Raw genomic sequence first — 221,929 nt, 5'->3', positions numbered from 1 at the left:
ACGGCGTCGAGAACGCATATGACGATTTCGAGTCGGTCCTCGCGTCGGACCCGGACCTGATCACTATCTGTACACCGCCCCCTACCCATTCGGAATACGCCGTGCCGGCGCTCGAAGCCGGCACGAGCGTTCTGTGTGAAAAACCGATGGCAGTCGAGCTGGAAGAGGCAAAGCGAATGGTCTCCACAGCGGAACACTCCGAGGCGGAGTTCGGGATGGTACACAATCTGCTGTACTCACGGTCCGTCCAGAAGGCCGCTCGACTGGTCAACAACGGCGATTTCGGGGACATTCGCTACGTCAAGGGAGTGCAGTTCAGCAGCTCACGTCGTGATTTACCGTCTTGGTATACGGATCTGCCAGGTGGGCTGTTTTTCGACGAGTCACCGCATCATCTCTACCTCGTAGACGCGTTCATCGGGGGTCTCGAACTGGTAAACGCGACTGCCACGGAGAGCGACGGACCCGGCCAGCCGCTGGAGTCGGTGACTGCGACGTTCGAGGGGACCAACGAGCGCCAGGGGCAACTGTCGATAGTGTACGACGCGCCGCTTTCCGAGTGGTTCTTCGTCATCTGTGGCACCGAACGCCTCGCTGTCGTGGATATCTTCCGCGACACCATCGTCCACGTCGGACAGGAAAGCGAACACAGTCCGCGGGAGGTGCTACAGACAGCTCTCTCCGGTATCGCGCAGTTCGGGTACGGCGTGGTGAAGTCCGGAGCGCGCACGCTGCAGGGGGAGGCGTCGTTCGGGCTCGATACCCTGCTCGACCAACACCTGAACGCCATGGAGTCCACGGCGACACCACCGGTCACTCCGGAACAGGGACGTGAGATACTGAGCGGGACGCATGCAGTACTGGGCGAGATTCGAGCCGAGTAGTGCACTCCGGTGTCGCGGTGTTCGAGCCTCGACGGAAGCTATCGTCGCCCCGTTCCGAGTGGGCGACTCCCGACGACGGGGCCGAGTTGGACGGTCGGTGTCCGTCTCCGACGCTACTGTGGAATAGACCAACAGGGAGGCTTAAGTTCGGCTACTCCTAACGCCGACACACGCCAAGAGATATTCTCACAATGTACGAACACGACGTTATCGTGGTCGGTGCGGGTGGCGCCGGCCTCCGAGCGGCTATCGCAGCGGACGAGGAGGGTGCCGACGTGGCCCTCGTGACCAAGCTCCATCCGGTCCGGAGCCACACCGGCGCGGCAGAGGGCGGCATCAACGCTGCCCTCCGGGACGGCGACTCCTGGGACCTGCACGCCTACGACACGATGAAGGGGTCGGACTATCTGGCCGACGCGCCGGCCGTCGACACCTTCGCCCAGATGGCGCCCGAGGAAGTCATCCAGCTCGAACACTGGGGGCTGCCGTTCTCCCGCGAGGAGGACGGCCGCGTCTCCCAGCGCCCCTTCGGCGGGATGTCCTTCCCGCGAACCACCTACGCCGGCGCCGAGACGGGTCACCATCTCCTGCACACGATGTACGAGCAGGCCGTCAAGCGCGGCATCGAGGTGTACGACGAGTGGTACGTCACCAACCTCGCGGTGACCGACCACGACGACCCCGAGGACCGGGAGTGTCACGGCTGTGTCGCCTACGACATCAAGTCCGGCGAGATTCACGGCTTCCGGGCCAACAACGGCGTCGTCCTGGCGACCGGCGGACTGGGGCAGGCCTTCGACCACACCACGAACGCCATCGCCAACACCGGCGACGGCTGTGCGATGGCCTACCGCGCCGGCGCGCCCATGGAGGACATGGAGATGATTCAGTTCCACCCGACGACGCTCCCGTCGACGGGTGTGCTCATCTCCGAGGGCGTCCGCGGCGAGGGCGGCATCCTCTACAACGACGACGAGGAGCGGTTCATGTACGAGCACGGGTACGCCAACAACGCCGGCGAACTCGCCTCCCGTGACGTGGTCTCCCGGGCCGAGCTGACGGAGGTCAACGAGGGGCGCGGTATCGAGGACGAGTACGTCGACCTCGACATGCGCCATCTGGGCGAGGAGCGCATCCTCGACCGGCTGGAGAACATCCTCCACCTCGCGGAGGACTTCGAGGGCGTCGACGGACTCGACGAGCCGATGCCGGTCAAACCCGGCCAGCACTACGCCATGGGCGGCGTCGAGTGCGACGAGAACGGCGAGACCTGCATCAGCGGCCTCTACGCCGCCGGCGAGACGGCGTGTGTCTCGCTCCACGGCGCGAACCGGCTGGGCGGGAACGCGCTGCCCGAACTGCTCGTCTTCGGCGCTCGCGCGGGCTACCACGCCGCCGGCAAGGAGATGAAGACCGCCGAAATCGGCACCGGTCCCTCGGCAAAGAGCGAGGACGGCGCCGTCGAACCGCCGGTCGAACCCGGCGCTATCGACAGTTCGAGCGAGGACGTGGTCGCCGACGGGGCGGCTATCGAGCCGACCGCCGTCATCGAGAACGCCGTCTCGAACGAGCGAGAGCGCATCGAAACGCTGCTCGAAGAGGACGGCATCAACCACGCGGAGGTCCGCGCCGACGTCCAGCGGACGATGACCCAGAACGTCAACGTCTTCCGGGAGGAAGAGGCGGTCAAGAACGCGCTGCGTGACATCCGCGAGGCCCGCAAGGAGTACGAGAACGTGGCGGTGGCCGACCCGTCGCGCACCTACAACACCGACCTCATCCACACCATCGAGACGCGGAACATCCTGGACGTGGCCGAGGCCATCACGCTCGGCGCGCTCGCCCGCGAGGAGTTCCGGGGCGCCCACTGGCGCGCGGAACACCAGGAGCGCAAAGACGACGAGTGGATAAAACACACGATGCTGGCCTGGTCGGACGGCACGCCGGAGCTGTACTACAAGCCGGTCATCCTCGAAGGCGAAGAGGAGACCTACGAGCCCAAAGAGCGGAGCTACTGAACCGCTCTATCGCGGTCGCCCCGACTTACGGCGCACCGACGAGGACGAACAGGCTCTCGCTGTCAGCGTTTCGGATCTGCCGGCGAGCGTCCGGGTCGATTCTGAGCGCGTCGCCGGCCGTCATCGCTATCTCGTCGCCGCCGACCTGCACGGTCGCCTCGCCCTCGACGAGGACGTACACTTCCTCCTGGCTCTTCCCCGCGTGGTCGTGTTCCTTGCCGGTCCAGCCCGGCTCGCACTCGACGATGGTGACGCCCAGTTCTGTACACTCGAGCGGGTCGCGCATGAAATGCATCCCACCGCCCACGGGCGCTACGTCCTCGTAGTTGACTTGCGTGTAGCTCATGGCCGAACGGTTCGTACGCAGCCGGTAAATAAATGTTGCTGAACCTATAGTAGGGGCGCGACGACGACCAGCCGCTCTCCGAACGCGGCCCGGGGCAGTCCATGAGTGGGCAACCCCGTCACATATTTCACAGACCCGTGCTAACGGATACCCGCTCGGAAGGGTGGCTCAGTGGTAGAGCGCTGCCAGCCAAAATGCCAGAAAACGGCCTGGTAGTTTCCCTCGCAGGGCTCCGCGTGGTTCGAATCCCGCCCCTTCCATCGAACGAACGTGAGGAGCCGATGGTACATGCGGGATTCGAGCCCTGGAAGGCGAACGGAGTGAGTCTTGCTCCGGTTCGAATCCCGCCCCTTCCACTCTGTCGCGAACGAAGTGAGCGACCGTCTCTCTGCGCCCGAATCGCGCCCCTCCCGTTCTGTTGACCCCGCTCGACGCGTCGCTGGTGGAACGTGTAAAGTATTGAAAGTGGGGGTGGGGGGTGGGGGGTAGTGGCACCAGAACGGTGCCATGTCGGATAGATGGTGGTCTTAATTTAAAAAGTTTTTGCTCCAATTATCGTTTCTGAGTCTGCGGTTGTCGGCGTGGCGGTCCACGATGGACACCTCACGTCCGGTCGCGCTCGATAGAACTGCGTGGGACCGGATTCGAACCGCCTGAACGTCGCTCGCTACGCTCGCTCGTTCCGTGCTTCGAATCCGCTCCGTTCGATGTACAGAGCGCTCACGTCCGTTCGCGCTCAGTAGAAATGCGTGGGACCGGATTCGAACCGGAGCAAGACAGTCGACCTCGCTCCCGAGGCGCTCCTCCCGTCGCGCCTCGTACCGCTCGGCCGCTGCGACTTGCTTGGTTCGAATCCGCTGGACGAGTTTGCCACTCGCGGAGTAGCTCGTGGCAAAAATGCGTGGGACCGGATTCGAACCGGCGGACCCCTACGGGACAGCGCCCTCAACGCTGCGCCGTTGGCCTGGCTTGGCTACCCACGCTCACTGCGTCTTGCTGCAATAAATCGTATCCCGCGGTCGGATAAAAGGGCTTTCGTTTGCGCCGCGCCGCGAGAGGGACTGGCATCCCACCGAATCGGACGTTTCAAATATGACGAAACCGCTACCGGGGGCATGGCCAAATACTCGACCGGCAGCGGGGGCGACAGCGCCGGCGGGAGCTGCGAGCTCTGCGGTGCCGACGGTGGCGACACACAGACCGCCAGCGTCGCGGGCGCGACTCTCGAACTCTGTAGTGACTGTGTACAGACACACGGGGAGAACAGTCAGGCGACGAGTTCCGACGCTCCTGACGAGCAAGAACGAAAGCGGCGCGCGGCACAGAACACGGCGAAGATACAGGACTCGCAGTCGACCGACACCTCCCACTGGGAGGAGGGCGCCGACTACGACGGGGACCAGCTCCCCTATCTGGTCAGCGACTACGGCACGCGCGTCACGGAGGCCCGACAGGACCGCGGGCTCCAGACGGGCGAGCTGGCCGACGAACTGGAGCTCCCCGAAGACGACGTGCTGGCCGTAGAGCAGGGCCGGGCGACACAGGCGAACGTCAAGGGCTCGACCATCGCCGCCATCGAGGCGTTTCTCGATATCGAACTCGCGGACACGAGCTGAAGGTCCCGTCCCGACCACGCAGACGGCGTTCACTCGCGAGCGGAGCGTGCCGACGATTCCGGCGAGTCGCTGAAAGCGACCGTCGTGGGGCGTTGCCGTTGTTTGTCTTCCGGAGCGTCCACGCCGCTTGCCCTTCCCTCGGCGAAGCGCATTTGCAGACCGCCCCCTTACAGCCGTCCGTGAGCCACGACGCAGTCGTCTACGACCTCGACGGAACGCTGGTGGAACTCGACGTCGACTGGGGGACGGTCACCAGTGCCGTCGCGGAGGCCCTCCGAGAGCGCGGCGTCGACACCGGGACCGGCGGGCTGTGGGGCATGCTGCAGCGCTCCGACGAGACCGGGCACCGCGATATCGTCGAGGCGACCATCACGGAGTACGAGCGCTCGGGCGCCCACAGCTCGCGGCGGCTCACGCTCGCCGACGGGCTCCCACACGATATCCCCGTGGGCGTCTGCTCGCTGAACGCGGAAGCGGCCTGTCGGCTGGCCCTCGAGGTCCACGAGATAGAGAGCGCGGTCCACGCTGTCGTCGGTCGCGATACGGTCGGGTCGGCAAAGCCGGACCCCGAAGGGCTGTTGTCGGTCGTCGACGACCTCGACGCCGAGCCGGACTCGACGGTCTTCGTCGGTGACTCAGAGCGGGACGCTGAGACGGCGCGGCGGGCCGGAACCGACTTCGCGTGGGCGAGCGAGTTCGATCAGCGCCGGTACCGGGCGTAGAGGTAGACGGCGGTGGCGGTCAGAATCCAGACCACCGCCCCGACGCGGACGGCGAACATCGCGCGCTCAGTCCACGTCGGGAGCGTCGTCCAGATGGAGGCTGCGGCCACGATAGGCGACCCCGCGAGGATAGTCGTGACGAAGGTGACCTGCATCACCCAGCCGAAGTCCACGCCGTCGGGGTCGGTCTTCTCGACTGCTGGCACGGGTGTGGGTTCCAAGCGGTGTGGCAAGGCGATTGCGGTTCCGGGCGTTATTTGACGGCCCGTGGTCAATCGAGCGCTATGACTGCCGACGAAGAGCGGCCGGAGATACCGGTCGTCTGTACGGCGTGTGAGACGCGAACGCAGGTCCCGTTCGACGACGTGGAAGCCGCCGTCTCCCGACACAACGAACAGCTACACGACGGGGAAGCGGTCGCCGAGGTAGACCCCGACGTGCTGGACGCGCTGACGGACCGCATCGGCCAAGACATGGGGCTGTTCGACGGCGACCCGAACACGTAATACGCCGGGGCGCCCGGCCACGGACATGACCACCGTCCGGGACCTGCAGGCGATGGCAGGTGACGAACAGATCACGATGCTGACGGCCTACGACGCGGTGACGGCGGCGCTCGTCGAACAGGCGGGGGTGGACGTCGTACTCGTCGGTGACAGCATGGGCAACGCCGTGCTGGGCCACGATGACACGCTTCCCGTGACCCTCGACGAGATGGCCGCCCGGGTCGGCGCGGTGGCTCGGGGTACCGACGACGCCCTCGTCGTCGCCGACATGCCGTTTCTCTCGGTCGGCGCCGACGAGGCCGAGAGCGTCCGTAACTGCGGTCGGATGCTCAAAGAGGAGGGAGCCAACGCCGTCAAGCTGGAGTCCGGACCCCACACCGTCGACCTGACCGAACGGCTGGCCGACCTCGGGATTCCCGTGATGGCCCACCTCGGGCTCACGCCCCAGAGCGTCAACCAGACCGGCTACGCACAACAGGCGACCGACCGCGAGGACGCCGAAGCCTTGCTCGACCTCGCGCGGGCCCACGAGGACGCCGGCGCGTTCGCGCTCGTGCTCGAACACGTCCCCGCGAACCTGGCCGCGCAGGTGACCGAGGCGCTCGACATCCCGACCATCGGCATCGGTGCCGGCGGCGACTGTGACGGCCAGGTACTCGTCTTTACCGACGTGGTCGGGCTGGCCGAATCGTCGCCGCCCTTCGCCGAACAGTTCGGGGACGTCCGCGGGGAAATCCGGGCGGCCGTCGACGGCTACGTCGAGGCCGTGGAGTCAGGCGAGTTCCCGAGTCGGGAACACGCCGAGTCGGCCGAGGACATAGACGACCTCTACTGAAGCGGGTCGTGACGGTGGGTAACCACGGGTTATCGGGGGTAAGAGGCCAACACTGAAACGACGAGCGGCGCAAGCCGGGCTGGTGGCTGAATCTTCGGAGTCGGCACAGGCCGAGGGCGAGGACATCCTCGACATCGAGATACGGCGAGGGCTGAGCGAACTACAGCGACCGACGACGGGGCTCTCGCTGTCCGGGCTCTCCGCGGGGCTGGATATCGGCTTCGGCCCGCTGTTGATGGGGGTGCTCCTGACCACAGCCGGCGTTGCTGGCACCGGTGAACTGACGAAGGAGCTGCTGCTCGCTTTCGCCTACGGGGTCGGATTCATCCTCGTCGTGCTGGGCCGCTCGGAACTGTTCACCGAGCACACGGCGCTCGCGGTGTTGCCGGTGCTCGACCGTCAGGCGACCGTGCGCCGACTGACACGGCTCTGGATAATCGTCTACGTGAGCAACCTCGTCGGCGCGGTCCTCTTCGGTGGGCTCATCGTCGCGGTCGGGCCGACCATCGGCATCGTCGAACCGTCGGTGCTCGTCGAACTGGCGCGGGTGTACACGGACCAGCCGGCAGTCGGCCTGCTCGGCGGCGGCGTGCTGGCGGGCTGGTTGATGGGGCTGCTCTCCTGGCTCGTCGCGGGCGCGGACAGCACCACTGCGCGGTTACTCGTCGTCTGGCTCATCGCGGCCGCTATCGGCATCGCGCATCTCCCGCACTGCATCGCCGGCTCGGTCGAGGTGACCTCCGGGGTGCTCGTCAGTCCGGAACTGGGTCCGATGGCGTTCGGCCGCTTCCTCGGGCTCTCGACCGTGGGCAACGCCGTCGGCGGCACGGTGTTCGTGTCGCTGCTGAAGTACGGGCACGTCGTCCGGAGCGGGCCGACGGCTCGGGATTTCCGGGAGGAGTGAGTCCCGGCACCCGAATCTTTATCGGGCCGTCAACAGACAGTGGGAACGTGGTTTACGAGACGGGCAACCGAACGGTAGACGACGCGGTCACACGCGTACTGGATGGCGAACGACTCGGCCGCCGGGAGGGGCTGGCGCTCATCGCCCAGCCCGTCGACGCCCTGGCCGCGGGCGCGGACTACGTCCGCTCGCAGCTGGGCGACGGCACCGTCGACGCCTGTTCCATCGTGAACGCCAAGGCCGGCAACTGCGCGGAGGACTGTGGGTTCTGTGCCCAGTCGGTCCACTTCGACACCGGCATCGACAACTACGGCTTCCTCGGTCCGGAGAAGATTCTGGAGGCCGCAAAGCGGGCCGAGCGCGACGGGTCACAGCGCTTCGGTATCGTCCTCGCCGAGAAGGGCGTCTCGAAGGAGCAACGCCCCGAGGAGTGGGAGGAGGTACTCGAAGCCATCCGGCTGGTCCGGGACGAGACTGATGTAGAGGTCGACGCCTCGCTGGGCATCCTCACGGAGGAGGAGGCCGCGATTCTGGCCGACGAGGGGTTGAACCACTACAACCACAACATCGAGACCTCCCCGCGGTACTTCCCGGAAATCGTCCAGAGCCACAGCTTCGAGGACCGCGTGGCGACGCTGGAAGTCGCGAAAGACGCGGGCATGGACCTCTGTGCCGGCGTCATCCTCGGGATGGGCGAGTCACCGACCGACCGCGTCGACGCGGCGATGGCGCTACAGGACATCGGCGTCTCCTCGCTTCCGGTGAACATCCTCAACCCCGTCGAGGGGACGCCCCTGGCCGAGCGGGGCCTCCCCGACATCACGACCGAGGAGGTGGTAAAGACCATCGCGGTCTACCGGCTCCTCCACCCGGAGGCCCGCGTGCGCCTCACCGGCGGCCGCGAGGTCAACCTCGACACGGACGGACAGGTCGCCGCCCTGGAGGCGGGCGCCGACGGTATCCTCACTGGCGACTATCTGACGACGGAGGGCCAGTCGCCCGCCGACGACATCGAAATCGTCGAGGAAGCCGGGCTGGAGCCAAACACCGACACCAACGAGTTCGACCCCGAGCGGGTCAAAGAGCGGGGCGAGGAGGCAGCGGCGCCGGAGACCGCGGCCGGTAGCGCCCAGAGCAAGTCCGAGCTCCAGTCCGACGACTGAGACGAACTGTCGTCAGCCGCTGTCGAACCCACGACAGCGTTAAGACCGTGATACCGGACCATCGACTATGGCAGTCGATGTCGAGGAACTCCGGTCGTTCTGTTCGTTCGGCCCCGACCGCGTCTACCTCCTGGTAGCTATCGCGCGGCGCAAAGAGAACCCGGAGACGAGCCACAGGGACCCGCCGACGATACGTGAGATCGTGGAGGGGCCGGCGGACCTCCGGCGGAAAGTCGATCAACTGGACCACGCGGTCAGCCGGTTCAAAGAGCGGTACCGGCTCTATCTCTCGGTGAACGCGAGGGACACGCTGGGCGCCACCTTCGAGCTTCGCCGGCGGATGGACGATTGGCTGGAGATGCGGCTCCACGGTAACGATGAGGTGGCCGCGAAGTTCCGGCGGGTCGACAGCGAGTTCAAATCGGTGCTCCAGTCCGACCGCTGTAGCGATGAGAGCTATTTCATCTTCGACCTCGACGACGCGTCGGCGGCCGACGCCGACCGATTGCGGGAGCGGCTAGCGGCCGAGACAACCGTGGAACTCGTCCGTGAGACGCCAAACGGCTACCACCTCGTCACGGCGCCGTTCGACTACACCGACCTGACGACGACCGTCGAGTACGAACTGAAGACGGACGGGCTGCTCTTCTGTTCGTACATCGGCGAAGCGTAACGAACGCGTACAAAGGGTCGGTCGGGGAAAGGGAGTCCCCGAACGTGTGACACTACGGAGCCGGATAGGCTCCGTGTAGAGAAACTGCGTCAGACACTAAAAAGATGGAGGTGCGTTTCGTCTGGAGATAACTAGATGTGAGGGCGCTGTGACTGGTTTTCCCAGCTTGGAACCGCAGCGGAAACCGTGGCTACTCGGAGAGCCCGAGCAGCGAATCCACGTCGACGCCGTCGGCGAGCAACCCCTGCATCCGGGTGACGGTGTCCGGGTCGCGGGTCCGGCCGGAGTGGAGCACGTCCTCGACGCGGTCGATGGTGGTCCGGGTGTCCGACTGGACGAGCAGGATGGGGACGTTCTCCTCCTCGGCGCGGCCCAGCACGGCGCTGGCCGGGCGGAACCCACCGGTGAGCAGGAGCGCCTTGATACCCGACGCCTCCAGCGCGGCGGTCTGGACCTCCGAGCGGTCGCCGCCGCTGACCATCACGGCGTCCCGGGTCCGGCGGAACTGGTCCAGCGCCTTGTTGCCGCCCATCGCGCCGACGGTGAACCGCTCGATGTGGGTGTCCGTCGACGCCTCGTTCGTGAGCACGTCCGCACCGAGGCTCCGGGCGAGCTCCCCGATGGTGATACCGGCGAGGTCCTGAACCCGCGGCAGCGCGCCGTAGACGGGAACGTCGTGGCTCTCCAGGAACGGCATGACGTCGTCGACGAGTTCGTCCATCGCCGAGTCGGTGACGCCGTTGAACAGCACGCCGTCGAGGCGGTCGCCGAGCTGGTCGGCCGCGGCCAGCACCTTGTCCGCGTCGCCGGTCGTCCCGTAGCCACAGACGAGCATCACGCGGGCGTCGAGCGCCTCGGCGATGTCGGCGTCCGTGAGGTCGACGATACCGCCGGTGTCGAGCCGGTCGCTGCCCTCGACCATCATGAGGTCGGTGTCGGCCGACAGCGCCTCGAAGTTCTCGACGACCCGCTCGCGAAGCTCGGCCGGGTTCTCGCGGCCCCGGACGGCCTCGCTGATGAACGTCGGCGAGTAGACGATGGGCTCCATCTCGTGCATCTCGGCGTCGAGGTCGAGTAGCTCGCGGGCGAGCATCGGGTCCTCGTCGCGCGTCTTCCCGACCGCGCTCTGGAGCCGGGTCCCCTTCGGTTTCATGTAGCCGACCGTCTTGCCGGCCTCCTTCGCTGCTTTACCCAGAGCGAGGGTGATAGCTGTCTTGCCGATTCCTTCTTCGATTGATGTGACGAGTAGCGTGTCGGTCATAGTTCCTCCTGGTCGAGCGTGAGCCGCAGGTCGACCGCCTGCACGCCGTCTGGCGTCGCGACGAGCGGGTTGATGTCCAGTTCGACGATAGCCGGGAAGTCCGTGACGAGCTGTGAGAGCCGCTGGACCGTCTCGACGAGGGCCGTCTCGTCGACCGGGTCACGGCCGCGAGCTCCCTGCAGCAGCGGCGCGGATTCGATATCGTCGAGCATCTCTCTGGCTTCGGGTTCGCTGACTGGTGCGACCCTGACGGTCGTGTCTTCGAGCACCTCCACGAAAATACCACCGAGGCCAAAGAGCAGTAGCGGGCCGAACTGCGGGTCCCGGTTCATGCCGAGGATGGTCTCGGTCCCCGAGTCGAGGTCGACCATCTCCTGGACCTGCACGCCCAGGATAGTGGCGTCAGACTGGTAGTTCCGCGCGCGGACGACGAGGTCCTCGTAGGTGTCCCGGACCTCCTCGGGCGGGACGCCGACCTCCACGCCGCCGATGTCGGACTTGTGGAGGATATCCGGGCTGACGATTTTCATCACGACTTCCTCGCCGATCTCCTCGGCGACGGCCGCCGCTTCGCCCGGGGAGTCCACGACGGCCCCCTGCGGGGTCGGGATGCCGTAGGCGTCGAGCAGGTCCATCGCCTCGACGCCCAGACGGTTCGTCTCTCGACGGCTCGCTGACTGGAGTATCTCCCGGGCGCGGTCGCGGTCCACGTCGAAGCGCTCGGGCGCCTCGAACTCGCGTTCCGAGATGTTCCGATACTCGGTCAGGGCGTCTAGGCTCCCGACGGCGCGGGCGGGGTCGAAGTACTGCGGGATACCGGCCTCGGTGAGTATCTCCTGGCCGGCGCCGACGGACTTCCCGCCCATCAGCGTCGTCGCGACCGGCAGACCGCTTTCCTGTTGCTGCTCGACGACGACCTCCGCGAGCTTCTCGAAGGAGAGCACGGCGGTCGGGCAGGCGACGACGACGGCCATCGAGACGTTCTCGTCGGAAAGCACCGTCTCCAGTGCCTGCTCGAAGCGCTCGGCCGGCGCGTCGCCGATGATGTCGACCGGGTTGTAGATGTTCGCCGCTTCGGGCATCGTCTCGCGGAGCTCCTCGAAGGTCTCGTCGGTGAACTCCGCGAGCGACAGGTCGGAGTCGCCGACGGCGTCGGTCGTCATCACGCCCGGGCCGCCGGCGTTCGTGACGATGGCGATCTCCTCGCCGTCGGGCAGGGGCTGGCCCGACAGTATCTGGGCGTAGTCGAACAGCTCCTGGACCGATTCGACGCGGAGGGTGCCGGCCTGTTCGAGCCCGGCCTCGTAGGCGCGTTCGGAGCCGGCCATCGCGCCCGTGTGGGAAGCGGCGGCGGAGGCACCCGCGTCGGTCCGGCCGGACTTGACGAGGACGATGGGCGTGTCCTGTGTCACCTCGCGCGCGGTGCGGATGAACTCCTCGCCGTCGTCGATATCTTCCAGATAGCCCAGAATCACGTCGGTGTCCGGGTCGTCCCCCCACTCGGCGACGAAGTCGCCCTCGTCGAGAATGGCCTTGTTGCCGAGCGAGACGATATCCTTGAATCCCACGTCGCGTTCGGCGGCCCAGTCCAGCACGGCCGTCACGAAGGCCCCGGACTGGCTCATGAAGGAGACGTCCCCCTCGGTGGCCATCTCGTTGCCGAAGGTAGCGTTGAGTCCTTTCGGCGTCGACATGACGCCGAGGCTGTTGGGACCGACGAGGTTGAGGTCGTACTCCTCTGCCACCTCGCGGAGTTCCCGCTCGCGGGCGGCCCCGTCGCTACCGGTCTCGCCGAACCCGGCGGTGATGACGACGACGTTCCCGATGCCGACCTCGCCCGACTGGCGGATGGCATCGACGGCGATGTGTGGCGGCACGACGACGACGGCCACGTCGATGCTCCCGGGGGAGTCGACGTCTCCGATATCGTCGTGACACGGGAGTCCGAGGACCTCGTCGGCGTTCGGATTGACCGCGAGAACCTCGCCGTCGTACGATGCAAGCAGGTTTTCCGTGATGGCGCGACCGACAGAACCCTCGGATTCTGACGCGCCGATCACGGCGACCCGTTCCGGCCCAAACAGCGTCGATAATCGTCCCATTCCTCTCGCTTGAAATTGCGATTCCGCGTGGAAATAGCTGCCGAAGCACGGGGATTGACAGGCTTAATCCCGCATAATAACTATCGTTCGTGATAGAACGGGGCACTGCAGAGAGCGGGTGTTTTGGGGGTGGCCGTCGAAGGCGGCCCCATGACAGACGACACGCTGCTCGCTCCCTTCGACGACGACGTCTTCAGGCAGGTCGCCGCGGCCAACGATATCGACTTCGAAGCCCTCCAGAACGCCGTGGCCGACCACCAGCGGACGATGCGGGAGAATCCGGGCGTCGAGGACCTCGTCTACGAGTGGCGCAAGCAGTACGACGACCCCGTTCTGGTCCGCACTCCGGACCTGTTCGTCGTCGCAGTGACACCGACCGTCTGGGAGGAGTACGGCGAGTACCTCGATTTCGAGCCGGACCGTCTGGCCGCCGTCTCCGCCGTCCATCAGGAACAGACTATCAGGACCGATGCCGTCGACGTCTCGGCGATACCCGAGGGCCACACCGCCCTCGTCGCCGGCCGTCACTGACCCCGACAGTTTTGCAGTGGCGACCAGATGCATGGCCATATCGGAAACTTGGTTTTTTCTTTCGTAAAATAGTTTTTCAGCAAGCGAAGTTTTAAGTGGGTTCCGCGAGTACGATAGAACGACAATGGCTACGCAAGAACACGTCAGTCGCGAGTTCGGAACCGTCGAAGAGAACGACCTCCGGCTCGACGTAGAGAAGGCAGAGCAGGTTATCGACGCCCTGAACCAGGACCTGGCGGACACCTACGTCCTCTACCATCAGGTGAAAAAGCACCACTGGAACGTCGAGGGCGCGGAGTTCCGCGACCTCCACCTGTTCCTCGGTGAGGCGGCCGAACACCTCGAAGAAGGTGCCGACGAACTCGCGGAACGCGCACAGGCGCTCGGCGGAACGCCCATCTCCGGCCCGGCCGCACAGGAAGAACACGCCTCGGTCGAGTACGAGGGCCAGGACATCTACGACATCCGCACGTCGCTCGAACACGACCTCGGAGTGTACGGCGACATCATCGAATCGACGCGCGACCACATCGAACTCGCCGAGAACCTCGGGGACCACGCGACGGCCCAGATACTCCGGGAGATTCTGGTTCAGGTCGAAGAGGACGCCCACCACATCGAGCACTACCTCGCGGGCGACACGCTCGTGATGGACTAGAGAAGAGAAAAGCAGCGGCGTCGGTCAGCGCCAGCGCTCGATAGTGAGGTCGGTCGCAATCCACCCTTCTTTGTTGCCGGACTCGGTGAACACCGTCCGGTCTGTGCGGCTCTCGTGTGCCGTCACGGTCGGTCGCTCCTCCGATTCCTCGTCAGGGACCGAAACTCTCTCGCCCTGTGTTGCCATTACTGTCGATTAGGTCTGCCTAAAGCAAAAAGGGTTTTGGTCTACCTAATTCCCGCGGCGGGCTTTTGTGTCCGACCGCGCAAGGGGGAGTATGAGCGACGCAGAGGACGACGTCACTGCCCTGCTGGGGGAACTCGTCAGGACGCTACAGGACCTGCAGACGGAGGTCGAGCCACGGACCGACAGCGGCCGCCCGCGGCCGCCGACACCCGGGGAGTTGCTCCGCTTTACCAGCGACGTGACGATTCCGGCCGCCATTCTCGTGTTGAAGACCAACATCGAGGCGCTGAAGCTGCTCCGCCGGGCGCTCAGGCTCGCCGAGGGGCGGCCGGCGACGGCGTCGACCCCGAAGGGAGTACAGGAGCGCGCGTCGGACCTGAGCCGGGCGACACTCGCTCGGCTGGACGACGCGCTCACCGACATTCAGGGGGCCGTCGAGGGCCGACCGGACGACGAGGAGGCCCGCGAGCTCCTATCGGAAGCGCGCCAGCTCCGGGCGGACCTCGCCGAGCAACTGTCCAGCGACGGGGATAATTCAGTCCCAACGGAGGGGACGGAGGTTCCGGTGGACGTCGACGCGGAGCTCCAGTCGATAAAGGACGACATCGACGACGTGAGTGACGGACCCGACGACACCGGCGACTGAGCCGCGGTCGGACGGCTCGGGCGAGGAATATAATCTAATAAACATAATGTTTTATTATGTCCGAGGTACTTCACTCGGTACAGATGCCCACCACAGAGTGTCCACAGACGCGCCGAGCGGAACTGTTCGTCAGGTCGGACCTGCCGACACCGTCGGAGCAACGCCGAGCAGCCATCGAGAACCGACTGTCCCAGCTCCGGGACGTGAGTGCCATCGACGAGTTCGGGACGACCGTCTGGGCAAAGCGCGTCCCGGTCGGGGACGAGGACTGCCCGGAGCGGGGCCGCTACGACGAGTTCGTCGACTGGGCCACCGACGCCGGGGCCTCGCTGGCGCCCTTCTTCGACACCCGCCTCTGTTACAGCTGGGAGACCGGCCGGAAGCGCACCGAACTCGTCATGCCGGCGCTGTGTCTGGCCATCTACGAGGACGACGAACTAGTTCAGGTCGCCCCCTTCGCCCGCGGCGGCACGCCACACTCCATCGAGGACTGTCTCGACGACCTCGATGCGAGCGGGGCACCGATGCCGGCCGGCGGAATGACCTTTTCGACCGCGGACTGAGGATATCTGTCATGTACACCGATACGGCTATCTCCGGGACCGTCGTAGGACACTCATCAGGTGTACAGTATCATGAGTCACAACACGAAGTTGTCGGTGTATCTCCGCTCGCCGGTCCCTGAAGGGACCGAACAGCGTCAAAACAGCGTTCTCGGGCGGGTCGATTCGCTCCGCCGGCAGGCGTTCGTCGACGAGGTCGCGGTCACGTACTGGCAGCGCCTGTCGACGGGGGTCGACCCGAAGGAGAGCTCGGACATCGAAGCGCTGGAACGGTGGGCCGCCGACAACGGCTGTACGCTCGCGCCGACGCTCGACCGTCACGACCGACACAGCGTGTTCCTCGGGAGCGACTCCGTCGTGACGCTTCCGGTCGTCTGTGTGGCCTACTGGGAGGACGACGAACTCCGCGGGGTCTTCCCGCACGTCGGCCCGTGTGGCCACTGTACCGTCGCCGACGGGCTCGACAGAGTCGAATCGGCGCTACGCAGCGGCGAACCGCTGGCGCACACGGGGGCCTAGCGGTAGTCGTCCAACCGCTGGCTCACACGGGGGCCTAGCGGTAGTCGTCCGACCGCTGGCTCAGACGGGGTCCCAGCGGTAGCCGCCCCACTCCTGACTCTCCGGGTTCCCGCTCTTGAGCCCTACGTCGGGGTCACGGAGCTCCTCGACGTACACCGGCTCGACGACGTCGCCGGTCTCCACGTCGTCGCTCGTCACCTGGCCCAGCGCTCGGACGAACGTGTCTTCGAGGTCCAGGTGCGAGATGTCGAACTCGACGATGGCCATGGTGTTTGGCTCGCGAACGCCGGGCGGCGTCGCCGTCGAGGTGGTCCAGGTGACGACCTCCGCCCGCTCGTCGGAGAGGTCCATCGTCTCCTCCTGCGGTTCGCCACACTCCGGACAGCGCGGATGCGTGGGGTACGACACGTGCCCGTTCGGACAGATACCGGCCTCGAGGGTCATTCTGCTGCCTCCATGATGGTGGTGATGACACAGTTGCCAAAGCCGCCGACGTTACACGCGAGCGCGGTGTCGGCCTCGACCTGCCGCGGCCCGGCCTCGCCGACGAGCTGTTCGTAAATCTCGACGCCCTGTGCGACGCCGCTGGCACCCAGCGGGTGGCCCTTGGACTTGAGCCCGCCCGAGGTGTTGATGGGCAGGTCGCCGTCCTTCGCCGTGGTACCGTCCACCGCCAGCTCCCAGGCGGTCCCCTGGTCGGCGACGCCGATACCCTCCAGCTGGAGGAACTCCAGAATGGTGAACATGTCGTGGAGCTCGGCCACGTCCAGGTCGTCGGGACCGAGGCCGGCCATCCCGTAAGCCTCCTTGCTGGACTCGACGACGCCGCCCATGACGGTCGGGTCGTCGCGCTCGTGGACGACGTGGGTGTCCGTCGCCCCGCCGATGCCGGAGACGACGGCGTACTCGTCCGTCATCTCCGCTGCGCGCTCCTCGGTCGTGAACAGCATGGCGGCGCTGCCGTCCGTGATTGGACAGAAGTCATAGAGGCGCAGCGGGTCCGCGATGATGGGCGACTCCAGTGCCTCCTCCATCGTTATCTCCTTCTGGAACTGCGCGTGGGGATTGTCCACGCCGTTCCTGTGGTTCTTCACGGCCACGCGGGCCAGCGACTCCCGGGGGGCGTCGAACCGCTCCAGATAGTGCCGGGCGGTCATGCCGGCAAAGGAGGGGAGGGTGATACCGTGCTTGTACTCGGCCGGGTGGGTGATGGAGGCGATGATGTCCGTCGCCTGTCCGGTGGTCTTGTGGGTCATCTTCTCCCCGCCGACGAGCAGCGTCATTTCGCTGGCGCCGGAGGCGACCGACTGCCAGGCCTCGTAGATGCCCGCCCCGCCGGAGGAGGAGGTCTGGTCGACCCGCTCGCTGTACGCGGGCAACACGCCCAGGTCGTGGGCCAGCATGTTCATCACGCCCGTCTGGCCCTCGAACTCGCCGCTGGCCATGTTCGAGACGTACAGGTGCTCTACATCCGTCGGTGTCACGCCGGCGTCGTCGAGACACTCCTCGCCCGCCTGTGAGAGGAGCTCCCGGAGCCAGGCGTCGCGCTGGCCGAACTTCGTCATCGACGCGCCGATTACTGCGACTCCCATAACTCGGTGCTCTCGTGGCTGTCGTGTATTCGTTACGGTCGGGCGGCTCTCACCGGCGTAATATCAACCGCTCGACCGGGCGACAGAAATCCGACAGTCCGGCCGACGCGACCTGTCACAGCGAGCGCTCGGGCGTTATCTCCGGTTCGGGCGTGTAGCGCACGGCCGCCTCCACGTCGAAGACGTCCCTGAGCAGTTCCTCGGTGACCACGTCCGTCGGCGGCCCCCAGTCGTACAGTTCGCCGCCGTCCAGCGCGACGATGTAGTCGGCAAAGCGGGCCGCCTGCGCGATGTCGTGGAGCACGACGGCGACCGTGACATCGCGCTCGTCGTTGAGTCGTTCGACGGTCTCCATCACGCGGAGCTGGTGGTGGAGGTCCAGATAGGTCGTCGGCTCGTCGAGCAAGAGCACGTCAGTCTCCTGTGCCAGGACCATCGCGATGAAGGCGAGCTGTTTCTGGCCGCCCGAGAGATTGCCGACGTTCTCCTCGCGGAGATGGTCGACGCCGGCGAGGTCGATGGCCCGCTCCACTGCCCGACGGTCGTCGTCACCGACGGCGCCGAAGAAGCTCCGGTACGGGTAGCGACCGTGGTAGACGAGGTCCTCGACGCTGACCGACCCCGGGGCGTCGTTCTCCTGTGAGAGATGGCCCAGCTCCCGGGCCAGCTCCTTTCCGCCGTAGCTCGCGATGTCCTCGCCGTCCAGCAGTATCTCGCCGCTGTCGGGACCCAGCTGGTCTGCGAGCGCCTTGATGACGGTGCTCTTCCCGCTGCCGTTTGGCCCGACGAGTGCCGTTATCTCGCCCTCGGGGATGTCGAGGCGGTCGACACTGACCACCGGACCGTCGCTGCTCGGGTAGCTGAGCTCGATATCGGTCGCCAAGAGAGCGCTGTCCGACGCGGACACGCCCGACACCGCCTCAGCAGTGCTGTCCTCCGTTCCGTCTGTTTGCTGTGTTGCCATCAGATATCACCCAGTTTCTGCCGTCGTCGCATCAGGTAGAGGAAGTAGGGTCCACCGACGAGCCCCGTCACCACGCCGACCGGGAGCTGTGTGTCTGTGACCGTCGGCCCGCCAGTGGCGAGCGTTACCGCGAGGGCGACGGCTCCGATACCGACGCTGAGAGCCGTGAACCGCGTGTAGCCCTCACCCAGCGTGACCCGGATACGGCGCCGGCCCGCCCTGCCGCCGACGAAGGTCGCGACACCGACGAGAACGGCGCCGACCCCGACACCGAAGCCCAGAATCGCGGGACCCAGTCGCGCTCCCACGTCGGCGACCGTCATCAGCGCGGGGCCGACGAACACCGACCCTAACAGGACCCGCCGGTAGTCGCTCCCGACGATAGTCCGGACCAGATGCGGGACGATGAGGCCGACGAACCCGACGACGCCGGCGACGGCGATGGCGGAGCTCGCGGCGAGGATAGCGACCCCGGAGAGTCCAAAGCGCATCCGCTCTACGTTCATCCCCAGTGACTGTGCGGTGTCTTCGCCGAGCACGAGCACGTTGAGATGTCGGCCGCCCACGAGCGCGACCGGCACGAGAACGGCCGTCCACGGGAGGACGGTGCGAACCTGCTCCCAGTCGACCCCGGTCAGTGAGCCGGTCGTCCACTGGAGCGCGGACTGGACTACCCCGAGGTTATCGGCGTAGAAGAACAGGGCTGTCTGGAGCGAGTTGAACACCGTCGCGACGATGATACCGGCCAGAATCAGGCGGACTGGACTCGTCCCGCCGTCCCACGATATCGCGTAGACGACGACGAAGGCGAGAGCGCCACCCAGCGCGGCGACGAACGGGAGCAGGGGCGCGAGTTCGGTGTAGACGACCAGCGTCAGGAGGACGGCAAGCCCGGCGCCCGCGTTGACCCCCAGCGTCTGCGAGCTGGCGAGTTCGTTGCGCGTGACCGCCTGAAATATCGCGCCCGCTATCGCCAGGTTCGCGCCGACGAGCACGCCGGTGAAGACGCGGGGGAGTCGGAGGAGCCAGACCACGATAGAGCGCCGCCCGACGTCCGGGACGTCCCCGCCGAGCAGAAACGCCCGCCAAGCACCGAGGTCGAAGATGACCGCAGGATTGAACACGGCTCGCCAGGTCTCGGACAGAGTCATCTTGAACGGACCGTAGCTGACCTGCACGAGTCCAGCGACGACTGTCACGACGACGCTCACGCCGATGAGTGAGACCAGCGACGCGTCTATCCACCCTCCAAAGCCCGACTCCTGCCGGCTGTGGCTCGTGGTCTCTCTCGCCATGCCCGGTTCAGTTGTTCCCGGCGATGATGTCCGTCACTCGGTCGCGGTCGAACAGCTCCCCGGAGAAGGTCTCCGGGTAGAGGTCTTTGGCGGTCCGTTCGACGAGCAGGAAGTTCGACAGCGGGCCCTGATACACCGGTCCACCGCGGTAGACACGGCCGTTCTGGACGGCGGTGAGTTCGCTCGCGACGTCGTCGGACTCCATATACGAGACGACGGTGTCCCGGAACTCCGCCGCCGACTGGCTCTCGTGGCCCTTCATGAGAACGACGTCGGGGTCGACGTCGAGCATCGTCTCGAAATCGATCTTCTCGCGGTTGCTGGAACTGAGCCCCTCGACGTCGCTCCCTTCGAGTGCGTCCTGCACACCGAGGTCGTCGAGGTGCTTGGTCCCGGTGCCGCCCTCGTTGAGACGGTAGGGCGAGAACTCCGCCGGTTCGTTGCCGGCACCGAACACGAGCATGACCTCGGGCCGCTCTGACTGTGGCGGCAGATTGTCCCCGACCCGGCCCTCGACGTACTCCTCATGCAAGGAGGCGAAGGCCTCGTAGCGCTCTTGTTGCTGGAACACCGCAGCGACCTTCTCGAAGGCCTCGTACAGGCTGTAGTACGGGTAATCGTGCCAGCCGTCCGTCTGCCGGAAGATGACGTTCCCGACGAACGGACCGCTGGTCTGGACGATGTTATCGATATCCGACTGTTCCCACCCTTTGAAGTTGTTGATGAGCCAGTTGGGGTCGATGAGGTGGACGTCGGAGCCCATGTTGATGAACTGCTCCTTGCCGACACCGCCATCGTAGAGCTGTTGCAGCGAGCTCTTGTCGATGTCGACGCCGAACTGCGTGTACCAGTCAGTGTGGAACCGGGGCTTGTTACCGATGCTCTGAAGCCCATCGGCCTGCCCCAGAGCGAGTCCCATCTCAGCGTAGCCGGGAGTGTACGTCGCCCACGTCTCCGGAACACTGTCGAAAGTGACCTCGCCCACCGGTTCCATGGTCACCGAGTACTGGTCCCCAGTCGGTGCCGAACCGGAATCCATCTCGTCACACCCGGCGAGCGCGCTTACAGCTGCTACCCCGCTGGCCGCCACGAAATCGCGTCGTTGCATATCATTTTTAGGGCCACCTAATACTGAAAAAGCTTCCCATTTTCAGACAATTATAAATCACGATTGTTCATTATATACGACGTCGTCCGTGGCCGACACAAGATATATAGACGTGCCATTGTGACACCTACACATGCAGGAGGCCTGGCTTCAGCTCCACTGTCCCGACTGCGACAAACTCTGGGAAGCGGCGCCGACCGATCTCCCCAGCCCCGACACGCGGTACACCTGTGACGACTGTGGCGCGGAGCGGTCGCTGTCCGAGTTCATGAAGACGACTCGCGACCTCGAACTACTGCGGGAGTTCCACGCGTAGCTCGGTTACTCCCACTGGGCAGGGCGGTGATTGTCGTAGAACGACACCGAAAAGGCCGCCCGGAACGGTGTCATCAGTACCGTCGTGATAAAGGAGTACCCGATGATGCCGGCTATCAGGACCAGGCTGAGTCCGGTCCCGCCCGTCGACCCGGAGATGCCGCTCGCACCGGTGCTCCCGGCTCCGGCAGTTGCCCCGGCGCCGAGTGCGCCCGCGCCGAAGATGGTGACCACGACGAGCGCGATAGCGGGCAACAGGAGCAACAGCCCCAGCAGGAGGTTCAGGACACCGAAACCGAGCGTCTGGACGATGTTGCGTTTCACGAGCCCGACGCTGCGCCGGTATCCCTCGATGACACCGACGTTGTCGGTGACGATGGCTGGCGCGTAGAACTGCAGGAAAAACATGACGAGCAGGTAGACGAGTCCCAGCCCGGCCAACACCGCGACGAAGACGATACCGATGGAACTGAGCACCGATTCGCTCTGGGCCGCCGAGAAGGTGAGACCGATAGTGAAAACCACCACGATGAAGGTGACGAAGCCGAAGACCGCGGTGATGACGAAGTTGATCAGGTTCCCGGCCAGCACCGAGACGTACTTCTTTTTCCCTATCTTGGTGAACGTCCCGAAGCCCGTCGCCCTGACTCGCCCCTCGTAGGTCATCCCCAGCAGACCGGCGAGAACGAACGGCGTAATGAAGAAGGTGACAATCTGGAACAGCCGCGGGACGAGCGGGATACCCATCAACGACATCGCCGTCTGTGGGAGAACGATAACCGCGTACAGCAGCCCCACCGCGAACACCACGGGATTACGTTTCAACACGCCGAACGACTCCGTTAACGACCGAATCGTTGCCATGGCCGCTACTATCCCAAATATCGCGTAAAACTCTGTTGAATTAGGCCTGACAATCGGGGATCGCAGTCAGTACCGTGCTCGCGCCGCCGCCTTCCACTCCTCGCCCCGCTCTACGTTCCGGGGCCGACGCCGCTTGCCGAACCTGGCCAGCCGCCCGGCCATCGTCCACTCGTCGACGTACTCCGCGGATTCACTCGCCGCTGCCGCCGCCGCGGCGGCCCGCTGACGGTCCGTGATGTGGGCGCTGACCGCCGCCGAGATAGCCGCCGCCTCGGCCTCGCTCGCGTCGTCCGGGATACTGACCCGAATCTCCGTCTGGGCGGCCGCCTCCGCTGGCGCGTCCGCCTCCGTGCCGTCGGTCCCGTCGTCGGTCTGTTCGAGTGATGACATTACAGTGGGATGTTGCCGTGGTCTTTCGGCGGGCTGTCCTCGCGCTTGCGCTGGAGCAGGTCCAGGTCGTCGATGAGCCGTTTGCGCGTCTCCTTGGGTTCGATGACGTCGTCGAGATAACCGCGTTTGGCCGGACCGTAGGGATGGGCGAACTCCTCGCGGAAGTCGTCCATCAGCTCCTGCCGTCTGGCGTCGGGGTCGTCGGCCTCGGCTATCTCGTTGCGATAGAGGATGTTGACCGCCCCGCGCGGACCCAGCACGGCCATCTCGGAGCCGGGCCAGGCGTAGTTCACGTCGCTGCCCAGGAACTTCGACGACATCACGATGTAGGCGCCGCCGTAGGCCTTACGCACGACGACCGACAGCAGCGGCACCGTCGCCTCGGCGTAGGCGTAGATGAGCTTCGCGCCGCGGCGGATGATGCCGTTGTGCTCCTGGTCGGTGCCGGGCATGAAGCCCGGGACGTCGACGAAGGTGAGGATGGGGATGTTAAACGAGTCACAGAACCGGACGAAGCGGGCGCCCTTCTCGGCGGCGTCGATATCGAGCGTGCCCGCGCTCACGCGGGGCTGGTTGGCGACGATACCGACCGACTGGCCGTCCATCCGGGCGAAGCCGGTGATGACGTTGCGCGCCCAGTTGCTGTGGACCTCGAACAGCGACTCCTCGTCGACGATGCGCCCGACGACCTGTGACATGTCGTAGGGTTTCCGCGGGGCCGACGGGACGATGTCCGTGACCTCCGGGACCTCGCGGTCGGGCTCGTCCCAGGGCTCGACCCGCGGGGGCTCCTCCATGTTGTTCTGGGGCAGGTACGACAGGAGGCGGCGGATGTTCTCCAAGGCCTCCTCCTCGGAGGGGTACGAGAAGTGGGCGACCCCAGACTTCGTCGAGTGAGAGCTGGCCCCGCCGAGTTCCTCCTTCGACACCTGCTCGCCGGTGACCGTCTCGATGACGTTGGGCCCGGTGATGAACATGTGGCTGGTGTCTTGCACCATGAACGTAAAGTCAGTCAGCGCCGGCGAGTAGGTCGCGCCGCCGGCACAGGGGCCCATGATGGCCGAAATCTGGGGAATGAGGCCGCTGGCCTTGGTGTTGCGCTCGAAAATCTTCGCGAAGCCGACGAGCGAGTCCACGCCCTCCTGAATCCGGGCCCCGCCGGAGTCGTTCAGTCCGATGACGGGGACGCCGTTCTCGATGGCCTTGTCCATCACTTTGCAGATCTTGTCGGCGACGACCTCCCCGACGGAGCCCCCGAGGACGGTGAAGTCGTGGGCGAAGAGGAACACCTTGCGGCCGTCGACCTCGCCGTAGCCGGTGACGACGGCGTCGCCGGGGAAGCGCTTCTCCTCCATCCCGAAGTTCGTCGAGCGGTGTTCGACGAAGGTGTCGACCTCCCTGAACGACCCCTCGTCGACGAGGAAGTCGATGCGCTCGCGGGCGGTCATCTTCCCTTTCTCGTGTTGGGACTCGATGCGGGACTCGCCCCCGCCGAGTTCGGCCTCGCGGCGTTTCTCGCGGAGCTCCTCGATGGGGTCGTCAATCGCCTCGGTCTCGTCTTCTTCCTGTTTGCTCATGTTACCACTCCATCCCGCCGTTGACCCCGAGTACCTGTCCGGTCATGTAGCTCGACTCTTCGCTGGCGACGAAGCGCACGATGCCGGCGATGTCCTCGACGGTGGCGAACCGGTCGAGCGGTATCTCGCGCAGAATCTTCTCCTGGACGCGTTCCGGGACCTCGTCGAGCATGTCCGTCTCCACGAAGCCCGGCGCCACGCAGTTGGCCGTCGCGCCGGTGTGGGCGAGTTCGAGCGCGAGCGTGCGCGTGAATCCGAACAGCCCCGACTTCGTCGTGGCGTAGTTCGCCTGCCCGATGTTGCCCTGCTGGCCCACGACGCTCGATATGTTGATGAGTCGCCCGTGGTCCGCGCGTTTGAGGTCCTCGTAGAAGATGTCGGTACAGTTGAACACGCCCCCGAGGTTGACGTTCATCACCGTGTCCCAGTCCTCCCGGGTCATCTTCTCGAACTTCTTGTCGATGGTGATGCCGGCGTTGTTGACGAGCACGTCGACGTTGCCGAACTCGTCGGAGACCTCCCGGCGCATCGCCCGCACTTCGTCGGCTTTGGCGACGTCGGCCTGGGCGGCGATGGCGTCGCCCCCGCTCTCGCGGATCTGCTCTACGACGGCGTTGGCCTCTGCCTCCGAGGAGCGGTAGTTGACCACGACGTTCGCCCCGTGGTCGCCGAGGTCGGTCGCGATCCCGCGGCCGATCCCGCGCGACGAGCCCGTCACCACGCAGGTCTGGTTTTCGAGGTTCATCCCGTGGGACGACCCCCGTCGATTCGTGTACTCATTGCTCGACTAGTGAGCCAAAGCACAGCCAGATAATAGTTCGCCTTAAACGAGGGTAAGGGCGGACGCGCAAATATTATTATCGTGTCGAATGTTGTCAATTGCCGTCCCGACTGGTTCTCACGTAGGAATTATATTGACGGATTCGACGAAAGCGCGAAATTGTTTGGCCAACCTAAAACAGAACATTCTTTAGGGTGGCCTAAAGATTCCGCACCATGACAGAGCAGGACATCTGCGTGATGGTTCCGACGATTCGGAACCCCGAATGCATGACCGAATACTTCGAGAACGCCCGCGAGCACGGGTTCGACCTGGACCGGCTGTTCGTCGTTCTCGTCACCGAAGACTTCTGTGACGCCGAGTCGATGCAGGCGATGCTCGACGCGGAAGGCGTCGACGGGACGGTCTTCGACGGCGAGGCCCGCAGCGAGTGGTACGCCGAACAGGGCATCGAGGAGTTCTCGCATCTGGTCCCCGCGGCCAGCCACGCCCAGACCTCGTTCGGACTGCTGTATCTGTGGGCCCACGAGTTCGAGTACGGCGTCTTCATCGACGACGACACCGCGCCCCACGACTCGGTCGACTTCTTCGGGACCCACATGGACAATCTCGCCTTCGAGGGCGAAATCGAGCGGGTCCGTTCCGACGAGAACTGGGTGAACGTCCTCTACCAGAACGAGGAGGACCACGGCCTCTACCCGCGTGGCTATCCCTACGCGGCGATGGACGAGACCGTCGAGATGGACACCACCGAAGTCGAGCGCGTGGTCGCCTCGCAGGGCCTCTGGACGAACGTGCCCGACCTCGACGCCGTCCGCATCCTGATGGACGGCGACCTGCAGGGCCAGGCGCAGACCCGGACCTCGGACGCGGACTTCGACGGCGATTTCGTCGCCGCCGACGGGCACTACCTGACCGTCTGCTCGATGAACCTCGCCTTCCGCCGGGAGGTCGTCCCCGCGTTCTACCAGCTGCCCATGGACGACAACGAGTGGGACGTGGGTCGCTTCGACGACATCTGGTCGGGCCTGTTCCTCAAACGGGCCTGTGACGTGCTGGGCGGGAAGATATACAACGGCGACCCGCTCTGTGAACACAACAAGGCCCCGCGGTCGACGTTCTCGGACCTCACGAACGAAGTCCACGGCCTCGAACTGAACGAACACGTCTGGGAAGAGGTCGACGCTGTCGGCGACGACGCCGACTCCTACGAAGCGGTGTTCCGTGCGATGGCCGACCGTCTGGCCGAGGGCGACTACGAGGACTGGGAGAACGGCGCCTTCCTCAACCACTGCGGGGAGTACATGCGCGACTGGCTCGACTGCCTGGACGAAGTGGCGGCCGCGCGGACGGCGAAACCGACCGCGCCCGCGGCGGACGACTGAAAAACGCAAGCCATTTAGGTAAACCTAAAACATACTCAACCAACGATGACTGATTCCACAGGCGGTTCCTCACGTCGGCGGTTCCTGGCGCTGGGTGGCGCCACCGCTGCCGGCTCGCTGGCGGGCTGTTTCGGACTGTTCAACAACGACAACACTCAGGTCGGCGTCTCGCTGTCCGATTTCCGCGGCTCCGGTCCGCTGGTCGAACAGCGCGGCCAGCCCGGCGGCACCTCTATCACTGACCTCCCGCCCCTGGAAGGCGACCTGACCGTCTACGTCGGCGGCGGCGAAGGCGGGCTCTACCTCGACCTCCTCTCGCTGTTCGAGCAGGCCTACAGCGGCTTCACCGTCAACCACAAGGTCGAGGGGTCGAGCAGCCTCGCAAACACCATCGTCTCGGAGTACGAGAACGACGCGACACGGGCCGACGTGTTCATGTCCGTCGACGCGGGGTCGCTGGGCGCGGTGGCGAACGCCGGTGCGACCCGGTCCCTGCCGAGCGAAGCCCTCGACGCCGTGCCCGGCAGCTTCCAGGACGGGGACGGGCGCTGGGTCGGGTTCGCGGGCCGAGCGCGGGCGATTCCGTACAACAGCGACCGACTCTCCGAATCGGACATCCCCAGCTCCGTTCAGGAGTTCCCGAACACCGCCGCTCTGGAGGGGGCCATGGGCTGGGCGCCGACCTACGGCGCGTTCCAGTCGTTCATCACTGCGATGCGGCTCAACCGCGGCGACGACGCCGCGAGATCGTGGCTGCAGTCGATGCAGGACCACGGGGTCACCGAGTACGGCAACGAGTTCGCTATCTCGAACAGCGCGGCCGACGGCGAGCTCGCGGCCGGCTTCGCCAACCACTACTACTCTCTGCGGGTCCGCTCTGGCCGACCGAACGCGCCGCTGGAACTGGCCTTCACCGAGGGCGACGCGGGCGCGCTGGTCAACGTCTCCGGGCTGGAAATCCTCGACGGGACGAGCAAGGCCGACCTCGCGGCGAACTTCGTCCGGCACGTCCTCTCCTCCGAGGCTCAGGAGTTCTTCGCCACCCGAGCCTACGCCTACCCGATGATCTCCGGGGTACAGCCGGTCGGCGGACTCCCGCGCATCGACGACCTGAATCCGCCGGATATCGACCTCACCGAGCTGGCCGACATCTCGGGCACCGTCGACCTGATGCGCGAGGCCGGCCTCACCATCTGAGATGGGGACGAGCGACCGACTGGAACGGCTCCGCGAGCAAGCGGGCGTCGGCGGCCGCGACGCCAGCGAGCCGACGGTGCTCGCAGTCGTCGTCCTCGCCATCTCGCTCCTGCTTGTCTCGCCGATAGCGTGGGTTCTCATCACGGCGAGCGAGATGCCGACCGGTCGCCTCGTCGAACTCGTCCTCAGCGAGACGACGACCACGGTCACGGTGAACACGGTCGTGCTCGTCGCCACCGTCACCGCGATGTCAGTGCTCGTCGGCGTTCCACTGGCGATTCTCACCGTCCAGACCGACCTCCCGTTCAAGCGGTTCTGGACGATAACGTCCGCCCTGCCGCTGGTCGTGCCGAGCTACATCGGCGCCTTCGCGTTCGTCTCGGCGTTCGGTCCCCGCGGCGAGCTCGCGGACCTGCTCGCGCCGCTGGGCGTCGAGCAGATTCCGACTATCTACGGGCTCCACGGCGCGGTCCTCGTGTTGACGCTGTTTACGTACCCCTACGTCTTCCTGACCACGCGGGCGTCGCTCATCTCCTTCGACGGGACCGTCGTCGAGGCCGCCCGCACCCTGAACCACACGCGCTGGCAGGCGTTCAAACGTGTCACGCTCCCCCAGATCGCCCCGGGTATCGCCGCCGGCGCCCTGCTGGTGGCCCTGTACGCGCTCTCGGATTTCGGGACGCCCGCTATCATGCGCTACGACGTGTTCACGCGGATGATATTCGTCGAGGAACAGGCCCGGAATCTGGACGCCGCCGCCGTCCTCTCCTTGCTCTTGCTCGTACTCGCGATGGCGATACTGGCCGTCGAGTCGCGTATCGGCGCGAGCCGCGACGGCGCGTACGTCGCCAGCGGTGACCGCCGGGCGGGCGAGATCGAGCTCGGCTACTGGAAGTACCCCGCGATGGCCTTCTGTGCCGCCATCGCGACGCTCTGTCTCGCGCTCCCTGTCGGCATCCTCACGCAGTGGCTGCTCCGGGCGAGCGAGAGCGCCCCGTCGGGCTTTCAGTTCACCGCGACCCACGTCGTCAACTCCGTCGGACTGGCCGCCGGGGCCGCGGGCCTCTGTGTCGTCGTCGCGCTGCCGATAGCGTATCTCTCGGCCCGCGGGGACGGCAAGCTCTCCTCGCTGCCCGAGCGGGTGTCCTACGTCGGCTACGCCGTCCCCGGCGTCGTCATCGGTCTCTCGCTCATCTACCTCGCGCTCCGCTTCGTCCCGTTCCTCTACCAGAGCCTCTTCGTGCTCGTGTTCGCCTACGTCGTGCGCTTCCTGCCACAGGCCGTCGGCACGACCGAGTCCTCGATTCTGCAGGTCGACCCGAGCTACATCGAGGCGGCCCGCTCGCTGGGCTACGGGCCGATAACGTCGTTCCGGAAGGTCGTCCTCCCGCTGGTCGCGCCGGGCATCGCCGCCGGGGCGGCGCTGGTCTTCCTGACGACGATGAAAGAGCTGCCGGCGACGCTCATGCTTCGCCCCATCGGCTTCGAGACCATCGTAACGTACATCTGGCTGGTCCGCGGAGCAGCATACCAAGGACAGGCAGCCGTCCCGGCGCTGATTCTCGTCGGCGTCTCGGGGCTCTCGATGCTCGTCATCCTCAGACAGGAGGGGTAATTATGGCAAACCAGGAACCATCACAGCGGATTTCCGAGTTCGAAACGATAGAGACGGCGGTCGACGACCCCGAGGAGACCGTCCTCTCGATAGACGGCGTCTCGAAAGACTACGGCGCCGAGCTCGCGGTCGAGGAGCTCTCGCTGTCGGTCAACGACGGCGAGCTCCTGACGCTGCTGGGGCCCTCGGGCTGTGGGAAGACGACGACGCTGCGTATGATCGCCGGCCTCGAAGCGCCAAGCGAGGGGACCATCACCATCGCCGGCGAGACGGTGACCGCCGCCGACGACGGCGCCTTCCGCAAACCCGAAGAGCGCGACGTGGGCATCGTCTTTCAGGACTACGCCCTCTTTCCCCATCTCACCGTCGCCGAGAACATCGCCTTCGGCCTCGACGAGATGGACGACGTCGAGACCGGCGAGCGGGTCGCCGAGCTGCTCGAACTCGTCGACCTCGAAGCGCACGACGAGAAGATGCCGAGCCAGCTCTCGGGCGGCCAGCAACAGCGCGTCGCGCTGGCCCGGTCGCTGGCCCCCGAACCCGACGTGTTGTTGCTGGACGAGCCGTTCTCGAATCTGGACGTGCGCCTGCGCGTCGAGATGCGCGAGGAGGTCCGACGCATCCTCAAACGGGCCGGCGTCACCGCTATCTCGGTGACTCACGACCAGGAGGAGGCCCTCTCTATCAGCGACCGGGTCGCTATCATGAACGACGGGGCCATCGCCCAGATAGGCAACCCCGGCGAGGTGTTCGAGAACCCCGAGAGCCGCTTCGTCGCGAGCTTCCTCGGGCAGGCCAGCTTCCTCTCGGCGCGCGTGACGGACAAGCTCGAAACCGGGCTGGGTCCGTTCCCCCTCGAACTGCTGAACGGCCCCATCGAGGCCTACGACGGCGCGATGATAGACGTGCTCGTCCGACCGGACGACCTGCAGGCGATGCCGACGACCGAAGCCAAGGCCGACGGCTACGTCGTCCACCGCCAGTACAACGGCCCCTCCTTCATCTACCGTGTCGAGCTGCACAGCGGCGACGTGGTCCACTGCATGCACAACCACGTCGAGACCTTCGAGGCCGGCCAGCCGGTCGAAGTGGACCTGGCGGCCGACCACGAACTCGCCTGGTACCCCGCAGAATGAACCGCCTGCGACAGCCTCGCACGCAGGCGGCTGTCGTCGCAGTTATGGGCGGTCTCGTCGTCTACGCTCTCGCACACGTCGTCTTTCCGTACCACACCAGTAACCACGACGAGGCGGTGTATCTCCAGCAGGCCGCGATGTTGCTGGAGGGACAGCTGTTCCTCCGCCCGCCGGTCGACGGCCCGTTCCGGCCGTGGTTCTTCGTCGAGAGCGGACGGGGGCTGTACTCGAAGTACACGCCGCCCACGGCGGCGATGTTCGCCGTCGGCAAGCTGCTGGGCGGCTACCGGGTGGCGCTGGGACTCGTCGCGGCCGGCGCGCTCGCCGGCACCTACCACACGGTCCGTGAAGCGTTCGACGCCCGGACCGGCGTCGTCGCCAGCGCCCTCATGTTCGCGTCGCCGCTGTTCCTGCTGGAGGCGTCCGTGTTCCTCTCGTACGTGCCGACGATGTTCTGGAACCTCGTCTTCGCGGCGTCGTATCTCCACGCCGACCGGACGGGGAGCCGAAAGACGGCGGCGCTGTCCGGTCTCGCCGTCGGCATCGCCTTCTTCGCCCGGCCCTACACGGCGGTGCTGTTCGCGACGCCCTTCATCCTCCACGCGCTGTGGTCGCTGCGGGAGTTGCACCGACCGGCGGTCGAACGGCTGGGGCTGACCGCGGCGCTGGGTCTCGTCGGCGTCGCGGCGACGCTCGGGTACAACGCCGTCGTCACCGGCGACCCGTTCCTGTTCCCGTATCAGGCGTTCGCGCCGCTGGACGGGCTCGGTTTCGGCAGGCGCGAGATTGCCGGCTACTCCCGGACGTTTACGCCCTCGCTCTCCCTGCGGGCCAACGCGGAGGTGCTCTGGGTGTACGCGACCGAGTGGGTCGTCGCCGGCCCGCTGGGGACGCTCGCTGCGCTGGTCGGTGTCTGGACCGTCCGGCAGCGCGGCTTCGACGACCGCCAGCTCGCTCTCGCCGGCGTCGGGCTGACGATACCGCTCGGGAACGTCCTCTTCTGGGGGAACCTGAACATCCTGGGCGAGCTGTCCGACCCCTCGGACGGCCTCATCGCGTTCTTCGGGCCGTACTACCACACGGACCTGCTCGTTCCGACGGTGGCGTTCGGGGCCGTGGGCCTGCTGGCGGCCGTCGAGTGGAGCCGAGAAGCGGTTCCGAGACGGCTCCCCGACGACCGCGCGCGTCCGGCGCTGGCGGCCCTGTTGCTCGTCGCCGCGACGGTCGGCGGCGGGTCGGCCGTCGCCGCGGTCGGGAGTCCGGTCGCGGAGAACTACGACGTGACCCAGCAGTACGAACAGGCCTACGAGCCCTTCGAGGGCCGTGCGCTGGACGACAGCGTCGTCTTTCTCCCCCGGACCTACGGGGACTGGCTGAACCACCCGTTCCAGCTGCTGCGCAACGACCCCGGTTACGACGGCCAGACAGTGTACGCGATGCAGCGCCAGCAGTTCGCCGTCGTCGACAGCTACCCCGACCGGACGTACTACCGGTACGTGTTCCGGGGCGAGTGGGCGCCGTTCCTCGACAGACCGGTCGAGCCCCGTCTCCAGCCGGTGACCGTCGCCAGCGGCGACAGCGTGACCACCGACATCTCGGCGACGGTGCCCGAGTCGGCGGAGTCGGTCACCGTCCGGCTGACGAACGGGACGGCGAACACCAGTTCGAGCAACTACACGACCGTCGGCGACCCGACGGAGCTCTCGCTGGGGCTCCGGACCGACGCCAACCGGACGCGGCTGACCGGTGACGGCGTCGACGAGGCCGTCTCCGTCCCGACGCCGAGACGCGGGACGGTGACCGTCGTCGCGTTCGTCGATTTCGGCGCCGACCGCGCGGTCAAGTACCGCTGGGAGCTCCCGGTGACCGAGACAGCGACCGGCGTCCGGGCACTGACGCCGCGGCTGGAGGTCTGCTGGTCGGAGCGGTTCTGTGGCGGGAAGGCCGCGTACGTCCCCGGGACCCACCGGGACGGCGTGCAACTCAACGCGACAGTGGAGACAACAGGATGACAGCACTAGACAGACGCGACGTACTGAAGGCGCTCGGGGCGGCCGGCATCGCCGTCGGCGGCGGCGCAGCGCTGCTCGAATGGAGCGAGAAGAGCGACTCAGTCGACGAGCGCCAGCGACGGACGCTGCGGGCGGTCGCCGAGACCGTCTATCCCAGCGAAGTCGACGGCGTCGGGTCGTTCGTCGACGGGTTCGTGTCCCGGCGGATAGGGGCCGACCCGGAGCGCGCCGACGGCATCTTGGAGGCCGTGGACGCGCTCGACAGCTACGCCCGAGAGTGGGAGGGCAGCGACTTCGCCGAGCTCGGTCCCGAGACGCAGGACGCGGCGCTGCGGTCGATGGGCGTCGACACGGCCGACCCGGTGCCCGACGGGGCGCCGCGGGAACGGGTCCGGTACTATCTGGTCAACGAACTGCTGTACGGCCTCTACAGCTCACCGACCGGCGGGACCCTCGTGGGTATCGAGAACCCGCAGGGCCACCCCGGCGGGACCGAGAGCTATCGGCAGCCGCCGGGACGCGAGTGACCGGCCGCTACAGCACCCGGAGTCGGTACCCCTCGATTGCCGTCTCGTCGGCCACGCGACCGGCGTCGACGGCGGTGTCCAGTATCTCCGTGACGAACGCCTTCGGGACCGCGACGCTGATGAAATCCGGCGTGTCGTCGCCGACGACCAGCCGGGCCATGGTCCGCTCGGTCCCGTCGTCGTTGTAGATACTCCCGACTTTCTCGCCGTCACGCAGAAATCGGAGCGTCACGTCCGTCGCCTCCAGCCGGTCGAAGTTGACCTCGAAGACCATCTCGTCAGTCTCGATGCGGGCGAGCAGGCGGCCGTCGTGTTCCGTGACGAGCATGGACTCGCTTGGGCGGCTTGGTTGAAAGACGTTCAGGTGGTCGCGCCGTTGTATCGCGCTCTCATGCTGCCCGCCTGTCGAGGTACTCGTTGGTCAGTGTCGGTGCGACGACGCCCAGACCGAGTACGAGGGCGCTACTGACCCACAACGGGGGTGACAACGTTTCGAGAACGACGAACAGGACCAGGAGGGTGGCCACCAGATAGGCGGCGATGACTTTGTTCTCGCGGGAGACCATACCGAACGTGGCGCATCACTTCACATATCGTTTCTGCCACGACCGGGCGGTCCGGTCGCTCACCGGAGCCGCTCTTCGACGGCCACTTTCACGATGGACTTCGCGATAGCCGCGCCGCCCTCGAAGGGGTCCAGCTTGGTCTCTCCCTTTCGTTCGTCGTACTCAATCGGCCGTTCGCGCACGTCGTAGCCACGCATCAGCGGGCGCATCAGCAGTTCGGCCGAGAGGCCGGTGTTCTCGGTCCACTGGATCTTCTGGAGGACCTCGCGGCGGTAGGCCCGCATCCCCGTCGTCGTGTCGTGGACGCGCTTGCCCATCGCGACGGAGGCCAGCAGGGCGAAGAGCTCGTTGCCGAGTTTGTTCATGTCGGGCATCTCCTCGGCGCCGAAGTAGAGGCGGTCGCCGCTGACCACGTCGGCCCCGTCGTTTACCTCGTCGAGGAAATCGGGCAGGCGATCCATCGGGTAGGTGTCGTCACAGTCGGTGGTGACGACGACCGGCCGCTCCGGCGTCAGGACGGCCTCGCGGACCGCGACGCCGTACCCCTGTGGCTCCTGTTCGACGACCGTCGCGCCGTGCTCGCGGGCGATGTCGGGCGTCCGGTCGCTTGAGCCGTCGACACAGACCACCTCGGCCCGGTCGTCGGTTACCGCGGCGATATCTTCGAGGACGGTTCCGATGGCGTCTTCCTCGTTGTAGGTTCCCATCACCACGGCGAGGTCGTCGAACGTGTACGCCGAACTACCGTCTCGGGTCTGCTGTGTACTCATTACGCTATCTCTCTGCCCCGGGGTTTTGTATTTTTAGGTTCGCCAAAAATATGTGGCTTGAACTGACATTCTCGGCCTCTCCCGAGGCACGCGCCGACACCGAAACCGCGCTGCCGGACCGGTGGCTCAGGCGCTCGGCGGGGCGTCGCGGCCGACCTGAATCTCGTAGGCCTCGATGTCCTCGTAGGCGGCGACCTGCCCGCCCACGTCGACGGGGCCGTCGTCGGTCTCGACGACCAGCGTCGCCACCTCGCGGTTCGGGCCGAAAGAGACCTCGCCGACCCGCCCCTGGACCACCCAGCTGTCGCCGCTCTCCACGTGCCGTCCCTCGATAGTCGCGTAGAAGTCGCCCGCCAGCGACTCGAGGTCCGAGATGCACCGGCGGATGGTCCCGTAGCGGCGCGGGAAGGAGAGCTCGGAGTCGTCGCTGGCGATGGGTTCGGCCGTCGTCCAGAGGACGGTGTTGAGAAACGCCGAGACGAGAAAGCCCAGCTCCGAGCGGTTGAAGATGACGCCGTAGCGGTCCGTGTCGCCGCGGACGGACTCGCGGGTGGCGTACATCGAGTAGTTCCCGTCGGCGACGGCTACCACCGGCGTGGTGATGCCCCGACGGCCCCTCACTGTGGCCGCGACCGCGTCGTACTCGAAGGCCGCCGGGTCGGGAGCGTCCGCGGCCGGCGACAGCAGTATCTCCGTCGCGATACCGGCCTCGCGTCGGCTCCGAAGTTTGCTCTCGAAGCGGTCGAGCAGCGACGGCGTCAGCGACAACAGGAGTTCGTACTCGGCCGCGTCGACGATGTCCTCCAGATAGCGGAGGATGGTCGGCCGGGACTTGACCAACGAGACGGCTTCGGGCTCGCGGGCCGGAGCCGTGTACCGCGTCGAGAGGTCCTCTACCAGTTCGTCGAGCGAGCTCTGGATGTCGCCGAAGGCCTCGCGCGGGTCGATGGCGAGTATCTTCATCGGCCGTGACTCCTTGAGCTCGACCAGCCCCACCTCGCCGAGGCTCCGGACGGTGTCGTAGACGCGGGGCTGTGGGATGTCGGTCCGCTCCGCGATCTCCGAGGCCGTCAGCTCCCCGTGTCGCAGGACCGCCAGATACGCGGTTATCTCGTACTCCCCGAGGTTGAACCGCGAGATGACCTGTTCGAGAGACGCCTCCAGGTCGTCAGGTGGCATGGGAGAGGGTTGGCCGGAGCGCTACAAAGAAGTTCGCACCCGACTCACAGCGTGTCGAACTGGACGACGCCCTTGATCTGGTCGTCGTCGTCCTCGAAGGCCGGTGTGGCCTCTTCCGGCGTCGCGACCGTCGTCACGAGGGCATCGAGCAGCCAGTCGGGCATCGAGTCCAGCGTTTCGACGGCGTCCTCGAAGTGCTCGACGTGGGAGTTGACGGTCCCGATGAGACACTTGTTGTGGAGGACGATCTCCTGGTGGAGCCGCCCGCCGTCTATCTCGAACTCCCAGGGGCCCGGGATGCCGAGCAGCGCGCCGACGCCGTTGGGCGCCAGCGCGTGGACGGTCTGGACTGCGTGGGGCGCGTATCCGGTCGCCTCGAAGACGTAGTCGACGGCCTCGTGGGCGTCGGGAATCTCGTCGACGGCGGTCTCGCGGGAGTCGACGTACGTCGCGCCCAGTTCGTCGATGATATCGATGGTCGGGTCGGGCCGGTCGCGGCGGCCGACACAGTAGGTCCGGTCGAACCGCTGTTCGAGCATCCACAGCGTCAGTAGGCCCAGCGAGCCGTTACCGAGGACGCAGGCGGCGTCGGGCCGCCACTGGAACGGCTCCCTGGTGGCGAAGGCGTGGTCGTTCGCCTTCTCGGCGATGGAGACGGGTTCGACCAGCATCCCGTATTCGGCCAGGTGGGGCGGAATCGGCACCAGATTGTCGGCGGGCGAGGTGAAATACTCCGCCATGAACCCGTGGTCGCCGACGATACCGCGTTCGACGTACTCCCCCTCGGGCGCCATGTCCGGCTCCCCGCGACGGAAGTACTCGTTCGTCTCGCCGTCGGGTTTGCGCCGGACTGTCGGCACGACGACCTGCCCGGCTTCTAACCCCGAGCCGTTCCCGTCCTCGACGACCCCGACGGCCTCGTGGCCCAGTATCATGTAGTCCTCGCCCTCGGGGTAGCCGCCGTGTGAGCCCGCGATGACCTCGTGGTCGGTCCCGTCGACGCCGACACGGAGCGTCCTGACCAGAGCTTCTCCCGGCGCCGGCTCCGGTCGCTCGACGTCGAGTAACTCCGGTTCGTCCCCGCTGCGAGTGACTCCGATGGCTTGCATTGTCTATCTAAATCTCCTTGGTAAGATGGTTAAAGGCTTGCTTGCTGGCTATTCCTCGAGGGTCACGGCCCGCCCCTGCGTGCTCGACCGGTAGATAGCGTCCAGCACCCGCTGGACCGTCAGCGCCTGCTCGACGGTGTTGACGCCGGGCGGTTCGCCCGCGGCCACGCTGTCGACGAACCGCTCCAGTTCGATACCGTGGGCGTCGTCGCCGGCGGTCTCTATCTCGCTGGTCCGGTGGTGGTCCACGCCGGTCGAGACGGTCTCGTACAGCTCCATCTTGTCGTCGCTCAGGTCGAGTCTGGCCCCGGCCTCCGAGCCGCGGACGACGTACTCCTGGCTGTCCGGCCGGTTGGTGGCCCAGGCCACCTCCAGCGAGATAGTGACGCCGTTCGCACAGCGGATGAGCGCCGACGCGGAGTCGTCGACGTCGAAGCCGGCCGACCCGTGGTCCTCGCCCCACATCGTGACGTAGGAGTACTCCGTGCGGCTCCCGAAGTTGGCTCGGGTCTGTCCGGACACCTCGACGACCTCGGGGAAGCCAAGCAGAAACAGCGAGAGGTCGATGGCGTGGACGCCGATGTCGATGAGCGAGCCGCCGCCGGCGAGGGCTTTCCGGGTGAACCACGACCCGCGGCCGGGCACCCCGCGTCGGCGGATGTAGTTCGCTTCGATGTGGCCGATATCGCCCATCGTCCCGTCGTCGCGGTAGCCAAGCAGCGCCTGGACCGGGTTCCGGAAGCGGTTGTGAAACCCGACCATGCAGAATCCCTCGGCGTCGCGTGCGGCCGCCGCGATGCGCTCGGCGCTCCCGACGGTGTGGGCGAGCGGTTTCTCGACGAACACGTCCAGCCCGGCTTCCAGCGCGCTGACGACGTACTCCTCGTGGAACTTGTTCGGCGTCGTCACGAGGACGGCGTCGACGGCGTCGTACAGTTCCGACTGTTCTTCGTACACTGTGGTGTCGTACTGGGCCGCAAACCGGGCCCGGGCTTCGGGCTCTACGTCGAGCCCGGCGGTGACCAGGTCGCCGTGGCCCGCCTTCTGGAGGCGGTCACAGTGGAGCCTGGCGATGTTCCCGAGGCCGATAAAACCCAGATCTATTGAATGTTCCTCGTTCATTATGTTAGTAGAGGTACCGGAGACAGATATTTTTCCGGTTAGTACAGCTGCTGTTCGCGCTCTTCGCGCTCCTGTTCGCGTTCGCTCTCGGCCGCTTCGGCCCGCCGACCGCGGCGATACCGGACGATGCCGGGGATGATCTTGTTCTTCAGGTCCAGAGCGAACGAGCCGATGCCGTACGCCCAGAAGAAAAACAGGACTAACAGACCGCCCCAGTAGACCGTCGCGACGAGTGTGGATGCCATGGTCAGTCGTCCGATTCGGCCTCGCTCCCGGAGACGTCTTTCCCGCTGAACACCGGGCCGAGCCGGTGAGTTATCGCGTTCCCCGAGGCGGTGTCGAACAGGTGGACGTTCCGGCGGTCGATAGCGACCTGGATGTTCTCGTCCTCGTCGATGTCGGAGTCGGGGTCGACGCTCATCAGCAGCTGGTCGTTGGTCGCCTGCTCCTGGGACATCGACGTTTCGCCCTCACCGAGTAACATGTAGGCGAATATCTCGTCGCCCATCGGTTCGAGGATATCCGTCCGGGCGTCGATGAGCGACGACGGGTCCGCGATCTCGTCGCGGAGCTCGCCGGGGTAGATGTCCTCGGGCCGGATACCGATGGTCACCTCGTCGCCGACGCCGACACCGTCGACGCTCGACGGGTCGAACGAGAGCGAGAAGTTCTTGGTCTCGATGGCCTCGGTCTCGATGGTTCCCTCGACGAAGTTCATCGACGGCGAGCCGATGAAGCCGGCGACAAAGAGGTTGTCGGGCTCGTTGTAGCAGGTCAGCGGCGGGTCTATCTGCTGGAGGCTCCCGCTGTTGAGGACGGCGATGCGGTCCGAGAGCGTCATCGCCTCCTCCTGGTCGTGGGTGACGTAGATGATGGTCGTGTCCAGTTCCTTGTGCAGGCGCTGGAGCTCCGTCCGCATGTGGACCTTGAGTTTGGCGTCGAGGTTCGCCAGCGGCTCGTCCATCAGGAACACGTCGGGCTCCCGGACGATGGCGCGGGCGATGGCGACGCGCTGGCGCTGCCCGCCGGACATCTCCTCGGGCATGCGACCGAGCATCCCCTCCAGCTGGACGATGTCGGCGGCCCGTTCGACCCGCCGGTCGATCTCGTCCTGCGGGTAGTCCCGCAGGCGCAGGCCGAAGCTGATGTTGTCGTAGACGTCCATGTGGGGAAACAGCGCGATGTTCTGGAACACCATCGCGATGCCGCGGTCCTTCGGCGGGAGGTCCGTCACGTCCCGGTCGCCGATGATGACGTTCCCCTCGCTGGGGATGGTCAGTCCGGCGATAGTCTCCATCGTGGTCGACTTCCCACAGCCGGAGGGACCAACGAAGCAGATGAACTCCCCGTGGTCGATGTCGAGGTTCATGTCGTCGACCGCGGTGACTACCTCACCCTGGTCGTCGTAGCGTTTCGTCACGTGTTCGAGTTTGACTTTTGCCATTGTGTTACTCCTTGAGTGCCCCTGAGGTGAGCCCGCTGACGATGCGTTCTTGGGCGACGATGACGAGGATGACGACGGGGAGGACCCCGATGATGCTCGCGGCCGCCATGAGGTTGTACTGCGTGGTGTACTGGGTCTGGTAACTGAGGATACCGCCGACGATGGGCGACCACTTCGCGGCTTCGGTCGAGGTCGCCATGATCGAGCTGAAGAAGTACTCGTTGTAGACGGCGATAAAGGTCAGGACCGCCGCCGTGGCCACACCGGGGGCCGAAAGCGGCATGATGACGCGGAACAGGGCGCCCAGTCGGGTCGTCCCTTCGACGCGTGCGGCGTCCTCTAAGCCGTCCGGAATCTGGCCGTAGAACGTCGTGAGGATGAAGATAGACAGCGGCATGAACAGCGCGCTGAACGGCAGCACCATCGACCCCGGCGTGTTCAGCAGCCGCGGCGGCGTGAACAGCGGAATCTGGGTGAAGGGGAGCGTTATCGGGGCGTTCCCGGCGAAGGCCTGGAACAGCGGGATGACGAAGGCCGCCGGCGGGAAGTAGCTGATAGCCAGAATGGCGAGCATCAGGAACGCCCGACCGGGGAAGCGGAGTCGGCCGAAGACGTAGCCGGCCAGACTCGCCACCACGATGACGATGACGGTCGTCGTCACCGCCAGCGCGAAGCTGTTCAACATGTAGAGGTGGAACGGCACCTGCTCGAAGACGGTGATAAACGCCGCCGGATTGAACCCCTTGGGGACAGGCAGCGGGAACGTCCCGCTGACGCCAAAGAGGTTGATCGTGGGCAGGAAGCTCCCCGCGAGCAGGTTCCCCTCCGGTGTCACCGCCAGCACGAGCAGCCAGTAGAAGGGGAACAGCGTCGTCACGAGGAAGAAGGCCATCGCCGCGTAGAACAGGCCTCTGTACACCCGTTCCGGGTTCTGGATGGCGCTCTGTGTCCACCGTTCGAGCGGTCCCTTCGAGTCGTCTTCAGTTGTGGTTGCCATGTTATATCGCGTCCTCCCCTTGCCAGGCGATGAGTCCCATCACGGCGATGCCGATGATGGCGGCCGTGACGAAGGCGATGGCCGCGGCGGTTCCCTGACGTGTGTTGAACGTCGCGACGACCATGCAGGAAAGCGACGGGACCACGGCACAGCTCGACACGGTGTCGATGATGCCGTAGACACGCATCGCCTGCACGGACCGGAACAGCACGGCGACGCCGATGGTCGGCAGGATGAGCGGGAACGTGATGAGCTTGAACTGCTGCCACTTGCTCGCGCCCGCGACCTTGGCCACGTCGTAGAGGCCGCGGTCGATGCTCTGGAGCCCGGCGAGGATGAGCAGGGCCATGAAGGCCGACGTCTTCCAGATGTCGGCGACGATGATGATGAACGTCGCGCTCGCGGTGTCGTTCAGCGTGTTCGTCGGGGCCAGGATGCCGAGGTCGGCCAGTGGCGGCGTCGCGAAGCCGACGTTCGAGTTGAACATCAGGAAGAAGATCATCCCCTGAATGACGATAGGCACCGCCCACGGGATGATGATGGCCGCACGGACCCACCGTCGCCCGTAGAAGTCCTGGTCGAGGATGAGCGCCTGTCCCAGTCCGATGAGGGTCTCGAAGAGGACGCTCACCACGGCGAAGATAATCGTCACCACGAGCGCGCTGTTCAGCAGGGCCTCGAACGACAGCGACGACGGGACGAACGTCGTCCCGCCCGGCAGGAACCGGTTCTTGCCCCCGGTGAACAGCTGAACGTAGTTATCTATCCCGACGAAACTCGAACTCGTGAGATCCAGCGATACGGCGTACAGCGACAGCTCGAAGGTCCGAAGCAGCGGGTACAGCGCGACGACACCGAGGAGAACGAAGACGGGGCCGAGCAGCAGATACGCGTACTGCGTATCGCTGAGGTTCTCCATCCATCGCATGACGTTGACGAGGACGCCCGAGCGGCGTGACTCCCGTCCGGTCTCGGTGCTCATCGGCGTGACCCTCTGTGATGGTTCGACACCATAATCATTAATTGTGTTTCTTTATGCCTTGAGCGTTACTGGGACTCGGTGTCTTCGAGCGCGCTCTGGAGAGTCGCCATCGCGTCGGCCGAGGAGGTCTCCTGGCCGACGGCGCGGTTGGCCTGCTGTGCGATGTTGCTCGACTGGTTGCTCCAGACGGCGGTCACCGGGCGGGCCATCGTGTTGTCGCCGGCGACTTTGAGCGTGTCCATGTACCGGCCGACGACGTCGACGTTCTGGGCGTCGCTGGAGTTGAACAGCTCAGGCCGCGGCGGCAGCCATCCCTGAATGGACAGGAGTTCGAGCTGGAAGTCCGGCTGCATCGCGGCCCGCATGACGGCGATGACGTCCTCCTGGTTCTGGATGTTCGGATTGACCGTCATGTGCCAGCCACCGAGCGCGGCCGTGGTGCCGCCGGTGCCGGGCTGGGCCGCCTCGCTTTCGGGGACGGCGTAGGGCATCGGCATGGCGCCGAGGTCCTGACCCAGCGCCGGGTCGTCCGTGTTGTCCGGGTTCCGCCCGGTGAGCGCGAGCGAGTAGGGCCAGTTGCGGTGGAAGACGGAGTTGCCCTCCGCGAAGGGCGCGCGGGAGGCCTCTTCGATCCAGCCGAGGATGTTGGTCGGAGTAAAGCCCCCACCGTAGCTGCTGAACTGGCTCTCCGCGTCCTCGTCGTGGACGAACTTCCGCATCATGTTCAGCGCGCTGATGGTCTCGGGCTGGTCCACTGTTATCGGCCGGTCGCCGATGGGCCCAAAGAGGTTGTCGGGGCCGCCGAAGTAGGCGCCACCCCACGAGGACATGACCTCGTTGAACGTACAGCAGGCGGTCCCCTCGTAGATGTCCCACTGGGTCGTGAAGCCGTAGTCGGTGTCGGCGTTGTCGTTGACGTCTTCCGCGATGTTCGACCACTCCTCCCACGTCATCGGCTCCGTGGCCCAGTTGTTCGAGTCCGGATTGTAGCCCGCTTCCTCGACGAGGTCCTTGCGGTACTGCATCGTCGGGAAGTCCGGGAACACCGGCACGCCGAAGAGGTTCCCGCTACTCGGGTCGCGGATAGTGTCCGTGAAGGCACTGAAGTAGTTGTCGTTGACGTCGGTGAGCATGTCCTCGGGCAGCGTCTCCGAGAGGTTCTGGAGCTGGCCGCGCTGCACGAAGATGTTCGCCCAGCCGTTGTCCATCAGGAACATATCGGGGTCGGTCTCCCCGGCGTTCAGGAGGCGGTTGTAGTTCGCTCGGGCCGCGCCCGTATCCTGGTCCCGCGGGACGAACTCGATGGAGATGTCCTCCGAGAGCCCGTTGTCGTGCAGCGCCTGTTTGATGGCATCGCCGTTGTTCTGGACGGCGACGGGGTCGAAGCCCCACGTGACCGTCCGGCCCGGTCCGCTCCCCCCGCCGCCACCGATGAGGTCCGCACAGCCGGCCAACCCGGCTGTGACACCAGATATCCCGGCGGCCTGAACGAACCGCCGTCGTGATACTCCGGACGAGCGTGTGTCGCGCGTGTCATTATCCGACATGTCTGTTCAGTCGTCCTATGGGGCACTACTTAAATATTGTCCATAATTTACCACAGCCGTTGTTAATGAGTTCCATATCCGGGTACAACAACTATTGTTACTGATATTTGCCGTTTGAACCCAACAATCATTATATAAAGGCACTGGAACGGTACGCGGTGTTTCCGAGTTGGAAAAGCTCAAACGCGCAAACTGAGTTACTGTTTATTCACCGGCACGCGGGCGCCGCTGACGGGCGGGGAAACATCAAATAACTGCCGTGTTCACTACTCGTAGCGAACGTCGGTAATCGTGATCTCCGTGGCCTCGATGGCCTCGATGACGGCCCCCCAGCCGCCGATATCGTACAGTTCGCCGTCGACGTCGAGTGTGAGGGTGATGCGGCCGGCCAGCTGGGCCAGCGGGACGGGCTCCTGGCGCCCCATCGAGCTTCCGGTGTAGTCGATATCGGCGACCCGCCCGGTCAGGTCGACCGGCTCGTTCGTCTCCGTCTCGTAGCCCACGATGCGGGCCTCGACGGTCGCGCCCTTGGCCAGAATCGGTTCGAGGTCGCGGACGGCGTGGCGCAGGTCCACGTACGTCGTCGGCGTCTCGGGCGTCCGGACCGTGTACACTGTCTCCCAGATCTCCCACAGACAGGTGAGGAAGAACCAGTGGAACAGATACGTATGCGTGCGGTCGTTGACGAGCACGCCGTACTCGTTGACGGACTGGCGGTGGGGGGCAAAGCAGGTCCACCGCCGGTCGACCAGCACGAGGAACGGCGACGGGATGTCACGGTGGCGCGCCTCCGTACACGTCCCCTCTATCTCCGCTGCGTCCGGGATGTCGTCGTCGGGCTCGGTACAGATGCTGAGCTTGATGTTCACCCCTCGCTCGTGAGCCGCCTCCAGCGCCGACCGGAGCGCCCGGAACTGCTCGGTGTCGACGCCGAGCTGTATCTGGTGTTCGGCCGAGGAGATGAGCTCTTTCGCCCGCTTGAGCACCGTATCGAACCGCTTTACGATACTCACTTCGTGGTCGGTTATCTCCGGCTGGTTCCACCGGTCCTCGATGTCCGACGCGGCGTCGAGATACCTGCTCGACCGGGACCGGAGATTTTCGAGGACACCCTGTGGGTCGTGGGCGCGGGCAGTCAGGGAGTCCTGCTGGAAGGTCTCGATGTATCCCTTCGATTCGAGGTCCCGGAGGACGTCGTAGATACGCGGGTCCGGAACGTCACACGCATCGGCGATGTCTGTCGCCGAGGCCGTCCCGAGACCGAGCAGTGCGACGTAGGCCTCCGCCTGATAGGGCGAGAGCCCGGCGTCTTCCAGTACTGTGGTCAGTTCGTCGTCGTCCATTCCTCTCTGTGCTCCTCTGTCGTCCGGTTACTGGTTCGTAGTTGCATATTTCACACCCTGTGCAGTTATTTTTGAGACGTGATTGCGGGTACTTCCGTACTTCGGTACCGAAAGCCCGTCGATTACCGGCCCCAGCGGTGGGGTCGTCGTCCACGTCCCTTGGTAGTCGTGGCGGGAAGCCGTGCGATTCAATAACAATGCCTGTTGTAAAATACTAGTGCATGAACGTCCACCCGTTGTATCCCACAGTGACAGGTCGCTCGCAGTGCCCCGGAGGTGTCCGATGAAGTTGGACGATTTCCGCCGGCCGGCCCACACCGGCTCGAACAGATGCTGGCCGTGTACGACGGTGAACATGGGGCTCGTCGGGCTGCTGGCGCTGTGGCTCTACCGGCGCGACCGGCGGCTGGCGAGCCTGGCCGCGGTGGTCGCCGGGTCCCTGGCCGTCGCGTTGCGTGGCTACGTGGTGCCGTACACGCCGGCGTTCGCGCCGAAACTCGTCGCCGCCCTCCCCGTCCCGACGGCTCCCTTCGAGAAGGAGCCGGATTCGCCGCGCCTCGAACGGGCGTCGCTGACTGCGACGGACCTCGACGGCGAGACGATACTGGGTGAACTGGCCACGGCCGGCGCTATCGAAGCCGACGGCGAGGTGATACGGCCGGCGGAGCCGGTCGACGACGCCTGGCACCGGGAGATGGACCGACTGGCCGAGCTCCCGCTGGCCGCACTCGCCAAGGAAACGGCTGCGACCGTCCCGACCATCCCGACGGCAGACCCCTTCGAGGACGGCAATAGCGAGTGGCTCGCCGTGGAGGGAGCGCTCATCGCTCGTCCCGTCGCCGTGGCGGAACTCGCGGCCTACCGGGCGCTGTCCGACCCGGTGACCGACCAGCGGGTCCGACTCGCCGGCGCCCGCGCGTTCCGGATGTTCCTCGACAGCTGTCCGGTGTGTGCAACGGCGCTGACCCAGTCCTCGGAGGTGTCCTGCTGTGGCGGCTACACCGACCCACAGACCGAGCCCGACGACCTGCTCGTCTGTCCCACCTGCGAACAGCGACTCTATACGTTCCCGAACTGAGCGGACACCCCGGGGAAAGACATTGCCTATTAAGCCCTGCCGGACAGATATCGATGTATGAAGAACATCGACGACCTCGTCGAGAGTGCTGCGGACCTCGCCGAGCGAGGGCTCTCGAAAGGTGAGATCGCCGACGAACTGAACGTCTCCCGCGAGACCGCGAGCTGGCTGGTCGAGCGCAGCGGTACCGGCACGACGCCCAAGGAAGTCCCCCAGAGCGGCCCCCACGACATCCACGTCGACTGGTCCGCGCTGGGCCGTGACAGCAACCGCCTCCACCACATCGGCTGTGCGATGGCCGACCTGCTCTCGAAACAGGGCGAGGGCGTGGACCTCACCATCGGCATCGAGAAAGCCGGCGCGCCGCTCGCGACGACGGTCGCCCGGGAACTGGACACCGACCTCGGCACCTACGCGCCGTCGAAACACCAGTGGGACGACGACGAGAGCGACACCTCCGACGGCTCCTTCTCCCGGAACTTCGCCCAGATTCGGGACCGCGACTGCTACGTCGTCGACGACACCATCACCAGCGGCAACACGATGACCGAGACCGTCGAGGCCATCCAGCAGCAGGGCGGAAACCCCATCGCCTGCGTGGTGCTCGCCGACAAACGCGGCATCGAGGACATCAACGGCGTCCCCGTGTACTCGCTGCTGCAGGTCATCCGGGTCGGCAGCGAACAGTCGTCGGCCTGAGCGACCGGAAACGGCGCACAGTCGACCGCTGACCGGCTCAGGTGGGCGTCGTGGGCGGGGCTACTCCAACTGGAAGACTCGGGCCTCGTAGGGCTCGTGGTCCGTCGTCGGCGCCACCGCATCGCGGTCGTAGTTCGAGAGCAACAGCGACGCCCCGTCGACGGTCGTGGGGAGGTCGACCGTCGCCGTCGTCTCCGAGAAGTTCAACACGGAGAGCATCTGCTCGTGGACCCTGCCGTCGGCGTCGTCCAGCGTCTGCGTGTACGCGTAGAGGCGCTCGTGGTCCGGGTGGAGGTCGTCGTACCGGCCGTAGACGAACGAGTCGTACTGGTCTCGCAGGTCGATGAGCGACCGGTAGTACTCCGTGACCGAATCGCCGCCGTCCGCGGCGGCGTTGACGGTCTCGTAGTTCGCGTTGACCGAGAGCCACGGCTCGCCGTCGGTGAAGCCGGCGTTTTCGTCGTCCGACCACTGCATCGGCGTCCGGGCGTTGTCCCGCGACCGGTAGCCGACGACGTCCGCGATATCGTCGAACTCGTCGTGGTCGCCGCTGTCGAGGAGCTTCCGGGCGTGGTTCTGGGCGTCCACGTCCTGCAGGCTCTCCATGGACTCCCAGTCGGCGTTGGTCATGCCCAGCTCCTGGCCCTGGTAGACGTAGGGCGTCCCCGAGCGGGTCAGCATGAAGGTGCCGAGCAGTGTCGCCGACTCGTGGCGGTAGTTCTCGGGGTCGCCGTACCGGGAGACGACCCGGGGCTGGTCGTGATTCTCCCAGTACAGGGCGTTCCAGCCGTCGTCGTCGAGCCCCCGGTGCCAGCGGCGGGTTATCTCCTTGAGCTCCGGGAGCTCCCAGTCGCCGACGGCCCACCGCTCCCCGCCGTCGTAGTCCAGTTTCGTGTGCTGGAAGTGAAAGGCCATGTCCAGCGGCCCGTCCTCGCCGGCGTACCGGCGGGCCGTCTCGACGGTCAGCTGGGGCATCTCGCCGACGGTCAGGATGTCGTAGTTCGAGAGCACCTGCTCGTCGAGCGCTTCGAGATAGGGCAGCATCTCCGGCCCGTCGACGAAGTGCTCCGACCCCACCCACTCGCCGTCCGGGTCGCCGTCCGGGAGTCCCGGCGCCTTCGAGAGCAGGTTGATGACGTCCATCCGGAAGCCGTCGATACCCTTCTCCAGCCACCACTCGATGGTGTCGAAGATGTCCTGCCGGACCGCGGGGTTGCGCCAGTTCAGGTCGGGCTGGGACGTGTCGTAGAGGTGGAGGTAGTACTCGCCCCGCTTCTCGTCGTACTCCCAGGCGGAGCCACCGAAGAAGGACTCCCAGTTGTTGGGCGGCCCGTCGCCGTCGCCCTCGCGCCAGATGTAGTAGTCCTCGTACTCGGGGTCGCGGGCCCGGGACCGCTGGAACCAGTCGTGGTCGACGGAGGTGTGGTTGACCACGAGGTCCATCACGAGTTTCATCCCGCGGTCGTGAACCGCTTCCAGCAGCGCCTCCCAGTCGGCCATCGTCCCGTACTCGTCGTGGATGGCCCGGTAGTCGCTGATATCGTAGCCGTTGTCACGCTGGGGCGACTCGTAGACCGGGTTGAGCCAGATGACGTCGACGCCCAGGTCCGCGACGTGGTCCAGCCGGTCGATGATACCAGGGATGTCGCCGACGCCGTCGCCGTTGCTGTCCGCGAAACTCCGCGGGTAAATCTGGTAGACGACCGACTCCTTCCACCACGTGCGCTCGTCCTCCGGGACGAGCCGACCGGTCTGTTGCTGTGTGTCGGTCATTGTGCCTCCAGTTCGTAGACACGCGCCTCGTAGGGCCGAAGCGTCAGCGTGGCGCCCGTCTCCGTCGGCTCGGCGTAGTTCGAGAGCAGCAGTTCCGTGGTCCCGGCGGCGTCCTCCAGGGTCACCGTCGTCTCGCTGTCGTCGACGTTCAGGGTCACGAGGACGGCGTCGCCGTCCAGCTCCATCCGGTAGGCCCATACCGATTCGTGGTCCGGAAGGAGAAGGTTATACGTCCCGTAAACCAGTGTCTCGTGGCGCTCCCGCAGTGCCACGAGCTCCCGATAGTAGTGGAGTATCGAGTCCTCGTCGGACTCGGCGGCGGCCACGTTGACCGATTCGTACTCGGGGTTGACCGGGAGCCACGGCTCGCCGTCGGTGAAGCCGGCGTTTTCGTCGTCCGACCACTGCATCGGCGTCCGGGCGTTGTCCCGCGAGCGGGCCCTGACAATCTCCCGTACGTCCTCGAACCCGTCTATCTCGCCGGCCTCGATGGCCGCCTCGACCTTCCCGATGGACTGGAGGTCGTCGAGTTCGTCGAGGCTCGACCACGGGTAGTTCGTCATCCCGATCTCCTGGCCCTGGTAGACGTAGGGCGTCCCGGAGAGGGTAAAGAGGAGCGTACCGAGCAGTTTGCCGGACTCGCGGCGGTACTCGCCGTCGTCGCCGAAGCGCGAGACGATGCGGGGCTGGTCGTGGTTCGTCAGGTACAGCGAGTTCCAGCCGTCGAGCTCCGTCTGCCACTTCGACAGCACGGCCTTGAGGTCGGGGAGGTCCCACTCGGCGGGCGAGAGCCAGCCGTCGGCGGCGTCGACGAACATATGCTCGAAGTGAAACAGCATATCGAGCGGTCCGTCCTCGCTCACGTAGTCGCCGGCCGTCTCCGGGTCGACGTCGAGACACTCCCCGACGGTCATCGTGTCGTAGTCGTCGTAGGTGGCCGCGGCCATCTCCGAGAGGTACGTCTCGGCGTCGGGGCCGTTGGCGAACTGCTCGATGCCGACCCAGTCGCTGTCGGGGTCGCCGTCGGGTAGCCCATCGGGCTTCGAGACGAGGTTGATAACGTCCATCCGGAACCCGTCGATGCCCTTCTCCAGCCACCAGTTCATCATCTCGTAGACGTCCTCGCGGACGTCGTCGTTGTCCCAGTTCAGGTCGGCCTGGGTCTCGTCGAAGAGGTGGAGATACTGCAGTCCGGCCTCGGAGTCGTCGGCCCAGGCCGACCCGCCGAACCCGCTCTCCCAGTTGTTTGGCGGCTCCTCGCCGTCGTGCCAGTAGTAGTACTCCCGGTAGCCGTCCTCGTCGCGCCGGGACCGCTGGAACCACTCGTGGTCGGTGGCGGTGTGGTTGACCACGAGGTCCATGATGAGCTTCATGTCGCGGTCGTGGACCGCTTCCAGCAGCGCCTCCCAGTCGGCCATCGTGCCGTACTCGTCGTGGATGGCCCGGTAGTCGCTGATATCGTAGCCGTTGTCGGCCTGTGGCGACTCGTAGACAGGGTTGAGCCAGATGACGTCGACACCCAGCGATGCGACGTGGTCCAGCCGGTCGATAATCCCCTGCAAGTCGCCGACGCCGTCGCCGTCGCTGTCGGCAAAACTCCGGGGATAGATCTGGTAGACGACCGCTTCCTTCCACCAGGAACGCTCCTCGTGCATATACAGGACGGTTGTGGGAACCGTCACTTAAATCTATGTCAGCGGCAACAACAGGTGTTGTAAATGAAGGCCGGCCGGTGGCCAGTCAGCGGTCGAGGACGCTGTGGCGCTCCATCGAACAGTCGTACCCGACGGCCGCTACCGTCTCCGTCGGCCACTCGCCCGTCCCCGAAAGCAGCGTGATATCGTCTTCAGTCACCAGCTGGGTGTCCTCGCTCTTTGCGCCCCGGACCGTGGGATTCCAGGCGTACCCCTGGGGCACCGCGACCGGAGCGTCGCTCTCCGGGGTCGCAATCCACTCGCGACCGGCGTAGCCCGCGGCACCGCCCTGATGGTGGTTCTGCCACTCGCCGTCCCAGCCGACGGCGTCGTAGGCCCGCTGAATCGCGTCGAACACGTCGCCGGCGGTGCCACTGTCGGCACCGACCGCTCGCGTCGCGGCCAGCGCCGTCGCCTCCACGCGCATCGCGGCGCGGGTCCGCTCGCGGAGCCACTCCGGCGCGTCGAACGCGACCGTCCGGGTACAGCTGGTGTAGAGCCCGTCGCGTTCGGCCGTCACCGACAGCAGGGCGTACTCGTCCAGCGGTGCTGCTTTCGGCGTGTAGTGGCGGTACCGCTGAGCGCGCTCGCTGCCGCCGACGAGGACGACCGGCGCGCTGGCGTCGATAGCCGCCAGCTCCCCGCGCAACTCCGCGGCGACCTCACGTTCGCGGTCCGTGCTGTGGGCCCGGCGGGCGACCGTCTCCACCGCCTCGGCGACACCGGTCGCGAAGTCCCGATACCGCGTCTGCTGTCGGTCGGTCAGCGGCTGCCGGAGCGGCGTGGCGTCGAGCGAATCGAGCCCGGGAACGTCGAAATCAGCCGCGGCGGGCGACGGGCTCACGGCCGCGACGGTCGCGGCGAGCGACCCGTCGTACCAGGGGAACGTCTCGATATCGACGCCGTCGGCGAGCTCCTCGTCGCGCAGCCGCGGCGCCTCGATGTTGTCGGTGACGACTGTCACCCCGTCCCCGTCGTAGCCCGCGGCCGCGACGCCGATATCGCCGCCCCGGTCGACGACGTTGTCGCCGGACTCGGCACCGCTGGCATCGACGCCGCCCGTCAGCCAGGCGAAGCTCCCGGGGCGGGCGAACCACACCGCGTCGAGGTCGTTACTCGCGAGATACGCGTCCAGTCGAGCAGTGAGTGACATACCGGCCCAACGGAGGGGTGGCCGTTAAAGCCGCGCGATAAGGTGGGCCGGAGCACCGCCCGCTACAGCGACACGCGCTCGCCGCGCTCGTCGCTGCGTTCGACGGCATCGAGGACGCGCTGGACCGCGAGCCCGTCCGCGAAGTTCGGCTCGTAGCTCCCGTCGCCGGCGACGGCCGAGAGGAACTCGTAGATATGCAGAACACCGTTAACGAAAAAATACAAGGGACTTGGTGATGCATTGGTATGTATGGTGAAATCTGACGACCCCCGCGCCCGGTATCGACGTGAACACGAACGTCTTGATAACATGGGCGAACCGAACGCTCGCCCTGTTAAAGAACTATTGCGGGCCTTAGATGCGGAGGACCACACTACGAACCATGTGGTTGACGGCGAACAGCAGACGCTCGCCGTTTCATCACTAACCTCGTATGGCCGCGCCCTTCGGTTGTTAGCTAAGGAAATTGACGACCCGTTGCTTGATACCCCAACCGACAGGTTCAATGAGATTTTCGACAAGTGGAGCGACGACTTGTCCGGCCAGACGGTGAAACAACGACAAAGCGCCCTGCTGAAATTCCTACGCTATCACTCTGACGCTGCTGCTGATACCGAGGGGATAGTGCTTGTGAACGTCGATACAAGCTCTTCATTAGACCCTGATACTGTTCTCACGGGCGACGACGTGAACGCGCTACGTGATGCCTGTTCTAACGACCGTGATAGGTGTCTTGTCGACCTGCTGGCCTACACGGGCCAGCGTATCCGCGCTATCCAAACGCTACGTGTGAAAGACGTAGACCCTGACGCTGGCGCATCGGGCAGTTACCAACTAAACGATAGCGTGGAAGGGTTGAAGGGCGCTGATAAGACGGCGACGACGCGCCCACTTCTTGGCGCTCAGAAGGCTGTTCGGGAGTGGCTTCGAGCGCACCCAACCGGCGAGCCTGACGACTATCTACTAACGTCTCTCCCGACTGCTACGGCCCCGGGTGGACTTACACCGGGTGACTCCCTAGACCGTTCATCAATCCACGTTCGGCTATCTCGCATCGCTGATACTGCTGGCGTGGACAAAGACGTGAACCCCCACGCTTTCCGGCACTTTTTCGTAACCACCTGTAAGCGTGATTACGAGCTTGAAGATTCCGAGATTAAGCACCTTATCGGCCACGGGCCGGATTCCCGTGTGATGGAAACAACGTATTCGCATCTGTCTGATACCGAAGTGGCGCGGAACGTCGAAGCCAAGGTGGGGTATGAGGTTGAAGAGGAATCGGCGTTTACTCCGCCGACCTGCCATACCTGTGATGAACCACTCCCCGGGTCGGCCAAAGCCTGCCCTAGTTGTGGGACGGTCTACTCCCCTGACGCTGAGGGGCTTCGAGAGGACATGGAGGACAGTGTGAGAGAATCGTACAAACAAGTTGACCCAACCAACCCGGAACAGGTCGAAGCGGTGCAGGCGGTTGATGAGGCGCTTGATAACCCTGACGTGTTAGATAAGTTGCTTGAGAATGATGAGGTGGTCGATAAGGTGGCTGACAGAGTGGCCGATAGGTTGGATAAATAGAGACGTTACTTCGCTGGCTAAAGCCAGAATCTAGTAATACAATATCAGTCTATTCGTCTGGCTCGCCGTGCATTTCAAGGTCTTTGTTAACCCGTTTAAGAGCCTCTTGCTCACGCTTTTGCAGGCTATGACGGCGGTCCCTATCTGATTTGGCGGCTTCAAACTTTTCCAAAAGGGTCCCACCCATTTCGTAGACAATGCCCTTCTCTTGAAGAGTCAATTTATCACCACGCTCAATTTTTTCTTCAATCCGGGATTGTGCATCTCTGGTTACATCCGCCTCGGACGCATCAACTTCAAATCGGACATCATCAACAGTTCGTCGTGGCATATCTCGCTTGGTCCCATAGCAGTACGCCTCTTCGACACCACGCTCAAGGATATATTCAAAATCCCACCCTTTCGTCTCACAGTATTCATAGAAGAAAGCGATTGTTGCTATCATGCCATTTTTGAACCGGCGTTCTTCTTCACGTTCCAAATCAATGAGGTTAGACCATATCTTTTCACTCATTTCGCGGTGAGTCGTTTTGAAATCCTCAACAGCGCCAGTAACCCGCTCAATGATTGCAACCCGGCGATTGTACTTGGCTTTCCTGCTAAGTCCATCAAGATATTCCGACACTCCTCGTAGATAATTCCGGTCTTGCGGGGCGAGCATCGCACGACTACGTTCTGAATTTGAGTCTTCGGACATTGTGAAGTGTTTGACTACACACTGTGTAGTACAGCCATGCCTAATAAAGTACCGAACAAACAGAAGATTGTGAGGATTCCACCCCTGCGGTCCGCCGTCAAGATGGAATCTGATATAAGCTATCGCGGTTAGCCAGTGAAGCCAAACAGGGTGGAGGCGAAGGTCAAAACGTAGCCGCGTTTTGCGAAATGAGCCACCGGCGAAACGGGAGTAGGTGGTAGGTGGGGACCCGAGGCGAACAGTCGAAGGTGTCCACAGGTCGCAATGGTGTATCGACACAAAACCAGCGAGCCAGAAGATTTCAGATTATGTCAAAGAGCGAAGCACAAATCGCCATCCGACCAGAGACGCGCGAAAAGTTATTTGAACAAAAAGAGGGGCCGAACGACACATATGATAGTGTGATTACCCGGCTTCTTGACGAGTGACGGCGGTCTATCGGGCGGAATCCGACTGCTGATATTGTTACTAATATGGCTGTTACACAAACTACGAAAGATAGTGGTATCGCTAAGATAGAAAACCGGCGCGAGGAAATTGAACGGGCGGCCAACTCCGACCTTCCTGTGGCACCTGTGGCCGAAGCTCTGCTGGAGGTTGTCAACGAATGAAGGGATGGGAGAAAGACGGTCTGGGGCCGTCTGTTGTTAACAACACACCGGAGAAAGTTAACAACACCGGTCCGTTCTGTGATACCTGCTGGCACAAAGCCGTGACTGAGGTAAACGGTGTGAATCTCTGCCGGACCCACCGGAAAGCGTATTTTCGGGTGAGTAGCTAATGAGCCGAACACAGACGGTTTCTGACGACCTTGATGGAGAATATGATTCAATCCCCGAAGAGTTGCAAGACCGGCCACAGTGGCTCATGTGGGACGAATCAGCCGACACTCCGCGCCGTCCACACTGGAACGGTGACTTTGGAATTAGTTGGTCCGACCCAGACGACTGGCACACCTTCGAGGAGGCTATTGAAGCCGCCAAGGAACGCGAGAGTTGGGGCATTGGCTATGTAATGGCCTTGGAGAATGATGATTACCCGCGCGGTCTATACGGCTGCTTAGACCTTGATGGGTGTCTGAGAGAAGCCCACCAAGAGAAGCCGAAAGACTGGCTTCCAGAGATTCAGAAATTCACTGACAGTGGGGCATACATTGAGTATAGTGCCAGCGGTGAAGGGTTGCACATTCCCTTTGTCGGGCATGAGATACCGGAGTGGTGGGCCGACTGTCAACTTGGAGAACATGAAGGGGTTGATGTTCTCACAAACAAGTTCTGTGCCTTTACCGGGAATCAGCTATCGGTATCTGGCGACAGCGCAACGGAAGCCGACCCCACGCAATTCCTGTTTGACGCATATCAGGAGATAAACGGCGAAGCGCCTAGTCTCTCCCCGAGCGGTGACGCCGAGAGTGTTGATTACGACGGCGACGAATGGCTTGATGAATCTGATATTGAGGATGCACTAAGCCATATCAAACCCGACTGTGGATATGACCACTGGCTGAAACTTGGCTTCGCGGTCCATGACTGGGATAGTGGTCCAAGCGGAAAGCGGCTCTTCGAGCAGTGGTCGAAGGGCGGGAGTAAGTGGGATACTCAAGCGATGCGGAATATTGAGGCCATCTGGTCGACCGCAAGCGAAGGCGACGGTGTAACTGTGGGGACACTGGTTCATTCCGCTAAAGAAGCTGGTTGGGACGTTCCTAATCGGTCTAACCCCAAGGGTGGAACCCGACAGAACACACCTACAAAACCGTTAGTTGAAGCCATTGATAGCAGTTGGTTCGACAAGTCGGATAAGACCGTCACTGTCCAACCAGTTGAAAGCTACCCGGCGGGTGAACTAGCCGACGTGTTCCAGAACCCCAGTAATATCCTCGAAGCCTGTGGGCATGAGGCTATTCGGGCAATTGGTGAAATTGACGCCGGTGGACAGTTCCTAGACGACGCCGGGGACGGTTGGACGGTCGAAGCCGGTAAAGAAGATGCATACGCGCACCTTGAGCCACTGTCTACCCGCGAAATCAAAAACACAGCTCTAGCCGAGTTGCCCACCCACCGAATCGCCTATCTTCCGAAGCGGGAGATATGGCTATGGTGTGATGATGGGGTATGGAATCTCAATGGTGACGGCGAGATTCGGAAATGGCTAGACGAGTATCTGGGGCCGTACTACTCCGGCCACATTCGGCGGGAAGTAATGGACCAACTCCAAGCGAGGAGCCAAGTCAAAGAGCAACGGTTCGGCGGTGGTCCACCCGGGCAGATTGCGGCAGAGAATGGCTTGATTGACCTAGACGCCGGTGAGATTACGCGGGAGATACAACCGTCCGACCATATCCGATGGACACTAGCAACGGAACATGACCCCACTGCTGACTGTCCGAAGTGGCGGGAGTTTCTTGGGGAAGTGGTCGAAGCAAGCGACATTCCCCTACTCCAAGAGTACATCGGCTATTGCCTTCGGCATTGGGACGTGAAACGCAAGAAGGCGCTAATGCTATTGGGGCCGACCGACGCCGGTAAATCCGTCTTTGTTGACGTGATAGAAGCCCTATTCGGTGGGGAAGATAGTGCGGCGACGAGTAGCACAAGCGTCCAATATCTCGCCAATGAGCGATGGGGACCGGCCCGGTTGGTCAACACGGCCCTGAATACTCGGAGCGACTTGGGCGAAGGTTCAATTGAGAACACAGGGAAGGTGAAAGAGCTAATCGCCGGTGACAGTCTTGATGCGGAACGGAAGCGAAAGCCAGTGTTCCAGTTCAAGCCCACGGCGAAACATATCTTCGCGGCCAACCGCGCCCCGAACCGGAGTGTCGATGATGAGGCGTTCTGGAACCGCTGGCTGACTGTGGTATTCCCGCAAGCGATACCGAACGATGAACAGATTGACGACCTTGATGAACAACTCCTCGAAGAGCTACCCGGAATCCTGAACTGGGCGATTGAAGGCTACCAGCGATTAGAGGAGCAAGGTCGGTTTACGAACGAACCACTCCCGTATCAGAACCGGGAGAAATGGGAACGGTACGGGAATAGTATCTCCCAATGGTTCGACCGTTGCACCGAAGAGGAACCAGATGGATTCACACCGAAGGAATCCACGGGTGAGGCTCTTGGTGCGTATGACTCATACGTGGCCTATGCCCGACAGAACGGCTTAGAGGTGGAAACTGATAGCAAATTCACGTCTGAGCTAAAGCGTCGTGACGGTGTGAGCAAGACCCGACGCCGGATTGATGGAACACTCCGGTATGGCTACAACGGATTCGTTCTTACAGACGACGCGCCCGGTGGGTCCGACCCACAAGAAAATTCCAGCCGGAACGCTGGCATTGACTCTTTCAAGTAGCGTTCTAAGTGTTCCACCTTATCGCCAGAGTGGTAGCTATTTACAGAAAGAATAGACCGTCTGTGAATAATAGCCACATTGGAAAATACATGGAACACTTGGAACAGTAGGAGGCTATTGCCGTCATTTGGTGCGATGACCCCAGTATGGGCGAGCATGACTTGAGAAATCAGCATGATTTCACTGAAAGAGTTTTGTCGATGGGTCGTATCTGAGTCGATTCTTGTGTCGGTGATTATCGCAGTGTTGGTTCTGTCGGGCCATGCAGACGGTTCCTTGTCCGTGTTGGTGATTGGGTCGGTGCATACGGTTCCGGCAGTGGTCGACGGCTATAGAACGGACAGAACAGCCGAGTAGCAGTGTGGGCGATGACCCGGAGACGGCGAGCAACTTGGTAGGAGCGTAACGGACGGTCGGCGGAATCCGACCACAGAGACACTTCATAGCTATGAGTGCAATTCTAGACAACGAACAGACGTATCGAATTGAAACTAAGACGAGTGCCGGCCACATCGAGGACCCGGTAACTGGCGAGCAACACGAAATTGAACCCCACGACGACAAGCGAGGCGGTGTGATTGAGGTAGACCGGCCAGATAGCGCGAAGTATATTGTGGACAGTAGCAGCCGCCGGCAGTTCGCAGAGAAAGCGCCGAGTGCGAAGGCCGTACAGAAAGCACAGTCAGAACAGTTTGACTTCGCAGGGAGTGCAGTGTGTGAGGCCTTTGCTGCGAAACAAGGTGACTTCGGAAGTCAGACGCTTGACCCAACTGAAGGGTTCGACCCTGCTACTGACAGTCCGAACAACGACAAGCGCATGAAAGCGGTGAAAATGTACGAAACTCTCCTAAGCGAAGGCCACGACGATGAGGCGGGATACCTCCGGTCGCTTGGGGGTATTGGCCGTCAGGAAGAGTTTGTGAACTATCTTCGCAAGAGCGAGGAGCTGTCCCTGTAAGAGAAGGCCAGTAATCAAACTGCCAATGACCCGGATTAGACACCGGCGAGGTAATTGTCTCCTCTGAGTCTTCGGTTGCAGTTTCATTTTCGTATCCCGGTAGCGGTGTTTTGGCCGGGACTACAACGGTGATGTAACCGTGACTAAGCAACTCCCAATTACGCTTCCGAACGTGATGTATCGCTCTCAAAACCCTTCTAACGCCAGTTTTCGGGTTGCACCCCCCGGTGGTAGCCATGTCTGACGCCGAGACAGCGAGTGCGCCCGCGCGGGAATTACCGAATCGTGACGAGATTCTTGAGCTGCTAGAGGACGGAATCCGCGAGGCTCACAGGAAAGTCGAAGAGGGGCGAGTGTACGACCCTGAGAATGAGAAGGTCCGAATCAAGTGGATACGCGCGTTAGCCTATGCAGCGAACGTGCATCGGCAAATGCAGAACGACAGGGACCTTGAGGAACTATCCCAGCGGCTTGATGAACTTGAATCAGAATGACACGGAAATCTAAGCGAGAGATTGAGACCACACTGAATGAGATTGAACAGACAGACGTTCCTGACAACGTTGGGCCGATAGAACAGTATTTTTCAGACGAATACGCGGACCCGTCAAACGACGAATTAGGCGACGCATGGGCCGAAGCCTTACAACCTGACAATGACCCGGAAGAGTAAACGCGAGATTGCGCAGAAAGTTGAATCGATGGAACAGGCTGACTCAGGCGAGTATCCTGTAATCGATACTGTGGCTGGGTTGCTAAGTCATGATTGGGAGTGTGTTGATACGTCTGAAGACCTGTATCGGTGCGAAGAGGACGACAGAACGTTTCACATTCCGCCCGATTTGATTAATACAGTGTGGGAACTGTCTGAGGAGTGAATTGATTTTGGAGAGAAAAGAACTAATCAAATTCCCATGAGCCTTTCCCGTCAACAGTACAGCTTTCAAGAACTGTGGTTCCGTTCTCTGTATAAACAGCCGCTTCTACCCTTCGCGGTGTGTAAGTATTGTAAATGCGATTTGGAACACCCTGAACGGTACTTGTTCCGCCCGATTCATCGGTTCTCATGTAGGTACTCGCGTTATCAGTAACCCCATTTTGGCTACCAGTCCGGTTGTATACCAGTTGTTCATTCCCTTCACAGAGTATCCCGAGAGTGATATTGGTGCTAAAGTTGCCATACGGAGGCTCCAGATTGCTCTCAAGTATAGTATCATAGGTGTCATTTCCGGGATAGACTCTCACAGTATGTGTGAGGCTCCCATTTTGATATCTGTATGTGATGAAATTGCTACTGGCGGAGGGCTGTTCTGTGTTAGAAGGTGTATCAGTGGCGGAGGATTGTTCTGTATTAGAGGGAGTGCCACTATTGGGAGACGAAGCCGAACAGCCAGCGACGACTAGCATAAGCCCAACACAGAGTGTAATCAGTGATTTTCTAGTAATCATCATATTTTAACAATATTTCAAGTAGTATAGATTTTTCGTATTAACCAACAATCGGATGTGTTGGTGTGACTGTTGGTTAAGCGGCAGCTTTTTCATTGACAAATCATGTTGTCATGACATGGCATATGCTACCGGATTAAGAATATTAGCGGCGTTGTGCTGTCTGACAGTCATCGGAATCCCGCTTGGTGCGGTGTTTTGGTGGAAGGCGAGACAGAAAGAGAAGGCGAAAGAACAGGAACAAGAACATTTGAGACAGATGGCTGAAGCACAAGAAAACAACGGGTAGCAGATTTCAGACGCCGAACTTGTAGATTTGCTCGCGGTAGATGGATTTAATCCCTAGTCAACACTAATCCGCTCTCCTTGTTCATCACTTCGCTGGATTGCGTCAAGAACGCGCTGGACGGCTAGCCCATCGCCAAAGTCAGGGTGGTACTCATTTCCTGTTGACACTGAACGTAGAAACTCGTAGTTCTCGTGGACGAACGTGTGCTCCCAGCCGATGACATGGCCCGGCGGCCACCAGTGGTCGAGGTAGGGGTCGTCCGGGTCCGTCATCAGAACGGTCTCGTACCCACGAGAGCCTTCCCGCAGGAGTTCGAGTTCGTTCAGCCGCTCCAGCGAGAACCGCAGTCCACCCTTCGAACCCTCGATTTCGATGGTGTGGTCGTTCTTGTGACCGCTGGCGAACCGCGACGCCTCCAGCGTCCCCATCACGCCGTTATCGAAGGCGACCTGTGCGCTGTAGGCGTCGTCGACGGTGACCGCCCAGCGCTCGTCCTCGCCGTCGACGGGGCGCTCGTCGACGAACGTTCGGAGCTGGCCGGACACCTCGGCGACGTCGCCGACGAGGAACCGGGCGAGGTCGATGGTGTGGGCGCCGAGGTCGCCGAGCGCGCCGCTGCCGGCCATCTCGGCGTCGTTGCGCCACGACCAGGGCGCCTCCGGGTCGACGAGCCAGTCCTGCAGATAGCGCCCGCGGAAGTGGTGAATCTCGCCCAGTTCGCCGTTCTCGATGAGCTCCTTGGCGTACTGGATTGCCGGGACGAACCGGTAGTTGAACGCGATACCGGCGGGGACTCCGGCCTCCTCGGCCGCCGCGGCCATCGACTCGGCGTCGGAGAGGGTCGGGGCCAGCGGCTTCTCGCAGAACACCGGCGTGCCCGCTTCGAGCGCGGCGATGGAGGGCTCGGCGTGGACGTGGTTCGGACCGAGGTTGTAGAACACGTCGACCTCGTCGACCACGTCGCGCCAGTCGGTCGCGGTGCGGGCAAAGCCCAGTCGGTCGGCCGCGTCGTCGAGGGCGGCCTCGTCGCGGCCCACGATGACCTCGCGGTTCAGCTCGGGGGCGTCCTCGAAGAACATGGGGAGGCGGGCGAACGCGTTAGCGTGTGCTTTCCCCATGAAACGGTAGCCGAGGACGCCGATGTCGAGCGGTGCTGTCATCGTGCCTCCGTGGTACCGCGAGCGAGCCGTAGGCTCGCGAGCGGCCTTTTTCGCCCACGTTTTTCGAGGAGCGGTGAGCGCAGCGCGCGAACCCGACGCTGAAAAAGGTGGTTTCGCATGAAACGGTAGCCGAGGACGCCGATGTCGAGGGGTGTATCTGTCATCGGTCTCGTTCACTCCGCCCAGTAGGCGTCACCGGGTTGCGTCTCGAAGACGGCGCGGTCCAGCACGTCGACGGCCTTCTCCAGCCCCTCGCGGGCGCTGGTCAGCGAGTCCTCGTGTTCGATGGAGAGCGCGCCGTCGTAGCCGACCATCCGCAGCGTCGAGACCACGTCTTTCCAGTGGCTCTCGTCGTGGCCGTAGCCGATAGAGCGGAACAGCCACGACCGGTCGACTTCGTCCGTGTAGGCCGTCGTATCGAGCACCCCTTTCTGGCGGGCGTTCTCCTCGTAGACCTTCGTGTCCTTGGCGTGGAAGTGATGGATGGCGTCCGCCTCACCGAGCAGCCGGATGGCCGCGGTCACGTCGATACCCTGCCAATACAGATGCGAGGGGTCGAAGTTCGCGCCGACGTGCTCGTTGGTCGCTTCCCGCAGTTCCAGCATGCCGCGGGGCTCGTAGACGAGCATGTTGGGGTGCATCTCGATGGCCACGTCGACGCCGTGGTCGGCGGCGTGGTCGGCGAGGTCCGCCCAGTAGTCGGTGGCGACGCCCCACTGGTACTCGTGGGCGTCGGCGTGTTCCTGCGGCCAGGGCGCCGTGACCCAGTTTGGCACCTCGTCGTTCGGGCCGCCGGCGGGCAGTCCCGAGAAACAGGTCACCGTGTTCACGTCGAGCTGGGCCGCGAGTTCGACGGCCTCGCGCAGTTCCGTGTCCGCCGCCTCGGCGCGGTCCTCGTCGGGGTGGAGCGGGTTGTTGTGCGTGGCCAGCGCGCTCACTCGCATGCCGTGAGCGGAGAGCGTCTCCCGCAGGTCGGCCTGTGCCGACTCGTCGTCGAGCAGGGCCGTCCGGTCGAGATGGTCACTGCCGGGGTAGCCGCCACAGCCGAGTTCGACGGCGTCGACGCCGATATCGTCGAGATAGGACAGCGTCTCGTCCAGTGGCTGGTCGCCGAGCGGGACTGTCAGAACACCAATATCCATGCGACTGGGTACAACAGGTGAAGTGATAAAAATGCGGGCAGGCGGGCGTTCGGACCGCAGTGACGTTGACTTTATATATTATCCCAGTAGTTACCGATTATGACTCCGATACACCTGTTGTATCAGGGTGTTCTCGGAGCGGTCTGTTTGGCGACCGGCGCCGTCGCCGTTCGCGCCTGGCAACAGCGCGAGGAACCGGGGGCGGCGTATCTCGCTATCATGAACGTCGGCATCGTCTTCTGGACGTTTTTCACCCTGCTCCCGACCGTTCTCGGAGCCTCACCGCTGTCGTGGGTCTCGCTCAGGCTGGTTATCCCCTTCGTCACCGTCGGCGTGTTCGGCCTCTTCGCGTTCACGCTGGAGTACACCGGTCGAGGGAAGTATCTCACACGCCGGTCGCTGGCGTTGCTGTCGGTCGAACCGGTGCTCGCGACGGCCGTCGTGCTCACGAACGGCACGCACGGACTGATGTGGACGGAGACGGCGCTGGACCCGGCGGCGGTGTACGGTGTGGTCCGGACCTTTCAGGTCGGCTTTCTGATCCATACGCTGTACTCCTACACGCTGCTCGTCGCGGCGGTGGTGATGATCGGTCTCTTCGCCGTCCGCTCTGACTTCCTCTACCAGAAGCAGGTCGTCGCGTTCCTGTTTGCCATCTTCGTCCCGTGGCTCGGGAACGTCCTCTACATCTTCACCCCGATCCAGTACGACCTTTCGCAGGTCGGCTTCGCCGTCACCGGCCTCTCGCTGGGCTATGCCATCACCTCCGTCGGCTTTCTCGATATCACGCCGGTGGCCCGCAACACCGTCGTCGAGACGCTACAGGCCGGCGTGTTCGTCATCGACACCGACGGGCGGCTCGTCGATAGCAACGACGAGGGACGCCGGCTCCTCGGCGTGGAGGGCCGGTCGGCGGCGGGGGAGCCAGTCGAACCGCTGCTGGCGCCGTTCCCGGACTCCGATGCGCTCTACGAGAAGATCATGACCACCCGGTCGGACGAATCGTTCGAGACGACGCTCAATGACCGCACCTTCACGGTCCGCATCTCCCCGCTGTACGACCAGCGGGACGTACTCGCCGGGCGCGTCGTGCTCGTCAACGACATCACCGAGCAGGTCGAACAACAGCGGGAGCTCGAACACCGCAACGAGCAACTCGACCGGTTCGCACGGGTCGTGAGCCACGACCTCCGCAACCCGCTGACCGTCGCGTCGGGTAAGCTCGAACTGTTCAGGCAGACCCGTGACGACGAGCTTCTGGCGGACGTGGACGACTCGCACCACCGGATGGAACGGCTCATCTCCGACGTGCTCACACTCACCCGGACCGACGGGGCAGACATCGAGACGACGACCGTGTCGGTCTCGGCCGTCGCCGAAGCGGCGTGGAGCAACGTCGACACCGGCGGGGCGACGCTGTCGGTCGCCTCGGACGGGACGGTCTCGGCCAAGCGGACGCTCCTCATGCAGCTGTTCGAGAACCTGTTTCGGAACTGCGTGGAACACGGTTCAACGAGCGATCCGACGCAGTCCGACGACGCTGTCGGGCACGGCTCGACGGGCAGTCGACCGGGGGCCGACGACGCAGTCGACCGCGACCCGGTGACGGTGACTATCGGAACGCTGCCGGACGGGTTCTTCGTCGAGGACGACGGCGTCGGAATCCCCGAGGCAGCGCGAGCCAACCTGTTCGAGGAGGGCGTCTCCGGCACTGACGCCGGCACCGGGCTCGGGCTGATGATCGTCGACGAGGTGGCGACGGTCCACGGCTGGGCGACCGCGGTGACGGCGAGCGAGAGCGGTGGCGCGCGCTTCGAGATCCGGTCAACGAGTTGAGAACCACGGTCGTAGCTCCCTATCCTCTACACTTTTGTGAGGGGGCAAGTAAGCTACCGCCCATGGGACAAGCGAACGACATCGACTACGCCGACCTGCACGACCCCAACGCGGAGTACACGATGCGAGAGCTGTCAGCGGAGACGATGGGGGTCACGGCCAAGCGAGGCGGCGGCCGGGACGTGGAAATCACGGACGTGCAGACGACGATGGTCGACGGGAACTTCCCGTGGACGCTGGTGCGTATCTACACCGACGCCGGTGTCGTCGGGACCGGCGAGGCCTACTGGGGCGCGGGCGTCCCCGAACTCATCGAGCGGATGAAGCCCTTCGTCGTCGGCGAGAACCCGCTGGACATCGACCGGCTCTACGAGCACCTCGTCCAGAAGATGTCCGGCGAGGGCAGCGTCGAGGGCGTCACTGTCACCGCCATCGCCGGCATCGAGGTCGCGTTGCACGACCTGGCCGGCAAGATTCTGGAGCTGCCCGCCTACCAGCTGCTGGGCGGGAAGTACCGCGACGAGATGCGGGTCTACTGTGACTGTCACACCGAAGAGGAGGCCGACCCCGACGCCTGTGCGGCCGAAGCTCGACGGGTCGTCGACGAACTGGGCTACGACGCGCTGAAGTTCGACCTCGACGTGCCGAGCGGGCTGGAGAAGGACCGCGCGAACCGCCACCTCCGGCCGGGCGAGATCCGCCACAAGGCCGAAATCGTCGAGAAAGTCACCGAGGAAGTCAAAGACGAGGCCGACGTGGCTTTCGACTGTCACTGGACGTTCTCCGGTGGCTCGGCAAAGCGACTCGCCGACGCCATCGAGGACTACGACGTGTGGTGGCTGGAGGACCCGGTGCCGCCGGAGAACCTCGAAGTGCAAGAGGAAGTCACCAAATCCACGACGACGCCCATCACAGTGGGCGAGAACCGCTATCGGGCCACCGAGGAGCGCCGACTCATCGAGAGCCAGGCCGTCGATATGATCGCACCCGACCTGCCGAAGGTCGGCGGGATGCGCGAGACCCGGAAAATCGCGGACGTCGCGAACCAGTACTACGTCCCGGTCGCGATGCACAACGTCGCCTCGCCGGTCGCGACGATGGCCAGCGCGCAGGTCGGTGCGGCCGTTCCCAACTCCCTCGCCGTCGAGTACCACTCCTACGAGCTGGGCTGGTGGTCGGACCTGGTCGAGGAGACCGTCATCGAGGACGGCTACATCGAGATCCCGGAAGAACCCGGTCTCGGCCTCACGCTGGATATGGACGCCGTCGAGGCGCACATGGTCGAGGGCGACACCCTGTTCGACGAGGCGTAGACGAACGGTCGCTCGCGTCCGGTCGAGGCTTCTTTTATCACGCTGTACGGGACAGAGCCCCGGCACTGTCCGGGTGCGTCGACGACTGTTTCCGAATTAGTAATAACACCCGTTGTACCTTCTTGAGAAAGCTCTTTATCCCAGTGTCGCGACGGTACGAGACAACCGATACCGGGGTCTGATTTACCATGTCCACGTACACAACGCTTTCAGCGGAGACCGAGGCGCTCGTCGAGAGCCAGCGGGAGATACTCGACGCCCACGACGACCGGTTCGAGGCGGCGAAGGAACTGACCACCAACCTCGGCGCTCACTGGCGGGAGGGGCACGCGGCGTTCGGCTTCTGGACGCCCGAGCTCGTCGACGACGTGGGGCCGGCCGAGGTCCGACTGGAGCTGTTGACAGCCACCGACGGGGTCGACCTCACCGCCGACGAACAGACCGTGGAGTTCGAGCGCCACGTCGTCGAGACCCGGCGGGAGGGCGAGTTCACGTGGGCCGCCGTCGAGGGGCCACGGCCCGGAACGCGCGACCAGTTCGGCACGCTCTACCGACTCACCTACGAGAGCGACGGCGAACGCGAGACCGTCACGGACCCCTTCGCCGATTCGCTCCCCTTCGGTGCGTACGGGCCGCCGGAGCTGTACGACACGGCCCGCCTCGACGCGGAGCGGGCGGACCGAGAGTACTTCGAGCGTCTCCGCCGGGACGGCGTCGAACCGCACGCCAGCGAGGACGACGGGCTCCCGCGGTTCGAGCCCGCGACCAGCATGCTGGAGATCCACCCCGGGACTGCGACCGAGTCGGGCACCCTGGCCGGGCTGACGAGGCAGTTCGAAACCATCGGTGAGAAACAGGCCGACGGCGACACCCTGACACCGGCCGAACGGAACTTCGCGGGCTACGACGCCGTCCAGCTGATGCCCCTCGCACCGATTACACAGAACGAGGACGAACTGGGCTACTGGCTCCCCCAGACCGTCGGCGATGACTCCCTCCAGGTGACTGTCGGCCGGCCGGACATGGTCAACTGGGGGTACGACATCGTAATCTCCGGTTTCGGGACCGTCAACCCCGCGATTCTGGAGACGCGACGGCCCGACGAGCTTGTGGATTTCATCGCGACCATGCACACGCTCCCCGAGCCCGTGAAGGTCGTCTTCGACATCGCGCTGGGTCACGCCGACAACGGTGCGCTCCCGCTGCTGAACGAGGCGTGGCTCGCCGGCCCCGGGATGTACGGGCAGGAACTCGACTACACGCAGCCGGTCGTCCGGGCGGGGCTGCTCGAACTCCAGCGGCGCAAGATGGATTTCGGCGCCGACGGTATCCGCGTCGACGGGGCCCAGGACTTCACGAACTGGGACCCCGAGGCCGAGTCGGAGTGGCACGACGACGAGTACCTCGCCGAGATGGACCGGGTGACACAGGAGGTGGCCGGCGTCGAGTACCGGCCGTGGATGATATTCGAGGACGGTCGTCCGTGGCCCCGCTCGGACTGGGAACTGGCCTCTACCTATCGGACGCTCATCGACCAGCACCCCCACGCTTACCAGTGGGGGCCGGTCACCTTCGCGCACAACACGCCCGCGCTGCAGACGTTCTGGGCGACGAAGTGGTGGCGTGTGCGCGAGGTGGCCGACATGGGCGCGAACTGGATTTCCGGCGTGGCCAACCACGACACCATCCGCCGGGGGACCCAGCTGGAGCCGGAACCGCCCTTCAGCCAGCCCCAGATAAACCGCTATCTGGGCGACAGCGAGCCCGAGAAGCTCGACCGGGCGTACAACAACCCCGCCTCGACCGTCCTCTTTCACGCGTTCATGCCGGGCTGTCCGATGGACTTCACCCACGCCAACATGCGGGCGCCGTGGGGGTTCGTCCGGGACACGGACGCCGTCTGGAACCTGAAGGTGCTCGCCGAGGAGGAGAACTTCCCCCAGTGGCAGGTTCGGCCCGAGCAGTTCGACGACGACGCCCACTTCCAGCGGCTCGGGGAGTGGGGGTTCGACAGCCGCGACGAGATGAGCGAGTTCCTCGGGCTGCTCGCCGACGCCGTCGAGATGACCGACTACGAGAAGGCCGACATCGCGACGCTGCTGAACACGATGGGCACCCCAATCGGCGACGATTTCACCGTCGACGAGCTGGAACAGCTCGGCCGGGACTGGATGCGCGACGTGGCCGACTTCGCGAACCTCGCCCACTGGCACGACGAGCAAGGCGACGAGCGGACCGCCTTCGACCTCGCCGTGCGGGAGTTCCGTCACGACCACGACTGGGTCGCCGGCGACCTCGGCGCGGACGACGTGCTCGACTACGCCTATCCGACTGACGGCACCGTCCTCTACTACGGCCACCGCAGCGCACCCGACGGCGGCGAGGAGCTGCTGTTCGTCGCGGTGATGGAGGGCGTCGCCGAGACGGTGGTACCGACCGACCTCGCCGGCGTCGACTCCGGGGGCTGGGAACTCGCGCTCGCCTCGCCGGGCCTCGGTGTAGCGGCCGCCGACGAACCGCTCGAACTGGCCGACAGCGACGTCGCGCTGTTCGTCCGGTCGCTGGATTAACGCTCGCCGAACCGGTCGGCGACCGCCTGTCGGTCGATCTTCTCCGGGCCGCTCGTCGGCATCGACTCGACGAACGCGATGTGTTTCGGGACCTTGTAGGGGGCGAGCCGGCCGTCACAGAACGACTCGACGTCCGCGAGCGTCAGCGACTCGTCGCCTTCGAGGACCGCTTTGCCGACCTCGCCCCACTGGTCGTCCGGCACGGGGACGACGACTACCTCGTCGACAGCGTCGTGTTCGGCCAGGACCGCTTCGACCTCCGACGGATAGACGTTCTCGCCCCCGCTGACGAACATGTCCTTCTTCCGCCCTTCGATGGTGTAGTAGCCGTCCGCGTCGACGCTGGCGAGGTCGCCCGTCGCGACCCAGCCCGACCCGAACGCGGCCTCGCTCTCGGCCGCGTCGTCGAGGTAGCCGGCCGCGGCGTGGGGCGAGCGGAGCTGGAGTTCGCCGACGGCCCCCGGCTCGACCGGCTCGCCGTCCGCCACGACGCGAGCGTCGACGTGCATCGCGGGCTTGCCCACCGTCGCGGCCTTCTCGCGGGGCCACCCGTCCGGCATCGCGAAGTTGTTCGGCCCGCACTCGGTGAGGCCGTACCCCTGGGAGAGGTCGACGCCGCGGTCCCACCACGCCGCCATGACGGCGTCGCGACAGGGGCCGCCGCCGGATTTGACGACGCGGAGCGTCGAGAGGTCCGTCTCGGCCCAGTCGTCGTGGTCGGTCAGCATCCGGAGGACGGCCGGCACCGCCACGAGCACGGACGCCCCCTCGCGCTCGACCGTCGCCAGTAGTTGCCCCGGGTCGAACTCCCGGGCGATGACCACGGTGCCGCCAATGTGCCAGACGGGGACCGTAACGACGTTCCACCCGCCGGTGTGGAAGGTGGGGAAGGTAAGCGGCGTCACGTCGTCGGGTCGAAGCCCCCACGAGGCGATGGTGTTCAGCGAGTTCCAGACGACCGCACGGTGGCTGATGACCGTCTCCTTGGGCGTCCCGGTCGACCCGCCGGTGTGCAGGAGGAGGTGAGTGTCGTCGGGCGAGAGCGGGGGCGTCTCGACAGGACCGTCGTCGGTGGGCACCGTCTCCACGTAGGTCGGTGTGTCTGCGGCCGGCGACGCCTCGTCGTCCGCCGCCTCGACCGCGACGACCGTCGTCTCGACGCCCTCGGCCTCGTCGAGCGCCGTCCGCGTCCCTTCGAGAAACGGGGCCTCGACCACCAGCAGCGCCGGGTCGACCCGTCCGAGCAGGGCGGCCAGTTCCGGCGGGGCCAGCCGGTGGGACAGCGGAGCGAGGACGCTGCCGGTCTTGGCCGTCGCGAGGAAGAGGTCGACGACTTCGGGGCGGGTCCGCGAGACGACGGCCACCCGGTCCTCGCGGTCGACGCCGCGGGCGCGGAGCAGTCGAGCCGTCCGGTTCGCCCGCTCGTCGAGGTCGGCGTAGCTGAACCGGCGACCCGTCGACGCGTCGACCAGCCCCACGCGGTCGGGCGATAGCTCGGCCCGTTTCTCGCTCCACGCGCCCACCCACGCCTGCGGGCCCGACACGAACTCAGACATCGGTCAGGAACCCCCGGAGGTACTCGTTGACCGCGTCGGCCCGCTCGATGAACAGGAGGTGTGGTGCGCCGTCGAGTTCGTGGTACTCGGCGTCCGGGAGTTCGTCGGCGAGCAACCGGCCGTTCTCGACGGGGACGACCCGGTCCGCGGTGCCGTGTACTACCAGTGTGGGCACCCGAATCTCGTCGATGCGGTCGTGGACGTCGAACGCGTCGACCGCGGCGGCCTGCCAGGCGAGGGCCTGCTCGCTGGCGTCGCTATCGAGGCGCCAGTCGACGATACGCTCGATGAGCTCCTCGTGGTCGCTCCGGAACGCGTCGGTCATCGCCGGCTCCATCTTGTAGCGGCGTCGCTCGCGCTCGTCGTACGCTTCGGGCACGTCGAAGATGCGGTCGAGAGTCGCCTCCGGCGTCGGGACCGCGTCGGGGCCGCCCGGCGTGGTACAGAGGAGCGTCAGCGAATCGGCCCGCTCGTGGTCCACTGCGAACTGCTGGGCTATCATCCCGCCCATGCTGGCCCCGACGACGTGGGCGGTGTCCACCCCGGCGTCGTCGAGCACGGCCGCGAGGTCGTCCGCCATCGCCGGGACAGTGTAGGGGCCCGCTGGTTCGTCGGAGTCACCGGTCCCGCGGTTGTCCCACAGAATCGTCTCGTAGTCGGCCAGTGCGGAGCGCTGCCAGCGCCACATCCATCGGCCGTAGCCCAGTCCCTCGACGAAGACGACGGTCTCGGCGTCGCTTGGCCCCGATACCTCGTAGGACAGGCGGACGCCGTCGTGGTACGCGTCGGGCATAGGTCCGACTACGGCGCCCCGCCGTTTCAATGTGGGTCGAAGCGCGCTCGCGAGCCGTCCGAGCGACTCTGTCACACGGTCACGACCGGCCGATGATTCCAACAGCTCGACACGTTCAGAAAGGGGTTCTATCATGAACGACCACAGGGGACGGGGGCGCCACACCTCCCTGATTCAATAATGTTTTAGGCTTCGGATTTGGAGAGACTGGTATGACTTTGCACGCCAGAGAGATAAACCAAGACGTGCGGGAGCTTGGTGAGCTCTTGGGCGACGTTCTCGAAGCGCAATCTTCGACCGAAGCGTTCGAAATCGTTGAGCGAACGCGCAAGTCCTCTATCGAATACCGGCGGGGTGACGCCGAAACCCGTGCCGAGGTCGGTCGCACTCTCGACCGGCTCAACCCCGAGATGCAGGACATCGTCGCGCGAGCTTTCACCACCTACTTCGAGCTCATCAACCTCGCCGAGGAGCGCGAACGGGTCCGGGAGACCCGCGAGGGGAGCCAGGAGGGCATCCTCGCCGACAGCGTCGAGGAGGCCGTCCAGCAGCTCGACGAGCGCGACGCCGGCCCCGAGGAGGTCGAACAGGTGCTCGGCGACGTGCTCATCCAGCCGACCTTCACCGCACACCCGACCGAAGCTCGGCGAAAGACGGTGAAAGCGAAGCTCCGCTCGGTCGCACAGGACCTGGAGACGCTCGACGAGGTCCGACTCACCGACCGAGAGGAGGAACGCGTCGAGCGCGACCTGGCCGCGGAGGTCACGAGCCTCTGGCAGACCCCGCAGGTGCGGGACCGACGCCCCGAGGTCACCGACGAGGCCCTGAACGTCCAGTGGTATCTGGAGAACGTCCTCTTCGAGGTCATCGACGAGGTGTACGACGAGCTCGAACACGCCATCGACGAGCGCTACGACGAGGACATCGACGTGCCGAAGCTCTACGAATTCCGCTCGTGGGCTGGCTCGGACCGCGACGGCAACCCCTTCGTCACCCCCGAGGTGACCGAGGAGACCCTGGAGCGCCAGCGCGACACCATCCTCCCACTGTACCGCAACAAGCTCAAGGAGCTCTCCGGCGTGCTCTCACAGGACGCCTCGAACATCACGACCGACGACACGTTCGACGAGCGCCTCTCGGAGCACAAGACACGTCTCCCCGGCGTCGCCAGCGAGGCCGAGGAGCGCTACCCCGACGAGCCCTACCGCCAGAAGCTCAAGCTGATGCGCGAGTCCGTCCTCCGGGTCAGCGACGTGCGACAGGGCGGCTACGACAGTTCGGACGACCTCATCAAGGACCTGCGCTCCATCGCCGAGAGCCTCCGGGACAACAACGCCGAGGTCGTCGCCGAGTCCCACGTGGACCCGCTCGTCCGGAAGGTCGACACCTTCGGCTTCGCGCTGGCGAGTCTAGACCTGCGGGACCACCGCAAGATGCACACCGACGCCATCGCCGAGGCCGTCGAGCGACAGGGCATCGACTACGCCGGGATGGACGAAGCGGAACGGGTCGAGTTCCTCACCGAGGCCATCACGCAGGACGGCCCCGTCATCGACATGGAGGACACGACGGGCCTCTCGGACGACGCGACCCGCGTCCTCCGGCGGTTCCGCAAGACCGCCGACTGGCAAAACGAGTTCGGCGTCGACGCCATCGACACCTACGCCATCAGCTGGTGTGAAGAGCCGAGCCACGTGCTCGAAGTGCTCTTGCTCGCCGATCAGGTCGGCATCGTCGACCTGCCGGGCTACTGCGGGCTGGACATCGTCCCGCTGCTGGAGTCCGAGTACGCGCTCTCGGGCGCCCGACGCATCATGGGGACCCTCTTCGAGAACGACGCCTACGAGATGGCCCTGGAAGCCCGCAACGGCGTCCAGGAGATAATGCTCGGCTACTCCGACTCCAACAAGGAAAACGGGTTCCTGGCCGCGAACTGGTCGCTGTACAACAACCAGAAGCGCCTGGCCGACATCACCAGCGACTTCGACGTGGAGATGCGCCTGTTCCACGGCCGCGGCGGCTCTATCTCCCGCGGTGGCGGCCCGATGAACGACGCGATGCTGGCCCTCCCCAACGAGACCGTCACCGGTCAGATCAAGTTCACCGAACAGGGCGAGGCCATCGCCGAGAAGTACGCCAACCACGACATCGCCGAGCGCAACTTAGAACAGATGCTGAACGCGCAGGTCCGGGCCCGGCACAACGCCATGGACGAGCCCGTCGAGGAGATTCCCGACGAGTGGCGCGACGCGATGGAGACGGCCGCCCCCGCCGCCCGCGAGGAGTATCAGGACCTCCTCGGCACGGACGGCTTCGTCGACTACTTCGAGCAGGCCACGCCCATCACCGTCATCGAGAACCTCAACATGGGCTCGCGTCCGGCCTCCCGCAGCGAGGACCGCAGCGTCGACGACCTGCGGGCCATCCCGTGGGTGTTCTCGTGGACGCAGGCCCGCTGTATCATCCCCGGCTGGTACTCCATCGCGACGGGGCTGAACGCCTATCTGGACGACGGCGGCGACATCGAGACGCTCCAGGAGATGTACGACGAGTGGCCCTTCTTCCGGACGAAAATCGACAACGCGTCGCTGGCGCTGGCCCGCACCGACTTCGACATCGCCGAAGAGTACGCCGACCTCGCCGACGAGGACCTCCGCGAACGCATCTTCCCGCGGCTCAAGAGCGAGTACGAGGAGACCGTCGACCTCGTGTTGCAGATCACGGAGCGCGAGGGGCTGCTCTCTCGCGACTGGCTCGAAGAGAACCTCGAACGGCGCAACCCGTACGTCGACCCGCTCAACCTCCTGCAGGTCCGACTGCTCGCACAGTCCCACCTCACGGAGACCGAGAAGCGGACCCTCCGGCTGACGGTGCAGGGCATCGCCGCCGGGATGAAGAACACCGGGTAACCGCCTGCGTAGTTCATTTACAACAGCTGTTGTTCTATCGAAGGATTTAGGCTCCGGTAGGTGACATAGGTGGTATGGCACTCGAAACCGTTCTCCTCGCCGTCGGTCCGAACGACGCGACCCGCGTCGACGAACTGGCCAGCACAGTCGCAGATATCGCCGGGCCCGCCGGGGCCAACGTGGTCGTCGCCCACGTGTTCACCGACGACGAGTACGAGACGGTCGTCGACCGACTGGAGTTCTCGGCCGTCGCCGAGGCCGACCCCAACGAGGTCGCCGACCGACACACCACAGTCCGAGAGCTCCGGAAACTGCTCGACGAAGCCGATATCGAGACCAGCGTCCGCGGGGCAGTCGGGGACCACGGGAGCGAAATCGTGGCTCTGGCCGGCATGACCCAAGCGGACCTCGTCGTCGTCGGCGGCCGCAAGCGCTCGCCGACCGGCAAGGCCGTCTTCGGCTCGGTGGCCCAGGAAGTGATGCTGTCGGCGCCGTGTCCGGTGACGTTCGTCCGCGGCGACGAGTAGCCGCCGACTGCGTCCGTGTGTTCTCCCCTGTTTTCGCTGTCTCTCTAGAACGTGGGTCGCGTTCAGTTCGAACAGCGGACGGAGAAAGCATTTACCGTCCCCGCGACCCGACAGCGTATGCGACGTTCTCGGCGGTCACTTCTGCAGTCGGCCGGTGTCGTACTGAGTGGGACCACCGCGGGCTGTCTATCCACCAGCCGGCGGACGCCCCAGCAATCGCCCACAGAGACGACAGCCCAGCCCGCCTCCCTGAAACTCACAGCCGAGGTCGTCCGGCAGTCCGCGGCCGACGCGCCGGCCCGGGTGGCGGCGACGCTCTCGAACGACGGCACCGGGACGGTCAGGCCCGGCTTCGGGCCGACGCTGCTTTTTTCGGACAGCGGGCCCGACGAGGACCTGGCCAGGGCCGACCCCCTCGTTCTCGACCCCGACGGTCGCGGCGTGTTGCGCAGTGACCCGGTCCAGTCGTCGAACGACTGCTGGCGCTACCCCGAGGACGGCATCGACGGCGTCCAGAGCTCGCTCGAATACCGGGCGCTCGCTCCCGGAGACGAACTGCGCGAGGCCTACGACATATACACCGCTGCCGAAGCGTCCGCCTGTCTCCCGCAGGGACGATACAACCACCAGGACAACGTCGAGTTGCCCGGCGGCTCGCGGACTGCGACGCTGACGCTCACGCTGACTATCGACGAGAGGCAGCGGCTTACAGTATCAGGCGACGCCTCGGCGTGGACCGGCGAGCGCACCGAGTCGTAGTCGCGGCGTGGAATCGAACGTGTTCGAGAGAAAGAAGCGACCGCGAGTTACTTCACGAGCGCGGCTTCGAGCAGTTCGAGCGGGTGGCGAATCTCGTAGCCGGTGCCGTGTTCCATCTGGCTCGCACAGGTGGGACACTCGGTCATGCCGACGTCGCCCTCGGCGTGTTCCATGTGCTCGAACATCTCCTCGCCGATCTCCATGGACTTCTCGTATTTCTCCTCTTTCCAGCCGTAGGTTCCCGAGATGCCGGAACAGGATTCGCCCACGTCCTCGATGCCGACGCCGTCGAGGTCACGGAACAGCTCGACGGACTGCCGTTCCAGCCCCTGGTTGCGGGCGTGACACGGCGCGTGGTAGGCGAACTCCTCGGCCAGCTCGCCGCTGACGTCGGTCTCCTGAATGTCCTCCTGAATGTCCTCGTGGATGCGGAGATACTCCAGCGACTCGAAGGTGTTCGAGGCGACCTTCTCGATGCCCTCGATGTCGAACAGCTCGGGGTACTCCTGGCGCAGCGCCATCGAACAGGAGGTACAGGACGCGATGGCGTCGTACCCCTGGTCGACGAGGTCGGACATGGAGGAGACGTTGACCTCGGCGTGGCGGCGCGCGTCTTTCAGCATGCCGTTGGCGAACATCGGGGTCCCGGAGCACTTCTGTTCGGGCGCGACCACTTCGTAGCCGTAGTGCTCGAAGACGCGGACCATCGCCTGGCCGACGTTCGGCGAGTTGTAGTTCGAGTAACAGCCGTGGAAGTACGCGACCTTCTTGTCGGCGTTACGGTCCAGTCCCATACGCTCGCGGCTCTCCTGGGCGTTGCGCCGGGAGGCGTCGGCACCGCCGCGTGCGGTCCACCACTCGCGGAAGGTCTCCGAGGCGAACTCGGGGAACTCCCGTTCCTTGGTGACGCCCAGCGTCTTCTCCATGAGCCAGCGGGCCGGGCCGAAGTTCATTCCCCAGTTGGCGAGGCCCGGAACCTTGCTCGCGATGGTCGCGGAGGTGCGGTAGTTCGCGAGGATGCGGTTGCGCACGTACTCGATGGAGAGCTTGTCCATCTGCTCTTCGACGTACTCCCCGCGGGCGGTGTTGTGCATCTGGCTGAGCGGGACGCCCGACGGACAGGCGTTGTCACAGCGCATGCAGTTCGAACACGACATCACCGAGTCGTCGATCTCGTAGTCGTCGTCGGTCTGTTTGAGCCGCCACTGCTCGGGGCCCTGGAACTTCGGCCCGGGGAAGTCGTCGTCGACCTCGGCGACCGGGCAGTTCGTGTCGCAGACGGAGCATTTGAAACACGAGTCCGCCCCGGGTCGCAGGTCGAAGTCGTTGCTGTCGGGGAAGACGTCGACGGGCTCGAAGTCGTGGCCCGTGTTCGGTTCGACTGGGTCGAAGTCTGTTGGGGATTGTGCGTCGCTCATCGTGCCTCCGCTGCGGCGTTCTCGCCCGCCACGTAGCCTGTCGCAATCGACACTCCACTGCCCGATTTCTCCGCGGCGAAGTCGTAGCCGCCAAGCACCGACCCCGCGGCCCGCAGGTTCTCGAACTCGACCGCGTCGTCGGCCGTCAGCGGTCGCAGCGTCTCGTCGGTCTCGACGCCGAAGCTCGCGAACGCGTGGTCGCCGAACACGTCGCCGTCGAACCAGTCGTAGCGGTCCTCGCCGTGTTCGATGTGGCAGTCGAAGACGGGTTCTTTCACACTCTCGCGGTCGGACTCGATGCCCTTGCCGACCAGTCCGCCCGTCGCGAGGACGTACTGATCTGCGCTGTTGGGAATCCGCGCGCCGTTCTTCTCGATGTACACTGTCTCGATGGTGTCCCCGTCGGCGTCGAAGTCGACGACCGGGTTGCCCGTCTCGAAGCTCGCTCCGGACTCGTCGAGCGCCTCGAACAGCGCGTCTTCCAGTCGGAGACCCGGCAGCGACGGCGGCCCCATCGGGACCTCGAACACGTCGGCGCCTATCTTCTCCTCCAGCGCCGCGCGCACCCCGTCGGTGTGGGCGTCGCCCAGAATCGCGGGGAAGCCGACCCGCGCTTCGTTCTCCCGGACGGTGTTGACGCGTTCGGCCAGCGCGTCGCGTGCGCCCTTCTTGCGCCCGCGAACGGCGACCTCGCCGTTGTTGTCGAGCAGCTTGGCGTACCGGGTTATCTTCGCGTCGGCCTGCAGGTCGCCCGGGAACTTGATGGTCTCGCCGCGCACGTCGAAGGGAACGCCCGCCGCCTCCAGATGTGCCGCCGCGTGTGGCGCATCGAAATCGACCATCGCCTCGATACCCACGAGCAACACGTCCCGGTCGTCGCTCGCCAGCCCCGCGGCGGCCCCGGTCGGGTAGCGCGCGGTCGGCTTGACGGTCCCACCGTGGGTCGGGACCAGGGCGTTGGTGTCGGTGTGGTCGCCGCGGTAGTCGGTCACCTCGTCGAACATCGACATCGACTCCCGAACCGTCTCGACGCCGACCGTCTGGTAGGGATGGGCGTCGTGCAGGTCGGCCATCGCGGCGTAGGGGTCAGTTACCGGCCCCTCGCCGTCGGGCGTGTACCCCAGCAGGTCCACCAGCCCGGAGGCGTGACGCAGCGAGCTCTGCTTGTAGGAGACCAGACGCACGTCCGCGCCCTCGCGTGCGGCCTTGAGCGCGCTGGTCAGCCCGGCGAGGCCGCCGCCGATAACGAGCACGTCGGAGTTAATTGCCATCGCGTCGCCCTCCGTCCGCGGCTACGTCTGCTGTCCCCGACGCGCTGCCCGCCTCGACACCCGTGTCGAAAGCGGCGAAGTCGATCGGCTCCCCGTCGGCCGGGTCACGGTCGCGGTTCTGCGTGGTCGCGTGCAGCGCGTAGTTCAGCGCGGCCTGTGAGAGCTGTTCGCCCCACAGGGCGTGGCGCTGGCCCTTCCAGCGCTCCTGGAGCAGTTCGTCCCACGCCTCGCGAGCGATGTCCTCGCTGTACTCGCCGTGGAGCTCGCTGGCCAGCCGGTTACAACAGAAGCCGCCCTGGCAGTTCCCCATCGACGCGCGAGTGCGGATGCGGACCGCGTTGAGGTCGGAGCCGGACTGGGAGATGGCGTCCTGGACCTCGGCACGGGTGACGCCCTCACACGCGCAGACGGTCGGGTTCGGGTCGCTCGTCTTGAGCACTTCGTCGGCCCGCGAGCCGAGCCGTTCGACGCTGCGGCGACCGATGGGAGACCGGAGACCGAACTCGTCCATGTAGTCCCGCAGGACGGAGAAGTCCTCGCTGCCCGGCAGCGGTTCGTCGGCGGTGCGACACTCGGCCTCGATACCGAACTTCTCGCAGACGTGGTCGGAGATCTCCTCGCCCATCATCCGGTAGGTGGTGAACTTCCCGCCGACGATGGAGGTCATTCCCTGCAGGTCGTCGCGCTCGTCGTGGTCGAGCAGGAAGTAGTCCCGAGTGATGTCCGTCGGGTCGTCGCTGCCGACGTCCGGCGGCTCGTACAGCGGGCGGACGCCCCAGAACGAGCGAATGGTCCGGGCCTCGTCGAGCATGGGCACGAGCTCCTTGAGGGTGTCTATCATCATGTCGACCTCCCAGCCCTCTTCGGGGTAGTCCTCGGGGTCCTCGACTTCCTCGTCGGTCGTGCCCAGTATCGCGGTCGTCTCGTGTGGGACGACGATATCGGCGTCCCCCTTGGGTCGGCAGCGGTTGATGACCGTGTCGACCTGCCGGATGTTCATGATGGTCATCACGCCCTTCGACGGGCGGACGGCGATGTCGACGCCGGCCATGTCGCCGATGCGGCCGGCCCACGCGCCCGTCGCGTTGACGACGTAGTCCGCGCGGATTTCCTCGGTGCCGCCCTCTCTCCCGTGGATACGCTTGCCGGAGCCCGAAGCGTGTTCCACTTCCAGTCCGACGACCTCGCCGTCTTCGATGATGAGGTCGGTGACCTTCGAGTGAGTCTCGATGCGCGCGCCGTGTTCCTCCGCGCTCGCCGCGTTCGCGACGACGAGTCGGAAGGGGTCGATGGCGCCGTCGGGTACCGAAATCGCCTTCTCGACGTCTTTGGCCAGGTGTGGCTCCATCGCGCGGGCCTCCTCCCCGGAGACGACCTCCGCGGGGATGCCACACTCCTTGCACCCCTCGAGTTTCTGCTGGAAGTACTCCTCGTCGTCTTCGGGTCGTTTGACGAACAGCCCGCCGGTCATCTCCACGCAGTGACTGGCGATGTCCCGGAGAACGCGGTTCTCCTCGATACATTCGGTCGCGCTGGCCTGGTCCGAGACCGCGTATCGGCCCCCGCTGTGGAGCAGGCCGTGCATGCGACCGGTCGTTCCGTGTGTCAGGTTCCCCTGTTCGACCAGGGTGACATCTAGACCCCGCATGGCGAGGTCCCGGGCGATGCCTATACCGGTCGAACCGCCGCCGATAACGGCGATGTGTGGTGTCTGTGCCATCTGTTATACCTCGGCTTTGGCTCGCATACACTTTATTTTACCGCTAAACAGGGGTCCACCAGTAAATTTTATTGGTAATCATGAATGTTACTCGGTACCGCCGTCGTCGCCGTGTTGCGGAAAGATGCTATTCATGCGGTCTGCAGTTGGCTCCGAGTCGCTAGTGGTTGCCCGTCAGTTATCCCTAGAAGAACTGGTCACTCTGTCGAACCCGTTGATAAAGAAGGAAATCGCGGTGACTGGACGTGGTAGGGTAGCAGTAAAGACGGGTGGTGTCCGTAAACACCCGCCGCTGTCACAGGGAGGGCCGGACCGCCCACGGGAACACCGCAGAGATGGCGCCCGACGCCGGAAACCGGCTCGGAGTGGACCACCGGCGCCTGATTTGCTCGGAATCGGATGTGTATGTCACGTACTACGCGCGCACGCGTAGGTGGCAGCTACGGAGAGGTGGAGGTACCGCCGGGAGCGGTCCTGCCTGCCGGCTCGCTGTAGTCCCACAGCGCGAGTTACCGACAGCCTACGGAGGCCCGGCCGCCATCGGCACGGTTTCCACGCCACCGACTGCGCACCGTGAGACAATCGGGACGTCGAGAGACCGACTGCGGTACCGCCCGCCCGGAGACACGCCACCACGTCGGTCGGTTGCTTCGGCCGGGCACTGGTTCGATCGGCGAGGCAACACCGCGCGCGCCACGCCCACCCCGCGTGTCACCATCGCCCGCATCGGTGTGTCCACGGCCTCGACAGAGTGGACAGACGGACCGGGCGGAACTCCGTTCGGTCGCCGGAGCGCGTTGAACACGGTCTTTGATATATTTTACTGGTCTTGTGGTCAGCGTGCGGTCCAGAAGCGACCTTCACCGGCGGTCTCACCCGTTCGAGTCGTATCGACCGCCGCCGAGTCCGCCAGTGGGAGTAGAGAAATGATTCAACCAATGGACAAAATACTGCAATAATCCCGCGCTCTGGGGCGCTAAAACTCCGTAAACTGGCGGTATAGGCTATTGAGCACGAATTTTACTATTTTTTACTACCCATCCGATAGCAGCAGTAATCTTTATAATGATTCACTATATTGTTTACTCTCAAGGCGGGGTCTTGCATAAACAAGGTCCGCCCAACGGAGAACACACACAATGGCAGACACATACGTCGGTGCGATAGACCAGGGGACGACTGGCACCCGCTTCATGGTATTCGACCACAGCGGGCAGGTCGTCGCGAACGCTTACGAGAAACACGAGCAGATTTATCCGGAGCCCGGCTGGGTCGAGCACGACCCGATGGAGATCTGGGAGAACACCAAGGACGTCGTGACCACCGGTCTCGACGAAGCCGACCTCGACCCGGAGCAGCTCGAGGCTATCGGGATTACGAACCAGCGTGAGACCACGATCGTGTGGGACAAGGAGACCGGCAAGCCGGTCCACAACGCGCTCGTCTGGCAGGACCGCCGGACGACGGACCGCGTCGAGGAGATTCAGGACGAGGGCAAGGTCGAGTGGATCCGCGAGAAGACCGGTCTCGAATGTGACGCGTACTTCTCGGCGACCAAGACCGAGTGGATTCTCGACAACGCAGAGCCGCTGAAGATGGAAGCCTCCCGTGGCGAGGACGTTCGCAAACGAGCGCAGAACGGCGAGCTCCTCATGGGGACCATCGACACGTGGGTTATCTACAACCTCACCGGCAACCACATCACCGACGTCTCGAACGCGTCGCGGACGATGCTGTACAACATCCGCGACCTCGAGTGGGACGACGAGCTTCTCGAAGAGTTCAACGTGCCCAAATCGATGGTTCCGGAAGTCCGACCGTCCTCGGACGAGAACACCTACGGCAGCACGGACGCCGACGGCTTCCTCGGCGCCGAAGTGCCCGTCGCGGGCGCGCTGGGCGACCAGCAGGCCGCGCTGTTCGGCCAGACCTGTTTCGACGAGGGTGACGCGAAGAACACCTACGGTACCGGTTCGTTCTACCTGATGAACACGGGTACCGACGCCGTCGAGTCCGACCACGGTCTGCTGACGACCATCGGGTTCCAGATGTCCGGCGAGCCCGTCCAGTACGCGCTGGAAGGCGCCATCTTCATCACCGGCGCCGCTATCGAGTGGCTCGAAGACGTCGACCTCATCAACAACGCCGCCCAGACGGCGGAACTGGCCCGCTCGGTCGACTCGACCGACGGCGTCTACATGGTGCCGGCCTTCACGGGTCTCGGCGCCCCGCACTGGGACGGCCGCGCCCGAGGTACCATCGTCGGTATGACGCGTGGTACCCGGAAAGAGCACATCGTGCGTGCGACCCTCGAATCCATCGCGTACCAGACCCGCGACGTCGCGGAAGCGATGGAAGCCGACTCCGGCGTCGACACCACGACCCTGCGTGTCGACGGCGGTGCAGTCAAGAACAACTTCCTCTGTCAGCTCCAGTCCGACATCATCCAGACGGACATCGCGCGACCGGAGGTCGACGAGACCACGGCGCTCGGGAGCGCCTACGCCGCCGGCCTCGCCGTCGGCTACTGGGACACCGTCGACGAGCTGCGCGACAACTGGCAGATCGACCGCGAGTTCAGCCCCGAGAAGGACGCCGAAGAGGTCGACAAGCTGTACAACCGCTGGGACGACGCGGTCGAGAAGTCCCTGGACTGGGCACAGGAGGAGTAACGTATGGACCCAGTACTACTTCAGATCGAGCTCCTCGGTGGCCGGACAGGTGCCGAGTTCGCCTACTGGCTCATCGCCGCCTTCGCAGGTGGCTGCTTCGGTGCAGCCATCGGCGCGCTCCCGGCCTTCTGTTTCACCGGCTTCGCGGTCATCGCCGGCGAAGCGGCCAACCTGGTCGGGCTCACCGGTGCGCCTGAAGGCGCTGCACTGACCTCGTCCGGTATCACCGGTCTCGTCGGTTTCGGTCCGGTCTTCGGTCCGCACATCGCCTTCGCCGGCGGTGCGGCCGCGGCCGCCTACGCCGCGAAGAAGGAAGGCGCCATGCCGCCCCAGGAAGACGGTGGCTACCACCCCGGTAAGGACATCGCCTACGCGCTCGGTACGCGCCCCGACGTCCTCGCGGTCGGTGGTATCTTCGGTGTCTTCGGCAGCGTCGGTAACATCCTGCTCGTCAACACGGTCAACACGGCTATCGCTTTCGACACCATCGGAATGATGGTCTTCACGTCCGCACTCGTCCACCGACTCGTCTTCGGCTACTCGCTGTTCGGGTCGCCAGGCGGGAACGGCTACTTCGACATGACGCCGTTCGAGAACGGTCAGGAAGTCGCTGCCGACGGCGGTAGCGAAGTCATGCGTCCCGCTGTCGAACCGTGGCTCCCCCACCAGTACAAGTGGGCCAACGTCGCAATGATCGGCCTCGTCGCCGGTCTGCTCGGTGGCTACCTCGTCATCACGACGGGGAGCATGTTCCTCGGCTTCGGTATCTCCGCGGCGTCCCTTACGTTCCTCAACCTGGGCGTCGAGAAGATTCCGGTGACCCACCACATGACGCTGCCCGGCGCTGCGGGTGCGGCGGCGTTCGTCGACCCGACCGGTAGCGGGGCCGTCATCGCGCTCCTGCTCGGTGGCGTCTTCGGTGTTCTGGGCGCGCTCGTCGGTGAAGCGGGCCAGCGTGTGTTCTACGCACACGGTGACACGCACGTTGACCCGCCCGCGTTCGCTATCGCCACCATGTCGCTGCTCATCGGTGCGCTGTACGTCGCCGGTGTCGCAGTGCGAAACACCTACGTCGTGCCATAAGCGGTCTACCCGACTTCGGCGTTTTATTTTTGTACGAACCATCGTAGTTTGAGACCACTGTAGCACAATGGATATAGAAGCCAGAATCAAGCGACGGCAGCGTCACGACGGCGAGCCGCGCCTGATTCAGGAGTACGAGTCGCTGTCGCCGGTGCGACACATCGACGAGCCGGCCGACCGCGGGCCCCTGCTCGAGCGATTGCTCGACTATCTGGACCCGGTTTTCGACGGGAAGCTCCCCGCCAACGCGTATCTGTACGGGCCGAACGGGGTGGGAAAGAGCGCCGTGGTTACGGCGCTGTTTGCCCACCTGCACCAGTTACCGACCGAGACACGAACGGTCATTCACACGACGACCCGGGCACAGTCCAAAACCTCGCCGTCGTTCGTCTATCTCGACACGAGAGAGACCACGAGCGAGTTCGCGTTCTACCACGCGGTGCTCGACGCGCTCGTCGAGGAGACGGTCCCGGAACACGGCATCGGTACGGAGACGCTCAGAACACGGCTACACGAGGAACTCGACGGCTCCAGAACCGGGGTCGTCGTCGCCGTCGACCACGTCGGCGAGCCACGGAGCGCCTCCGAGGGCGACCTCGTCGACCTGTTCGCGGGACTCCCGAGCAACGTGAGCTGGTTGGCGATGGGGCGCAAGCGACCGGCCGAAACTGAGCTCACGGAGTACACCGCGGAATCCATCCGCGTCGACCCGTACCAACAGCAGATGCTCGTCGACGTGTTGATGACGCGGGCCTCCATCGGGCTCTCCCAGCAGGCCATCGAACACGACCTCGCCGAGGAGATCGCCGCGTGGGCGAACGGGAACGCCCACGACGCGCTGGCGGCGCTGTTCATCGCGACCCATCACGCGGAATCGGCCGGACGGACGACGCTGACAGTGACCGATGTCGAGGCGGCCATCGAGGAGATACCGATTCCCTGCGTCTCGCTGGGCATCGTCCTCGCCCTGCCGGCGAACAGACAGGCCGTGCTCAGGGAACTGGTCGACCTCGACGAGGAGGAGCGCTCCTCGGTCACCGCGACCACTGCCGCGATCGGTGGCGCCGAGAGCGTCGACCTGTCCCCGGGGACAGTCAAACGGTTCCTCTACGAGATGGCAGAGGCAGGTGTCGTCGAACGCGTCCAGGCGGCGACACAGGGCGGGCAGGGGCGCCCGCCGAGCCGCGTCGAACCGCGGTTCCCACCGACAGTTTTCAGACGGCTCTACGACCTGCGGTGAGCTACCGCCCGTTCGACGGGTCGCCCGTACCCGCTGTCAGTGCCGACGCGAGCGCGCCGCGGACCACGACGTCGTCGCCGTGTGTCGTCAGCTGGATGTCGGGGATGTTCGCCATCACCATGTCGTCGAGGCGCTCCCTGATGGGGTCCATAATCTGGTCGGGATTGTTGATAGCGACGGCCCCACCGATAGAGACGACGAGCGGGGCAAACGCGTGGACCATGTTGGCGACGCCGATGGTGTTCCAGTGGGAGATCTGGTCGAGGACGTGGGTCGCGAACTCGTCTTCGCCGGCGTACTCGAACACGTCCGCCGCAGTGAACCCCTCGGTGTCGATGGGGAGGGCCGTCTCGACCGGGTCCTCGCGGTGGAGCCGGGTCGCATAGCGCGGGATGTTCTCACCCGAGCAGTACGCCTCCCAGTGGCCGTCGTGGCCACAGCCACAGGTCATGAACCCGTGGGGGTCGATAGTCAGGTGACCGACTTCGCCGGCGTTGCCGTCCCAGCCACGCAGCACACGCCCGTCGACGGCGACACCGGCACCGATACCCGAGGAGATAGTCAGGTACACCATATCGTCGGGGTTCCGGTCGGCGTAGTAGCGTTCGCCGATGAGTCCCGCGTTGGCGTCGTTGTGGAGGTAGACGCGCTCGGTCCCGAAGAGGTTCTGTACGGGGCCAGTAAGCGGAATCCGGTCGATGGAGTCGGGAAGATTCGCGGGGTTTTCGACCGCACCGCCGGCCAGGTCGAGCGGGCCAAACGAGCCGATGCCGGCCGCGACGACCTCCGACGGACCGATGTCGGCGGCCTCACACGCGCCCCGAAGCGCGTCGAGGACGGCCTCGGTCACGTCGATTCCAGTCGGCCCGCGTGGGGTGTCACGCTTGAACGACGCGACCACCGTCCCGTCCGCGTCACCGATAACGGCCCTGATATGCGTCGCACCGAGGTCGACCCCAGCGTATGCGCCCATTTGGTCAGACGGTGGCACCTTGAGTACTTAATTGCACAGATTCGAAATCGTGCTATCGGTCGTCGAGCTGTTCCCGAGCGACGGACTCCTCGTAGACGACGCCGCGCTCGGCGTCCAGCGTGAGGATTTCGTCGTCACCGATGCGCTCGGGCAGTTCCGCGTCGGCGACCATCGGAATCGACAGCTCGCGGGCGACGATAGCGGCGTAACTCGTGATCCCCTCGTGAGCGTCGACGATGCCGCCGACCCTGTTCGTATCGCCGGTGAACTCCCCGTCGAAGGACTCGGGGACGACGAGAATAGCGCCCTCGGGTACGTCCGAGATATCGCCGTCGCCGACGTGATACACCGGACCGGTGGCGAGTCCTTCGACGACGGACCGACCGCTGACCACTGTCTCGGCTGCGACGTGGACCTTCAGCATGTTCGCCGTGTTCATCCCTTCCAGTTCGGTCATCATGCCCGAGAGGACGACCACGGTGTCGCCGCCGTCAGCAGCCCTGGTGTCCAGTGCGGCCTGGACGGCGCTCTGAATGACGGCGTCGGCGCCGTCGTTGGTGTACTTCGTCGTCACGGGGATGATACCCCACGAGAGGGCGAGTTTGCGCCGGACCTCTTCGCTGGGTGTCGACGCGACGATGGGGATCGACGGCCGGTATTTGGCCGCTTTCAGAGCGGTGTACCCCGATTCGGACGCAGCGACGACGGCGTCGGCGTTGATATCCCGGGCGAGGAAGCGCGCCGAGCGGGCCAGCGCGTCAGTGCGCGTGTTGCCCGCGTTGGGAATCCGCTGTTCGCGCGACTCCGCGTACTCCTCGCTTCCCTCCACGTCGCGGACGATACGGTCCATAGTCTCGACCACCCGTGTCGGATGGTCACCGATGGCGGTCTCACCCGAGAGCATGACCGCGTCGGTGCCATCGAGCACCGCGTTGGCCACGTCCGAGGCCTCCGCCCGCGTCGGCCGCCGGGAGTGAATCATCGAGTCGAGCATCTCCGTCGCGGTGATGACGGGGACACCGGCCTGGTGGCACTTCCGGATGATGCGTTTCTGGATGATCGGAACGTCTTCGAGCGGACACTCGACGCCCAGGTCGCCACGGGCGACCATGACGCCGTAGGCGGCGTCGATGATGGAGTCGAGGTTCTCGACGGCGCCCGCCCGTTCGATTTTGGCGATGATGGGGATGTCGGCCCCTTTCTCTTCGAGGGCCTCGTTGATCTCGTAGATAGCGTCGCCATCACGGACGAACGAGGCCGCGACGAAGTCCGGTTCCTTCTCGGCGGCGACCTGAATCTCGCGCCGGTCGTTCTCGGTGATGGTCGCGAGGTCCAGATCGACGCCGGGGACGTTGACGCCCTTTCGGGCCCCCAGCTTGCCGCCGTTTTCGACGTGGGCGGTGACGACGTCCCCGTCGACGCTCTCGACCGTCGTCTCGATGCGGCCGTCGTCGAGCAACACGCGGTCACCGGGGCTCGCGCTGCTGATAGACTGAGAGAGGCCGACCTCTTCGGGGGTGGCGTCGTTGCCGATGACGAACCTGACCGTCGTCCCCTTCTGGAGCTGAATCGGCTCCTCGATCGGAGCGGTCCGGACTTCCGGTCCGGGCATATCGAGCATCGAGGCCACGGGTGAGTCGACCCGTTCGTCGACCTCCTTGATGCGGTCTATCATGGTCCGTCGGTGTTCGGGCGACCCGTGACTGGCGTTGAGGCGAGCGACCGACATCCCGGCTTCGGCCAGCGATTCGATCTGCTCGACGGACTCGCTTGCCGGTCCGAGTGTACAGACGATCTTTGCGCTACGCATCGGCTGTTCCCTCCGCGAAACGGAGTCGAAGCTCCACCGGTAACTGAATCATACTCCCCCGTACCGAGCCAGGGGATAAGAAGCTTATCAGACACTGCAGTTTTCGCGGCGCTATCTGGACAACGACTCCGTCGTCCCGCCGATTACTTCACGGACCTCCTCGGGTGAGACGGTCGCCATGTCACCGGGGACCGACCGCTTGAGCGCCGCCGTCCCAGCGCCCCAGGCCAGCGCGTCCGACACCGACGCGCCGTCCAGATACTGCGAGAGGAACCCGCCGACAAACGAGTCGCCGGTTCCGACGGGGTAGGCGTCCGAGGCCTCGTAGGTCGGCTGCGTGGTCACGTCACCGTCGGCGAGAGCGAGCGCCCCTTCACTGCCGCGGGTGACGACGACGACCTCGAACCCGTACTCGCTGTCGAGTTCGCGAGCGATAGCCTCTGCGTCACCCGCCGCGTCGAGGACGACCCGGGCGTCGCGTTCGGCGACGACCAGGATGTCGACAGCCGGGAAAAGCTCGGTAAGCACTTCCTTCGCTGCCTCGGGAGTCCAGAGATTCGAGCGAAAGTTGACGTCGAAGCTCGTCGTCGCCCCCGCCGTCTGTGCCCGCTCCAGTAACTCGGCGGTCGTCGCTTCGAGCGTCTCCGACAGCGCAGGCGTGATACCGGTCGTGTGGAAACAGAGCGCGTCCTCGAAGACCGCCGTGGGGAGCTCCCCTGACTCAGTCGTCGTCACGCTCGCGTGCGCGCGGTCGTATATTACTTCGCTCCCGCGAGGTGGACGCCCCTGTTCGAGATAGTACGTGCCCTGTCGTCGCTCGGGCGAGTCGTCCCAGACGACATCGACCGAGATACCGTGGCGCCGGAGTTCGCCGGCGACTTTCCGGCCGACGGGCGAGTCGGGCAGCTTCGAGAGCCAGAGACTGTCGAGACCCAGCCGCTGGGCGGCGACAGCGACGTTCGACTCGGCACCGGCGACGTCGACGTCGTACTGGTCGGCGACTTCGAGACGCTCCTCGTCGGGGGGCGAGAGCCGGAGCATCGTCTCGCCGAACGTGACCAGATCGACCATGTCGGCTCATCGTCGCCCGGTCGATATAAATCCGGTCAAACGTTGCCCCGAGAGCGGCGAGCGAACGGGCTAGCCCCGTTTTCCGCGAAACGATGTCGGATTCGTCCCGATTTCGGAAAGTGATTCAGTATAGCGCTATATGATTTATGTGTCGCGGTTCGGGCATCGGCGAACAATCCGATAGTTGACATTTCTCGCGAGCTGCGCGACGAATCGAAGCGTATCGTCGAATTCGACACCCGTCGGGATGTCCGTATCCGGGACCAGGCTGGGGAAGCGAATGCCCGGTCCGCGGGCGGAGCTGGCGAGACTGGCCGTGGCGGAACTGTCAGACCGGCTGCGCCGGCTGTCGTCTCGGAACGCCAGCGGCCGCTCGGTCGGTTGCGGGGAGCGGTACTGCTGTCGGATTTCGGACTGTGTCGAGACCGGGGGAAATGACGAGGGCCCAGAGCGAAAACGGCTCCCGACCCGGGTACGACCAGAGCAGCAGCCGACCCAGTCGCGCTTCGGGCCGTCGTCGCTCGGGCCCACCCCGCTCGCGCCGGACGGCATCGAGCAGATAGCAGTGTAGCCACCCGGGCGGTAATTGGGAATCCGCTTCCGGTCGGAGACAGCGTCCGCAGCCAGTCAGTCGACCGAGAGAAACGAGACGCTGTGATAGCGCTGACTCCCGGGGGTTGACCGCCGAGAACGGCCCTCCACCTGATGGCGACGACTTACACACGGCCCGGAGCTGACTCGGTGGTGGAGACGACGGGTCGTGTAACAACCGTGCGTATGTCTGGAGCGGCGAGTCGGCCGGGAGAACGTCGCCCCCACTGGGCGAGCGTTCCGAGGGCTGAGATGGACGCTGGACGACACAGCTAGGCCCACGTATAGACGGGGAAAGTGTCCGTGTGTGGCGGCTGAGAGACGTTGCTGCAGCACTGCTCCGGAGGAGAGTAGCTACCGTCGGCGATCGAACTGGCCGGCAGGCAGTTACCCTTCGACGACGCAGCCTCACGGACAGCGCCTGCCCGGACTGGCGGACTACTCGGCAGACGGACTCTGCACTACCGCTCGCAGGTCGACATCGGGAGTAGACTCCGCGAAATGGACCATATTTAGATTTGTGAGTGTGGTACTATCTTCTGCCATTTGTAACAGATTTTTGATATTTGAAGGGGGATTTGGCCGATATTACGGCCCCACTTGCACAAATAAGTGTCTTTATACTCACAGCCGGGTTCAGCATCCGGGGTTATAGCGCCCCAGAAAGGGGTTCAGACACCCCCATCTGACAGGCTGCAAGGTACTCCTGCAAGACTATCCTGCAAGGTCAACCTGCAAGGAGAGTGTGCGACATGAGCGTCGAGACCCGCCCCGTCGAACTGCAGCGTGGCGATAGCGTTGTCCCCGGTCTCGAACTCGTTGACCGGCGCCGCGTCGACGGTCCCGCCGACGGCCCCCAGCAAGAGCGCACCATCGTCGTCATCAACGGCGACGAGGACAAACAACCGGTTGACGAGAACGGACTGTGCGAGGTCGACATCGCCCAGGACCGAATCGACGACGCGGCCCAGCCACAGCTCGTCCAGGACATTCTCGGCGGGAAGCTGGGAGGTGGTGCCGGTGCTTGAAACCGAGGACCGCGTCAGCCGAATCGAGGCGCTCTGTCGCCGGCGCCGGGCCAACATCGATATGGACTGGCTCGGCGACGACCGCTACACCAAGGTCGACGAGCGCGGGCACAAAATCCGCGAGCAGACCGCCGACCACGACCTCACGGCGATGTACAAGCCCGGAGTGTCCACGACCGGCCAACTCTGGATACTCCGTACCGAAGCCGAACTGCTCGCCGACGGCGTCGATCTGGACAACCCTCACATCCCAGCGAGCGAGGACATCCTCGAGGAGGCCGTCGACAAAATCGAGGCCGATGGACACGAGCCCGCGTGGGAGGTGGTCGACGGTGAGTGACCAGTCTGTGGACGGGACTGTCCAACGCGGACAGACGTGGACGTGCAACGAGGCCCGGGCCGACCCTGATGATGTCCCTGCGGCCCACGATACGGTCGACCTGTGGCCGGACTACCCGCGCTTCTCGGCGGTGGTCGACGCGGTCGCGGGCGACGTCGCCGAGCTGGTCGTCGGGACGAGTAACGACCATCCCCGAGCGCCCGATCTCGGTGACCGTGTCGACCTGCATACCTCCAAGCTGATCAAGCAGGAGCGATGGTCGCTCAAGTCCGACATCGGTGAGAGTGACGCCGACGACCCGCCGGTCGTGACAGACGGTGGGCAGTGTGCGGACAGGACTGACCGCTGCGAGGGGCAGGTCTGTCCGAACGATGACTGCAACATCGACCAGCGTTTTCCCGGCTTCCACGGCTTCTGCTGCCCGGAGTGCGCTTGCCGTCTCGTCGTCGCTTGCTCACGCTGTGACTCAGGGGCCGTGGAGGAGATAGACGGCTCACCCGTCTGCCCAAATCACGCTCAGGAGGTGGCTGCATGAGCGGTACTGACCTATCAGGACTCCCGCTCAGAGATGTTGGTGTCCCGTGCAATAATTGTGGTTGTGAAGTCCGTCGCCCCGATGTAAACCGCTGTGCTGCCTGCGGTGCGTTTGCTTCGGAGCCAGCAGAAAGCGCCGAGACGGGAGGTGCAACGGCCGATGAACAATAGAGGCCGGTCTATCTCCCCCGCCGATGACCCGCTCCAGAAGGACGGCGAGGCAACTGTAGACAATGGCAGAAACAACCCAAGAGGAAGCCGACGACGAAGCACAGATATTCGAAATCGAAGTCGAGCAAGTCACCAGCGAAACGATAACCGTCCAAGCCAACTCCCGAGAGGAGGCATTCGGCGCGCTGGAACATCCGACCGACCGAGATGTGCAGTCGATGCTGGTCCGAAAGGAGTTCAGCAGCCTCTCCGAACGCCGACCGGTCGATGGTCGTCACGCTCCCGAACTGGAAGACTACGACGACCCCGACCTCGACATCGACCTGACCGACGAGTAGAGTTCGTTTCGCGGTTCGGTTTTTGCACTCATCGAGAGGTATGCGCGGCCACTGACCAGGAGGGCGGTCGATGAGCCTCTCCCTCTCCCGTGCCGAGGTCGCGGCGATGGACCGCGAGGAGCTCGTCGAAACCATCGTCGAGCTCTCCGGGACCGTCGAGGACCTCGCCGAGTCGGAGTCTCTGGCCGCCCTCGAAATCGCGGCCCTCCGGAAGCTGCTGGCTGGCCTCGCAGACGTCGACAGCGACGACGCGGACCCCACGGAGATGTCCGCGATGGACAAGGCCAGCGTTGCGGTCGACCGCATCAACGGCCTGGCTGACCGCGTCGACGACCTTGAGAAGGAGAACGAGCGTCTCCGGTCACGTCTGGAGGGCAGCTCCAGTCGAGGGAAAGACCAGAAGGTCGCTGATATCGTCCAGTTCGCCGACAACGCCCGTGGTGCTGACCCAGCCATCAAGCTCACTGCGAAGGACATCAAGGGCGCCACGGGTTGCTCGACGCGCTACGCCTACGACCTGATGGACGATCTCCCCGAAGAGTACGACTGGTTCCTCACACCGCGGGAGATGACCCAGTACGGGAGTCTCGAAGTGGACAACACCGACGAGCGCCGGCTGGGCGTGGACTTTGAAGGAGTTCACTCCAGCGGGTGTCCGTTGAACAAGTTCAACAACGATTCCAGCCAGGAGGGGTCGCAGTAGGATGATTCCCGCCAGAGATAGACCACCTCCGCTTGGATAGGGAGAAAGTACGGCTGCGGTAGCGGTTGTAAACTAAACTCGATTAGAGTGGGGTGCGTCGTCCGTGCGTCGTCGTGCGGTTTCGGACGGCGCTCCTCACTCGCCGAAACCCAGTGTTGAACAAGTTCAATCCATGTTCGTTCAAAGCGGTCCCGAACCGAGTGGTCGGCCAGCACTCCCGAGGTGGTCACGGTGACTGAGGAGGACGTCGACCCACGGCAGCGATACCAGTCGGTCCTCGCGACGGTCGACGCCCAGACCAGTCCCAAGCAACGCCCGGGCGTCCGTCCGGAGACTGTCTACCTGTGCTGTGTGGCTCACGGCCAGTACAGCAAATCTGGCGTCAAGGCCTCGCTCCAGGCCGCGCTCGACAATGACGACGCCATCGCCTACCGAGACCATGACGGCGACCTCCGGTTTTGCCTCGTGACAGAGGACGCCGTCGACCGCCTCGTCGCGGAGTACCCCGAGACTCGGCAGACCGACCGCATCAAGTCCGTCCTGGAGGGGCAGTCGTGAACCAGCGACCGTCGTCGGTCTCCGACGCCGCTATCCTCGACGCGGTCGACGCCGCTATGGAGAACGGCGACCACCAGGGCCTGCTCGGCGGAGTGCTCCCAGAACATGTCGCCAAGCACTGCGCCCTCACCGCAGCGACGCTGCGGAGTCGGTTGTTGACTCTCTCCAAGCGCGGCGAGCTCGTTCAGGTCGACGGCTGCGATACATCTGACCCGGCCTACGCTGCGCGGAAGGGGTATCTCCCAGCTGACCATCCCGATGCGTCGTCGCCGTATCGTCTCCCATAGATGACTGGGCGCCTCAACCCGTGGGGTCGGACACCGTCGACGCGATGGTTCGTGTACAGCCCCACGGGAGGACACGCCCATGCCATCTAAACACAGCAGAGTAGCGTTTTTGTGGCCTGAAACACCTATATCAGGTAGCGTTTCCCACACCGGCGTCGGGCCGAGTCACCGCCATGACTCCCGGCGACGAGCCAGTAGTCCTCCGACTCTCCTAATCCATGTCCCAAGCAACTGACACACCAGCAGCAGCGCCACTCCCACGTGATCCAGCCCGGTCCGGCGAGCACGCTGTGCGCTGGTTCGAGATTCTCATCTGGCACGACCACCGCGTGTGTTCGGAGTGCTTTGCCCGCCTCACACGACCCGACCCCGAGCCGGGCGAGAGCGCGATGGAGCCCCGTACGGAGACGGCTACACTCGGCGTTGACCTCATCGAGCCGCCGGCGTCCATCGCGAACGTCGCCCCGATGCCCGAGGCCCGGACCACCTGCAACGAGTGTGGCTCGGTCCGTGGTCTCTCCCAGAGCGAGACGCTGTCGACGAGCGAGGCGACCGACCGCGTCCCAGCACTGGCGGCCCGGCTCCAGGAGGCCGGCTATCACGTCAAGACCGACGTCATCTATCGCGTCGTGGACCACCTCAAGGGCCTCGACCGCCACACCGCCGACGACAAGCGCATCTTCGCCATCGCCGCCGCGAAGGGGGTCCAACGGTGAGCGTCCAGCCCCCGGCGCCGGCGACGGTCCCGGTCGAGACACTCCAGGGCAACCGTCGCGAGGCCACGGTCGTCGACGAGTTCGTCGAGGCCGACGCCGATGGCTTCGACCGCGTCTTCCGCGTTGACGTCGACGGCGTCACCATGCGCGTCAACGAGGACAACATCCCTGAGACCCACCGCTGACACCGCGCCCCGATGACCTGCCGCCTGTGTTCTCCACCCCCACCCACCCCATCCACCGGCAGCGAGGGTCTGCACCGACATCCAACCGGTCGGCCCCAGCTCGTCACCTGACGCCGACCGCCCAGCCCGGACCCAGAGCGCTCACCGAGAGCGCGGGGTGCAACTCCCCGACCGGGCACTCGTGAAATGCTACTATGGCCAGCCGTAAACCGACGCTTCAGCACGAACTCGCACAGTACAACGACTCACTGGACGCCTGTCTGAGGAGCCGATACGGGATGACGCTCAAACTGTTCAAGCTCGTCAAGGCCATCACGCAGCTGGTCGGCGCCGGCGCCGGCGTCTACGCCATGTCGCTGGGGGCCCCACCCCTAGCCGCCCTCGCGATGATGACCGTGATGATTGCCGGCCCCGAAGGTCTGGAGTTCCTGATCGAGCGGGGGAGTGCATGATGGGACCCCAGCGTCCCTACCGAGCCCTCCGGGCCGGCGCCGGCGCCGTCGTCCTCGCGACGGTCGTCGGTGTCTGGGTCCACAGCTACGTGACCGGGCAGCAGCCTGGCACGCTCCTTCAGGTCGTCTACATCGCGCTGGTCATCGCCTCGGGCTTCGCCGTGTTCGGCCGCGACACTTTCGGCGCCGCGCTCGACGAGGCTCAAGACGTCCAAGGCGGTGGCGAGGACGACACCGAGGACTGAGAGTGCTATTTAAAGTACAAATGCAGGGCTGACACTACAGGACGATTTCCATACCATGAGCACACGTGAGCGACGTGAGACGTTGGCCCTCAAGTGGCACCACCTGGACAACCTCAGCGTCGAGGAGATACAGGAGCGCTTCGAGCAGGAGGGCGTCGGCTCGTACGCGAAGTCGACCATCCGCTCGTACCTCAACAGCGACCCCGCCGAGGAGGTCCTGGAGCAGATCGAGCAAGAGCATGCCAACGTCCGCCTGCAGATCGCCGAGCGTGAGGAGCAGATGTACCAGCGGGCCCGTGGCGCCGAGGCCGACGCCGTCGAGGACGAGCCCATCGTCCGGGTCGTCCCGAAGACCGACGCCGTTGACACCGACCGCGAGGGCCCGATGCCCTGGCCCGAGTGGGAGATCGTCGACATTGACGACCCCGACTGGCCCCAGTGGGCGACCGAGCGGGACATCATCATCCGGTTCACCGACGAGATGACCGACGTCCGCCCGGGCGAGGAGTACCCGCTGCGGGCCGTCGACGGCTCGCCGAAGTACACCAAGGAGTTCGACGGGCTGCGTCGCGACCAGGACGACCTCAAGGGCCAGGCGATGGCCCGCCAGGAACAGTCCTCGCATCTGGAAGCGAAGGGCGAGGTCCTCGGCGTCTACTCGACGGACATCAACATGAACGTCGACGGCGAGCTGAACACGACAGTCTCGTTCGACGAGGAGACCGCGGCGGCCATCCGGGAGGCGACGCTCGACGATGAGTAGCACGGCCGACAGCGTCGGGACGGCCGAGGTCGAGCTCTCCCGGGCGGAGATCCGCGCCGCGTACAACCCGTTCGAGCACGGCTGCTGGCTGGACTTCACCAGCAAGCTCACCCAGGGCTACATGGCCGAGGAGTACGACGACTGGGCACCCCTCGGCGAACACCACGCCCAGTGGCTCCGACACCTCGCCGGCGAGGCCGACGTCGACGGCGACCTCGCGCTCCTGTGTCACCGCGATGGGCTGAAGACGACGATCATCTCCGCGTTCGCCATCGCCTGCCTGGAATACCTCGACGGGTACCGCGTCATCTGGACGATGAACACACAGGAGCAGGCCTACGAGAAGGCCGACGACGAGCTCAACAAGTTCATCGAGCGAAACCCGTGGCTGGTCAACCTCAACAAGCCTCGGGAGAAGGACTCGAAGAAAAAGAAGGAGTTCGCGAACGGCTCGTCGCTGACGACGGGCTGGCTGAAGGGGTCCATCGAGGGTGCCCGCGCGCACCTGCTCATCCTCGACGACATCATCTCCGAGCAGGGCGACGGCCCGACCGAGGGCGTCCTCAACTGGGTCGACGGCGTCGCCCAGCCGATGGTCAAGGACGACGGGCGCACCGTCATCGTCGGAACTCGCAAGCGACCCGACGACATCTACAGCCACTACCGCGACTACGAGGGGTACTCGCTGCGGGAGTTCCCCGCCATCCTCGACACGTGGGACCAGGAGTTTCGCGAGGACGACGACTGGCGTGCCCGCCGGCCTGACGAGGACCTCTACACCGAGGTGTCCAACCCTTGGGGCAACGGCTCGCTCAAGCTGCTCTGGCCGGACGCCCGTAGCGCCGAGTGGCTCGCGAACAAGCGCTCGAAGATGGCGGACTACCTGTTCTGGCGGGAGTACACGCTGACCATCCGCGGGGCGTCGGGCAACCTCATCGAGGAGGCCGACGTCAACCGGCTCGTCGACGACGGCGGTTGCTCCATTCGCGGGCAGGAGCCGCCCCGTCAGCTGACGCCCAGCGCCGGCGAGGCGACCATCGTCGCCCACGACCCGGCCCAGTCCCCGACCGGCGACAACGCGGCGTTCGTCGCCTTCCGTGTCGGCGCCGATGGACGACGTCGCCTCTTGGACGCCAAAGCCGAGACGGGGCTGCAGCCATCGGCGGTCAAGGCGACGCTGGCGGACCTCGACGACCGCTACGACCCGGCGATGGTCGTCATCGAGGACAACGGGATGCAGCAGTACGTCGCCAACGATGCGCTGGAGTTCTCGGCCTCGCTGCGGGCGAAGGTGACGGGCATCCCGACGACCGGCAAGAAACACAGCTGGGAGAACGGCATCCCCCGACTCCGTCGGCTCGTCGAGAACGGCGGCATCCAGTTCTACCGTGGCCACGGGCCCACGGAGGACTTCGTCCAGGCGGCGATGTCCCTGAAGCTGTCCGACGGCAAGCTCAAGGGCCACACCCCAGACCTCATCGCGGCGTGGTACATGGCCGAGCAGGGCATCCGCCGGCTGGAGGGCATCGGCGCCCTCGACGATGACGACGGTCGCGACGCGGGAGGCATCTCTTACCTATGACACGATATCCCGACGACCTGCCAGACGCGGAGAAAGCACAGTGTCTTGTCGACGAGCTGGTGTTCGGGACGTCCTTCGTCGAACTGACGGACGACGGGCCGCGCCGTGTCGACCCGGCAGAGATTATCAGCACGGCCGAGGACGACGGCGAAGTGGCCCACACCCGCCGAAAATACCAGGAGGAAAGCCGCTACGATCCAGCCGAGGGCGAAGTTCGCATCAGGAGGATATCATGAGTGGCGACGACGCCACGAAGGTCCACGTCGAAGGCATCGGCGGCGGGGCACTCTCGAAGGCCCAGCAGTCCCAACAGCTCTCCGACCGGCGCATCCACTCGGTCGGCCACGGTGTCAAGCCGCCGTACCACCCCGACCGGCTGGCGTCGTTCCTGGAGCTCAACGAGACCCACGCCACGGCCGTCCGAAAGAAGTCCCGCTACGAGGTGGGCTTCGGGTTTGACCTCGTTGCTCACGACGACGTCGACGAGCCCGACGAAGCTGACGACCAAGAGCGCGCGGTCGCACGGAACTTCTGGCGCGGCGCCGAGTCCCGCTGGGAGACCGGCCCACACCAGAGCGCTGAACCCACAACCCCCGAGGAGGTCAAAGAACTCGCCCGTCAGGACTACCACTCTGTGGGTTGGTGTGCGCTGGAAATCCTGACCGACATGGAGGGCCGCCCGGTCGGGCTGGCTCACGTGCCGGCCAACACCATCCGGGTCCGGAAGCCCCAGTCCCGATTCGACAGGCCCCGACATCCCGAGGAGGGGACGTTCGTCGGCGGCGACGAAGCCCAGTACGCTTCCCGGGGCTACGTCCAGGTGCGGGACGGCCAGCGTCGCTACTTCGGCGAGGCCGGCGATCGCCACCGCGGGCAGGAGGTCCTCATCAATGGCGGCGAGGACGACCCCCGCGTCACCTACCAGAACAACGAGGACAACGACCGCGACCCCATCTTCGTCGACAAGGAGACGGGCGACGTCGCCATCGGGTCCGCTGACCCGCTCGACAACGGCGCCGCGAACGAGCTCATCTTCGTTCGCAACCCCAGCCCGCTGGAGCAGGACTACGGTGTCCCGGACTGGGTCAGCGCCATCCGGACCATCGGCGCCGACGAGGCGGCGAAGGACTACAACCGCGAGTTCTTCGACAACGACACCATCCCGCGGTTCGTCATCAAGGTGACCGGCGGGGAGCTCTCCGAGGAGTCCCGGAACGACCTGCGACAGATGCTCCACGGGCTTCGCGAGGAGAGCCACCGGGCAGTCATCCTCGAGGTCGAGAAGTTCCAGCAGGGTCTGGACGACGACGTCGAGATAGAGCTGGAGCCGCTGGGCCAGGGCATCAGCGAGGAGATGGACTTCCGGCTCTTCCGTGAGAAGAACGAGCACGAGATTGCGAAGGTCCACGAGGTGCCTCCCATCCTCATCGGCGTGACCGAGACGTCGAACCGGTCGAACTCGCAGGCCCAGGTGGCGGACTTCGCGAACAACGTCGTGGCGCCGGAGCAGCACAAGTTCAGCGAGCGACTGTACCGGCTCATCCACCAGACGTACCTCGGCGTCACCGACTGGACCATCGAGTACGAGCTGCGCGGCGCCGACCAGCCCAAGGAGGACGCCGACGTCGCCCGGCGCAAAATCCAGGCGGTCCGTGGCGCCATCCCCATCGACCGCGGTCTGGAGATGATCGGAGAGGAGCCTCTGCCCGACGACCACCCCGTCGACGGCCAGACGCTCATCGCCAACGTCGGCAGCGAGGACGCTCCACAGCCGACGGGCGACGGGCTGCAGCGGACACGGTCCAAGGCAGCCCCACCCGAGGCCAACAAGCTCTACGAGCGGGACTGGGACGACGTCAAGGCCGACCTCACGAAAGACCCCATCGAGCAGACGCAGTTCAACAGCTCGAATCTCGACGAGGGGTTGTACGACTTCGGTGAGAACGAGTTGTATCTGTCGTTCAAGCGCGAGGAAGGGAGCAACTCACTGTACGCCTACGTCGACGTCCCGACGGCGGAGTGGTCCGGGCTCGTGAACGCGAGCAGTGCCGGCAGCTACCACTACGACAACATACGGCTGGACTACCCGTACGTGGAGATCACGAACTTCCACGACCGGCTGCCTGAGGGTCCGTCGCCGGACGCCGACGACGTCCCCGAGGGGCTGCCGCAGTAGCCTGCCTGACCGATGACCGCGGGAGCCCCGACTCCCCGCGCGAGGTTCGACCGGGACAACGATTCTCTCGACACATGAGCAACAAGAGCAACGAGCGCGGCGAGAAGCGCGGCGTCCTCTCGACCGGTCGAGCCAAGGAACTCGACACAGAGGACGCCGACGCGGACGCCGACGACGAGGACGAGCGTGAGGGCTGACCCATGCCGCCCGTAACCAAGGCCGGCGGGGACGCCTTCCGCAAAGAGGTAGAGTTCGTCGCGAAGGACGACGCCGAGCAGAAGGCCACCGGCATCGTGATGGTGCCGGACAAGGCCGACCTGCAGCAGGACTTCGCTCGCGAGGAGACCATCCGCAGCTTCGCCGACGAGTTCGGCGCGCTGTACGACTCCGGCAGCGCCGACGGTGGCATCATGCACGCCGCGTGGCCGTCGGAGTGGATGTCCCTCGAACGCAACGAGGTCCTCGACGAGGCCGAAGACATCGGCGGGGCCACCGCGCCCGAGGGCGCGTGGGTTCAGGAGTGGCAGTACGACGACGCCGGTACTTGGGCGCTCGTCGAGGACGGCATCCTCGAGGGCTACTCCATCGGCGCAGTCAACGTCCAGTGGGACGGGCCGTTCGTCCCCGGCGAGGACGAGGCCGTCGACGACGTCGAGACGCCAGAGCAGCTGCCCGACGACGCGATGGTCTGGGAGCTGACCGACGGCATCGTTCGCGAGACGTCGACCGTCGACATCCCCGCGGTGCCCGACGCCGAGATCCTCGAAACGAAGGCCGACGCCGAGAAGCGTCTCGGCGACTACCTCGGCGATCAGGACGGCTTCGTCGCCGAGGCGATGGAGCGCGGTCACTCCGAGGAAGAGGCCGAGCGGCTGTGGGACAACCTCAACCGCGCGCTGGAAGAGGACGGCGCCGCCGACCCCGGCAAGCAGTCGGCGCTCGCGAAGGCCGGTCGTGCCTTCCTGTCGGCGCTGTCTCCGGGCGGGAACTCGGAAGCCAACACGACCGAGACGCCCGATACGGACCCGGCCCGCGAGAAGGACGGCCAGACGCTCTCGGCCGACAATCGGAAGGCTATCATGGCCTCTGTTGACGCTGGGCTGGACGCGCTCCACGACGCTGGCATGGACGTCCCGAAGCGGTTCACCGACCGCGACGACGTCGACTTCGACATGAGCGAGTACGACGGTCGGACGTGGTCCGTGGACGAGGACGACCCGGAGGATGACGATGAGGACGACAAGCACGCCGCCGGCGGCGACACGCCGGACGACACCAACAACATGAGTGACAACGACGACGGCGGGGACGCCGACAAGTCTCTCGCCGAGCAGAACGCAGAACAGATCAACGAACTCACCGACGCCGTCAAGAGCCTGACCGAGGCCGTCGACGGCGACGGCTCCGACGCAGACGCCGACAAGACCGCCGAGGTCGAGCTGCCCGACGGCACGGTCGCCGAGGTCTCCAAGGAGGAGGCCATGGCCTGGTTCGACGAGGATAGCGAGACGGAGAAGGACGTCGACGAAGGCGTCACGAAGAGCGACATCGAGGCGCTCCATCGTCGGCTGGACAGCATCTCCCGCGAGGCCGCGGGCACGGACCAGCTCGACGGCAACAACGGCAGCGAGACCGGCAGCGCGACCGACGACATCGCGAAGCGACTTTCCTGAGGTGACTATTCATGGCAACTAACACTATCGACGCAGTTCGTACGCAGAACCAAGTCGCCGGCGGCGTCAACAAGGACGTCGACCTCGCGACGCTGGACAACTTCCAGCTACCTCGTGACGTCACGGAGGAGTTCCTGGAGCGTGCCCAGAAGGAGGTCACCATCATCGAGATGGCCGACACGATGGCCCTCGAACGTCTGGAGATGGACGTCCCGGCGTTCGGTGTGCCCCAGCTTTCGGGTTCGACCCGGGACGAGGAAGGCAGCCGAACCAGCAACTCCTCGAACGACGACGGTGACGTCGCCTTCAACGCGACGGACAAGCAGTACTACATCCTCGTCGAGCCGACGCGTGACGCCCTCAAGAACACGCACTACGGTCCCGACCAGTTCGGCGACTACATCGTCGACCAGTTCATCGAGCGCTGGTTCAACGACGTCGGGCTCATCGGGATGCGAGCCAACGCCGACAGCGACAACCTGCAGTCCATCGGCGGCGCCGCGGCGCTGGACTCCACCTGGAACGGCTGGATCGCCATCGCCGAGGGGGAGGACACGGCCTCGGACCGTATCGGGCTGGAGGACACGCCCGGCGGCGAGGTCGACACCATGCCGGTGTACGACCAGGCCAGCGCGGCGCCGGACACGCAGATGTTCAACGAGTCGCTGCTGACGCTCGACTCGCGCTTCCGCGACCCCGACAACGCCGTGTTCGTCATGAACCCGGACAAGGTCCAGGAGTACGTCTTCTCGCTCACCGAGCGCGAGGACCCGCTGGGCTCGGCAGTCATCTTCGGCGAGAGCGACATCACGCCGTTCTCCTACGACGTCGTCGGCGTCAACGGCTGGCCCGAGTCCTACGGGATGCTCACCGACCCCGACAACCTCGCGTTCGGTCTCTACGAGGAGATGGAGCTCGACCAGACCCAGGACACCGACAAGGTCCACGAGAACCGCCTGCACTCGCGCAACTGGCTGGAGGGGCAGTTCGACTTCCAGATCAAGAGCCTGCAGGCCGGCGTTCTCATCGAGAACATCGCCTGAGGTGCCCGATGACGACAACCAACAACAGAGTGCGTGAGCACCACGAGGGGGACGACCCCTACGCCGAGACGAACAGTCCGGCCAACGGCGCCGCGACGACCGTCAGCAAGACCGCCCGCCAGCACGTCGTCAACCCCGACGGCACCAACACGGTCGACCTAGACGCCGCCGCTCGCGAGGGGCACGTCGTCACGGTGGTCCACAACGGCGGCGCCAACACGCCGGCGGTCGCCTTCGACGACGCCGACTTCGTCGGGACCGGGCCGGCGAACCTGACCACGGCCGGCGAGACCGCGACGGTACGGAACGTCGACGGCACGACCAGCGGCTGGGTCGTCGAGGCCACCGGGAGCGCCTGACGATGGTCTGGGTTGAGAAGACCGACCCGCCGAACGTCACCGTGCGGGGCGTCGGCGAATTCTCCGTCGGCGACACCGACGACGTCGCGGCTGACGACGCAGAGTATCTCGTCGAAGAGCGGGGCGACTTCGAGCTCGTCGACGAGCCGGGCCCAGAAAGTGAGTGGACAGTCGGTGACGATGCTCACGAGGAAGACGGGGCACCCGACGTCGATGAGTGGGCAGACTGGTCCGAAGACAGCTGGCTGGAACTGAACTACCAGCAGCGGGCCGAAGATGTCCGCGAGGGTCGCGTCGACGGCCATCTGGACGATATCGCCGACGTCGAGACCAGTGACACCGTCGTCAAGGCGGTCAACGACCGGCGCGGAGAACTGGAGAACTGACACATGGTGACGGGGTACTGCACGCTGGAAGACGTCCGGCGAGCGCTGCGGAAGGCGAGCCTGCCCGAAGATGTCGGCCGGGATGCGCAGATAGCCGTTGATGCCATCACGTCACGCACCGAGTGGCTGGAGAAGACATACAAGCGCCACTGGTACGAGCCCGACGGCATCTCCGAGGCCAGCGAGGTAACCATCCCGACGGCCCCGAACACCCGCGACGACGAGGAGGATATCCCCACCCACAGCGCGATGGTCCACGGCGCCAGCGAGCAGGAGCGCTATCGCTTCCGGAAGAACAGCGACGCGCTGCTGGAGGCCGGCCCCACCCACGAGCGACGGCGCAAGCACTACCAGGACCCCAAGCGGGAGATTCGCATCGCCTTCGGTCGGCCGGAGTCGCTGGAGCCGCCGGTTGACGACACCGTCCCGGTCTACACCCGCATCACGCTCGCCCGGAAGGACGTCGACGCGGTCAACGAGCTGATGGTCGTCAACGAGGACGGTGGCTTCGACGACTGGACCGGCGCCGACTACGATGGCGGCGTCGGCAACGCCAACCGCGGCGATGACTGGTGGGTCCGGGTCAACAACGGTGGCGTGTCCGAGCTGTACCTGGACGTCCACGCGATGGACGATGACATCCCCAGCTTCTCGAACGCGGTGTACGTCGACTTCGACTTCGGCCACGAAGGCATCCCGCGGACCGTCCGCCGCGCTGTCGCGAACTGGGCGGCGGCCGACCTCGTCGAGGAGGCCGTCATCGAAATCCCCCAGAACGCGACCATCTACGGCGTCGACACGAAGGCCGAGGAACTGGAGCGGAAAGCCGGGGAGCTGATGGAGGTCTACGAGACCGATGAACCTTGAAAGTAGCTTCGAGGACGACCTCCAGGAGGCGGTCCTCGACGACGTCGAGCGCCAGCTCGTCGGCGAGCGGGACAACCTCGTCGCTCAGGCCGTCCAGCGCGTTCAGGGCCGTCTCGAACGGTATGCTCGCGAGGAGGACTACGACGTCGAGCCCATCGTCGACAGCTTCGCCGGCGTCGAGGTCGACCGCAGCGATGGTCAGCTGACCATCCGCTGGGGCTGGTCGCATCCGGCAGTCAAATACTTCGAATTCGGCACCTCGGACCACACCGTCGAGGGCGACCCGGTGCTGTCGTTCGTCTGGGAACGCTCGGAGGCGCCCGACTGGGTCGCCGAGGAGTTCGACGAAGAGGGCGACGGCTACCGCGTGTTCCTCCCTGAAGTCGAAGTGAGCGGCGTCGAGGAGACGCGGGCCATCCGCGATAGCATCAACTGGCTCCGGAGGGCTGTCTCGTGACCCATCCCAGCACCGAGTGGGTCCTCGACCAGGTCGCCAGCGTGGTCACCGACGTCGAGGACACGTACACTCGTGACGTCCCCGACGGGACGCCGCCGGTGCGCGTCCGCCGTGTCGACCGCGATACCTCGCGCATCTGGGACGGCGACGGCACGCTCGATATGTCGACGCCCATCCGCGAGCGGTCGGCGGCGCTGGAGAAGGGCGTCTACATCGGCGTGCAGTACGCCGAGAGCGCCGAGGAGCCCATCGGCACCGAGTACGACCTCGACAAGGAGGTCGTCGTCGGCGTCCGGCTGGAGGGGCTGACCTCCCAGGGCGGCGAGTGGGGCCACGTCGATCCCGAGGGCGCCGACGGCGTCCCGTGGCACGGCCCCAACGGGTTTCTTCGGCGGGTCAAGGCAGCCATCTACGCCGGTCGCGAGTATCCCGACGCCGACCCCGACGTGGGCTTTACCCATCTGACGCTCGCGAACGAGGCTGACCAGTCCAGCAACTACGCGGACTACTACCGGACCGATTTCGATGTCGTCTTCGACGGCTTCGAGACACTCTGACGCCGCCGTTTTTCGATACTACCAATGAAACTCAACCTCAGACAAGACGAACACACCGTTACAGACGCCCCCATCGACGAGACGGGCGAGATAGCACGCGTCGAAGTGCCCGGCGACCGCTTGGTCTCGATCAACATCGAAGCCAGCGCCGACGCCAGCTACGCGGTCGACGTCGCGGCGGGCAAGAGCCCCGGCACAGACGACTGGTTCGAGGGCGAGGTCGTCTACGACCAAGCCGACGTCGACGACGCGCAGGATATTCGCGACGCGTTTATCCTGGGCGACCGGTATCTCCGTATCCGGGTGACCGACGCCGCCGGCGCTGGCGAGACCGCTGACGTCACCATCCAGGGGGCCTGACCGATGGGCATCCTCAGACGGCTTCGGCAGTGGCGCGAGCGGACCGACGGGACGCTGGAGGGGCCGGCGATAGATACAGACGACTTAATCGACAGACAAGATGGACAAGCGTGGGAGACGCTCAGAGAAGTCGGCTTTGAAAAAGGCGATGTGGTAACGCTGCTTGCGTTGGGTCCTTCTGCAAGCCGGTCCAGTTCCACGTCAAACACGAGTTACGACGCGCTGGTCGACCTCTCCTCGACGTTCCTGACGTGGGCCGAAATCGGGCCCGTGGACAGCGTTCGCGTGAAGATGACGGGGAAGTTCGACGGCGTGGACGGGGGGCAGACCGCGAGCGCCCGCCTCTACAATTTCGAGGACGGCGAAGCGGTCGCCGGGACCGAAGTCTCCGCCACGGGCAACGGGCCGTTCGACACCGGGTGGGTGGAGTACACCCCCGCGACCACCGCGTCCCCCATCGAGCTGATTAACCAGGCAAAGACGAGCAATTCGAACGAAAGTATCACTCTCGACCGCCCGAACATCTATCTGGGAGTTGAAATATGACGTGGTACTCCGCCCCCCTCGGTGGAGGCGGCATTATCGCCGAAGCTGCCTTTGAGGACATCAAAGAAGGAGCGCTGAGGACGGTTCTATCGGCTGATTCTCTACTGTAGCTCCGGAAATAACTGATGACCCGCCGGTCGCCGCGGCCGGCGTCGAGGCTACCACGCGGCGTTTTCAGGCAATCATCATGGTGATAACACATACGCATAGCGACGGAGGTATCGCATGACGGGGGCCGGCAGTGGCACGCTCGTCGCCGCCGGCGAGCAGTCTTTCATGGGCTCGCTCGTCGGCGCGCCCGACCTGTTCGCCTTGGGACGGGACCCGACCATCACAGAGCTGTCGCTGGACAACGCGCTCCAGCGGCTGCGCGAGTACGACAACGCCTGGACCGAGGAGTCGGTCAAAAGCAACTTCGAGGGGGCCATCACCATCGAGGCCGTCGTCTCGGAGGACGTCCACACCGACGTCGAGGAGCAGCTCGTCCTCAACGCCGCCGACACAATCGTCCCAGGCGTCTCCACGTCGGGGCGCATCTTCGCCGGTGTCGACTACCCCAGCGGGACAGCCGAGGAGGAGTACTTCGGGTGCATCCCACTGGAGTACTCGGTCAACTACCAGCAGGGCGACCGGGTCCGGTACACGCTGTCGATGGCCTACGCCAAGCAGGAGTCTGACCCGGCGGCGGACCTCACCACAGCGACGCGCGTCTCGGACGGTTCGGCGCTGGCGTGGCACGGCGTCGACCTGCAGATCGACGCGGCGAGCGTGTCGGACCTGCAGTCGGCGACGCTGTCGATGACCAACCTGTCGCGCTTCCAGTACGGGCTGGACAGTGTCCCGAACCGAGGTGTGACCGCGGCGCCGGAGGCGACGCTCGACGTCGAGGCGACGTTCGTCGAGGAGACACGGCTGGACCTCGCGAAGGGCGGCGAGTCGACCGACGTGGACACGCTCGACAGCGTCTCGGGTACGATGACACTGACGCCGGCGTCGGGCAACGTCCTCCGGACGTTCAACCTCGCGAAGCTCAAGCCCGACACGCACAGCTGGAACGAAGTCATCGGCACTGAGGATACCAGCGACCAGACGACGTTCAACGTCGACGGCGACCCGGCGGTGACCTTCGCATGACCACGTTCAACGACACCGAAATCAACTTCGACGACGAGGAGCAGCGCCTCCAGGAGCGCATCGACGAGCTCGAAGCCGGGGCCGACTCGCTGCGAGAGCAGATCCAGAACATCCAGAGCAAGGGCAACGACGTCCCACAGGCCAAGCGTGATGCTCTGCAGCAGGCCGTCTCCGAAGCGTCGACGCTGTCGACCCACCGGAAGGGCGTCGTCTGGGCCCGTGACCACGCGGCCGACAGCGACGACTTCCCGGCGTGGGACGAAGCTGCCGACAGCATCACGCTGGGCGCCCCGCGGGCCCGGACCATCCAGCGGCTGCAGTCCGACATCCAGTCGGCTGGCGACACGCAGGGCTCCGAGCAGTCGCTGTACATCGCGGACGCAGTCGTCGAGGCGCCGTTCAAGGACGACGGTATGGCCGACGGGGAGCTGGCTGGCGTCGTCGGGCAGCTCCATCCGTGGTTCCTGGAGTGGGCCGAAGACCGCGTCGACGCGCTCATGGACCCGGAGGGAAACGTCCCCTCCTCCGCGGCCTCGCCCGCGGAGATGTCGACGCCGAACAGCTCGACCGAGGAGTGATCGTTCGCTATGCTCGGGCCAGATACGTCGACGCTGGCGGCGACCCCCGCGCCTTCGACGATATGCTGTGGGGCGAAGTGCTGGACTGGCTGGCCATCCACGATGTGCTGGACGCCAGACAGTCACTCGGGTCCATCCCAGAGGAGTGACCGATGACTGAGTTCACGACCACGAGCGTGCTCGAAGTGACGGTGTCGGACTCGTCGCTCCGCAGCGCACGCGACCAGATCGAGTCCGAACTCGGGAGCGTGTCGGTGGATATCAACAGCACCGGCGGCGGTGTCCCCGGCGGTCGACGTGGCGGTGGCGGCGGGTCGCTTATCGGCGACGGCGCCGGCGTCGGCATGCTCGACGTCATGATGGACCAGCTGGACGTCCTCGAAGACATCAACGACACGCTGGAGAAGCTCGGACAGGGTGGACTCGGGGGCGGTGGCGGTGGTGGTGAGGGCGACGGCGCCGTCCAGAACATCGTCCAAGGCGGCGTCGGGTCGATACTCGGCGGTGCCATCGGTGGCAGCATCGGCGGCTCTGGTCTCCTCGCCGCGCTGTCGGGTAGCACCGCAGCGACCGTTGGCGGCGGAGCGCTTGCCGGCGGAGCACTCGGCCTCGGCGGTGTCGCTGCCCTCGACCGGACAGGAGTGCTCGGTGGCCTCCGGGGTGCCGGGCAAGGCATCCGGTCGGCTGTCGGTGGCCAGTCGGTCGACCAGGGCCTCAAAGCCCTCAACAAAGTGACGTTCGGCGGATTCGGCTCGACAGTCGGCGCCGGAGCCTCGGTTATCGACCTCGTCCGCGGCAACGGCCTCAACGGGCCCCTGTCCAAACAGGCTAATCGGCGGTTCAAGGGCCCAGGAGAGCTGGCCGGTGGCGCACTATCCGGCCTGCAGAATATCACGATACAACAGCCCGGGTGGACTAAGAACCTCCTCTCGGAACCGTCGTGGCTGTCCCAACTCAACAACACGCTACCCGAGCCGGGCTGGATAACGACACTCACCAACCCAACCATCACCGAGCCGTCGTGGCTCAACACGCTGGAGAATCCGCCACTCCCCGAGCCGGGCTGGATACCACAACTTGATACGAGCATCAACGTCGAGACACCGCCGTGGGCTGACGCCCTGACGGACGGTCTCGACGCGCGACTGGACGTCCAAGTCCCGTCGCCGCAGCTGGACCTCAAGACAGGGAGCATCCGCTCCGAGATAGACGAGGCCTTGGACGGATTCACCGACGAGGTCGTCGACGAGGCCGTCCAAGAAGTCAAGAGGGCGTTCGACCTTGGAGGGCAGTTCAGATAGATGGCGCTCAAAACCGATGCCACACTGACCGTGGAGGCCGATATCGACGGCGACGGTACACTGGAGACTGGGAAGTTCGTCATGGCCGACAACATCAATATCAAACCCGGGCTCCGGACGGGATTCATACTGGAGAATCGCGGCTCGACGGTCAACTCCGTCATCTCCAGTTTCGCCAAGTCCCAGTCCGAGGCGACCGGCAAGCCCCAGTCCAAGCGCAAAGGCATCTACATCGACCTCGGTGGCGGCGTCCGCTCGGCCGAGATCGAGTTCACGGGCTGGACGGGGTCTAATCTCCAGTGGGGCAACACCGGTGACGATAGCGAATTGACCGTCGGCGATGCGACTGGAGCGAAGGCGTTCACACAATTGGAGGTACTCTTCCACTACCTCGAAATCGCCGAGATCGACAGCCGTCGGCCAGCGAAACTGGCCTACGGACAGCACCACAGCGACGGGCTGTATGAGCCGATGGACGTCGTCTTGGAGAGCCCACAGGGGCTCCGGTCCAGTGACGACAGTTCGACCTTCTCGGGTACGCTGACCTTCCTCAGCGTCCAGTCACTGGACAAGGCCATCGACGCCACGGGGCTGACAGGATAACCATGACCGAGCGCTTACTCCACGCTGTCGCGGTCCCGAGCGACAGCCAGACCGACACCGGCTCGCGCCAGCAGAAACGCCTCGCCAAGCAGGGTGCCCTCCAGAGCGACGTCCCCTACGCCGATGCCATCTCCCCCCAACCCGGACAGCAGACACTCGTCGGGCAGGTCCGCGGAAAGTTTGCACCTATCCACGCCCAGATGATAGACGAGCTCCTGTCCAGCAGCATCCCTGTCGTGCCCTACGCCGGCCGGGAGGGCCAGGATACCATCGACGGTTACTACGCGCCGGAGACGACACAGCAGTCCCGTCTTGACCCGCGTGAGGAGCGCGTCCAGCAGTTCGACGGCGTCCTCGCGCCCAAAGGCACGCGCCGGTCGCACTGGCGGGCGGTCCGGACCAACCCCCAGTCCGACGACAATCCGTTCGACGCCGGCGCGGCGCCGGAGCTGGGGCTGTCCATCCGAGCCCGCAAGGTCCGCTGGTTCGACGACGTCGACGGCGGCCTCGAGGACGCCACGGCCCAGCGCACCGTCGAGGGCGAGCACGACCACATCGATATCTACGACCCCGAGGAGCCGTCGTTCGGCAAGCCACTCCTCATCTACGACATCCCCTACACTGAGGAATACCCCACCGACTGCGTCGTGTGGGACACCTACGACCGCGAGAAGGTGTACCGCGAGCCCGGCGACGGTGCGACGGTCGGGTCGGCGACAGTGGGCTCCGCGACCGTCGGCGGCGACGACGTCCGCGTCGCGAGCCAGTGGCAGCGGGTCTACCTGACTGACCACGAGTACCGCGGCGACATGGTCCTGGAGACCGACCGACTCCGACTCGTCATCGACCAGCCCGAAGACGTCCTCCGCGCCTACCGCTGGGACCCAGCGGACGGCCAGTACGCCCTCCTGCAGCTGGGCGCGTCGGACTGGCGGCTCTTCGATGTCGACGTCACGAGCATCGGGTTGGTCCGGCTCAAGGCGCAGTTCGAGTTCGAGGACATGTCGACGGGCGACCGTGTCAACCTCAACGGCACGCTCATCCGCGGTCTGGACAACGTCGTCTGGACGGAGCCGGTCAACGAGGGGGCCACACCACAGGGTCTGCAGGACCGCCTCGCCCCCATCGCGAGCGAGACGGGCTCCATCATCGAGCCCAGCGGTGATGTCATCAAGCGCACGGAGGTCGACCGATGAGCCTGCTGGACCACTTGGCGTTCTGGCGGTCCTCGTCGACGGACGACGGACCGTCGCCGGCGCCGCCCGAGCGCATCCCCATCGAGAACCTGGAGGCCGACATCCCGAGCGAGGTGCCCGAGACCTGCCCGGTCTGTGGCGACCCCGTCGAGCACGTCTACCCGCGCTCGGCGGAGGGCACGGTCGACGTGGGCGAGACGACCATGGTCTGCACGGTCGGGTCTGCCAGTCCGTCGCCGCTCGCTGACTGCCGGGTGGTGCATCGATGACGACCATCCCGCCCGACGAGCTCGTCGTGGAGGTCGTCAACCCCGAGTCAGACCACGTCTGGGAGGTCCAGCCCCTCGACGACGCCCAGTACTTGCCGGACGTCAACGACAAGCCAGAGCTGCGCGTGCCCGTCTCACGGAGTCAGGAGTCTCGCTGGCTGGACTCGGTGTGGGAGGGCGCCGAGCCCGAGATGCGCGCGTGGCAGGACGGCGAACGGCTCCCCATCGACGAGCTGCGCAAGCCCGAGACGTCGACGGACAAGATTACCCTCGTCGGCGAGGGTGGTCAGGAGCTCGACAATCCCGTCGAGACGGAAGTCCAGAACGAGACCGTCCCCGACGCTGTCCGGACGCTGCTCACTGACTTTACTACCTACGACTACTCCGTCGACGGACCGCCCAGCGGCACTGAGGAGCGCCTCCTCCAGACGCTGTCAGGGACGGACCTACAGAACGCGCTGGCCCAACCGCTCGACGACGACCAGCCGCTGCAGTTCGTCGACGGTGGCTGGGAGACACTCCAAGCCTGCTGGACGACCGAGGGCGAGGACTACGACAGCGGCAATGAGTTCAGAACGAGCGAACAGACACCAGCCGAGGGTGTTTACTCAGGTGGCGATTCGGCGTCGCTGGTCCGGGACTCGTCGGTCGCAGGAGGGCCAGACTTTGCGGAGTGGGACTTCACCGTCGGGCATACCATCGCTGCCGAAAACTTCGGTGCCGCGGTGCGCATCGACGCGGATGACACCAACTCAGCCCCGGCCCACAAGTGGACGCTCGAACACCCCGACGGGAACAGCTACCTCATCGACGAGGTCGGCGCCGGCGTGCTCGGCTCGACGCTGACGTGGGACCAGATCGGCGACGGCGCTTACAACAACCTCGACGGCTACGAGGGACCAGACCTCGTCCCGGGCGACTACACGCTCCGGTGTGAGGTGACCGACTCCGGCGGCGGCACCACATACGCGCTGTACGTCGACGCCGTTGCACCGTACAACAACTTGTTTTCGTGGCTGTTCGACAACAGCAACGACGGCAGCGGCGGCCCTCTTGACGGGCCACAGTGGTATCCAGACGGCATCGCCGATGTGACCTCAGTCGCTTTCGAGGACGCCAGCACTGCCGGGAACATCGACAGCGGCCGCATCGAGGCGACGCTGTCAGCGACCGACGATGGGCAGGCCGTGGGCCTCTCCAACGACAGTGGCGGCACGTGGTCCTCGGGTAGCAACACCGCTACGTTCTCGACCTCCTTTAGCGAGGCCTCGGGAACGCTGCGCTGGCGGGCCACGCTCGGTCGGACGGACGACCCCGACCGGACCACGACACCACTGCAGGGCACGGTCCCCCAGCGCGTCACCGGCGGCGAACTCAACGCCGACGTCGAGGACGTGGCCGTGCTGGACTTCCGGCGCCCGACGGGAAGCGTGCTCGATATCCTCCAGCGCTGGGCCGAGTACGCCAACGCCTTCTTCGAGCTCCGCTGGGACAGCGCCACCGGGACTATCCGCGTCGAGTGGACCCGACCCGGCCAGCGCGACACGCAGTCGACCGGCGGCCTGTCGGACTTTTCCGTCAGCAAGGACCTCCGAACCTACGGCAAGGTCACCATCCGGTCGTCGTTCCGGACGCGGCAGGGCGAGCAACTCACCGCCGACCACGGGACCGCGCTCTCGCTCGACGAGGACGACCTCGTCACTGGCCGGGAGTCGCTCATCGATGCGTCGACCAGCCAAGAGTTCGTCGCCGGCGTCGACTACGATATCAACTACGCCGACGGGGAGATCACGACGCTCGCGAACGGTGCAATCAGCGACGGCCAGTCCTTGGTCATCAGCTACCAGTGGGTCGCCCAAGGCAGCTACGAGGCCGACGGCTACGACCCCGCTGTCGACCGGGCGCTGCCGCCGAAGAAGCTCAACAGCGTCACGAGCGACAGGGAGTGTGAGCAGGCCGCGCTGGTCATCCAGCAAGACCTCGACGAGCCGCTCATCGAGGCGACCGTGACGCTGTCCCGGCTGGATGCCGGACGCTCGCTCATCAGCGAGCTCGACGTCGACGAGCTCCCGACCGAGCGGCCGCTGGAAATCAAGCAGTTGGACCGAACCGCGGAGAAGATCGTGCTCCAGCTGGGGTCGAGAGATACCATCTCCGAAGCGCTGCAGAACCTCGACCGGCGCCTCGGCGCGACGCAAGAGCGAGCATAGACACACGACCATCGCGATGACCGCTGGCGTTCGCCGGCGCGAGCCCACCGTTATCCCAACCACTACCCATGGCAGACAGAGTCCTTTTCCAAGACACCGACGACCTGAGCGAACAGAACCTGACCGAGCAGCGGGCGCTCTCGAACCTGACCGACTACGTCGAGCGGGGGCTGGGATTCAGCGCCGACTACCAGGCCAACACGCTGGACATCGGCAGTGGCCACGCTATCGTCCGCGACGGGATGCAGGCCTACGATGTCTTCCCCGACGCCCGATCGGGGCTGGGGCTGGCCTCGACGACCGGCCTCAACTACGTCTATCTGGCTATCCAGCCGGGCACTGACGACGACGTCCGCTACGAAATCGAGAGTTCGCAGACACCGCCGTCGGACCCGAGCCTGCTGGTCGGGACCGTCGACGCCGGCGCGGACACGTCGACGACGTCGAACCGGGCGCCCGATGGGGAGTTCCAAGAGGTGAGTGCCAAAAACCTATCCAACATAAAATTAGTTGGTCCAAACGGATACGACTCTCTGCAAGCGGCGCACGATGCACTACCAGCTGGCGGTGGCAAAATCCTCCTCACAAAATCCATCTCGGAGACGGATGTCGTCTTTACCAAAAAGGTCCATCTAGAGGGGGTTCAGGCCCAGACAGATCCGTTCGATAGTGGCGACGACGACGGGCCGTTTATCAGCACCAGTGGCGGTGATGGCATATGGTTTAAACGCGCCGGAACGCTGCGAGACGTAACGATTGTCGGATCCGGTGGCACTGGCACAGAATACTGCCTACGACTGGGGGAGTCGGGCGTTGTGAATATCAGCATGACAGTTGATAACGTGGCCGTTTGGAACGCCAGTGGGGACAACGTACAGGTCCGCGGCGGGTGCCAGCAATGGCATCTTAATTTCAATGAAATAACGAGTGCTGGGAACGACAATTTCGTTGTGCAGACAGACCTCGGCGAATCGGACTATTTCAACGGTAATCGATGCGTGCTCCGACACACGTCCCAAGCTGGTCGGGACGGCATCCGGATAGAAGGACCGGCGAACGGCAACAGTTTCTTCCACGTGAGCGAATCCAACGGAGAAGTTGGTTTCCGGGCCGTTAACGGATACAGCTTCGAGGGGAACCAATTGATGGGCTACGGGGCCGAAGCCAACGGGACGGTGGGGTATGACTTCTCTGGGGTCGACGACACGTCCCGAGGTAACACACTTAATGTGTTCTTCGGCCAATCTAATTCTGACCCATACAACAAGCCGATATTCAACACGCTGAACATCGCAAGGCTCTCGGAGGGTGTCTGGCCAACAACTACCGTCCGAGTGCGCAAAGGGACCCCCCAAAACATCACTACGGGTGGCCCCAACACAGTCTCGTTCCCGTCCGCACTCCGCGACAATCTCGGAGAATGGGACGAGACGAACAATCAGTTTGTCCCGGAGAAGACCTCTGACTATCAAATCACCTTCAACGTCATGTTGGAGGCGTCGGCCGATCAAAACCAAGTTGATGTGCGGTTCATTGACGATGGCGCCGTCCAAAGCGAATGGCTTTGGATTCTGAACGGTGCCGCGTTCCAGTCTCGTTCGTTCACGGATACCCTGCGCATCCCGTCAGGTACGCCCCTACAAATTGAGATGGAACCTGTTCAGGCCGATGATACTATCAGTGGCAATGGCTTGCGGACAAACCTTTCCATCAATGACGCTAGATGATGACTGATATCACCGATTAGAAGCACCAATCCGGTAAATTTTTCAATCTATATTTAAAGAGATACAGGCAGATGGCAGTTCAATCATGGCTTGACCACTTCTCCGAAAACACACGCGAGGTATATGCTGTCCTCGGCATTCTTATTATAGGCTCGGCCACATATATCCGTGATCTCGGAAGCTTTTCTCTCATTGGCTGGGACGAATCATTATACGCGCTTGTAGTCCGGTCTATCGTCGAAAATGGGCACTGGATTGCTCCGCGTTTACAATTCCTGCACCGGGGGCCGATTGTGACCGAGCCGTTCATGGAGAAGCCGCCATTCGTTTTCTGGGTTCAGGCGGTCTCAGTCACCGTGCTGGGTGATTCTGAGTTTGCGCTCCGACTCCCATCTGCGCTCGCGACCATCGCGACCGCGATAGTGATCTACTGGTTCCTTCGCAGGTACTCCGTTGGCGCCGGCCTGTTCGGTGCAGTCTCGTTTCTCACGATGCCATACGTGTTTGCAGGGTTCAACGCTGGCCGCACCGGCAGCACCGATGCCCTGTTCGTATTCTTCGGGACGCTCGCGCTGTGCACTCTCTGGGTAGCCACCGCGGACGACAGACGCGACATCTTCTATGTCGGGGCCGGGGCGACCGTATTGATGCTCTTATCGAAGGGGTTTGCCGCCGGCGTATTCGCCATCATCGCCCTCCCAGTCCTCGCAGTCCGCTGGAAGTGGCTGTGGAAAAACCGGGTCCCAGCTGCCACGGCGACGGTGGTTGCTACTGTAGCCGTGCTCGCATGGCCGACAGTCATGTACATGAGGTATGGCGACCCGTTCATCAATATCATTTTTATCAACCATGTCGTTGAGCGAGCGGCGAGTTACTCGACATTCCCGTTCGTGCAGGCCTTCCCAGCGTTTACCGACCCGTGGCTATTTGTCGTTCCAGCCGCGGTCGTCGCCCGGTTCCGCTCTCAGATGGAGCGTCTGCTCGTGTTTAGTGTCTGGTGGGTTGTTGCAGTGCTGGCCTTCTTCTCCCTGACTGCTGGCGGCCCATGGTATATTGCGCCCGCGTTTCCTGGCTTGGCAGTGGCAGTCGGCATCATCCTCGACGATGCCGTTTCAAGAACGCCACGGCGAGCAGTTGCGGTCCTTATCTGTCTCGGACTGGGACTGCTGATTTCACCTCGGCTGCCCATACAGCTCGTGCCCGTGGTTACGAACGGATTGAGGTCGCCACCAAGCGGGCTTCGATATCTTCTGGGGATTGGTGTGTTCTCTGTCGTGGTTGGGTTCGGGCTCGTTCGTCAACTCGACCTTTGGCCGGAGAACATCGACTGGACGAAATCTCAACTTATTGGATTGGTGCTTGCTGGGTTACTGCTGTCGGCACCGGTGGCGATATCTGGCTCTTGGGCGGTGAATGAGGGGAATCTTGGGAAATCTGCACACGAGCACACATCGCCTGATGCGACGGTATATCTGGCTGACGGTGTAATCCAGAACCATCCGCCTAACTGGTACGGGTTCTCGTATTACTCGGAGCGGTCAATTAGCCGCGTTCCTCTCAGTGATGTCAAGTCTGGGATGGTTATCGTCGTTCCCGAATCACGGCTGAATGAGTTGCAGTGTGAGTACACTGTACTAGACCAACAGCCCATTGCCGGCGCTGAGTTTGCTCTCCTCGAAATAGATTGTTCTACACGGCAACCATCCTGATTGCGAACTGCTCGACCAGGCTCAACAGACCGACGACACAGAGCGCAAGCAGACGCTCCGCGAGGATGCCCAAGGTGAGTTTGACAGCTGCGCGATCGTCGACGAGCATATCAACATCGAGGTCGTCTGACCCCGGTCGCTCCATCGCTCCTTGGTTCGCGATTTACCCATAACTAACCGCAATACCCCTTCTTAGCCGTATATTCGGAGGATAAGGTATTTACAACATCCGGCAGTAAGTAGTGACATGTCCGTTAGAAACTGGGTAATCGCCTTCATGATAATGGCTGTAGTATTTGGTGGCTTCATCGCAGCGGATATCCTAACTGGGTACGTCGACGCACAGTTGAGTGTAGTCATTCCCGTGGCGAGTGACACGATTGGGAATGTCATCGCGCCCGTGCTTGGGCGGTAACCTACAACCTCGCTCCAGTGTTGGATAGAGACTCGAAAGAACTCCCCGAACTACAGTTCGTACTGCAGAAGCGAACCGACAGCGTCAGCTATCGCCGACGTCGAACTCGACGGCGACCATCCCGTGCCCGTCGCGAACGAGGACCGGGCTTAGGACGTCGATGGGGTAATGATCGTCGTCCCACGCCGACAGCGAGCCGGGGATGTCAGCCAACGGGTTGCGTGTCAGCGCCGCCGGGTCGACGAGGACCGCCCCGCCGACCGGGACCGCCGGCGAGGTCGCGGTAGGGTACTCCCGCAGCGTCGCCGGGTCGTCGAGATAGACGAGTTTGTCCGCGAGCTCGTCGAGCACCTTCTGTGTGGTCTCGGGGTGGAGGACCCACTGGGTGTCATCGCCGCCGAAGCCAGCGTCCGCGAGCGCCTTGCGCGCGTCGTCGAGGACGTCGATGACGTGGCCGTCCTGCGAGAGCGTCGTCTCCGCAGCGCGCCAGAGCTGCTCGAACAGCTCTCGCCCGACAGCCGCCAGCCAGTCATCGCCACGGCGGATTTCGAGGGTCTCGAGCACGGGTGCGGTATGCGTGTTGGCCGTGCCGAAGTAGTGGCTGGGTAGGCCGACGTCGTCGGTGAAGTCCCCAACCCACGTCTGGGACAGCCGGTCGGCGAGGTGGTCGGGGCCGTCAGCCTTCATCCAGCATCGCCTCCTTCGCCTGCTGGATGCGCTGGAACTTGTCCCGGTCACCGTCGTCGTTGTCAGGATGGGCGTTAGCCGATAGCCGGCGGGCGACCGCCTCGACGACGTCGTCGGGCGCGTCCGGTGCGACACCAAGAACGACATGGGGCTCCTGCGTCGACGAGGGCCCGCCGGACCCGTCGCCGACCGCGATGGCCTCTTCGTTCCCGCTGGGGAGCTGGGCCGTCGCGACGGTCGACTGGCCGGTCGCGATACCACACCGCTCTGCGAGGCGCATCCGCTTGACGTACAGCGCGATGGCGCGGGCGTTCTCGCGCTGGGTCTCCCACCGGTCGCAGGCGTAGGCCAGCTCGTCCTCGGCGGGCTTGTCCTCGTGGCGGAAGCGGACCACGACGCCGACATCGTCGGGCTTGTCGTGCTGGTGGGGGATGTTCGGCCGGTCGACGTAGTGCTGGCTGGCCGTCTCGATATCGACGCTGGTCGCACCCCAGCGTTCGAGCTCGTCGACGACACTCTCGAAAGACTCCTTGCGCGTCGGCGAGAGGTCGCCCGGGTACGGCTCGCGGTCGTTGGGGTCAGTGCGGTCGTACCCGGCGGGCCAGTCCAGCTGGCGGACTTGGTCACTCGGCATCGGTGACCTCCTGTGGATTTGCCTCGTGGCAACCGGGGTCGATTCGCTGCTTCTCGACCACCGCGGGCTCGACGCTTCTGACGAACGCTTTTCGGAACTTGTCCTCCTCCTCGCAAGCCGCGCAGTGCAGGTTCGCGACGTACTCTGTCGAATCTGCCTCGTGGCGAATTTCCAGTCTGAACAGCGTGGATGCCTTGCAGCTACGACACTTTAGCACAATCAGCCCGTACTCGGACGTGACGTCACTCATCGCTGGCCTCCCGTGGGTCCGCGACGAACCGGTAGAGGCCCCGGTAGGGCTTCTCGACCCATCCGGCACCGAGCAGCCCGTCCATTTCGCGGCTGACGTACTGCTTGCGCAGCCCCGAGTCCTCGGAGAACCGCTTGACGGTGGCGTAGCCCCAGGGCTCGCCGTCCGAACGGCCGTCCTTCAGAACGTCCAGTAGCTGCTCTTGCCGGTCCGACGGCTCAAAATCCTCGTTTACCATGTCGGATTTGTGTACTCGTTGTTCCATCCCTTTTATGATACAACACACGGGACAATAACAGTTACGACAGTATTAGTATTGGCTGTTACAACGTAACAACTAAGTACCCCCGGAGTGTACTATGAAGTAGAGACGCCGGGTGCCACAGAAAGTGGCCGACTGCGACAACAGTCGACCGGTGTCTCGGGATGCGAGACAATGCAAGCTATCAGCCGCACCGGACTTAACTCGTCCGGCACGACCGCGACGCTCGCCCACGACCTGGGCGACGATATCGAATCAGCGACCCTCGGCACGGACGCCGAAGGCTACGACCACCACTACTGGCTCGGCGCCGACTGCGTTGTCGTCTACGACAGCGAGGGTGTCGACCACGTCGAGCACCTCGACGGCCGCGTCCTCGACGACTGGGTCAGCTACGTCGCCCAAGAGCGTGGCTGGGACACCATCGGGCAGCTGGCCGACCTGCTCGTCGAGGCCGACCGCCGACGCAAGGGGGGACTCTGATGGTCGACGAACAGAAGGTCCGGAGCGAGGCCACCACCATCGCCGCCGGCGCCCGCAGAACGCGCGACCTCACCGACCGCGAGTCGGAGTGTCTGCGTGACCTCCTCGCCGGCGACGAAGCGTTCGCCCTGCTCGTGACGGCCCAACAGAACGCGGTCCTCGTCGACACCAACGACCACGACATCGGCGAGGTCGTCGAACAGTTAGCAGTTGATGCAGCCGGCGCCGCGGCCGATGCCATCGACCGTATCATCGACGAACGGGTCGGCGACGCGAAGGACATCGTCGTGTTCGCCGACGAGGTCGACGCGCTGTCGTGGGCTGTGGCCATCGACCCGTACCAGTCCGGGTTCAGGACGGTCACCGACCTACAGCGGGCGACGCGGCCGGAGCTGGTCAACGCTGGAATGGCCCCGAAGCTGGTCGACCGCGTGAAAGATGACGTGGGCGACTTCGTGGAGGGCCAAGCATGACGGTTGACGGCCGCATCCGCGCCGGCGACGTCGCCATCGACCTCGTCGAGCGCGGCAAGGTCCTAGTCGTCGAGAAGGCCGCCCACTCTGTCGCGGCTCACCAGCAGGCCGAGAGTTACGACATTCAGACGTACAAGAGCCATCCGTTGCTGGACATCAGCGACGACGAGGCTGTCTGGACCTGCGTCTATCTGCCGGACAAGCCCACGACCGAGTTTTCCGGGGGCTACGACTTCCCCGAATCGCGGCTGGCTCGTCTCCCCGTTGAGGAGGCTCGCGAGTCGTTCCGCCGGCCGCAGGAACGGCAGGTGGTGTCGATGCTTGAGACGCTGTTCGCCCAAGCGCTAGACGACCACGCTTGGGAAGAGGTCACCACTGTGGCCGAGCGGTGCCTGCCCAGCGACCTCGTCGACGAAGCCCGCGAGCTCGCCGACGTCGAGCGGACCATCGGGGGCGATGAGTGATGGCGGTCTCGACCGACGCCGACGTCGAGGCCATCGCCCAGCTGGACGGGCGGGACGTCGCCGCCCTGACCGAGCCGATGGACGTCTACGCTGACGACCCCGAGACGACCGACGACCAGGTGGCTGTCTACAACCACGGCCAGCGGTACATCGTCACGCCACACGTGCCCTGCTGTGACTGCCCGGACATGATTCACCGGCGACCGGCGCGTGGCTGTAAGCATATCAGACGATATCGCTTCGCGACCGGCCAGCGGACCATCCCCGCCGGCGTGGACCGCAGTGCGCTTGACGATGGACTGGGGGCCGACCGATGACGGACCGCATCGTCGTCTCCCGGCAGCCAGTGGACGGGCTCGCCCGGCGCGACATCTACGAGCCTCGCGACGACGGTCGCTGGCGCTACGAAGAGCAGCGCTACAACGGGTGCAAGTGGGTCCACGTCGGCTCGGACGTCGTCGACGACGTCGCTATCGAGGGCGCGGAGGTGCTACAGGCGTGAGACTTATCGGCATCCCGCTGCCGAAGACCTCGTCGGTGCTGGTCGTCTCCTACAGTCGTGGCAGTGGCCTGGGGTGGGAGGTCGTATGAGACCCGACGCCCGCTCGTTTTCGGACCCGGACACTGAGTTCGAGATTATCAGAGAAATCCAGTCCGTCGGTCGCGGGGGCTGTACGGCACTCCGCCCGACTGGCGAGGTGCGGTGTCTCGGCCAGTGTGCCGACGGCGGAGTCTGCGGTCGCGTCGCCGCCGCGCCCGAGTATATCCCCCACCGCGAGGGGTGTGACCAAGCCGACGTCGTCAGCGAGTTCTACGCCGGGACGCACTGATTTGCGGTTTTAGATTTGCCATTCGGCCGCATTCGTCTCGCCGCCCGTATCGAGTTCTATCACGACGGCGACATCGGCATCAGTATACGCCGATTCGAGCGAAAACGCTTCCCACCCCGTCGCCTCTTCGCCGGGTAAAATATAGTCGCCGTCGGTATTTTCGACGAGCGCGCTGTTCCAAGACGCGTACTCTGAACCATCTGCGGTGAAACTATCGCTTAAATATAGAGTCTGCCGGTTGCTGTCGTTGTACCGCAGATATGTGAGGTCGCTCCGGGGCCAAGGGGCGACACGGCGTTCGTTTGCGCCGTTTCGGACTCGTAATTTTGCCATCAAAATAGTGGTTCCATCTGTCGCAGCGTGATTTGACCCCTGCACTTCGCCATCGATTTCGGCTACTGTCTGGGTATCTTGCACCGCCGCTTCCATTCCCGAGCGCGTCACGGAGTCGCCAACTTCCGCAGACCCGCTACCGCCACACCCGGCCAGTCCCAGCGCTGCCGTCGTCGCGATGCCAGTCAGATACCCTCGTCGGTCCATACAGCTACCTGACTTGTCCGGGGAGATAACGGTTGGGCCAACTCCGTGTTGGTTAACTACGGCGCGAGTGTTGGTTAACCACTGATATCGGAAACCGTTGTGGAAGTGTTGCACAACGATATCGCCCACGTGCCTGCCGGCACTTTCACTTCCGGCGCGGTGGCTTGCGGGCGCTTCGGAAGCCTCCGAAACGGCCCTCCAAGACGTATATGGAGATGGCCTGATAGGACAAGTGTGGCCCGAGATAGTCTACCCGCCGACCGGATCAAGCGTACTGGCGTCGAGGGCGCCGGCCGCCGGCTGATGTCAGACCTTGTCGACTTCGTCGGGTGGGAACTCATCGACGTCATCGGGGTGCGGGAGATTGGAAGCATCCAGCTCCTCGTTGAGGTAAGCAACGCCTTCGTCGGTGATGCCGTAGAGGCCGCGGGTGATACGGTAGAGCAACCCCGCCTTGACAAGCTTGCCAGCCCGGCGGCTGGCGTGGTCGGACGAGGTCCCGCCGAACTCGTCGATAGCACGGGGTGTCAGGTTTCCGTGCTCTTTCACGAGCTCAAGAATTCGGTCATCGACCGCTACCATCCAGTCCGCGGGCTCTCGCATGTTCTCGTTCATGAGTGGGGGTACAGCGCTCATATCTCCACCGATGCCTGTGAGTTGGACAGCTATGCTTATTAGTATACCGTCAATACTGTGCTCTAGCAATGTATCCCCGTTATCTGGCTCAAGAGTCCTGAGTTAAAGTTATTAGGCTTCCGCTATAATGGTGTAAGTGACCCGCCCTTTCGGGCTCTGAGTAAGGGCCCGACGTGCTGATGACACGCCGGGGTGGGTCGCCTCGACTACGAGGTTTCAGCGACCATGAGTAGAATAAAACACGAGGCTCTTAAAAGTGAGCCCACCCACGATAGTACAGTCCGCCGTACGAGCGGCGATGATTCTCCCGAGCCGACTGGTTCTCAGAAAGCAGACTCGCGTGATACCGCGAGCCCATCGCAGAGGACTTCGGTAGGGGCGCGTCCCTCCACCAGTACCGACGGACGCGACGAGGATAACGCTGACGACGACACGGTCCTCGTGTGTCCGGAGTGTGACCAAGCGGGCATCAAATCCCGCTCGGTCAACGGCATGCGCGGCCGGCCAGCGTCCGGGCAGTACGCCTGCCGGCGCTGCGGGACGACGTTCGACGAGCCCGTCGAGCGCGAGCGCCGTGGCCACAATTCACCCGGCCGGGGGCTCGCCGGCAAGCTCGACCGGATGGACCCCGACGACGTCGGCCAGCCGATGACCGACGGATCGGGCCACGAGTGCGACGCCTGCGGGGAGACCTTCCGGACGCTGACGAAGCTCCGACTCCACGAGAAGGACGACTGTCCGATGCGCGCCACCTTCGGTGCCATAGACACCGACGCCGAAGACGCGGGCGAGCAGGCTGCGGCTGGGCTACTGCAGTGCCGTCAGTGCGGGCAGGTCAACCCCAACGCCGATTTCGACCACTCGACAAGCTTCGACGGCGACGATTTCCACCTCATCGTGGGATTCCAGTGTCGCCAGTGCGCCTTCGAGAACGAAAACCGAGTGGTGCTGGAGGATGTCGACCCGGACAGTCTGGGCGACCTTCCCGAGCACCTCCAGCCTGACGAGGAGATCGCGACCGACGGCGGCCTCGACGTCGGCCTCCAGATAGCCAGCCGACTGCGTGACCTCGCCGACGAGGTCGAGGTCCACGGGCTGGAGGGGGGCGACATCGTCGTCGACGGCGACGAGGCGACTATCGTCGAGACGGTGGCTCTAGAGACTGGGGGTGACCGGTGATGCAGGACTGTTCCAACTGCAGCGAGGAGTTGGGCTACGACGCCGGGTTCGACGACCCACCCAAGGGCGAGGGCCACATCGCTGCCGTGTTCAACCCCGAGGACGGGCCGAGCTACGTCTGCAGCGAGACGCGCTACTACTGTTCGGCGGAGTGTCTCCTCGACGATGCGGACAACCACCCGTTTGGGGGTGGGCTGTGATGGCGTCGCCGTACTTCGAGGGCGTCCAAGAGCGCGCAGCCCAGCACCTGTGCGAGGAGTACGACGAAGCTCGGCGCAACGAGCCCACGGGCCCCGACACCGACGTGACCATCGTCACGGACCGGTGCGGCCACACGCTGACGTTTGCCGACGCTATCGAGGTCGTCCAGTTCGCCAACGCCGAGGTCGCCGTCGTCGAGGGTGCCGAATGGCTGCAGAGCGACACCGCGGTCGACGTCACGGAGGTGCGCTGATGGCGTCCTGTACGAAGTGCGGGGCAGCCTGCCAGGGCCAGATGTGCCGAGGCTGCGAGCGCACCGAGCACCAGGAGGACTACTACGGCGTCCCCGAGGACAACTTCGAGGACGACGAGGACGAGTCGAAGATAGACGAGCTGAACGATGGTCTGCTGGAGGCCTTTGCCGCCGGGTTTTCACAGGCCGTCGAGACGTTCGACATCGACGCCGACTTCGATACGAGCGTTTCTGCGCTGAAGGACAACGACGCGCTCGCTGAGCACCACTGGTACTACTGGGACGGTCGGTCGAAACCGTTGGAGTACTGGCTTCGTGCAGAGTTCGGCACTAGCCCGCTGACGCGCAAGCAACGCGAGACGTTGCAGGTCGCCGCCCGGAAGGGATACTTCGACGTACCCCGGCGCTGCAGTCTTGACGATCTCGCCGACCACTTCGACCGGTCTGGTCAAGCCATCAGCGAACGGCTGCGCCGCGCATCCGAGGCGCTCGTGACTGACCAACTGGTCGCGGCCGGGGAGGGTGATGCGTGATGCCGACGCTCAGCGTCGACGAGCGCGAGGAACGCATCGCCGCCGACGACGGCGACCGCGAGGACACCGTCCTGCAGGTCATCAACAACGGCCGCCAGTCCTGCTATCACGACCCCGACGCCGACTGCGCCCACCTGGCCCAAGCGACCGAGACCCGCGAGCGCACTCGTGGGTGGTGTCACGACCACGGGTTCGCGCCGTGCAAGCGGTGCGTGCTCGGGACCGCGGTGTCCGGCGGCCAAGAGTCGCTGGGGACCAAACTCCTCAACGGCGATGTCGGCGTCGACCACGATTTCGCGTGGGACCAGGACGGTGGTGAGGCATGAGCGCGGAGAAGGTCCAGGAGCGACTGGACGACGCCGTCGAGCTGGCCATCGTCACCGTCACCGACGCCGACCTCGACGAGGTGCTGGTCAAGCTGGAGCGTGCGAAGGCGCGTATCGAGACCGTGCAGAACTCGCGGGGTGGTGCGTGATGCCCGAGCGAACCGACCTCACCGCCCACGGCGAGGTCACCTACGCGACCGTCGAGTGTACCTCCTGTGGCAACGAGGTGCTCGACACCGAGGCAAAGCACGTCTTTGTCGGTGACTACGGTGGAGAGATCACGCGAAGCTACCGGGACTACGACCGTGTCAAGCTCAAAGACTACAGTCACGGCAGGCTGTGTCCGCACTGCGTCGACGAGGGTCCGGCACGGCTCCCACCGCTCCCGAACGCAGTCGAATCGTGGTGGAGCGGGCTCAGTAACGACGAGAAGGTCTTCGGGTTCTTACTGGGCATGTTCACCCTTGGAATGGGCGTAGTTTTCGGCGGTGCGCTGGTATGAACCCACTCCACGAGGCCGACGACGCCCGCGAGCTCGCGCCCGACGACGTCGTCGGGAACGCCCTCTGCGATGCGCTGCTCGACAACCCGGACCCCGCAGTCATCCGCGTGCTCAACGCCCACGGCGAGTGGGCCCGAGCGGCACCCTCCGTGCAGGACTACTGCCGGACGCTGGAGCAGGTGCCCTCCATAGTCGCGCGCTGGCCGGCGGACAGCCACGGCACCGACGTGTTCGTGTACGTGCGCGACGGGTCGCTTTATCGGTACAATGCGCCGACTGACGAGGTGCTCACCGCGCCGAAGCGGACGACTGCGACTGGAGTCCGCAGCGTTGTCGACGCTCGCGGCCGGCCCGAGCTGCTCCCGCGTGAGGACACCGTCGTCGGTGGTGATGTCGATGAGTAGCGCCCAAGCCACTGACCGGCTGACCTGCCAGACCGTCGGGTGTGACACCCACTGCCCGGAGTTGGGCGACGGGAGTGTCCAGCGCGACGGGAAGATGCGATGCGCCGGATGCTGGGACCACTACCGCCAGCACGGCGAGTGGCCCGGCGAGAGTCGAACGCTGGGAACCTACGACGTCCGAGACTACAGCACGCTGACGCTGGTCATCGGGAGTGAGGTTACGGACTACCTCGCCGCTGACGGGGCCGACCGCCTCCACATCCGGGAGCGCCAAGGCCGATACGAACTCGTTGGCGGCGATAGTGACGAATGGCCTGACTACGCAATTTCGCGAACGACCCAGCTGGGCAAGCCCGCTGTCGACCTGTTGGGACTGGCTGCCGGCGACGAGGTGCAAGCCCGCACCGACGGCGGCGTGGTCGTCCTCGACCCGATCGGGGACGCCGCGGACGACAGCCACCGCGTCGGCGACCCCATCGACGAGGACGACGTCCAGGAGGAGGCCGACGGTGATCCGGACGAGTCCGACGGCGACGACGAACTGCCGGTCGGGCTGACTGCCGACGATGTGCGCGAGGCTGTCGAGACGGCCGACGGTACCCAGAAGACCGGGCACAGCTACCTCGGCGATGTCGCGAAGGCGCTCAACGTCCGGCCGGCACGAGCACGTGTGTTCTGTCACGCCGTCGGCGTCTACGACGAAGTCACTGACGCCAGCGGTCCGAAGGGGGGTGACGACTGATGATTGCTGGCACGCTGTTCGTTCTAGACGACACCGCCGACGAACCGCTGGAGACGTGGTTCCGGAACGGCCGACTCCCCGCGCTGGATGTTCATGCCCACCAACAGACGTTCGGCGATGGCACCGTCCAGTCGGGTGAGGCTGCCGCCAGCATCGTCAAGGAGGTCGACGTCCCCGAGGTCGCGACGGTCGCGAACAAGGACACGAAGTCCCTCATCACGGAGCGCCGCGAGCAGAATGAGAAGATGCACATCGACTGGGTCGCCGACGTCACCGGGACCGGCATCATCCTAGCCTCCTCGGTCGAAGGGACCGAGTTCGGTGACTTCCCGGTCGGGCTGTTCTACAGCCGCACCGGACAGGAGCCCCGAGCCCAGTACATCGACGTCGAGGGTCTGCACACTCACTGGGACGACGCCGACGAGCTCGACACCACGTGGCTCAACGCCGCGGAGGATATCGACGGCGAGGGGTCAAGCATCGACTACCACGACAACGCCCGGAGCAGCGAGCCCGCGACCATCGGTCTCGGGTTCGGCCGGTTCTGGGACGGCACGGTCATGCGGGGCGTCGTCTACCAGAGCGGCTACGTCGCCCTGTACAACTGCGATGTGGCGAGCAACGCCGTCCAGTTCGTCGCGGAGGAGATACTGCCCCACTGCTACGAAGACGAGGACGAGCTCGGGAGCGGTGGCGACTCTGACTCGTGCGTTCGGTGTGGTCGCGATACCGACACCAACGACGACGGTCACTGCATCGTCTGCGAGGATAAGCTCGAAGAGGAGGCCGAGGAGGACGACTCCCAGACCACCATCGAGGACCTCGATACGGTCACCGAGACCGGGGGTGAGTCCGATGGCGAGTGACGAGCCGACCAACCGAGAGATGCCGTCCGGCGACGCACTCGCCGGCGGCCTCCTTGAAGACACGGTCGACCTCGTCACCGAGTCCCGCGACAGCCACGGCGACGCGGTCGAGAATCAGGAACACATCGCCCATGCGTGGGCGTGGTACCTGCGCGGCCACGGTCTCATCGGCCCCGAAGCCGAGCTGACCGGCGCCGACGTCGCCCGGATGATGCAACTGGTCAAACTCTCGCGAGGAGCTGTCGGGGAGTACGACGTTGACCACGACCGCGACGTCGCCGGCTACGCCGGAATCGCGGCTGCGTGTGAGACCGTCGACGGTAACGCCGACGTCGAGGAGGTGATGCCCGATGGCGAGTGAGGGTAACACCTACGACGTCGTCGACCGCCGCACCCACGACTGGGAGCTCGGCCTCGGATGTGTTCTGTACGACCCCCGTCTCGATACTGGCCGTAAGCTCTGGCACGTCACCAAGCGCCTGACCGACCACGACGGCGACGACCACCTGTACGAGCTATCGGACGGCACCCACACCGAGCGGCAGTTCTTTCACCACGAGGACGTTATCCGGATGTTCGTCCCGGCGGGGTGGTGCTGGCCCGTCGGCGAGAAGCCGCTGTACCATCTCACCCGCGAGTGTGGCGCCGACGACCCGGCAGACCTTATGACCGACGGTGGCATCGACGTCCCAACCTGCGACACCGTCGGGTGCAGCACTGAGTGCATCAGCCTCGAGGACGGCTGGGAACAGATCGACGGCACGCTCCGCTGTGCCGACTGCTGGGAGGAGTGGGAACAGACTGGCAGCTGGCCCGACGAGGAGGGTGACGCCTGATGGTCGACGGCACGAAGTACGACAGCGTCCTCGACGCGCTGAAAATCACCAAGACCGAGTTCGACTCCGAACTGTCGGGGATGGCGCTGGAGTGGACCAAAGACGACGACACCCGCTTCGACGCGTCGACGGGCGACCTTCGCAACTGGGCCCGCGAGTACCTCGATGGACACGAGTGGTTCGAGTCCTTCGACGGCGCGACGCTCGGAGCCATCGTCGAGTTCGCCGATGTCGACCCGCAGGCGCTGACGCGATGGCACTGCCAGGGCGACGCCGCCGCAGCGCTGGAGACGATGGCTGAGGAGGCCATCATCGAGCAGTTCGTTGCCGAGGTTCAGGCGAGTCAGGAGCAGGTTCTTTCGGGTGGTGACCAGTGATGGCGACGACGTCGTGGGACGACCTGCCGCCGGTCACCACCCACGCGGTCCGCCGGTGGGCCGAGCGCACACCCGAGGACAGTACCGTCCTGGAGCTCGCCTGGATGCACGCCCAGCGCGTCGACGCCGGCGCGCCGTTCCAGGGCGGCGAGGTGCGCTACCACCGAGCCAGTCAGACGTTGCTCGTCGAGCACGGCAACGTCATCGCGACTGTCTATGCCGTTGGCGAGCTGGAGAGTGAGGAGTATCACGCCGTCAAACACGCGCTACCCCCGGAGGTCCGGCGATGAGTGCCGAGGCACAAGCGACGCTGGCCGAGTTCGTCAGCGAGCCAGCGCCGGATTTCGACGCCTCCGGCCTTTGCGTTACAACGCCCCGGTTCCGACTCAGAAACAAGTCGCGGGCACAGGCCCGCGAGTGGTACTGGAACGAGTACGACCGCGATAGCTACGAGTGTCCGACCTGTGGCGGCGATGGTCCGTTCGACGTGCACCATCGCGACGGCGACCCGCTCAACAACCACCCACTGAACCTGGTGGCCATCTGCTGGCTCTGTCACAAGTCCGAGCACCGGCGCAGACGAGCCGTTCAGCGCGTGCAGGACTGGAAGGACGATTACAGCGACATCATCGAGGTGGATGCATGATAGAAAAATCCAGCATTATACGGTTTAAGTCCAAGAATCGTGACACATCACTCGACGCGCTCTTCGGCGCGGATTTGTGCCAGAACGGCCTGTCGCACCCACGCGTCGATGTCGATCTCCGCGGGGTCGTACCCCTCGGTGCCGTCGAGAATGTCCCAGATATCGGCGTAGAGGTCCATCGCCTGCTTGATACTCTCGCTGCGGGAGTAATCGGGGCGATGCCCGACGACGTTGTCGAACTCCTCGACGAGCGTGTCGTCCTCGCCGACCCAGATGCCGATGGTCGTTCCACCACCGCCGCCGCTGTCGTTGTCGCTCATACCGGCGGATGGCCTGCAAGGACCATAACTGCGGGTGGTCGCCGATGAATTGCATCTGTGGGACCGAGCTGGACGGGCGCGACCACGCCGTCGACCACGTCGTCGACGAACACGACGGCTTCGACGTCATCATGAGCGTCTACGTGGAGGCCCAAGATGACTGAGCGGTCGGCGAGCGGTGCTGGCCACCATACCCGCCCCGGGCTTGCATATATGCAAAGTACTAAGTACCCGGCTTGCATATATGCAAGTGTAGAAAGACCATGTTCGAGTTTGCATCCACCGCTGACGTTCGCACCGCCATCAACAAACACGACGACCCCGACCACGAAGACGCCTACACCGTCGACGAAGTCCAGGCCACGCTCGCAGAGATCAACGCCGACATCATCGACAACCTCGACCTCTACGAGGACGCGATGGACGAGGGCGCTCACGACGTCGTCTACGAGGACGACGACGTCCTCGTTCTGGCTGACAACACCGGCCAGTTCTGGAACGAGCAGCTGGACGTCATGGACATCGAGGACGAGCACGGCATCATCGACACGCTGGTCAGCTCGCTGCACCACACGATGGCCCGCGAACACTGCGGCCACTCCTGGAGCACGGTCGACCCGGTCGTCATCCACAAGCCCGACGAGTTCTCCGGCGGCGAAGCGCACCTACTCCGCGAAATCGCGCGGCGTACGGATGAGTACGGCAGCGTTGCGCGTGCCGTCGATACGCTCGCGACGGAGACCCACGGCTGGGGCAAGAGCAACTGGGCGAGCCTCACTGGCCGGAACCCGTCGACGGTCACGCGGACGACGGACAACTGACACCCAGGCTGCACGCACGGCTACTGTCCGGGGTGTTGGGGTGACGAGTAAGTTTATACCAACAGGTCACAAACCCGTTGGTAGGCAGAGTTCGTCGAATACCGACGGGATGCGATTGGTACCCGTCCCGTCGGTCAGCTACCAAAATCGCATGTTCAACTCAGACACGAGCCCTAATAAATATAGGGCCACTACGCGCTGCAAGGCTGCAAGGATAATCGGGCCGATTTTCGGTCTATTTCCTGCAAGGATATCGCTCAATCGCCAGACGGGGCCCGGTACCCCGAGAGTCCATAGGCACAAATTAGTGTCTTTATCCGGGTAGATAGCACTAGATTGAAGTGGTCCCGGGAATAGCCCCAGATATGGCAGCCGATGGCGACGAACGGACCTCCGTCCGGACGTACGTCCCGATGTACCAGAAGGAACGCTGGCAGTCACACGCCGACGAACTCGACATGAGCCAGAGCGAGTTCGTCCGAACGATGGTCCAAGCCGGCCGGAGCGGGTTCGAACCGCCAGAGGCGGAACCGGCCGACGATTCGGCGAGCGCCGAGTCTCCGCGACCCCGTTCTCCGGACGCGGACCCCGGGGGTAACGGGCTGGAAGACCGGGTCGTCGAAGTGCTCGATGGCGGCGACCACTACGATTGGGAGGCGTTACTCGCGGCCCTGACCGACGATATCGAACAGCGACTGGACGAAGTCCTCCAGGAGCTCCAGTCGGACGGCCGGGTTCGTTACAGCGGCCGGCACGGGGGGTACGTGCTGGACGAATGAGTTCGGACACCGCGACTCCGGACCCGGGCGAGGACCCCATCGGCTACTTCCTCGACGACGTAACCTACCACGGGAAGAGCGACCGAACGCGGGCGTTCTACGAGCGAGTGTTGCGGGAGTTCGAGCGGTATCTCGCCGGAGGTGGTCACCCGACGCCCGTCGGAACGGCCTCACACAGGGACTGCATGGCCTACGTCCACAGCCTGCGTGGCACACACAGCGAGAGCACGGTCGCGACGTACGCCTCCTATCTCCACCGCTTTTTCGCCTACATGACCCAGGTCGGGACCTTCGAATCGAACCCGATGACGCTGGTGATGGAGGAGATGGACGAATCGATAAACACCGACCCGACGCGCCGCGAAATCGGTGTCGAGGCGATGCGGTCGTTCGTCGCGACGATCGACCACCCCCTCGAACGTGCCGTGGTGGTGACACTGCTGAAGACGGGTATGCGAGCGGGCGAGCTGTGCAATCTCGACCTTCGGGACCTCCACCTGGCCGAGGCCGGGCCACGGCCCGACGTGCCCGTTCGCGCCGGGCTCGACGGCCGGCCGGACTCCCTCTACGTCGCCACCGAACCGGCGCGTGGCACAGTGGTAAACGGGGAAGAGCGGTCGGCATCGAACAAGCGAAAACGCGACACGACGGTGCCGGTCGACGGCGAACTCGCCCGGACACTGCGTCGCTGGCTGGCGATTCGACCGGACGTGCGGTCGGACGCCGAACCGCTGTTCGTCTCGACGAGCGGGGACTGGGGAACGCGGCTGACACCGGATATAGTCCATCACCTGGTCGAAACGCACGCCCGGGACCACGGGTGGTACCGCGACGGCGGCGGGACCGAGGAGAACGTCACGCCCCACTACTTCAGACACTTCTTTACGACACATCTACGCGATAGAACGGGCGACCGGGGCGCAGTCAAGTATCTCCGTGGGGACGTGGCACAGGACGTCATCGACACCTACACCCACGAGTGGGGGACCCGTGTGCGGGAGATATACGAGGCGAACATCTACTCGATATTATAAATTACGAACTCGTGGTTCGTTTGACGCGTCGGAGATGAGTCTCATAAATCACATACTGCTATATCGAATGCGCCGTCAGGCTTCGCCGTCTCGCCGCGCTCAGTCGCGAGGTCGACTCCTCGCCGGTTCCCGAGACTCGCCGATATAACAGCTATACATCTGTTATACCAACTGTGGCCGGGCGGTGACGGCTCCCTCGCGGACCCCGGAGTATAGCTCGCATACCCGGAAACGGCGACCACACTCTGGAGCGTGGGTCGTGCGCGGCTGGCCCGCCCTCCGTCGGGCGTAGGCACCGTCGAATTCGGCTGCTTCTCGTATAGCCCGTTATTAACCGAGTTGGTTGGTGTATGTTTATATTCGCGCCGGCTGAGGGCGTCATGTCATGCGAATCGAATGTCCACAGGCCCGGCGGGCTCTGCGGGGTCCGCTGTATGGAGGGCGCAGAGACCGATGAGTAGCGACGTTCCGACCCCGTCCGATGGTGACCCGGAGAAGTCGTCACAGGAGCACCTGCAGGATATCTTTCTCGAAGTGACTGGGACAGAGGTGTGCGTAGAGACCCAGGAGCAAAACACCGAGCCGGGCAGAGATATCGCCGGCGAAGAGAGTTCCACCGCTGAGTACGTCTCGACGATGGTCCGAGACGACGGGCTCTCGGAGACGCTGGCCGAACCGAGCGGCGAGGGTCAACCGGAGTAGCGTCGCCCGTCAGTCGTCTTCGAGCCGTCCCTGCGCGTCGATCTCCCCGTTCCGGATACGGGTACTGCTGATGCGGAGGCCGTCTTCGGCGACGACGAACGGCGACGTGTGGATTTCGAGCGGCTGATATCCCCGGTCCAATCGCTCGTCGTTGAGTTCGTGAGCGCGCTGCTGGGCCTTGCCCTCCGGAGCGACGACGAGTGCGTCCGCGTCACCTCGCGTAGCGGCGGGACCGAACTTGTCCGATATCTTCACGATTTCCCAGGTGGCCGTATAGGCGCTGCTGACGCGTTCGAGCGTCGTCGTGAGGGTGTCACGACGCTCGGCGAAGGAGCCGAGGAGGTCGGCGTGTGACGGGTCGCTGCGGGTCTCGGTCGCCAGCGCGTCGGAGGTGAGCCCGACGATGACGTGTCCGTCCCCCTCGCCGTCGTGGCTCGCGGTCTGGAACGCGCTGTGGAGGAGCGCCCGGTGGCCGTTGTGAACCGGTGTGAAAGTGCCGCCCAGAATAGCGATACGTGATGACATACGACGGGCTAGAACAGCGACGGTGGTATAACTGTGGGGCCGTTCCCCGACCGGAGACGGTAGCGGCCCGCAGTGAGCCCTGTTGTCAGTGGGCCGGGTCCGCTCTGTCGCCGAAACACCCGGTTACCGACGGCGGTCGGGCGACGGGGCCACATAAGTGCGTAATAATCATGCAGGTTCCTGTCGTACTCCCCCACGTCGCGACCCCGGCGAGGCCTCCACTGGTCCTGTCCCTCGGCCGCTGTCGCGACAGCCAATTTGTTCTCGGGCCCCGGAGTCTGGTCCCGTCGGACGATAACACGGCCACAATAGGGACAGGCAGGAACACACGCGACGCGCTGGACTGCGTCGGTGCTGTCATCGAGGCGCGGCCGGTGCGAGCGACGCGCGATGCGGTCGGCGTCGAGGGGTAGCTATCCACCGTCGCCGGGACACCGTCCGACCTCGACACGTCCGGGTGCGTGTGGGCAACTATCCGGCCCCACTGAGGTCGACACGGTCCGGAAACATCGCCCGGCGACCAGTTCGACCGAGTTGCCTCGCCGGCGACCGTCCGGACGGGGCCGACCGAGATAAACATCACTTAAGTGTTACTTGCAGTCGTGCCGGAGACGGACTCACTGTCCGGCCACGGACCACCCACGTAGGAACAGCGTTACAATACTGGTGTCGTGTGTCGGTGTACTTGCCGGCGTGCGCCGACGACGGCGCAGTCAGTCGGCGACCCGAAACCGGGAACGGTTCACCATCGACTCGTGTCCGATAAAACGGGGCGCATCTGGCCGGTTGTTCCGTGTACCCCACCCCACTCGCGTGCGAGCCGACGACCGGCCACCGCTCCGGACCCACCCCCTTCGACGTCGTTTCTCCGACGTGTCACGACCGAACAGCGACGACTGTTTCACGGTACGCGGCGAAGCCGGACTGGTCTAGTCGTCGTCCCGTGACTCCGTGACCCAGTGGCACGCCGAGCAGAACGCGAACGTCCCGACGACGAGGCCCAGGAGTCCGAAGACCGCACTCGATGCGAGTCCGACGCCGAGCGAGAGCCCGACGATCGCGAGACCCACGAGGGAGATAGCGCCGTAGTACCGGTACCAGTCGACGCCCGCATCCTCGGTCGGGCGGTCGAGATACTCGGTCAGGCACTCCGACTGTTCGGCGAGTGCTACGTGACCCCGGTCCTGGTTGAAGTCGACGACGCCCATATCGTCCATCTTCGGGAGATGACACTGGTAGAGGCCGACGTACACCCGTTTGCGCTGGCTCGACGTCAGGGCGTCCGTCGTCGTGTCGTTCTCGATAGCCGCGACGTGTTCGGCGAGCTCGCCGAGCGAGACGCGTTCACCGGGCTCTTGCTCCCTGAGATAGTGGATGACCTCGCGGCGGCGGCTGTTCTTGAGAATCTCGAACACCAGATCGAGCGAGAGTTCCTCGGACTCCGAATCGGATACGTCCTCCTGTTGAACTGTCGTATCGTTCACATCGTCTTGACTGTCGGTTCGGGTCGGTTGTTCGGCGTTGGTACGTGCGGATTGGTCCTGGGTACTCATGGGTATGGTCCTCCGTGGCCCGGAATCCGGACGTCGAGTCGTGTGCTCGCAAGCGGGTTTGGCTACTTGCACCCCCCCTATCCTGCAAGACCAGTGGGTTGTCCGAACCCCAAGCGTCTGCCAAAACAGTCACTCGTCCCACACTTAATACTTTGTCTTGACAGCTATCTTATACGTAGCGGCTAACTAGAACGGGGTACGCTCGGGAATAATAACGCTCACGAGCGGCCGGCTCCGACAGTGTACGTCGGGAGGGGGAGTTCCCCGAGCGACCCTCGCGCGTCGACGGCGACAGCATCGCCGAACGCCTCGTAGTCGAGGTCGCTGTAGGCGTCGTGTTCGGTCATCACGACCACGGCGTCGTACGTGGACGCGGTTTGTTCCACGTTGGCTACTGCCACGGGTTCGGCCGGCAGCTCCGGAACGGCGGCGACATCGACGGCCGGGTCCGCCGCCCAGACCCGCGCCCCCAGCGCGTCGAGCTGCGAGACGACGGGCCTGGACGGCGACTTGCGCGTCTCGTCGACGCCGGCTCGATAGGCGACGCCAAGCACCAGAACGTCGGCGTCCTCGACTGGCACCCCCTGCTCGTCGAGCAGGTCGACGACGGCGTCGGTGACGAACGACGGCATCTCGTCGTTGACCGCCCTGCCGGTCTCGATGAGGGGCAGGTCGGTGTCGACCGTCGTCGTGAGGAAGCGCGGGTACAGCGGAATGCAGTGACCGCCGACACCCGGCCCGGGGGAGTGTATCTCACAGAACGGCTGGGTGTTGGCCACCTCGATGGCACGGGTGACATCGACCGAGAGCGGGTCCGCGACCCGGGCCAGCTCGTTGGCCAGTGCGATGTTCACGTCGCGGTAGATACCCTCGAAGACCTTCACGCACTCCGCAGTGGTCGCGTCGCCGGCGGGGATGACCTCGTTGCTGGTCAGCTCGTCGTACAACAGCCCGGCGACCCGCTCGCTCTCGGCGTCGACGCCGCCGACGACCTTCGGGTACGCTCCGCGGATGTCTTCGAGCGCGCGGCCGCTGGCGGTCCGCTCCGGACAGAAGGCCACGCCGAACTCGTCGGGGTCGAGACCGCTCCGGTCGGCCAGCCGCGGCGCGACGACGTCACGGGTCGTGGTCGGCGGCACCGTCGACTCGACGATGACGAGGTCCCCCGGGGAGAGCCCCTCGCCGACGGCGTCGACGGCGGCCCGCAACATCGAGAGGTCCGGCTCCGCTTCTTCCATCAGCGTGGGGACGATGAGGACGTGGACCTGCGCGTCGCTGGCCGCCCGGGCGCCCCGCGTCGTCGCCGTCAGCGAGCGGTCCGCGCTCGTCTCCGCGACCAGTTCCGCGAGCCCCGGCTCCCCCTCGACCGGGCTCTCGCCGCGTTCGATGGCCGCGACGACCGACTCGTCGATGTCGACGCCGACGACGTTGCCGGTCACCTCCGCGAGCACCGCTGCCAGCGGGAGCCCCATCTTCCCGAGACCGTACACGGCGACCGGAATCTCCCCGTTCGCGAAGGCCGCCTGCAGCGCGGCGCCGTCGCGGTCGCCGGCGTAGACGGCCTGTTCAGATCGTGCTGCGGTCACTGACGCTCACCTCCTCCTGTGCGAGGGTCCGCGAGTCGGCTATCTCGCTTATCTCGTCGGCGAGCAACATCGCGTGGAGCCCGTCGGCTCCGGTGGTCCGCGGGGTCGTCCCGTCGCGTACGCAGTCGACGAACGAACGCAGCTCGCGTTTGAGCGGCTCGTCGCTCTCGACGGCGGGGCGCTCGATGATGCTCTCCTGACTGTAGCGTACGTCGCCGTCCTCGGTGTGATACGAGGGGTCCGAATGCCGGTAGATGCGGACGGACTGGTCCATGAAGTCGACGTTGACGTGACACTCTCTCGCCGTGACCGAGAGGTCCCGGATGCGCTCCTGTGTCACCCGACTCGCCGTCAGCGAGCAGAGCGTCCCGCCGTCGAACGCTATCTGTGCGTCCGTGTAGTCGCCCTCGCAGGCGCCGATGGCGGTGACGCCGGCCACCTCCCCGCCGAAGAGCGCACAGGCGATGTCGATGTCGTGAATCATCAGGTCCATCACCACGTCGTCGTTCACGTCCCGGGAGACCGGCGGCCCCAGCCGACGGGCCGAGGCCGCGATCGGCTCGACGCCGGCGAGCACGTCTTTGAGCACGTCGACGACGGGGTTGAACCGCTCGATGTGACCCACCTGGAGAGTCACGCCGGCCGACCGGGCCCGGTCGATGAGTTCGTGGCCCTTCTCCGGGTCGTCGACGAAGGGCTTCTCGACGAGGAGGGAGACGCCGGCGTCGATGGCGCGGGACGCCACGTCGTAGTGAAAGCGCGTCGGGACGGCGATAGAGACCATGTCGACGCGGTCGAGCAGCGTTTCGAGCTCGTACACCGCGGTCCCGTACTCCGCCGCGACCTGCCTCGCCGCCTCCTGGTCGGCGTCGGCGATGCCCGCCAGTTCCACGCCCTGGAGCTCGTTGTACACCCGCGCGTGGTGTGTTCCCATACTCCCCACCCCGACGACGCCGGCAGACAGCGGCTCGGTCATGCTGGATACTCCGTGAGTGCGAGCGAGATTGCCCGGACGTCCCGCGGCGAGAGGTCGGGATGGACCGGTATAGAGAGGACCTCTGACGCGGCGCGTTCGGCGACCGGAAGCGCGGCGTCCACGTCGTCGTAGGCCGGCTGTCGGTGTATCGGCGTCGGGTAGTACACCGCAGAATCGACGCCGTAGCTCTCCAGATGGGACTGCAGCGCTGCGCGGTCGTCACACCGGACCGTGTACTGGTGGTAGGCGTGCTCACAGTGGTCGGGCTCGACCGGCGTGTCGATGGCGGTCCCGGTGACCGCGCTGTCGAACTGTCTCGCGTGCTCGCGCCTGGCGGCGACGTAGTCGTCGAGTTTCGAGAGCTGGACGCGACCGATGGCCGCACAGATATCGGTCATGCGGAAGTTGTGGCCGACGCGGTCGTACCCGCCGTCGGGGCTCCGCCCGTGGTCGATGAAGCTCCCGAGCCGGTCCGCGACGGCTTCGTCGTCCGTGACGACCATGCCGCCTTCGCCCGTGGTCATGTTCTTCGTGGGGTAGAAGCTGAAACAGCCGGCGTCCCCGAAGCTGCCCACCGGGTCGCCCCGGTAGGTCGCGCCGTGGGCCTGCGCGCAGTCCTCGACGAGGGCCGCGTCGTGACGGTCCGCGATGTCCCGTAGCTCGGCCAGCGGGGCGGGACAGCCATAGAGGTGGACGGCGAGTACGGCGTCGATACCGCCGTCGGCGTCGTCGATAGCCCCAGCCACACTGTCGGGGTCCAGGTTGTACGTCTCCGGGTCGATGTCCGCAAACAGCGGCCGCGCACCGACGTGTCTGATAGCGTTGGCCGTCGCGATAAACGAGAACGGCGTCGTCAGAACCGTGTCCCCGCTACCGACGTCCAGCGCGGCCAGCGCCGCGTGGAGGGCCGTCGTCCCGTTCGTGGTCGGAACACCGTAGTCGACGCCACAGTACTCCGCGAACTCGGCGCCGAAGGTGTCGACCTCGTCGCCACCGCTGAGTTGACCGGAGCGGAGAACGTCGTGGATGCGGTGGAGTTCCTCCCGGCCTACGTCCGGCGACGCGATCGACATGGTTGGCCCGTCCACCTGTGTGTCAGTCATGCCGCTTCACCGCCATATCAGGGAATATACCGACTCGTCCAGTCGGCTTCGATTGGACTGCTATCACGGTTTTCGGCAAGCAAAGTATCGGCATTGTTATGTGCGCCTTGCACTGAGAAACGTCGCGTTTCGTGCCATACGGGGTCGGTAGCAGGCGGGAGTCAGCCAGTTCCCGTCCACGTGAGTTCCGGTTCGTTTTGCCGGAGATACCCACTCTGTATCCGGTATATGTGATACGTAACAAAGGTGGGTCCACCTGTTTATCTCCCAACAGTGGCTTCGAGGCGGGACAGTCCGCACCCACGTAGAGAAACGAATGACACAGGCCCCTGTCGATACGGTGTACGAGGTTCTGAGCAACAGCCGACGACGGTTCGTGCTCTCGGCACTCCGGGAGCACGACGAGCCGGTCTCGATGACGACCCTCGCCGCCGGAATCGGCGCTCAGGAGGCCGGAGTCGGTCCCGAAGCGGTCAGCACCGGCGAGCGGAAACGGATTTATGTGTCATTGTACCAAACACACGTCCCCAAACTGGAGGCAGCGGGGTTGGCCGAGTACGACGCGAGCGCTGGCACGGTCAGCCAGACGGCTGCGACGACTGATATCGACGAGTACCTCCGGACGGTCCAGCCCTCGCGACGATGGGGCCGACTGAACGGGGCCGTGTCGGTGGTCGCTGTGTCACTGTTCGTGGGCTGGACCATCGACGCCCCGGTGCTGATGACGCTGTCGCCGACGGCGCTGCTTGTCGGTGTCGTCCTCACCTTGCTGTCAGTCACAGTCGTACAGTTCGCTGACAAACGGCACCGTCGGAACAGCCGACCACCGGAGCTCCGATTCCGATGAACGACACGCGACAACGTCGGTCCGGCCGACCGAGCAGCGCTGGCACGCCACATTGCACCCTCATGGATACAGACACACCCTGGCGAACGAGCAGACGCATCGAACTGAACAGGTATGGCCTGCGCGTACACGGAGGGGAGCCCCGATGAGCGAACCCGACCCGTGGGACGACATCAGCTACGTCATCAGCTCCCGCTACCGCATCGCGACGCTCCGCAGACTCTCGGACGGCCCCGCGACGCCGTCGCTCATCGCGGACGAGACGGACCTCAGTATCGCCCACGTCTCGCGGGCGCTACAGGAGCTCCGCGACGCCGACCTCGTGACGCTGCTCGTCTCCGAGAACCGCCGCAAAGGGCGGGTGTACGGTATCACGGACGAGGGCCTCGAAGTGTGGGAGACCATCGAGGCCGAGAACATGCTGTGACGCCGGTTACCCGTCGACGGCGTCGGTCGACTCCTCGTCTGGGAGACATCCCTCGGGCAGCAACTGTTCCGGGCGACGGCGGTGTTTCGGTGTGTCCGCGAACTCGTTGATGCGTCGCCACTCGTCGGAAGTCAGGTGACCACTCATACAGCCTCAGTGAAATCATCCATCCACTTCGTAATTCAGGAGCTATCCGGAATAAGGGGAGCTTGCGGTCCGGGCGGTTCCGACCGCACGACCGGAGAGGGTGCTCAGTCAGGCAACACCATGTTGAGCGTGTCACGGACGAACGGGCGCGGGTCGTCGAGGCTGAAAAAGTCGAAGTTGGGCTGTTCGAGGAGCGACTGGCCCATGCCGCCGAGGGTTTCGGCCACCGACGGGCGGGTGACGTAGGGGTACTCCTCCGTGAGGACGCTGTGGAGGTGGACTATCTCGCCTCGAAGGAAATGCGACGCCGTCCCCGGTCGGTACGCCGGGTCGAACGGGCCCGAGGCCCCGTTGGCCAGCTGCCAGTAGTAGTAGGGGTAGTCGACGCCGGCGTGGATATCACAGGGGAGGGAGGCCCAGAACCGGGGGTTGATTTCCAGCAGTTTGAACGTCCCCGTCTCCCTGTCGCGGATGAACCCGACGGAGGCCAGCCCGTGCCAGTCCAGCTCGTCGAGGATGGCCAGCCCGGCGTCCTCCAGCGCCGGGATGTCCACGGCCTCGTGGTAGACGCTCGGGCCGCGCGGGTATTTCATTCCGCGCCGGAGCGCCTTCTGGGTCGACACCACCGCCTCGCCGCGGTCGTACAGCGCGCGGATGGTGAACTCGGTCCCCTCGACGTACTCCTGAACGATGGGGACGTGTCCCATCCGGTCGACGAGCCCCTCGACGTCGGGGCTCTCGCCGGGTTCGATGTACTGCGTACCCGCCATATCGCGGTTCGCCTCCGGGTCGATGTCCTCGACGTAACGGTCGGCCAGAAAGCCGTAGCGGCCTTTGACGATGTTTCGGCCGTCCCAGTCGTCGACGTCGGTCAGCAGTTCGGTCTCCGGGACCGCGACGCCGGCCTCCCGGGCCGCGTCGACGAGCGCGATTCTGTCGTGTGCTTGTGCGAGTGTCTCCGCGTCCGGCCACAGCGTCGCCACGTGGTCTCCGAAGGCGTCGCGGTACTTCGAGAGGACGTAGACGTCAGGTTCGCGCACGGGCGCGATGGTCCGAACGTCCGGCCGCCGGGCCAGGTCGAGCAGCGCGTCCCGATACGCGTGGATGTCCGAGAACGGGTCGGGCAACTGGACCGACTCGTCGCAGTACCGCGACGCGATAGCCGGCGTCCGAGTCCTGTCGGCTGCGCCGATAGTCCGGACGCCACGGCGGCCCAGTGACCGGATGATGTTCACCGACGCCGGCGCCTGATTCGAGATGACGACGATGGCGTCTTCCGAGGTGGCTTGCACTCCCATACCAGCGGCTTCGAAGAATAGTTGAAAAGTTAGTAGGACAATAGTGTATGGAAAGTCAACTATTCGGCGAAATCGGGCCGAACTCTAATATGTCTATTTTGTTATCAATTTCCCAAGATAGCGACCCAAACAAACGCCAAATTTTTCCCAATATCTCTGTTTCGTATGGTGTTTTCAGCTGGAAAGCACCCACCCGAATTCGCGGGATTTTACACACCTTTCTGAACTAATCTATTTGCCCAGTTTCGCCTCGATATCGAACGGTCATTATAACAATAGGTCGCTCTCCGTTAGCCGTCTCTGATGACGGAACAGGTCCCGTTTACAGATGTATACGTCGACGACGATATCGTCGACAGTGCGACCGAGGTGCTCGACTCGCGTCGGTACGTCAAAGGTCCGCGCGTCGAAGCGCTCGAAGAACAGTTCGCCGACACCTGTGACGTCGGTCACGCCGTCGGTGTCAGCAGCGGGACAGCGGCGCTGTACCTCGCCATGAAGGCCGCCGGCATCGGTGACGGGGACACTGTACTGGTCCCGTCACACACCTTCTTCGCGACGGTCAGCCCCGTCGTCGAGCTCGGTGCCGAACCGGTGTTCGTCGACGTGGACCCGGAGACCTACACCATCGACGAGACGGACCTCGCCCGGAAGGCCGCGGCCCACGAGGACGCGGCCGCGGTGGCCCCGGTCCATCTCTACGGTCAGCCGGCGGCGATGGGCCCGATTACGACCATCGCCGAGCGGTACGACCTGCGGGTGTTCGAGGACAGCTGTCAGGCCCACGGCGCGACCTACCGGGGCGACCCGGTGGGCAGCTTCGGGGACGCCGGCTGTTTCAGCTTCTACCCCTCGAAGAACATGACCGTCGCCGGCGACGGCGGCATGCTCGTCACGGACGACGCCGACCTCGCTCGGGCGGCCAGAGAGCTCCGCAACCACGGGCGCGACGCCGACGGGAACCACGTGCGGCTGGGGCTGAACCACCGGCTCGACGAGGTCAGTGCGGCCGTCGGCATCGAACAGCTCTCGCATCTGGCGGACTGGAACGCCGACCGGGCGGCGGCGGCCCGGCGGTATCGCGACCGGCTGGCCGACGTGGACGCGGTCGAACTCCCGACCGAGCGCGAGGACGCCTCGCACGTGTACCACCTCTTCGTCGTCCAGGTGCCCGACCGGGACGAACTACGAGCCGCGCTGGAAGAGCAGGGTATCGGGACCGGCGTTCACTACGACCCGCCGGTCCACCAGACACCGGCGATGCGGTCCTATCTCGACGGGGTGCCCGACTTGCCGGAGACCGAGCGGCTCTGTGACCGCATCCTCTCGCTCCCGATGCACCCCCGCATCACCGACGAAGAGATCGACCGCGTCTGTGCGGCCATCAGGGGGTTCTACGAATGAGATACGGCGTCGTCGGCACCGGTTACTGGGGGAAAAACCACGTCCGCGTCGCGAAGGAACTGATGGACGATGGCGAGCTCGACGAGGTCGTGCTCTGTGACACCGACGAGGGGCGGGCCTCCTCGCTGGCCGAGACCTACGACCTCCCCTACGTGACCGACATCGGGAACCTCGACGTGGACGCGGCGACGGTCGCGACGCCCTCGACGACACACCGGACGGTCGGGTTGTCGATGCTGGAGCGGGGTATCGACCTCCTCGTCGAGAAACCGCTCGCACTCACCTCCCGGGACGCCTGGGACATCGTGGAGGCCGCCGAGGACAACGACTGTACGCTCGGCGTGGGCCACATCTTCCGGTATCACCCCGCGCTCGTCGCGCTGAAGCGACGCATCGACCGGGGGGAGCTGGGCCGCATCAAGTATCTCCAGACCCGGCGCTTTTCGTTCCGGGTCCCCCGGACCACCACGGGCGTGCTGTACTCGCTCGCGGTCCACGACGTGGACATCTACGACTACCTGCTGGGTCGCCGTCCCGACACCGTCCACGGCCAGCTCGACTCGTTCGTCCGTGAGAACATCGTCGAGACGGCCACCATCACGCTGGAATACGGCAACACCAGCGGCGTCATCAACTCCTCGTGGCAGGTGCCGGTCTTCGACAAGAAGCGCGACCTCGTGGTCGTGGGGTCGAACCGCTCGGCCTACGTCGACTATCTGCAAAACACCAAGCTCGAACTGTTCGACGCCGAAGTGTTCTCGGACCCCGACGACGGGCTCAAATCGCGCAACGACGGCGCGATTTCCCACAACACGGACAAGCGCGAGCCGCTGAAGATGGAGGTCTCGGCGTTCATCGAGGCCAGCAAAAAGGGGGAGCAGCCACCCGCCGACGGGGCCGTCGGTGCCCGCGCGGTCGAGACGCTCGAATACGCCGAGGAGTCGGCCCGCAAGAAGAGCGTCGTCCCCGTCGACCGGACGAACGCCGTCGAGCAGTTCTAGTTCCCCGAGACCGGCACCGCGTCGGTCTCGACGCCGAGACTCGGCACCGACGCCCCCTCGAAGAGGTCGCTGTAGTCGGTCGCCGTCAGATAGACGCGGTTCCCGGCGAGCTCCGTGTAGGCGGGCTGGAACGGCGGGAAGTCCAGCGCGCGAATCTTGTCGTACACCGCGAGCTGGGTCGACTCGTCGTCGTCGGCCAGCCGCTCGGCCGGAATCGCTTTCTCGCCGTCCAGACTCTCTTTCGTGTAGAAGTACCGCTCCCCGTTGTAGGCCGACTGGGGCGTCGCCACCCGGTGGACGTCACCGTCCCGGAGCGTCGTGAGCTGTTCGCGGAACAGCTCGGCGGAAGCGTCGGTGACGCGGTCGTACAGCATCCGCGCCGTGTCGGTCTCCTCTATCGGGACGAACCGACGGGCGACGATGTCACCGGCGTCGACCTCCGGTGCCATCACGTGCAGCGTGGTGCCGTAGCGCCAGTGGTCGTCGTCGCGGGCGTTCATGATGGCGTGGGAGAAGACGTTGCTCCCGCGATACCGGGGGAGTTCGGCCTGGTGGAGGTTCAGAGGGGCGACGTTGGGGTGGTCGAGCAGCTCCTCGCCGAGGATGTCGGGATAGTAGACGCTGACCAGGTAGTCGATGTCGTGTTTGAGCACGACGCGCTCCGACGAGCGCGTGACGACGCGGTGGCCCAGTTGCTTGGCGCGGTCGTACAGACAGCCGTCCCACCAGGTGTCCTCGTTGGGGCCGTAGGTGACGACCAGTTCGACGTCGAAGGCGTCCCGGCTGGTGAGTTCTTCGAGACAGCGTTCGCCGAGGGGGTGACTCCCCATGAATGCGACCGAAGGCATGGACCAGCCTTACACAACCGGGCGTGTAGTTATAGAGCGCCTGTCCGAGTATCGGTACTGCGACCGTCGGTATCGTGCCCCTGTCACGTGATAAACGAGAGCACAGCGCTCGGTTCGACCAGCCCGCTGGCGACAGCGAGGGTCGCCCAGACGGCGCCGCCAGTGGCGATGACGGCCGCGAGCGAGACGATGCCGTGGACGTGTGGCAACACCGAGACCACCACGCCGACCATGACGAGCGCGATAGCGGCGACCCGGGCCAGGTCACTGGCCACGCCCCCGATGTCGAACTGGAGCTCGCGGTGGATGTAGTAGACGTTGACGCCGGTGTAGGCGCTGTAGGTGATGACCGTCGCGATACCGGCCCCCAGCGCGCCCAGCGGTGGGATGAGCAGGAGGTTCAGGAGGAAGTTACCGCCCGCGCTGGTCCCGCGGGCGATAGCCCGGATCTGGGCGAGTCCGAGATAGTCGAGGGCCGACCCGGTTATCTTGTGGACGGCCCTGACGACGACGAAGAGGGCGTACAGCTGGACCAGCGCCACGGCACCGAGATACTCGGTGCCGACGACGTAGCGGATGGTCGGCTCGGCGACGACGACGAGCCCGGCCGCCGCGGGGACGTACAGCAGGAGGACGTTCCGCAGCGACTCGCCGTAGATACGGCCGGCGGTGTCGGAGTTCTCGGCGGCCGACTGTTCGCCGAGCGTCGGTGTGATGGTAAAGCCGAGCGACTGGGCGGGCGCGATACAGAGGTCCGCTATCTGGCGGGCCAGCGTGTAGAACGCCACCGCCGCCGGTGTCGCCAGGATGCCGACGAGGACGGTGTCGATTTTGCTGTCGAGGACCACGCTCGCGCGGGTGGCCGCCGTCGGGACGCTGTAGCGGGCGATGCGACCGCGGAGGTCGCTCTCCGGCGTCTCCGTCGGCGGGAGCGAGCGGTAGAAGTTCGCGTACAGCGCCACCAGCCCGACGGCGACGGCGACGAAAAAGCCCACGACGTAGCCGGCCATCGCGCCGGTGACGCCGTACCCCAGCACGACGAGCCCGGTCGTGACCGCCAGCCGGGTGACGCTGTTTACCACCGTCAGCCCGGCGCTGTAGCCGACGCGGTTGAACGCCTGGAAGACGGACTTCAGGTACCCGATGAGCGAGCGCCCCGCGATGTAGAGCCCGCCGACGGTCAACACCGGGGCGACCGCGGGCCGACCGAGCAGGTCGGCCAGAACGCCGCCGGCGAGGGAGACGACGACCGAGACGGAGAGCGCGACCGCGAGGATGATAGCCAGCGACCAGCGGATGATGTAGCGGACCTGCCGCTCGTCTTTTTCCAGATACTCGTTGACGTACCGAGCCGTGGCGTTCGGGACGCCGAGCGTCCCGAACAGCTCGGCGATACCGACCACCGAGATAGCGAAGTACAGCAGCCCGTACTGGTCGGGTTCGAGCAGATACCGCGTCAAGACCAGCAAGAGCGCGCCGTTCGCGGCCGCGTGGACCACCCGGCCCACCATAGTCAGCTTGAACCCGGCGGCGATGCGGTCGGCGAGGGTCATCGACCACAGTCCGACCCGCGGACGTAGTAGAGCCTGTAGTCACCGTTGGTCTGGACGCGGTTGACGTTCGGGTTCTGCCTGAACGACCGGAACGCGTCCGCCGAGTATCTGAACCCCTCGTAGAGCCCGATCTCGCGCTGGTAGTCACTCGACGTGAGGGGGACGTACCGACACCGCGAGTAGTACTGCGTGGTGTTGTTGCCGAAGACGGAGAACGGTATCATCGCCTCCTTCCCGGGGAACTCCTTCCCCCCGGGCGTGAAGTCAGTCGTCGTCGTCCCGTAGTACGCATCGACGTACCGGCGCGGCCCGCCGCGTGGCCCCGCAAAGTAGACCTCGGGGTCGCGCTGCTCGAAGGAGGTGACGTGGCCCTCCATGTACGTCTCCGGGACGTGGTCCGAGTCCTTGTACATGTACGGCGACTGGTGGATGACCATGGCCTGCGGGACGAGCATGACCACGAGGGCGACGCCGACGGCGAGTTGCCAGTTCCGGCTCGACAGGGAGAGCGAGAACGGAATCCCGTCGGTGACGGCGACGGCCACGAGGACCGTGACGAACACCATGATGAAGCCGAGATAGCGGAACGGCTGGCGCGTCACGCTCGTGACGTAGAACAGGCCAAACAGCGTGAACACGGGGACGAATCCGAAGGCGACGTACCGCAGCAGGCTGTTGCGGTCCGGGTACCGCTCGTCGAGGCCGCCGGCCACCGCCCACAGCATCACGGCGCCGGCGACGACCGAGAGGACGGCGCTCACGAGGAATATCTTGACGAACAGCTCGCCGATGCCGCTGCCCAGCGTCGACAGCGAGGAGCCGACCGTCGATATCTCGTCGCCGGGGTTCGCGCCGTACAGCAGGCCGTTGACCACCGCGCTGACGGTGCCGGTCGCCCGGTTGAACCGCGGTATCCAGAGGGCGAAAAAGAGCCCGACGAGCGCGGTCTGTGGGGCCAGGGACCGGTGGTCGGTCAGCCGCCCGGCCGGCCAGAAGGCTCCGTAGACCCGCGCGAGCAACTGCAGCCCGAAGCCGGCGCCGATGATGAGCAGGACGTTCGAGCCCGACTGGGGGTGGATGAGAATCGCCGCGATGCCGGCGAGCGTCAGCAGGACGCCCAGCGGCGTCGCGACGTCGTAGCCACGGACCGACACCAGCGTGTCGCGTTCCCCGACGTAGCGGATCAGGAGATACAGCGCGAACGGCGTGAAGAAGATGGCCGCGCTGGTCGGGTACGGGAAGATGTAGGTGTGGATGTTGTTGATGGGCAAGAAAAGGAGCGCGAAGAACGTCCCGACGGCGGCGGCCTTCGACCGGGCGGCGAGCCGTGTGACACACAGCGCCGTGAACAGGATGTAGATTGCGAGGAAGACGGGGACGACGAGCGGGAGTGTCCGCCGCGGGGGCAGCCCTGTCACCGCTGTCAGGACGACCGCGATGCTGTTGATACCGGGATAGAGGAACTCGGCGGGGTTGAGCTGTCCCTCGGCTATCAGGCGCGTCCAGCCGAGATAGGAGAGCGCGTCACCGGCCCCGTAGTAGTAGTAGTCCCGGATAGTGGGTAGTATCGCCACCGAGATGCCGACGAGCGCGCCGAGCAACAGGGCGAGGCGACTCCGCAGCGTGGTCGCCGCCGCGTTCAGCCCCACAGTCATCGCCGCGAGGAGGGCGACGGCGGCCCCGACCCAGAACGCCGCTGGGCTGGCGCTGTATACCGATATCTCGTACCCCGTGGGCTGGGAGCGGGCGGCGACGACGAGGCCGACGGTGTACGCGAGATACCCGGCGAGAAGGACCGCGACGTGTCGGCGTCTGAGCGAGGACATGGCGGCTATCTGGGCGTTGCTGGTCGGTCGTCAGCCATTGTTATTGACGGGTTGTGGCCGGTATGGAGGTGTTTCGGCTCACTGCGCGGCGACCGACTCGTACACCGAGAGCAGTCGCGCGCCCATCTGTTCGACGCCGATTTCGGTCGCGTGCTCGCGGCCGTTGGAGCGCTCCCCGGCCCGGAGTATCTCGACCAGTCCCGCGACGAGTTCGTCGTCGTCGTCGCTGACCGTGGACGGCTCGACGGGTCCCAGCCGATGGCGAACGTCGCCGACGTCGGTCGAGACCACCGGGAGGTTACACGCCATCGCCTCCTTGACCGTGTTGGGCGACCCCTCGCGGCGGGAGGTCATGACGAGCGCGTCGGCCGCGTTGAAGTAGGACGCCATCCGCTCGTGGGGAACGTCGGTCGCGGTCCGGAGCGACACCGGCCGGTCGAGGCGGTCCTGCACCCGGCCGACGATGTCGCGGGCCCGCGGGTAGTTCTTCACCTCGCGTTTGGGCGGATACGGGAAGAGGACGATGCGTTCGTCCGTCGGCCACCCGACCGTCTCGCGGGCCGCGTCCCGGTCCATCGGCTCGAAGAGGTCCAGATCGACGCCGTGGGGGATGACGCGACACGACTCGCCGTAGACCTCGGCCATCCCCTCCGACATGACGATGACCTCGTCACAGAACGGGGCGACCCGTTTCGTCAGGGGGCCGTACCGCCCCATCAGATCGGAGCCCCACAGCGACAGGACCACCGGGAGCCGCGGCTGTGCGACGGCCATCGGCGCGGTGAGGCCGTAGTTGGCGTGGACGAGGTCGTAGCCGTCGAGCGAGTGGGCGAGCACCGACGGGTAAAACCGGGCGTAGTCCCACACCGACCGGCTCCCGTCCGTGTCGGCGTCGACCGACTGCGAGTGGTTCTCACCGGGCACCGACAGCGTCGTCGACTCGACGCCGCGGCGCTGCAGTTCCTCGACCTGTGCCTGGAAGAACTGGGAGCTCTCGTTGGTGGTGAGGTTCAACACCCGCAGGTCCGTCATCGTTTCACCGCACTGAAGGCGGACTTGGCCAGATTCATCGCCGGGCTGTCGGTCTCGACGGCGTAGTAGGGCACGAGCTCCCCGGCGAACTTGCCCTTGTAGTCACAGAGCCGCTCGGTGTTTGCCCCCATCAGGTCGTAGGCGCCGACGCGCTCGAAGGTCGGGTCGGTGAGCACGTCCTCGATTATCCGCCAGTGCAGCAGGCTGTTGACCGCGACGTCGTGTTCGGCTCGGGTGCCGCCCTGCCAGAAGTAGGCCATGTCCGGCCCGAACAGCGCCGTCACCCCGGAGAGGAACTCGCCGTCGGGGCCGCGGGCGACGTAGGTCCGGGCGCGGTCGTCGAGGCCCGCGACGAGGTCGCTGACGTACTCCCACGAGAGCGGGAACCCGCGGTCCTGTTCGGCGTAGCGGTCCCGGGTCCGCTCGAAGACGGTCCGCGTCGCCGCCATGCCCTCGGCGTCGACTGTCACGTCGCTCTCTCGGGCGTTCCTGACGTCCCGTCTGAGGCTCTTGCTGAAGGAGGCCAGGACGCTGTCGGGGTCCGTGTCGGCCAGATCGACCAGATACGTGTACTTCGTCTTGAGGTCGAAGTCGGCCCACAGAAACGGTCTGGGGTCGGTGTAGCCACACATCGTCAGCAGCCGGACGAGCGACATCGGCCCGTCGGTGTTCAGTTCCGCCAGCACGGCCTCGACGAACTTCCGGTTCACCCGTTCTCGCTTGCGTTGCTTCGGGCTCGTCGGCATCACGATGGGGCCCAGTCGGGGGACGTTCATCGCCGGCGGCGGCGACATGACGGTCCGCCCGACGGCCCGGGACTGTTCGACGACCGGCAGCAGGCCCACCGGCTGTTCCCCCTTGAATCCGCCGAAGAGGCGGAGCTCACCGTCGGTGTGAGCCTCGATGGCCGACAGCGCCGCCGGCGTGTGAAACACCTCGTAGCCAGTGTCCGGGAGCGTCTCCGCCCACTCCGAAAGAGACAGTCGTTCGACGCGCATGTTGCTCGCGTCGACCTCGGCGGGGGACGCTCTTGATTATCTGGACCTTATCGGGAACGCCCTCGGAGCGTGGCGGACAGTGGCCGCACAGGGAGTTACAGGGTATGGACGGTCGCACCGGGGCCGCCGGGTCGATAACTCGGCCGTCACTCGTCCGGGGTGACCGGCGACGACTGCCGGAGGGCGTACAGCTCGCCCGGTGGACCGACCCACGCGCCGCGGTCCAGCGCCGACCTGACCAGCCGGCGGTAGAGCCGCCCGTACCCCGGGTGGTCGCGGCTGAAGTGGCGCGGATGCCATAGCGCCGTCATCACGGCGTCGTGTTCCTCGGCTTCGGACAGCAGCGAGTCGAGTTCGGCCCACGACCGGTCGAACGCCTCGCCGGGGTCGGGCAGTGCGCCCTCCATCACCGTCAGCGGGAAGACGACGAACTCGTCGTCGAAGGGCCGGAACGGCCGGTAGCCGTCGGTGAACCCGTACTCGTCGGGACTGCCGAGCGTCGTGTCGTACCCCAGACCGATGGCCCGGTAGTGTTCCCACGTCTCGGGCCGTTCGAGTTGGAGGTAGTGCTGGCGACCGCCGACGACGGGCTCGCCCAGAACGGACTCCAGGCGGCGCTTCTCGCTCCGCAGGCGCTCGCGGTCGTCGACGGCCTCGTAGGAGCCGTGGAGGCCGACCTCCCAGCCGCCCTGCCGGAGCCTGACGAGCAGGTCGCGGATAGGCTCGTCCTCGATGTCGTAGCGCCCGGCGTAGAGCTGCCACCCCTCCATCGTGAGCCACTCCCTCGGTGGCCGGTTGGCAAAGAGGGACTGCTCGTCGAGGACGTAGAACGCCGACCGGACCCCCTGCTCGCGCTCGAAGGCGAGCAGTTCGGGGAACGTCCAGTAGGGCCGTCGGCCGGGCGCGAGGTCGAGCAAGTGCGTGGGGTCGCGGCGGGTCAGCGCGTAGAACAGCGACTGGTAGGTCTTGTACGGCCGGTCGATGTCGTGGGTGAGACACAGCGCGAACTCGTGGCCCTCGGGAACCCACTCACCGCTCATCCGGCCGCTCCGAGCGTCTCCTCGACGACCACGTCGGTCACGTCCTGGCGCTCCGCCAGGAGCTGTGACCGACGGCGCTCCCACTTGGCCGCGGTCTCGGGGTCCTCGACGAACTCCTTCATCTTCTCGATGGCGGCTCGCTCCTCGTTGAGGTTGTAGACGAGCCCGTGGGACTCCAGCTCGCGGAACGTCGAGAGGTCCGAGTTCCCGACGAAGGAGTTCGTCCGGATGGCGGGCGTGCCCAGCACCCCGGCCTCGATGGCCATGGTCTGTGAGTCCCCGACGTAGCCGTCGGCGTAGAACAACAGGTCGTGAATCAGCTCCGGGGGAACCGGGAGCCGGTGTGCCTCGAAGGCGGGCGGCAGCGGCGACTCGCTGGTGATGTACACCTCGCCCCCCTGTGAGAGGTACTCGACGAGTTCGCGCTTGCCCTCGGTGCTGATGCCGGACTCGCCGACGTCGTGGTGGGCCGCCCACGAGACGAACCGGAGCACGTAGTAGGGTTCGTCCACCGCGACGCCGTGGTCCCGGAGCCGGGCCGGGTCCGGCGCGTACCGGTCCGGATGCAGGTAGGCGAGCTCGTGGTAGCCGTCGTAGCGTCGGTGTTTCGTACCGAACTCCATCTCGAAACACGCCGGCGTACACACCTTCGAGGTGAACGGGATGGTGAGCTTCGAGAGCGAGCGGGTCGCCACCTCGTCGTCGGTGAAGGTGACACTGGGCGTCCCCGTGAGAGTGGCCGCCTGCGCCGCGACCGGACTGAGGTGACTCACGACCACGTCCGAGTCGAACCGCCGGATGGCACGGATGAGCTTCAGCTCCCGCATCGCCCACTCCAGCAGGAGTCCGGGCGTGGTGTCGCTCTGCTCCGAGAGCACCTGGTAGTCGATGCCGTAGGCGTCGAGCAGGTCCGTCGTCACTTCCTTCTCCCGGGCCGTGACGAGCGTCTCGTGACCCCGGTCCGCGAGTTCGCCGATGGCGTGTTTGAACAGGTGGACGTGCGCCGGATGCCCCACCTCGAAGTGGACGTTCATCGCGGGGTCGTCGCCCACCCGCGAGTCGCGAGCGTGGCAACCCGGCTCATCGATAGGCGTTGGCGACCGCCAGTTTCTCCGGCAGCGGGCGGTGTTTCGCGGGCGTCCCGATGGCGAGCGTCGACGGGGGCACGTCCTCGGTGACGACCGCGCCCGCCGCGACGAAGGAACGCTCCCCGACGGTGACGCCGGGCAACACCGTGGCGTTGGCGCCGACGGTGACGTCGTCTTCGAGGACCGGCCCCGCGAGGTCGGCCCCCTGTCGGAGCGGATACGGGTCGTTCGTCAGGACGGCCCGCGGGCCGAGAAACACGCGGTCGCGGATAGTCGTCTCCGAGGGGACGTACGCCCCGGTCTGCATGCTCACCTCGTCGCCGATATCGCTCCGGCCGTCGACGACCACCTGCGAGCCGACGACGCAGTCGTGGCCGACGGTCGTCTCCTCCCGAACGACGGCGTGGTGACCGGTCTGTAGTCGGTCGCCGGCGACCACGTCCGGATAGATTATCGAGCCCGCACGGACGACCGAGTCGGACCCGATTCGGGCCGGGGACTGGCCGCCCTCCGGGGGGAGGATATCCGCCGACTCCGCGATGCGACAGCCCTCGCCGATCTGGCACTTACTCATGGTTAAGCCCTCGCCGCGGCGCTTGCTCCGTCACTGGCCGTTTCTGGCTGCAGTTCGTACCGGTCATCTGAACTCAGTCCGGGATTTCCGACAGTTCAGGGCTTTGTTATACTCTACCTGTCGTGCGAGCGGCCCGCAACCGCCGCCGTAGCCGCGCCGTAGTGTCGCGCTACCCGTTCGGCGGGTCGATAATCCCGCGGTATAACTTAGACGGGGCGGGGTCACTCGGGAACAAATGGGAACAGTCGTCATCTCCATCGACGCTGAACTCGGTTGGGGGTTCCACGACCACGCGGTCGCGGACCGACCGACCGACCGAATCGAGCGCTCACGCTGGGGCTGGGAGCGGCTGGCGGAGCTCCTCGCGGAGTTCCGGATACCGGCGACGTGGGCCGTCGTCGGCCACCTGTTCGAGCGCGAGTGCAACGGCGCTCACGTCGGCCACCCCTCCCCTTCGGGATGGTTCGCTCACGAGCGCGGCGACGACCCGATGGACGAGCAGTACCGCTTCGCCCCGGAGCTCGTCGAGGCGCTCGTCGAGAGCGAGGTCGACCACGATATCGGCTCACACACCTACTCCCACGTCGAGTTCGATGCCGACTACGCCACCAAGCCCCTCGCGCGCGCCGAGTGCGACCGGGCCATCGAGGCCGCGGAGGCCGCGGGCCTCTCGATGGACTCCTTCGTCTTCCCGCGCAACCGCGTGGGCCACCGCGAGATGCTCGCCCAGATGGGCTTTACGTGCTACCGGGGCCACGTGCCCGACACAGCGGGTGACGGCCCCTACACGGGACCGCTCCGGAAGCTCGCAGCGGCGACGGTGGTGACCGACCCGCCGCCGCTCGTGGAGCCGACCGTCGACGAGTACGGGCTGGTGAACATCCCCGCGTCGCTGTACCTGTTCGGCTTCGAGGGGCCCGCCCGGCGCCTCCTCTCGGCGACGGTGGGCGACCCGATAGTCAGACAGGCCAAGCTCGGCGTCGACGCGGCCGCCGCCGGCGAGGACATCTGTCACCTCTGGCTCCATCCCAACAACCTGACGACCGAGGCCGACCTCACCCGCCTGCGGGACATCTGTGCCCACATCGACAGCGTCCGCGAGGAGACCGACCTCACCGTCGAGACGATGCGGACGGTGGCCGCCCGCACGAAGCCAGAAGACGTCTCCGCCGTGTAGTCCCGACCGCCGGCGGGTCAGTGGACAGCGGCGGGTTACTCGGACGCCACGGACGCGGCGTCGTCCTCGGTTGTCTCCGAGTGGTCCTCGTCGCTGTCGAGTTCGCCACGGAGGCGCTGTTCGGCCTCGTCGCGGTCTTCGGGGTAACCGATGTCGTTTCGCCAGCCGTTCATCCGGATAGCGTCGATGGTCCGACCGGAGTGAAGCAGCAGGTCGATGGCGTCGGATATCTCGTACTCGTCGCGGTTGGAGGGCTGGACGAGCTGACAGGCGTGGAAGATAGCCGGCGTGAACGTGTAGAAGCCGGTCATCACGAGATTCGACGGCGGCTCTTCGGGTTTCTCGAGGACCTCGGTAATCTCGCCGTACTTGTTCGTGTCACAGACGCCGTAGCGGGAGGCCTCCTCCCAGGGGACCTCCTCGACGAGGAAGGCGGCGTCGGCCCGCTCCTCTTGCTGGCGGTTGACCACGTCGTTGAGATTGGCCTGGAAGATGTTGTCCCCCAGCATGAGCATGAAGTCCTCGTCGATATGCTCCTCGACGGTGAGCAGGGCGTGTGCCAGCCCCTTCTGTTCGCGCTGGTGCGTGTACGTTATCGGCACGCCCTTGTACTCGTCTTCGTAGTGGTTGATGATGTCCTGTTTCCGATACCCCACGACGACGTAGAGCTCGTCGGCGCCGAGCTCGATGAGCTGGTCGAAGCAGTGTGTGAGTATCGGTTTGCCGTCCACCTCGACCATTCCCTTGGGCTTGTCGTCGGTAAGTGGGCGGAGTCGAGTCCCCTGGCCGGCCGCGAGTATCACTGCATCCATCGTATGCGGAGAGAGACCTCCGGAAAGTAAGATATACACCGCCTTAGCGACGAGCGGGGGCGTTAGGCTTCGACATCGTCGTGTTCGGTGCGAGTCCCAGACAGCGTGAGCCGGTCGTTCGCGTGGTCGGCCGCTGCGACCTCCCGGAGGGAGCGCTGGGCGAGCTGGGCCACGGTCCGGACGAGCTGGGCGTTTCGGTCGACGGGTCGGTCGGGGGCGAAAAAGAGGTTGTCCTCCATCCCGACCATCGGGTGGGCACCGAGGAAGAACGCGAGCGTCGTCAGCGGGTACTGGTTCGGGCCGGTCGCCCGGACGAAGCAGTGGGCGTCCTCGGGGACCGCACCGAGGAGGGCGAGCAGTGACTGCGGCGTGCCCACGGCCCCCGCCGGCGCGCCCAGTTTCACCGTTATCACCGGCGGGTCGGGGAGGACCGACGCCTCGCGGAGCCGGGCGACCTCGTGGAGGTCCGGGCCGCCGGTGACGAGGAGGTTCGGTGTGATGCCGCGGTCGACGAGCGCGCGGACGAGCTGTTCGGTATCGCGCCGGCTCGTCGCCGCGGCCGACCGGTAGCCGTGCCGGGTCGGTCCCGGACGGACGGTCGCGAGGGCGGGCACGGGCGCCGAATCGAGGACGGCGAGGAAATCGCCGAGCGGGCAGTCCGGGGCGGTGGCGTATTCGAGCAGGATATCGTCGTCACACAGCTCCCGGACCGCGCTGCCGAAGGCGGGCAGGCGCTCCGGGTCGGGGGCCCCGTCGCTGTCGCGCCCGTGGAGATGCGCGACCGTCGCGCCCAGAGCCATCGACTCGTAGACGTGTGTCGCCACGCGCTCGGGTGTGACGGGGAGCGAGTCGTTGACGTCCGTCGAGTAGCGGTAGCCGGTCGGGGCGACGGCGAGCGTGACCTCGTCGCCGCGGATGTAATCACTGTATGTCATCGAAGCGGCTCCGACACCGCACGACAGAACCGGAGTCACAGGCTTAGTTATCGCCGACTTACTGCTCTAGCTCGACGAGGGCGTCCGCCGTGGCGACGATGAACGCCTCCTCCAGCAGGTGGGACTCCTCGGCCGGCAAGAAGACGAACTGGTCGTTCGTCTCGGACCGGATGACGGTCAGCTCCTCGATCTCGTATCCGAGGTTCTCGTGTGGGTCGGGGTCCTCCGGGACCTGTTCCCACTCTGTCTTCGTCACCATGGTCAGCCGTGGAAGACGTTGATGTCGGCGTCGCCGTCGATTTCGAGGCGGTCGAGTGTGCCGCTGTAGAAGAACGCGTCCACGCCGTTGCGGACGTGGCCGCTGACGGAGCCGGAACTCATGTCGCCGGTCAGCCACAGAGTCTCGCCGCTGCCGACGACGGTGCGGCCCTCGTCGAGCGAGAGCTCGCCACTGACCGCGAAATCGTAGTGGGCGTTCTCCTCGGCGTCGCCGGTGCCGTCGATTTCCAGACGGTTCGGGAGCGACGCGGGCCCGGCGGTGCTGTCGCTCGCGCGGGCCGTGAGAGTCCGCGTGGTGATACCGTCGTCGACCGACAGCGTCTCACCGTCCGCAGGGACGGCCGCCTTCGGCGTCCCGTTTCCCCCCGAGGTAGCACTCTCACTACCCGGCTCGTCGTCGACCGGCGTCCAGACGCTGTAGTCCGTGGTCGGCGCCTCGGCGTCCCCGCCGGTGACGGTCTCGAAGTGGGCCGGGACGTCGAGGTTCCCGCTCCCGGTGAGATGGATGTTCTCCCCCGCCCAGTTACCCTCGGTCTCCCAGTCCTGCTGTACGGCGTCGCTGTCGCCGTCGTTGTAGATGCGGACGTTCCGAACGGTTCCGGAGCCGCCCTCGCCGCGATAGTGGAGCCGAATCGGGTTGCTCCCGCGCGTGAAGTAGAAGTCACAGTCCTCGATGAGGGCGCTGGTGCCGGCGTCGTCGACCTTGATGCCGCGGAGCGTGGTGCCGCCGGTGTGGTCGGCGGGCGGTTCCTCGGTCCCCTCGAAGTAACAGCCTCGAACGACGCTGTCGGAGGGCGCAAAGCGAACCATCGAGGAGTTGATGTTCCGGAAGACGCAGTCCTCGACGAGGACTTTCCCGTCCCCACCCGTGTACGCGTCCGAGACGTACATCGCGACGTTGCCCATGTTCTCGAAGTAACAGGCCCGGCAGTGGAGCGTCCCCGCGTGGTCCGAACCGGCGTAGAGCCCCGTCGAGTCCGACCCGTCGATGGTGCCGTCGGGGACGTTCACGTTGAACACCTCCATCGTGGCGCCCTCCTCGGCGCCGACGCGCCAGCGGGACTGGGCCTCGCCGCGTTTCCCGCGGATGGTGATGTTCTCGATGCGGACCGTCCCCGCCGTCGCCATGATGCTCGGGCGGACTTCGACTTCCGGGTCCTCGGGGCGGTTGAACGTGACGCCGTCGGGGGACCCGACGAGCGCGCAGTCGGCCCTGTCGCCGCCCAGACCCTCGCCGGTGTAGTCGTACTCGCCGGCCGGAATCCGTACCTCGGTGCCGTCAGCGAAGTGCCGGTCGAGGTACGGGTCGATTAAGTCGCCGTTACGCAGCCCTTCCTCGCCCAGGTCGACGGTGGTGTCGGCACCGAAAGCGGCGCCCGTGGACGCCGTGCCCACGGCCGCGACTGCGGCCGTGATGCCGACGCCTCGGATGAACGTCCGTCGATTGGTACGATGTGCTTTCCCAGCTGGCTCGTCACGGCGGTTATCTGCCATACCCGTCAGGATATGCCTACCGGAAAAGGCATTCTGGCCACCTTGTCAGTATGGTGTTCCTAGTTACTGCGGGATATCGCGAGCTTGCATACCGGGTGCGTACCAGCCGCCTTTCGTTTGGGAACTCACAGCCATAATTTAACCGTACGCCCGGTACGCGAATAACGTGTAAATCAGACATACAGTCACTGCAGCCATCAATTCCGGGCCGTCCCCGTCGGATAAGTGTAAGATAACAAAGCATTTCGGCGCGGCGATGTACAGGTGATGCGGACACTGCTACTCGGGCTCGACGGCGTGTCGGTCCCAGTACTCGACTCGCTCGTCGACGACGCTGTCGTGCCGACCCTCGAATCGCTGTTCGAGCGAAGTGCCACCGGGCCGCTCACCTCGCAGCTGCCACCGTGGACACCGAGCGCGTGGCCGTCGCTGTACACCGGCGTCAATCCGGGGAAACACGGTGTGTACGGCTTCCTCACGTTCGACGGGTACGACCACGACGTGGTCGACGCGACGGACGTCCGCGCACACGCCCTCTGGGAGCTCCTCGACCAGCGGGGACACAGCAGCGTCGTCGTGAACGTCCCCGTCACGGCGCCCGCACGGGCCATCGACGGGGCGGTGCTCCCCGGGTACATCTCGCCCGAGGACCCGCCCGGGCATCCGGAGGGAATTCTCCGCGACGTTCGCGACGCCACCGGTGAGTACACCGTCTACGGACCGATGGACACCCCGGGAAAGGCGGCCTTACCGGACATCGCGGCCCACGCGAGGTCCCGGGGCGACGCCTTCGCCTACCTCGCCGACCGCTTCGAGCCCGACTTCGGCTTCCTGGAGTTCCAGCAGACCGACACCGTCTTTCACCGCCGCCCGGAGGACCGCGAGGCCGTCGAGTGCGTCTTCGGCGCGGTGGACGACGCCGTCGAGACGGCCCTCGACGCGACCGACCCGGACACCGTCGTCGTGGTCAGCGATCACGGAATCGGGGAGTACGAGGGGTACGAGGTCCGCCTCAACGAGTTCCTCCGGGACTGGGGACACGTCGAGACGACCGCCGAGGGCGAGGGGATGCCGTCCTGGGACGCCATCGCCCGGCAACGCCTCCAGCAGGGCGAGGAGGGCGGGACGCCGGACCGGGGCGTGGCCGAACGCGGTGTGGAGCTGCTGGCGCGGGTCGGCCTGACGAGCCAGCGCATCCAGCGGGCGCTCGAACCGCTGGGCCTGGCCGAGCCCGTGGCCACGCTCGCCCCGACCGACGCCGTCCGTGCCGGCACTGAGCAGGTGGATTTCCCGGCCTCAGAGGCGTACATGCGCGACCGCATCGAGCTGGGTATCCGCCTGAACGTCGAGGGACGGGAGCCCGCGGGCGTCGTCGCCACCGAGGAGTACGACGCGGTGCGCAGCGACATCGTCGGGCGACTCCGGGAGCTGACTGACCCGGACGGGCGACCGGTCTTCGACCGCGTCGCGCCCAGAGAGGCCGTCTTCGAGGGGCCCTACACCGAGGCGGCGCCGGACATCGTGGTGGTCCCCCGGGCGTTCCAGAACTTCCTCAACGGCTCCCTGCTGGGGGACCACTTCGGGACGCCGCGGGAGTCCTGGAACCACAAGCGCGACGGGGTCGTGGCCGTCAGCGGCGCGGGTGTCGACGAGACCGCGTCACTGGCGGACGCACATCTGTTCGACGTGGCGCCGACGGTCCTCTCGGTGCTTGAGGTGCCCCGTCCGGCCCGGATGGACGGCACGCCCCTCCCCGTGGTCACGCCGTCGCCGGTCGAGCAGTATCCGCCGTACGAGGGGATGTCGGGCGCGACGCGCGAGGACCACGACGTGGCCGAGCGGCTCGCACATCTCGGCTACATCTCCGAGGACGGCTAGCGGTTCTGCGTACAGGAACAGGACCGGTCGCCGGTCTGGGTCGACTGCAAAGAGAGGTTCTTCCGTGTGATCGAGCGCCCCTCGGTGGCCAGTGGCTGCCCCGAGACGGAGATGTTCGACCCGCGAACGGTCGTCCCGCTCGCGTCGGAGACGACGATGCCGTCCCGGTCGGCCCCGTGCTGGCAGATACAGAGGTTCGAGAGCAGTGTCCCGGCGCGCTCGCTGATGCGGACGGCTGCGCCGCTGTTCGCCGAGCCGTCGATGCGGACGTTCCGGATCTGAATCGGGTGCGTCCGGGTTTGCTGTCCCGACCCGTTCGGTGGTTTGGCCCGGATTCCCGCCACGTCGTCGGCGTGAACCGTGATGTGGGTGTTCCGGACGGTCGCCGCGTCGAGCCACTCGGCACAGGTGATGGCGCCGTCGCTGGAGGTGACCGAATCGAAGACGAGGCGGCTGTTCTCGACGACGATGTCACGGCCGCCCCGGAGCCGGATGCCCCGCATGTTCTCGATGCCGTCGCGGCTCTCGTCACAGCGGACGATGACGCCCTTGACCGTCGACGGGCCGCTGACGCGGATGTTGGAGACGCCGCTGTTCAGATACCGGCCGCCGACGACGTTGACGCGGCCCTTCGCCGGCGAGGCGTACAGGCCGTTGTCCGGGAACCCGTTGATACGGCAGTTCTGGAAGACGAGCGTGCCCACGTGGTTCTCGCCGACGTAACAGCCGGTGTTCTTGTACTCCGGGTCGCCGCCGTCGGGGAGTCGCATGTTCCAGACGAGGCCGGTACCGTCCGCGTCGCTCACGCCGAAGCGCATCCCGTCCTGGTCGAGGTCGAGCGCGCCGCGGACGGTGACGTTCGAGACCCGCATGTTTCTGCGTACGCTGGCGTTGATGGGTCTGGGACCGGTGTTCGAGGGCGTGAAGTCGAACGTGAAGCCGCCGACAAAGAGGTTCTTCACCTCGCTGTCGGTGCCGAGGCTGAACAGCGGCCCGGTGAACTCCTCGACGGTGGTGATGGTCGCTTCCGGGCCGTAGAGGCCCAGACGCTCGGCACCCGAAGGGCCCCACGTATCGTCCATGTGGTAGGTTCCCGGGGGGAACCGAACGAGCGTGTTGTCGGTGTCGATATCCGAGAGCGTCGAGACGATCGACTCCTCGCCCTCGGGGTCGGCACCGGCCTCGGTGATGTCGACGACGCTGTCGTACGCCGAGGGTACCGGGCGGTCCCGCTGTCCGGCCGGTGGTTCGGTCCGTGGCGCCCCGCCGTCGGGGCCGGGCGGGGCGTCGATATCGGGGGCATCGGGGCTGGGACACCCGGCAAGCGCGCCGAGCAGGGCTACCCCACCGAGTCTCGAAACGAGTTGCCGTCGTGTCCAATCAGGGGTCACATCCGGACAAACGGCGGTCACGCTATTGTTATTCCCAGCGTGTCCGCTCGGCCACGGTGATAAGATACTCCTGTGGAGACGGCGGCACTCGCTCAGTCCTGTTCGACCGACCTCGGCGCGGGCGACTGTGTCGGCGTACTGCGCGTGACGGTCTCACGTCGCTGGTCGAGCGTGGCGTCGTGTGTGCGGTCCAGCAGGAGGGCCGCGACCAGGAACAGGCCGCTCGCGAGCAGCGTCGCGAGGAGCCGGGAGCGTCCGCCGTCCCCGCCGCGACGCAGTGTGCGGGCGACGGCATAACAGACAGACGCCGCGGACGCGCCGTAGAGCGCGGCCATCGGATGGGCGTCGTCCACCACGTGTTTCCGCCAGAGCCGCCGGAGGAACCCCCGGAACAGCATCACCGAGACGCGGGGGATGTACGAGCGGTAGTCGATGTGACTCTCCTCCTCCCCGTAGTTCGCCGGCCGAGGGACGTCGAGCACGCGGAGCCCGGCGACGTTGAGCCTGACCAGGAGGTCGTTGCAGTAGCCGTAGTACTCGTACATCCCCTCGATACCGGCCCGCTCCAGCGCGTCGAGGGAGATAGCGGTGTACCCGTTCTGCGGGTCGCCGACGGTCCAGTAGCCGCTGGCGATTCTGGTCAGCCACGTCAGGATTCGGTTCCCGACGTAGCGAAACGTCGGCATCCCCTCGCGGTGGTCGGCGTCGAGCAGTCGATTGCCCTTGACGTAGTCGGCCTCGCCGTCGACGACGGGTGCGATGACGCCCTCCAGCAGCTCGGGCCGCATCTGTGCGTCCCCGCCCATCACCGCGGTCACGTCGATTCGGTCGTCGCGAGCGGCGAGGTAGCCGGTCTTGATAGCGCCGCCGACACCGCGGTTCTCCTCGTGGCGGATGGGAACGACGCGACGGTCGAACCCCGCGTCGGGCTCCGTCGCGGCGTTGACGCGGCGGGCGGTCTGCCGGATTTCCTCCCACGTGTCGTCGGTGGAGCCGTCCTCGACAACGTACACCCGGTCGACGTACCCCGGCACCGTCTCGATGACGCTGCCGACCAGTCCGGATTCGTTGTACGCCGGCACGACCACGGCGACCGTTGCACCGTCGTACATCACGACCACACCTCGTGTACACAGTTGGCGACCATTCTCGGTTCAGCCGTCGACTTGTCCAGTCATTGTTATATCTGTCTTTCGCGCCAGTTACTCGGAATCCGGAGATACGTATCAGTATTCCAAGTTTCTGCGGGCGTGTCGGCCGAGCGACCTCTGGGTAGCGGACCGCTACCCCGGGGCATCCCGGCTATAACAATATATTCAGACGCGGGGTGATGTTACGATGACACTGGAAACTGCGGTCGTCGGCGGCGGTGTGGTGTCCGATTACCACCTCTCCGGACTCGAACAGTGCCCGGAGACGAACCTCGTCGCAATCTGCGATCTCGACGAATCGCGTGCCAGGGAGAAAGCCACCGAGTACGACATCAACGCGTACGCGGACTTCGAGGGGATGCTCGCACGGGAGTCGCTGGACTGGATTCACCTCTGTACGCCCGTGGGCACGCATCTCGAACTGGCCCGGATGGCTATCGAGGACGGCATCCCCGTCCTGATAGAGAAGCCGGTCACCGAGTCCGTCGAGGAGGCACAGGAACTGGAACGGCTCGCCGAAGAACACGACGCGACGGTGTCGGTCGTCCACAACCACAACTTCTCGCCGGCGATGCGGAAAGCACGGACCTACATCGAGAACGGGACCATCGGCGAGCTCCGGTCGGTCGACCTGCTGTACGCCGGCGAGACGTTCCCGGACGACGTGCGCCGGGGCGCGTGGGCCTTCGAGCTCCCCGGCGGCGAGTTCGAGGAGGGGCTCCCCCACCCGATATACATGGTGCTGAACCTCGGCGGCTATCCGTCCAGCCCGGAGTCGATTCAGGCGAGTTCGTCGCTGAAACACGATTACAAACAGGAGTTCGATTACGACAGCGTCCAGTTTCACTACACCACCGACGACGGCGTGCTCTGTAGCGGGACGGTGGTGGCAAGCGACGTGCCACACAAGACCATCCAGATACACGGCGACCGCGGGAGCCTCGAAATCGACGTCGTCTCCCAGTCGGTGACCGTCCTCGACCGCGACTACCAGGCCTCGCCGAAGAACCGGGCGATGGCCAACGTCGACCACATCCTCGGCCGCATCCGGGGGACGGCCGAGAACCTCGTGGCCGTGGCTCGCCGCAGTATCGACGAGGACTGGGAGTCGGTCCGGAACCTCGACTCCCACAGCTACCAGTTCAGCGAGGAGGTCGAAGCGATACAGCGCGGCGACTCGATGCCGGTCCCAGTGACAGAGGGGACGTGGACGCTGCGAATCATGGAGGCCATCAGGGAAACGGCGGACGACGCCGACGAGGAACAGACCGTCCCGCTGAGTACCGATGGCACGTAAGCGGGCCACTCGTCGACCGTCGAAGGGGTCGCGATAACGCTACCGCGCTCTTCTGAACCCGACCGGTACCCAGCCGGACCCCGCGCCGGCGGTCCCGTGAACCCGACATCCATCCGACCCCGAGAGTCAGTGACAGAGTGGTTCCGGAGACCCCTGACAGCGCACTGTCGCTGCGTTCGTCCACAGACCGCACAGCGGTTGCTGTAGCGATTTTCGACACAGCGGCGCCGGGGCGGGTGTCCCGAGCCTCTCAGCCGCCGGCCCCGGTGCCGGCGCTCCCGTCCCTAGTCAGCCGCCGGCGCCGCCACCGCCCGGCGACCGGGGTCGAGCGGACGGACCGCCGGACGACTGCGTCCCCGCCGCCCCTCCGCCCGGGAACACGTCCACTCGGAGATACAGCACCTTGTCGGCCGTCGCGGTGCTGACGTTCTCGGGGACTGCACCGCGGTAGACGAAGTACGTGAGCCGGAGGTCCTGCCCGGCCATGGTCGGCGTCACGGTGTGGTTCCGGGTCCACGTCTCGTTCACGCCGAGGCGCTGTCTCCCCCGCCACACCTCCTCACCGGTCCGGACCGTCTGTCCGTCGACCCGCTGGAGCCGTGCGACGACGGTGTAGTCGGCCGCAGTCTCGTAGTTGTTGGTGACACGGACGACGAGCGGATACGACTCACCCCGCGAGACGTTGAGCGGGTAGCCACTCGCCACCGGCTCGCCGTCCGAGCCGGGCGTCAGCACGGAGGCGCTGGTGTAGGACATCGACTGCGTCGGACCGGCGATAGCGACGGTGAACGCGCCCAGCGCGAGGACGACCACACAGCAGAGCCCGACAGTCAGCAGCGTAGTCGCCGAGTCGTCGGCGAGCGGGCGGGGAGTCCCTACGCGCCGGGCGGCCGACCGCAGGTCGAAGCGTCGCCCCTCCGGGAGCGCGAACCGCCGGACCGTCCCGACGATGGCGCCGAGGACCACGGTCGTCCAGACGGCCCAGAGCGTCGATTCCAGCGTCAGCGGGACGCCGGCGGCGCCCAGCACGACCGCGAAAATCGGAATCGACAGCACGCTCACGCCGAACGAAAGCGCCAGTCGCTCCCGTATCAACACCCCGTCGTGGGGTCGTGTGAGCGCGAGGACGCTGGTTGGGGGTCGGGCCTCACGTCGGCGGGGTCGTTCCGGGAACAACGCCGCGACGACGGCGTAGCCGGGCGCGAAGAGGACCAGCCCGACGCCGACGAGAAACTGCGCGATAGAGCCGTCGCCGGCGCCGACAGCGGCCGTTGCGAACGCCACGTACGCGAGGACGATAACGATATCGAGCGGGACGAGCTCTAGCGTCGACTTCACCATTCGGCGGGCCGTCTCCGGCGCGCTCACCGAGCAGTCACCCGTGTTCGGGGCGTCGACACCGGCTCTCGTCCGGTCCTGGCCACAGACATAGTACGGGTTGGGGATATCGGGACGCGTCGTTTTGTTATAGCTATCGTACCGGGACCGGCCGTACGAACGCGCGTCGCCGCGGGACGGCACCGGGTGGCCGGTAAGGCGGTTATACTTACCGGAGGTCCTCGCGACGGTTCAACCGACCAATGCCGGTATACGACTGTCTCACACCTACGGCGGGGGGCCGATAGATGGGCATAGAGCTCACCGAACTCACGCGGGACGAGGCGGCGACGTGGAACGACGCTCTGGAACGGACGCCCGAGCGGACGCCGTTCCATCGCTTCGAGGCTCTGGAGGTGTTTGCCGACTACGCGGACGCCGGGCTCCACCCGCTGATGGCCTACAAGGGCCAGGAACCAGTCGGGCTGTTCCCGCTGTTTACAGTGTCGAAGGGGCCGCTAACCGCGGCGTTTTCGCCCCCGCCCGAACAGAAGGTGCCCTATCTCGGCCCGGTCGTGGTGTCCCAGCCGGGGATGAAGCCCTACAGTACCGAAAAGCGCCGCAGACGGCTCATCGACGGGAGCCTCTCGTGGCTCGACGAACACCACGACCCGGCGTACGTCCACGTCCGAACGTCGGTCGGAGCGCCAGACCCCCGCCCGTTCGACTGGGCACAGTTCGAGGAGACGCCCCGGTTCTCCTACGTCGTCGAACTCGACACCGAGCCCGAGACACTGAAAGACCGGTTCAGCCGCGACGCGCGCTCGAACGTCCGGGACGCACAGGAACACTGCTCGGTGTCCGAAGCAGGGGCGGACGCGGTCGGGCGGATCATCACGCAGGTACAGGACCGCCACGAGCAACAGGACATCGAGTTCCCGCTGTCGACCGACTTCGTCCGGGCGCTGTACGAGGCGCTGCCCGAGGGGTATCTCCGGCCGTACGCCTGCACCGTCGACGGTGAGTTCGTCGGCGGCTCGCTCGTACTCGACGACGGCGAGCGCGTCTACAACTGGCAGGGGACGGCAAAGCAGCAGACCGAACACGACGTCAACGACCTGCTGCACTGGGTGGTGTTGCGCGAGGCCACGTCGCGGGGCGTCGGCGCCTACGACCTCGTCGGTGCCAACGACCCCCGGCTCTCGCGGTACAAATCCAAGTTCGCCCCGGCGCTCCGGACGTATCACTCGCTGGAACGGAGCTCGGCCGGGGTCGGGACCGCCGCGCGGCTGTATCGCCGACTCACGTGAGTTAGTGTCTGTCGGCTATCCGCCGACGACAGCCAATCTGTCGGCTATCCGCCGACGACGGCCCGACTGGCGGTCACCGGCCAGTGGAGGCGAGCAAGCGCTCTATCCGCCCGTCGCCGGTGTACTCGACGAGCTTGTGCTGTGGGTCGTAGTCGACGATGTCGGCGTCGTCGAGCTTGGGGAGGTGGACGTGATGGAGGAAGAGACACACCCGGCGGGGCGGCCGCGCTCCGAGCTCCGTCCCCTGTTCGGTCTGGGCGATCGCTGTCGCCAGCGATTCGAGAGTGTGGACGTCTTCGGCGGAGTCCGAGAGCACTTCGAGCAGTGTCTGCCGGCGCTTCGATGCCAGTAGCTCCAGTCGCTCAGACGGTGGCCCCCCCGGGGCGGCCACCGGCTCGTCGTCGATTACCATCTGTCACACTCCCAGCGGTCGCTCTCGGTCATCACTCTGCAGTGGTCCGGGCCCTGAGAAGCGACGGTCCGAGCGCTACCACTGCGAGCTGGCCTGGCGTGTGACGTATTGACGTGAGCATCACAGTGAGGTGAACGGGGAGATAGCCGTAGTTATCCAGCACCTTCCGCTGGGGCGACTGGCGAGTACCCCGTACGGCACGCGCTCGACAGCACGTATGACGGGGCCTACCCGGACTAACGACGGAATAACAATGCGACTGTGACAAGTTAGTCCAGTCGCGGGGAGAGCAAACATCCGCATATACTGGCCACCGGTCCATCCCTTGCCAACTCACCCACCCCACCCCCACTACGGCCAATCACGACGGCGGCCGTCGTCGTCCGGTCTGCGTTGACGCTCTCCCCCAATCTACCGTTCACAGCCGGTAAGATACGTCTATCCGTCGAAAACGTCCTACCTGTTTATGACGACTGTCGAGCCATCGCTACGTGTTACAAATGAGAACAGACGATTCGCTCGACCCGGCAACACTCGATACACTCGTACCTTCGACGGACACAGACCTCTCGGCGACCGTGTTCGTCAAGTCCCTCGCGCCGGTCGCCTGTAAGGACGGTCAGGACCGGCTCGTCGACGGGCTCGATACCCTCGCCGAACGGGACGTGCTCGACGGCGTCGACCTGCTCGTCTGGGGTAACAGTATCTGCACGGGGAGCCCGCTCTCCGAGGTCGGTAGCGGGCAGCGCATCGTCGACTCCATAGAGGAGTTCTACGACCTCGCGGCCGACAGCCAGTTCTCGATTTCGCCCTTCTTCCGCGTCTCGAACGTGACCACCGAGTACAGCGAGGGCGCCTTCCGTCGAATCGTCCCCCCGTGCCGGTGTATCGCCCTCTACGAGCGCGACTCGCTCGCGGCCGTCTTCCCGTGTGTCGTCGACGGGACAGCGTACACGCCGGAAGACCTCGTCTCCTACCTGACGCGACAGCGGACGCCCGCGGGCGAGCGGGTGCTGATCGACGAGTCGGCCTGAGTCGCTACGGGCAGGCGGCGGCGTACTGCGCGAGCAAGAGGCTGTTGTGTCCGACGGCGAGCAGTTGCGGGACGAAGAACGCGACCAGGGCCGCGCGGCGGTACAGCGGCCGCACGTGCTGATAGATAGCGAAGAGAAGCGCCACCGCGGTCAGTTTCAGGGCCAGCAGCCCAGCGCCACCGCCGACGTCGAGCACCGCGCGCGCGACCGGGTTGGCCTCTGTGAAACACAGCGACAGCCCGAAAAGCGTCAACACCAGGTCACCGGCGGCGGCGGCGAGCACGAGACCCCACAGCAGGTGGTCACACCGGAGTCGGGAGCCGGAGACGTACACCGCCTCTTCACGAAACGTCTGTCTCACGCCCGGAGTCCGGACCGCCCCGTAATCGTAACACAGTGGATAAAAACGGGCCTGCGCGACGCTCCCGCGCAGTAGCGTCAGCCTGCCGGGAGGGGGGCGGTCAGATAGACGGTTCCGAGGGCGGGGTGATTTCGAGCCGACAGTCGCCGGTGACGACGACCTCGAAGCCGTCGATGTGTACCGTCACCCGGACACCGTTCGACGAGGACTCGACCAGTCGGTCGAGCGCGTCGGGGTCGACCGAGTCGTACAGCGGTTCGAGCTCCGTGGGTTCACAGTGTCTGATAGCGGCGAGCGCTTCCATCACGGCGACACTCGCCGACTCTACGTCGAACGTCCCGACGTACGTGTCGGTTCTCGGATTGTACGTCGGGCCGTCGTCGCCCACACACTCGGCCGCGTCGGTGTTCGGGTGGTCGCCGAGCGTGTGCGTTGGGTCCGGACCACTCATTTTTCTACTAAACACAACAAAAATCCATCCGGAGATAAATTTTCCGGTGGGTTAGCTGGTTCTGTCGGCCGAGCGACGACGGAACAGTTCGAGTCCCGGGTGGCCATCCGCCCGCCAGAGCAGGACAGCGGTGCCCAGAAGCACCGCCTCGACGACGAGGAACGCGGTTCCGGCCGGCGTCGAGAGCGCCGCCAGAAACTCGCCGAACAGTTTGCCCGCGCGGCCGAAGACGGCCGTCGGTGGGGTCGGCTCGGCGGGCACGACCGGCCACAGCAGGAAGGCGAGTTTCGGCTCGTCCCCCAGTAGGAGTGGATACACCACGTCGCCCGGGAGATGGGCGAGATACGACAGGGCGAACGCGACCCCGACCGTCGGTCGAGCGAGCCAGCGCCCGAGCGCCACGGCCACTACGGCGACCGGGAGCGCCACGAGCAGCGAGTGCGCGAGAGAGGTGCCCGACGGCAACAGCGTGGTGCCCCATCCCAGGGGTTTGTCGACGAGGTCCGGGAACTGCGACCCGACCGCGACCGCGACGACAGCGCCTGTCCCGGGCCGGTCACGCCCGGTCGCGCGACACCACATCGAGAACACGACGTAGCCGACTGCGAGATGTTCCCACGGCCACATCTAGTGACGACACCTCCAGCCGCCGGCAGTAGTCAGGTACACGGGAGCGCTACCGGGTGAACGACACATTGTTATCCTTCCTATACCGGCGCTCTCACCGGGCTTATCCCGCGGATTGGGAGAGTCGGGTCCGGCCGTCGACCGACGCAGTGGCGGGGTAGTACAAACTACATTCTCCCAGCTATGAACTCAATTACTAACGACTCCCCAGTGGAGCACCTGTATGATGCCAGAACACATTACCGACAAGGAACTCGAGCGCATGACGGAGTTCGCGAACACGCCGACGTATCTGCGCACACCCGAACAGCTGCTCCCGGACGACGCCGAATGAACGACCTCATTCACGGAACTCCGCCGGCGGTGCCTGCTTTCGCCACTCGTACACCACGTGGACGACGGTCAGAAGGACGAACGCTCCAACAATCCCCACAGCGAGGAGCCCCTGTGAGATACCGAGGCCGGCGACCGACGCCACGATCAGGAGCGTACTCAACACGGCCAGTCCGAAGTAGTAGATGTACCACGCCGGCTGTGACTGTTGCTCGCCCAGCAGCGGGTCGATCTCGCTCGCCTTCGAAGCGATAGAGACGTCCCCGGACTCCTCGTCGTAGTTGACGAGTCCGGACTCCGCCAGTTTCGGCAGATGCGTCTGATACAGCGAGACGTAGACCCGTTTTCGCTGCTGGGTCGACAGGTCCTCGACGGTCGTGTCGTTCTCCCAGGCGGCGACGTGCTCGGCCAGATCAGTCAACTGGATGGGGTTGGGCTCCGTTCGCAGGAAGTAGAGCACGTACCGTCTGCGTGGACTACTGAGGATATCGAAGATACGGTCGCGTGTGAGTTCGGTGTTGTTTTGATCCATCGCATACGTCGCCTTTGATTGCTCGTGGTGCTGTTCCTCCGCGGGTCGACGGCAACGTTACGAACAAACCGAGCGCCGGATACCCATTTGTTACAGCGTCGTTACCCGGCTGACAGCGACAATTACCGGTGCTGTCCGTCCCAATAGCCGGGAAACGCAGCCGCCCCGACAGCGACGGTGGTGCCCAGTTGGTCGGCGGATGGCTCTGGCCGCGCTAGCGAGTAGTCATCCGACGAGACGGTAGCGGTTGACTGACCGTCGCTCCGTGACCGATCAGAGCGACCGGAGCGCCGTCTCGGTGGGTTCGCTGAAAAGCTCCGCGACGCGACCCGTCGTCGGTGTCCGCTCGGTGTCGTTCTCCAGGAGGACTGTCTCGCTGGGGAACAGCTGTTCGCCGAGTTCGAGGTCGTACTCCCGCGCGGTCGACCCGGTGACGGTCAGATACACCCCGAGCCCGGTCTCGGCTATCGCGGCCTCCTCCTCCTGCCCGGACTCGGGGTAGGTGAACGTGATATCGTCGAGGGCTCCCGTCCCGAGAACGGCCTCGATGAGCCGCTCGTACCGCGGGGAGATGCAGATATCGCCCGCGTAGTTCCGGACGAACTCCCGGTCCAGTGCCCCCTGTTGCGTATCGAGAACCGCGGGCTTTGCCAGCAACGTGTGATACACCGTGTCGCCGAGCCCGGTGACCACCCGAACGTCGGTGTCCAGCGGGTCGATGCGGTCGTTTATCTCGCCGATGGTCCGCAGGGCCTCTTGCTGGAGCTCGACGACCTCCTCCAGCACGAGGTCGGCGCTGTCGAACCCGAGCGCGAACTCGTGTGTCCGCAGCGCACGGAACGGTTCCTCGCGCCCGACGAGCTGGACCTCGCCGTGGTCCGTCGGGACCGTCACGCTGTCGAAGACGATACGGCGCGGCATCCCCTCGCGGTCGTCCCGCAAGAGTGTAAACTCGGGCCGGGCCGGGGTCCCGAGGTCGGAGTACGAAGCGAGTCGGTGGTAGACGTCGTGGTCCGCGGACTGGTTACCCTTGGTCAGGTCTTTCTCGTAGCGCAGCGTCGAGATGATGTCGTCGGCCAGCTCGGTCGTTCCGGTCCGGGCCGCGAGCCGTTCCAGTACGGCTTCGAGAGGCCGCCCTTTGCGGGGCACGGCCACTCTGGTCGTCGTCATTAGCCCAATCAACCGTGGGCGCGGATAAAACCAGTTCGGTTACTCGCCGCCGCCGATGACCGAGGAGAGCTGCTCGCGCCACTCTTTGAGCTGGACTATCTCCTCTTCGACCTCGGAGAGCCGTTCGTCCAGTTCGCCCTCGCCGATCTCCTCGCGCACGTCGTCGATTTCGGCCTCGAGCGCCGAGAGGTCGCCCTCGATACTGTCGACGGTGCCCTCGACATCGTCGAGGCCGTTCTCCAGCGAACCGACCTCGCCGTCGAGTTCCTCGATTTCGTCGGTGGCTGTCGCCACAGCCGAGGTCGCGCTGTCGATCTCCGTCTCGAAGAAGTCGAGCTGGCTCTCGAAGGAGTTGAGCTGGCTATCGAAGCTGTCGAGGCGCTCGTTGAACTCCTCGATGACCTCGTCGCCGGTGCCGTTCTCGGCGAGGAACTCTTCGAGCGCGTCCGTGTACGCGCGCAGATCCGCGATGTCGTTCTGGATGCGGTTGATACGGGCCGTGTTGACCCCGCCCTCGGGGTCGCTGTCCTGTGAGACGGCGTCGAGCGCCCGCTTGAGCAGCTTCACGTCCTGTGCCGAGACGTTGTTCTGGCGAATCTCGTTGGCCATCGCCGCGACGACGTTGCCCGTGGCCGGTTCGGGGCCCTCGGCGTCGCTCTCCGTCGTCTCGGCCTCCGTATCGTCGCCCTCCGTCGCCCCGGCCGCCTCGCTGTTGGGGTCTTTCAGATTCAGCGTTTCGATGTCCTCGTCCTCGTCGTCCTCGAGGCCGGGAACGCTGTCTGACTCGCCCGCGATGACGTCCTTGACGGCGTTGTTGCCGCCGCCGACGAGGTCGGCCTCGTCCTCGTCCAGCGGCGGGTCGACGCTCTCTATCTGTGGCTCGGTGAGGAACTTCTCGACGTCGTCGGTCCCCGTCGCCCGGATGCCGTACACCGTCGTGTAGTCGCTGTCGGACTCGATCTCCTTCTCGAAGGTTATCTGGTCGTCGTTGATGTCCCAGAACTCCGAGCCGTACTCGGGGTGAAAGCCCAGGTCCTCGACGGCCACGTCGTCGGGGACGCTGTCGACCAGCCGGATACTGACTGTCTCGGACCGTTTCGACACGACGTTGAACGCGATGGCGGGGACGGGGAACTCGTCGGCCTCGAATCGCTTGGTGACGGTAACCCCATCAGAGGCGACGGTAATCGCCTCATACGCTTGCGAATCACTCATGTATGGTACTCCGTACCCCTCAAGTAATAAAGGTACTCCGGCGCCGCCGGTTTGTGAGCGATTACCACGCCCGGCGACCGCTCAGAGGTCGATTCTGTCCCCGATTTCGACGATCTGTAGCGTCTCCGGATAGTCGAAGCTGCGGGCGTGGTTGTGCAACACTGTCGGCTCGGTAGTCATTCCCTTCCACATGTCCCAGTGGCTCGGTACGAGCGTGTCGAGTTGCAGTTCGTTGGCCGCCTCGATTATCATGTTCTCGTCGTTGTACCACTTGGTCCGGGTGGGCTCGCCGGTCTCGGAGTCGGGAATCATCCCCACCGTGCCGAAAGCGAGCACGCCCAGGTCGATGTCGTACGCGTCACCGACTGACTCGAACGCCCCGGGACGGGCGTCGCCGCCGTGGAAGAACGTGCCCGACTCGTGCTCGAAGACGAACGAGACGGGGTGTTCGGCGTCGGGGTCGTTGGCCGGTTCGACGTGGACGGTCAGGTCGCCAAACTCCAGCCGGTCGCCCTCGGTTATCTCTTCGAGTTGGTCGTCGGTGACCGACCAGTTGTCCATCCACGCCTCCTCGTGAATCACCTCGTGGCCGCTGTCGGTCGTGTAGTAGGTGGCGCCGGTACTCGCGAGGATCGGCGCCTGCGACGGCCCGTGGACGTGGTCGGTGTGTTCGTGGGTGCCGAGGACGGCGTCGGCCTCCTGGACCTCCGTGGGGTCGAACGGCACCGGGACCATGCGTACGGTCCGGGGCGGGTCCCCGATACCCAGATAGGGGTCGATGAATATCGTCGCGCCGCCGCTCGATTTGACGATGAACCCGTTACAGCCCAGATACCAGATCGCCAGCCCGTCGGGGTCGGCGTCCTCGACCGCGCGCAGGAGCCACTCCTCCCAGTCAGAGTCGACTGTCATACCGGAGTCTGGGACGGGGCGTGGCTAAGTAGTTTCGACGGGCTCGTCAGAGACAGACCGCGCGGGCGTCGCTGTAATCTGGAACCGGTATCGCTGCCGGTCGGACGGACGTGCTCACCCGGAGACAGGTGCGTTTTTGTGTGAACCAGTTGAGAGACGGTGTATGTCACTCCGCAGCTACGCCAGGTGGGTCCTGGCTACGGACATCGGTCGCTCTGTCGCCCCCGACGAACCGATTCCACTCGCCCGAATCGCCCGCTACTCACTCTACGCCGTCGCGATATTCGCGGCGGGAACGCTGTGTGCCGGGTTCGTCGCCAGTCTCGTCAGACTCGTCGGGGTCTCCCTCTACGGTGTAGTTACGCCGCTCGGACGGCCTGTCCTCGACGCGGTGTTGCCGGTTCGAGACGGGATTCGCGCCTTCGCGCTCCTCGTGGCCGTCGGCGTCTTCCTCACGCAGTTCGAGCGGTGACACGCCCGCGGATAGCGCCACCGATGTCTGGCGAAGACACACCGAACAGAGGGGCGGCTCCGAGTCGAACAGCCGCCGGCCGTCTCGCCAGAATCCGCTTCGAGCCGGTCGGAATCGGCGCTACGTGCCGGTCTCCGGGACGACCTCGACGGCGTTCAGACGGCCCTCGGGCCGCCGTTCGGCGACGGACCGCTCGAAGCGGTTGCCGCTGTCGAACACCAGCTGGAGCCCGTCGGACGAACCGGACGGTACGTGGTCTCGAAGAGAAGCCGTCGTCCGGAACGCCGCGGAAAAGCGGGACTCAGTCCTGACAGCAGCCGCCGGCCTTCTCGCCGAAGTCGACTTTCAGCTGGTCGGAGACGAGTTCGTTTATCTCCTGCAGGCGCAGTTCGAGCTCGTTCTGGACTTCGAGATACTCGCTCATCGAGGCGATGTCGTGGAGCTCCTCCTGGGCCTCTTGGACCTTCCGGAGGTCCTCCTGAGTCGCTTGGCCGGTCTGGCGGGCCATCTGGAACTCCTCGCGGAGCTGTTCGAACTCCTCGATGGCGCGCTGGGCGTCGGCGTCGTTCTCGACTTTCGCCTTGGCCTGCAGGTACTCCTGATAGACCGGCAGCTCGGCGATGCTCTCGCCGAGTTCGGTCGCGAGCTGGTCCACGTGGTCGCCGTCGGCCTCGGTGACGTTCTCGGTCTCGATGCTCATTACCACGGCGTTGGGACTCGTGCGGTATAGGTTTGCCGAACGGCAACAGTGCCGAGTCAAGAGATAGCCAATCCGAGCACACCCATAACGAGCAGGCCACCGCCGAATAGTCTGGCCTTCACAATAGCCCAGCCGTCCGGTGCCGGGTCCCTCGCATTGCGAAGTCGAAGACGGGCCATATCGCGAGGATACAACAGAAACGGGGCAGCCAGGAGGAACATGAAAAAGAACGTTGCAATGCCTTCGGTAGAGACCATAGCTGAACGTGACAGCAGATACATCGCCGCATCATAATATAAATTCTTTGAAACTACTATCGTCCGTTTCGTGCGAGTACGGAGGCTGGCTCCGATTCGGGACTCCGAGCGGGGAGAGGCAGACCCGTGTGGTCGCCAGGCGGAGCGAAACCGCCGTCCTGTCGAGCGTGACCACCGACCATCGGGCCGGAAGCGCCGAGGTTATCCCACTCGAACCGGTATAGCTGGCTAATGAGCCAAGAGCGAACCGATGGGGACCTGCGAAACACGGGGCTCTCGCTGAAACACGACCGAGAGTGGGACTACGAGATAGACCGCATCGTCGAAGCCGTCGAGGAGCGCGACGCCGAGACCGTCGGCCTGCAGTTCCCGGAGGGGCTGAAACGGCGCGGTCCGGCAGTGACCGACGACCTCCGGTCGGAACTACCCGACGACGTCCAGGTGATGATGTCCGGCCAGCCCTGCTACGGCGCCTGCGACCTCGACACCTACATGATGCGGCGCACAGACGTGTTCGTCCACTTCGGTCACTCGCCGATGAAGGAGTCTGACAAGATCATCTACGTCCCGCTGTTCTCTAACGTCGAGGTCACGCCCATCATGGAGCAGGCCCGCGAGGAGGAGCTCACTGACCCGGACGAGGACCCGGACGTCGGCCTCGTGACGACGGCCCAGCACATGAACAAGTTCGGCGAGATGCGCGAGTGGCTCGAAGAGCGCGGCTACACCGTCCACACCCAGCGCGGCGACGAGCGGCTCACCAACGAGGGGCAGGTGCTGGGCTGTAACTACGCCAGCGCCGACGTCGACGCCGACCAGATTCTCTACGTCGGCGGCGGGAAGTTCCACCCGCTCGGACTCGCGATGGAACACCCCGACAAGAACGTCGTTATCGCGGACCCCGTCAACAACGCCGTCACCATCGCCGACACGGAGAAGTTCATGAAACAGCGCTACGGCGCCGTCCACCGCGCGATGGACGCCGAGTCGTGGGGCGTCATCTTCTGTACGAAGATCGGCCAGGGCCGCTGGGACCAGGCCGAGGAGATCGTCGAGAACAACGACGACGCCTACCTCATCACGATGGACGAGGTCACCCCGGACCGGCTGACGAACTTCGGCATGGACGCTTACGTCAACACGGGCTGTCCCCGTATCACGACCGACGACGGCCCGCAGTTCAAGAAGCCGATGCTCACGCCCGGCGAGTACGAGATCGCCGTCGGCGAGAAACCGCTCGACTCGCTCGAATTCGACACGTTCCACGGCACCTGGTAGCACCGTTCTCGTCGCTGAGAACTACAGGGACACTGACTTGTGAGTCGTCGCTGACATCCCAGTATGACCGCCGATATCGACGACCGCCTCTACGGGGCTATCTTCGACGCGTCTCCGGAGCCGGTCATGGTACACGACCCCGAGACGGGCCGGGTTCTGGACGCGAACCCGGCGGCCTGCGCCCTCGTCGGACTCGACCGCGAACAGCTGCTCGGGACGGACATCGGCGACGTCAGCTCGGCGGCGACCGCCACCGAAGGGGCGATGTCGGCTCTCCAGCGGGCGGTCGCCGACGGTGAACACTGCACGGAGTGGGAGCTCGTCGGTCCCGAGGGCCAGCGGCTCTCAGTCGACGTCAGGCTCAAGCGGATCAGCGTCGACGGCACGGAGCGAGTCGTCGCCTTCCTCCGGGACCGCTCGGACCAGCGAGCGCGCGAGCGCGAGCACGCACAGTGGGACGAGCAGATACGGACGATGGTCGACAACCTCCCGGTCGTCGTGTTCACCCTCGACCCGGACGGCGTCTTCACGCGGTCGGCCGGCAAAGGCCTGGAGAGTCTCGGACAGGAGCAAGGCGAGATTGTCGGCCAGTCGCTGTTCGACGTGTACGCGGGGTATCCGGATATCGTCGAGGCCGCCGAGCGGGCGCTCTCCGGCGAGGAGATACGGGTGACACAGCCGATCGACGACCTGGTGTTCGAGACCTGGTACCAGCCCGTCTTCGACGACGGGGAGCTCGTTCAGGTCGTCGGCGTGGCGCGCAACATCACCGAGCTGAAACGCCGCGAGGAACGCGTCGGCGCCCTCAGCGAGGCCACGAACGACCTGCTGTACACGCACACCGAGGCGGCGGTCGCCGAGCGGGTCTGTGACATCGCCAAGCGAATCATCGACCGCCCGATAGCGGCGATGTGGTCCTACGACGCCGACACGGACGTCCTCTCACCCATCGGGGCCACGGAGACGGCGACCGACTTGGCCGGCGTGGAAATCGCCAAGGACCTCCCCGAGATAGGGCCGGGGTCCGACGAGAAGGCCATCTTCGACGCCGGGACACCGGTCGTCATCGAGGACTACGGCGAGCTGGCGTGCCCGGCGGCGTCCGGCCTTCCGCTGGGGACGCTGCTGTGTCTCCCGCTCGGCGACCACGGGTTGCTGTGTGTCGGCTCGACGGCCGTCGAGCCCTTCGAGGGGCCCGACCGGCGGCTGCTGGAGATTCTCTCCAGTACCGCGATCGCCGCACTGGACCGTGTGGCCCGGGAAACGACGCTCGAAGCCCAGCGGGCACAGTTGGAGGCGTCCAACGAAGCGCTCCAGCGGCGCCGCGAGCAGATGGAGTTTTTCAACAGTATCCTCCGACACGACATCCTCAACGGGATGAACGTCATCAGAGCCCGTGGTGACCTGCTGTCACAGGAGCTAGAGGGCGACCAGCGGCGGTACGCCGAGACCATCGTCGAGTGGAGCGACGACATCACCGAACTCACGCGGAAGGTCCGGTCGGTGTTGCACCGGCTGGCCGACGACGGCGCGGCGGAGACGAAGCCGGTGAAACTGGCACCGGTCATCGAGTCGGCCGCCCAGCGGGCGGCGTCGATGGACGCCGGGGTGACCGTCGACATCTCGGTCCACAGCGACGCCGTCGTGACCGCGGACGACCTGCTGCACGACGTGTTCGGCAACATCCTCACCAACGCCGTAGAGCACGGTCGGTCGGGAGACGGCGACACCGTCGCTATCAGTGTAGATGTCACGGTGGACGAGGAAACCGTGACGGTCCGAATCGCGGACGACGGTCCGGGCATCGCACAGTCAGTTCGGGAGGACATCTTCGAGCGCGGCAAGAAGGGCAGCGACTCGGGCGGGACCGGCTTCGGGCTCTACTTCGTCGACGCGATGGTCGCGAGCTACGGCGGGCGTATCCGGGCACAGGAGAGCGACAGCGGCGGGGCCGAGTTCGTCGTCGAGCTTCCGCGCGTGAGATAACCATCAGGCATTTCCAAACATTTTTACATGATTCGGATGTATTACTTCTGATGCCGACAAAGAGCGCTCTCGCCCAGCAACTCGGTGTCGTCGCCGGGTTCGCCGACCCCCGGGCCGACCTCGAACAGTACCGGACGCCACCGGAGCTGGCGGCCCATCTGGTCCACAGAGCCGACCTGGAAGGGGACGTACAGGACCGGACGGTCATCGACCTGGGGTGTGGGACCGGGATGCTCTCGCTCGCGGCGGCCCTGCGTGGCCCCGAGACGGTCGTGGGCGTGGACATCGACCCGGGGCCGCTGTCGACGGCCCGGGCGAACGAGCGGAAGGTGGGGTCGACCACCTCGGTCTCGTGGGTCCGCGCCGACGCGACGCGGGCGCCGGTGTGTCCGCCGATCGCGGAGACGACAGTCGTGATGAACCCGCCCTTTGGCGCCCAGTCGGGCAACGAACACGCCGACCGGCGATTTCTGGCGACCGCCGCGGAGATATCGAGCGTCTCCTACTCGCTGCACAACGAGGGCAGCGGCGACTTCGTCGAGTCGTTCGCGGCCGACAACGACGGCGACGTGACCCACGGGTTCGCCGCCGAGTTCGACCTGCCACACCAGTTCGAGTTCCACGACGAGGAACGCCGGAGTATCACGGCCGAACTGTATCGCATCGAGTGGCACTGACCCCGGGCTCAGGCGCCCTGCGCTCTCGCGACGACGAGTCGCGTGTCGTTCGTCCCCGCGTACAGCCGCGAGCGGTTGCGCTCGAAGGTGAGCCCGCCGATACGCCGGGTCGAGAGGTTCGCCGGCACCGGCCCCCTGTCGACGACGCTCCCGTTCTCTCGGACCGCGACCTCGAAGCCGCTACCGACCGGCCGGAGGGTGACGTTCCGCCCGGCGAGGGTCCCGTCGACGGTCGACGGCGACGACTGGTAGACGGTTTCGGGCTGTCGGCCCGCAGGTGTCAGAGCGACGCTGTAGACGCTGTCGTTGCCCGAGACCGACCAGCCGGTCCGGTTGACGGCGACCGGCTCGCGCCAGTCCAGCCCGCCGAGGACGACGGTCGCTCGCCCGTTGACCGCTAGCTGTGTCCGACTGACGGCGACCCACCATATCTCGCGGTCGGCGCTGGCCACGACGACGCCGCTCTCGGTGACGTTAGACGGGGCCGTCTGCGGGAGCGGCATGCTGTCGAAATAGGCGTTCCGCACGTCTTCCTCGTACGTGACGACGTAATCGCGGACCTGAACGCCGTCTTCCGGCAGGTCGCCGTCGTCGAGCATCGCGCTGTTTATCGGGACCGACCCGAGACAGAGCGCGGCGAGTGCGACCAGCAGCGCGAAGCCCGCCACCGAGGGCCACCCGCCGTCGAAGTCGGGGAGCGCCCGTCTGTCGGTGTATATCGTCGCGGCGGCGACCAGCAGGGCGAGCAAGAACACGAGCGCCGTCCCCAGCCAGCGAAACAGCGTGTACCGACCGCCGCCAAGCGGGAGGTACACCGCCCAGAGCCCCTGCACCACGGCGAAGACCAGCGTGGCGAAAAACACCTTCGAGGGGTCGGGCCGCTCGCTCCGGACGTACAGCAGTATCGTGCCGAGGAAGACGCCGGCCAGCAGACCGATAGCGTGGCCCTGGATAGCGATGTTGGCCCACGGGGGGGTGACGTACTGGATACTCCCCCCGACGGTCGGCTCGGGCGAGAGAATCGCCCGGTAGACCAGCCCCAGGACCTGACTCGAGAGGAGCCCGCCCAGAAACAGGTACGGTCGCGTCACCAGCGCGAAGCCGGCCAGTGCGAACACCACGCCCGAAAAGCCGACGATGGGCCCCAGCGCGAACACGCCGGTAAAGACGCCGACGACGACCATCACGACCGGGACGGCCAGTATCCGGGCGAACGGGTTCGTCCGGAGCGACCCGAACGACGACTCGCCCCGTCGCTGGGGATAGTGCCCCCAGACGTACTCGACGACGGTGCCGTAGACGAGCGTCCCCATGAGATTGCCGGTGACGTGGCTTACACTCCCGTGAGTGAACGGGCCCATGAGCATCCCGACCGGGTAGAAGTACGACCACGTCCGGAACGGTATCACGAGCAGGTCCGCGTGCCAGAACGCACGCTGGACGAAGAGGTATATCGCCAGCACCCCGGCCGCCGTCAGCAGCGTCCCCCACGGGACCCCGAGCAAGAGGCGTCGGCGAAGCGGCGCGGCGAGGCGGTCACCGACGAGGCGCCGGGCGGCGACCCCCACCGCGAGCACGGCGAGGACGACGACCAGCTGGCGGACGGGCACGGCGGCGAGCGGCGGCACCAGCGACGACTGGAACATTCAACTCAACATCGGGGCCGGGGGGTTTGAAATTGGCGACCGCGCCTCAGACGACGGAGAGCCCGAGACTGTAGGGCCAGGCCGTCCCCGCGACGGCGAGCAGCGCGACGGCGCCGCCCGCCATCGCGACGTTCTTCAGGAACTGGGTCATCTCGTCTTGCTGCTGGTCCTCGGGCGCGGCCCAGAAGTCGTGCATGGTGACCGCCGAAACCAGCAGGAAAGTCGCCAGCGCGCCGGCCGCGACGACCGGGTACGCGCCGACGATGAGCAAGAGCCCGCTGACGACGAGCAGCCCGCCGCTACCGTACACCGACGCGGCGGGCGCCGGCAGCCCCTTGGCCTCCGCGTAGGGAATCATCCCCTCGGGACTCAGGAAGTGGTTCAGTCCCGTGAAGGCCAGAACGCCGCCGAAGAGGACGCGGGCAAGCAGGAACAGCTCGGCGGCTCCGGCGGTCTCGAAGGCCATCAGGCCGTCACCTCCGTCGAAAGGGCAGTGGTGCGTCGGTTCGCGTGAGCCACGGATTGTGGTATCATTACGTTACTTGGTTCGCATGCGAACCTATTTATCGCTTCCCGGACATAGGAGATACCAGGTCACACCGATGTCATCAGAGACGTTCTCACGGGACGCGGAGGGAAGCGCGGAGGTCTGCCCGGTCGTCGAATCGCTCGAACAGGTCGGGTCGAAGTGGCGACTCGTCGTGCTCCACGAGCTCCAGAACGGCGAGCGGCGGTTCAACGAGCTCAAACGTGCGACCGAGGCCAGTTCGCGAACGCTCTCGCGCGTTCTTGACGACCTCCAGGAGACCGGGTTCGTCGAGCGCCGACTGGAGGAGGACGCGCCGGTCGCGACGTACTACCGGCTCACCCCCAAAGGGGAGTCGCTCTGTCCGGTGTTCGACGAGATCACGGCGTGGGCGGAGGAGTGGCTCACCGCCTGTGAGAACTAGTCGAACGTAGCCTTTTCCCCCTCGAAGACACACACCAGAGACGATGGGAGTACAGCCACCAGCCGACGACACGGAGGAGCCAACAGCTATCGAGTTCGGCATCGCGGCGCTCGACGCCAAACTCGGCGAGGAGTCGATCGAATACCCCGCCACCGCCCGCGAGGTACGGGAGCAGGCGGGCCACATCGAGGTCCCCTACAACTCCGCGGGCCACAGCATCACCGTCGACGAGGCGCTGGAAGCGGCCCCGGCGACCCGGTTCGAGTCCGAACAGGACCTGTTCAACGCGCTCCATCCCACCTTCGAGCGCAAGCGCGAGTCCACGTCGAACAGCCTGCTGACACAGCTCCGGGCGCTGGTGCCGTTCTGAGAGGCGCCACACCGTAGCACAGTCGAAGAGCCAATATGCGCCCGCTTTAATCTACAGCTATGGGTATCAAGCGGCGGCTCATCAACACGCTCCCTCCCTCGGCAAAGCGGGCGCTCGCGCTCCCGTACGACTACTATCAGATGCGGCAGGCGGACAAACAGTTCGCCGGCAAGAGCCTCCCGAACCGCTCGGCGGCCGACACGGCGCCCGACCACATCGTCTGTCTCGTCGTCGACGCCCTGCGCGCGGACTACGTCGACGACGAGACGACGCCGTTCCTCGCCGGCCTCAACCGCACCACGGCGACGACGCCCGGCTCGTGGACCTTCCCCGCGGTCTCGTCGATGCTCGCCGGCGTCTACCCCCACGAACACGGCGGGATGCGCCAGACGGACGAGCCCGACGACTCCGACGGTATCAGGCTCCCACCACGGATGGACGACGACCGGGTGACCATCACCGAGGCCCTCGCCGGCGCGGGCTACGAGACCTACGGCGGGTTCGGCCACGACACGCCCTTCGTCGCCATCTCCGGCCGGTTCGACAAACACCGGCTCTACCACAACTTCAGCTCCGACGCCGACGACGTGCTCTCCGACTATCTGGAGTGGGTCAGCGGCCGCGAGCGCACCTTCGCCTTCCTCCACCTCGCGGACCCCCACATCCCGCTGGACCCGCCCGCGGAGTACGTCGAGAAGTACGACGTCGACACCGCTATCGAGGGGCTGGCAACCTGGGAGTACAAGACCGAGACGGACTGTACGGGCGCGTGTCAGCGCTACCGGGACCACCGACAGCGCCTCTACCGGGCGTCCGTGGACTACGTCGACGACGCCATCGAACGGTTCGACGAGGGGCTGGAATCGACCCTCGACGACCCGCTGCTGGTCGTCACCGCCGACCACGGCGAGGCCCACTGGGAACACGTCGCCTTCGACGTCGAGCACTTCGACGGGTCGGGCTGTGTCGACCACGGCGGCGCGCCCTACGAGGCCGTCGCCCGCGTCCCGCTGCTGACGAACGCCGACTGGCCGCTCGACGGCCCCATCTCGCTCGTCGACCTCCCGGCCACGTTCGCCGACGTGACCGGCATCGAGTTCGACGCGGCCGCCGGCCACTCACTGACCGAGACGCCGCCGTCGGACCGGCTCATGTTCACCGAGGGGAGCCTCGACGGTCACGAGAAGAAGGCCGTCTACCACGGCGACTACAAGCTCATCGCGTCGCAGGGCCACGGCGTCGAGGTCGGCTACGAGCTGCCCGACGAGACGGTCGTCGAACTGCCCCTCGAAGAACACGAGCTACTGACCGCGAACGTCCCACCGTGGCCGTCGGCGGAGGCCGGCGAGACCGAGGTGGCCGGCGTCGTCGAGGACCGCCTCGAACAGCTGGGGTACAAGTAGCTCAGTCCTGGCGGTTCTCGGGCGACGGGGCGTCGGCCTCCTCGACCGCGTCGGAGGTCGGCCGCTGCTGGTCGTTCAGCCGGCTCGCGATGTTTTCGAGCTGCTGAGTCTGCTCCCGGTTGACCGTCACTATCATGTCCGAGAGGACGCCGAACATCAGCAGCTGGATACCGAGCACGATAGCGATACCGCCGACCGTCGCGATGACGTCGTGGGAGATGCTGTTTGCGAACCAGTCGTAGAGGACGTAGACGCCCAGCGTGACCCCCATCGCGATGGTCCCGAACCCGACGCTGCCGAAGTAAAAGAGCGGGTTGTTCGTCTTCGCCATCCGGTACAGCGTCACGAGGATGAGCCCGCCGTCCCGAACCGGCCGGAGGTTCGTCTCTGACTCGTCGGGTCGGGGTTCGTACGTGATCGGGACGACGACCGTGCGGACGCCGTGTTTGACGCACTCGACGGCCATCTCCGTCTCGATGCCGAACCCCTCCGCCGAGAGCGCGAGCCGCAGGAACGACTCCCGCGTGAACGCGCGGTAGCCCGAGAGGATGTCGGCGTAGTCGTGGCCGTGGATGAACGAGAACGCCCCGTTGATGACCCGGTTGCCGACGCGGTTGAGCCGCGTCATCGCGCCGGGTTTCATGTCGGCGAACCGGTCGCCGATGACGTGTTCGGCCCGCCCCTCGAACAGCGGTTCGAGCATCCGGTCGGCGTCCGACGCCCGGTAGGTCTCGTCGGCGTCGGCCATCAGCACGAACGGCGCGTCGACGTACCGCTCGACGGCCTCGCGGATGGCCTGTCCCTTCCCCTCGCCGGTCTGCTCGAAGACCCGCGCACCGGCCCTCTCGGCGAGGTCGTACGTGTCGTCGGTCGACCCGCCGTCGACGACGAGGACGTTCTCGAACCCGTGGTCACGGAAGCCGCCGATGACTGACTCGATAGTTTCGGCCTCGTTGTAGGCGGGCAGCAACACGCAGACATCGTCACGGTCGGCCATTGTCCGAACGTCTGCCACGCGGACCCAAATAAATGCGGGTCCGCGGCTCCCAATCGTGTGTACCGAATGGGACGACGGTTCCGACGGCTCGTTACTCTCGGTCACACATCTGCTCACACTGGGACTCTGGAAGCCCTCACCCGCTCGGACAGACTAGTTACTACTGGCCACACAGATGCTCATACCGTGCCCCCGGAAGCCCTCACCCGGTCGGCGCGGCTGTGCGGGATATCCTCGCTGCGCTCGGATAGGGCCCGCGCAGCCGCGCCGACCGGGTTCGCCCTTCCAGTCCGTTGAGGGACTGCACCGCGGACCTGCCCTTCCCCGGGTCGCTCCGGACCGGCACTGCCGGTCCACTCGCTCCCGGCCGCTGTGCGGTCAGGACGCGTGTCGCTCGCGGACGCGAGCGACCGGGGAGGTGTGGTGGAGCCACTCGCGAGCGCGCTCCGTCGCGCTCGCCGCTGCTGTCCCTGGCGGACTGAAAGGGCGAGGCGGGTCGCGGGCGCTGTGGCGGCACTACCGAGCGAAGCGAGGTATCCGTCACAGCGCCCGCGAGCAGCCGAGGGCTTTCGGGCTGTGAGCAGGCAGAGCAATCTCATCCGTTGCTAGCGAGCCGTCGAGGGCTTTCTGGCGGTGGAAAGACAGAACGGTCCTATCTGTCGCTAGTGAGCGAAGCGAGGTATCAGTCACGGCTCCCCCACCTATCGCTAGCAGTCGAGAGCGTTCAGGAGTGGCGAAAACGGGCCCGACGCAGAGAGACTGTAGCTAGTCCTCGCGACCGTCGCTCATGTGTTCCCACACCTCGACACAGCCACAGCCGTCGTCGATGTCCTGCAGGTGGGCGTCGTCGCGCTCGCGGCTCTCCGATTTCTGGTTACTCACGTTGCGAGTAACTAATATCGACAACCGATAAAAACTTTCCGGCGGGTCCCGCGCGTTTTACGTTGTGGACGGCGAACAACGAGTATGACCAACGGTTCCGACGTGTTCGACCGCGTTGGGCTGACCGAGTACGAGACGACGGCCATCGAGCAGTTGCTGGCGCTGGGGCGGACCACCGCACCGAACCTGGCGGAGGCGAGCGGTATCCCGAAAGCCCGCATCTACGGCGTTCTGGAGTCGCTGGCCGACCGGGGGTTCATCAAGGTGATACCCGGCCGGCCAAAGGAGTACCAGCCGAAAGCGCCCGACGAGATACTCGACCGCGCCGTCGAGAACAGCCGCCAGTCCTACGAGTCCTTCGCCACCGCAATCGAGGGCGAACGCGACGCCTTCCTCGCGGAGTACGGCCCGCAGTTCGAGCGGGCGAGCGAGGACATCTCGCCGACGGCGGAGCTGTTCCACGTCGTCGACGTGGGCGAGCCCAGCGAGCGCGAGACGCGGCGGCTCTACGGCGACGCCGAGGCGACGCTCGGCATCATCACCAACAGCTTCGCCTACATGGACAGCGTCGACCACGCCCTGGCGGAGGCCGTCGACCGCGGCGTCGACGTCTCCGTCCTCTTTCTCCACCCCGACGAGCTCCCGCCGGAGAAGGCGGCCGTCCAGTCGGAGATGGTCGACCGGCTCGCGACGGAACTGCCCGAGGTCGGGGTGCGCTTTAGCACGGAGAAGCTCCCCTGGCGCGGCACGCTCGTCGACCCGAGCATGGACTACGACAGCGGGGAGGCCATCCTGCTGGTCGAGGAGCCGGACGTGCCCGACCACATGCGGCAGGCGGCCCTCACCGAGAACGGCTCCTTCGTCGCCGGGATGAAACGCTACTTCGACCTGGTGTGGGAGTACGAGAGCATCGCCGGTCAGACGTAGCCGAGGTCTTCGAGCCGGCCGTAGGTGTCGTCGTCGAGGTCGTCCAGGTCCTCGCCGTCGGTTCTGACGTCCAGCAGCTCCAGTTCGTCGAAGGCCGCTTCGACGCGACCGTCGTCGGTTCGGGCGACGCGGTAGGCGCTCTGTGCGTCCCGGCTGTGGACCGTCGCCGCGGTGTCCCGGACCCGGCAGTACTTTTTCACGAGGCCCGCCTCCGCGTCGTACTCGAAGACCGCTCGCTTGTCGTCTATCCACGGCGAGATGTCCGCGACGTAGTCGCCGGCGCGCTTTTGCAGTGGTTTGTCGAGTCCCACGGCGGTGGCCACGACCGGCTCGTCCGGACAGAACCCGTCGCTCGGGGCCTCGCCGTCACGCAGCCGATTGACGACGTCGGGAAACGCCGTCAGCGTCGCGGGGCGCTCGATTCGGTCGGGCGTCTCCTGCTCGGGGTACCTGACGAGCAGGGGGACGTGGACCACGGCGTCGTGGATTGCGACGCCGTGTTCGGCCACTCGGACGCCGTCCTGTAGCCGGCTCGGCTCGCCGAAGCCCTCGCCGTGGTCGCTCGTGACGACCAGCAGGGTGTCGTCGAGGTCGCCCCGGCGTTCGAGCGCGGCGACCAACCGCTCTAGCTCCGCGTCCATCTGCCTGATGGCGCCGTCGTACAGCGACTCGACGGCCCTCTTCTGCCACCACGGGTTCTGGCCACCGTGGAACACCCACTTCTGGTCCGCAAACGAGGACTGGAGGGCGCTGGCCTTCGAGCCGCCCCACAGGTCGTGCTCGTCGGCGGGCTCGTAGGGGATGTGTGCGTCCATCAGGTTCAGGCAGGCCGCCCACGGGCCGTCGCTGTCGTCGCTCCAGTCGAGAAACGAGTCGACGTACACGTCCGCCGGCGTCGAGGCTGTGACGTTGCCGGGGAGATATCGCATGTAGTCCGACTGGAGCTTCGTCGCGACCCCGTTGGCCAGCGAGCGCGCGGGCCGGTCGCTGGAGAGGGCGGTCTTGACGAACTCGGCGTAGTTGCCCTGCCCCTCGTTCGAGACGAACTCGTGTGGGTTCAGCCCGTCCGGGAACGGGACGTTCCGGGCGCCGACAACTTTGTCGAACCCGTCTTTCAGCCCCACGTCGACCGCCGTCAGCCAGTCGTTCTCGGTGAAGATGCCGGTGTCGTACCCCTCGCTGCGGAGCCTGTGGAACACCGACAGCGTCGGGTCCAGCCGCTCGGCCGCCGAGACGACGCCGTGTTCGGCGACGTGCAGGCCGGAAAAGAGGCTGGCGTGGCTGGTGACGCTGCGTGCGCCGGGCGCGCGGGCCTGGTCGTAGACGGTCGCCCGTTCGGCCCCGAAGGCGTCGAGAAACGGCGTCGTCTCGTTGGCGTGACCATAGAGGCTACAGTTGCTCGCCCGGACGCTGTCGAGCACCACCAGCAGGACGTTCGGGTCGTCGGTCATCGTCACATGTACCCCAGATTTTCCAGCTGCTCTCTGACGGCCTCGCCGCCGGCGCCGTCCGTCTCGTCCAGCACGCGGCGTTCGGGCACGTGGTCGGTGCGGTCCAGTTCCGCCTCGATGGCTCGGCGAACGTCGGTGACGCTCTCGATGTCGGCGACGAGGTCGCCGTCGGTCGCGGCCACCATCGCCTCGTGGGTGTGGACGCCCTCCTGTAGCCCGTGGTCGCTGACCAGCAGTAGTTCGTCGCCGTCGCCGAGGTCGTCCCGAACGTCGCCGACGAAGTCGTCGAGCTCCTCGTAGGCCGACCGCTGGAGGCCGGGCTGGTCGTAGGCGACGTGGCCGACGAGGTCCAGCCCGCTCGTGTAGGCGAAGACGAGCTCGGACTCGTGGCCCCGCAGCGCGCGCCGGGCCCGTGCCAACCGAATCATCGCCATCTCCAGACACTGCTCGTAGAAGGAAATCGGGTCCGCGGAGGTGTGGCCGCCGCGGGCGTCGGGGTCGCGCTGGAACAGCTCGCCCATGTTCTGGCGCAACTGGTGTTCGCGGTCCGTCTCGTCCGGGTCGACGACGTAGTTCGGAATCCCGATCGGCGTCGCCGCGCAGTCGTCGAAGACGGTCGTGATACCGTTCTCGGCGTAGTAGCGCTTGGGCGTGCGAAAGGCGTCGGCGGTCGTGTTCGTCAGCAGCCACGCGCCGATGCGGGTCTGGAGCCCGTCCGGGAGCACGACGTCGGCGACGCGGCTGCCGAATTCGAGCACGGGGTTCCCCCACGCCACGCCGTCGTCGGAGAGGACGAGCCCGTGTTCCTCCGGCGTGAGGCCGGTGATAATCGTCGGCCAGAGCTCGTGGGTGCTCGGTTCGCCCTCGATGCTGTCTATCGTCTCGATGGCCCGATGGTCGGAGAGCGTGAGATTCGGGTACTCCCCTTGCGCGACGAGGTCGGGGTCGAGGGCGTCGATACCCAGAACGACGAGAACCATGTTAGGGAGATATAGCAATCGGGCCGAAGTAAGCTCTTTCGGACTGCTGGACGCGGTGCCCGGTCAAGCGCTTTCGGACCGCCGGACGCGGTGCCCGATAGCTGAGAGAGGGACGGGAACCGGCGCCGGGCCGGTCACTCGACGTAGCCGAGCGCGGCCAGCCGGGACTCGATGAGGTCGGACTCGACGGACCCCTCGGAGTGGACGCCGTCGTCGCGTATCTCCTTTCGGGGCCCGTTCTCGACGACGGCCCAGGGGACCTCGACGAGGTCTTTCATCCGCATCCCGCCGGGATGGCCGTACACCTTCCGGCCGGTGATAGTCCGCTCGCCGAGCATGTTGCCGTGGTCGGACGTGATGACGGTCTTGCCCGGCAGGTCTTCGACGAGGTCGTGGACGTGCTCCATGACGTACTCCAGGTTCTCTCTGTACCCCTCCCACACGGTGTCGGCGTCGACCTCGCCCATCTCCAGCGCGTCCCAGACGTTGTACGGCCGTTCGGGCTCGCCGCCCTCGATGCCGATGCGCTCGGCGTCGCCCCAGGTGTTCCGGAAGACGAGGTCCTCGCGGGGGACGAACGGGCAGTGGGGCTGGACGAAGTGTGCGAGAACGCGCTTGTCCGGGTACTGCTCGACGGCGTCGCGGGTGTACTCACAGACCGATTCGGCCGGCACGGTGTAGGTAGTCGTGTCGTGGGCGTCCTTGTCCGTCCACACCTCGATGAACTCGTGGAAGTCGTTGGGGACGGTCTTCGACGGCGCGGGGTTCCCGGTGACGAAGACGGTGTCGCCGAGCTGTCTGTCCTTGAAGTTCTTGATACTCCAGGGCGTCGTGTTGCTGTCGACGGAGACGACCCGCGAGTAGCTGTCGTATCGGGACGTGTCCATGGTCTCCTCGAAGAGGTCGGCCCGGCAGGCGTCGATGAGGATGAGGTTGTCCCAGTCCTCGTCGGGCAGTATCACGGCGTCGCCCTCGCCGTAGCCGTGTCGCTCCGCGTAGATGCTCTGGGCGACCGCGTGGAACGTAAACGGGAGCCGCCCGAGTTCCTCGACGAGCAGTCCGGGCTGTTTCACCGCCCGTTTGAAGTTACTGAACGTGTACCGGTCCGGAATCATCAATCATCGTAACGACGACCAGGGGTCGCATAAGCCCTTCTACTCAGCACCGGCTGGCAGCGCCGTCGCCGCCCGAAGGCGGTGTCTGTTCTATCCCACGAGACTTATACACCGAAAGGGCAAACCAAGGCAGTATCCGCGGCGACGGGCAGTTCCACTGAGTAGGTTATGGCTCTCAAACTCGGTCGCACGGCGGCAATCCACTTCGTCTCGCAGGTCGCCGTCTCCGTGTCGGGCTTCGTCGCGACGTTCGCAATCGCGCGTATCCTCGGCGCCGACGGCGTCGGCGTGTACGCGCTGGGGATGTCTATCGTCGTCTGGCTCAACGTCCCGCTGTCGGGCTTTCAGGAGGCGCTCAAGAAGCGGGTCAGCGAAGGGATAGACGAGAACGCCTACTTCACCGCCGGCGTCCTGTTGAATTTTACGTCGGTCGCCGTGCCGGCCGTGCTCGTCGTCCTCTTCCGGGGACAGGTCAACCGATACGTCGGCGACACCATCGCGGTGTTCATCGCGCTGGTCCTGGTCACCAACGGCGTGTTCAACACGCTCCGGGAGGCGCTCCACGGGGAGAAGAAGGTCGCCCAGGCCGGCTGGGTGCGTTTCGTCGAGCGGACTCTCCGAACCGCGTTTCAGGTGGCGCTACTGCTGGTGGGCTACACGATTGCCGGCCTCTTCGTGGGCCACGCCGTCGCCCTCGTCGTGAGTTCGCTCGTCGGCCTGTACTTCGTCGGTCTGGGGCCGACCCGGCCGAAGCGGGTCCACTTCGAGCGGCTCGTCGAGTACGCAAAGAGCGGCTGGTCGGGCGGCCTGAAGGGCAACGCGTTCAACTACATGGACATCATCGTGCTGGGCTTTTTCGTCTCGCCGACGCTGGTCGGCATCTACAAGGTCGCCTGGACGCTCGGCTCGTTCCTGGTCGTCCTCTCGAACTCCGTCAGCTCGACGCTGTTCCCCGAGATCAGCGACATCAGCACCGCCGGACAGACCGAGCAGGTCAAACACTACCTCGACGAGGGGCTCGTGTTCACCGGCCTCTTTCTCATCCCCGGGCTGTTCGGTGCGGCGGCGCTGGGCAGCGAGCTGTTGCGCATCTACAACACCGAGTTCTCCCGCGGCGCGACGGTCCTCGTGATACTGGTCGGCGCCCTCATACTCGACGCCTACGCCTCACAGATCGTCTCGGTCATCAAGGCGCTGGACAGACCCGACATCGTCCTCCGCATCGACCTGTTGCTCGTCAGCATGAACGTCGTGTTGAACGTCGTTCTGGTCTCGCAGTTCGGCTGGTACGGGGCCGCCGCGGCGACGCTCGTCTCCGGGGGCGTCACCCTCGGCCTGAGCTACGTCGCCATCAGCCGACTCGTCGGGCGGCCGAGCGTCCCGGTCAGGGAAATCGGCGAGGAGCTGGTCGCGAGCGTCCTGATGTTCGCCGGCGTCGTCGCTCTAGAGCCCCTCGCGCCCGGCGGGTTCGTCGGGACCATCTCGCTCGTGGGCGCCGGGGCCGCGGTGTACACGGTCGCCCTGCTGAGTATCTCGCCGCGAATCCGGCAGAAAGCGGTGGCGTTGGCGCCGCCAACCCTGCTCCGATATGCCCGCATTCGGTGACCGCCGGGCCACGCAGTGCGCTACAGGCCCCGGGCGGCCCGTGAGCGTGCGAAACGACGAATCCGACCGACAGACGGCCTGAAACTGCGGTACTGTTTCGTAACCGTTATACATATATCGTCAGTAGCGCCGACAGGCACTGGTACTGTATGAACGCAGGATACGTCCTCCGTCGAATCGCGGAGAAATGGAACGACCCCCACTGGGTTCGGCACAACTTTCTCGCGGAGGTCGTGAGTCCGCTCCACTCGCTTGGCTACGGCGACGCGGGGACGTCCGTCTTCGACCACGAGTGGGACAATCTGCTCGTCCTCGACGCCTGCCGGGCCGACCTCTTCGAGGAGCGGGTCGACCTCGACCGCTTCGACGAGTACAAGCGCGTGACGTCGAACGCCAGCAACACGACGCCGTGGACACAGAAGAACTTCGCCGGCGAGGAGTTCGGCGACCTGGTGTACGTGACAGCGAACCCGGTCACCTCGAAGGAGGCCCCGGAGTCGTTCCACGAACTGCGCGAGGTGTGGGCCGACCACTTCGACCCGGATAGCGTCTCGATTCTCCCCGAACCGGTCGTCGAGGAGGCCAAAGACGCCCACGCGGACCACCCGGACAAGCGTCTCGTCGCTCACTTCGTCCAGCCCCACATGCCCTTTGTCCCCCGACCCGAACTCATCTTCCGGACCCACTGGCGCCCGGGCGAAACCACCGGGCCGGCGGGCGAGGACCCGCGGAACATCTGGCACGCCCTCGAACTCGGCGAGGTGACCAGAGAAGAGACCTGGGACGCCTACGGCGACACGCTGGATTTCGTCATCGACCACGCGGTCGAACTGGCCGAGCACTTGCCCGGTCGCAGCGTCATCATGTCCGACCACGGCAACATGCTCGGCGAACGCACGTTCCCGCCGGTGCGCGTCTACGGCCACCCGCCGGGGCTGCGCTGTCCCGAGCTCGTCGAGGTCCCCTGGGCGGTCATCGACGACGGGACCGAGCGGGAGTTCACCGACGAGGGCGCCCGTTCGAGCACGACGATGGGGGAAGACGTCGTCAGAGAACGCCTCCACAACCTCGGCTACGTCGAGTAGATGAGCCGGGACCGTCTCGCGGACGACGGGGACGAGCCCGGGGCCTTCCTCCGTCGCCACCCGCTCGCCTACGCCGCCTACCGAATCAACTACCTCCTCGAAAACGACCGGGACATCTCCGAGAACGACGAGGTGCCGTTCATCACGGCCGTGTTCTTCCCCGTCGTGTTGGTGGGCTACGTCGTCCTCGCGAGAGCGCGCGGACTCGCGGCTCGGCTGGTCGGAAACGACAGCCGCCCCTCGCTGGGGGCCGACGGCCACCTCTTTATCATGTCCTCCCAGAGCGGCTACCGCACCGAGACGTTCCTCGAAGTCGCCGGTGCGCTCAGGGAGCGGGACCACGACGTGTTGCTCCTCTGTTCGCCGGCCGCGGAGACGAGACAGGACGAGTGGGAGGCAGACGGGTTCGCGACGACCTCCCACCGGACGCTCCACGGCTATCTCCGGCTCTGGCGGGTCCTCCGGAACGCGCTGTACGCCGCCGTCCTCGTCTACCGGCTGCGCAAGGTGGCCGGGATTCCCCTCGGCCGGCTCTCGCTCTGTTATAACTTCCTCTTGCTGGAGACGGTCAAACGCGAGAGCGTCGGGGAGCTCGTCAGCGGCGACCCCCGGATACACACCTTCTCGCCGATGCCGTACGTCGTCGCCGCCTCGGAGCCCGACCGGACGTTCGTCTACCAGCACGGGCTCCAGCAGCCGATCGCGGGGAGGATAATGGCGGCGCCGTTTTTCGCCCCGCTCACCTATCTCCTCTGGGGCGACCCGTGGCGCGAGCTGTTCGCGGAGTACGCCCACCCCGACTCCCGGATGGCAGTCGTCGGCAACCCGTGGCACGACCAGCTCGCACGGAAAGGCGAGCAGAAGGGCGAGGCGACCTACGACGTGCTCTTCGTGAGCGGGTCACACGCCGCGGTCGACAGCGACATCGAGGCCGACTTCGAGCGACTCGTCGAGGACGTCGTCGGCCTCTGTGAGCGGGAGGGGTATTCGCTCGCGATAAAGCTCCACCCGCTGGAGAGCCCAGCGTGGTTCGAAGAGCGGGGCTGGGCGTCGTACGTCACCGACTTCGACGACATCGACGACGCCCTGCTCTCCTCGCGCGTGTCGGTGACGAACGGCTCGACGGCGTTCATCGAGAGCGCCGTCGTCGGGGTGCCGGCCATCGTCGCCGACCTCTGGGAGTACGACCTCGACGCGCTGGCCCCGGTGACGAACGTCACGTTCACCAACGGGCCGCGGGTGGCCCCGGCGATAGCCGACGCGCTGTCGGGGCGGCGGGACGACGGGGACGAGTCCCGGATGCCGGTGCGACTCGGGAACGCGACCGAGCGTATCGTCGACGTCGTCACCGAGTGACGGCCGGTCCCGTCAGTCCGAGGCCGCGGCTCCGGGCGCCTCGTCGACGGCAGCCTCGATGTCCGTGACCAGCGTCCGGGCCTGTTCCCTGTCGAGGCCGTGGATTCTGGCGGCTTCGAGGATGTCCTCGCCCAGCCCGGCCGGACAGCCGGCACAGAAGAGCCCGTACCGCTCCAGTATCTCCTGGACCTGTTCCTGTTCGACGAGGTCGGCCATCGTCCGGCCCGACAGCTCGGTCGAGATGTCGTAGCTCTCGGCGATGCGGTACGTGTCAGTCCGGGCCTCCCAGGGGGCGTGTAGCAGCCGCCAGAACGCGAGGTTGTACTCGTCCGGGTCCCGGCTCGACTCCGACCAGTAGCCGATGCGTATCTCGTCCCACGACAGGTCGGCCCGGACGACGTGCTGGACGAGATGGCCGGGCACTCGCATCATCACGTGTGTCGCCGCGTCCGAGTCGCCGTGGTCGACCGGCGTCTCGGTCGCGGTGTAGGTGATGTCGCCGCGGTCGAACTCGACGTAGCCGGTCAGCGTCCGCTCGTCACCCTCGAGTTCCAGCGTCAGCGCGTGGCTCTCTATCTCCTCGGCGAGCCGGGAGCCGGCGAGTTCGGTGAAGTACCGCTGGAGCTCCCCGTGGGTCAGGTCGAAGCGCTCGTCGACGAACGGGGTGAACGCCTCGTAGGCCTCCCGGCCGAGACGCTCCTCGACGTCGTCGCGGAAGAACCGCTCGCGGTCGGGGACGCGGTCGATGCTGTCGTCCGCCCCCGCCCAGCGCTCGCCGGGGACGAGGTCGAGCACGCGCACCGGCTCGTCGTCGAGGTAGTCGGCCACGTCGCCCGGCGTGTTCTTCTCCATCTGCTCGCGGTAGCGCCCGTGGTCGGGCTGGGCAAGCGTGAAGAACTTCGCGAAGGGGAGAAAGTAAGACGGGTCGAACAGGTCGACGAGCTGCTCGCACTTGGCGAGCTGGCCCCGGTTGCGGTCGTCGACGAGCGAGCGCTTCTCGTCGTCGCTCAGGTGGGTCCACGTGAGCGGATAGCCCGAGGCACCGAAGGCGAACCCGCTCGCGACCATGTCGACCGACTCGACGTGCTCCTGAACGTCCCAGTTGACGCCGACGTCGTTGACGTTGAGTATCCGGAAGCCGCCACAGTCGACCAGCAGGATGCTGTCGTTCCAGGTACTGCCCGACTCGAAACAGACCGCCTCGACGTTGTCGGCGAGCCGGTACGGCGTCTCCGTCGGGAGCCGGTGGACGTTCTCCAGCCCGATATCGGCGAGCCTGTCGGACAGGCGCTGGTAGTTCAGCTCGGGGACGTAGACGGGGGTCTCGGGGTCGAACTGGGAGAGCGTCGGCGGGTGGAGGTGGTCGGAGTGCTCGTGGGTGATCCAGATGGCGTCGACCTCGTCGGCGAGGTCCGACACGTCGTGCGGGGCGGGCGGATACTGCGTCCACGCCCCGAGAAACGCGGGGCCGTCTATCCACGGGTCGGTCAGCAGCGTGAACCCGTCGTACTCGATGAGCAGTGCGGCGTGAGAGACCAGCGTGACCGACGGCCGCTCGTCGGTCGACTCCGTGGCGAACTCGAGGGTCCCCCCCGCCGATGTCGGGAGCTCCGCGTAGAGGCCGTCCTCCCGAACTGTCACCTCGTAGGTGCGTAGCTCCTCGCCCGGGATGTTGGTGCTGTCACCGGTCTCGGGGTCGAAGTCCCAGTTGTGCTGGGGACAGCGGAGGCAGCTCTCCGATTCGACGGTCACCGTACCGCCCTGATGGGGGCAGATGGCGTCGTGGAGGACAGGCGTGCCGTCGTCGCTCGACGAGAGGATGTAGGGTTCACCGCGAATCGTCACTGATCGGGGGAGCTCTTCGACCAGTTCGGCGTCGCCAACCCGGACGGTCATTGGTTGATAGACGCTGCTTACGCACAAAAATGTAGCTGTTATGTCCGAATTACCGTACCCGAGCGGCCGGTGGCCTGGCCTCGGTGGTGTCCGCCCGAGAGACTCAGTTCACGTCGTCGGCCTGCACGACCGTGTTCGCGTCGAGGTCGCGGGCGGCGGTCTTCCCGACCACGTCGTAGAACTCGTCGGCTGGAATCCCGGTCCCGGGCCGTTTGGCCGTGAGGGTCTCGTCGGTGAACGTCTCGCCGGCCTCGATATCGGCGGCGGTGACGACGCTGTGTCTGGCCCAGTCGGCGATGGCGGCCTCGTCCTCGCGGAGCTGTTTCTCGCGGTCTCTCGTGACGTGACAGAGCGTCGCGTACTCGGCCAGCTTCGCCAGCTCCTCGGGCTCGACGGAGACCTCCTGGTCGCCGCCGGGGAGGCGCCGGTCGATGGTGAAGTGTTTCTCGACCAGCGCGGCGCCGCGGGCCATCGCGACGGCGGCGGCCTCGACGCCCGTCGAGTGGTCCGAGAAGCCGACGGGGACGCCGAACTCCTCGGCCATCCGGTCGATGACGCCGAGGTTGAAGTCCTCGGGCTCGGTCGGGTACTCCGAAACGCAGTACAGCAGCGCGAACGAGTCGGCGTGCTCGTCCAGCAGGGCGACGGTCTCGCGGACGGTGTCCATGCTGTGCATCCCCGTCGAGACGATCATCGGCTTGCCCGTCTCGGCGATGGTCCGCAACAGCTTGTGGTTCGTCAGCTCGCCCGAGCCGACCTTGTAGGCGTCCACGCCCAGCTCCTCCAGGCGCTCGACGCCGGCGATAGAGAACGGCGTCGAGAGGAAGGTCACGCCGTGGTCCTCGCAGTGGGCCTTGAGCTCGCGGTGTTCGGCCATCGAGAGCTCGTAGACGCCCATCCGGTCGTAGAGCCCGCCCAGGTCGAGCTCGCGCATCTCGCTTTCGACCATCTCCTCGCTTTGCACGTGGGTCTGGAACTTCACCGCGTCGGCGCCGGCCGCGGCGGCCTCTTCGATGAACGCCTTCGCGAGGTCGATGTCGTCTCGGAAGTTCACGCCGGCCTCGGCGACGACGACGGGTCTGGCCTCGGGACCGACGTCGACGCCGTCGAACGAAATCATTGTCTCCACTCCCGGAGTATCTTGTCGGCCAGCCATAACTCGTACGGTCTGTCGATATCCAGCGCCGAAATCTCGTCGAGCACGTACAGCGCGGTCCGGCCGGTCTGGAGGTCGCCGGTGGCGAGGAACTGCGGGATATCCACGGCGTACAGCGCGCCGCTTTCGACGTACTCGGGCGCCTTGTCCTGGCGGCGCTTCCGGCTGTCGTAGTTCAGTCGCTCCGCGCCGTCCGGGGTCTCCCCCCAGCGGTAGCTGTGGTCTTCCGAGACGGCGACGAGGGAGTCGGCGTCCGCCTCGCGGTAGCGCTCCATCGCGGCGTCGATGTCGTCTGCGGTCCGGAGCGGCGAAGTCGCCTGGAGCAAGACGAGCGTGTCGTACGCCCGGTCGGCCTCGCGGACCTGCTCGATAGCGTGCTCGATGACCGGCTCGATGGCCGCCTCGTCGGTCGCCAGCTCGTCGGGACGGTCGAAGGGCACGTCCGCGCCGGCCTCGCGGGCGGCGGCGGCTATCTCGGCGTCGTCGGTCGAGACGACGGTGCGGTCTATCGCGTCGGCCGCGAGGCTGGCCTCGACTGTGTGGGCAAGCAGCGGCTCGCCGGCGACCGGCTGGACGTTCTTTCGCCTGATGCCCTTCGAGCCGCCGCGACAGGGTATCAGGCCGAGCACGTCACCCATATCAGTCCATCGGCGGGGCGATTTCCGAGAGGCCGAGCCGCGTCGGGTCCATCGACCCCTTCAGTTCGTACTCTATCTCACGCATCGCGTCGACCATCTTCGTCGCCGCGTCGCCGTCGCCGTACAGCGAGGAGGTCTCGTAGCTCCCGGCGTCGAGTTGCGTCTCGACGGCCTCGACGATGGCGTCGGTCTCACAGGGCACGTCGATGACGTTCGGCCCCCGCTCGCGGCCGGTCTGTCGGTCGCCGATGTTGACCGACGGCTGACCGAGCCGGGAACACTCCCGGATACCGACACTGGAGTTGCCGAGCAGACAGGCGGAGTTGTTGACCACGGTGAGGTAGTGGGTCGGTCGCATGTTGATGTAAAAGCGGATGTCGTCCGGCTCGCGCTGGTCCCGGTACTCGCGAATCGCCTTGGAGACCTTGTCGGTCCCGGCGTCCATGTTGGGCCAGAACCAGAACGCCTGGACGTCCAGCTCGTCGACGGCCTCGATGAGCTCCCATGTCTTGTCGTACTCGGACTGGTACTGGGTCGGGACGGGGTGGTACTGGATGACGATGTAGTCCTCGCTCACGTCGATGTCCTCGCCGACGCCACCGTAGTCGTCCTGTGGGTCGTACTCGGGGTCGGCGTTCTCGGCGATGTCGTCGGCGATGTCGATAGAGGGACAGCCGACCTCGTAGATTCGGTCCTCGTCCTCGCCTAAGCGATTGACCACCTCGGCGCTCCGCTCGGTCGAGACCATGTGATAGTCCGCCAGCTTCGTCGTCGCGTGTCTGACCTTCTCGTCGATAGAGCCCGTTATCTCCCCGCCCTGCGTGTGGACGATCGGGATGTTCTGATAGCAGGCCGCGAGCGTCACCGCCATCGTCTCGTAGCGGTCGGCGATGGTGATGACCACGTCGGGGTCCAGATTGTCGAGCACCGTCGTGAACTCGACCATGCTCAGCCCGGTCGTCTTCGCGGAGGAGACGGGATTACCCCCCTCCAGAACGTTGTACATCTCCTCCGAGATTTCGAGCCCGTCATCGCGGAGAATCGCGGAGAGAGAGCCGTACTTGCGGATCATCGACGCCCCCGCGTTGATGATGTCGAGGTCGAACTCCGGGTCGTCTGACAGCTCGTGGAGCACGGGGCCGATTCTGGCGTAGTTGCCCCTACTGGTCATTACGACAGCGACGTTGACAGTCATTCAACAGCGGATAGCGCGATGGGTCACAAATACCTGTCGGATGTTGACATCGACGGCTACCGCCGGCTATCGCGGAGAATCGCCCGATACCGGTCGCGTGCCGCGTCGAAGGAGTACTCCGTCTCGACGAGTTCCCGACCGGTGGCGCTTGTGCTCGCCAGGTCCTCGTCGTCGAGGATTCGACGGAGCTGCTCCGAGAGCCGGTCGGGCGCCCGCGACCGGATATGGAACCCGGTCTCGCCGTCCCGGACCACGTCGGGCACGCCGGAAACTGGCGACGCGAGCACCGGCGTCCCGCAGGCGAGCGCCTCCAGTATCGTCGTCGGGAGCCCCTCGGTCGGCTGGGACGGCATCACGAGCAGGGCGAGGTCGTTCAGCTGGGCCGGCACGTCGTCGTGGTCGACCCAGCCGGTCAGCTCCACCCGCCCAGCCGCTATCTCCTCGGCCAGCTCGGTTTCGAGCCACTCCCGCAACCCCCCGTCACCGATGAAGCGGAAGGTCACGTCGTCGGGAAGCGACGCCGCGACGGCCGCGAGCTCCCGGATGCCCTTCTCCTCGTCGAGCCGGCCCAGAAAGCCGACGACCCGGTCGCGGTCGGCGTATGGTCGTTCGACGGTGAACTCGTCTGTGCGGACGTACCGCGCCCCGGTCGGATACACGTCGGGCGCTTCTGGGTGGAGGTCGAGCTGGCGGGCCATCTCGGGCGTGTAGGTGACCACGCCGTCGGCGACGGCGAAGCCGGCGCGTTCCAGCGCGCCCACGAGGCCGGCGAGCGCGCGAGCCACCGGGTCGGGCAGTCGCTGTTCCCAGTGGAGCCGCAGGGTCAGGGGCACGTCGCCGCGTGGCTCGACGAGCACCGTCTTGCCGAGCAGTTTCGCGGCCAGAATCGGCAGGAGATACGACGTCGCGCCGTAGAACAACACGACCTCCTCGTCCCGGTCGGCCAGCACGCGACACATCCGGAGCTGGTTCAGGAGGAACCGGGCGGCCGCGACCGGCACCGAATCCCCGGCCCCCTTCCGCGTGAGCTCGACGAGCTCACGGCGCTCGCGTATCTCCGAGTCGGCCGGGAGGTCCGCCGTGACGAGCGCCACCCCGGTAATCGCGGCCAGGATGTCGAGCAGGCTTCGAGTGGCGTTCTCGCCGGCCGCGGCGAGGGGATGGGTGACTACACAGACGTCGGGGAGGCTGTCGCCGGCCATCTTACCCCCACACCGTGGTGCCGTAGAGATAGCCCGCGCCGACACAGCCGGTCAGCACGAACAGCGCGACCAGTTGCAGGACGCCCGCGACCGAGGGGGACCTGACAAGGTCGCCGAGGCGGTCGGGCACGGATTCGAAGAGCAGCTGGCGGAGGAAGTCGGACTCGTCGCCGGTCGACTCGGGAACGAGCACCTCCATACCCCGCTTCGAGTACCCCTGCCAGAACGCCCGGTCGACGAGCCAGCCGGGGTCGGTCCGGTAGTCGAATATCTTGTGGGCGACCCGCGCGTCGGGCGTGTAGTACACCCCGTGCCCGTACTCGCTACGCATCCGGGCACAGAGTTCGGGCTCCTCGGCCTGGAGGTTCTTCTCGCCGGTCCGACCGCCGATCTCCTTCTCGAAGCCGCCCAGCGACTCGTAGACGTCCCGCCTGAAGGAGATGTTCGAACCGAACGTGTTCCTGACTTCCCCGGCTTCGTCCGGGTCGCCGTCGGGGCCGAAGCCGCGGTGGGTGACGCCGACGAGCCAGTAGAACTCCTCGGGGAGGAAGGCCGGTTTACCTGCGACCCAGTACGGGACCATCCGGCCCCCGGCGGCCGGCACGTCCCGCCGTTCGTAGACGGAGACGAGCTCCGCGAGCCAGTCTCTGTCCGCGACGGCGTCGTCGTCGAAGAAGGCGAACACGTCGCCGGTCGCGACGGCAGCGCCGGTGTTGCGGGCCGCCGCGAGGCCGACGTTCTCATCGGTCCGGGTACACACCACGTCGTCGCGGTCGCCGAAGTCGGCCTCGAACCGCTCGTAGAGGGCGTCGTTCCCGTCCGAGACGAGCACCAGTTCCACGTCCTCGTGGCGCTGCCCGAGGACGCTCTCGGCCGCCGCACGGCAGTCATCGTAGCGGTCCAGCGTGTGCGTACACAGGACGACCGAGACTCGCATGTGGGGGAGATGAACCACCGGTGCTGTTAGGCGTTTCCATCCGGGGTGGACCGGTCACCGAGCTTAGGTCAAAAGGCTTATGCGCGCCTTGGCAGTGTCTGGGACCAATGAGTCACTCACGGGGGACGTCCGCCGAAAACCCCGAACCTGAGTCCACGCTGGACAGGGTCAAAGCATGGTATCACGTACCAGCCCTCCTCCTCGTGTTCGGGTTCATGTTGTGGAATCGAGTCCAGAACTACTCGGCCTACATCGTAGACGGCGAGGTGCTGTTCAGCGGAACCGACCCGTGGTATCACTACCGCTCGACGATGTACGTGGTGAAAAACTGGCCGGCGACGATGCCGTTCGACCCGTGGACCTACTTCCCGTACGGGACCCGGTCGGGCCAGTTCGGCACGCTGATGGACCAGGTCGTCGGGACGGTCGCCCTCGTCATCGGGCTGGGCTCGCCCAGCGACCACACCGTCGCGATGGTCGTCCTCTTCGCCCCGGCCGTGATGGGCGCCCTCGCGGCGATACCGACCTACGTGATGGGTCGCCGCCTCGCCGGTCGCATCGGCGGTGTGACCGCCATCGGGATTCTCGCCCTCTCGTCGGGCCTGTTCCTCCGGCGGAGCGTCGTCGGTGTCTACGACCACCAGGTCGCCGAGGCCCTGCTGCAGGTGACCTCGGTGCTCGCCGTGATGGTCGCCCTCTCGGTCGCCGAACGCGACAAGCCGGTGTACGAGCAGTTCCTCGACCGCGACGTGTCGGGGCTCAGAGCGACCGTCGGCTACTCGGGGCTCGCCGGCCTGACCATCTCGCTGTACCTCTGGACGTGGCCGCCGGCCGTCCTCCTGCTCGGTATCCTCGGGACCTTCTTCCTCCTCTGGCTGACCATCGAGTTCGTGCGGGGCAAGAGCCCCGAACACACGGCCATCGTCGGCACCGTCACGATGGGGACCGTGACCGTGTTACAGCTCGCGGTCGTGCAGTCGCTGTCCATCTCGGCGACGGACCACACGCTGTTGCAGGTCCTGCTGGCCTTCGCGGTCGCCGCCGGCTGTGTGTTCATGGCATGGCTCGCCCGCTACATGGAGACCAACGACTACGACCGGAACCTCTACCCGGTCAGTATCGGCGCCATTCTGGCGTCGCTCGCCATCCTGACGGCGGTGCTCACGCCCGACATCTTCGGCTACCTGTCCAATCAGGTGCTGCGCGTCGTCGGCTTCACCGCCAGCCCGTCGGCTCGCGTGACCTCCGTCGGCGAGGCACAGCCGCTTCGAGACCCCAGCCAGCTCTTCGAGTACTACGGCCTCGCGCTGTTCGCAGCGGTTCTGGGCGTGGTGCTCGTCCTGTTCAATCAGCTGACCGATAGGGAGGCGAGCGCGGAGACGTTCCTCCTCGTCGTCTGGTGGGGCTTCATCATGGCCGCCACGTTCACCCAGGTGCGTTTCAGCGTCTATCTCGTCTTCCCCGTGGCCGCGCTCACGGCGGTGACGATCGGCTACGTGGTGCGCTGGACCGACTTCTCCTTCGACGACGGTGTAGACGCCTACGAGGTCATCACCATCGCCTCTATCGTGTTGATTCTCTTCGGGACGCTCCTGCTCGTCCCGCCCATTGCGATGAACGTCGGCGCGGACACGGCCCCCGGCGCCGAACCGGCCGCCTGGACGGAGAGCATGGACTGGCTGCAGCAGAACTCGCCGGCCGAAGGAGCCTACGGGCAGGGCGGTAACGGGACGCTGGAGTACTACGGCACCTACGCCAACCGCGACGACTTCGACTACTCGAACGGGGAGTACGGCGTGATGTCGTGGTGGGACTACGGCCACATCATCACCGTCCAAGGGGAGCGGATTCCGAACGCGAACCCGTTCCAGCAGGGCGCGACGACCGCCGCGAACTTCCTGCTCGCCCCCAACGAGACACAGGCAAACGACGTGCTCGAGGACGTCGACGAGGACGACGCCAAGACCCGCTACGTGGCCGTCGACTGGAAGATGGCCAACACGTACGGCGGCACCGGCGGGAAGTTCTTCGCGCCGCCCCGGTTCTACAGCGTCTCGAACGTCTCTTCGAGCGACTACTACGGGACGGTCCGGAGCCGACAGGACCCGCGCCGGTACTTCAACTACCGGACGCAGGCGTACTACGAGAGCATGGTCGTCCGGCTCTACCAGTACCACGGGAGCGCGAAGGAAGCCCAGCCCTACGTCGTCGACTGGGAGCCAGCGACGACGCGGGGCGGACAGACGATTCGCGCCACGCCTCCGAACTCGCCCGCTATCAAGCCGTTCCCCACGATGGAAGCGGCCCGGAACTACACGGAGTCCGACGCCACCTCGCGGCTGGGCGGCTTCGGGACCCAGCCGGGTGAGCGGGTCGCGGCGCTCGAACACTACCGATACGTCGGGTCGAGCGAGCGCAACGCCTACACCTCCAGCCGCTACAACCAGCAACAGCTCATCGAGGCGGCCTTCGCCGGTGTCCAGTCCGGGCGGTCCGCGACCAGCTCCTGTGTGGACAACACGACGGCGATGCCCATCGGGAACCAGACCTACTGTATGCCCGACTCCGCCGCGAACACGCTGAGCGACACCAACCCCGCGTGGACGAAGATATTCGAGCGGGTGCCCGGCGGGACCATCGAAGGGACGGCCCCGGCGAACTCGACGGTGTACGCCAGCGTCCAGATGCGCAACAACGCCACCGGCGAGTTCTTCGTCTACCGCCAGCGAGCGCAGGTCGGTGCCGACGGCAGCTTCGAGATGACGGTCCCGTACTCCACGACCGGCTACGACCAGTGGGGGACCGAGGAAGGGTACACCGACGTGGGCGTCCGGGCGACGGGCCCGTACCTGGTCGAGGTGACGGAGAACGGCTCCGGCGCCGCGACGACGTCGGTCACCGAGGGACAGGTCATCGGTGAAGACGACTCGGCGTCGACTGTCGACCTCACGGCGTCGACCAACGCCACGAGCACGGACGACAGCGGTACGAACGAGACGACGACCGACGGCACGTCCGGCGGCTCGTCGACGGACGACATCTCGACGAACGAGACCAGTGCGAACGACACGTCGGCGAACGCTATCGCCGAGCCGTAGTCACTGACTGCTGGCTTTTTGCGGGCCCACTGCGGGAGAGACAGACCGAGAAGCGGTAGTTACGAGTCGAGCGGATTGAACGTCCCGTTGATGTCCCACTCGTGGAGACAGTGCGGGTTGCCGGACTGCTTTTCGTCCTCGACGACCGCGATTCGCCACGTGCTGTCGTCGTCGTCCCAGATATCGCGTCGGCTACACCGCTCGCACTCCCGTTCCCGGGGCGAGGTAATCGCTGTCATGTGTGGGCCAAACGCGTGAACGGTTATCAGCGTGCCGGTCGGAACCAGCGTTTTATCGCTCGGGCGGCTACAGTCGCCGAATGGGATTTCACACGTTCGACCCCGCCCGCGCCGACCAGCTCGAAGACCCGACACGCTACGCCTACCTCTCCGTCGACGAACTGCTCGCCCTCTTCGACCCCACGGCCGACGACGCGGTGGCCGACCTGGGGAGCGGCACCGGCTTCTACACCGACGACGTGGCCGCGGCCGCCGGCACCGTCTACGCGGTCGACGTCCAGCCCGAGATGCACGAGCTGTACCGGGAGAAGGGACTGCCCGAAAACGTGGTCCCGGTGACGGCGACCGTCGAGTCGCTCCCCGTCGACGAACCCCTCGACGCGGTCGTGTCGACGATGACCTTCCACGAGTTCGCGACCCCGGCGGCGATGGACGCCGTCGTCGACGCGCTCGCTCCCGGTGGTCGCGTCGCGCTGGCCGACTGGACCCGGACCGGGAGCGGCGACGCCGGACCGCCGCTCGCGGAGCGATACGCCGCTGCCGACGCGGTCGAGCTGTGTGAGGCCGCCGGTCTCACCGTCCACCGGGCCGAGGACCGACGGGAGACGTTCGTCCTCGAAGGGACGCTCTAGAACTCCGGCAGGTCGCCGGCGTCGACCTCGTCGGCTTCCCAGTCGAGGTAGTCCTCGGCCAGCACGTCACAGACGACCTGACCGAGCTCAGTCAGGCCCGCGTTGATAGCGGAGACGGTCTCCCACGACTGGATGTCGGGATGGATCTCCCGCTCGCGCCAGTTCTCGGGTAGTCCGGGGGCGTGATACCCCACCCGGCCCGCAAAGGAGTCCCAGAAGAAGTCGAACTCCGCGACGAGGTCGAGGTCGGTGACGATGGCCCACGTCCCCTCGTCGAGCCCGGTGTCCGTGGCCCACTCCGTGAAGGCCTCCGCCCACGCGCCCTCCTCCAGTGCCTCGGCCAGTTCGCCGCGGCGGTACTCGTCGCCCTGCACGTCGACGTCGTCGTACGCCGCCGCGTCGACCTCCGCCGAAAGCGTCGGTCGGTCGGGGACGGCCACATCGAGTGTCATACCACCCCTTCGTCAGCGAGAAGGATAAACGTCATCGACTGCCGGAGCTCACGAGGCAGCTAACGACCAGTTCCGGGCAGCCTCAGGCCGCGACGTACTGCGACTCCCAGTCCTGGCGCGCGTCGAGCTCGCGCTCGCCGCGGCGTGTCAGCGTATAGAAGTTGGTCCGGCGGTCGCGCTGGCCCTTCTCGACGAGGCCTTTCTCGACTAGCGTGTCGAGGTTCGGGTACAGTCGACCGTGGTTGACCTCGCTCTCGTAGTACCCTTCGAGTTCCTCCTTGATCGCGAGCCCGTGGGGCTCGTCCAGTCCGGCGATTACGTACAACAAGTCACGCTGGAACCCAGTCAGATCGTGCATGAGTCTCATTGGTCCAGTTGGTGTCCACACATATCATAGTTGCTAAAACACTGGTAATAACATTACTTGCAGGTTAGTTCCCGCAGTACTGCGGTTACTCTCTACGAGTCCTGTAATTTAGTAGTAACTATCGGCCATCTCGGCGCGGCTTTCCGACACCTATTCCGAGATTGTCACTCTTCAGTCGAGCGTTCGACCGACCCGACAACGGTAAAGGAAGCGACTGTGTAACGCGCACTGATGACCGAACACGCGGCGTCGGCGGACGACGAGTTTCCCGAACCGCGGGGCGAGGGGTCCGTCGAAGTCGTGGGAACCGCCCACGTCTCCGAGCAGAGCGTCGAAGAGGTAGAGTCGACGATAGCGGCCAGACAGCCCGACATCGTGGCGGTCGAACTCGACGAGGGCCGCTACCGGCAGATGCAGGGGGAGACACCGGACGACCTGAACGCCAGCGACCTCCTCCGGGGGAACACCGTCTTCCAGTTTCTGGCCTACTGGATGCTGTCGTACATCCAGGCGAGGCTCGGCGACCGCTTCGACGTCGAACCGGGTGCGGACATGAAAGCCGCGATAGACACCGCCGAGGAGTTCGGGCTGGGGCTGGCGCTCGTCGACCGCGACATCCAGACCACGGTCCAGCGGTTCTGGGCAAGATTGACCGCCCGGGAGAAGCTCACGCTGCTGGGGAGTCTGCTGGCCGAGATGGGGCCGCCGCTGACCGTCGGGCTCACCGTCGGCGCTATATTCGGGGGCGCCGTCGCCGTCGTCGCCGGCGCGTTCACGGGCACGCTGCTGGTGCCGACGGGCGCGTTCGGCGGGGCGATACCCGGCGCCGCCGTCGGCCTGCTGGACACGCTGCTCGTCGTCGCCGCGGCGAGCCTCGTGGTCGGCCTCCCCATCGCGCTCCTCATGACCCGGCTGAGCGGCGGCGAGGGGGACGTCGAGACGTTCGACATCGAGCAGATGACCGACACGGACGTCGTGAGCGCGATGATGGAGGAGTTCCGGCAGTTCTCCCCCGGCGGGGCCGAGGCGCTCATCGACGAGCGCGACGCCTTCATCGCCCACCGGCTGGTCGAGCTCCGGGAGGCGGGCTACCACGTCGTCGCCGTCGTCGGCGCCGGCCACCGCGAGGGTATCGAACGCTACCTCGACCACCCCGACGAGCTCCCGCCGATGGCCTCGCTGGTCGGCACCGAGAGCGGCGGGCGCTTCTCGCTGTACAAGCTTGTCGGCTACGGCGTCGGGGTCGTCTTCCTGGTCTTTTTCGGCCTGCTCATCCTCGGCGGGGCGAGCCAGGCCGTCCTGCTGGAGCTGTTTCTCGCGCTGGTCGTGGTCAACGCCGTCCTCGCGGGCGGGCTGGCGAAGGTGGCCGGCGCCCACTGGTCCAGCGCCGCCGCCGCCGGGGCCTTCGGCTGGCTGACCAGCCTGTTCCCGCTGCTGGCGGCCGGCTGGTTCGCCGGCTACGTGGAACTGCGTTACATCTCCGTCAACGTCGGTGACATCGCGACGCTCAACGAGATACTCGGCGACGAGGAGGCGCCCATCGCTGACCTCCTCGCCAGGATGCGGGCGGTGCCGCTGTTCCGACTCATCCTCATCGTCGCGCTGACCAACGTCGGCAGTGCCGTCGCCTCCTACGTCGTCTTCCCGGCCCTGTTGCCCTATCTCGCGGCCGACATCGGCGGGATGGCCGGAGTGACCGAACTGCTGTGGAACGGTATCAGAGAGGGGACCCGAATCGTGACGGGGGCGTTCTGATGGGACTCCAGTTCAGCCAGCGGGAGGTACGCGACCTCGCCGTCGCGTGGCTGGCACTGGGTATCGCCTTTACGCTCCTGCTGGAACGACAGCTCGTCGCGGCACTCGATATGGGTGGGGCGCTCACCAGTCTGAGCCCCGGGACGGTCCTCAGCACGCTCGTGGTGAGCCTGCTGACCGTCGGGGTCGGCTTCCTGCTACACGAGGTCGCACACAAGGTCGTCGCCGTTCGCTTCGGGCAGGTCGCGGCCTTCCGCGCCGACTACCGGATGCTGGGGTTCGCCATCGTCGGTGCGCTCGTGGGCTTTCTCTTTGCCGCACCCGGGGCCGTGGTCCACCGGGGCCGCATCACCCCGAAGGAGAACGGCCTCATCGCGCTGGCCGGGCCGGTGACGAACATCCTGCTGGCCGTCGTCTTCCTGCTCCCCTATCTGGTCGTCGAAGCCGCCGGCACGACCGGCTTCCTCGCAGACCTGGCCACCCGCGGCCTTCAGATAAACCTCCTGCTCGCCGGCTTCAACATGCTCCCGTTCGGCCCGCTGGACGGCCGGAAGATTCGCGCCTGGAGCACGCTCATCTGGGCGGCCGTCGCGGTCCCCTCCATCCTGCTCGCCGTCGGCGCGCTGTTCCTCCTCTGAGGGGGAACGATGCTCTTTTGCCCGCCCCACGCACCGTCTTCGGTATGACCGAGGACAACGAGACCGACGAGTCGGAGGGGCTCACCTACGCGGGGACCGGCGTCGACATCGGCGCCAGCGAGGCCGCGACGAAGGCGCTCATCGGCGCCGCCGGGGAGTTCGAGGGCGACTACGCCGGACTGGTCGATATCGGCGAACAGTATCTCGCGCTGGCCACCGACGGCGTCGGGACGAAGCTCCTCGTCGCCGAGGCAATCGACGACTACTCCACCATCGGCATCGACTGCGTGGCGATGAACGCCAACGACCTGCTGGCCGCCGGCGTCGAACCGGTCGCGTTCGTCGACTACCTGGCCGTGGAGACGCCGGACGAGGAGACGAGCGAGGAGATCGGGGCCGGGCTCAGCGAGGGCGCAAAGCGGGCCGGCGTCGCGCTCGTCGGCGGCGAGACCGCGGTGATGCCAGACGTCATCAAGGGACTGGACATCGCCGGGACCTGCGCCGGGCTGGCGCCGAAAGACGCCGTCTTCCCGGGCGAGGCCGAGGCCGGCGACGCCGTCGTTGGCTGGCCCTCCTCGGGTATCCACTCGAACGGGCTGACGCTCGCTCGGGAGGCTGTGACCCGGAGCCACGAGTACACCGACCCGTTCCCGCCGAACCCCGACCAGTCCATCGCGGAGGTGCTCCTGACACCGACGCGCATCTACAGCGAAGTGCTGGAACCGCTCCGGGACGCCGAGACCCACGCCGCGGCCCACGTCACTGGCGGGGGCTGGACGAACCTCACGCGGATGGGCGCGTTCCGGTACGACATCACGGACCCCTTCGACCCACAGCCGGTGTTCGAGTTCGTCGAGCAAGAGGGGAACGTCGACGACGAGGAGATGCACCGGACGTTCAACATGGGCACCGGGTTCGTCGCAGCGCTGCCCGAGGAGGACGCCGAGGCCGTCGTCGACGCGTCGGCGGACGCACGGATTATCGGCCACGTCGAAGACGGCGAGGAAGCGGTCTCGATTCGCGGACTGCTGCTTCGGGACTGAAACGACTCGGCAGTGAGGCCACGCGGTCGCCGGTGACCGCGTGAACGAGCGGTCGTTTGTTCGCTCACGTTTTGCGAGGGGATGGAGAGCGTCGGCAGACGCGAATCTTCGGCCACCGCGAAGACGGCGAGAAAGCTATCCAGGTTCGGGGGGCTCTAGTAGCCATTGAAATCAATGCACACCCGACCGCACGACAGCGTTCACGAGAGCGACGCTCTCGTGCAGCCCATCAGAAATCGAAGATTTCTGAGGACGGTTCGGTCAGTGTGTAAATCGTTTCAATTGTTACTATAGAGCTGCTGAGACGGGACTCAGTGACTGTCGCCGGGGGCCGTCTGTTCGACGATTCGAAGCTGGAGCGCCTCCCGGATGTGATAGCGCGCCTCGTCGTCGTCAGCGGCCTGCAAGGCGGCCTCCAAGTGCGACTCCAGCGCACTCTCTGGGACGTTCACGAGTAGTACTGTGGGCTTACCCTGTATTATAGTTGCGACACCGTTCGGCAGTTAGTAGGCCCCTAACGCGAGAATCCGGCACTTAGGTGCGAACGTCTCACCAGTCGACTCAGCTGACCGTGCGAGCGATGTCCGCTTCGGTGATGACGCCGACGGTCCGGCCACCCTCGACGACCATCACCGCCGCGTTGTGGTTGAGATAGGCGTCGACCTCGTCGATGGTGGCGTCGGGTTCGACGGTGGCGATAGATTCGTGCATCACCTCGGCGACGGGGAGCTCCCCGACGTTCTCCTCGGGGCGCTGGCGGATGTCGGAGTTACCGATGAGCCCCTGGGGGGAGCCGTCACGGATGACGGGCACCTGCGAGTACCCCTTCTCGTCCATCAGTTCCTTGCTCTGGTGGACGGAGTCGTCCGGTTCGACGCTCACGACGGGGGAGTTCATCACGTCACGGGCGCGGATGATACCGCCCTCGGCCTCGTCCAGCGCGTTGACGATTCGCCGCAGCGTCGACAGTCGCGGGTCCACGTCGCCGCCCTCGATACGGGCGATGAGCGGCTGGGAGACGTCGGCGTGTTCGGCGAGTTCGCTCTGGGTGAGCTCCAGTTCGTTCCGCCGTTCCCGCAGGTCCTCGGGCGTCGGCAAGTCCATAGTACGCCATAACTCGGGGTAATTAAAAAACCCACGGTCAGCCCGAGGCCCTACGCTTCGGCCTCGGCGTCGTCCGATTCCTCGGTCTCGAACACTTCGATGACTTTCAGCGGCACGTCACGCAGGGCGCCGCCGATCTCGCTTTTCGCGATGCGCTGTGCGTGTTCGGTGGATTCCGCGTTGAACACGTCCATCTCGAGGACGAGCCCGACGAGGGCGGTGTCGGCGGCGATGAAGGCCGAGTCGAACGGCTCGCCACAGGCCGGACAACCCGTCGCGCCGACTTCGACTTCGACGTAGTCCATCTCGGCCTCGTTGAGCCGCTTGCCGGCCTCACTCACGGCGACGCCGATGGCGTCGTCGATGTCTTTCACGTCACGGACCAACCAGGCGGCTTCCATCGCCACGAGATAGTTCATACCTCTCATCTCGTGGCCCGGCTACTCGTTAGTTGCGATTCGCGGCCGGTGCGCACGTCACCGTTACTATCGCTATAACTTACGAGAATCAGGGGCCAACCTTGCCGCCGAGTTACGCCGCTGTCCCGAACAGGACCAGATTTGCTTGTCTCAGCTACAAGTCAGAGTGAACCGCAAGACTGCGGCGCTGTGGTTCTTCACGAACGATGCGACACACGCCGGTTCGGGCCCGAATATTTATATACGGGGTCGTCCCACGACTCGACTGAAGCGAAATGGCTGCCCGACTGCACACCGCAACGATATTCGCACTGTACCAGCTCACTCTGCTCGCCGGCATCGTCCTGCTCCCCGTGGCGATGGTCACCGAACGCCTGGGCTTTCGACTCCCCGTCGACCGAGCGGTGGCCGGGCTCAACGACGCCTACGAACAGTCCCGGGAGTAAGCGGGCAGGTCCACAGTTTTATCAGCGCCCGCCTGCTACCGGGCGATAATGAACGAGCCGAACACGCCGTTTTCCCAGCCACAGACAGCTGACGAGTTCCAGACCGACCCCTACGAGCCGGAGGTCGGCTCCCTGCCGGACCGCTCCGGTCAGGACACGGAGAAGGTCAACAAGACCGGAACCACGACCATCGGCATCACCACCAGCGAAGGCGTCGTCATCGCCACCGACATGCGTGCCTCGCTCGGCGGCCGCTTCGTCTCCAACAAGAACGTCCAGAAAGTAGAGGAGATCCACCCGACCGCCGCGCTCACGCTGGTCGGCAGCGTCGGCGGCGCCCAGTCTTTCATCCGCTCGCTGCGCGCCGAAGTGAACCTCTACGAGGCTCGCCGCGGCGAGAACATGAGCATGCAGGCCCTCTCGACGCTCGCGGGTAACTTCGCCAGGGGCGGCCCGTTCTTCGCCATCAACCCGATTCTGGGCGGCGTCGACGACGACGGCCACCACGTCTACTCCATCGACCCCGCCGGCGGCGTCATGCAGGACGACTACACCGTCACCGGCTCGGGCCTGACCGTCGCCTACGGGACGCTGGAGGACCGCTACGAGGACGACATGACCAACGAGGAAGCGAAGGAAGTGGCCGCGGCCGCTATCAACGCCGCCGCAGAGCGCGACACCGGCTCGGGCAACGGTGTCTACCTCGCCGACGTGACGGCCGAGGGCGTCGACATCAACGGCTACGACTTCGACGAGCTTCTATAAACGTACTTTTTACGGCACGGGGTTTCCGCGGTCGCCCTCGGCGATCTGTGGGAACGCCGTATTGCAAACCGTCGTGAGGAGGGGTTCGAGTCGCGTCTCCGGCGCGCTCGAACCCGACGAAACGGAAAGCGGAGCCGGGGGAACTAAACGACGAGACGCCGGAGTACCGGTATGAAGCTGTTCGGGACGGCCGGCATCCGCGGACGGGTCGACGAGCGAGTAACGCCCGAGCTCGCGCTCCGGGTCGGCCGCGCGGCCGGTCAGGACGGGAACGAGTTCGTCGTCGGCCACGACGGTCGAGTCACGTCGCCGGCGCTCGCCGACGGCCTCGCGTCGGGGCTGGTGAGCGCCGGTGTCGACGTGGTTCGCGTGGGGCAGGTGCCCACGCCGGCGCTCGCCTACGCCTCGCGGGGCCGCCGCGGCGTGATGGTGACCGCCAGTCACAACCCGCCGACGGACAACGGGCTGAAGCTGTTCGTCGACGGCCGGGAGTACGGCGACGAAGCGGAGGGACGCATCACCGAGCGGGTCGAGGCGGGCGTCGACACCGCGGCGTGGGACCGGTGGGGCGATTCGAAGCCGGAGACGGTCCTGCCGCTGTATCGCGACGCGGTAGCCGACTACGCCCGACAGCACGGTGGCGGCCCCGAGCGCCTGACCGTCGCCGTCGACTGTGGCAACGGGATGGCCGGCGTGGCGACGCCACAGGTCCTCCGGGAGCTCGGCGCCGAGGTGGTCGCCACGGAGGCCAACGTCGACGGCCACTTCCCGGCCCGCGGGAGCAAGCCGACTCCCGATACGCTCGCCCAGTTCCGTTCTTTCGTCGCCGAAGCGGGTGTCGACCTGGGGTTCGCCCACGACGGCGACGCCGACCGTATCGTCGTGGTCGACGACGAGGGGGGCATCGTCCACGAGGACACCGTGGTGGCGATGCTGGCCGAACACTACACCAGAGCGTCGGACGCCGCTGACCCAGTAGTCGTGACCACGCCCAACGCCTCCGGGCGCATCGACGAGCGGGTCAGGGCAGCGGGCGGACGGGTAGAGCGGGTCCGACTCGGAGCGCTCCACGAAGGCATCGCCCGCGAGCGCCGCGAGGCGGGGAGCGACGACGAGGTCACCGAGGTCGTCTTCGCCGCCGAACCCTGGAAACACGTCCATCCGGCCTTCGGCGGGTGGATAGACGGCGTCGCGAGCGCGGCCGTGCTGACCCGCCTCCTCGCGGCGGAGGGGCTGGGCCGGCGCCGAGCCGCCATCACGGAGCGGCCCTACCGGAAGGTGAGCGTCGACTGTCCCGACAGCCACAAGCCCGCGGTGATGGCGGCGCTGGAAAGCGCGCTTCCCGACGCCTTCCCGGAGGGCGATGTGGCCACCGAACACGGCGTCCGGCTCGCTTTCTCCGACGGCTCGTGGGCGCTGGTTCGCCCCAGCGGCACCGAGCCCTACGTCCGCCTCTACGCCGAAAGCGACGACGTGGACGCGCTGGCCGAGCGGGTGCGAGAGGTCGTGGAGTCGGCGGTCGAGGACGCCCGCTGAGGCTCGGTGGGTATTTGCCCTCCCCGCGCAATCCCGGCGTATGGACGATTTGCTGGACGCAGCCCGGGCAGCCGCGGAGTCGGCCTACGCACCGTACTCGGAGTACCGCGTCGGCGCGGCCATCGAGACGGCCGACGGGACCGTGTACACGGGCTGTAACATCGAGAACGCGAACTACTCCAACAGCCTCCACGCCGAGGAGGTCGCCGTCGGGACGGCGGTCAGCGAGGGCCACCGCTCCTTCGAGCGCCTCGCCGTCTCCTCGGCCGCCCGGGACGGCGTCACTCCCTGTGGGATGTGTCGCCAGACGCTGGCGGAGTTCTGCGACGAGGAGTTTCCCGTCGTCACCGACGGGGACGGGGAGTACACGCTCGGTGAACTGCTGCCGACGACCATCACCCGCGAGCACCTCGACCGATGACCGGTGACAGCGAAGACCCTAACGAGGACGTGCAGTACCATCTCGAAGTCGGTCCCGGCGATATCGCCCCGAGCGTGCTGCTGCCGGGCGACCCCGAACGCGTCGAGACGGTCGTCGCCGACTGGGACGGACACGCTATCCGGGGCGACCACCGCGAGTACCGCACCGCGACCGGGACCCACGAGGGGACGCCCATCTCGGTCACGTCGACCGGCATCGGCTCGCCCTCCGCCGCTATCGCGGTCGAGGAGCTGGCCCGCGTCGGCGCGGAGACGTTCCTCCGGGTCGGCTCCTGTGGCGCTATCGTCCCCGAGGCCGGCGTCGGGGACCTCGTCATCACCACCGGCGCAGTGCGACAGGAAGGAACCAGCAAGGAGTACGTCCGCGAGGACTACCCCGCCAGCGCCGACCCACGCGTCGTCTCGGCGCTGGTCGCCGCCGCCGAAACGCTGGACTACGACTACCACCTCGGCATCACCTGTTCGACGGACAGCTTCTACGCCGGCCAGTCCCGTCCCGGCTTCGGGGGGTTCGAGGCCCGCGATAGCGAGGCGAACATCGACGAACTCCGGGCGGCCGGCGTGGTCAACTTCGAGATGGAGGCCGCCAGCATCCTCACGCTCGCCTCCATCTACGGCCTCCGGGCCGGCGCGGTCTGTACCGTCTACGCCAACCGCGAGACCGGCGAGTTCCGGACCGAGGGCGAGGCGAAAGCGTCGAAATGCGCCAGCCTCGCCGTGACCTATCTGGAACGGATGGACGAAGCGGTCGAACAGTCCGATTCGGACCACTGGCACGCCGGGCTCTCTATCGAACGGTAGTGAGCTATCGCGGTTTCCAGTGTTAGCGTTCGATGGACTGCTGATACAGCACCATCTCCAAGGCGGCGTCGCCGCTTCCGACGGATATCCGCGTCTGACAGTCGAACCCGAGCCGTTCGTAAAACCCACGGGCACGGTCGTTCTCGGCACCCGTGTCCAAAACGAAGTCGCGATACCCATCGTGGAGGGCCCGCTCACGGAGCGCACGATACATCGCCGTGCCGAAGCCGTATCCCTGCCAATCGGGGTGGACGCGCATCCGTGTCAGTTCCGCGGTGGCCCCGTCGACGTCGATGTACTCATGCTTCCACTCGTCGGGTGTCGTGTACGCGCCCATTGCGACGATGGTCTCCCCGTCGAGACCGGCAAGAAACTCCCCGGCGTCGTCGAGATAGTGGTCTTCAATACCCTCGAGGTCCTCGTCAGGGAGGTCGGGCAGGTACTCGGGAGTGCCGCTCATCGCCCGGTCGTGGATTTCCCGAATTCGCTCGCCGTCACCGGGCTGGAAGCGACGGATAGCGAACTCTTGCTGTCGCTCGTTCGTCATATCTACGACAACTGCGGCCACTGGAAAAATTGTAGCGGTACCGAGATGATGTTGCGGCCCAGCATCACGCTGTTGGCCGGGAGTGGCCGCTGTGCCACGACTCGGGGAAGGACAGGCTGCCTGCTGTGAGCATACCGCTCGCCGTCAGCGAGCGGTTTCACTTCACGCGACCGAGCGAAGCGAGGGAGCGTGAAGGGAGTTTTTAGCGTAGATTTTTGCAAGGAGTGGTTCCCGCAGCGCCGAAGGCGCGAGGAAACCCGACGCAGTAAAAAGGTACTACATGTCCGGCCACGCCTTCACGGCGCGACCGAGCCCGGTGACGTCGTTTATCCAGCGGGTGGCGATGCCCTTCTTGAGCACCTTCGCCGGGAGGCCGCCGAAGGTGTCGATGGGCATGCCCATCACGTCGTGGGCGACGGCCTTCTCGCCGACGGAGATGACGGTCCCCTTGTCCTTGTGGGTCCACGTCTTCAGGGGCTGGCCCCGGACGGCACGGGCGAGGTTCTCGCCGGCGACCTCGGCGGCCTGCCAGGCGGCCTGTGCGGTCGGGGGCGCCGGGTTCTCGCCGGGCTGGTCGATGAGCGCGCAGTCGCCGATGGCGAAGACCCGTTCGTTCGTGGTCTGGAAGTCGCCCTCGGAGTGGATGCGGTGGTTGCGCTCGTCTTTCTCGACGTCGACGTCGCGGACGGCGTCCCGACCCGTGATGCCGCCGGTCCAGACGAGCACGTCGTAGTCGAGTTCGTCCTCGTCGCCGATGTAGACGGTCTCCTCGTCGACCTCGCCGATGAACTCGCCACACTCGATGTTGACGTCACGCGCTTCGAGGCGCTTGCGCAGCGCGCCCTGGAGTTCGGGGTCGTTGCCCGGGAATATCTCGTCGAGACCCTCGACGAGATGGATGTCGATGGGCGCGCGATGGTCGTCGCGGAACTCGGCGATCTCGCCACAGGTCTGGATACCGGAGAGGCCGGCACCGCCGACGACCACCTGTGCGGGGTCGCTCTGGGAGCCCTCGCGGGCCGCTTCCTGGACGGCGTCGTGGATGCCCAGCGCGTCGTCGAGGCTCTTGAGCGTGTGGGCGTACTCTTCGAGCCCGTCGATACCGAAGAAGGCGGTCTGGGAACCCAGGCCGACCAGCAGGTAGTCGTACTCCACGGGGTCTCGGCTATCGAGTTCGACCGTGCGGTCGTCGGTGTCGATACCGGTGACGGAGTCCTGGATGAACTCTGTCGTCGGCTGTTTGATCTCGTGGACCGGGATCGCGACCTTGTCCTGGACGGCCGGGTCGCGGATGCACCGGTGGGACTCGTGGAGGACCAGGTGGTAGTCCGTATCGGAGATCCACGTCACGTCGGCTTCACCGTTCAGTTCGTCTTCGAGGCTCTTGATGGCGCCTGCACCGGCATACCCAGCGCCGAGTACGACAACCTTGTCGGTCATACCTGCGATTCGGGACGGGGATGATACAAAGGCTACGGAATCGCCGTTAGAAACGTGAACAATCGTGGGAGATAGGGACCACAGCGGCGTGGTCCCGAGGGAGACAGGTCAGTGTTCGGGCTCGCCGGCCGGGGCGCGCATATCGTCGATCTTGAGAATGAGCTTGTTGCTCGTGTCGTCTTTGCCCTGCAGGGTGCCGATAATCTGGAGCTTCGAGAGCGGCGTCGGGCCGACGGTGATGTCGTCGCCCTCGTGGAACGCGGTGATGCTCCCCTGTAGCTGAATCTCGGCCCGGCACTGCTCGGGATGGTGGACGCTCGTGAGGTCTATCTCCTCGACGTTGGCGTGTTCGACGAGCTCGCCGTTGTGTCGCAGCGGCACCTCGGCGGCCTGGTCCATCTCCTGAATCTGGAGCGTGTCGTAGGCCGTGGCCGTCGGCTTGTAGCCGCCTTTCGGCCCGGGTACGCCTTCGACGAGCTGCAGCGCTTTCAGGCTCTGCATCTGGTTCCGGATGGTCCCGGGATTGCGGTCGACTTTCTCAGCGATATCCTCGCCTTTGACCGCGCTCTCGCTCTCGCGGTACAGGTTCACGAGCTCCTGTAGAATGTTTTTTTGGCTGGGTGTCAGTTCGATTGAAGACATAATCTGTCGTTCGGCACAGCCGCCCTTAAAAGCGACGGTGGTTACACCGAGCGGTCGATTTTCCGCCGGCGGTACGACGGATTAATAGCGACATAATTTTACTGTCACCACGTGGGGTTTTGGCCATGAACGGACAACGTGTGTTGGTGACAGGCGGCGGCGGGTTCATCGGGTCGAACCTGGCGAATTCACTGGCTGCTGACAACGACGTCGTCGCACTCGACGACGGCTATCTCGGGACGGCGGACAACGTGAGCGACGACGTCGAGTACGTCCGGGCGAGCGTGCTCGAAGACGACCTGCCGACAGACGTGGACGTCGTCTTCCACCTCGCTGCGCTGTCGTCCTACGCCATGCACGAGGAGAACCCGACGAAGGGGGCGCGGGTCAACGTCGAGGGGTTCGTCAACGTCGTCGAGCAGGCCAGAGACGACGGCTGTGACACCGTCGTCTACGCTTCCACGTCCTCTATCTACGGTGACCGCACGGAGCCCTCGCCCGAAGAGATGCCGGTGACCGTAAACACCGGCTACGAGGCCTCGAAGCTCGCACGGGAGCGCTACGCCGAGTACTTCCACAACCACTACGACCTCTCGATGGCCGGGATGCGGTTTTTCTCCGTCTATCAGGGTATGGAGGACGGCGCCGAGGAACACAAGGGCGAGTACGCGAACCTCATCGCGCAGTTCGCAGACGACGTCGCTAACGGCCGCCGCCCGGTGATATGGGGCGACGGGACCCAGACGCGGGATTTCACGCACGTCGACGATATCGTTCGCGGCCTCGAACTGGCGGCCGACCACGAGCTGACCGGCATCTACAACCTCGGCACCGGCGAGCAGTACAGCTTCAACACGCTCGTCCGCCGTCTCAACGACGCCCTGGGCACCGACGTGGAACCGGTGTTCGAGGAGAATCCCATCCCGGAGGACGTCTACGTCCACGACACGATGGCCGATGCGACGAAGATGCGCGAGGCGACGGGCTGGGAACCCCGGATTTCCTTCGAGGAAGGTGTCAGGCGGGTCTGCGAGCAGTACGAGTAGGTCGGATCGGGCGGTAGTGCCACTGCCCTTTATCCCCTCGGTGTCCAATTTCGACTATGGATATCCGGATTCTCGGCGTGCCGATGGACCTCGGTGCCGACCGACGGGGGGTGGACATGGGTCCCTCGGCGATTCGATACGGCGACCTCGCGACCCAGCTCGAGGAGTTCGGTGCCGCGTGTACCGACGGCGGTGACCTCGCGGTGCCCCGGCCGGAGGAACGCGACCCCGACAGCTCACAGCCCGACGGGGGCCGAGCGAAGTTCCATCGGGAGACGAAGGAGGTCTGTGAGGATATCACGACGGCGGTCCGCTCGACCGTCGCCGACGGCGAGACACCGCTGGTGCTCGGCGGCGACCACTCCATCGCTATCGGCACCGTCGCCGGCGCGGCCGGGCCCGACGAGTCCCTCGGCGTCGTCTGGTTCGACGCCCACGGGGACTTCAACACGCCACGGACGACGCCCAGCGGGAACATCCACGGGATGGCGCTCGCGGCCATCCTCGGCAAGGGTTCTTTCGGCGGCGAGGCCTGGGCACACACCCCCGCGGTCAGCGAGTCGAACGTCGCGCTAGTGGGGTTGCGCGACCTCGACGACGGCGAACAGCGACTCGTCCGGGAGAGCGACGTGACGGCGTACACGATGTCCGATATCGACGCCCGGGGTCTCCCAGCGGTCGTCTCCGAAGCGCTCGATATCGCCACCGACGGGACTGACGCGATACACGTCTCGCTCGACCTCGACTGGCTCGACCCGTCGGAGGCGCCGGGCGTCGGGACGCCGGTCCGCGGCGGCGTCTCCTACCGGGAGGCCCACAGCGCGATGGAGGCGGTCGCGAGATACCGCGACCAGCTGCGGTCGTTCGAGCTCGTCGAGGTGAACCCCATCCTCGACGACCACAACCGCACCGCAGAGCTGGCCTGTGAGCTGGCAGCCAGCGCCTTCGGCAAACGCGTCCTCTGAGGGGGAGGAGAGCGGAAAACCGGTCTCAGCCGGACTCCGACACCCGGTCAGTGACGTTCTCGTCGTCGAGGAACAGTCGGAGGCCCGATTCGCCGCCCGTCCGCTCGAAGGACTCGATGGGGCCGGTCAGCAGATACGCGTCACCGGACTCGTCACCGGTCGAGCCGTCGACTGACGTGGTGTCACCGCTGTCGAAGACGAGGTCGTCGGCGTCCGCGGCGACGCCGTCGTCGCCCAGCTGTGTCTTGCGGACGCTCCCGTCGACGGTGAACCGGTAGTCCACCTCGGCGTCGTCGGTGGTCGAAAGCACTCTGAAGAGCCGCGAGTCCCCGAGGAAGTCGTCGGTAACCGCCTCGCCGTCGCGGAGCAGCCGGAGACCCGATTCGCCGCCCGTCCGCTCGAAGGACTCGATGGAGCCGGTCAACAGATACGCGTCGCCGGCCCCATCGCCCGTCGAGCCGACGACGGTCGTAGTGTCACCGGTTCCGAACACGCGGTCGTCGGTGTCCGCGGCGACGCCCTCGTCGTCGAGTCGTATCTTCTCGACGGTCCCGCCCACGGTGAATCGGTAGCTGACCTCGGCGTCCGCCGTCGTCGACAGCACCCTGAACACGTCGGCCTCGTCGGACTGTCCGCTCGCGACACCTCCCAGTCCGACGAGTCCGGCGAGCGCCGAGAGGAGGGGCCGCCGGCGTATCCGCTCGAACGGTGGTCGGTCGGTCCGGTCACTGCCGGTACATCTCTGTGGTGTCATGCTGATCGCTGCGGTGATACGCACGTTCCACGCCGTGCAACTGGGACAGCCCCCAGCGGTCGGAACGCACCGCTCCGTAGTGAGAGTCTGTCACGGCGATAGTTGTGTATTGTTACAGCTTGCCTGCGCGTTCGTGGCCGTATCCGGGCGACACTCGGAGGAGTCGGCCTGAAAAGAGCGCGTCACACCTCGCTGTCGGTCGGTACTGCCACACACGTTTTTGGTGCTTGGAGGCCGCTGTCGCCGACTGCCGCTCACGGCAACAACGCGGGTGAGAAAAGCCGCGCGTCGCGAGTTCGATGTCCCGTGTGAGCACTGTGGCAGCGTCGAAGCCGCCGGCGCGAGGTGTTACTCCTCGCTACCGTCGGCCGGCACCACGGTGACGCTCGCGACCCCGTCGCCCGCTTCCAGTTCCATGATGGTCACGCCCATCGTGTTGCGGCCGACCTGTGAGATGTCGCCCGCCCGGATGCGCATAATCTGGCCCTGCTCGGACATGATGACCAGATTGTCGTCGTCGGTGACGGCCTTGGCCGTCGAGACGCGGCCGTTGCGCTCGTCGGTCTTGATGTCTATGAGCCCCTGTCCGTAGCGGGACTGTGGCCGGTACTCCGCCAGGGCGGTCCGCTTCCCGAAGCCGTTCTTCGTGACCGTCAGCAGCGACCGCGGGTCGTCGTCGGTGGTCGCGACCATCGCGGCCACGTGGTCGTCCGCCTGCAGTTTGATACCGTGGACGCCGCGCGCCGACCGCCCCATCTCGCTGACCTCGCTCTCGTCGAAGCGGATGGTCATCCCCTGCTCCGTCGCGATGACGAGGTCACCGGTGCCGTCGGTGACGTCCACGTCGACGAGTTCGTCGCCGTCCTCCAGCTTGGCGGCCCGGATACCCGTCGAGAGGATGTTCTCGAACTGGTCACAGCAGGTCCGCTTGACGTACCCGTCCCGCGTCACCATCGTGATGCACTCGTTGTCGTCGAAGTCGTCCGTCGAGACGACGGCCGTCAGCTCCTCGCCGTCGTCTAAGTCGAGTAGATTGATGGCCGACTTCCCGCGGGCGGTGCGGGACATCTCGGGCACCTCGTAGGTCTTCAGCCGGTAGACCTGTCCCTGATTGGTGAAACAGAGCAGGTAGTCGTGGCTGTTGGCCCTGAACACCTTCGAGACGCGGTCGCCCTCCTTGGGGTCGGCGCCGATGATGCCCTTCCCGCCGCGGTTCTGCGGGTCGAAGTTCGCCACGGGCATGCGCTTGATGTAGTCGTCCTCGGTGATGACGACGACGCAGTCCTCCTCGGGGATGAGGTCCTCGTGAGTGACCTGCCCTTCGTCCTCGATGATGGCGGTGCGGCGGTCGTCGTCGTACTCGGCTTTCATCGCTTCGAGCTCGTCGACGATGACCGAATCGAGCTTCTCCGCGCTGGCGAGCACGGATTCGAGGTAGTCGATGGTCTCCTGAACGTCCGCGTACTCGTCTTCGATCTCGGCCGCTTCCATCGAGGTGAGCGAGCCCAGCTGCATCCGGACGATGTGAGCGGCCTGCTCCTCGGAGAAGTCGAACTGCTCGTGCAGGCCCGACCGCGCCGCGTCGCGGTCCTCGCTGTTGCGGATGAGCTCGACCACGTCCTCGACGTTTTCGAGGGCCTTCAGCCGGCCTTCGAGGATGTGGGCGCGGTCCTCGGCCTCTTCGAGGTCGTGTTCGGAGCGCCGGCGGACGACCTCGCGGCGGTGCTCGACGTAGTGGGCCAGCGTCTCTTTCAGCGACAGCACCTTCGGCTGGCCGTCGACCAGCGAGAGGTTGATGACGCCGAAGGTGGATTCGAGGTGGTGGTCGAGCAACCGGTTCTCGACCACGTCGATGTTGGCGCCGCGCTTGAGTTCGACGACGACGCGGACGCCGTTGCGGTCGGACTCGTCGCGCAGGTCCGAGATGCCCTCGATTTTCCCCTCGGTGACGTCCTCGGCGATGCGCTCGACGACGCGGGCCTTGTTCTCCTGATACGGGAGCTCGGAGATGACGATGCGACCCGCCTCGCGGTCGACCTCGTATTCGGCGCGCACTCTGAGGCGGCCCCGGCCCGTGGCGTACGCCGAGTAGATGGCGTCGCGACCGACGATGTTGCCGCCGGTCGGGAAATCGGGGCCCTTGACGTGTTCCATCAGGTCCTCGACGGTCGCGTCGGGGTTCCGGATGAGGTGTGTCGTCGCGTCGACCAGTTCGCCCAGGTTGTGGGGCGGGATGTTCGTCGACATCCCGACGGCGATGCCCGAGGAGCCGTTCAGCAGCAGGCTGGGCACCTTCGACGGGAGCACGTCGGGCTCTTGCAGGCGGTCGTCGTAGTTACTGGAGAAATCGACCGTGTCCTTCTCGATGTCCGCCAGTAGCTCCTCGGCGATGGGGGCCATCCGGGCCTCGGTGTAGCGCATCGCCGCGGCCGGGTCGCCGTCCATCGAGCCGAAGTTCCCCTGGCCGTCGACCAGCGGATAGCGCATCGAGAAGTCCTGTGCCATCCGCACGAGCGTGTCGTAGATGGCGCTGTCCCCGTGGGGGTGGTAGTCACCCATCGTCTCGCCGACGATGGAGGAGGACTTCCGGTGGGCGGTGTTCGAGGAGACGCCCATCTCGTGCATCGCATAGAGGATGCGCCGGTGGACGGGCTTGAGCCCGTCCCGAACGTCGGGGAGGGCCCGACCCGCGATGACCGACATCGCGTAGTCGATGTAGGACTGCTCCATCTCGTCCTCGATGCGGACGTGTTTGACCCTGTCGGCGGGAGCGGGGTCGTCGGGGACGTCCGAGCTCATATGTCCACCCACTCCGCCTCGGGCGAGTGCTCCTTGATGAACTCCTTTCGGGGCTCGACGGCGTCACCCATCAGAACGTTGAACATCTTGTCGGCCGCGGCGGCGTCCTCGATGGTGATCTGTTTGAGAATCCGGTTGTCCGGGTCCATCGTCGTCTCCCAGAGCTGTTCGGGGTTCATCTCACCGAGGCCCTTGAACCGCTGGACCTGGGTGGGGTTGCCGTCGCATTTCTCTTCGACGATGCGGTCCCGTTCCGCCTCGGTCATCGCGTCGTAGGTGTTGCCCCGATAGCGAACGCGATACAGTGGCGGCTGGGAGGCGTAGACGTAGCCCGCCTCGATGAGCGGTTTCATGTGGCGGTAGAGCAGCGTCAACAGGAGCGTCCGGATGTGGGCCCCGTCGACGTCGGCGTCGGTCATCATGATGATCTTCTCGTAGCGCAGGTCCTCGATGTCGAACTCGTCGCCGATGCCCGTTCCGAGCGCCGTGATGAGGTTCCGTATCTCGTTGTTCTCCAGAATCCGGTCCAGCCGGTGTTTCTCGACGTTCAGAATCTTCCCCTTGATGGGGAGGATGGCCTGGAACTCGGGGTTACGGCCCTGTTTCGCGCTCCCGCCCGCGGAGTCGCCCTCCACGACGAACAGCTCGGCGTCCTCCGGGTCCCGGGTCTGGCAGTCGGCCAGTTTCCCGGGCAGCGCCGTGGAGTCGAGCGCCGATTTCCGGCGGGTCAGCTCCTCGGCCTTCTTGGCGGCCTTGCGCGCTTTCGCGGCCTCGACGGCCTTCCCGACGATTGCCTCGGCGGTGTCGGGGTTCTCCTCGAAGAACGTCGAGAGCCCGTCGTGCATGGCCGATTCGACGATGCCTCGGACTTCGCTGTTGCCCAGCTTGGTCTTGGTCTGGCCCTCGAACTGCGGGTCGGGGTGTTTCACCGAGATGACGGCGGTCAGGCCCTCGCGGATGTCGTCGCCTTTCAAGGTGTCGTCGAGGTCCTTCAGCAGGCCGTTATCCGTCGCGTAATCGTTGACCACGCGTGTCAGCGACGTCTTGAACCCGGTGAGGTGGTCGCCGCCCTCGCGCGTGTTGATGTTGTTGGCGAAGGCGTGAATCGACCCCTGGAGGTCGTCGGTCCCCTGCATCGCGATTTCGACCTGTACGACCCCCTCGGGAATCTCTTCCTCGTCCTCGAAGTAGACCACGTCGCGGTGGAGCGGGTCTTTGGTCTCGTTGAGGTACTCGACGAACTCGCGGATGCCGCCGTCGTACTCGAACGTCTCGCTCGCGCCGTCGCGCTCGTCCTCGATACTGATGGCGACCCCGGAGTTGAGGAAGGCGAGTTCGCGCAGTCGGGACTGTAGCGTCGAGAAGGTGAACTCGTCGGTCTCGAAGATGTCGTCGTCGGGCCAGAACCGAACGGTGGTGCCCGTCTCCTCGTCGGGGTCGAGGTCCCGGACCTTCTTCAGGTCGTACTCGGGTTCGCCGTGGTCGAAACGCTGGCGCCACAGCGCGCCGTCGCGCTTGATATCGACTTCGAGCCACTTCGAGAGGGCGTTGACGACGCTGACCCCGACGCCGTGCAGGCCACCGGAGACCTGATAGGACTTGTTGTCGAACTTCCCCCCCGCGTGGAGGATGGTCATCACGACCTCGACGGCCGGTCGGCCGTGCTCTTCGTGTTCGTCCACGGGAATACCCCGGCCGTCGTCGCTGACGGAGACGGAGCCGTCGTCGTGGATAGTTACGCCGATAGTGTCACAGTACCCGGCGAGGGCCTCGTCGATAGCGTTGTCGACAACTTCGTAGACGAGATGGTGGAGACCCCTAGCGTCGGTCGACCCGATATACATCGCAGGCCGCTTTCGGACGGCCTCCAGCCCTTCCAAGGTCTGGATCGACTTTGCGCCGTACTCTTCAGACTCTCCTGACATAGGAACTGATTCCTCTTAGTAGATGTGGGGTCATAAAACTCCCGCACGCGCGTGCGCAACCCGAGAAAACCGGGCGACGCCGTCGGCTAGTCACCGCCGGGCTGTCCGGCCACGTGTGGGTCGTAGGCGGCCTTTACGCGCGGCGTAATACAGCGTTACCGGTAGGCGGTCACACCGCCGGCGGCGGTTCAGTTTCACCGTGGTGGCGATTACCTTTTAACCCCGACGGCGGTACCTACGCTACGAAATGACCTCGTTTCAGTCGCAACTCGGCGACGGGGAGGGCATCGCCGAGGAGCTGGCCCAGTCCCAGCGGGCCATCTCCATCGCCGAGTTCTTCGAGAAGAACAAGCACATGCTCGGCTTCGACTCGGGGGCCCGGGCGCTGGTCACGGCCGTCAAGGAGGCGGTCGACAACGCGCTCGACGCCTGTGAGGAAGCGGGTATCCTGCCCGACATCTACGTCGAGATACAGGAGGCCGGTGACTACTACCGCCTCATCGTCGAGGACAACGGGCCCGGTATCACGAAAGAACAGCTCCCGAAGATCTTCGGGAAGCTCCTCTATGGCTCCCGGTTCCACGCCCGCGAGCAGAACCGCGGCCAGCAGGGTATCGGTATCTCCGCCGCGGTGCTTTACTCCCAGCTCACCTCGGGCAAGCCCGC

233 protein-coding genes, 2 tRNA genes and 1 pseudogene (2 of these 236 cut by a window edge) are annotated in these 221,929 nt (G+C 65.5%); 131 read left to right on the top strand and 105 right to left on the bottom strand.

Going from position 1 to position 221,929, the window contains the following annotated elements; all coding sequences use genetic code 11:
• Both NDI56_RS04490 and NDI56_RS04485 read left to right on the top strand, forming a co-directional pair.
• A protein-coding gene (locus NDI56_RS04490; protein WP_310918232.1) for a Gfo/Idh/MocA family protein crosses the window boundary here: on the top strand, positions 1–884 show its 3' portion. Its footprint begins 148 nt before the window's first position; only the last 884 of its 1,032 coding nucleotides appear in the window; its start codon lies off the left edge, out of view; the stop codon is at positions 882–884.
• Positions 885–1,075: 191 nt separating this feature from the next.
• Positions 1,076–2,902: an FAD-binding protein gene (locus NDI56_RS04485; RefSeq protein WP_310918231.1), complete on the top strand. Its 1,827-nt coding sequence runs from the start codon at positions 1,076–1,078 to the stop codon at positions 2,900–2,902.
• A gap of 25 nt (positions 2,903–2,927) precedes the next feature.
• Here NDI56_RS04485 and NDI56_RS04480 read toward each other — a convergent pair whose 3' ends face one another.
• The gene (locus NDI56_RS04480; protein WP_310918230.1) at positions 2,928–3,248 is read right to left on the bottom strand and encodes a cupin domain-containing protein; all 321 of its coding nucleotides are present in this window, start codon (positions 3,246–3,248) and stop codon (positions 2,928–2,930) included.
• A 157-nt stretch (positions 3,249–3,405) separates the two neighbouring features.
• On the opposite strand from NDI56_RS04480, the gene NDI56_RS04475 reads away from it, so the two are divergent.
• Positions 3,406–3,508, top strand: a tRNA-OTHER gene (locus tag NDI56_RS04475).
• Between the two features lie 638 nt (positions 3,509–4,146).
• Here the strand turns inward: NDI56_RS04475 and NDI56_RS04470 are convergent.
• A tRNA-Leu gene (locus NDI56_RS04470) sits at positions 4,147–4,231 on the bottom strand.
• A 132-nt stretch (positions 4,232–4,363) separates the two neighbouring features.
• On the opposite strand from NDI56_RS04470, the gene NDI56_RS04465 reads away from it, so the two are divergent.
• Together NDI56_RS04465 and NDI56_RS04460 are read left to right on the top strand one after the other, a co-directional pair.
• Positions 4,364–4,864 (top strand): helix-turn-helix domain-containing protein, encoded by a 501-nt coding sequence (locus tag NDI56_RS04465; protein WP_310918229.1) that lies wholly within the window; start codon positions 4,364–4,366, stop codon positions 4,862–4,864.
• 179 nt (positions 4,865–5,043) lie between these two features.
• On the top strand, positions 5,044–5,586 hold the full coding sequence (locus tag NDI56_RS04460; protein ID WP_310918228.1) for an HAD family hydrolase: 543 nt from the start codon (positions 5,044–5,046) through the stop codon (positions 5,584–5,586).
• Here the strand turns inward: NDI56_RS04460 and NDI56_RS04455 are convergent.
• Entirely contained in the window at positions 5,565–5,792 is a 228-nt protein-coding gene (locus tag NDI56_RS04455; RefSeq protein ID WP_310918227.1) for a DUF5822 domain-containing protein, read from the bottom strand. The genes NDI56_RS04460 and NDI56_RS04455 overlap by 22 nt on opposite strands.
• Positions 5,793–5,870: 78 nt before the next feature.
• On the opposite strand from NDI56_RS04455, the gene NDI56_RS04450 reads away from it, so the two are divergent.
• The 5 genes from NDI56_RS04450 to NDI56_RS04430 all read left to right on the top strand — a co-directional run bounded on the left by NDI56_RS04450 (position 5,871) and on the right by NDI56_RS04430 (position 9,667).
• Entirely contained in the window at positions 5,871–6,092 is a 222-nt protein-coding gene (locus NDI56_RS04450) for a DUF8149 family protein (RefSeq protein ID WP_310918226.1), read from the top strand.
• A 25-nt stretch (positions 6,093–6,117) separates the two neighbouring features.
• Positions 6,118–6,927: a 3-methyl-2-oxobutanoate hydroxymethyltransferase gene (gene panB, locus NDI56_RS04445; protein ID WP_310918225.1), complete on the top strand. Its 810-nt coding sequence runs from the start codon at positions 6,118–6,120 to the stop codon at positions 6,925–6,927.
• 82 nt (positions 6,928–7,009) lie between these two features.
• Positions 7,010–7,831: a formate/nitrite transporter family protein gene (locus NDI56_RS04440; RefSeq protein ID WP_310918224.1), complete on the top strand. Its 822-nt coding sequence runs from the start codon at positions 7,010–7,012 to the stop codon at positions 7,829–7,831.
• Between the two features lie 47 nt (positions 7,832–7,878).
• A complete protein-coding gene (gene bioB / locus NDI56_RS04435; protein WP_310918223.1) occupies positions 7,879–8,994 on the top strand; it encodes a biotin synthase BioB in 1,116 nt (371 codons plus the stop codon).
• Between the two features lie 67 nt (positions 8,995–9,061).
• Positions 9,062–9,667 (top strand): hypothetical protein, encoded by a 606-nt coding sequence (locus NDI56_RS04430; RefSeq protein WP_310918222.1) that lies wholly within the window; start codon positions 9,062–9,064, stop codon positions 9,665–9,667.
• 190 nt (positions 9,668–9,857) lie between these two features.
• On the opposite strand, the gene NDI56_RS04425 is transcribed toward NDI56_RS04430, so the two are convergent.
• Positions 9,858–10,928, bottom strand: coding sequence for a phosphotransacetylase family protein (locus tag NDI56_RS04425; RefSeq protein ID WP_310918221.1), 1,071 nt, complete (start codon positions 10,926–10,928; stop codon positions 9,858–9,860).
• Positions 10,925–13,030, bottom strand: coding sequence for an acetate--CoA ligase alpha subunit (gene acs / locus NDI56_RS04420; protein ID WP_310918220.1), 2,106 nt, complete (start codon positions 13,028–13,030; stop codon positions 10,925–10,927). Before acs ends, NDI56_RS04425 begins: the two co-directional genes overlap by 4 nt.
• A 150-nt stretch (positions 13,031–13,180) precedes the next feature.
• Here acs and NDI56_RS04415 point away from each other — a divergent pair, with 150 nt between their 5' ends.
• Positions 13,181–13,561, top strand: coding sequence for a DUF8048 family protein (locus tag NDI56_RS04415; RefSeq protein WP_310918219.1), 381 nt, complete (start codon positions 13,181–13,183; stop codon positions 13,559–13,561).
• Positions 13,562–13,685: 124 nt separating this feature from the next.
• Positions 13,686–14,219, top strand: a complete 534-nt coding sequence (gene dpsA, locus NDI56_RS04410) for a DNA starvation/stationary phase protection protein DpsA (RefSeq protein ID WP_310918218.1) — start codon at positions 13,686–13,688, stop codon at positions 14,217–14,219.
• A gap of 24 nt (positions 14,220–14,243) precedes the next feature.
• Here dpsA and NDI56_RS04405 read toward each other — a convergent pair whose 3' ends face one another.
• Positions 14,244–14,405 carry a hypothetical protein gene (locus NDI56_RS04405; RefSeq protein WP_310918217.1) on the bottom strand — a complete coding sequence of 54 codons (162 nt, stop codon included), beginning with the start codon at positions 14,403–14,405 and terminating at the stop codon, positions 14,244–14,246.
• Positions 14,406–14,496: 91 nt separating this feature from the next.
• Between NDI56_RS04405 and NDI56_RS04400 the strand changes: the two genes are divergently transcribed.
• From NDI56_RS04400 to NDI56_RS04390, 3 genes are all read left to right on the top strand, one after another.
• Entirely contained in the window at positions 14,497–15,051 is a 555-nt protein-coding gene (locus NDI56_RS04400; protein WP_310918216.1) for a DUF7547 family protein, read from the top strand.
• A gap of 83 nt (positions 15,052–15,134) precedes the next feature.
• On the top strand, positions 15,135–15,614 hold the full coding sequence (locus tag NDI56_RS04395) for an HTH domain-containing protein (RefSeq protein ID WP_310918215.1): 480 nt from the start codon (positions 15,135–15,137) through the stop codon (positions 15,612–15,614).
• A 72-nt stretch (positions 15,615–15,686) separates the two neighbouring features.
• Positions 15,687–16,133, top strand: a complete 447-nt coding sequence (locus NDI56_RS04390; RefSeq protein WP_310918214.1) for an HTH domain-containing protein — start codon at positions 15,687–15,689, stop codon at positions 16,131–16,133.
• Positions 16,134–16,193: 60 nt separating this feature from the next.
• Here the strand turns inward: NDI56_RS04390 and NDI56_RS04385 are convergent, their stop codons facing one another.
• From NDI56_RS04385 to NDI56_RS04365, 5 genes are all read right to left on the bottom strand, one after another.
• The gene (locus NDI56_RS04385) at positions 16,194–16,577 is read right to left on the bottom strand and encodes a Zn-ribbon domain-containing OB-fold protein (protein WP_310918213.1); all 384 of its coding nucleotides are present in this window, start codon (positions 16,575–16,577) and stop codon (positions 16,194–16,196) included.
• Positions 16,574–17,725, bottom strand: a complete 1,152-nt coding sequence (locus tag NDI56_RS04380) for a thiolase family protein (protein WP_310918212.1) — start codon at positions 17,723–17,725, stop codon at positions 16,574–16,576. Before NDI56_RS04380 ends, NDI56_RS04385 begins: the two co-directional genes overlap by 4 nt.
• Before the next feature lie 115 nt (positions 17,726–17,840).
• Positions 17,841–18,689 (bottom strand): ABC transporter ATP-binding protein, encoded by an 849-nt coding sequence (locus NDI56_RS04375; RefSeq protein WP_310918211.1) that lies wholly within the window; start codon positions 18,687–18,689, stop codon positions 17,841–17,843.
• The gene (locus NDI56_RS04370) at positions 18,689–19,984 is read right to left on the bottom strand and encodes a FecCD family ABC transporter permease (protein WP_310918210.1); all 1,296 of its coding nucleotides are present in this window, start codon (positions 19,982–19,984) and stop codon (positions 18,689–18,691) included. The genes NDI56_RS04375 and NDI56_RS04370 overlap by 1 nt, the downstream gene beginning before the upstream one ends.
• 7 nt (positions 19,985–19,991) lie before the next feature.
• Positions 19,992–21,092, bottom strand: coding sequence for an ABC transporter substrate-binding protein (locus tag NDI56_RS04365; RefSeq protein ID WP_310918209.1), 1,101 nt, complete (start codon positions 21,090–21,092; stop codon positions 19,992–19,994).
• A 133-nt stretch (positions 21,093–21,225) separates the two neighbouring features.
• Between NDI56_RS04365 and NDI56_RS04360 the strand changes: the two genes are divergently transcribed.
• Positions 21,226–21,408, top strand: coding sequence for a DUF7836 family putative zinc-binding protein (locus NDI56_RS04360; protein WP_310918208.1), 183 nt, complete (start codon positions 21,226–21,228; stop codon positions 21,406–21,408).
• Between the two features lie 5 nt (positions 21,409–21,413).
• Here NDI56_RS04360 and NDI56_RS04355 read toward each other — a convergent pair whose 3' ends face one another.
• The 4 genes from NDI56_RS04355 to NDI56_RS04340 form a co-directional block, all read right to left on the bottom strand.
• Positions 21,414–22,271: a DUF7847 domain-containing protein gene (locus tag NDI56_RS04355; RefSeq protein WP_310918207.1), complete on the bottom strand. Its 858-nt coding sequence runs from the start codon at positions 22,269–22,271 to the stop codon at positions 21,414–21,416.
• A 66-nt stretch (positions 22,272–22,337) separates the two neighbouring features.
• Positions 22,338–22,661 (bottom strand): DUF8022 family protein, encoded by a 324-nt coding sequence (locus tag NDI56_RS04350; RefSeq protein ID WP_310918206.1) that lies wholly within the window; start codon positions 22,659–22,661, stop codon positions 22,338–22,340.
• Positions 22,661–24,238, bottom strand: a complete 1,578-nt coding sequence (locus NDI56_RS04345; protein ID WP_310918205.1) for an acyl-CoA carboxylase subunit beta — start codon at positions 24,236–24,238, stop codon at positions 22,661–22,663. Before NDI56_RS04345 ends, NDI56_RS04350 begins: the two co-directional genes overlap by 1 nt.
• Position 24,239: 1 nt before the next feature.
• A complete protein-coding gene (locus tag NDI56_RS04340; RefSeq protein ID WP_310918204.1) occupies positions 24,240–24,983 on the bottom strand; it encodes a beta-ketoacyl-ACP reductase in 744 nt (247 codons plus the stop codon).
• 251 nt (positions 24,984–25,234) lie between these two features.
• Between NDI56_RS04340 and NDI56_RS04335 the strand changes: the two genes are divergently transcribed.
• From NDI56_RS04335 to NDI56_RS04310, 6 genes are read left to right on the top strand one after another with little or no spacing between them, the layout of a single operon-like run.
• Positions 25,235–26,404 (top strand): alpha-1 4-glucan-protein synthase, encoded by a 1,170-nt coding sequence (locus tag NDI56_RS04335; RefSeq protein WP_310918203.1) that lies wholly within the window; start codon positions 25,235–25,237, stop codon positions 26,402–26,404.
• A 45-nt stretch (positions 26,405–26,449) separates the two neighbouring features.
• On the top strand, positions 26,450–27,601 hold the full coding sequence (locus NDI56_RS04330; RefSeq protein ID WP_310918202.1) for an extracellular solute-binding protein: 1,152 nt from the start codon (positions 26,450–26,452) through the stop codon (positions 27,599–27,601).
• A 1-nt stretch (position 27,602) separates the two neighbouring features.
• The gene (locus tag NDI56_RS04325; protein WP_310918201.1) at positions 27,603–29,216 is read left to right on the top strand and encodes an ABC transporter permease; all 1,614 of its coding nucleotides are present in this window, start codon (positions 27,603–27,605) and stop codon (positions 29,214–29,216) included.
• A gap of 2 nt (positions 29,217–29,218) precedes the next feature.
• Positions 29,219–30,352, top strand: a complete 1,134-nt coding sequence (locus NDI56_RS04320; RefSeq protein WP_310918200.1) for an ABC transporter ATP-binding protein — start codon at positions 29,219–29,221, stop codon at positions 30,350–30,352.
• Positions 30,349–32,364 (top strand): ArnT family glycosyltransferase, encoded by a 2,016-nt coding sequence (locus NDI56_RS04315; protein ID WP_310918199.1) that lies wholly within the window; start codon positions 30,349–30,351, stop codon positions 32,362–32,364. The genes NDI56_RS04320 and NDI56_RS04315 overlap by 4 nt, the downstream gene beginning before the upstream one ends.
• Positions 32,361–32,891 (top strand): gluconate 2-dehydrogenase subunit 3 family protein, encoded by a 531-nt coding sequence (locus NDI56_RS04310; RefSeq protein ID WP_310918198.1) that lies wholly within the window; start codon positions 32,361–32,363, stop codon positions 32,889–32,891. The genes NDI56_RS04315 and NDI56_RS04310 overlap by 4 nt, the downstream gene beginning before the upstream one ends.
• 7 nt (positions 32,892–32,898) lie before the next feature.
• Here NDI56_RS04310 and NDI56_RS04305 read toward each other — a convergent pair whose 3' ends face one another.
• The 12 genes from NDI56_RS04305 to NDI56_RS04250 all read right to left on the bottom strand — a co-directional run bounded on the left by NDI56_RS04305 (position 32,899) and on the right by NDI56_RS04250 (position 43,950).
• Entirely contained in the window at positions 32,899–33,219 is a 321-nt protein-coding gene (locus NDI56_RS04305) for a hypothetical protein (protein ID WP_310918197.1), read from the bottom strand.
• Positions 33,220–33,280: 61 nt separating this feature from the next.
• The gene (locus tag NDI56_RS04300; RefSeq protein ID WP_310918196.1) at positions 33,281–33,457 is read right to left on the bottom strand and encodes a DUF7987 family protein; all 177 of its coding nucleotides are present in this window, start codon (positions 33,455–33,457) and stop codon (positions 33,281–33,283) included.
• A 59-nt stretch (positions 33,458–33,516) separates the two neighbouring features.
• Positions 33,517–34,227 carry a dolichyl-phosphate hexose transferase gene (locus tag NDI56_RS04295; RefSeq protein WP_310918195.1) on the bottom strand — a complete coding sequence of 237 codons (711 nt, stop codon included), beginning with the start codon at positions 34,225–34,227 and terminating at the stop codon, positions 33,517–33,519.
• A 126-nt stretch (positions 34,228–34,353) separates the two neighbouring features.
• Positions 34,354–35,406 (bottom strand): HTH-type sugar sensing transcriptional regulator TrmB, encoded by a 1,053-nt coding sequence (trmB, locus tag NDI56_RS04290; protein ID WP_310918194.1) that lies wholly within the window; start codon positions 35,404–35,406, stop codon positions 34,354–34,356.
• A 44-nt stretch (positions 35,407–35,450) separates the two neighbouring features.
• On the bottom strand, positions 35,451–36,515 hold the full coding sequence (locus NDI56_RS04285) for a glucose 1-dehydrogenase (protein WP_310918193.1): 1,065 nt from the start codon (positions 36,513–36,515) through the stop codon (positions 35,451–35,453).
• Between the two features lie 48 nt (positions 36,516–36,563).
• The gene (locus NDI56_RS04280) at positions 36,564–37,637 is read right to left on the bottom strand and encodes a Gfo/Idh/MocA family protein (RefSeq protein WP_310918192.1); all 1,074 of its coding nucleotides are present in this window, start codon (positions 37,635–37,637) and stop codon (positions 36,564–36,566) included.
• A gap of 38 nt (positions 37,638–37,675) precedes the next feature.
• Complete coding sequence (locus tag NDI56_RS04275) at positions 37,676–37,882, bottom strand: DUF8005 family protein (protein WP_310918191.1); 207 nt, start codon at positions 37,880–37,882, stop codon at positions 37,676–37,678.
• Between the two features lie 2 nt (positions 37,883–37,884).
• Entirely contained in the window at positions 37,885–39,081 is a 1,197-nt protein-coding gene (locus NDI56_RS04270; RefSeq protein ID WP_310918190.1) for an ABC transporter ATP-binding protein, read from the bottom strand.
• A 4-nt stretch (positions 39,082–39,085) separates the two neighbouring features.
• Entirely contained in the window at positions 39,086–40,078 is a 993-nt protein-coding gene (locus tag NDI56_RS04265; protein WP_310918189.1) for a carbohydrate ABC transporter permease, read from the bottom strand.
• 1 nt (position 40,079) lies between these two features.
• Positions 40,080–41,060, bottom strand: a complete 981-nt coding sequence (locus NDI56_RS04260; RefSeq protein ID WP_310918188.1) for a carbohydrate ABC transporter permease — start codon at positions 41,058–41,060, stop codon at positions 40,080–40,082.
• Positions 41,061–41,125: 65 nt separating this feature from the next.
• Positions 41,126–42,607, bottom strand: a complete 1,482-nt coding sequence (locus tag NDI56_RS04255; protein ID WP_310918187.1) for an extracellular solute-binding protein — start codon at positions 42,605–42,607, stop codon at positions 41,126–41,128.
• Positions 42,608–42,873: 266 nt separating this feature from the next.
• The gene (locus NDI56_RS04250; protein ID WP_310918186.1) at positions 42,874–43,950 is read right to left on the bottom strand and encodes a TrmB family transcriptional regulator; all 1,077 of its coding nucleotides are present in this window, start codon (positions 43,948–43,950) and stop codon (positions 42,874–42,876) included.
• Positions 43,951–44,233: 283 nt separating this feature from the next.
• Here NDI56_RS04250 and NDI56_RS04245 point away from each other — a divergent pair, with 283 nt between their 5' ends.
• The gene (locus NDI56_RS04245) at positions 44,234–45,028 is read left to right on the top strand and encodes a DUF8054 domain-containing protein (RefSeq protein ID WP_310918185.1); all 795 of its coding nucleotides are present in this window, start codon (positions 44,234–44,236) and stop codon (positions 45,026–45,028) included.
• A gap of 57 nt (positions 45,029–45,085) precedes the next feature.
• The gene (gene gfcR, locus NDI56_RS04240) at positions 45,086–45,727 is read left to right on the top strand and encodes a transcriptional regulator GfcR (protein WP_310918184.1); all 642 of its coding nucleotides are present in this window, start codon (positions 45,086–45,088) and stop codon (positions 45,725–45,727) included.
• 60 nt (positions 45,728–45,787) lie between these two features.
• Here the strand turns inward: gfcR and NDI56_RS04235 are convergent, their stop codons facing one another.
• The 4 genes and pseudogenes from NDI56_RS04235 to NDI56_RS04220 form a co-directional block, all read right to left on the bottom strand.
• Positions 45,788–47,500, bottom strand: a complete 1,713-nt coding sequence (locus NDI56_RS04235) for a glycoside hydrolase family 13 protein (RefSeq protein WP_310918183.1) — start codon at positions 47,498–47,500, stop codon at positions 45,788–45,790.
• The gene (locus NDI56_RS04230) at positions 47,497–49,155 is read right to left on the bottom strand and encodes a glycoside hydrolase family 13 protein (RefSeq protein WP_310918182.1); all 1,659 of its coding nucleotides are present in this window, start codon (positions 49,153–49,155) and stop codon (positions 47,497–47,499) included. Before NDI56_RS04230 ends, NDI56_RS04235 begins: the two co-directional genes overlap by 4 nt.
• A gap of 85 nt (positions 49,156–49,240) precedes the next feature.
• Entirely contained in the window at positions 49,241–50,347 is a 1,107-nt protein-coding gene (locus NDI56_RS04225) for a M24 family metallopeptidase (RefSeq protein ID WP_310918181.1), read from the bottom strand.
• 62 nt (positions 50,348–50,409) lie between these two features.
• Positions 50,410–50,538, bottom strand: a pseudogene (locus tag NDI56_RS04220) (Gfo/Idh/MocA family protein); the annotation flags it as partial.
• A 58-nt stretch (positions 50,539–50,596) separates the two neighbouring features.
• Here NDI56_RS04220 and NDI56_RS04215 point away from each other — a divergent pair.
• Positions 50,597–51,922 carry a tyrosine-type recombinase/integrase gene (locus NDI56_RS04215; RefSeq protein WP_310918180.1) on the top strand — a complete coding sequence of 442 codons (1,326 nt, stop codon included), beginning with the start codon at positions 50,597–50,599 and terminating at the stop codon, positions 51,920–51,922.
• A 49-nt stretch (positions 51,923–51,971) separates the two neighbouring features.
• On the opposite strand, the gene NDI56_RS04210 is transcribed toward NDI56_RS04215, so the two are convergent.
• Complete coding sequence (locus NDI56_RS04210; protein ID WP_310918179.1) at positions 51,972–52,619, bottom strand: DUF8102 family protein; 648 nt, start codon at positions 52,617–52,619, stop codon at positions 51,972–51,974.
• 780 nt (positions 52,620–53,399) lie between these two features.
• On the opposite strand from NDI56_RS04210, the gene NDI56_RS04205 reads away from it, so the two are divergent.
• From NDI56_RS04205 to NDI56_RS04190, 4 genes are all read left to right on the top strand, one after another.
• Positions 53,400–55,976, top strand: a complete 2,577-nt coding sequence (locus tag NDI56_RS04205) for a phage/plasmid primase, P4 family (protein WP_310918178.1) — start codon at positions 53,400–53,402, stop codon at positions 55,974–55,976.
• 448 nt (positions 55,977–56,424) lie between these two features.
• On the top strand, positions 56,425–56,934 hold the full coding sequence (locus NDI56_RS04200) for a hypothetical protein (RefSeq protein WP_310918177.1): 510 nt from the start codon (positions 56,425–56,427) through the stop codon (positions 56,932–56,934).
• Between the two features lie 236 nt (positions 56,935–57,170).
• Complete coding sequence (locus tag NDI56_RS04195; RefSeq protein ID WP_310918176.1) at positions 57,171–57,428, top strand: DUF8136 domain-containing protein; 258 nt, start codon at positions 57,171–57,173, stop codon at positions 57,426–57,428.
• Between the two features lie 1,073 nt (positions 57,429–58,501).
• Complete coding sequence (locus tag NDI56_RS04190) at positions 58,502–58,672, top strand: hypothetical protein (protein ID WP_310918175.1); 171 nt, start codon at positions 58,502–58,504, stop codon at positions 58,670–58,672.
• A 53-nt stretch (positions 58,673–58,725) separates the two neighbouring features.
• Here the strand turns inward: NDI56_RS04190 and NDI56_RS04185 are convergent, their stop codons facing one another.
• Positions 58,726–59,832, bottom strand: coding sequence for a Gfo/Idh/MocA family protein (locus NDI56_RS04185; RefSeq protein ID WP_310918174.1), 1,107 nt, complete (start codon positions 59,830–59,832; stop codon positions 58,726–58,728).
• Positions 59,833–60,005: 173 nt separating this feature from the next.
• Complete coding sequence (locus tag NDI56_RS04180) at positions 60,006–60,974, bottom strand: sugar phosphate isomerase/epimerase family protein (protein WP_310918173.1); 969 nt, start codon at positions 60,972–60,974, stop codon at positions 60,006–60,008.
• 99 nt (positions 60,975–61,073) lie between these two features.
• Here NDI56_RS04180 and NDI56_RS04175 point away from each other — a divergent pair, with 99 nt between their 5' ends.
• The 3 genes from NDI56_RS04175 to gghA all read left to right on the top strand — a co-directional run bounded on the left by NDI56_RS04175 (position 61,074) and on the right by gghA (position 66,693).
• The gene (locus NDI56_RS04175) at positions 61,074–62,810 is read left to right on the top strand and encodes a histidine kinase N-terminal 7TM domain-containing protein (protein WP_310918172.1); all 1,737 of its coding nucleotides are present in this window, start codon (positions 61,074–61,076) and stop codon (positions 62,808–62,810) included.
• Between the two features lie 62 nt (positions 62,811–62,872).
• The gene (locus NDI56_RS04170) at positions 62,873–64,123 is read left to right on the top strand and encodes a mandelate racemase/muconate lactonizing enzyme family protein (RefSeq protein WP_310918171.1); all 1,251 of its coding nucleotides are present in this window, start codon (positions 62,873–62,875) and stop codon (positions 64,121–64,123) included.
• 188 nt (positions 64,124–64,311) lie between these two features.
• Positions 64,312–66,693: a glucosylglycerol hydrolase gene (gghA, locus tag NDI56_RS04165; protein WP_310918170.1), complete on the top strand. Its 2,382-nt coding sequence runs from the start codon at positions 64,312–64,314 to the stop codon at positions 66,691–66,693.
• Here the strand turns inward: gghA and NDI56_RS04160 are convergent.
• On the bottom strand, positions 66,690–68,249 hold the full coding sequence (locus NDI56_RS04160; protein WP_310918169.1) for an AMP-binding protein: 1,560 nt from the start codon (positions 68,247–68,249) through the stop codon (positions 66,690–66,692). The genes gghA and NDI56_RS04160 overlap by 4 nt on opposite strands.
• On the bottom strand, positions 68,242–69,042 hold the full coding sequence (locus NDI56_RS04155; RefSeq protein WP_310918168.1) for an alpha/beta fold hydrolase: 801 nt from the start codon (positions 69,040–69,042) through the stop codon (positions 68,242–68,244). The genes NDI56_RS04160 and NDI56_RS04155 overlap by 8 nt, the downstream gene beginning before the upstream one ends.
• A gap of 212 nt (positions 69,043–69,254) precedes the next feature.
• On the opposite strand from NDI56_RS04155, the gene ppc reads away from it, so the two are divergent.
• The 3 genes from ppc (at position 69,255) to NDI56_RS04140 (ending at position 73,237) form a co-directional block, all read left to right on the top strand.
• The gene (gene ppc, locus NDI56_RS04150) at positions 69,255–71,951 is read left to right on the top strand and encodes a phosphoenolpyruvate carboxylase (protein WP_310918167.1); all 2,697 of its coding nucleotides are present in this window, start codon (positions 69,255–69,257) and stop codon (positions 71,949–71,951) included.
• Between the two features lie 74 nt (positions 71,952–72,025).
• The gene (locus NDI56_RS04145; protein WP_310918166.1) at positions 72,026–72,478 is read left to right on the top strand and encodes a universal stress protein; all 453 of its coding nucleotides are present in this window, start codon (positions 72,026–72,028) and stop codon (positions 72,476–72,478) included.
• 117 nt (positions 72,479–72,595) lie between these two features.
• On the top strand, positions 72,596–73,237 hold the full coding sequence (locus NDI56_RS04140; RefSeq protein WP_310918165.1) for a hypothetical protein: 642 nt from the start codon (positions 72,596–72,598) through the stop codon (positions 73,235–73,237).
• A gap of 47 nt (positions 73,238–73,284) precedes the next feature.
• Here the strand turns inward: NDI56_RS04140 and NDI56_RS04135 are convergent, their stop codons facing one another.
• Genes NDI56_RS04135 through glpA form a run of 3 tightly spaced genes read right to left on the bottom strand, consistent with a single transcriptional unit; the run spans position 73,285 to position 77,646 of the window.
• Positions 73,285–74,655, bottom strand: coding sequence for an anaerobic glycerol-3-phosphate dehydrogenase subunit C (locus tag NDI56_RS04135; RefSeq protein ID WP_310918164.1), 1,371 nt, complete (start codon positions 74,653–74,655; stop codon positions 73,285–73,287).
• Positions 74,652–75,926, bottom strand: coding sequence for a glycerol-3-phosphate dehydrogenase subunit GlpB (gene glpB / locus NDI56_RS04130; protein WP_310918163.1), 1,275 nt, complete (start codon positions 75,924–75,926; stop codon positions 74,652–74,654). Before glpB ends, NDI56_RS04135 begins: the two co-directional genes overlap by 4 nt.
• Positions 75,916–77,646: an anaerobic glycerol-3-phosphate dehydrogenase subunit GlpA gene (gene glpA, locus NDI56_RS04125; protein ID WP_310918162.1), complete on the bottom strand. Its 1,731-nt coding sequence runs from the start codon at positions 77,644–77,646 to the stop codon at positions 75,916–75,918. Before glpA ends, glpB begins: the two co-directional genes overlap by 11 nt.
• A gap of 1,139 nt (positions 77,647–78,785) precedes the next feature.
• On the opposite strand from glpA, the gene glpK reads away from it, so the two are divergent.
• The 3 genes from glpK to NDI56_RS04110 all read left to right on the top strand — a co-directional run bounded on the left by glpK (position 78,786) and on the right by NDI56_RS04110 (position 82,641).
• On the top strand, positions 78,786–80,318 hold the full coding sequence (glpK, locus tag NDI56_RS04120) for a glycerol kinase GlpK (RefSeq protein ID WP_310918161.1): 1,533 nt from the start codon (positions 78,786–78,788) through the stop codon (positions 80,316–80,318).
• Between the two features lie 3 nt (positions 80,319–80,321).
• A complete protein-coding gene (locus tag NDI56_RS04115) occupies positions 80,322–81,401 on the top strand; it encodes a DUF7973 family transport facilitator (RefSeq protein ID WP_310918160.1) in 1,080 nt (359 codons plus the stop codon).
• A 67-nt stretch (positions 81,402–81,468) separates the two neighbouring features.
• A complete protein-coding gene (locus NDI56_RS04110; protein WP_310918159.1) occupies positions 81,469–82,641 on the top strand; it encodes a Cdc6/Cdc18 family protein in 1,173 nt (390 codons plus the stop codon).
• Position 82,642: 1 nt separating this feature from the next.
• On the opposite strand, the gene NDI56_RS04105 is transcribed toward NDI56_RS04110, so the two are convergent.
• From NDI56_RS04105 to kdgK1, 3 genes are all read right to left on the bottom strand, one after another.
• Positions 82,643–83,614 (bottom strand): ROK family protein, encoded by a 972-nt coding sequence (locus NDI56_RS04105; RefSeq protein ID WP_310918158.1) that lies wholly within the window; start codon positions 83,612–83,614, stop codon positions 82,643–82,645.
• Between the two features lie 52 nt (positions 83,615–83,666).
• Positions 83,667–85,424 carry a pyruvate kinase gene (gene pyk / locus NDI56_RS04100; RefSeq protein ID WP_310918157.1) on the bottom strand — a complete coding sequence of 586 codons (1,758 nt, stop codon included), beginning with the start codon at positions 85,422–85,424 and terminating at the stop codon, positions 83,667–83,669.
• Between the two features lie 111 nt (positions 85,425–85,535).
• Positions 85,536–86,495: a bifunctional 2-dehydro-3-deoxygluconokinase/2-dehydro-3-deoxygalactonokinase gene (gene kdgK1, locus NDI56_RS04095; RefSeq protein WP_310918156.1), complete on the bottom strand. Its 960-nt coding sequence runs from the start codon at positions 86,493–86,495 to the stop codon at positions 85,536–85,538.
• Between the two features lie 1,343 nt (positions 86,496–87,838).
• Here kdgK1 and NDI56_RS04090 point away from each other — a divergent pair.
• The 35 genes from NDI56_RS04090 to NDI56_RS03920 all read left to right on the top strand — a co-directional run bounded on the left by NDI56_RS04090 (position 87,839) and on the right by NDI56_RS03920 (position 114,139).
• Positions 87,839–88,114 (top strand): hypothetical protein, encoded by a 276-nt coding sequence (locus NDI56_RS04090; RefSeq protein WP_310918155.1) that lies wholly within the window; start codon positions 87,839–87,841, stop codon positions 88,112–88,114.
• Positions 88,107–88,454, top strand: a complete 348-nt coding sequence (locus NDI56_RS04085) for a hypothetical protein (RefSeq protein WP_310918154.1) — start codon at positions 88,107–88,109, stop codon at positions 88,452–88,454. Before NDI56_RS04090 ends, NDI56_RS04085 begins: the two co-directional genes overlap by 8 nt.
• The gene (locus tag NDI56_RS04080; protein ID WP_310918153.1) at positions 88,447–88,989 is read left to right on the top strand and encodes a hypothetical protein; all 543 of its coding nucleotides are present in this window, start codon (positions 88,447–88,449) and stop codon (positions 88,987–88,989) included. Before NDI56_RS04085 ends, NDI56_RS04080 begins: the two co-directional genes overlap by 8 nt.
• Before the next feature lie 232 nt (positions 88,990–89,221).
• Positions 89,222–89,497 carry a hypothetical protein gene (locus tag NDI56_RS04075; RefSeq protein ID WP_310918152.1) on the top strand — a complete coding sequence of 92 codons (276 nt, stop codon included), beginning with the start codon at positions 89,222–89,224 and terminating at the stop codon, positions 89,495–89,497.
• 70 nt (positions 89,498–89,567) lie between these two features.
• The gene (locus NDI56_RS04070) at positions 89,568–90,200 is read left to right on the top strand and encodes a hypothetical protein (protein ID WP_310918151.1); all 633 of its coding nucleotides are present in this window, start codon (positions 89,568–89,570) and stop codon (positions 90,198–90,200) included.
• Positions 90,201–90,431: 231 nt separating this feature from the next.
• On the top strand, positions 90,432–90,758 hold the full coding sequence (locus NDI56_RS04065) for a hypothetical protein (RefSeq protein WP_310918150.1): 327 nt from the start codon (positions 90,432–90,434) through the stop codon (positions 90,756–90,758).
• Positions 90,755–91,045 carry a hypothetical protein gene (locus tag NDI56_RS04060; RefSeq protein WP_310918149.1) on the top strand — a complete coding sequence of 97 codons (291 nt, stop codon included), beginning with the start codon at positions 90,755–90,757 and terminating at the stop codon, positions 91,043–91,045. Before NDI56_RS04065 ends, NDI56_RS04060 begins: the two co-directional genes overlap by 4 nt.
• 290 nt (positions 91,046–91,335) lie before the next feature.
• Positions 91,336–91,761, top strand: coding sequence for a hypothetical protein (locus NDI56_RS04055; protein ID WP_310918148.1), 426 nt, complete (start codon positions 91,336–91,338; stop codon positions 91,759–91,761).
• A complete protein-coding gene (locus NDI56_RS04050; RefSeq protein WP_310918147.1) occupies positions 91,758–91,946 on the top strand; it encodes a hypothetical protein in 189 nt (62 codons plus the stop codon). Before NDI56_RS04055 ends, NDI56_RS04050 begins: the two co-directional genes overlap by 4 nt.
• 194 nt (positions 91,947–92,140) lie before the next feature.
• Complete coding sequence (locus NDI56_RS04045; RefSeq protein ID WP_310918146.1) at positions 92,141–92,398, top strand: hypothetical protein; 258 nt, start codon at positions 92,141–92,143, stop codon at positions 92,396–92,398.
• A complete protein-coding gene (locus tag NDI56_RS04040; RefSeq protein ID WP_310918145.1) occupies positions 92,398–92,643 on the top strand; it encodes a hypothetical protein in 246 nt (81 codons plus the stop codon). Before NDI56_RS04045 ends, NDI56_RS04040 begins: the two co-directional genes overlap by 1 nt.
• A gap of 55 nt (positions 92,644–92,698) precedes the next feature.
• The gene (locus NDI56_RS04035; RefSeq protein WP_310918144.1) at positions 92,699–93,406 is read left to right on the top strand and encodes a hypothetical protein; all 708 of its coding nucleotides are present in this window, start codon (positions 92,699–92,701) and stop codon (positions 93,404–93,406) included.
• Positions 93,399–94,988 carry a phage terminase large subunit family protein gene (locus NDI56_RS04030; RefSeq protein WP_310918143.1) on the top strand — a complete coding sequence of 530 codons (1,590 nt, stop codon included), beginning with the start codon at positions 93,399–93,401 and terminating at the stop codon, positions 94,986–94,988. Before NDI56_RS04035 ends, NDI56_RS04030 begins: the two co-directional genes overlap by 8 nt.
• Entirely contained in the window at positions 94,985–95,224 is a 240-nt protein-coding gene (locus NDI56_RS04025) for a hypothetical protein (protein WP_310918142.1), read from the top strand. Before NDI56_RS04030 ends, NDI56_RS04025 begins: the two co-directional genes overlap by 4 nt.
• Positions 95,221–97,164, top strand: coding sequence for a phage portal protein (locus tag NDI56_RS04020; protein ID WP_310918141.1), 1,944 nt, complete (start codon positions 95,221–95,223; stop codon positions 97,162–97,164). Before NDI56_RS04025 ends, NDI56_RS04020 begins: the two co-directional genes overlap by 4 nt.
• Before the next feature lie 74 nt (positions 97,165–97,238).
• Positions 97,239–97,361 carry a hypothetical protein gene (locus tag NDI56_RS04015; protein ID WP_310918140.1) on the top strand — a complete coding sequence of 41 codons (123 nt, stop codon included), beginning with the start codon at positions 97,239–97,241 and terminating at the stop codon, positions 97,359–97,361.
• A gap of 3 nt (positions 97,362–97,364) precedes the next feature.
• The gene (locus NDI56_RS04010) at positions 97,365–98,837 is read left to right on the top strand and encodes an XkdF-like putative serine protease domain-containing protein (RefSeq protein WP_310918139.1); all 1,473 of its coding nucleotides are present in this window, start codon (positions 97,365–97,367) and stop codon (positions 98,835–98,837) included.
• Positions 98,838–98,848: 11 nt separating this feature from the next.
• Positions 98,849–99,880, top strand: coding sequence for a hypothetical protein (locus NDI56_RS04005; protein WP_310918138.1), 1,032 nt, complete (start codon positions 98,849–98,851; stop codon positions 99,878–99,880).
• A gap of 8 nt (positions 99,881–99,888) precedes the next feature.
• Positions 99,889–100,239, top strand: a complete 351-nt coding sequence (locus tag NDI56_RS04000) for a hypothetical protein (protein WP_310918137.1) — start codon at positions 99,889–99,891, stop codon at positions 100,237–100,239.
• A 2-nt stretch (positions 100,240–100,241) separates the two neighbouring features.
• Entirely contained in the window at positions 100,242–100,625 is a 384-nt protein-coding gene (locus NDI56_RS03995) for a hypothetical protein (protein WP_310918136.1), read from the top strand.
• A 3-nt stretch (positions 100,626–100,628) separates the two neighbouring features.
• The gene (locus tag NDI56_RS03990; protein WP_310918135.1) at positions 100,629–101,492 is read left to right on the top strand and encodes a hypothetical protein; all 864 of its coding nucleotides are present in this window, start codon (positions 100,629–100,631) and stop codon (positions 101,490–101,492) included.
• The gene (locus NDI56_RS03985; protein ID WP_310918134.1) at positions 101,482–101,949 is read left to right on the top strand and encodes a hypothetical protein; all 468 of its coding nucleotides are present in this window, start codon (positions 101,482–101,484) and stop codon (positions 101,947–101,949) included. Before NDI56_RS03990 ends, NDI56_RS03985 begins: the two co-directional genes overlap by 11 nt.
• A complete protein-coding gene (locus NDI56_RS03980) occupies positions 101,946–102,506 on the top strand; it encodes a hypothetical protein (RefSeq protein ID WP_310918133.1) in 561 nt (186 codons plus the stop codon). Before NDI56_RS03985 ends, NDI56_RS03980 begins: the two co-directional genes overlap by 4 nt.
• Positions 102,507–102,530: 24 nt before the next feature.
• Positions 102,531–102,866, top strand: a complete 336-nt coding sequence (locus NDI56_RS03975; protein ID WP_310918132.1) for a hypothetical protein — start codon at positions 102,531–102,533, stop codon at positions 102,864–102,866.
• Between the two features lie 3 nt (positions 102,867–102,869).
• On the top strand, positions 102,870–103,412 hold the full coding sequence (locus tag NDI56_RS03970; RefSeq protein WP_310918131.1) for a hypothetical protein: 543 nt from the start codon (positions 102,870–102,872) through the stop codon (positions 103,410–103,412).
• Positions 103,413–103,637: 225 nt separating this feature from the next.
• Complete coding sequence (locus tag NDI56_RS03965; protein WP_310918130.1) at positions 103,638–104,546, top strand: phage tail tube protein; 909 nt, start codon at positions 103,638–103,640, stop codon at positions 104,544–104,546.
• Positions 104,543–105,124, top strand: coding sequence for a hypothetical protein (locus tag NDI56_RS03960; protein WP_310918129.1), 582 nt, complete (start codon positions 104,543–104,545; stop codon positions 105,122–105,124). The genes NDI56_RS03965 and NDI56_RS03960 overlap by 4 nt, the downstream gene beginning before the upstream one ends.
• Entirely contained in the window at positions 105,121–105,273 is a 153-nt protein-coding gene (locus NDI56_RS03955; RefSeq protein WP_310918128.1) for a hypothetical protein, read from the top strand. The genes NDI56_RS03960 and NDI56_RS03955 overlap by 4 nt, the downstream gene beginning before the upstream one ends.
• Before the next feature lie 3 nt (positions 105,274–105,276).
• Entirely contained in the window at positions 105,277–106,425 is a 1,149-nt protein-coding gene (locus NDI56_RS03950) for a hypothetical protein (protein WP_310918127.1), read from the top strand.
• A complete protein-coding gene (locus tag NDI56_RS03945; RefSeq protein WP_310918126.1) occupies positions 106,426–107,028 on the top strand; it encodes a hypothetical protein in 603 nt (200 codons plus the stop codon).
• Positions 107,029–107,030: 2 nt separating this feature from the next.
• On the top strand, positions 107,031–108,224 hold the full coding sequence (locus tag NDI56_RS03940) for a hypothetical protein (RefSeq protein ID WP_310918125.1): 1,194 nt from the start codon (positions 107,031–107,033) through the stop codon (positions 108,222–108,224).
• A complete protein-coding gene (locus tag NDI56_RS03935; RefSeq protein WP_310918124.1) occupies positions 108,221–108,493 on the top strand; it encodes a hypothetical protein in 273 nt (90 codons plus the stop codon). Before NDI56_RS03940 ends, NDI56_RS03935 begins: the two co-directional genes overlap by 4 nt.
• Positions 108,490–110,703 carry a hypothetical protein gene (locus tag NDI56_RS03930; protein ID WP_310918123.1) on the top strand — a complete coding sequence of 738 codons (2,214 nt, stop codon included), beginning with the start codon at positions 108,490–108,492 and terminating at the stop codon, positions 110,701–110,703. The genes NDI56_RS03935 and NDI56_RS03930 overlap by 4 nt, the downstream gene beginning before the upstream one ends.
• A gap of 68 nt (positions 110,704–110,771) precedes the next feature.
• Positions 110,772–112,430, top strand: coding sequence for a hypothetical protein (locus NDI56_RS03925; protein WP_310918122.1), 1,659 nt, complete (start codon positions 110,772–110,774; stop codon positions 112,428–112,430).
• A gap of 71 nt (positions 112,431–112,501) precedes the next feature.
• Positions 112,502–114,139, top strand: a complete 1,638-nt coding sequence (locus NDI56_RS03920; RefSeq protein WP_310918121.1) for an ArnT family glycosyltransferase — start codon at positions 112,502–112,504, stop codon at positions 114,137–114,139.
• Here the strand turns inward: NDI56_RS03920 and NDI56_RS03915 are convergent.
• From NDI56_RS03915 to NDI56_RS03895, 5 genes are all read right to left on the bottom strand, one after another.
• Entirely contained in the window at positions 114,120–114,284 is a 165-nt protein-coding gene (locus NDI56_RS03915; RefSeq protein ID WP_310918120.1) for a hypothetical protein, read from the bottom strand. The two genes, NDI56_RS03920 and NDI56_RS03915, sit on opposite strands and share 20 nt — an antisense overlap.
• A 354-nt stretch (positions 114,285–114,638) precedes the next feature.
• Positions 114,639–115,241 (bottom strand): hypothetical protein, encoded by a 603-nt coding sequence (locus tag NDI56_RS03910; protein ID WP_310918119.1) that lies wholly within the window; start codon positions 115,239–115,241, stop codon positions 114,639–114,641.
• On the bottom strand, positions 115,231–115,875 hold the full coding sequence (locus NDI56_RS03905) for a hypothetical protein (protein ID WP_310918118.1): 645 nt from the start codon (positions 115,873–115,875) through the stop codon (positions 115,231–115,233). Before NDI56_RS03905 ends, NDI56_RS03910 begins: the two co-directional genes overlap by 11 nt.
• Positions 115,865–116,125 (bottom strand): hypothetical protein, encoded by a 261-nt coding sequence (locus tag NDI56_RS03900; protein ID WP_310918117.1) that lies wholly within the window; start codon positions 116,123–116,125, stop codon positions 115,865–115,867. The genes NDI56_RS03905 and NDI56_RS03900 overlap by 11 nt, the downstream gene beginning before the upstream one ends.
• A complete protein-coding gene (locus NDI56_RS03895) occupies positions 116,118–116,363 on the bottom strand; it encodes a MarR family transcriptional regulator (protein ID WP_310918116.1) in 246 nt (81 codons plus the stop codon). The genes NDI56_RS03900 and NDI56_RS03895 overlap by 8 nt, the downstream gene beginning before the upstream one ends.
• 198 nt (positions 116,364–116,561) lie before the next feature.
• Here NDI56_RS03895 and NDI56_RS03890 point away from each other — a divergent pair, with 198 nt between their 5' ends.
• The 6 genes from NDI56_RS03890 (at position 116,562) to NDI56_RS03865 (ending at position 118,637) form a co-directional block, all read left to right on the top strand.
• Positions 116,562–116,870 (top strand): hypothetical protein, encoded by a 309-nt coding sequence (locus tag NDI56_RS03890; protein WP_310918115.1) that lies wholly within the window; start codon positions 116,562–116,564, stop codon positions 116,868–116,870.
• Entirely contained in the window at positions 116,870–117,343 is a 474-nt protein-coding gene (locus tag NDI56_RS03885; RefSeq protein ID WP_310918114.1) for a hypothetical protein, read from the top strand. Before NDI56_RS03890 ends, NDI56_RS03885 begins: the two co-directional genes overlap by 1 nt.
• The gene (locus tag NDI56_RS03880) at positions 117,340–117,807 is read left to right on the top strand and encodes a hypothetical protein (protein ID WP_310918113.1); all 468 of its coding nucleotides are present in this window, start codon (positions 117,340–117,342) and stop codon (positions 117,805–117,807) included. The genes NDI56_RS03885 and NDI56_RS03880 overlap by 4 nt, the downstream gene beginning before the upstream one ends.
• Positions 117,807–118,124, top strand: a complete 318-nt coding sequence (locus tag NDI56_RS03875; protein ID WP_310918112.1) for a hypothetical protein — start codon at positions 117,807–117,809, stop codon at positions 118,122–118,124. Before NDI56_RS03880 ends, NDI56_RS03875 begins: the two co-directional genes overlap by 1 nt.
• On the top strand, positions 118,121–118,309 hold the full coding sequence (locus NDI56_RS03870) for a hypothetical protein (RefSeq protein WP_310918111.1): 189 nt from the start codon (positions 118,121–118,123) through the stop codon (positions 118,307–118,309). The genes NDI56_RS03875 and NDI56_RS03870 overlap by 4 nt, the downstream gene beginning before the upstream one ends.
• An 85-nt stretch (positions 118,310–118,394) precedes the next feature.
• The gene (locus tag NDI56_RS03865) at positions 118,395–118,637 is read left to right on the top strand and encodes a hypothetical protein (protein ID WP_310918110.1); all 243 of its coding nucleotides are present in this window, start codon (positions 118,395–118,397) and stop codon (positions 118,635–118,637) included.
• 9 nt (positions 118,638–118,646) lie between these two features.
• Here NDI56_RS03865 and NDI56_RS03860 read toward each other — a convergent pair whose 3' ends face one another.
• Positions 118,647–119,177 (bottom strand): DUF4352 domain-containing protein, encoded by a 531-nt coding sequence (locus NDI56_RS03860; RefSeq protein WP_310918109.1) that lies wholly within the window; start codon positions 119,175–119,177, stop codon positions 118,647–118,649.
• Between the two features lie 306 nt (positions 119,178–119,483).
• The gene (locus NDI56_RS03855; RefSeq protein ID WP_310918108.1) at positions 119,484–119,813 is read right to left on the bottom strand and encodes a type IV toxin-antitoxin system AbiEi family antitoxin domain-containing protein; all 330 of its coding nucleotides are present in this window, start codon (positions 119,811–119,813) and stop codon (positions 119,484–119,486) included.
• A gap of 492 nt (positions 119,814–120,305) precedes the next feature.
• On the opposite strand from NDI56_RS03855, the gene NDI56_RS03850 reads away from it, so the two are divergent.
• The 15 genes from NDI56_RS03850 to NDI56_RS03780 are packed head-to-tail and all read left to right on the top strand — an operon-like array spanning position 120,306 to position 126,678.
• On the top strand, positions 120,306–120,992 hold the full coding sequence (locus NDI56_RS03850) for a hypothetical protein (RefSeq protein ID WP_310918107.1): 687 nt from the start codon (positions 120,306–120,308) through the stop codon (positions 120,990–120,992).
• On the top strand, positions 120,992–121,192 hold the full coding sequence (locus tag NDI56_RS03845) for a hypothetical protein (protein WP_310918106.1): 201 nt from the start codon (positions 120,992–120,994) through the stop codon (positions 121,190–121,192). The genes NDI56_RS03850 and NDI56_RS03845 overlap by 1 nt, the downstream gene beginning before the upstream one ends.
• Entirely contained in the window at positions 121,192–121,446 is a 255-nt protein-coding gene (locus tag NDI56_RS03840; RefSeq protein WP_310918105.1) for a hypothetical protein, read from the top strand. Before NDI56_RS03845 ends, NDI56_RS03840 begins: the two co-directional genes overlap by 1 nt.
• Entirely contained in the window at positions 121,446–121,979 is a 534-nt protein-coding gene (locus NDI56_RS03835; RefSeq protein ID WP_310918104.1) for a helix-turn-helix domain-containing protein, read from the top strand. The genes NDI56_RS03840 and NDI56_RS03835 overlap by 1 nt, the downstream gene beginning before the upstream one ends.
• Entirely contained in the window at positions 121,979–122,305 is a 327-nt protein-coding gene (locus NDI56_RS03830) for a hypothetical protein (protein ID WP_310918103.1), read from the top strand. Before NDI56_RS03835 ends, NDI56_RS03830 begins: the two co-directional genes overlap by 1 nt.
• The gene (locus NDI56_RS03825; RefSeq protein WP_310918102.1) at positions 122,302–122,454 is read left to right on the top strand and encodes a hypothetical protein; all 153 of its coding nucleotides are present in this window, start codon (positions 122,302–122,304) and stop codon (positions 122,452–122,454) included. The genes NDI56_RS03830 and NDI56_RS03825 overlap by 4 nt, the downstream gene beginning before the upstream one ends.
• Positions 122,454–122,807 (top strand): hypothetical protein, encoded by a 354-nt coding sequence (locus NDI56_RS03820; RefSeq protein WP_310918101.1) that lies wholly within the window; start codon positions 122,454–122,456, stop codon positions 122,805–122,807. The genes NDI56_RS03825 and NDI56_RS03820 overlap by 1 nt, the downstream gene beginning before the upstream one ends.
• Positions 122,804–123,211, top strand: coding sequence for a hypothetical protein (locus NDI56_RS03815; RefSeq protein ID WP_310918100.1), 408 nt, complete (start codon positions 122,804–122,806; stop codon positions 123,209–123,211). The genes NDI56_RS03820 and NDI56_RS03815 overlap by 4 nt, the downstream gene beginning before the upstream one ends.
• The gene (locus tag NDI56_RS03810) at positions 123,204–123,953 is read left to right on the top strand and encodes a hypothetical protein (protein WP_310918099.1); all 750 of its coding nucleotides are present in this window, start codon (positions 123,204–123,206) and stop codon (positions 123,951–123,953) included. Before NDI56_RS03815 ends, NDI56_RS03810 begins: the two co-directional genes overlap by 8 nt.
• The gene (locus NDI56_RS03805) at positions 123,953–124,819 is read left to right on the top strand and encodes a hypothetical protein (RefSeq protein WP_310918098.1); all 867 of its coding nucleotides are present in this window, start codon (positions 123,953–123,955) and stop codon (positions 124,817–124,819) included. The genes NDI56_RS03810 and NDI56_RS03805 overlap by 1 nt, the downstream gene beginning before the upstream one ends.
• Positions 124,809–125,180, top strand: a complete 372-nt coding sequence (locus NDI56_RS03800; protein WP_310918097.1) for a DUF6378 domain-containing protein — start codon at positions 124,809–124,811, stop codon at positions 125,178–125,180. The genes NDI56_RS03805 and NDI56_RS03800 overlap by 11 nt, the downstream gene beginning before the upstream one ends.
• A complete protein-coding gene (locus NDI56_RS03795) occupies positions 125,170–125,655 on the top strand; it encodes a hypothetical protein (RefSeq protein WP_310918096.1) in 486 nt (161 codons plus the stop codon). Before NDI56_RS03800 ends, NDI56_RS03795 begins: the two co-directional genes overlap by 11 nt.
• Positions 125,655–126,032, top strand: coding sequence for a hypothetical protein (locus tag NDI56_RS03790; protein WP_310918095.1), 378 nt, complete (start codon positions 125,655–125,657; stop codon positions 126,030–126,032). The genes NDI56_RS03795 and NDI56_RS03790 overlap by 1 nt, the downstream gene beginning before the upstream one ends.
• Positions 126,032–126,322: a hypothetical protein gene (locus NDI56_RS03785; RefSeq protein WP_310918094.1), complete on the top strand. Its 291-nt coding sequence runs from the start codon at positions 126,032–126,034 to the stop codon at positions 126,320–126,322. Before NDI56_RS03790 ends, NDI56_RS03785 begins: the two co-directional genes overlap by 1 nt.
• Positions 126,319–126,678 carry an HNH endonuclease signature motif containing protein gene (locus NDI56_RS03780; protein ID WP_310918093.1) on the top strand — a complete coding sequence of 120 codons (360 nt, stop codon included), beginning with the start codon at positions 126,319–126,321 and terminating at the stop codon, positions 126,676–126,678. Before NDI56_RS03785 ends, NDI56_RS03780 begins: the two co-directional genes overlap by 4 nt.
• Positions 126,679–126,725: 47 nt before the next feature.
• Here NDI56_RS03780 and NDI56_RS03775 read toward each other — a convergent pair whose 3' ends face one another.
• The gene (locus NDI56_RS03775; RefSeq protein WP_310918092.1) at positions 126,726–126,998 is read right to left on the bottom strand and encodes a hypothetical protein; all 273 of its coding nucleotides are present in this window, start codon (positions 126,996–126,998) and stop codon (positions 126,726–126,728) included.
• Between the two features lie 263 nt (positions 126,999–127,261).
• Between NDI56_RS03775 and NDI56_RS03770 the strand changes: the two genes are divergently transcribed.
• From NDI56_RS03770 to NDI56_RS03755, 4 genes are all read left to right on the top strand, one after another.
• A complete protein-coding gene (locus NDI56_RS03770; RefSeq protein ID WP_310918091.1) occupies positions 127,262–127,819 on the top strand; it encodes a hypothetical protein in 558 nt (185 codons plus the stop codon).
• Positions 127,820–128,184: 365 nt separating this feature from the next.
• Entirely contained in the window at positions 128,185–128,598 is a 414-nt protein-coding gene (locus tag NDI56_RS03765; protein WP_310918090.1) for a DUF5805 domain-containing protein, read from the top strand.
• Entirely contained in the window at positions 128,595–129,632 is a 1,038-nt protein-coding gene (locus tag NDI56_RS03760; protein WP_310918089.1) for a tyrosine-type recombinase/integrase, read from the top strand. Before NDI56_RS03765 ends, NDI56_RS03760 begins: the two co-directional genes overlap by 4 nt.
• A 453-nt stretch (positions 129,633–130,085) precedes the next feature.
• Positions 130,086–130,334 carry a hypothetical protein gene (locus tag NDI56_RS03755; protein ID WP_310918088.1) on the top strand — a complete coding sequence of 83 codons (249 nt, stop codon included), beginning with the start codon at positions 130,086–130,088 and terminating at the stop codon, positions 130,332–130,334.
• Between the two features lie 9 nt (positions 130,335–130,343).
• On the opposite strand, the gene NDI56_RS03750 is transcribed toward NDI56_RS03755, so the two are convergent.
• The 5 genes from NDI56_RS03750 to NDI56_RS03730 form a co-directional block, all read right to left on the bottom strand.
• On the bottom strand, positions 130,344–130,859 hold the full coding sequence (locus NDI56_RS03750; protein WP_310918087.1) for a phosphopantetheine adenylyltransferase: 516 nt from the start codon (positions 130,857–130,859) through the stop codon (positions 130,344–130,346).
• Between the two features lie 929 nt (positions 130,860–131,788).
• On the bottom strand, positions 131,789–132,412 hold the full coding sequence (locus tag NDI56_RS03745; protein WP_310918086.1) for a DUF7344 domain-containing protein: 624 nt from the start codon (positions 132,410–132,412) through the stop codon (positions 131,789–131,791).
• 218 nt (positions 132,413–132,630) lie between these two features.
• Positions 132,631–133,998 (bottom strand): nucleotide sugar dehydrogenase, encoded by a 1,368-nt coding sequence (locus tag NDI56_RS03740; protein WP_310918085.1) that lies wholly within the window; start codon positions 133,996–133,998, stop codon positions 132,631–132,633.
• The gene (locus tag NDI56_RS03735; protein ID WP_310918084.1) at positions 133,979–134,974 is read right to left on the bottom strand and encodes a Gfo/Idh/MocA family oxidoreductase; all 996 of its coding nucleotides are present in this window, start codon (positions 134,972–134,974) and stop codon (positions 133,979–133,981) included. The genes NDI56_RS03740 and NDI56_RS03735 overlap by 20 nt, the downstream gene beginning before the upstream one ends.
• Positions 134,971–136,077: a DegT/DnrJ/EryC1/StrS family aminotransferase gene (locus NDI56_RS03730; RefSeq protein ID WP_310918083.1), complete on the bottom strand. Its 1,107-nt coding sequence runs from the start codon at positions 136,075–136,077 to the stop codon at positions 134,971–134,973. The genes NDI56_RS03735 and NDI56_RS03730 overlap by 4 nt, the downstream gene beginning before the upstream one ends.
• A gap of 316 nt (positions 136,078–136,393) precedes the next feature.
• Here NDI56_RS03730 and NDI56_RS03725 point away from each other — a divergent pair, with 316 nt between their 5' ends.
• Positions 136,394–136,924, top strand: a complete 531-nt coding sequence (locus NDI56_RS03725; protein ID WP_310918082.1) for a DUF7344 domain-containing protein — start codon at positions 136,394–136,396, stop codon at positions 136,922–136,924.
• A 145-nt stretch (positions 136,925–137,069) separates the two neighbouring features.
• Entirely contained in the window at positions 137,070–137,351 is a 282-nt protein-coding gene (locus NDI56_RS03720) for an ArsR/SmtB family transcription factor (protein ID WP_220587307.1), read from the top strand.
• Between the two features lie 6 nt (positions 137,352–137,357).
• On the opposite strand, the gene NDI56_RS03715 is transcribed toward NDI56_RS03720, so the two are convergent.
• Both NDI56_RS03715 and NDI56_RS03710 read right to left on the bottom strand, forming a co-directional pair.
• On the bottom strand, positions 137,358–137,498 hold the full coding sequence (locus NDI56_RS03715; protein WP_310918081.1) for a hypothetical protein: 141 nt from the start codon (positions 137,496–137,498) through the stop codon (positions 137,358–137,360).
• 104 nt (positions 137,499–137,602) lie between these two features.
• The gene (locus tag NDI56_RS03710) at positions 137,603–138,796 is read right to left on the bottom strand and encodes a carboxylate--amine ligase (protein ID WP_310918080.1); all 1,194 of its coding nucleotides are present in this window, start codon (positions 138,794–138,796) and stop codon (positions 137,603–137,605) included.
• 303 nt (positions 138,797–139,099) lie between these two features.
• On the opposite strand from NDI56_RS03710, the gene NDI56_RS03705 reads away from it, so the two are divergent.
• Both NDI56_RS03705 and NDI56_RS03700 read left to right on the top strand, forming a co-directional pair.
• Positions 139,100–140,200: a DegT/DnrJ/EryC1/StrS family aminotransferase gene (locus tag NDI56_RS03705; protein ID WP_310918079.1), complete on the top strand. Its 1,101-nt coding sequence runs from the start codon at positions 139,100–139,102 to the stop codon at positions 140,198–140,200.
• Positions 140,197–141,201, top strand: coding sequence for a Gfo/Idh/MocA family protein (locus NDI56_RS03700; protein ID WP_310918078.1), 1,005 nt, complete (start codon positions 140,197–140,199; stop codon positions 141,199–141,201). The genes NDI56_RS03705 and NDI56_RS03700 overlap by 4 nt, the downstream gene beginning before the upstream one ends.
• On the opposite strand, the gene NDI56_RS03695 is transcribed toward NDI56_RS03700, so the two are convergent.
• The 8 genes from NDI56_RS03695 to NDI56_RS03660 all read right to left on the bottom strand — a co-directional run bounded on the left by NDI56_RS03695 (position 141,198) and on the right by NDI56_RS03660 (position 150,160).
• Positions 141,198–142,049 (bottom strand): methionyl-tRNA formyltransferase, encoded by an 852-nt coding sequence (locus NDI56_RS03695; protein ID WP_310918077.1) that lies wholly within the window; start codon positions 142,047–142,049, stop codon positions 141,198–141,200. The genes NDI56_RS03700 and NDI56_RS03695 overlap by 4 nt on opposite strands.
• Before the next feature lie 83 nt (positions 142,050–142,132).
• Entirely contained in the window at positions 142,133–143,602 is a 1,470-nt protein-coding gene (locus NDI56_RS03690; RefSeq protein WP_310918076.1) for an oligosaccharide flippase family protein, read from the bottom strand.
• Complete coding sequence (locus tag NDI56_RS03685; RefSeq protein ID WP_310918075.1) at positions 143,599–145,428, bottom strand: hypothetical protein; 1,830 nt, start codon at positions 145,426–145,428, stop codon at positions 143,599–143,601. Before NDI56_RS03685 ends, NDI56_RS03690 begins: the two co-directional genes overlap by 4 nt.
• 78 nt (positions 145,429–145,506) lie before the next feature.
• Positions 145,507–146,451 carry a glycosyltransferase family 4 protein gene (locus tag NDI56_RS03680; RefSeq protein ID WP_417935948.1) on the bottom strand — a complete coding sequence of 315 codons (945 nt, stop codon included), beginning with the start codon at positions 146,449–146,451 and terminating at the stop codon, positions 145,507–145,509.
• Between the two features lie 5 nt (positions 146,452–146,456).
• Positions 146,457–147,458 carry a GNAT family N-acetyltransferase gene (locus NDI56_RS03675; protein WP_310918073.1) on the bottom strand — a complete coding sequence of 334 codons (1,002 nt, stop codon included), beginning with the start codon at positions 147,456–147,458 and terminating at the stop codon, positions 146,457–146,459.
• Positions 147,459–147,604: 146 nt separating this feature from the next.
• A complete protein-coding gene (locus tag NDI56_RS03670; RefSeq protein ID WP_310918072.1) occupies positions 147,605–148,498 on the bottom strand; it encodes a polysaccharide deacetylase family protein in 894 nt (297 codons plus the stop codon).
• Positions 148,495–149,550 (bottom strand): DUF354 domain-containing protein, encoded by a 1,056-nt coding sequence (locus NDI56_RS03665; protein WP_310918071.1) that lies wholly within the window; start codon positions 149,548–149,550, stop codon positions 148,495–148,497. The genes NDI56_RS03670 and NDI56_RS03665 overlap by 4 nt, the downstream gene beginning before the upstream one ends.
• A gap of 28 nt (positions 149,551–149,578) precedes the next feature.
• Positions 149,579–150,160 carry an acyltransferase gene (locus tag NDI56_RS03660; protein ID WP_310918070.1) on the bottom strand — a complete coding sequence of 194 codons (582 nt, stop codon included), beginning with the start codon at positions 150,158–150,160 and terminating at the stop codon, positions 149,579–149,581.
• A gap of 235 nt (positions 150,161–150,395) precedes the next feature.
• On the opposite strand from NDI56_RS03660, the gene NDI56_RS03655 reads away from it, so the two are divergent.
• Positions 150,396–151,337: a polysaccharide deacetylase family protein gene (locus NDI56_RS03655; protein WP_310918069.1), complete on the top strand. Its 942-nt coding sequence runs from the start codon at positions 150,396–150,398 to the stop codon at positions 151,335–151,337.
• Positions 151,338–151,372: 35 nt separating this feature from the next.
• Here NDI56_RS03655 and aglF read toward each other — a convergent pair whose 3' ends face one another.
• From aglF to NDI56_RS03635, 4 genes are all read right to left on the bottom strand, one after another.
• Positions 151,373–152,149 (bottom strand): UTP--glucose-1-phosphate uridylyltransferase AglF, encoded by a 777-nt coding sequence (gene aglF, locus NDI56_RS03650; RefSeq protein ID WP_310918068.1) that lies wholly within the window; start codon positions 152,147–152,149, stop codon positions 151,373–151,375.
• Between the two features lie 62 nt (positions 152,150–152,211).
• Positions 152,212–153,084, bottom strand: coding sequence for a 3-keto-5-aminohexanoate cleavage protein (locus NDI56_RS03645; protein WP_310918067.1), 873 nt, complete (start codon positions 153,082–153,084; stop codon positions 152,212–152,214).
• A 58-nt stretch (positions 153,085–153,142) separates the two neighbouring features.
• Positions 153,143–153,343: a hypothetical protein gene (locus NDI56_RS03640; protein ID WP_310918066.1), complete on the bottom strand. Its 201-nt coding sequence runs from the start codon at positions 153,341–153,343 to the stop codon at positions 153,143–153,145.
• 2 nt (positions 153,344–153,345) lie between these two features.
• The gene (locus NDI56_RS03635; protein WP_310918065.1) at positions 153,346–154,857 is read right to left on the bottom strand and encodes a hypothetical protein; all 1,512 of its coding nucleotides are present in this window, start codon (positions 154,855–154,857) and stop codon (positions 153,346–153,348) included.
• A gap of 267 nt (positions 154,858–155,124) precedes the next feature.
• Between NDI56_RS03635 and NDI56_RS03630 the strand changes: the two genes are divergently transcribed.
• Positions 155,125–156,735, top strand: a complete 1,611-nt coding sequence (locus NDI56_RS03630; protein WP_310918064.1) for an alkaline phosphatase family protein — start codon at positions 155,125–155,127, stop codon at positions 156,733–156,735.
• Here the strand turns inward: NDI56_RS03630 and NDI56_RS03625 are convergent.
• A complete protein-coding gene (locus NDI56_RS03625) occupies positions 156,732–158,126 on the bottom strand; it encodes a hypothetical protein (protein WP_310918063.1) in 1,395 nt (464 codons plus the stop codon). The two genes, NDI56_RS03630 and NDI56_RS03625, sit on opposite strands and share 4 nt — an antisense overlap.
• Before the next feature lie 92 nt (positions 158,127–158,218).
• On the bottom strand, positions 158,219–159,238 hold the full coding sequence (locus tag NDI56_RS03620) for a glycosyltransferase family 2 protein (RefSeq protein ID WP_310918062.1): 1,020 nt from the start codon (positions 159,236–159,238) through the stop codon (positions 158,219–158,221).
• Positions 159,239–159,464: 226 nt separating this feature from the next.
• Here NDI56_RS03620 and NDI56_RS03615 point away from each other — a divergent pair, with 226 nt between their 5' ends.
• Positions 159,465–160,574 (top strand): Gfo/Idh/MocA family protein, encoded by a 1,110-nt coding sequence (locus NDI56_RS03615; RefSeq protein ID WP_310918061.1) that lies wholly within the window; start codon positions 159,465–159,467, stop codon positions 160,572–160,574.
• Between the two features lie 288 nt (positions 160,575–160,862).
• Here the strand turns inward: NDI56_RS03615 and NDI56_RS03610 are convergent, their stop codons facing one another.
• Positions 160,863–161,942 carry a DUF1616 domain-containing protein gene (locus tag NDI56_RS03610; RefSeq protein WP_310918060.1) on the bottom strand — a complete coding sequence of 360 codons (1,080 nt, stop codon included), beginning with the start codon at positions 161,940–161,942 and terminating at the stop codon, positions 160,863–160,865.
• 257 nt (positions 161,943–162,199) lie between these two features.
• On the opposite strand from NDI56_RS03610, the gene NDI56_RS03605 reads away from it, so the two are divergent.
• A complete protein-coding gene (locus tag NDI56_RS03605; RefSeq protein WP_310918059.1) occupies positions 162,200–163,201 on the top strand; it encodes a GNAT family N-acetyltransferase in 1,002 nt (333 codons plus the stop codon).
• Between the two features lie 73 nt (positions 163,202–163,274).
• Here the strand turns inward: NDI56_RS03605 and NDI56_RS03600 are convergent, their stop codons facing one another.
• Positions 163,275–163,613, bottom strand: coding sequence for a DUF7344 domain-containing protein (locus NDI56_RS03600; RefSeq protein WP_310918058.1), 339 nt, complete (start codon positions 163,611–163,613; stop codon positions 163,275–163,277).
• A 500-nt stretch (positions 163,614–164,113) separates the two neighbouring features.
• Between NDI56_RS03600 and NDI56_RS03595 the strand changes: the two genes are divergently transcribed.
• Positions 164,114–164,647 (top strand): HTH domain-containing protein, encoded by a 534-nt coding sequence (locus NDI56_RS03595; protein WP_310918057.1) that lies wholly within the window; start codon positions 164,114–164,116, stop codon positions 164,645–164,647.
• Positions 164,648–164,651: 4 nt separating this feature from the next.
• Here the strand turns inward: NDI56_RS03595 and NDI56_RS03590 are convergent, their stop codons facing one another.
• The 7 genes from NDI56_RS03590 to NDI56_RS03560 form a co-directional block, all read right to left on the bottom strand.
• Positions 164,652–165,008 (bottom strand): DUF5658 family protein, encoded by a 357-nt coding sequence (locus NDI56_RS03590; RefSeq protein WP_310918056.1) that lies wholly within the window; start codon positions 165,006–165,008, stop codon positions 164,652–164,654.
• A 100-nt stretch (positions 165,009–165,108) separates the two neighbouring features.
• A complete protein-coding gene (locus tag NDI56_RS03585) occupies positions 165,109–165,459 on the bottom strand; it encodes a HalOD1 output domain-containing protein (protein ID WP_310918055.1) in 351 nt (116 codons plus the stop codon).
• Between the two features lie 51 nt (positions 165,460–165,510).
• Positions 165,511–166,086 (bottom strand): metal-dependent hydrolase, encoded by a 576-nt coding sequence (locus tag NDI56_RS03580; RefSeq protein ID WP_310918054.1) that lies wholly within the window; start codon positions 166,084–166,086, stop codon positions 165,511–165,513.
• A 340-nt stretch (positions 166,087–166,426) separates the two neighbouring features.
• Positions 166,427–166,951, bottom strand: coding sequence for a DUF7344 domain-containing protein (locus NDI56_RS03575; RefSeq protein ID WP_310918053.1), 525 nt, complete (start codon positions 166,949–166,951; stop codon positions 166,427–166,429).
• A 273-nt stretch (positions 166,952–167,224) separates the two neighbouring features.
• A complete protein-coding gene (locus tag NDI56_RS03570; RefSeq protein ID WP_310918052.1) occupies positions 167,225–168,121 on the bottom strand; it encodes a phosphoribosyltransferase HisG-related protein in 897 nt (298 codons plus the stop codon).
• Between the two features lie 39 nt (positions 168,122–168,160).
• Positions 168,161–169,336, bottom strand: a complete 1,176-nt coding sequence (locus NDI56_RS03565) for a hypothetical protein (RefSeq protein ID WP_310918051.1) — start codon at positions 169,334–169,336, stop codon at positions 168,161–168,163.
• A gap of 81 nt (positions 169,337–169,417) precedes the next feature.
• Positions 169,418–170,248: an MBL fold metallo-hydrolase gene (locus NDI56_RS03560; RefSeq protein WP_310918050.1), complete on the bottom strand. Its 831-nt coding sequence runs from the start codon at positions 170,246–170,248 to the stop codon at positions 169,418–169,420.
• Positions 170,249–170,411: 163 nt separating this feature from the next.
• Here NDI56_RS03560 and NDI56_RS03555 point away from each other — a divergent pair, with 163 nt between their 5' ends.
• Positions 170,412–170,720, top strand: a complete 309-nt coding sequence (locus NDI56_RS03555; protein ID WP_310918049.1) for a hypothetical protein — start codon at positions 170,412–170,414, stop codon at positions 170,718–170,720.
• A gap of 301 nt (positions 170,721–171,021) precedes the next feature.
• Here NDI56_RS03555 and NDI56_RS03550 read toward each other — a convergent pair whose 3' ends face one another.
• Positions 171,022–171,420, bottom strand: a complete 399-nt coding sequence (locus NDI56_RS03550) for a YlbF/YmcA family competence regulator (protein WP_310918048.1) — start codon at positions 171,418–171,420, stop codon at positions 171,022–171,024.
• A 488-nt stretch (positions 171,421–171,908) separates the two neighbouring features.
• Here NDI56_RS03550 and dph2 point away from each other — a divergent pair, with 488 nt between their 5' ends.
• From dph2 to NDI56_RS03535, 3 genes are all read left to right on the top strand, one after another.
• Positions 171,909–172,955, top strand: coding sequence for a diphthamide biosynthesis enzyme Dph2 (gene dph2, locus NDI56_RS03545; protein ID WP_310918047.1), 1,047 nt, complete (start codon positions 171,909–171,911; stop codon positions 172,953–172,955).
• Positions 172,956–173,018: 63 nt separating this feature from the next.
• Complete coding sequence (locus tag NDI56_RS03540) at positions 173,019–174,941, top strand: PAS domain-containing sensor histidine kinase (RefSeq protein ID WP_310918046.1); 1,923 nt, start codon at positions 173,019–173,021, stop codon at positions 174,939–174,941.
• 50 nt (positions 174,942–174,991) lie between these two features.
• Positions 174,992–175,618 (top strand): METTL5 family protein, encoded by a 627-nt coding sequence (locus NDI56_RS03535; protein WP_310918045.1) that lies wholly within the window; start codon positions 174,992–174,994, stop codon positions 175,616–175,618.
• 8 nt (positions 175,619–175,626) lie between these two features.
• Here the strand turns inward: NDI56_RS03535 and NDI56_RS03530 are convergent, their stop codons facing one another.
• Positions 175,627–177,264, bottom strand: a complete 1,638-nt coding sequence (locus NDI56_RS03530) for a rhomboid family intramembrane serine protease (RefSeq protein WP_310918044.1) — start codon at positions 177,262–177,264, stop codon at positions 175,627–175,629.
• Between the two features lie 46 nt (positions 177,265–177,310).
• Entirely contained in the window at positions 177,311–177,730 is a 420-nt protein-coding gene (locus NDI56_RS03525; protein WP_310918043.1) for a DoxX family protein, read from the bottom strand.
• 136 nt (positions 177,731–177,866) lie between these two features.
• Between NDI56_RS03525 and NDI56_RS03520 the strand changes: the two genes are divergently transcribed.
• From NDI56_RS03520 to NDI56_RS03510, 3 genes are read left to right on the top strand one after another with little or no spacing between them, the layout of a single operon-like run.
• Positions 177,867–178,214, top strand: a complete 348-nt coding sequence (locus NDI56_RS03520; protein ID WP_310918042.1) for a winged helix-turn-helix transcriptional regulator — start codon at positions 177,867–177,869, stop codon at positions 178,212–178,214.
• Positions 178,215–178,257: 43 nt separating this feature from the next.
• Entirely contained in the window at positions 178,258–178,584 is a 327-nt protein-coding gene (locus NDI56_RS03515; protein ID WP_310918041.1) for a DUF5789 family protein, read from the top strand.
• A gap of 59 nt (positions 178,585–178,643) precedes the next feature.
• On the top strand, positions 178,644–179,987 hold the full coding sequence (locus NDI56_RS03510) for a sulfatase-like hydrolase/transferase (protein ID WP_310918040.1): 1,344 nt from the start codon (positions 178,644–178,646) through the stop codon (positions 179,985–179,987).
• 1 nt (position 179,988) lies between these two features.
• On the opposite strand, the gene aglJ is transcribed toward NDI56_RS03510, so the two are convergent.
• Complete coding sequence (gene aglJ, locus NDI56_RS03505; RefSeq protein WP_310918039.1) at positions 179,989–180,984, bottom strand: S-layer glycoprotein N-glycosyltransferase AglJ; 996 nt, start codon at positions 180,982–180,984, stop codon at positions 179,989–179,991.
• A gap of 966 nt (positions 180,985–181,950) precedes the next feature.
• Between aglJ and NDI56_RS03500 the strand changes: the two genes are divergently transcribed.
• Positions 181,951–182,793, top strand: coding sequence for a TrmB family transcriptional regulator (locus NDI56_RS03500; RefSeq protein ID WP_310918038.1), 843 nt, complete (start codon positions 181,951–181,953; stop codon positions 182,791–182,793).
• Here the strand turns inward: NDI56_RS03500 and NDI56_RS03495 are convergent.
• The 3 genes from NDI56_RS03495 to NDI56_RS03485 form a co-directional block, all read right to left on the bottom strand.
• A complete protein-coding gene (locus NDI56_RS03495) occupies positions 182,784–184,244 on the bottom strand; it encodes a sulfatase (protein WP_310918037.1) in 1,461 nt (486 codons plus the stop codon). The genes NDI56_RS03500 and NDI56_RS03495 overlap by 10 nt on opposite strands.
• A gap of 2 nt (positions 184,245–184,246) precedes the next feature.
• Positions 184,247–185,224, bottom strand: a complete 978-nt coding sequence (locus NDI56_RS03490) for an alkaline phosphatase family protein (RefSeq protein WP_310918036.1) — start codon at positions 185,222–185,224, stop codon at positions 184,247–184,249.
• A gap of 134 nt (positions 185,225–185,358) precedes the next feature.
• Positions 185,359–186,339: a hypothetical protein gene (locus NDI56_RS03485; RefSeq protein ID WP_310918035.1), complete on the bottom strand. Its 981-nt coding sequence runs from the start codon at positions 186,337–186,339 to the stop codon at positions 185,359–185,361.
• 168 nt (positions 186,340–186,507) lie between these two features.
• Here NDI56_RS03485 and NDI56_RS03480 point away from each other — a divergent pair, with 168 nt between their 5' ends.
• The 3 genes from NDI56_RS03480 to NDI56_RS03470 all read left to right on the top strand — a co-directional run bounded on the left by NDI56_RS03480 (position 186,508) and on the right by NDI56_RS03470 (position 190,385).
• Positions 186,508–187,944 (top strand): lipopolysaccharide biosynthesis protein, encoded by a 1,437-nt coding sequence (locus tag NDI56_RS03480; RefSeq protein ID WP_310918034.1) that lies wholly within the window; start codon positions 186,508–186,510, stop codon positions 187,942–187,944.
• A 149-nt stretch (positions 187,945–188,093) separates the two neighbouring features.
• The gene (locus tag NDI56_RS03475) at positions 188,094–189,029 is read left to right on the top strand and encodes a hypothetical protein (RefSeq protein WP_310918033.1); all 936 of its coding nucleotides are present in this window, start codon (positions 188,094–188,096) and stop codon (positions 189,027–189,029) included.
• On the top strand, positions 189,030–190,385 hold the full coding sequence (locus NDI56_RS03470) for a hypothetical protein (protein ID WP_310918032.1): 1,356 nt from the start codon (positions 189,030–189,032) through the stop codon (positions 190,383–190,385).
• 12 nt (positions 190,386–190,397) lie between these two features.
• Here the strand turns inward: NDI56_RS03470 and NDI56_RS03465 are convergent, their stop codons facing one another.
• The 6 genes from NDI56_RS03465 to aglG form a co-directional block, all read right to left on the bottom strand.
• Positions 190,398–192,281, bottom strand: a complete 1,884-nt coding sequence (locus NDI56_RS03465; protein ID WP_310918031.1) for an MBL fold metallo-hydrolase — start codon at positions 192,279–192,281, stop codon at positions 190,398–190,400.
• A 103-nt stretch (positions 192,282–192,384) separates the two neighbouring features.
• Positions 192,385–193,401 carry an N-acetylneuraminate synthase family protein gene (locus tag NDI56_RS03460; protein ID WP_310918030.1) on the bottom strand — a complete coding sequence of 339 codons (1,017 nt, stop codon included), beginning with the start codon at positions 193,399–193,401 and terminating at the stop codon, positions 192,385–192,387.
• Positions 193,398–194,075: an acylneuraminate cytidylyltransferase family protein gene (locus tag NDI56_RS03455; protein ID WP_310918029.1), complete on the bottom strand. Its 678-nt coding sequence runs from the start codon at positions 194,073–194,075 to the stop codon at positions 193,398–193,400. The genes NDI56_RS03460 and NDI56_RS03455 overlap by 4 nt, the downstream gene beginning before the upstream one ends.
• A 1-nt stretch (position 194,076) precedes the next feature.
• Positions 194,077–195,270, bottom strand: coding sequence for a UDP-N-acetylglucosamine 2-epimerase (neuC, locus tag NDI56_RS03450; protein WP_310918028.1), 1,194 nt, complete (start codon positions 195,268–195,270; stop codon positions 194,077–194,079).
• Between the two features lie 56 nt (positions 195,271–195,326).
• Positions 195,327–196,472 carry a glycosyltransferase family 4 protein gene (locus NDI56_RS03445; RefSeq protein WP_310918027.1) on the bottom strand — a complete coding sequence of 382 codons (1,146 nt, stop codon included), beginning with the start codon at positions 196,470–196,472 and terminating at the stop codon, positions 195,327–195,329.
• Position 196,473: 1 nt separating this feature from the next.
• Entirely contained in the window at positions 196,474–197,409 is a 936-nt protein-coding gene (gene aglG, locus NDI56_RS03440) for a glucosyl-dolichyl phosphate glucuronosyltransferase (RefSeq protein WP_310918026.1), read from the bottom strand.
• 107 nt (positions 197,410–197,516) lie between these two features.
• Here aglG and NDI56_RS03435 point away from each other — a divergent pair, with 107 nt between their 5' ends.
• On the top strand, positions 197,517–200,507 hold the full coding sequence (locus NDI56_RS03435) for an oligosaccharyl transferase, archaeosortase A system-associated (protein WP_310918025.1): 2,991 nt from the start codon (positions 197,517–197,519) through the stop codon (positions 200,505–200,507).
• 59 nt (positions 200,508–200,566) lie between these two features.
• Here NDI56_RS03435 and NDI56_RS03430 read toward each other — a convergent pair whose 3' ends face one another.
• Entirely contained in the window at positions 200,567–200,746 is a 180-nt protein-coding gene (locus NDI56_RS03430; RefSeq protein WP_310918024.1) for an HEWD family protein, read from the bottom strand.
• Between the two features lie 80 nt (positions 200,747–200,826).
• On the opposite strand from NDI56_RS03430, the gene NDI56_RS03425 reads away from it, so the two are divergent.
• Complete coding sequence (locus NDI56_RS03425; protein WP_310918023.1) at positions 200,827–201,378, top strand: class I SAM-dependent methyltransferase; 552 nt, start codon at positions 200,827–200,829, stop codon at positions 201,376–201,378.
• On the opposite strand, the gene NDI56_RS03420 is transcribed toward NDI56_RS03425, so the two are convergent.
• Together NDI56_RS03420 and NDI56_RS03415 are read right to left on the bottom strand one after the other, a co-directional pair.
• A complete protein-coding gene (locus tag NDI56_RS03420; protein ID WP_310918022.1) occupies positions 201,375–201,830 on the bottom strand; it encodes a DUF7992 family protein in 456 nt (151 codons plus the stop codon). The two genes, NDI56_RS03425 and NDI56_RS03420, sit on opposite strands and share 4 nt — an antisense overlap.
• Positions 201,831–201,912: 82 nt before the next feature.
• The gene (locus NDI56_RS03415; RefSeq protein ID WP_220587244.1) at positions 201,913–202,188 is read right to left on the bottom strand and encodes a PadR family transcriptional regulator; all 276 of its coding nucleotides are present in this window, start codon (positions 202,186–202,188) and stop codon (positions 201,913–201,915) included.
• Positions 202,189–202,428: 240 nt separating this feature from the next.
• Between NDI56_RS03415 and NDI56_RS03410 the strand changes: the two genes are divergently transcribed.
• From NDI56_RS03410 to purM, 3 genes are read left to right on the top strand one after another with little or no spacing between them, the layout of a single operon-like run.
• Positions 202,429–203,952: a TraB/GumN family protein gene (locus NDI56_RS03410; protein ID WP_310918021.1), complete on the top strand. Its 1,524-nt coding sequence runs from the start codon at positions 202,429–202,431 to the stop codon at positions 203,950–203,952.
• A complete protein-coding gene (locus NDI56_RS03405; RefSeq protein WP_310918020.1) occupies positions 203,952–204,590 on the top strand; it encodes a zinc metalloprotease in 639 nt (212 codons plus the stop codon). The genes NDI56_RS03410 and NDI56_RS03405 overlap by 1 nt, the downstream gene beginning before the upstream one ends.
• A 44-nt stretch (positions 204,591–204,634) precedes the next feature.
• On the top strand, positions 204,635–205,633 hold the full coding sequence (gene purM, locus NDI56_RS03400) for a phosphoribosylformylglycinamidine cyclo-ligase (protein WP_310918019.1): 999 nt from the start codon (positions 204,635–204,637) through the stop codon (positions 205,631–205,633).
• 311 nt (positions 205,634–205,944) lie between these two features.
• Here purM and NDI56_RS03395 read toward each other — a convergent pair whose 3' ends face one another.
• The 3 genes from NDI56_RS03395 to NDI56_RS03385 all read right to left on the bottom strand — a co-directional run bounded on the left by NDI56_RS03395 (position 205,945) and on the right by NDI56_RS03385 (position 207,156).
• A complete protein-coding gene (locus tag NDI56_RS03395; protein ID WP_310918018.1) occupies positions 205,945–206,085 on the bottom strand; it encodes a hypothetical protein in 141 nt (46 codons plus the stop codon).
• A 109-nt stretch (positions 206,086–206,194) separates the two neighbouring features.
• A complete protein-coding gene (locus tag NDI56_RS03390) occupies positions 206,195–206,737 on the bottom strand; it encodes a CBS domain-containing protein (RefSeq protein ID WP_310918017.1) in 543 nt (180 codons plus the stop codon).
• A gap of 50 nt (positions 206,738–206,787) precedes the next feature.
• The gene (locus tag NDI56_RS03385; RefSeq protein WP_310918016.1) at positions 206,788–207,156 is read right to left on the bottom strand and encodes a DUF555 domain-containing protein; all 369 of its coding nucleotides are present in this window, start codon (positions 207,154–207,156) and stop codon (positions 206,788–206,790) included.
• A 275-nt stretch (positions 207,157–207,431) separates the two neighbouring features.
• Between NDI56_RS03385 and NDI56_RS03380 the strand changes: the two genes are divergently transcribed.
• The 5 genes from NDI56_RS03380 to NDI56_RS03360 all read left to right on the top strand — a co-directional run bounded on the left by NDI56_RS03380 (position 207,432) and on the right by NDI56_RS03360 (position 211,145).
• A complete protein-coding gene (locus NDI56_RS03380; protein ID WP_310918015.1) occupies positions 207,432–207,602 on the top strand; it encodes a hypothetical protein in 171 nt (56 codons plus the stop codon).
• Between the two features lie 48 nt (positions 207,603–207,650).
• Positions 207,651–208,367, top strand: coding sequence for an archaeal proteasome endopeptidase complex subunit beta (gene psmB, locus NDI56_RS03375; RefSeq protein WP_310918014.1), 717 nt, complete (start codon positions 207,651–207,653; stop codon positions 208,365–208,367).
• A gap of 171 nt (positions 208,368–208,538) precedes the next feature.
• Entirely contained in the window at positions 208,539–209,903 is a 1,365-nt protein-coding gene (locus NDI56_RS03370; protein ID WP_310918013.1) for a phosphopentomutase/phosphoglucosamine mutase, read from the top strand.
• 40 nt (positions 209,904–209,943) lie between these two features.
• Positions 209,944–210,324, top strand: a complete 381-nt coding sequence (gene cdd, locus NDI56_RS03365) for a cytidine deaminase (RefSeq protein ID WP_310918012.1) — start codon at positions 209,944–209,946, stop codon at positions 210,322–210,324.
• Positions 210,321–211,145: a nucleoside phosphorylase gene (locus tag NDI56_RS03360; RefSeq protein ID WP_310918011.1), complete on the top strand. Its 825-nt coding sequence runs from the start codon at positions 210,321–210,323 to the stop codon at positions 211,143–211,145. The genes cdd and NDI56_RS03360 overlap by 4 nt, the downstream gene beginning before the upstream one ends.
• Positions 211,146–211,167: 22 nt before the next feature.
• Here the strand turns inward: NDI56_RS03360 and NDI56_RS03355 are convergent, their stop codons facing one another.
• From NDI56_RS03355 to NDI56_RS03345, 3 genes are all read right to left on the bottom strand, one after another.
• Positions 211,168–211,692, bottom strand: a complete 525-nt coding sequence (locus NDI56_RS03355) for a GNAT family N-acetyltransferase (protein WP_310918010.1) — start codon at positions 211,690–211,692, stop codon at positions 211,168–211,170.
• A gap of 276 nt (positions 211,693–211,968) precedes the next feature.
• Positions 211,969–213,132, bottom strand: a complete 1,164-nt coding sequence (locus NDI56_RS03350; RefSeq protein ID WP_310918009.1) for an NAD(P)/FAD-dependent oxidoreductase — start codon at positions 213,130–213,132, stop codon at positions 211,969–211,971.
• A gap of 108 nt (positions 213,133–213,240) precedes the next feature.
• A complete protein-coding gene (locus NDI56_RS03345; RefSeq protein ID WP_310918008.1) occupies positions 213,241–213,774 on the bottom strand; it encodes an HTH domain-containing protein in 534 nt (177 codons plus the stop codon).
• Between the two features lie 125 nt (positions 213,775–213,899).
• Here NDI56_RS03345 and NDI56_RS03340 point away from each other — a divergent pair, with 125 nt between their 5' ends.
• Positions 213,900–214,820, top strand: a complete 921-nt coding sequence (locus NDI56_RS03340) for an NAD-dependent epimerase/dehydratase family protein (protein ID WP_310918007.1) — start codon at positions 213,900–213,902, stop codon at positions 214,818–214,820.
• A gap of 56 nt (positions 214,821–214,876) precedes the next feature.
• Entirely contained in the window at positions 214,877–215,785 is a 909-nt protein-coding gene (rocF, locus tag NDI56_RS03335) for an arginase (protein WP_310918006.1), read from the top strand.
• Between the two features lie 25 nt (positions 215,786–215,810).
• On the opposite strand, the gene NDI56_RS03330 is transcribed toward rocF, so the two are convergent.
• The 3 genes from NDI56_RS03330 to gyrB form a co-directional block, all read right to left on the bottom strand.
• Positions 215,811–216,539, bottom strand: coding sequence for a hypothetical protein (locus NDI56_RS03330; protein ID WP_310918005.1), 729 nt, complete (start codon positions 216,537–216,539; stop codon positions 215,811–215,813).
• A 348-nt stretch (positions 216,540–216,887) separates the two neighbouring features.
• On the bottom strand, positions 216,888–219,338 hold the full coding sequence (gyrA, locus tag NDI56_RS03325; RefSeq protein ID WP_310918004.1) for a DNA gyrase subunit A: 2,451 nt from the start codon (positions 219,336–219,338) through the stop codon (positions 216,888–216,890).
• A complete protein-coding gene (gene gyrB / locus NDI56_RS03320; RefSeq protein ID WP_310918003.1) occupies positions 219,335–221,263 on the bottom strand; it encodes a DNA topoisomerase (ATP-hydrolyzing) subunit B in 1,929 nt (642 codons plus the stop codon). Before gyrB ends, gyrA begins: the two co-directional genes overlap by 4 nt.
• 247 nt (positions 221,264–221,510) lie before the next feature.
• On the opposite strand from gyrB, the gene NDI56_RS03315 reads away from it, so the two are divergent.
• Positions 221,511–221,929: the 5' portion of a DNA topoisomerase VI subunit B gene (locus NDI56_RS03315; protein ID WP_310918002.1), read on the top strand. Its footprint extends 1,996 nt past the window's final position; the window shows 419 of its 2,415 coding nt (coding positions 1–419); its start codon is at positions 221,511–221,513; its stop codon lies beyond the right edge, outside the window.

It is taken from the genome of Halomicroarcula saliterrae (assembly GCF_031624395.1).
Classification (GTDB): Archaea; Halobacteriota; Halobacteria; order Halobacteriales; family Haloarculaceae; genus Haloarcula; species Haloarcula saliterrae.
Note: the sequence above shows the minus strand (reverse complement) of the source record. Positions and strands in the feature narration are given on the sequence as shown.

Coding starts and splice junctions, on each gene's coding strand:
- NDI56_RS04485 (WP_310918231.1), top strand. CDS start 1,076: ATGTACGAACACGACGTTATCGTGGTCGGTGCGGGTGGCGCCGGCCTC.
- NDI56_RS04480 (WP_310918230.1), bottom strand. CDS start 3,248: ATGAGCTACACGCAAGTCAACTACGAGGACGTAGCGCCCGTGGGCGGT.
- NDI56_RS04465 (WP_310918229.1), top strand. CDS start 4,364: ATGGCCAAATACTCGACCGGCAGCGGGGGCGACAGCGCCGGCGGGAGC.
- NDI56_RS04450 (WP_310918226.1), top strand. CDS start 5,871: ATGACTGCCGACGAAGAGCGGCCGGAGATACCGGTCGTCTGTACGGCG.
- panB (WP_310918225.1), top strand. CDS start 6,118: ATGACCACCGTCCGGGACCTGCAGGCGATGGCAGGTGACGAACAGATC.
- NDI56_RS04430 (WP_310918222.1), top strand. CDS start 9,062: ATGGCAGTCGATGTCGAGGAACTCCGGTCGTTCTGTTCGTTCGGCCCC.
- NDI56_RS04425 (WP_310918221.1), bottom strand. CDS start 10,928: ATGACCGACACGCTACTCGTCACATCAATCGAAGAAGGAATCGGCAAG.
- acs (WP_310918220.1), bottom strand. CDS start 13,030: ATGGGACGATTATCGACGCTGTTTGGGCCGGAACGGGTCGCCGTGATC.
- NDI56_RS04415 (WP_310918219.1), top strand. CDS start 13,181: ATGACAGACGACACGCTGCTCGCTCCCTTCGACGACGACGTCTTCAGG.
- dpsA (WP_310918218.1), top strand. CDS start 13,686: ATGGCTACGCAAGAACACGTCAGTCGCGAGTTCGGAACCGTCGAAGAG.
- NDI56_RS04405 (WP_310918217.1), bottom strand. CDS start 14,405: ATGGCAACACAGGGCGAGAGAGTTTCGGTCCCTGACGAGGAATCGGAG.
- NDI56_RS04400 (WP_310918216.1), top strand. CDS start 14,497: ATGAGCGACGCAGAGGACGACGTCACTGCCCTGCTGGGGGAACTCGTC.
- NDI56_RS04395 (WP_310918215.1), top strand. CDS start 15,135: ATGCCCACCACAGAGTGTCCACAGACGCGCCGAGCGGAACTGTTCGTC.
- NDI56_RS04390 (WP_310918214.1), top strand. CDS start 15,687: ATGAGTCACAACACGAAGTTGTCGGTGTATCTCCGCTCGCCGGTCCCT.
- NDI56_RS04385 (WP_310918213.1), bottom strand. CDS start 16,577: ATGACCCTCGAGGCCGGTATCTGTCCGAACGGGCACGTGTCGTACCCC.
- NDI56_RS04380 (WP_310918212.1), bottom strand. CDS start 17,725: ATGGGAGTCGCAGTAATCGGCGCGTCGATGACGAAGTTCGGCCAGCGC.
- NDI56_RS04375 (WP_310918211.1), bottom strand. CDS start 18,689: ATGGCAACACAGCAAACAGACGGAACGGAGGACAGCACTGCTGAGGCG.
- NDI56_RS04370 (WP_310918210.1), bottom strand. CDS start 19,984: ATGGCGAGAGAGACCACGAGCCACAGCCGGCAGGAGTCGGGCTTTGGA.
- NDI56_RS04365 (WP_310918209.1), bottom strand. CDS start 21,092: ATGCAACGACGCGATTTCGTGGCGGCCAGCGGGGTAGCAGCTGTAAGC.
- NDI56_RS04360 (WP_310918208.1), top strand. CDS start 21,226: ATGCAGGAGGCCTGGCTTCAGCTCCACTGTCCCGACTGCGACAAACTC.
- NDI56_RS04355 (WP_310918207.1), bottom strand. CDS start 22,271: ATGGCAACGATTCGGTCGTTAACGGAGTCGTTCGGCGTGTTGAAACGT.
- NDI56_RS04350 (WP_310918206.1), bottom strand. CDS start 22,661: ATGTCATCACTCGAACAGACCGACGACGGGACCGACGGCACGGAGGCG.
- NDI56_RS04345 (WP_310918205.1), bottom strand. CDS start 24,238: ATGAGCAAACAGGAAGAAGACGAGACCGAGGCGATTGACGACCCCATC.
- NDI56_RS04340 (WP_310918204.1), bottom strand. CDS start 24,983: ATGAACCTCGAAAACCAGACCTGCGTGGTGACGGGCTCGTCGCGCGGG.
- NDI56_RS04335 (WP_310918203.1), top strand. CDS start 25,235: ATGACAGAGCAGGACATCTGCGTGATGGTTCCGACGATTCGGAACCCC.
- NDI56_RS04330 (WP_310918202.1), top strand. CDS start 26,450: ATGACTGATTCCACAGGCGGTTCCTCACGTCGGCGGTTCCTGGCGCTG.
- NDI56_RS04325 (WP_310918201.1), top strand. CDS start 27,603: ATGGGGACGAGCGACCGACTGGAACGGCTCCGCGAGCAAGCGGGCGTC.
- NDI56_RS04320 (WP_310918200.1), top strand. CDS start 29,219: ATGGCAAACCAGGAACCATCACAGCGGATTTCCGAGTTCGAAACGATA.
- NDI56_RS04315 (WP_310918199.1), top strand. CDS start 30,349: ATGAACCGCCTGCGACAGCCTCGCACGCAGGCGGCTGTCGTCGCAGTT.
- NDI56_RS04310 (WP_310918198.1), top strand. CDS start 32,361: ATGACAGCACTAGACAGACGCGACGTACTGAAGGCGCTCGGGGCGGCC.
- NDI56_RS04305 (WP_310918197.1), bottom strand. CDS start 33,219: ATGCTCGTCACGGAACACGACGGCCGCCTGCTCGCCCGCATCGAGACT.
- NDI56_RS04300 (WP_310918196.1), bottom strand. CDS start 33,457: ATGGTCTCCCGCGAGAACAAAGTCATCGCCGCCTATCTGGTGGCCACC.
- NDI56_RS04295 (WP_310918195.1), bottom strand. CDS start 34,227: ATGAGTACACAGCAGACCCGAGACGGTAGTTCGGCGTACACGTTCGAC.
- trmB (WP_310918194.1), bottom strand. CDS start 35,406: ATGCCACCTGACGACCTGGAGGCGTCTCTCGAACAGGTCATCTCGCGG.
- NDI56_RS04285 (WP_310918193.1), bottom strand. CDS start 36,515: ATGCAAGCCATCGGAGTCACTCGCAGCGGGGACGAACCGGAGTTACTC.
- NDI56_RS04280 (WP_310918192.1), bottom strand. CDS start 37,637: ATGAACGAGGAACATTCAATAGATCTGGGTTTTATCGGCCTCGGGAAC.
- NDI56_RS04275 (WP_310918191.1), bottom strand. CDS start 37,882: ATGGCATCCACACTCGTCGCGACGGTCTACTGGGGCGGTCTGTTAGTC.
- NDI56_RS04270 (WP_310918190.1), bottom strand. CDS start 39,081: ATGGCAAAAGTCAAACTCGAACACGTGACGAAACGCTACGACGACCAG.
- NDI56_RS04265 (WP_310918189.1), bottom strand. CDS start 40,078: ATGGCAACCACAACTGAAGACGACTCGAAGGGACCGCTCGAACGGTGG.
- NDI56_RS04260 (WP_310918188.1), bottom strand. CDS start 41,060: ATGAGCACCGAGACCGGACGGGAGTCACGCCGCTCGGGCGTCCTCGTC.
- NDI56_RS04255 (WP_310918187.1), bottom strand. CDS start 42,607: ATGTCGGATAATGACACGCGCGACACACGCTCGTCCGGAGTATCACGA.
- NDI56_RS04250 (WP_310918186.1), bottom strand. CDS start 43,950: ATGGACGACGACGAACTGACCACAGTACTGGAAGACGCCGGGCTCTCG.
- NDI56_RS04245 (WP_310918185.1), top strand. CDS start 44,234: ATGAAGTTGGACGATTTCCGCCGGCCGGCCCACACCGGCTCGAACAGA.
- gfcR (WP_310918184.1), top strand. CDS start 45,086: ATGAAGAACATCGACGACCTCGTCGAGAGTGCTGCGGACCTCGCCGAG.
- NDI56_RS04235 (WP_310918183.1), bottom strand. CDS start 47,500: ATGACCGACACACAGCAACAGACCGGTCGGCTCGTCCCGGAGGACGAG.
- NDI56_RS04230 (WP_310918182.1), bottom strand. CDS start 49,155: ATGCACGAGGAGCGTTCCTGGTGGAAGGAAGCGGTCGTCTACCAGATC.
- NDI56_RS04225 (WP_310918181.1), bottom strand. CDS start 50,347: ATGTCACTCACTGCTCGACTGGACGCGTATCTCGCGAGTAACGACCTC.
- NDI56_RS04215 (WP_310918180.1), top strand. CDS start 50,597: ATGGTGAAATCTGACGACCCCCGCGCCCGGTATCGACGTGAACACGAA.
- NDI56_RS04210 (WP_310918179.1), bottom strand. CDS start 52,619: ATGTCCGAAGACTCAAATTCAGAACGTAGTCGTGCGATGCTCGCCCCG.
- NDI56_RS04205 (WP_310918178.1), top strand. CDS start 53,400: ATGAGCCGAACACAGACGGTTTCTGACGACCTTGATGGAGAATATGAT.
- NDI56_RS04200 (WP_310918177.1), top strand. CDS start 56,425: ATGAGTGCAATTCTAGACAACGAACAGACGTATCGAATTGAAACTAAG.
- NDI56_RS04195 (WP_310918176.1), top strand. CDS start 57,171: ATGTCTGACGCCGAGACAGCGAGTGCGCCCGCGCGGGAATTACCGAAT.
- NDI56_RS04190 (WP_310918175.1), top strand. CDS start 58,502: ATGGCATATGCTACCGGATTAAGAATATTAGCGGCGTTGTGCTGTCTG.
- NDI56_RS04185 (WP_310918174.1), bottom strand. CDS start 59,832: ATGACAGCACCGCTCGACATCGGCGTCCTCGGCTACCGTTTCATGGGG.
- NDI56_RS04180 (WP_310918173.1), bottom strand. CDS start 60,974: ATGGATATTGGTGTTCTGACAGTCCCGCTCGGCGACCAGCCACTGGAC.
- NDI56_RS04175 (WP_310918172.1), top strand. CDS start 61,074: ATGACTCCGATACACCTGTTGTATCAGGGTGTTCTCGGAGCGGTCTGT.
- NDI56_RS04170 (WP_310918171.1), top strand. CDS start 62,873: ATGGGACAAGCGAACGACATCGACTACGCCGACCTGCACGACCCCAAC.
- gghA (WP_310918170.1), top strand. CDS start 64,312: ATGTCCACGTACACAACGCTTTCAGCGGAGACCGAGGCGCTCGTCGAG.
- NDI56_RS04160 (WP_310918169.1), bottom strand. CDS start 68,249: ATGTCTGAGTTCGTGTCGGGCCCGCAGGCGTGGGTGGGCGCGTGGAGC.
- NDI56_RS04155 (WP_310918168.1), bottom strand. CDS start 69,042: ATGCCCGACGCGTACCACGACGGCGTCCGCCTGTCCTACGAGGTATCG.
- ppc (WP_310918167.1), top strand. CDS start 69,255: ATGACTTTGCACGCCAGAGAGATAAACCAAGACGTGCGGGAGCTTGGT.
- NDI56_RS04145 (WP_310918166.1), top strand. CDS start 72,026: ATGGCACTCGAAACCGTTCTCCTCGCCGTCGGTCCGAACGACGCGACC.
- NDI56_RS04140 (WP_310918165.1), top strand. CDS start 72,596: ATGCGACGTTCTCGGCGGTCACTTCTGCAGTCGGCCGGTGTCGTACTG.
- NDI56_RS04135 (WP_310918164.1), bottom strand. CDS start 74,655: ATGAGCGACGCACAATCCCCAACAGACTTCGACCCAGTCGAACCGAAC.
- glpB (WP_310918163.1), bottom strand. CDS start 75,926: ATGGCAATTAACTCCGACGTGCTCGTTATCGGCGGCGGCCTCGCCGGG.
- glpA (WP_310918162.1), bottom strand. CDS start 77,646: ATGGCACAGACACCACACATCGCCGTTATCGGCGGCGGTTCGACCGGT.
- glpK (WP_310918161.1), top strand. CDS start 78,786: ATGGCAGACACATACGTCGGTGCGATAGACCAGGGGACGACTGGCACC.
- NDI56_RS04115 (WP_310918160.1), top strand. CDS start 80,322: ATGGACCCAGTACTACTTCAGATCGAGCTCCTCGGTGGCCGGACAGGT.
- NDI56_RS04110 (WP_310918159.1), top strand. CDS start 81,469: ATGGATATAGAAGCCAGAATCAAGCGACGGCAGCGTCACGACGGCGAG.
- NDI56_RS04105 (WP_310918158.1), bottom strand. CDS start 83,614: ATGGGCGCATACGCTGGGGTCGACCTCGGTGCGACGCATATCAGGGCC.
- pyk (WP_310918157.1), bottom strand. CDS start 85,424: ATGCGTAGCGCAAAGATCGTCTGTACACTCGGACCGGCAAGCGAGTCC.
- kdgK1 (WP_310918156.1), bottom strand. CDS start 86,495: ATGGTCGATCTGGTCACGTTCGGCGAGACGATGCTCCGGCTCTCGCCC.
- NDI56_RS04090 (WP_310918155.1), top strand. CDS start 87,839: ATGAGCGTCGAGACCCGCCCCGTCGAACTGCAGCGTGGCGATAGCGTT.
- NDI56_RS04075 (WP_310918152.1), top strand. CDS start 89,222: ATGGCAGAAACAACCCAAGAGGAAGCCGACGACGAAGCACAGATATTC.
- NDI56_RS04070 (WP_310918151.1), top strand. CDS start 89,568: ATGAGCCTCTCCCTCTCCCGTGCCGAGGTCGCGGCGATGGACCGCGAG.
- NDI56_RS04045 (WP_310918146.1), top strand. CDS start 92,141: ATGGCCAGCCGTAAACCGACGCTTCAGCACGAACTCGCACAGTACAAC.
- NDI56_RS04040 (WP_310918145.1), top strand. CDS start 92,398: ATGGGACCCCAGCGTCCCTACCGAGCCCTCCGGGCCGGCGCCGGCGCC.
- NDI56_RS04035 (WP_310918144.1), top strand. CDS start 92,699: ATGAGCACACGTGAGCGACGTGAGACGTTGGCCCTCAAGTGGCACCAC.
- NDI56_RS04030 (WP_310918143.1), top strand. CDS start 93,399: ATGAGTAGCACGGCCGACAGCGTCGGGACGGCCGAGGTCGAGCTCTCC.
- NDI56_RS04025 (WP_310918142.1), top strand. CDS start 94,985: ATGACACGATATCCCGACGACCTGCCAGACGCGGAGAAAGCACAGTGT.
- NDI56_RS04020 (WP_310918141.1), top strand. CDS start 95,221: ATGAGTGGCGACGACGCCACGAAGGTCCACGTCGAAGGCATCGGCGGC.
- NDI56_RS04015 (WP_310918140.1), top strand. CDS start 97,239: ATGAGCAACAAGAGCAACGAGCGCGGCGAGAAGCGCGGCGTCCTCTCG.
- NDI56_RS04010 (WP_310918139.1), top strand. CDS start 97,365: ATGCCGCCCGTAACCAAGGCCGGCGGGGACGCCTTCCGCAAAGAGGTA.
- NDI56_RS04005 (WP_310918138.1), top strand. CDS start 98,849: ATGGCAACTAACACTATCGACGCAGTTCGTACGCAGAACCAAGTCGCC.
- NDI56_RS04000 (WP_310918137.1), top strand. CDS start 99,889: ATGACGACAACCAACAACAGAGTGCGTGAGCACCACGAGGGGGACGAC.
- NDI56_RS03995 (WP_310918136.1), top strand. CDS start 100,242: ATGGTCTGGGTTGAGAAGACCGACCCGCCGAACGTCACCGTGCGGGGC.
- NDI56_RS03990 (WP_310918135.1), top strand. CDS start 100,629: ATGGTGACGGGGTACTGCACGCTGGAAGACGTCCGGCGAGCGCTGCGG.
- NDI56_RS03985 (WP_310918134.1), top strand. CDS start 101,482: ATGAACCTTGAAAGTAGCTTCGAGGACGACCTCCAGGAGGCGGTCCTC.
- NDI56_RS03975 (WP_310918132.1), top strand. CDS start 102,531: ATGAAACTCAACCTCAGACAAGACGAACACACCGTTACAGACGCCCCC.
- NDI56_RS03970 (WP_310918131.1), top strand. CDS start 102,870: ATGGGCATCCTCAGACGGCTTCGGCAGTGGCGCGAGCGGACCGACGGG.
- NDI56_RS03965 (WP_310918130.1), top strand. CDS start 103,638: ATGACGGGGGCCGGCAGTGGCACGCTCGTCGCCGCCGGCGAGCAGTCT.
- NDI56_RS03960 (WP_310918129.1), top strand. CDS start 104,543: ATGACCACGTTCAACGACACCGAAATCAACTTCGACGACGAGGAGCAG.
- NDI56_RS03950 (WP_310918127.1), top strand. CDS start 105,277: ATGACTGAGTTCACGACCACGAGCGTGCTCGAAGTGACGGTGTCGGAC.
- NDI56_RS03945 (WP_310918126.1), top strand. CDS start 106,426: ATGGCGCTCAAAACCGATGCCACACTGACCGTGGAGGCCGATATCGAC.
- NDI56_RS03940 (WP_310918125.1), top strand. CDS start 107,031: ATGACCGAGCGCTTACTCCACGCTGTCGCGGTCCCGAGCGACAGCCAG.
- NDI56_RS03935 (WP_310918124.1), top strand. CDS start 108,221: ATGAGCCTGCTGGACCACTTGGCGTTCTGGCGGTCCTCGTCGACGGAC.
- NDI56_RS03930 (WP_310918123.1), top strand. CDS start 108,490: ATGACGACCATCCCGCCCGACGAGCTCGTCGTGGAGGTCGTCAACCCC.
- NDI56_RS03925 (WP_310918122.1), top strand. CDS start 110,772: ATGGCAGACAGAGTCCTTTTCCAAGACACCGACGACCTGAGCGAACAG.
- NDI56_RS03920 (WP_310918121.1), top strand. CDS start 112,502: ATGGCAGTTCAATCATGGCTTGACCACTTCTCCGAAAACACACGCGAG.
- NDI56_RS03915 (WP_310918120.1), bottom strand. CDS start 114,284: ATGGAGCGACCGGGGTCAGACGACCTCGATGTTGATATGCTCGTCGAC.
- NDI56_RS03910 (WP_310918119.1), bottom strand. CDS start 115,241: ATGAAGGCTGACGGCCCCGACCACCTCGCCGACCGGCTGTCCCAGACG.
- NDI56_RS03905 (WP_310918118.1), bottom strand. CDS start 115,875: ATGCCGAGTGACCAAGTCCGCCAGCTGGACTGGCCCGCCGGGTACGAC.
- NDI56_RS03900 (WP_310918117.1), bottom strand. CDS start 116,125: ATGAGTGACGTCACGTCCGAGTACGGGCTGATTGTGCTAAAGTGTCGT.
- NDI56_RS03895 (WP_310918116.1), bottom strand. CDS start 116,363: ATGGTAAACGAGGATTTTGAGCCGTCGGACCGGCAAGAGCAGCTACTG.
- NDI56_RS03890 (WP_310918115.1), top strand. CDS start 116,562: ATGCAAGCTATCAGCCGCACCGGACTTAACTCGTCCGGCACGACCGCG.
- NDI56_RS03885 (WP_310918114.1), top strand. CDS start 116,870: ATGGTCGACGAACAGAAGGTCCGGAGCGAGGCCACCACCATCGCCGCC.
- NDI56_RS03880 (WP_310918113.1), top strand. CDS start 117,340: ATGACGGTTGACGGCCGCATCCGCGCCGGCGACGTCGCCATCGACCTC.
- NDI56_RS03875 (WP_310918112.1), top strand. CDS start 117,807: ATGGCGGTCTCGACCGACGCCGACGTCGAGGCCATCGCCCAGCTGGAC.
- NDI56_RS03870 (WP_310918111.1), top strand. CDS start 118,121: ATGACGGACCGCATCGTCGTCTCCCGGCAGCCAGTGGACGGGCTCGCC.
- NDI56_RS03865 (WP_310918110.1), top strand. CDS start 118,395: ATGAGACCCGACGCCCGCTCGTTTTCGGACCCGGACACTGAGTTCGAG.
- NDI56_RS03860 (WP_310918109.1), bottom strand. CDS start 119,177: ATGGACCGACGAGGGTATCTGACTGGCATCGCGACGACGGCAGCGCTG.
- NDI56_RS03855 (WP_310918108.1), bottom strand. CDS start 119,813: ATGAGCGCTGTACCCCCACTCATGAACGAGAACATGCGAGAGCCCGCG.
- NDI56_RS03850 (WP_310918107.1), top strand. CDS start 120,306: ATGCGCGGCCGGCCAGCGTCCGGGCAGTACGCCTGCCGGCGCTGCGGG.
- NDI56_RS03845 (WP_310918106.1), top strand. CDS start 120,992: ATGCAGGACTGTTCCAACTGCAGCGAGGAGTTGGGCTACGACGCCGGG.
- NDI56_RS03840 (WP_310918105.1), top strand. CDS start 121,192: ATGGCGTCGCCGTACTTCGAGGGCGTCCAAGAGCGCGCAGCCCAGCAC.
- NDI56_RS03835 (WP_310918104.1), top strand. CDS start 121,446: ATGGCGTCCTGTACGAAGTGCGGGGCAGCCTGCCAGGGCCAGATGTGC.
- NDI56_RS03830 (WP_310918103.1), top strand. CDS start 121,979: ATGCCGACGCTCAGCGTCGACGAGCGCGAGGAACGCATCGCCGCCGAC.
- NDI56_RS03825 (WP_310918102.1), top strand. CDS start 122,302: ATGAGCGCGGAGAAGGTCCAGGAGCGACTGGACGACGCCGTCGAGCTG.
- NDI56_RS03820 (WP_310918101.1), top strand. CDS start 122,454: ATGCCCGAGCGAACCGACCTCACCGCCCACGGCGAGGTCACCTACGCG.
- NDI56_RS03815 (WP_310918100.1), top strand. CDS start 122,804: ATGAACCCACTCCACGAGGCCGACGACGCCCGCGAGCTCGCGCCCGAC.
- NDI56_RS03810 (WP_310918099.1), top strand. CDS start 123,204: ATGAGTAGCGCCCAAGCCACTGACCGGCTGACCTGCCAGACCGTCGGG.
- NDI56_RS03805 (WP_310918098.1), top strand. CDS start 123,953: ATGATTGCTGGCACGCTGTTCGTTCTAGACGACACCGCCGACGAACCG.
- NDI56_RS03800 (WP_310918097.1), top strand. CDS start 124,809: ATGGCGAGTGACGAGCCGACCAACCGAGAGATGCCGTCCGGCGACGCA.
- NDI56_RS03795 (WP_310918096.1), top strand. CDS start 125,170: ATGGCGAGTGAGGGTAACACCTACGACGTCGTCGACCGCCGCACCCAC.
- NDI56_RS03790 (WP_310918095.1), top strand. CDS start 125,655: ATGGTCGACGGCACGAAGTACGACAGCGTCCTCGACGCGCTGAAAATC.
- NDI56_RS03785 (WP_310918094.1), top strand. CDS start 126,032: ATGGCGACGACGTCGTGGGACGACCTGCCGCCGGTCACCACCCACGCG.
- NDI56_RS03780 (WP_310918093.1), top strand. CDS start 126,319: ATGAGTGCCGAGGCACAAGCGACGCTGGCCGAGTTCGTCAGCGAGCCA.
- NDI56_RS03775 (WP_310918092.1), bottom strand. CDS start 126,998: ATGAGCGACAACGACAGCGGCGGCGGTGGTGGAACGACCATCGGCATC.
- NDI56_RS03770 (WP_310918091.1), top strand. CDS start 127,262: ATGTTCGAGTTTGCATCCACCGCTGACGTTCGCACCGCCATCAACAAA.
- NDI56_RS03765 (WP_310918090.1), top strand. CDS start 128,185: ATGGCAGCCGATGGCGACGAACGGACCTCCGTCCGGACGTACGTCCCG.
- NDI56_RS03760 (WP_310918089.1), top strand. CDS start 128,595: ATGAGTTCGGACACCGCGACTCCGGACCCGGGCGAGGACCCCATCGGC.
- NDI56_RS03755 (WP_310918088.1), top strand. CDS start 130,086: ATGAGTAGCGACGTTCCGACCCCGTCCGATGGTGACCCGGAGAAGTCG.
- NDI56_RS03750 (WP_310918087.1), bottom strand. CDS start 130,859: ATGTCATCACGTATCGCTATTCTGGGCGGCACTTTCACACCGGTTCAC.
- NDI56_RS03745 (WP_310918086.1), bottom strand. CDS start 132,412: ATGAGTACCCAGGACCAATCCGCACGTACCAACGCCGAACAACCGACC.
- NDI56_RS03735 (WP_310918084.1), bottom strand. CDS start 134,974: ATGACCGAGCCGCTGTCTGCCGGCGTCGTCGGGGTGGGGAGTATGGGA.
- NDI56_RS03730 (WP_310918083.1), bottom strand. CDS start 136,077: ATGACTGACACACAGGTGGACGGGCCAACCATGTCGATCGCGTCGCCG.
- NDI56_RS03725 (WP_310918082.1), top strand. CDS start 136,394: ATGACACAGGCCCCTGTCGATACGGTGTACGAGGTTCTGAGCAACAGC.
- NDI56_RS03720 (WP_220587307.1), top strand. CDS start 137,070: ATGAGCGAACCCGACCCGTGGGACGACATCAGCTACGTCATCAGCTCC.
- NDI56_RS03715 (WP_310918081.1), bottom strand. CDS start 137,498: ATGAGTGGTCACCTGACTTCCGACGAGTGGCGACGCATCAACGAGTTC.
- NDI56_RS03710 (WP_310918080.1), bottom strand. CDS start 138,796: ATGGGAGTGCAAGCCACCTCGGAAGACGCCATCGTCGTCATCTCGAAT.
- NDI56_RS03705 (WP_310918079.1), top strand. CDS start 139,100: ATGACGGAACAGGTCCCGTTTACAGATGTATACGTCGACGACGATATC.
- NDI56_RS03700 (WP_310918078.1), top strand. CDS start 140,197: ATGAGATACGGCGTCGTCGGCACCGGTTACTGGGGGAAAAACCACGTC.
- NDI56_RS03695 (WP_310918077.1), bottom strand. CDS start 142,049: ATGCCTTCGGTCGCATTCATGGGGAGTCACCCCCTCGGCGAACGCTGT.
- NDI56_RS03690 (WP_310918076.1), bottom strand. CDS start 143,602: ATGACCCTCGCCGACCGCATCGCCGCCGGGTTCAAGCTGACTATGGTG.
- NDI56_RS03685 (WP_310918075.1), bottom strand. CDS start 145,428: ATGTCCTCGCTCAGACGCCGACACGTCGCGGTCCTTCTCGCCGGGTAT.
- NDI56_RS03675 (WP_310918073.1), bottom strand. CDS start 147,458: ATGCGCGTCGAACGACTGTCTCTTTCGGAGTGGGCGGAGACGCTCCCG.
- NDI56_RS03670 (WP_310918072.1), bottom strand. CDS start 148,498: ATGAGCGGTGAGTGGGTTCCCGAGGGCCACGAGTTCGCGCTGTGTCTC.
- NDI56_RS03660 (WP_310918070.1), bottom strand. CDS start 150,160: ATGAGTAAGTGCCAGATCGGCGAGGGCTGTCGCATCGCGGAGTCGGCG.
- NDI56_RS03655 (WP_310918069.1), top strand. CDS start 150,396: ATGGGAACAGTCGTCATCTCCATCGACGCTGAACTCGGTTGGGGGTTC.
- aglF (WP_310918068.1), bottom strand. CDS start 152,149: ATGGATGCAGTGATACTCGCGGCCGGCCAGGGGACTCGACTCCGCCCA.
- NDI56_RS03645 (WP_310918067.1), bottom strand. CDS start 153,084: ATGACATACAGTGATTACATCCGCGGCGACGAGGTCACGCTCGCCGTC.
- NDI56_RS03640 (WP_310918066.1), bottom strand. CDS start 153,343: ATGGTGACGAAGACAGAGTGGGAACAGGTCCCGGAGGACCCCGACCCA.
- NDI56_RS03635 (WP_310918065.1), bottom strand. CDS start 154,857: ATGGCAGATAACCGCCGTGACGAGCCAGCTGGGAAAGCACATCGTACC.
- NDI56_RS03630 (WP_310918064.1), top strand. CDS start 155,125: ATGCGGACACTGCTACTCGGGCTCGACGGCGTGTCGGTCCCAGTACTC.
- NDI56_RS03620 (WP_310918062.1), bottom strand. CDS start 159,238: ATGTACGACGGTGCAACGGTCGCCGTGGTCGTGCCGGCGTACAACGAA.
- NDI56_RS03615 (WP_310918061.1), top strand. CDS start 159,465: ATGACACTGGAAACTGCGGTCGTCGGCGGCGGTGTGGTGTCCGATTAC.
- NDI56_RS03605 (WP_310918059.1), top strand. CDS start 162,200: ATGGGCATAGAGCTCACCGAACTCACGCGGGACGAGGCGGCGACGTGG.
- NDI56_RS03600 (WP_310918058.1), bottom strand. CDS start 163,613: ATGGTAATCGACGACGAGCCGGTGGCCGCCCCGGGGGGGCCACCGTCT.
- NDI56_RS03595 (WP_310918057.1), top strand. CDS start 164,114: ATGAGAACAGACGATTCGCTCGACCCGGCAACACTCGATACACTCGTA.
- NDI56_RS03585 (WP_310918055.1), bottom strand. CDS start 165,459: ATGAGTGGTCCGGACCCAACGCACACGCTCGGCGACCACCCGAACACC.
- NDI56_RS03580 (WP_310918054.1), bottom strand. CDS start 166,086: ATGTGGCCGTGGGAACATCTCGCAGTCGGCTACGTCGTGTTCTCGATG.
- NDI56_RS03575 (WP_310918053.1), bottom strand. CDS start 166,951: ATGGATCAAAACAACACCGAACTCACACGCGACCGTATCTTCGATATC.
- NDI56_RS03570 (WP_310918052.1), bottom strand. CDS start 168,121: ATGACGACGACCAGAGTGGCCGTGCCCCGCAAAGGGCGGCCTCTCGAA.
- NDI56_RS03565 (WP_310918051.1), bottom strand. CDS start 169,336: ATGAGTGATTCGCAAGCGTATGAGGCGATTACCGTCGCCTCTGATGGG.
- NDI56_RS03560 (WP_310918050.1), bottom strand. CDS start 170,248: ATGACAGTCGACTCTGACTGGGAGGAGTGGCTCCTGCGCGCGGTCGAG.
- NDI56_RS03555 (WP_310918049.1), top strand. CDS start 170,412: ATGTCACTCCGCAGCTACGCCAGGTGGGTCCTGGCTACGGACATCGGT.
- NDI56_RS03550 (WP_310918048.1), bottom strand. CDS start 171,420: ATGAGCATCGAGACCGAGAACGTCACCGAGGCCGACGGCGACCACGTG.
- dph2 (WP_310918047.1), top strand. CDS start 171,909: ATGAGCCAAGAGCGAACCGATGGGGACCTGCGAAACACGGGGCTCTCG.
- NDI56_RS03540 (WP_310918046.1), top strand. CDS start 173,019: ATGACCGCCGATATCGACGACCGCCTCTACGGGGCTATCTTCGACGCG.
- NDI56_RS03535 (WP_310918045.1), top strand. CDS start 174,992: ATGCCGACAAAGAGCGCTCTCGCCCAGCAACTCGGTGTCGTCGCCGGG.
- NDI56_RS03530 (WP_310918044.1), bottom strand. CDS start 177,264: ATGTTCCAGTCGTCGCTGGTGCCGCCGCTCGCCGCCGTGCCCGTCCGC.
- NDI56_RS03525 (WP_310918043.1), bottom strand. CDS start 177,730: ATGGCCTTCGAGACCGCCGGAGCCGCCGAGCTGTTCCTGCTTGCCCGC.
- NDI56_RS03520 (WP_310918042.1), top strand. CDS start 177,867: ATGTCATCAGAGACGTTCTCACGGGACGCGGAGGGAAGCGCGGAGGTC.
- NDI56_RS03515 (WP_310918041.1), top strand. CDS start 178,258: ATGGGAGTACAGCCACCAGCCGACGACACGGAGGAGCCAACAGCTATC.
- NDI56_RS03510 (WP_310918040.1), top strand. CDS start 178,644: ATGGGTATCAAGCGGCGGCTCATCAACACGCTCCCTCCCTCGGCAAAG.
- aglJ (WP_310918039.1), bottom strand. CDS start 180,984: ATGGCCGACCGTGACGATGTCTGCGTGTTGCTGCCCGCCTACAACGAG.
- NDI56_RS03500 (WP_310918038.1), top strand. CDS start 181,951: ATGACCAACGGTTCCGACGTGTTCGACCGCGTTGGGCTGACCGAGTAC.
- NDI56_RS03495 (WP_310918037.1), bottom strand. CDS start 184,244: ATGACCGACGACCCGAACGTCCTGCTGGTGGTGCTCGACAGCGTCCGG.
- NDI56_RS03490 (WP_310918036.1), bottom strand. CDS start 185,224: ATGGTTCTCGTCGTTCTGGGTATCGACGCCCTCGACCCCGACCTCGTC.
- NDI56_RS03485 (WP_310918035.1), bottom strand. CDS start 186,339: ATGATTCCGGACCGGTACACGTTCAGTAACTTCAAACGGGCGGTGAAA.
- NDI56_RS03480 (WP_310918034.1), top strand. CDS start 186,508: ATGGCTCTCAAACTCGGTCGCACGGCGGCAATCCACTTCGTCTCGCAG.
- NDI56_RS03475 (WP_310918033.1), top strand. CDS start 188,094: ATGAACGCAGGATACGTCCTCCGTCGAATCGCGGAGAAATGGAACGAC.
- NDI56_RS03470 (WP_310918032.1), top strand. CDS start 189,030: ATGAGCCGGGACCGTCTCGCGGACGACGGGGACGAGCCCGGGGCCTTC.
- NDI56_RS03465 (WP_310918031.1), bottom strand. CDS start 192,281: ATGACCGTCCGGGTTGGCGACGCCGAACTGGTCGAAGAGCTCCCCCGA.
- NDI56_RS03460 (WP_310918030.1), bottom strand. CDS start 193,401: ATGATTTCGTTCGACGGCGTCGACGTCGGTCCCGAGGCCAGACCCGTC.
- NDI56_RS03455 (WP_310918029.1), bottom strand. CDS start 194,075: ATGGGTGACGTGCTCGGCCTGATACCCTGTCGCGGCGGCTCGAAGGGC.
- neuC (WP_310918028.1), bottom strand. CDS start 195,270: ATGACTGTCAACGTCGCTGTCGTAATGACCAGTAGGGGCAACTACGCC.
- NDI56_RS03445 (WP_310918027.1), bottom strand. CDS start 196,472: ATGGCCGGCGACAGCCTCCCCGACGTCTGTGTAGTCACCCATCCCCTC.
- aglG (WP_310918026.1), bottom strand. CDS start 197,409: ATGCGAGTCTCGGTCGTCCTGTGTACGCACACGCTGGACCGCTACGAT.
- NDI56_RS03435 (WP_310918025.1), top strand. CDS start 197,517: ATGAGTCACTCACGGGGGACGTCCGCCGAAAACCCCGAACCTGAGTCC.
- NDI56_RS03430 (WP_310918024.1), bottom strand. CDS start 200,746: ATGACAGCGATTACCTCGCCCCGGGAACGGGAGTGCGAGCGGTGTAGC.
- NDI56_RS03425 (WP_310918023.1), top strand. CDS start 200,827: ATGGGATTTCACACGTTCGACCCCGCCCGCGCCGACCAGCTCGAAGAC.
- NDI56_RS03420 (WP_310918022.1), bottom strand. CDS start 201,830: ATGACACTCGATGTGGCCGTCCCCGACCGACCGACGCTTTCGGCGGAG.
- NDI56_RS03415 (WP_220587244.1), bottom strand. CDS start 202,188: ATGCACGATCTGACTGGGTTCCAGCGTGACTTGTTGTACGTAATCGCC.
- NDI56_RS03410 (WP_310918021.1), top strand. CDS start 202,429: ATGACCGAACACGCGGCGTCGGCGGACGACGAGTTTCCCGAACCGCGG.
- NDI56_RS03405 (WP_310918020.1), top strand. CDS start 203,952: ATGGGACTCCAGTTCAGCCAGCGGGAGGTACGCGACCTCGCCGTCGCG.
- purM (WP_310918019.1), top strand. CDS start 204,635: ATGACCGAGGACAACGAGACCGACGAGTCGGAGGGGCTCACCTACGCG.
- NDI56_RS03390 (WP_310918017.1), bottom strand. CDS start 206,737: ATGGACTTGCCGACGCCCGAGGACCTGCGGGAACGGCGGAACGAACTG.
- NDI56_RS03385 (WP_310918016.1), bottom strand. CDS start 207,156: ATGAACTATCTCGTGGCGATGGAAGCCGCCTGGTTGGTCCGTGACGTG.
- NDI56_RS03380 (WP_310918015.1), top strand. CDS start 207,432: ATGGCTGCCCGACTGCACACCGCAACGATATTCGCACTGTACCAGCTC.
- psmB (WP_310918014.1), top strand. CDS start 207,651: ATGAACGAGCCGAACACGCCGTTTTCCCAGCCACAGACAGCTGACGAG.
- NDI56_RS03370 (WP_310918013.1), top strand. CDS start 208,539: ATGAAGCTGTTCGGGACGGCCGGCATCCGCGGACGGGTCGACGAGCGA.
- cdd (WP_310918012.1), top strand. CDS start 209,944: ATGGACGATTTGCTGGACGCAGCCCGGGCAGCCGCGGAGTCGGCCTAC.
- NDI56_RS03360 (WP_310918011.1), top strand. CDS start 210,321: ATGACCGGTGACAGCGAAGACCCTAACGAGGACGTGCAGTACCATCTC.
- NDI56_RS03355 (WP_310918010.1), bottom strand. CDS start 211,692: ATGACGAACGAGCGACAGCAAGAGTTCGCTATCCGTCGCTTCCAGCCC.
- NDI56_RS03350 (WP_310918009.1), bottom strand. CDS start 213,132: ATGACCGACAAGGTTGTCGTACTCGGCGCTGGGTATGCCGGTGCAGGC.
- NDI56_RS03345 (WP_310918008.1), bottom strand. CDS start 213,774: ATGTCTTCAATCGAACTGACACCCAGCCAAAAAAACATTCTACAGGAG.
- NDI56_RS03340 (WP_310918007.1), top strand. CDS start 213,900: ATGAACGGACAACGTGTGTTGGTGACAGGCGGCGGCGGGTTCATCGGG.
- rocF (WP_310918006.1), top strand. CDS start 214,877: ATGGATATCCGGATTCTCGGCGTGCCGATGGACCTCGGTGCCGACCGA.
- NDI56_RS03330 (WP_310918005.1), bottom strand. CDS start 216,539: ATGACACCACAGAGATGTACCGGCAGTGACCGGACCGACCGACCACCG.
- gyrA (WP_310918004.1), bottom strand. CDS start 219,338: ATGAGCTCGGACGTCCCCGACGACCCCGCTCCCGCCGACAGGGTCAAA.
- gyrB (WP_310918003.1), bottom strand. CDS start 221,263: ATGTCAGGAGAGTCTGAAGAGTACGGCGCAAAGTCGATCCAGACCTTG.